General features: G+C 66.1%; 172 protein-coding genes, 3 tRNA genes and 1 riboswitch (2 of these 176 cut by a window edge). Of the genes, 108 read left to right on the top strand and 67 right to left on the bottom strand.

Annotation, left to right across the window (positions count from 1 at the left end):
- The 4 genes from G6P88_RS14075 to hisS form a co-directional block, all read right to left on the bottom strand.
- On the bottom strand, positions 1-502 hold the 5' portion of the coding sequence (locus G6P88_RS14075; protein WP_165323730.1) for a DUF4167 domain-containing protein. It extends 338 nt beyond the left edge of the window; only the first 502 of its 840 coding nucleotides appear in the window; it begins with the start codon at positions 500-502; its stop codon lies beyond the left edge, outside the window.
- Between the two features lie 294 nt (positions 503-796).
- Complete coding sequence (gene prmC, locus G6P88_RS14070; protein WP_165323729.1) at positions 797-1,621, bottom strand: peptide chain release factor N(5)-glutamine methyltransferase; 825 nt, start codon at positions 1,619-1,621, stop codon at positions 797-799.
- On the bottom strand, positions 1,614-2,699 hold the full coding sequence (gene prfA, locus G6P88_RS14065; protein ID WP_165323728.1) for a peptide chain release factor 1: 1,086 nt from the start codon (positions 2,697-2,699) through the stop codon (positions 1,614-1,616). Before prfA ends, prmC begins: the two co-directional genes overlap by 8 nt.
- 6 nt (positions 2,700-2,705) lie before the next feature.
- A complete protein-coding gene (gene hisS, locus G6P88_RS14060) occupies positions 2,706-3,953 on the bottom strand; it encodes a histidine--tRNA ligase (protein WP_165323727.1) in 1,248 nt (415 codons plus the stop codon).
- A gap of 167 nt (positions 3,954-4,120) precedes the next feature.
- On the opposite strand from hisS, the gene ppa reads away from it, so the two are divergent.
- The gene (ppa, locus tag G6P88_RS14055) at positions 4,121-4,660 is read left to right on the top strand and encodes an inorganic diphosphatase (protein ID WP_165323726.1); all 540 of its coding nucleotides are present in this window, start codon (positions 4,121-4,123) and stop codon (positions 4,658-4,660) included.
- A 281-nt stretch (positions 4,661-4,941) separates the two neighbouring features.
- Positions 4,942-5,018 (top strand) — tRNA-Pro (locus G6P88_RS14050).
- 89 nt (positions 5,019-5,107) lie between these two features.
- On the opposite strand, the gene G6P88_RS14045 is transcribed toward G6P88_RS14050, so the two are convergent.
- The 9 genes from G6P88_RS14045 to G6P88_RS14005 form a co-directional block, all read right to left on the bottom strand.
- Complete coding sequence (locus G6P88_RS14045; RefSeq protein ID WP_165323725.1) at positions 5,108-5,983, bottom strand: ATP-dependent DNA ligase; 876 nt, start codon at positions 5,981-5,983, stop codon at positions 5,108-5,110.
- On the bottom strand, positions 5,980-6,531 hold the full coding sequence (locus G6P88_RS14040) for a hypothetical protein (RefSeq protein WP_165323724.1): 552 nt from the start codon (positions 6,529-6,531) through the stop codon (positions 5,980-5,982). The genes G6P88_RS14045 and G6P88_RS14040 overlap by 4 nt, the downstream gene beginning before the upstream one ends.
- Positions 6,532-6,671: 140 nt before the next feature.
- Complete coding sequence (locus G6P88_RS14035) at positions 6,672-7,625, bottom strand: SDR family NAD(P)-dependent oxidoreductase (RefSeq protein ID WP_165323723.1); 954 nt, start codon at positions 7,623-7,625, stop codon at positions 6,672-6,674.
- Positions 7,626-7,716: 91 nt separating this feature from the next.
- Positions 7,717-8,358 (bottom strand): maleylacetoacetate isomerase, encoded by a 642-nt coding sequence (maiA, locus tag G6P88_RS14030; RefSeq protein WP_165323722.1) that lies wholly within the window; start codon positions 8,356-8,358, stop codon positions 7,717-7,719.
- Between the two features lie 253 nt (positions 8,359-8,611).
- Entirely contained in the window at positions 8,612-9,847 is a 1,236-nt protein-coding gene (locus G6P88_RS14025) for a murein hydrolase activator EnvC family protein (RefSeq protein WP_226946569.1), read from the bottom strand.
- Positions 9,837-10,271, bottom strand: coding sequence for a 23S rRNA (pseudouridine(1915)-N(3))-methyltransferase RlmH (locus G6P88_RS14020; protein ID WP_165323721.1), 435 nt, complete (start codon positions 10,269-10,271; stop codon positions 9,837-9,839). Before G6P88_RS14020 ends, G6P88_RS14025 begins: the two co-directional genes overlap by 11 nt.
- Positions 10,272-10,304: 33 nt before the next feature.
- Positions 10,305-10,694 (bottom strand): ribosome silencing factor, encoded by a 390-nt coding sequence (gene rsfS / locus G6P88_RS14015; protein ID WP_165325199.1) that lies wholly within the window; start codon positions 10,692-10,694, stop codon positions 10,305-10,307.
- A 14-nt stretch (positions 10,695-10,708) separates the two neighbouring features.
- Positions 10,709-11,353 carry a nicotinate-nucleotide adenylyltransferase gene (locus tag G6P88_RS14010; protein WP_165323720.1) on the bottom strand — a complete coding sequence of 215 codons (645 nt, stop codon included), beginning with the start codon at positions 11,351-11,353 and terminating at the stop codon, positions 10,709-10,711.
- A gap of 251 nt (positions 11,354-11,604) precedes the next feature.
- Positions 11,605-12,102 (bottom strand): vgr related protein, encoded by a 498-nt coding sequence (locus G6P88_RS14005; protein ID WP_165323719.1) that lies wholly within the window; start codon positions 12,100-12,102, stop codon positions 11,605-11,607.
- Positions 12,103-12,209: 107 nt separating this feature from the next.
- Here G6P88_RS14005 and G6P88_RS14000 point away from each other — a divergent pair, with 107 nt between their 5' ends.
- Positions 12,210-12,833, top strand: a complete 624-nt coding sequence (locus G6P88_RS14000; RefSeq protein WP_165323718.1) for a LolA family protein — start codon at positions 12,210-12,212, stop codon at positions 12,831-12,833.
- Positions 12,834-13,022: 189 nt separating this feature from the next.
- On the opposite strand, the gene G6P88_RS13995 is transcribed toward G6P88_RS14000, so the two are convergent.
- Positions 13,023-13,829, bottom strand: coding sequence for a sugar phosphate isomerase/epimerase family protein (locus tag G6P88_RS13995; RefSeq protein ID WP_165323717.1), 807 nt, complete (start codon positions 13,827-13,829; stop codon positions 13,023-13,025).
- 248 nt (positions 13,830-14,077) lie between these two features.
- Here G6P88_RS13995 and G6P88_RS13990 point away from each other — a divergent pair, with 248 nt between their 5' ends.
- The 7 genes from G6P88_RS13990 to G6P88_RS13960 all read left to right on the top strand — a co-directional run bounded on the left by G6P88_RS13990 (position 14,078) and on the right by G6P88_RS13960 (position 20,165).
- Positions 14,078-16,366 carry a TonB-dependent receptor gene (locus G6P88_RS13990; RefSeq protein WP_165323716.1) on the top strand — a complete coding sequence of 763 codons (2,289 nt, stop codon included), beginning with the start codon at positions 14,078-14,080 and terminating at the stop codon, positions 16,364-16,366.
- 2 nt (positions 16,367-16,368) lie between these two features.
- Positions 16,369-17,691, top strand: a complete 1,323-nt coding sequence (locus G6P88_RS13985) for an alkaline phosphatase family protein (RefSeq protein ID WP_165323715.1) — start codon at positions 16,369-16,371, stop codon at positions 17,689-17,691.
- A 79-nt stretch (positions 17,692-17,770) separates the two neighbouring features.
- Positions 17,771-18,139: an EthD domain-containing protein gene (locus G6P88_RS13980; protein WP_165323714.1), complete on the top strand. Its 369-nt coding sequence runs from the start codon at positions 17,771-17,773 to the stop codon at positions 18,137-18,139.
- 98 nt (positions 18,140-18,237) lie between these two features.
- The gene (locus tag G6P88_RS13975) at positions 18,238-18,432 is read left to right on the top strand and encodes a hypothetical protein (RefSeq protein ID WP_165323713.1); all 195 of its coding nucleotides are present in this window, start codon (positions 18,238-18,240) and stop codon (positions 18,430-18,432) included.
- Positions 18,433-18,635: 203 nt separating this feature from the next.
- Positions 18,636-18,794 carry an HP1242/YdcH family protein gene (locus G6P88_RS13970; RefSeq protein ID WP_165323712.1) on the top strand — a complete coding sequence of 53 codons (159 nt, stop codon included), beginning with the start codon at positions 18,636-18,638 and terminating at the stop codon, positions 18,792-18,794.
- A 101-nt stretch (positions 18,795-18,895) separates the two neighbouring features.
- Complete coding sequence (locus tag G6P88_RS13965; protein ID WP_165323711.1) at positions 18,896-19,327, top strand: hypothetical protein; 432 nt, start codon at positions 18,896-18,898, stop codon at positions 19,325-19,327.
- A 148-nt stretch (positions 19,328-19,475) separates the two neighbouring features.
- The gene (locus G6P88_RS13960; protein WP_165323710.1) at positions 19,476-20,165 is read left to right on the top strand and encodes a superoxide dismutase; all 690 of its coding nucleotides are present in this window, start codon (positions 19,476-19,478) and stop codon (positions 20,163-20,165) included.
- A 2-nt stretch (positions 20,166-20,167) separates the two neighbouring features.
- Here the strand turns inward: G6P88_RS13960 and G6P88_RS13955 are convergent.
- Positions 20,168-20,244, bottom strand: a tRNA-Pro gene (locus G6P88_RS13955).
- Positions 20,245-20,294: 50 nt separating this feature from the next.
- On the bottom strand, positions 20,295-21,671 hold the full coding sequence (locus G6P88_RS13950; RefSeq protein ID WP_165323709.1) for an FAD-dependent oxidoreductase: 1,377 nt from the start codon (positions 21,669-21,671) through the stop codon (positions 20,295-20,297).
- 83 nt (positions 21,672-21,754) lie between these two features.
- On the opposite strand from G6P88_RS13950, the gene G6P88_RS13945 reads away from it, so the two are divergent.
- Complete coding sequence (locus tag G6P88_RS13945; RefSeq protein ID WP_165323708.1) at positions 21,755-23,122, top strand: MmgE/PrpD family protein; 1,368 nt, start codon at positions 21,755-21,757, stop codon at positions 23,120-23,122.
- Here the strand turns inward: G6P88_RS13945 and G6P88_RS13940 are convergent.
- The 4 genes from G6P88_RS13940 to G6P88_RS13925 are packed head-to-tail and all read right to left on the bottom strand — an operon-like array spanning position 23,091 to position 25,744.
- Entirely contained in the window at positions 23,091-23,927 is an 837-nt protein-coding gene (locus G6P88_RS13940) for an SDR family NAD(P)-dependent oxidoreductase (protein ID WP_165323707.1), read from the bottom strand. The genes G6P88_RS13945 and G6P88_RS13940 overlap by 32 nt on opposite strands.
- Positions 23,924-24,226: an REDY-like protein HapK gene (locus G6P88_RS13935; protein ID WP_165323706.1), complete on the bottom strand. Its 303-nt coding sequence runs from the start codon at positions 24,224-24,226 to the stop codon at positions 23,924-23,926. Before G6P88_RS13935 ends, G6P88_RS13940 begins: the two co-directional genes overlap by 4 nt.
- Before the next feature lie 19 nt (positions 24,227-24,245).
- Positions 24,246-24,560: a hypothetical protein gene (locus G6P88_RS13930; RefSeq protein WP_165323705.1), complete on the bottom strand. Its 315-nt coding sequence runs from the start codon at positions 24,558-24,560 to the stop codon at positions 24,246-24,248.
- The gene (locus G6P88_RS13925; RefSeq protein ID WP_165323704.1) at positions 24,560-25,744 is read right to left on the bottom strand and encodes a class I SAM-dependent methyltransferase; all 1,185 of its coding nucleotides are present in this window, start codon (positions 25,742-25,744) and stop codon (positions 24,560-24,562) included. Before G6P88_RS13925 ends, G6P88_RS13930 begins: the two co-directional genes overlap by 1 nt.
- 125 nt (positions 25,745-25,869) lie before the next feature.
- Here G6P88_RS13925 and G6P88_RS13920 point away from each other — a divergent pair, with 125 nt between their 5' ends.
- The 3 genes from G6P88_RS13920 (at position 25,870) to G6P88_RS13910 (ending at position 30,068) form a co-directional block, all read left to right on the top strand.
- Positions 25,870-26,823, top strand: coding sequence for a LysR family transcriptional regulator (locus G6P88_RS13920; protein ID WP_165323703.1), 954 nt, complete (start codon positions 25,870-25,872; stop codon positions 26,821-26,823).
- A 39-nt stretch (positions 26,824-26,862) separates the two neighbouring features.
- Entirely contained in the window at positions 26,863-27,690 is an 828-nt protein-coding gene (locus tag G6P88_RS13915) for a hypothetical protein (protein ID WP_165323702.1), read from the top strand.
- A 134-nt stretch (positions 27,691-27,824) separates the two neighbouring features.
- Positions 27,825-30,068 (top strand): TonB-dependent receptor, encoded by a 2,244-nt coding sequence (locus tag G6P88_RS13910; RefSeq protein WP_165323701.1) that lies wholly within the window; start codon positions 27,825-27,827, stop codon positions 30,066-30,068.
- A gap of 54 nt (positions 30,069-30,122) precedes the next feature.
- Here G6P88_RS13910 and G6P88_RS13905 read toward each other — a convergent pair whose 3' ends face one another.
- Positions 30,123-31,055: a 5'-methylthioadenosine/S-adenosylhomocysteine nucleosidase gene (locus G6P88_RS13905; RefSeq protein WP_165323700.1), complete on the bottom strand. Its 933-nt coding sequence runs from the start codon at positions 31,053-31,055 to the stop codon at positions 30,123-30,125.
- A gap of 393 nt (positions 31,056-31,448) precedes the next feature.
- Here G6P88_RS13905 and G6P88_RS13900 point away from each other — a divergent pair, with 393 nt between their 5' ends.
- The 9 genes from G6P88_RS13900 to G6P88_RS13860 all read left to right on the top strand — a co-directional run bounded on the left by G6P88_RS13900 (position 31,449) and on the right by G6P88_RS13860 (position 38,591).
- Positions 31,449-32,756, top strand: a complete 1,308-nt coding sequence (locus G6P88_RS13900; RefSeq protein WP_226946841.1) for a S41 family peptidase — start codon at positions 31,449-31,451, stop codon at positions 32,754-32,756.
- Positions 32,757-32,840: 84 nt separating this feature from the next.
- Complete coding sequence (locus tag G6P88_RS13895; RefSeq protein WP_165323698.1) at positions 32,841-33,314, top strand: disulfide bond formation protein B; 474 nt, start codon at positions 32,841-32,843, stop codon at positions 33,312-33,314.
- Entirely contained in the window at positions 33,311-33,829 is a 519-nt protein-coding gene (locus G6P88_RS13890) for a demethoxyubiquinone hydroxylase family protein (RefSeq protein WP_165323697.1), read from the top strand. The genes G6P88_RS13895 and G6P88_RS13890 overlap by 4 nt, the downstream gene beginning before the upstream one ends.
- A 30-nt stretch (positions 33,830-33,859) precedes the next feature.
- Positions 33,860-34,258, top strand: a complete 399-nt coding sequence (locus G6P88_RS13885) for a hypothetical protein (protein WP_165323696.1) — start codon at positions 33,860-33,862, stop codon at positions 34,256-34,258.
- A gap of 99 nt (positions 34,259-34,357) precedes the next feature.
- Complete coding sequence (locus G6P88_RS13880; protein ID WP_165323695.1) at positions 34,358-34,678, top strand: hypothetical protein; 321 nt, start codon at positions 34,358-34,360, stop codon at positions 34,676-34,678.
- A gap of 187 nt (positions 34,679-34,865) precedes the next feature.
- Complete coding sequence (gene sucC / locus G6P88_RS13875) at positions 34,866-36,065, top strand: ADP-forming succinate--CoA ligase subunit beta (protein WP_165323694.1); 1,200 nt, start codon at positions 34,866-34,868, stop codon at positions 36,063-36,065.
- Between the two features lie 190 nt (positions 36,066-36,255).
- Positions 36,256-37,005 (top strand): electron transfer flavoprotein subunit beta/FixA family protein, encoded by a 750-nt coding sequence (locus G6P88_RS13870; protein ID WP_165323693.1) that lies wholly within the window; start codon positions 36,256-36,258, stop codon positions 37,003-37,005.
- Positions 37,002-37,931: an electron transfer flavoprotein subunit alpha/FixB family protein gene (locus G6P88_RS13865; protein WP_165323692.1), complete on the top strand. Its 930-nt coding sequence runs from the start codon at positions 37,002-37,004 to the stop codon at positions 37,929-37,931. Before G6P88_RS13870 ends, G6P88_RS13865 begins: the two co-directional genes overlap by 4 nt.
- Positions 37,932-38,114: 183 nt before the next feature.
- Entirely contained in the window at positions 38,115-38,591 is a 477-nt protein-coding gene (locus tag G6P88_RS13860; protein WP_165323691.1) for a GAF domain-containing protein, read from the top strand.
- Between the two features lie 4 nt (positions 38,592-38,595).
- Here G6P88_RS13860 and G6P88_RS13855 read toward each other — a convergent pair whose 3' ends face one another.
- Positions 38,596-39,771, bottom strand: coding sequence for an FAD-dependent oxidoreductase (locus tag G6P88_RS13855; protein ID WP_165323690.1), 1,176 nt, complete (start codon positions 39,769-39,771; stop codon positions 38,596-38,598).
- A gap of 104 nt (positions 39,772-39,875) precedes the next feature.
- On the opposite strand from G6P88_RS13855, the gene G6P88_RS13850 reads away from it, so the two are divergent.
- Positions 39,876-40,049: a Thivi_2564 family membrane protein gene (locus G6P88_RS13850; RefSeq protein ID WP_165323689.1), complete on the top strand. Its 174-nt coding sequence runs from the start codon at positions 39,876-39,878 to the stop codon at positions 40,047-40,049.
- Positions 40,050-40,102: 53 nt separating this feature from the next.
- Here the strand turns inward: G6P88_RS13850 and G6P88_RS13845 are convergent, their stop codons facing one another.
- From G6P88_RS13845 to G6P88_RS13825, 5 genes are all read right to left on the bottom strand, one after another.
- Positions 40,103-41,464, bottom strand: coding sequence for a UdgX family uracil-DNA binding protein (locus G6P88_RS13845; protein WP_165325198.1), 1,362 nt, complete (start codon positions 41,462-41,464; stop codon positions 40,103-40,105).
- Positions 41,465-41,475: 11 nt separating this feature from the next.
- Entirely contained in the window at positions 41,476-42,714 is a 1,239-nt protein-coding gene (locus tag G6P88_RS13840) for a putative DNA modification/repair radical SAM protein (protein WP_165323688.1), read from the bottom strand.
- A 126-nt stretch (positions 42,715-42,840) separates the two neighbouring features.
- Positions 42,841-50,991 (bottom strand): Ig domain-containing protein, encoded by an 8,151-nt coding sequence (locus tag G6P88_RS13835; RefSeq protein ID WP_165321243.1) that lies wholly within the window; start codon positions 50,989-50,991, stop codon positions 42,841-42,843.
- A 45-nt stretch (positions 50,992-51,036) separates the two neighbouring features.
- On the bottom strand, positions 51,037-54,147 hold the full coding sequence (locus tag G6P88_RS13830) for a CHAT domain-containing protein (protein ID WP_165323687.1): 3,111 nt from the start codon (positions 54,145-54,147) through the stop codon (positions 51,037-51,039).
- Between the two features lie 117 nt (positions 54,148-54,264).
- Entirely contained in the window at positions 54,265-55,959 is a 1,695-nt protein-coding gene (locus G6P88_RS13825) for a ShlB/FhaC/HecB family hemolysin secretion/activation protein (protein ID WP_165323686.1), read from the bottom strand.
- A 279-nt stretch (positions 55,960-56,238) separates the two neighbouring features.
- Positions 56,239-56,436: riboswitch (cobalamin riboswitch) on the top strand.
- A gap of 129 nt (positions 56,437-56,565) precedes the next feature.
- Here G6P88_RS13825 and G6P88_RS13820 point away from each other — a divergent pair.
- Entirely contained in the window at positions 56,566-58,449 is a 1,884-nt protein-coding gene (locus G6P88_RS13820) for a TonB-dependent receptor plug domain-containing protein (RefSeq protein WP_165323685.1), read from the top strand.
- Positions 58,450-58,507: 58 nt separating this feature from the next.
- Here the strand turns inward: G6P88_RS13820 and G6P88_RS13815 are convergent, their stop codons facing one another.
- The 4 genes from G6P88_RS13815 to G6P88_RS13800 all read right to left on the bottom strand — a co-directional run bounded on the left by G6P88_RS13815 (position 58,508) and on the right by G6P88_RS13800 (position 62,979).
- On the bottom strand, positions 58,508-59,176 hold the full coding sequence (locus G6P88_RS13815; protein WP_165323684.1) for a response regulator transcription factor: 669 nt from the start codon (positions 59,174-59,176) through the stop codon (positions 58,508-58,510).
- Positions 59,177-59,735: 559 nt separating this feature from the next.
- Positions 59,736-60,938: a glycosyltransferase family 4 protein gene (locus G6P88_RS13810; RefSeq protein WP_165323683.1), complete on the bottom strand. Its 1,203-nt coding sequence runs from the start codon at positions 60,936-60,938 to the stop codon at positions 59,736-59,738.
- A complete protein-coding gene (locus G6P88_RS13805) occupies positions 60,935-61,858 on the bottom strand; it encodes a Gfo/Idh/MocA family protein (RefSeq protein WP_226946568.1) in 924 nt (307 codons plus the stop codon). The genes G6P88_RS13810 and G6P88_RS13805 overlap by 4 nt, the downstream gene beginning before the upstream one ends.
- Positions 61,855-62,979 carry a Gfo/Idh/MocA family protein gene (locus G6P88_RS13800; RefSeq protein ID WP_165323682.1) on the bottom strand — a complete coding sequence of 375 codons (1,125 nt, stop codon included), beginning with the start codon at positions 62,977-62,979 and terminating at the stop codon, positions 61,855-61,857. The genes G6P88_RS13805 and G6P88_RS13800 overlap by 4 nt, the downstream gene beginning before the upstream one ends.
- A 97-nt stretch (positions 62,980-63,076) precedes the next feature.
- On the opposite strand from G6P88_RS13800, the gene G6P88_RS13795 reads away from it, so the two are divergent.
- From G6P88_RS13795 to G6P88_RS13765, 7 genes are all read left to right on the top strand, one after another.
- A complete protein-coding gene (locus tag G6P88_RS13795; protein WP_226946567.1) occupies positions 63,077-63,736 on the top strand; it encodes a helix-turn-helix domain-containing protein in 660 nt (219 codons plus the stop codon).
- Positions 63,737-63,809: 73 nt separating this feature from the next.
- Positions 63,810-64,163, top strand: a complete 354-nt coding sequence (locus G6P88_RS13790) for a hypothetical protein (RefSeq protein WP_165323681.1) — start codon at positions 63,810-63,812, stop codon at positions 64,161-64,163.
- A 71-nt stretch (positions 64,164-64,234) separates the two neighbouring features.
- Entirely contained in the window at positions 64,235-64,684 is a 450-nt protein-coding gene (locus G6P88_RS13785) for a hypothetical protein (RefSeq protein WP_165323680.1), read from the top strand.
- Positions 64,685-64,737: 53 nt separating this feature from the next.
- On the top strand, positions 64,738-65,265 hold the full coding sequence (locus G6P88_RS13780; RefSeq protein WP_165323679.1) for a JAB domain-containing protein: 528 nt from the start codon (positions 64,738-64,740) through the stop codon (positions 65,263-65,265).
- 52 nt (positions 65,266-65,317) lie between these two features.
- Positions 65,318-65,506, top strand: a complete 189-nt coding sequence (locus G6P88_RS13775) for a DUF6961 family protein (RefSeq protein WP_165323678.1) — start codon at positions 65,318-65,320, stop codon at positions 65,504-65,506.
- Between the two features lie 301 nt (positions 65,507-65,807).
- Positions 65,808-67,517: an Hsp70 family protein gene (locus G6P88_RS13770; protein WP_165323677.1), complete on the top strand. Its 1,710-nt coding sequence runs from the start codon at positions 65,808-65,810 to the stop codon at positions 67,515-67,517.
- Positions 67,514-69,115: a hypothetical protein gene (locus G6P88_RS13765; protein ID WP_165323676.1), complete on the top strand. Its 1,602-nt coding sequence runs from the start codon at positions 67,514-67,516 to the stop codon at positions 69,113-69,115. Before G6P88_RS13770 ends, G6P88_RS13765 begins: the two co-directional genes overlap by 4 nt.
- A gap of 17 nt (positions 69,116-69,132) precedes the next feature.
- Here the strand turns inward: G6P88_RS13765 and lepA are convergent, their stop codons facing one another.
- Positions 69,133-70,956 (bottom strand): translation elongation factor 4, encoded by a 1,824-nt coding sequence (gene lepA, locus G6P88_RS13760; RefSeq protein WP_165325195.1) that lies wholly within the window; start codon positions 70,954-70,956, stop codon positions 69,133-69,135.
- Positions 70,957-71,150: 194 nt separating this feature from the next.
- Between lepA and G6P88_RS13755 the strand changes: the two genes are divergently transcribed.
- Positions 71,151-72,077 carry an SH3 domain-containing protein gene (locus G6P88_RS13755; RefSeq protein ID WP_165323675.1) on the top strand — a complete coding sequence of 309 codons (927 nt, stop codon included), beginning with the start codon at positions 71,151-71,153 and terminating at the stop codon, positions 72,075-72,077.
- A 147-nt stretch (positions 72,078-72,224) separates the two neighbouring features.
- Here the strand turns inward: G6P88_RS13755 and G6P88_RS20555 are convergent, their stop codons facing one another.
- A complete protein-coding gene (locus G6P88_RS20555; protein ID WP_226946839.1) occupies positions 72,225-72,452 on the bottom strand; it encodes an Imm27 family immunity protein in 228 nt (75 codons plus the stop codon).
- Between the two features lie 251 nt (positions 72,453-72,703).
- Between G6P88_RS20555 and G6P88_RS13745 the strand changes: the two genes are divergently transcribed.
- Positions 72,704-73,093, top strand: a complete 390-nt coding sequence (locus G6P88_RS13745) for a DUF6334 family protein (RefSeq protein ID WP_165323673.1) — start codon at positions 72,704-72,706, stop codon at positions 73,091-73,093.
- Positions 73,094-73,583: 490 nt separating this feature from the next.
- On the opposite strand, the gene G6P88_RS13740 is transcribed toward G6P88_RS13745, so the two are convergent.
- From G6P88_RS13740 to G6P88_RS13720, 5 genes are all read right to left on the bottom strand, one after another.
- On the bottom strand, positions 73,584-75,170 hold the full coding sequence (locus tag G6P88_RS13740) for a phytoene desaturase family protein (RefSeq protein WP_165323672.1): 1,587 nt from the start codon (positions 75,168-75,170) through the stop codon (positions 73,584-73,586).
- Positions 75,167-75,964 carry an SDR family oxidoreductase gene (locus tag G6P88_RS13735; protein ID WP_226946565.1) on the bottom strand — a complete coding sequence of 266 codons (798 nt, stop codon included), beginning with the start codon at positions 75,962-75,964 and terminating at the stop codon, positions 75,167-75,169. The genes G6P88_RS13740 and G6P88_RS13735 overlap by 4 nt, the downstream gene beginning before the upstream one ends.
- On the bottom strand, positions 75,961-77,469 hold the full coding sequence (locus G6P88_RS13730) for a flavin-containing monooxygenase (RefSeq protein ID WP_165323671.1): 1,509 nt from the start codon (positions 77,467-77,469) through the stop codon (positions 75,961-75,963). The genes G6P88_RS13735 and G6P88_RS13730 overlap by 4 nt, the downstream gene beginning before the upstream one ends.
- Before the next feature lie 122 nt (positions 77,470-77,591).
- Complete coding sequence (locus G6P88_RS13725; protein ID WP_165323670.1) at positions 77,592-78,569, bottom strand: AraC family transcriptional regulator; 978 nt, start codon at positions 78,567-78,569, stop codon at positions 77,592-77,594.
- A gap of 87 nt (positions 78,570-78,656) precedes the next feature.
- Positions 78,657-81,056 carry a TonB-dependent receptor gene (locus tag G6P88_RS13720; protein ID WP_165323669.1) on the bottom strand — a complete coding sequence of 800 codons (2,400 nt, stop codon included), beginning with the start codon at positions 81,054-81,056 and terminating at the stop codon, positions 78,657-78,659.
- Positions 81,057-81,271: 215 nt separating this feature from the next.
- Between G6P88_RS13720 and G6P88_RS13715 the strand changes: the two genes are divergently transcribed.
- The 17 genes from G6P88_RS13715 to G6P88_RS13635 all read left to right on the top strand — a co-directional run bounded on the left by G6P88_RS13715 (position 81,272) and on the right by G6P88_RS13635 (position 102,110).
- On the top strand, positions 81,272-81,964 hold the full coding sequence (locus tag G6P88_RS13715) for a TetR/AcrR family transcriptional regulator (RefSeq protein WP_165323668.1): 693 nt from the start codon (positions 81,272-81,274) through the stop codon (positions 81,962-81,964).
- Between the two features lie 59 nt (positions 81,965-82,023).
- Positions 82,024-83,646: a class I adenylate-forming enzyme family protein gene (locus tag G6P88_RS13710; RefSeq protein ID WP_165323667.1), complete on the top strand. Its 1,623-nt coding sequence runs from the start codon at positions 82,024-82,026 to the stop codon at positions 83,644-83,646.
- A 20-nt stretch (positions 83,647-83,666) separates the two neighbouring features.
- Positions 83,667-84,536 (top strand): amidohydrolase family protein, encoded by an 870-nt coding sequence (locus G6P88_RS13705; RefSeq protein ID WP_165323666.1) that lies wholly within the window; start codon positions 83,667-83,669, stop codon positions 84,534-84,536.
- A 10-nt stretch (positions 84,537-84,546) separates the two neighbouring features.
- Positions 84,547-85,659 carry a Rieske 2Fe-2S domain-containing protein gene (locus G6P88_RS13700; RefSeq protein WP_165323665.1) on the top strand — a complete coding sequence of 371 codons (1,113 nt, stop codon included), beginning with the start codon at positions 84,547-84,549 and terminating at the stop codon, positions 85,657-85,659.
- Positions 85,659-86,951 carry a spinster family MFS transporter gene (locus G6P88_RS13695; RefSeq protein WP_165323664.1) on the top strand — a complete coding sequence of 431 codons (1,293 nt, stop codon included), beginning with the start codon at positions 85,659-85,661 and terminating at the stop codon, positions 86,949-86,951. The genes G6P88_RS13700 and G6P88_RS13695 overlap by 1 nt, the downstream gene beginning before the upstream one ends.
- Positions 86,951-88,000, top strand: a complete 1,050-nt coding sequence (locus G6P88_RS13690; RefSeq protein ID WP_165323663.1) for an acyl-CoA dehydrogenase family protein — start codon at positions 86,951-86,953, stop codon at positions 87,998-88,000. Before G6P88_RS13695 ends, G6P88_RS13690 begins: the two co-directional genes overlap by 1 nt.
- Entirely contained in the window at positions 88,000-89,181 is a 1,182-nt protein-coding gene (locus tag G6P88_RS13685) for an acyl-CoA dehydrogenase family protein (RefSeq protein WP_165323662.1), read from the top strand. Before G6P88_RS13690 ends, G6P88_RS13685 begins: the two co-directional genes overlap by 1 nt.
- A gap of 92 nt (positions 89,182-89,273) precedes the next feature.
- Positions 89,274-90,692 (top strand): aldehyde dehydrogenase family protein, encoded by a 1,419-nt coding sequence (locus G6P88_RS13680; RefSeq protein WP_165323661.1) that lies wholly within the window; start codon positions 89,274-89,276, stop codon positions 90,690-90,692.
- Between the two features lie 170 nt (positions 90,693-90,862).
- A complete protein-coding gene (locus tag G6P88_RS13675) occupies positions 90,863-93,178 on the top strand; it encodes a TonB-dependent receptor (protein WP_226946564.1) in 2,316 nt (771 codons plus the stop codon).
- Positions 93,179-93,195: 17 nt separating this feature from the next.
- A complete protein-coding gene (locus G6P88_RS13670; protein ID WP_165323660.1) occupies positions 93,196-94,413 on the top strand; it encodes an MFS transporter in 1,218 nt (405 codons plus the stop codon).
- A gap of 95 nt (positions 94,414-94,508) precedes the next feature.
- Positions 94,509-95,702 (top strand): amidohydrolase family protein, encoded by a 1,194-nt coding sequence (locus tag G6P88_RS13665; RefSeq protein WP_165323659.1) that lies wholly within the window; start codon positions 94,509-94,511, stop codon positions 95,700-95,702.
- Positions 95,703-95,792: 90 nt separating this feature from the next.
- Entirely contained in the window at positions 95,793-96,701 is a 909-nt protein-coding gene (locus G6P88_RS13660; RefSeq protein WP_165323658.1) for a LysR family transcriptional regulator, read from the top strand.
- A gap of 166 nt (positions 96,702-96,867) precedes the next feature.
- Complete coding sequence (locus tag G6P88_RS13655; RefSeq protein WP_165325192.1) at positions 96,868-97,848, top strand: Rieske 2Fe-2S domain-containing protein; 981 nt, start codon at positions 96,868-96,870, stop codon at positions 97,846-97,848.
- A gap of 73 nt (positions 97,849-97,921) precedes the next feature.
- The gene (locus tag G6P88_RS13650) at positions 97,922-98,728 is read left to right on the top strand and encodes an acetoacetate decarboxylase family protein (RefSeq protein ID WP_165323657.1); all 807 of its coding nucleotides are present in this window, start codon (positions 97,922-97,924) and stop codon (positions 98,726-98,728) included.
- Complete coding sequence (locus tag G6P88_RS13645; RefSeq protein ID WP_165323656.1) at positions 98,728-99,594, top strand: SDR family NAD(P)-dependent oxidoreductase; 867 nt, start codon at positions 98,728-98,730, stop codon at positions 99,592-99,594. Before G6P88_RS13650 ends, G6P88_RS13645 begins: the two co-directional genes overlap by 1 nt.
- Position 99,595: 1 nt before the next feature.
- A complete protein-coding gene (locus tag G6P88_RS13640; RefSeq protein WP_165323655.1) occupies positions 99,596-100,945 on the top strand; it encodes an MFS transporter in 1,350 nt (449 codons plus the stop codon).
- A gap of 13 nt (positions 100,946-100,958) precedes the next feature.
- A complete protein-coding gene (locus G6P88_RS13635) occupies positions 100,959-102,110 on the top strand; it encodes a helix-turn-helix transcriptional regulator (protein WP_165323654.1) in 1,152 nt (383 codons plus the stop codon).
- A gap of 12 nt (positions 102,111-102,122) precedes the next feature.
- Here the strand turns inward: G6P88_RS13635 and nusG are convergent, their stop codons facing one another.
- Complete coding sequence (gene nusG / locus G6P88_RS13630) at positions 102,123-102,656, bottom strand: transcription termination/antitermination protein NusG (protein WP_165323653.1); 534 nt, start codon at positions 102,654-102,656, stop codon at positions 102,123-102,125.
- Between the two features lie 279 nt (positions 102,657-102,935).
- On the opposite strand from nusG, the gene G6P88_RS13625 reads away from it, so the two are divergent.
- The 26 genes from G6P88_RS13625 to G6P88_RS13500 all read left to right on the top strand — a co-directional run bounded on the left by G6P88_RS13625 (position 102,936) and on the right by G6P88_RS13500 (position 130,892).
- The gene (locus G6P88_RS13625) at positions 102,936-103,367 is read left to right on the top strand and encodes a MarR family EPS-associated transcriptional regulator (protein WP_165323652.1); all 432 of its coding nucleotides are present in this window, start codon (positions 102,936-102,938) and stop codon (positions 103,365-103,367) included.
- Positions 103,346-104,419 (top strand): GDP-mannose 4,6-dehydratase, encoded by a 1,074-nt coding sequence (gene gmd / locus G6P88_RS13620; protein WP_165323651.1) that lies wholly within the window; start codon positions 103,346-103,348, stop codon positions 104,417-104,419. Before G6P88_RS13625 ends, gmd begins: the two co-directional genes overlap by 22 nt.
- A gap of 11 nt (positions 104,420-104,430) precedes the next feature.
- Positions 104,431-105,405: a GDP-L-fucose synthase family protein gene (locus G6P88_RS13615; protein WP_282097761.1), complete on the top strand. Its 975-nt coding sequence runs from the start codon at positions 104,431-104,433 to the stop codon at positions 105,403-105,405.
- Positions 105,406-105,425: 20 nt separating this feature from the next.
- Complete coding sequence (locus G6P88_RS13610; protein ID WP_165323650.1) at positions 105,426-106,340, top strand: alpha-1,2-fucosyltransferase; 915 nt, start codon at positions 105,426-105,428, stop codon at positions 106,338-106,340.
- 13 nt (positions 106,341-106,353) lie between these two features.
- Positions 106,354-107,715: a lipopolysaccharide biosynthesis protein gene (locus G6P88_RS13605; protein ID WP_165323649.1), complete on the top strand. Its 1,362-nt coding sequence runs from the start codon at positions 106,354-106,356 to the stop codon at positions 107,713-107,715.
- Positions 107,628-108,554, top strand: a complete 927-nt coding sequence (locus tag G6P88_RS13600) for an SDR family oxidoreductase (protein ID WP_165323648.1) — start codon at positions 107,628-107,630, stop codon at positions 108,552-108,554. Before G6P88_RS13605 ends, G6P88_RS13600 begins: the two co-directional genes overlap by 88 nt.
- Positions 108,551-108,940 carry a polysaccharide biosynthesis C-terminal domain-containing protein gene (locus G6P88_RS13595; RefSeq protein ID WP_165323647.1) on the top strand — a complete coding sequence of 130 codons (390 nt, stop codon included), beginning with the start codon at positions 108,551-108,553 and terminating at the stop codon, positions 108,938-108,940. Before G6P88_RS13600 ends, G6P88_RS13595 begins: the two co-directional genes overlap by 4 nt.
- Positions 108,941-108,989: 49 nt before the next feature.
- The gene (locus tag G6P88_RS13590) at positions 108,990-110,165 is read left to right on the top strand and encodes a glycosyltransferase (protein ID WP_206335777.1); all 1,176 of its coding nucleotides are present in this window, start codon (positions 108,990-108,992) and stop codon (positions 110,163-110,165) included.
- A complete protein-coding gene (locus G6P88_RS13585; protein ID WP_165323645.1) occupies positions 110,162-111,562 on the top strand; it encodes a hypothetical protein in 1,401 nt (466 codons plus the stop codon). Before G6P88_RS13590 ends, G6P88_RS13585 begins: the two co-directional genes overlap by 4 nt.
- A 22-nt stretch (positions 111,563-111,584) precedes the next feature.
- Positions 111,585-112,655, top strand: a complete 1,071-nt coding sequence (locus tag G6P88_RS13580; RefSeq protein ID WP_165323644.1) for a glycosyltransferase family protein — start codon at positions 111,585-111,587, stop codon at positions 112,653-112,655.
- Positions 112,652-113,920: a hypothetical protein gene (locus tag G6P88_RS13575; RefSeq protein ID WP_165323643.1), complete on the top strand. Its 1,269-nt coding sequence runs from the start codon at positions 112,652-112,654 to the stop codon at positions 113,918-113,920. The genes G6P88_RS13580 and G6P88_RS13575 overlap by 4 nt, the downstream gene beginning before the upstream one ends.
- 70 nt (positions 113,921-113,990) lie before the next feature.
- On the top strand, positions 113,991-115,019 hold the full coding sequence (locus G6P88_RS13570) for an N-acetylneuraminate synthase family protein (RefSeq protein ID WP_165323642.1): 1,029 nt from the start codon (positions 113,991-113,993) through the stop codon (positions 115,017-115,019).
- Entirely contained in the window at positions 115,012-116,166 is a 1,155-nt protein-coding gene (gene neuC / locus G6P88_RS13565) for a UDP-N-acetylglucosamine 2-epimerase (protein ID WP_206335776.1), read from the top strand. The genes G6P88_RS13570 and neuC overlap by 8 nt, the downstream gene beginning before the upstream one ends.
- A complete protein-coding gene (locus G6P88_RS13560; protein ID WP_165323640.1) occupies positions 116,166-116,861 on the top strand; it encodes an acylneuraminate cytidylyltransferase family protein in 696 nt (231 codons plus the stop codon). The genes neuC and G6P88_RS13560 overlap by 1 nt, the downstream gene beginning before the upstream one ends.
- Positions 116,861-117,619 carry an imidazole glycerol phosphate synthase subunit HisF gene (gene hisF, locus G6P88_RS13555; RefSeq protein WP_206335775.1) on the top strand — a complete coding sequence of 253 codons (759 nt, stop codon included), beginning with the start codon at positions 116,861-116,863 and terminating at the stop codon, positions 117,617-117,619. Before G6P88_RS13560 ends, hisF begins: the two co-directional genes overlap by 1 nt.
- Positions 117,616-118,251 (top strand): imidazole glycerol phosphate synthase subunit HisH, encoded by a 636-nt coding sequence (gene hisH, locus G6P88_RS13550; protein ID WP_165323639.1) that lies wholly within the window; start codon positions 117,616-117,618, stop codon positions 118,249-118,251. The genes hisF and hisH (G6P88_RS13550) overlap by 4 nt, the downstream gene beginning before the upstream one ends.
- Positions 118,252-118,262: 11 nt before the next feature.
- Entirely contained in the window at positions 118,263-119,492 is a 1,230-nt protein-coding gene (locus G6P88_RS13545) for an N-acetyl sugar amidotransferase (protein WP_165323638.1), read from the top strand.
- A gap of 20 nt (positions 119,493-119,512) precedes the next feature.
- On the top strand, positions 119,513-120,655 hold the full coding sequence (locus G6P88_RS13540; protein ID WP_165323637.1) for a glycosyltransferase: 1,143 nt from the start codon (positions 119,513-119,515) through the stop codon (positions 120,653-120,655).
- A gap of 13 nt (positions 120,656-120,668) precedes the next feature.
- Positions 120,669-121,826, top strand: a complete 1,158-nt coding sequence (locus tag G6P88_RS13535) for a glycosyltransferase family 4 protein (RefSeq protein ID WP_165323636.1) — start codon at positions 120,669-120,671, stop codon at positions 121,824-121,826.
- Positions 121,826-122,962: an N-acetyl sugar amidotransferase gene (locus G6P88_RS13530; RefSeq protein WP_206335774.1), complete on the top strand. Its 1,137-nt coding sequence runs from the start codon at positions 121,826-121,828 to the stop codon at positions 122,960-122,962. The genes G6P88_RS13535 and G6P88_RS13530 overlap by 1 nt, the downstream gene beginning before the upstream one ends.
- Positions 122,959-123,567, top strand: coding sequence for an imidazole glycerol phosphate synthase subunit HisH (gene hisH / locus G6P88_RS13525; protein WP_165323635.1), 609 nt, complete (start codon positions 122,959-122,961; stop codon positions 123,565-123,567). The genes G6P88_RS13530 and hisH (G6P88_RS13525) overlap by 4 nt, the downstream gene beginning before the upstream one ends.
- Positions 123,567-124,349, top strand: a complete 783-nt coding sequence (locus tag G6P88_RS13520; protein WP_165323634.1) for an AglZ/HisF2 family acetamidino modification protein — start codon at positions 123,567-123,569, stop codon at positions 124,347-124,349. The genes hisH (G6P88_RS13525) and G6P88_RS13520 overlap by 1 nt, the downstream gene beginning before the upstream one ends.
- Complete coding sequence (locus tag G6P88_RS13515; protein ID WP_165323633.1) at positions 124,346-126,481, top strand: bi-domain-containing oxidoreductase; 2,136 nt, start codon at positions 124,346-124,348, stop codon at positions 126,479-126,481. The genes G6P88_RS13520 and G6P88_RS13515 overlap by 4 nt, the downstream gene beginning before the upstream one ends.
- A gap of 43 nt (positions 126,482-126,524) precedes the next feature.
- On the top strand, positions 126,525-127,940 hold the full coding sequence (locus G6P88_RS13510) for an MBL fold metallo-hydrolase (RefSeq protein WP_165323632.1): 1,416 nt from the start codon (positions 126,525-126,527) through the stop codon (positions 127,938-127,940).
- 19 nt (positions 127,941-127,959) lie between these two features.
- Positions 127,960-129,639 carry a heparinase II/III family protein gene (locus G6P88_RS13505; protein WP_165323631.1) on the top strand — a complete coding sequence of 560 codons (1,680 nt, stop codon included), beginning with the start codon at positions 127,960-127,962 and terminating at the stop codon, positions 129,637-129,639.
- 17 nt (positions 129,640-129,656) lie between these two features.
- The gene (locus tag G6P88_RS13500) at positions 129,657-130,892 is read left to right on the top strand and encodes a glycosyltransferase family 4 protein (protein ID WP_206335771.1); all 1,236 of its coding nucleotides are present in this window, start codon (positions 129,657-129,659) and stop codon (positions 130,890-130,892) included.
- 3 nt (positions 130,893-130,895) lie between these two features.
- Here the strand turns inward: G6P88_RS13500 and G6P88_RS13495 are convergent, their stop codons facing one another.
- The 6 genes from G6P88_RS13495 to G6P88_RS13470 form a co-directional block, all read right to left on the bottom strand.
- Positions 130,896-132,119: a hypothetical protein gene (locus G6P88_RS13495; RefSeq protein ID WP_165323630.1), complete on the bottom strand. Its 1,224-nt coding sequence runs from the start codon at positions 132,117-132,119 to the stop codon at positions 130,896-130,898.
- The gene (locus tag G6P88_RS13490; RefSeq protein WP_165323629.1) at positions 132,116-134,326 is read right to left on the bottom strand and encodes a GumC family protein; all 2,211 of its coding nucleotides are present in this window, start codon (positions 134,324-134,326) and stop codon (positions 132,116-132,118) included. Before G6P88_RS13490 ends, G6P88_RS13495 begins: the two co-directional genes overlap by 4 nt.
- Before the next feature lie 34 nt (positions 134,327-134,360).
- Complete coding sequence (locus G6P88_RS13485; protein ID WP_226946563.1) at positions 134,361-135,071, bottom strand: polysaccharide biosynthesis/export family protein; 711 nt, start codon at positions 135,069-135,071, stop codon at positions 134,361-134,363.
- Between the two features lie 4 nt (positions 135,072-135,075).
- Positions 135,076-136,512 (bottom strand): O-antigen ligase family protein, encoded by a 1,437-nt coding sequence (locus tag G6P88_RS13480; protein WP_165323627.1) that lies wholly within the window; start codon positions 136,510-136,512, stop codon positions 135,076-135,078.
- A gap of 180 nt (positions 136,513-136,692) precedes the next feature.
- Positions 136,693-137,109, bottom strand: coding sequence for a hypothetical protein (locus tag G6P88_RS13475; RefSeq protein WP_165323626.1), 417 nt, complete (start codon positions 137,107-137,109; stop codon positions 136,693-136,695).
- A 319-nt stretch (positions 137,110-137,428) separates the two neighbouring features.
- On the bottom strand, positions 137,429-137,887 hold the full coding sequence (locus G6P88_RS13470) for a hypothetical protein (RefSeq protein WP_206335770.1): 459 nt from the start codon (positions 137,885-137,887) through the stop codon (positions 137,429-137,431).
- 312 nt (positions 137,888-138,199) lie between these two features.
- Here G6P88_RS13470 and G6P88_RS13465 point away from each other — a divergent pair, with 312 nt between their 5' ends.
- From G6P88_RS13465 to G6P88_RS13455, 3 genes are all read left to right on the top strand, one after another.
- Entirely contained in the window at positions 138,200-139,477 is a 1,278-nt protein-coding gene (locus tag G6P88_RS13465; protein ID WP_165323624.1) for a sugar transferase, read from the top strand.
- Positions 139,478-139,623: 146 nt separating this feature from the next.
- Entirely contained in the window at positions 139,624-140,394 is a 771-nt protein-coding gene (locus tag G6P88_RS13460; protein ID WP_165323623.1) for a metallophosphoesterase family protein, read from the top strand.
- Positions 140,395-140,491: 97 nt separating this feature from the next.
- Entirely contained in the window at positions 140,492-142,057 is a 1,566-nt protein-coding gene (locus G6P88_RS13455; protein ID WP_206335769.1) for a carboxylesterase/lipase family protein, read from the top strand.
- A gap of 135 nt (positions 142,058-142,192) precedes the next feature.
- Here G6P88_RS13455 and G6P88_RS13450 read toward each other — a convergent pair.
- The 3 genes from G6P88_RS13450 to G6P88_RS13440 form a co-directional block, all read right to left on the bottom strand.
- Positions 142,193-142,279 (bottom strand) — tRNA-Leu (locus tag G6P88_RS13450).
- Between the two features lie 98 nt (positions 142,280-142,377).
- Entirely contained in the window at positions 142,378-143,478 is a 1,101-nt protein-coding gene (locus G6P88_RS13445) for a 6-phosphofructokinase (RefSeq protein WP_165323621.1), read from the bottom strand.
- Positions 143,479-143,586: 108 nt separating this feature from the next.
- Positions 143,587-144,351, bottom strand: coding sequence for a zinc-ribbon domain-containing protein (locus tag G6P88_RS13440; protein WP_165323620.1), 765 nt, complete (start codon positions 144,349-144,351; stop codon positions 143,587-143,589).
- 99 nt (positions 144,352-144,450) lie between these two features.
- Here G6P88_RS13440 and ftsE point away from each other — a divergent pair, with 99 nt between their 5' ends.
- The 4 genes from ftsE to G6P88_RS13420 are packed head-to-tail and all read left to right on the top strand — an operon-like array spanning position 144,451 to position 147,273.
- A complete protein-coding gene (gene ftsE, locus G6P88_RS13435) occupies positions 144,451-145,146 on the top strand; it encodes a cell division ATP-binding protein FtsE (RefSeq protein ID WP_165323619.1) in 696 nt (231 codons plus the stop codon).
- Positions 145,146-146,057 carry a cell division protein FtsX gene (locus G6P88_RS13430; protein ID WP_165323618.1) on the top strand — a complete coding sequence of 304 codons (912 nt, stop codon included), beginning with the start codon at positions 145,146-145,148 and terminating at the stop codon, positions 146,055-146,057. Before ftsE ends, G6P88_RS13430 begins: the two co-directional genes overlap by 1 nt.
- Complete coding sequence (locus tag G6P88_RS13425) at positions 146,054-146,587, top strand: YdcF family protein (protein ID WP_165323617.1); 534 nt, start codon at positions 146,054-146,056, stop codon at positions 146,585-146,587. Before G6P88_RS13430 ends, G6P88_RS13425 begins: the two co-directional genes overlap by 4 nt.
- Complete coding sequence (locus G6P88_RS13420; RefSeq protein WP_165323616.1) at positions 146,587-147,273, top strand: lysophospholipid acyltransferase family protein; 687 nt, start codon at positions 146,587-146,589, stop codon at positions 147,271-147,273. The genes G6P88_RS13425 and G6P88_RS13420 overlap by 1 nt, the downstream gene beginning before the upstream one ends.
- Before the next feature lie 33 nt (positions 147,274-147,306).
- On the opposite strand, the gene G6P88_RS13415 is transcribed toward G6P88_RS13420, so the two are convergent.
- Both G6P88_RS13415 and hisC read right to left on the bottom strand, forming a co-directional pair.
- Positions 147,307-148,212: a prephenate/arogenate dehydrogenase family protein gene (locus tag G6P88_RS13415; RefSeq protein WP_165323615.1), complete on the bottom strand. Its 906-nt coding sequence runs from the start codon at positions 148,210-148,212 to the stop codon at positions 147,307-147,309.
- Complete coding sequence (gene hisC, locus G6P88_RS13410) at positions 148,212-149,318, bottom strand: histidinol-phosphate transaminase (protein WP_165323614.1); 1,107 nt, start codon at positions 149,316-149,318, stop codon at positions 148,212-148,214. The genes G6P88_RS13415 and hisC overlap by 1 nt, the downstream gene beginning before the upstream one ends.
- A gap of 91 nt (positions 149,319-149,409) precedes the next feature.
- Here hisC and metX point away from each other — a divergent pair, with 91 nt between their 5' ends.
- The 13 genes from metX to G6P88_RS13345 all read left to right on the top strand — a co-directional run bounded on the left by metX (position 149,410) and on the right by G6P88_RS13345 (position 164,481).
- Positions 149,410-150,537, top strand: a complete 1,128-nt coding sequence (gene metX / locus G6P88_RS13405; protein WP_165323613.1) for a homoserine O-acetyltransferase MetX — start codon at positions 149,410-149,412, stop codon at positions 150,535-150,537.
- Entirely contained in the window at positions 150,534-151,121 is a 588-nt protein-coding gene (gene metW, locus G6P88_RS13400; protein ID WP_165323612.1) for a methionine biosynthesis protein MetW, read from the top strand. Before metX ends, metW begins: the two co-directional genes overlap by 4 nt.
- Before the next feature lie 126 nt (positions 151,122-151,247).
- Positions 151,248-152,867, top strand: coding sequence for a M28 family metallopeptidase (locus tag G6P88_RS13395; RefSeq protein ID WP_165325187.1), 1,620 nt, complete (start codon positions 151,248-151,250; stop codon positions 152,865-152,867).
- Positions 152,868-152,950: 83 nt separating this feature from the next.
- Positions 152,951-153,283 (top strand): ArsR/SmtB family transcription factor, encoded by a 333-nt coding sequence (locus G6P88_RS13390; RefSeq protein ID WP_165323611.1) that lies wholly within the window; start codon positions 152,951-152,953, stop codon positions 153,281-153,283.
- A 14-nt stretch (positions 153,284-153,297) separates the two neighbouring features.
- A complete protein-coding gene (locus G6P88_RS13385) occupies positions 153,298-153,819 on the top strand; it encodes an arsenate reductase ArsC (protein WP_165323610.1) in 522 nt (173 codons plus the stop codon).
- Positions 153,819-154,892, top strand: coding sequence for an ACR3 family arsenite efflux transporter (gene arsB, locus G6P88_RS13380; RefSeq protein ID WP_226946562.1), 1,074 nt, complete (start codon positions 153,819-153,821; stop codon positions 154,890-154,892). Before G6P88_RS13385 ends, arsB begins: the two co-directional genes overlap by 1 nt.
- Complete coding sequence (arsH, locus tag G6P88_RS13375; RefSeq protein ID WP_226946561.1) at positions 154,889-155,644, top strand: arsenical resistance protein ArsH; 756 nt, start codon at positions 154,889-154,891, stop codon at positions 155,642-155,644. The genes arsB and arsH overlap by 4 nt, the downstream gene beginning before the upstream one ends.
- A 76-nt stretch (positions 155,645-155,720) precedes the next feature.
- Positions 155,721-156,359, top strand: coding sequence for a prolyl hydroxylase family protein (locus G6P88_RS13370; RefSeq protein ID WP_165323609.1), 639 nt, complete (start codon positions 155,721-155,723; stop codon positions 156,357-156,359).
- Between the two features lie 128 nt (positions 156,360-156,487).
- Complete coding sequence (locus tag G6P88_RS13365) at positions 156,488-158,011, top strand: hypothetical protein (RefSeq protein ID WP_165323608.1); 1,524 nt, start codon at positions 156,488-156,490, stop codon at positions 158,009-158,011.
- Between the two features lie 79 nt (positions 158,012-158,090).
- Positions 158,091-160,787 carry a TonB-dependent receptor domain-containing protein gene (locus G6P88_RS13360; RefSeq protein ID WP_165323607.1) on the top strand — a complete coding sequence of 899 codons (2,697 nt, stop codon included), beginning with the start codon at positions 158,091-158,093 and terminating at the stop codon, positions 160,785-160,787.
- Positions 160,788-160,929: 142 nt separating this feature from the next.
- Complete coding sequence (locus tag G6P88_RS13355) at positions 160,930-162,090, top strand: PepSY-associated TM helix domain-containing protein (protein WP_165323606.1); 1,161 nt, start codon at positions 160,930-160,932, stop codon at positions 162,088-162,090.
- On the top strand, positions 162,087-162,266 hold the full coding sequence (locus G6P88_RS13350) for a hypothetical protein (protein ID WP_165323605.1): 180 nt from the start codon (positions 162,087-162,089) through the stop codon (positions 162,264-162,266). Before G6P88_RS13355 ends, G6P88_RS13350 begins: the two co-directional genes overlap by 4 nt.
- A 46-nt stretch (positions 162,267-162,312) precedes the next feature.
- A complete protein-coding gene (locus G6P88_RS13345; protein WP_345719162.1) occupies positions 162,313-164,481 on the top strand; it encodes a TonB-dependent receptor in 2,169 nt (722 codons plus the stop codon).
- A 39-nt stretch (positions 164,482-164,520) separates the two neighbouring features.
- On the opposite strand, the gene G6P88_RS13340 is transcribed toward G6P88_RS13345, so the two are convergent.
- The 4 genes from G6P88_RS13340 to G6P88_RS13325 are packed head-to-tail and all read right to left on the bottom strand — an operon-like array spanning position 164,521 to position 167,328.
- Complete coding sequence (locus G6P88_RS13340; RefSeq protein WP_226946838.1) at positions 164,521-164,856, bottom strand: gamma-glutamylcyclotransferase family protein; 336 nt, start codon at positions 164,854-164,856, stop codon at positions 164,521-164,523.
- 23 nt (positions 164,857-164,879) lie between these two features.
- Positions 164,880-165,758, bottom strand: a complete 879-nt coding sequence (locus G6P88_RS13335) for a type II secretion system minor pseudopilin (RefSeq protein WP_226946560.1) — start codon at positions 165,756-165,758, stop codon at positions 164,880-164,882.
- A 5-nt stretch (positions 165,759-165,763) separates the two neighbouring features.
- Positions 165,764-166,333 carry a PulJ/GspJ family protein gene (locus tag G6P88_RS13330; RefSeq protein WP_165323602.1) on the bottom strand — a complete coding sequence of 190 codons (570 nt, stop codon included), beginning with the start codon at positions 166,331-166,333 and terminating at the stop codon, positions 165,764-165,766.
- Positions 166,330-167,328 (bottom strand): penicillin-binding protein activator, encoded by a 999-nt coding sequence (locus G6P88_RS13325; RefSeq protein WP_226946559.1) that lies wholly within the window; start codon positions 167,326-167,328, stop codon positions 166,330-166,332. Before G6P88_RS13325 ends, G6P88_RS13330 begins: the two co-directional genes overlap by 4 nt.
- Positions 167,329-167,336: 8 nt before the next feature.
- Here G6P88_RS13325 and gspN point away from each other — a divergent pair, with 8 nt between their 5' ends.
- Complete coding sequence (gene gspN / locus G6P88_RS13320; RefSeq protein ID WP_165323600.1) at positions 167,337-168,092, top strand: type II secretion system protein N; 756 nt, start codon at positions 167,337-167,339, stop codon at positions 168,090-168,092.
- A 29-nt stretch (positions 168,093-168,121) separates the two neighbouring features.
- On the opposite strand, the gene G6P88_RS13315 is transcribed toward gspN, so the two are convergent.
- Genes G6P88_RS13315 through gspL form a run of 4 tightly spaced genes read right to left on the bottom strand, consistent with a single transcriptional unit; the run spans position 168,122 to position 172,337 of the window.
- Positions 168,122-169,342 carry a type II secretion system F family protein gene (locus tag G6P88_RS13315; protein WP_165323599.1) on the bottom strand — a complete coding sequence of 407 codons (1,221 nt, stop codon included), beginning with the start codon at positions 169,340-169,342 and terminating at the stop codon, positions 168,122-168,124.
- Between the two features lie 6 nt (positions 169,343-169,348).
- Positions 169,349-170,803 (bottom strand): type II secretion system ATPase GspE, encoded by a 1,455-nt coding sequence (gene gspE / locus G6P88_RS13310; RefSeq protein WP_165323598.1) that lies wholly within the window; start codon positions 170,801-170,803, stop codon positions 169,349-169,351.
- Positions 170,800-171,306: a type II secretion system protein GspM gene (gene gspM / locus G6P88_RS13305; protein WP_165323597.1), complete on the bottom strand. Its 507-nt coding sequence runs from the start codon at positions 171,304-171,306 to the stop codon at positions 170,800-170,802. Before gspM ends, gspE begins: the two co-directional genes overlap by 4 nt.
- Positions 171,303-172,337, bottom strand: a complete 1,035-nt coding sequence (gene gspL, locus G6P88_RS13300) for a type II secretion system protein GspL (RefSeq protein WP_226946558.1) — start codon at positions 172,335-172,337, stop codon at positions 171,303-171,305. The genes gspM and gspL overlap by 4 nt, the downstream gene beginning before the upstream one ends.
- A gap of 79 nt (positions 172,338-172,416) precedes the next feature.
- On the opposite strand from gspL, the gene gspG reads away from it, so the two are divergent.
- The 5 genes from gspG to gspD are packed head-to-tail and all read left to right on the top strand — an operon-like array spanning position 172,417 to position 176,620.
- Positions 172,417-172,893: a type II secretion system major pseudopilin GspG gene (gene gspG / locus G6P88_RS13295; RefSeq protein WP_165323595.1), complete on the top strand. Its 477-nt coding sequence runs from the start codon at positions 172,417-172,419 to the stop codon at positions 172,891-172,893.
- Position 172,894: 1 nt separating this feature from the next.
- A complete protein-coding gene (locus G6P88_RS13290; protein WP_165323594.1) occupies positions 172,895-173,341 on the top strand; it encodes a GspH/FimT family pseudopilin in 447 nt (148 codons plus the stop codon).
- Entirely contained in the window at positions 173,338-173,727 is a 390-nt protein-coding gene (gene gspI, locus G6P88_RS13285; RefSeq protein WP_226946557.1) for a type II secretion system minor pseudopilin GspI, read from the top strand. Before G6P88_RS13290 ends, gspI begins: the two co-directional genes overlap by 4 nt.
- A complete protein-coding gene (locus G6P88_RS13280; protein WP_165323593.1) occupies positions 173,724-174,554 on the top strand; it encodes a type II secretion system protein N in 831 nt (276 codons plus the stop codon). Before gspI ends, G6P88_RS13280 begins: the two co-directional genes overlap by 4 nt.
- Positions 174,555-174,565: 11 nt before the next feature.
- A complete protein-coding gene (gspD, locus tag G6P88_RS13275) occupies positions 174,566-176,620 on the top strand; it encodes a type II secretion system secretin GspD (protein ID WP_165323592.1) in 2,055 nt (684 codons plus the stop codon).
- A gap of 14 nt (positions 176,621-176,634) precedes the next feature.
- Here the strand turns inward: gspD and G6P88_RS13270 are convergent, their stop codons facing one another.
- From G6P88_RS13270 to G6P88_RS13230, 9 genes are all read right to left on the bottom strand, one after another.
- Positions 176,635-177,075, bottom strand: a complete 441-nt coding sequence (locus tag G6P88_RS13270; protein WP_165323591.1) for a hypothetical protein — start codon at positions 177,073-177,075, stop codon at positions 176,635-176,637.
- Entirely contained in the window at positions 177,072-177,566 is a 495-nt protein-coding gene (locus G6P88_RS13265; protein WP_165323590.1) for a hypothetical protein, read from the bottom strand. The genes G6P88_RS13270 and G6P88_RS13265 overlap by 4 nt, the downstream gene beginning before the upstream one ends.
- Entirely contained in the window at positions 177,563-178,252 is a 690-nt protein-coding gene (locus G6P88_RS13260; protein WP_206335766.1) for a hypothetical protein, read from the bottom strand. Before G6P88_RS13260 ends, G6P88_RS13265 begins: the two co-directional genes overlap by 4 nt.
- Before the next feature lie 18 nt (positions 178,253-178,270).
- Positions 178,271-180,334 carry an NAD(+) synthase gene (locus G6P88_RS13255; RefSeq protein WP_165323588.1) on the bottom strand — a complete coding sequence of 688 codons (2,064 nt, stop codon included), beginning with the start codon at positions 180,332-180,334 and terminating at the stop codon, positions 178,271-178,273.
- 139 nt (positions 180,335-180,473) lie between these two features.
- Positions 180,474-181,505 carry a GGDEF domain-containing protein gene (locus G6P88_RS13250; protein ID WP_165323587.1) on the bottom strand — a complete coding sequence of 344 codons (1,032 nt, stop codon included), beginning with the start codon at positions 181,503-181,505 and terminating at the stop codon, positions 180,474-180,476.
- A gap of 81 nt (positions 181,506-181,586) precedes the next feature.
- The gene (locus tag G6P88_RS13245; protein ID WP_165323586.1) at positions 181,587-181,799 is read right to left on the bottom strand and encodes a DUF2842 domain-containing protein; all 213 of its coding nucleotides are present in this window, start codon (positions 181,797-181,799) and stop codon (positions 181,587-181,589) included.
- Positions 181,796-182,377: a 5-formyltetrahydrofolate cyclo-ligase gene (locus tag G6P88_RS13240; RefSeq protein WP_165323585.1), complete on the bottom strand. Its 582-nt coding sequence runs from the start codon at positions 182,375-182,377 to the stop codon at positions 181,796-181,798. Before G6P88_RS13240 ends, G6P88_RS13245 begins: the two co-directional genes overlap by 4 nt.
- A gap of 260 nt (positions 182,378-182,637) precedes the next feature.
- A complete protein-coding gene (gene zapA / locus G6P88_RS13235) occupies positions 182,638-182,970 on the bottom strand; it encodes a cell division protein ZapA (RefSeq protein WP_165323584.1) in 333 nt (110 codons plus the stop codon).
- Positions 182,970-183,182, bottom strand: a complete 213-nt coding sequence (locus G6P88_RS13230) for a hypothetical protein (RefSeq protein WP_165323583.1) — start codon at positions 183,180-183,182, stop codon at positions 182,970-182,972. The genes zapA and G6P88_RS13230 overlap by 1 nt, the downstream gene beginning before the upstream one ends.
- A gap of 142 nt (positions 183,183-183,324) precedes the next feature.
- Between G6P88_RS13230 and tkt the strand changes: the two genes are divergently transcribed.
- From tkt to G6P88_RS13205, 5 genes are all read left to right on the top strand, one after another.
- Positions 183,325-185,292 (top strand): transketolase, encoded by a 1,968-nt coding sequence (tkt, locus tag G6P88_RS13225; RefSeq protein ID WP_165323582.1) that lies wholly within the window; start codon positions 183,325-183,327, stop codon positions 185,290-185,292.
- Between the two features lie 24 nt (positions 185,293-185,316).
- Entirely contained in the window at positions 185,317-186,324 is a 1,008-nt protein-coding gene (gap, locus tag G6P88_RS13220; protein ID WP_165323581.1) for a type I glyceraldehyde-3-phosphate dehydrogenase, read from the top strand.
- 104 nt (positions 186,325-186,428) lie between these two features.
- Positions 186,429-186,884: an MOSC domain-containing protein gene (locus G6P88_RS13215; protein ID WP_165323580.1), complete on the top strand. Its 456-nt coding sequence runs from the start codon at positions 186,429-186,431 to the stop codon at positions 186,882-186,884.
- Between the two features lies 1 nt (position 186,885).
- Positions 186,886-188,079 carry a phosphoglycerate kinase gene (locus tag G6P88_RS13210; RefSeq protein WP_165323579.1) on the top strand — a complete coding sequence of 398 codons (1,194 nt, stop codon included), beginning with the start codon at positions 186,886-186,888 and terminating at the stop codon, positions 188,077-188,079.
- A gap of 83 nt (positions 188,080-188,162) precedes the next feature.
- Positions 188,163-188,745: the 5' portion of a fructose bisphosphate aldolase gene (locus G6P88_RS13205; protein ID WP_165323578.1), read on the top strand. The gene runs 314 nt beyond the window's last position; only the first 583 of its 897 coding nucleotides appear in the window; it begins with the start codon at positions 188,163-188,165; its stop codon lies off the right edge, out of view.

Below are 188,745 nucleotides of genomic sequence, written 5' to 3'. Positions count from 1 at the left end.
CGCCTTCGTCCGCCGAGCGCTGCTGACGTTCACCGTCCTGCTCGTAGCGGGGCTGCTCGTAACGATTCTGGTCGGCGCGATTCTGTTCGTAACGCTGGCCGCCATCGCGACGGCGAGGCTCGCCCTGATCCTCGCTCCGCGAGGCCTGGACGTCGTCGCCAATGCGCTCGCCCTCGTCGCCATATTCCTCGTCGGACTGCATCGAGAAATCGTCGCGCCGCGGGCGCGGCTGCTGATCCTCGAAGCGCGAGCGGCTTTCGCTCAGCACCCGGAAATAATGGTCGGCGAACTGGAGATAATATTCGGTGTTGACCCGGTCGCCTTGCATCTGCGCGTCGCGGGCGAGCGCCTTATACTTTTCGAGCAGCTGGGCGGCATTGCCCCGCGCACGATTGTCGATGCGGTTACCGCGATCCTGGCCCCCATTGCCACCGTTCGGCCGGGGTGCACCCGAACCACCGCCACGACCGCGACGGCGGCCGTTCTGCCGATTGTTTATCAACTTACCGATGTCCTCGTCACTGGTGGTATAGGTTCACCACTCCCACACCGGGACCATCCCGGATTACGTCAGGGGCCATCGTCCCCAAGCTGCATGATGCACGCCGCCCTACGGCGCGGGCCTTTTGGACACCGCATCCACCGCACGTCATGGTCGCCTGTTGGGCGTCCCTGCCATTGGGGGTCGTAGCATCGGGCGGGTGCACGCGAACGGACCCTGCCCTTACCGTGGCTTCCGATGTAGGGGCAGGCGCAGCGGATTCCAAGCGGATAATGTGCGCTCTACGACAAAAGGTCAGTGACGGGCGACGATAGCCCGATCGCGTCCGCCCAGATCCTGCCGAACCATGGTGATCAGGCCCGTCTCCGCCAGCAGCGCCGAAACCGCAGCCGCCTGAGTCCACCCGATCTCGACCACGGCGAGACCATGGGGCGCCAGCAACCGCGCGATGTCGGGTGCCAGCCGCCGATAGTCGTCCAGCCCCTCGATCCCGGCGAACAGCGCGCCGGCAGGCTCATAGGCACGCACCTCCGCAGCCAGATCCGCGCCCGTCTCTATATAAGGCGGGTTGCACAGGATCAGGTCGAACGGTCCGGCCACCGCCCGGCCCCAGTGGCCCTCCAGCAGCGTCGCCCTGTCCGCCATGCCGAGCCTTTCGACGTTGCGCGCCGCGATCGCCAGCGCGGCATCCGACCGGTCGATCCCGGTGCCGCGCGCGCGGGGCCATTGCGCCAGTGCCGCCAGCAACAGCGCCCCCGAGCCCGTACCGAGATCGAGTATCGTGGTGGGCCCCTCGGCACCGAAATGGTCCACCGCCACTTCAATCAGCGTCTCGCTGTCGGGCCGGGGGATGAGGACACCGGGACCGACTTCGAGCGTGATCGACCAGAAGTCCCGCTCGCCGAGTATATAGGCGACCGGCTCGTGGAGACGGCGACGATCGAGCAGGGTTTCGAACGCCGCCGGCGACGGATCGTCGAGCCGCCCGAGCAGCAGGGCATCGCGCTCCACGCCCAGGGCCGCCGCCATCAGCAGCTCGGCATCGAGCCGCGCGCTCGCGCTCCAGCCCGCCAGCTCTCCGGCGGCGCGCGCCAGCGCCGCGCGGACCGTCTCAGCCATCGAGCTGGGCGAGACGCTCGGCCTCGTCCTCGGCGATCAGCGCGCAGACGAGCTCGTCGAGCCCCGGCCCCTCCAATATCTCGTCGAGCCGGTGCAGCGTCAGGTTGATGCGGTGATCGGTGACGCGCCCCTGCGGGAAATTATAGGTGCGGATCCGCTCGGACCGGTCGCCCGACCCGACCATAGACTTGCGCGCACCGGCCCGTTCGCTGGCGAGGCGCTCGCGCTCCATCTCGTAGAGCCGGGTCCGCAGCACCTTCAGCGCCTTGGCCTTGTTCTTATGCTGCGACTTCTCGTCCTGCTGGATCACCACCAGGCCCGTCGGCAGGTGGGTGATGCGCACGGCACTGTCGGTCGTGTTGACCGACTGGCCTCCGGGACCCGACGACCGATAGACGTCGATCCGCAGATCCTTGTCGTCGATCTGCACGTCGACATCTTCGGCCTCGGGCAACACCGCAACGGTCGCCGCGGAGGTGTGGATGCGCCCGCCCGATTCCGTCACGGGGACGCGCTGGACGCGGTGGACGCCGCTTTCGAACTTCAGCCGGGCGAACACGCCCGCCCCGGTCACACTGGCGACGACTTCCTTATAGCCGCCCAGATCCGCCGAGCTGGCCGAGATCAGTTCGACCCGCCAGCCCCGGCTCTCGGCATAGCGCTGATACATGCGGAACAGGTCGCCCGCGAACAGCGCCGCCTCGTCGCCACCGGTCCCGGCACGGATTTCGAGCATCGCCGATCGTTCGTCGGCGGCATCGCGGGGCAGCAGCTTGAGGGCGAGATCGCGCTCTGCTGCGGGCAGGCGCGCACGAAGCTCCTCGACCTCCTCGACCGCCATGGCTTTGAGCTCGGCGTCGCCGCTCTCGTCCTCGGCCATGCCGCGCAGCACTTCGAGTTCGGCCCGAAGACGCCGCACCTCGCCCGCCGCCACCGCGACCGGCTCGATCTCGGCATAGTCCTTGGACAGCTGGACGAACTGGTCCGACGGCAGATCGCCGCGCGCCATCAAGGCCTGGAGCTCGTCGCGCCGGGCCTCGATCTGCGCGATCCGCGCCGAACTGATCGCTCCTGCCATGCGCGATCAGCCCTCCAGCGCCGCCACCAGCGCATCGACCGCGACCGGCCGCTGGCTCTGCTCGACCATGTCTTTCAGCGAGACCTCGCCGCGCGCGACCTCGTCCTCGCCGATGATCACGGCAAAGCGGGCGCCTGCGGCATCGGCCTTCTGCATGCGCCGCTTCATATTGCCCTTATAGGCCATGTCGGCGGAGAGCCCGGCCCGACGCAGATCGGCCAACACGCGGCCAGCCAGCGCCTGCGCCGCCTCGCCCATCGGCACCACCGCGACGTCGATACGCTCCGCCGCCGGCTCGTCGATCAGCATCGCCAGCCGCTCGATACCCGCCGCCCAGCCGACCGCCGGGGTCGGCGGACCGCCGAGCGCCTCGATCAGACCGTCATAGCGCCCGCCGCCGAGCACCGTCCCCTGCGCGCCCAGACGGTCGGTGACGAACTCGAAAGCGGTGTGACGATAATAGTCGAGGCCGCGCACCAGCCGCGCATTGCGCGTCCAGGCGACACCGGCCGCCTCGAGCCCGCGCGTGACCGCTTCGAAGAAGCTGCCCGCCTCGGCCGACAGATAGGCGTCGATCTCGGGCGCCGCATCGGCGATCGGCCGGTCGCGCGGGTCCTTGCTGTCGAGGATGCGCAGCGGGTTCTTCGCCAGTCGGTCGAGGCTGTCCTCGCTCAACTCGCCGCGATGCTTCTCGAAATGGGCGATGAGCGCGCTGCGCCAGGCCTCGCGCGTCTCGCCGTCGCCCAGCGTGTTGAGCGTAAGCGTGACCCCGTCCGCCACGCCGAGCTCGCGCAGCAGCTGATCGGCGAGGCAGAGCAATTCGACATCGGCCTGCGGCTCGCCCGCGCCGATGATCTCGGCATCGAGCTGGTGGAACTGGCGATAGCGCCCCTTCTGCGGCCGTTCATAGCGGAACAGCGGGCCGTGGGTCGCGACCTTTAGCGGCGCATATTGCTGCCAGCCTTCGGTCAGATAGGCGCGGCAGATGCCCGCCGTAAACTCGGGACGCAGCGTGACCGAATCGCCGCCGCGGTCCTCGAAGCTGTACATTTCCTTCGACACGACATCGGTCGTTTCGCCCAGCGACCGCGCGAAGACGGCGGTCGGCTCGAACACCGGCACCTCGACCCGCCCGAAACCGTAAAGGCGGCGGATGCGGTCGAAGGTCTCCACCACATGGCCGAAGCGGCGGGCCTGTTCGCCCAGCATGTCCTGCGTGCCCCGGATCGGGCGCGGTGTTTCGATCCTGCTCATGCCGCGCCCTTATCCTCACATCGCCCGGCGGGGAAGCGCTTTGCGCGGGCCCGCGGGCGCGACGCGAGCGCGACCAAGTGCGAGAAAGCCGGCCCGACGTGCCGAAAACAGGGGACGTAGCGGTGAATCGGCTTGGAATCCGATGCGGTGCAGCATAAAGGCGCGCCATGAACATCGACCTCATCCCCGTGGGCGACGATCCGCCCAACAGCCTCAACGTCATCATCGAAGTGCCGGTGGGCGGCGAACCCGTGAAATATGAGTTCGACAAGAAGTCGGGCGCGCTTTTCGTGGACCGCATCCTGCACACGCCGATGCGTTACCCCGCCAATTACGGCTTCGTGCCGCACACGCTGTCGCCCGACGGCGATCCGCTCGACGCACTCGTCGTCGCGCGCTCGCCCTTCGTACCGGGCTGCGTCGTCCGCGTCCGCCCGATCGCCGTGCTCAAGCTCGAAGACGAAGCCGGCGGCGACGAGAAGCTGCTGACCGTGCCGGTCGACGGCACCTTCCCTTATTATTCGAAGGTCGGCGAGCGGGACGATCTGCCCGAGATCGTGATGCAGCAGATCGAACATTTCTTCACCCACTACAAGGATCTCGAAGCCAAGAAGTGGGTGCGCATCGGCACCTGGGGCGACGCAGACGAAGCGCGCCGCATCGTGGTCGAGGCGATCGAGGCCGCAAAGAACGCCAAGGCCGCCTGACGGCTTCGGCTCTGCGCCGAGGAATAGAAGGGCCGGTCGGGCCGGTGTCGGGAAGACGGGCGGAGCGCCCCTCCCGACGCTGGTCCGGCCGGCCTTTTTCGTGGAACAGGCGCGCGACGGGCGCCAGAAAAGCCGGTTCGCCCTGCCCGGCGCGACCCAGGTCGTAACAATCTGAAAAAGTCGCGATTACCCGCTTGCATGGAATCGGAGCGCCCCCTATAGGCGCCCCACTTGGCTCAATCCGGTCGGCTCCCGAGGCCTGAAAACGTCCGGATCTCCGTCGGGGAGTAGCTCAGCCTGGTAGAGCACTGTCTTCGGGAGGCAGGGGCCGGAGGTTCGAATCCTCTCTCCCCGACCACTTCATTTCATCGACGATGGCATGACAGGACGAGCCCTTCGGGGCCCGCCCTGTCGCGCGCCGTCTCAGACGCGCTGCGGTTCAGAATCCTAATTTGAGGCTTCTCTAAGGCGCTCACCCCTTAGACGTATGAAGCTGGCTTGCTGTATTTGACCTGTCGGCGTGCGCTCAGTAGCCTCGACCTCGGCCACCAAGCCTATCATGGCATCGCACGATAGCATGAAATTGAAACGCTGGCGGTCGGTGAACCCTGCCGAGATGGGGACCAGCCGCCCCTCGATCTCGACGACCATCGTCGCCATGATGTCGCCGTTGTCCTGCCGGCTGATCAACTCGCGGATGCGGCCGTCATAGGTCTCCGCCCGCTTGATCCGCTGCCAGTTGGTCGAGCGGCCCGCCTTATAGGTCGAATTGGCGTGCTTGAGGATGACGCCCTCGCCTCCGGCAGCGATCACCTCCGCAGCGACGCGGCGCGCGTCCTCCACCGAGTCCACCCAACCCCACGGCATCGGACGGACCGGGCTACGCTCGCCCAGCGGCTGGCAGTGCTTCTCCAGCACCCGCTTCCGCGCCAGCAGCGCATGTCCGACCGACTGCCCTCGCCACTGTCGCATCGTCATCACGTCGAAGGCGTGAAAGATGCCGGCGTTGCCCTGCGAACCCTTCGCCGAGAAATGACGCTTGGTCGCTTCATAGGAGGCATCGACCTGCCATTCCCCGTCCACGAACAGCGGAACGCAGGCAGCGTGCTCCAAGCGCCGGATCTCGGCGGCGATGTGCTCGGCGCCCAGGATGGGAACGCCCTCGCGGGTGACGAGCTCGCCATCGATCCACAGCATTCGGATGCCGTCGATCTTCGGCTCCTCGATGCAGCCGCCGACCGGGATCTTTCCGTTGAAGTCGGTCACGAGCTGGCAGAGGCCCTGTAGGCGATCGCCACGGGCGAGAGCCGGGTGCGCGTTCACTGCTCCCCTCCCCGGCGGGCGCGGTTGCGCTGGAAGCCGTCGCGGTCGAACCAACGCAGGATCGACACAAGCGGCACCTTTACCGGGGTTCCGTTCTTGAACGCAGCGCGCGTCGTCGACTCGCCGATCCCAAAATCCTCCTGCAACAGGCGCGGCCAAGTCTTCGGATCCGCGTCGGGATAGAGCCAGGCCAGCGCGTCAGCGTCGAGCTTGGGCAGCGCGAACGACCGGGGCAGACCAGTCACCTCGTCCCGACCGTTCTCCCGTAGCCATTCGCGCGCCTGCTCGATCGCAACGCGCGCGGGCGAAGTGTCGGCGAACAGGCGGACAACCTTCTCGAAAGAGCCGCCGCTGATTCGCTGCACCTTGTCGACCTGCCCCGGAACCGTGCTCTTCCCGATCAGCTCGGACAGGAAGGGCCGCCGACGCCACCGCTCATCGGTCAGGAAATAGACCGCGATCTCGGTCCAGTGGGTTTTGCCCTCCTCATGCGTCGAGAAGAAGCCGATGCGCTGCGCGCGGCTGGTATCGATGTCGTTGGGGTTCATTGCTGCCTCTGCACCAGCCGCCTTCTCCAATACTGATCCAATCAAACGAGATCGCTCCAAGAGGCATTTTTGCACCTTGGAACAATGCTCCCCCAAGTGACGAAAGCAGGCTCTTCCGAGCCCGCCCTGTCGCGCATCGTTCAGAAGCTCTCCCCTACCAGCGCCTCGCTCTTGTCCCACAGCAGCTTCGCGCGATCCGCGTCGAGCGCGTAGGGGCGGACACCGGAGCCGACGCTTTGCGTCTCCACCGTCGCCGCCACGCCGCAATCCTCGAGATAGCGCCCGCCGATGTCCGCAGGATCGGCGACGGTCGCGGCCCAGACCGAGGTCGCGGCACCCTGGGGCACCGACTTGAACGCGAAGCCCTGCCCGCTCGCCTGCATCTGCGCGACCGCCGCGCTCAGCGTCGCCTGCGCCTCCTCGCTCATATAGCGGCCGAGCTCGGTGTTGATGCCGCCCGGATGGACCGAGGCCGCGCGGATGCCGCGCCCGCGATGGCGCCGGTCGAACTCGACCGCGAACAGCGCATTCGCCGTCTTCGCCGCACCATAGGCCTGCCATGGGTCATAAGGCGTATGTTCGAAATTGGGGTCATCGAGGTCGATGTCCGAGAAGTGATGCGCGCCCGAGGACAGGCTGACGAAACGGCCTCCGTCGACGATCAGCGGCGCGATCCGGTTCACGAACAGGAAATGCCCGAGGTGGTTGGTCCCGAACTGGAGCTCGAACCCGTCGGCGGTGCGGCCTTCGGGGGTCGCCATGATCCCCGCATTGGCGATGACGGCGTCGAACCGGCGCCCATCGGCGAGCAACCGGTCGGCTGCCGCGCGCACGCTGGCGAGCGAGGCAAGGTCGAGTTCGATCAGATCGAAGCTGCCCGGCCCCGCCGCGGCACGCACCTCGCCCGTCGCCGCTTCGGCCTTGGCCAGATCGCGCGCCGCGCCGACCACCGATGCGCCATGAGCGACCAGCGCCCGCGCCGTTTCCACCCCGAGCCCGGCAGACACTCCGGTAACCAGATAGCGCTTCCCCGTCAGGTCGACGCCGTCGAGAACCTCGTCCGTCGTCGTCGTCGCGCCGAATACGCCCGCCATTCTCCATCTCCTCATCTTATGAATCGGCGGAACTGTCGCCCGCCCATCGCCGCTATGCCTGCCCCGCAGCCCGGGGGAAAGCCTTGCCGCTTCAGACGGCGTCGGGCTGGAGCGAAGGATGTGCTCGTTGGAAGGCGTCGATCGCGCCGCAACGCGCGTCGATCGTGAGCAGCGTGTCGAGACCGTCGAGCGCGCAGTTGAAGCGCCGGGCGTTGAACAGCTGCGGCACGAGGCAGCAATCGGCCATACCGGGCGTGTCGCCACATAAGAAGCGCCCCGCCCGCCCGCTCGCGCGGACAAAGGCTTCGAGCCGTTCGAGCCCGTCGCGCACCCAATGGCGATACCAGCGGTCGATCTGCTCCTGATCCTGACCCAGCTCCGCCTTGAGATGGCGGAGGACGCGGAGGTTCGCGAGCGGATGGATGTCGCAGGCGATCATCTGCGCCGCCGCGCGGACATAGGCGCGTGCCGACGGGTCGAAGGGGAGAAGCGGCGGCTCCGGATGAACCTCCTCCAGATATTCGATGATCGCGAGCGACTGGACGAGAATGCCGTCCTCATCGGTCTCGAGCGCGGGCAGCAACCCCTGCGGGTTCACATGCGCGCGATAGGCCGGCAGCGCCTCGGCCGCGAGCAGATTTACGGGGGACTGATCGACGCCAATTTCCTTGAGGTTGAGCGCGATCCGCACACGATAGGCGGCGGAAGACCTGAAATAGCCGAACAGCTTCACCGCAAACCTCCGCCCCGGATCCCTGCCCCATAGCGAGACCGCAAGCCTGTAGCTGACGTTGGTACGAAGACGCGACGCATTTGCAATCCGGTAGTGTAACGGAATCGGACCGAAGTGGTACAATCGGGCATATTCGGGCCGGACCTTGCCGGTCGGCGCTGCCGAAGCAGGTCGACAGGACAAGGTCAGGCACCGAACACTACGCAAGATGGCGGAGGGAGCCGTCGGGCTCTCCGGTCCGATGGACCGGGCCCTATCCCCCGCCGACGATAGGCAGCAGGTCTACCGGCACTCCGCGGTGGCGCAGCTCGACAGTGACGCGCGGGCTGCCGCCGCCGGCGGTGCCGATCGGGCTGCCCTCGATCAGCTCGGCGCCCGTCCGCACATGGAGGCGGCCGAGCCCGGTCACGAGCGTCGCCCATCCATCCTCGTGGTCGATGATCACGATTCCGCCGTAGCTACGAAACGGCCCGGCATAGGAGACACGTCCGGCGGCCGGGGCGACCACCTGCGCGTTGCGGGCGGTGGCCAGGGTGATGCCGCGCGCGCGGACACCCGAGTCCGAGACTTCGCCCATGCCGCTGACGATCCGGCCGAGAACCGGCAGCCGGTAGCGCGGCGGCTTCGCCACGCCCTGCAGCATCGCAGCCGCAGCCGAAGGTGCGGGCAGGCTGGCGCGGCCGGGCAGCGCCGGGCGGAGCCGCGGCCCGTCGAGGCTGGCGAGCCGCATTCTGATGTCGGATTGCTCGTCCAGCTGCTCGATCAGGCTGGCGATATCCTTCGCCTTCTCGCCCATCGCGATCATCCGGTCCTGTTGCGTCATGGCATCGTCGACCAGGCCCTGCGACTGCCGGCGCTGGTCCGCTTCGAGCCGCGCGAGCGCGCGTTGTTCGATGTGCAGCTGATCCTGTTCGTGGCGGAGGGCTGCCACAGCGAGGTCGGCCTGGCGGCGCAGCGCATCAGCGCGGTCGACTTCTGCGCGAAGTCCCGCGGTGCGGCGCCTTATCTCGGGCAGGGCGGTGCCGAGCAGCGAGCGGACATGGATCATGTCGTCGATCGAACCCGGCTGGACGAGCGCCAGCGCAGCGGGGCGGCGGGCCATCGTCTGCAGCGCCGCTGTCAGTCGCACGATCGGGCCTTGCCGCTCGGCCAGGCGCGCGCGCTGTCGCGCGCGAAGCCGGTCGATGATGAAGATGCGGGCCTGGGCGGCAGCGATGCGGGCTTCGGCGGCCTGGATCGCCGAAGCAGCCGCCGCCTGTTCGGCGCGTGACCGGTCGGCGGCCCGGCGCATGGCACGTGCCTGCCGCTCCAGCTGAACGGCGCGCCGTTCGGCGGCGCGCGCCTGCTTGCGGGCGGCGGCCATGGCGCGCTGCTGTTCGACGATGGCCGGATCGACCGGTGCCGCGGGAGTCGCGCCAGGGGCTGCAATCCCGAGCAGCGCTGCGGCACAGAGGATCAGGCGAATGCCCCGCGCCCGCTCAGGCGCCACGGCTGCCCTCGCGATGATAAGGATGCCCTGCCAGGATGCTGGTCGCCCGCCACAACTGCTCGGCGAGCATCGCGCGCGCGAGGAGGTGGGGCCAGGTCGCTTTGCCGAAGGCGATCAGAAGATCGGCCTCGCGACGCTCGGCCTCCTCGAAGCCGTCCGCCGCGCCGATCATGAAACGCACCTCGCGCCGACCGTCGTCACGCCAGCGGCCGAGCGTTTCGGCGAAGGCGGTCGATCCCATCTGCTGGCCCATCTCGTCGAGCAGGACCAGCATCGTGCCGGGGTCGCGCGGAGGCACGCGACCGCCCGTGTCGGGAAGCTCGGTGATTCGCGTCGGCCAGGCGACGCGCTTCATATAGCGGTCGACGAGTTCGGCCTCGGGGCCGCGACCTATCCGGCCGCGTGCGACGATGTGCAGCAGCATGTCCCGTCCCCCGCCGGGCGCGCTACGTCGCGCTCAGCCTTCGACCGCGACGGGCGCGGGCGCATCTCCGAAATTCCACATCCGCTCGAGATTGTAGAAGCTGCGGACCTCGGGACGGAACAGGTGGACGATCACATCCCCCGCGTCGATCAAGACCCAGTCCGCCGTCGGCAGGCCTTCGATGCGAACGGCCTTGCCGGTCTCGCTCTTGACCTTGTCGGCAAGCTTCATGGCCATCGAGGCGACCTGGCGGGTCGACCGGCCGGAGGCGATCACCATGTGATCGGCGATCGACGACTTGCCGGCGAGCGGAATCGAGACGGTCTCGATCGCCTGATCGTCGTCGAGGGACTTCAGGATCAGCTGATGCAGCCGGTCCGAAGGGTCGGCATCCTTGGCGCCGGCCTGTCCGGCGGGCCCGATGCTGTCTGGGGCGGTCAATGTACCTCCTTGGGAAGCGGCCGGCGGGTCACGCGGTCTCGCAAGCCTTTTTTGTCATGGGAAAGATGCCAGCCTGGGTCCTTGGCCCGGAGCCGCGTAGCGGAACCGCGATCAGGATAATAGTGCAGCAGCACGAGGGCCGGCGTTCTCCATCTCGTCCAGTCTTTCGCCTTGGCCGCGGGCCGGACGAAGCGCCGTAGCCAGCCCATCGCCTTGGAGGTGCGGGCAACCCCATCATAACCCGGGCGCGCGATTACGGCAATGGCGACGCTTCGTGCGATGCCACGCCAGTCGCGCCAGCGGTCGAACTGCTCGAGATTGTCCGCCCCCATGACCCAGATGAAGCGCCGTTTCGGATAGCGACGGACCAGCGCGCGGAGGGTATCCGCGGTGTAGCGCGTGCCCAGCCGGGCCTCGATCGCGGTCGGCCGGATCCGCGCCCGCCGGGCCAGTCGTTCCGCCGACGACAGCCGGGCGGCGAGCGGCGCCATGTCGCGTGCGCCGGCCTTCAGCGGATTGCCCGGCGATACCAGCCACCACATCTCGCGCAGCCCCAGCGCGCGCAAGGCGAACAGGCTGATATGGCGGTGGCTGTAATGCGCAGGATTGAAGCTGCCGCCGAGCAGGCCGGTGGGAATCATCGGGCGCGTTTAGCGCCGAGTCCCGAATCACGCCAGCAGAGTCGGGAGCTTGAAAATTCTGTGCAGTGGAGGAGGCGCTTCCATAGCCCCACCGTTCCCCCGCGGATGTCGCGGCTTCCCCTCCACCGGCTCCGCCGGTCCCCCTCCCCGTCCCGGGGAGGAATTGTGCGTTGGAACCGGCTCCTAAGTTCCTCCCCGGAACGGGGAGGGGGACCGTCCGCAGGATGGTGGAGGGGGAGACCGGTCGGGCTCTAGCGCCGAAGGCCGGGTGTTGCGGATGCGCATAGGCGGAACGCCGACGGCAGCATCGCCCGATAGGCCTCCAGCGGCGGTTTGCCGGGGCGTGCCATGCCGCGCGAGAGAAGGAAGGCGTCGGCGACGATCTCGGCCTGCTGCTCGATGCCATAGCGGGCGAAGGGTTTGCCCGGCTTCAATGTATAGACATATCGGCAGAAGGGGTGTCGCATCAGCGGCAGAAACCAGCGGCCGCCGCGTTGGGCCTGCCAGACATGCGTCATCTCGTGGACGAACAGAGCCTGCATCCCGATCGGCGCCGAAGCATAGCAGTCGCGGTAGAGCGGCCCCTGGGGATGGCACCAGAGATGGCCGTCGGGCGCCATCAGCACATTGCGTGGCTGGAAAGGCCACCAACGCGCACGGTGGATGCGCACCGGGTCGGGATCCAGAGCGGAACCGAACACCTCCCCGACGAGGCGGCATTCTTCAGGGGTAAGGGCGCGGGCGGTCATGAACCCCATATAGGAAACCCGATCGCGTTTCGGGACGTTGCCCCGCTTCATTCCCAATTCAGCGCGGCTCCTTCATAAGCGACCGCGAAACGACAAGAAGGACATTCATGCGTTCGCTTTTCCTGTCCCCCGCCCTGTCCCTGATTCCGATCGCGCTGGCCGCCGCGACGCCCGCCGTCGCCGCCCCGTCCGATACGCTGGCGGAGGTTTCCGCGCATCTTCGCGGAATCACCACGATGACCGCCGACTTCGTCCAGACCGACCGCAACGGCAAGGCACTGTCCGGAAAGCTCAGCCTTCGGCAGCCGGGCCGTGTTCGCTTCGAATATCAGAAGGGCGTGCCGCTGCTGATCGTCGGCGACGGCAAGGCGCTGACGATGATCGACTATTCGGTGCGGCAGGTGTCGCGCTGGCCGGTCGGCAACTCGCCGCTGTCGGTGCTGATCGACCCCAGCAAGGATATCAGCCGCTTCGCCAAGCTTGCCGAGGGGGCGGCGCCGGGCACCACGCTGGTCGAGGCGCGCGATCCCAAACACCCCGAATTCGGCACCATCACCATCGCCTTCGCCCGCGGTAACGGGCCTGCGGGCCTCAAGCTGATGGGCTGGACGGTGGTTGATGCGCAAAATGGGCGCTCGACCGTAAGGCTTGCGAATCAGGCCTATGGGGTGCCCATTTCCGACAAGACGTTCAAATGGAACGACCCACGGCCGAAGGGCCCCCGCAATTAATTGGTTCGTTCATTTGGGCGACAGCTAAGTTGCCCTAGAACCCCTTTCAGCGGTCGCGACCTTCTCGAGATTCCCCCCTGTTGCTCGAGACAGACCATCGCGCCCCGCCTGCGTGACGAACGCCAGGTAGGCCCTCGCTCCCCGCCCCCGGAGCGAGGGCCATTCCTTATCCGGTCCCGAGCTTTGTCTTTAGCCGCGCGATAGCCCGTCGAAGAAGGCGCGCGTCGTCTCGAACACGCGCGCAGCGCGCTGGTTGAGATCGGGCCAACCGTCGCGCAGCGCCTTCGACCGTTCCTCGATCGCCACCGGCAGCCCGTCGGGCAGCAGTGCCACGATGTCGCGCAGCGGCAGACCTCCAGTGCCCATCGCCATCCGTCCGTCGATCGCCTCGATCAATATTCCCTCGGCATCGTCGCGGGCGGGCCCCACGGCCGGCGCGTCGCACAGCTGGACATAGCTGGTCCAGGCGGGCGGCAGCGCCGCAATCTCGTCCAGCGTGCCGCCCGAGCGGTGCCAATGGAGGCTGTCGATCAGCAAAGCGCAGGCGGGGTCGTCGATCTCGCGCAGAATCGCGCTCGCCTCGTGGATCGTCTTCACCTCGGTGAACAGGCCGAATTCCAGATTGATACGGATGCCGTGCCGCCCCCCCGCCTCGGCCAGCAGCGCCAGTTTGTCGCGCGTGGCGCCACGGTCGGGATCGCTGCTGACGCACAGGACGTTCCGCGCCCCGAGTTCGGCCCCCACCTCCACGATGCGGAGATGGTCGGGATCGGGCGGCCCCGGTTTGATCCAGACCACTTCGATATCGATCAGCCGCAACCCGCTATCGTCCAGCGCACGCTTCACCTCGGCGGTGGTGCGGTCGGTCCACTCGGCCGGCTCCATCCACATGCCGCCATAGTCGAAGCCGGCGCGCGCCGCCGCCTCGACCAGCTGGAGCGGGGTCGCCTCGGGCATGATGCCCGACGCCATGCAAAGCGGGAAAGTGGTGCCCATGCCGGTTCCTCTCGATCACCGGTCGCACGCCGGTTCGCGGGCGACTGTGACCGACCCGGCCGCTGCGGGAAATCGTCACAAAGGAGAGGTGGGCCGCGCATCGCGCATATCCGTTTCGCATTGCAACAAAAGCGTTTCGCCTCTGCAACGTCAGCGTCATCGCTCCAGCACGAAGCTGTCGCACGCGGATCCTAATTGGCCGGCGCACAGGACGCGTGCCGCGCGCCGATCGCCAAAAGGGGTTTCACATGACGATTCGTTCACAGCTGCTGCTTGCCAGCGCGACCTTCGCGCTTCTCTCCGGCACCGCTTATGCGGCCGAGTCCGCCCCCGTCGACGTCGTTCCCGCCGAAGCCGGCGCGGATGCCGATGCCGAGCCGGGCGAAATCGTCGTGTTCGGCCGTGGCCAGGCGCGTCAGGTGCAGGAGATCAGCCAGGAAGATCTGCGTGTCCAGGCACCGGGTTCCAGCCCGCTAAAGGCGATCTCGAAGCTGCCCAGCGTCAATTTCCAGTCGGCCGACCCGTTCGGCAATTATGAATGGTCGCAGCGCATCTCGATCCGCGGCTTCAACCAGAACCAGCTCGGCTACACGCTCGACGGCATCCCCCTCGGCGACTTCAGCTATGGCAATGTCAACGGCCTCCACATCAGCCGCGCAATCAGCCCCGAGAATATCGGATCGACCCGCGTGACGCAGGGCGCCGGCTCGCTCGGCACCAACGCGACCAACAATCTCGGCGGCACGATCGAGTTCGTCTCGCGCGCACCATCGGAGAATACCGCCGTCGACGTAGAGGCCACCTATGGCAGCGACGAGACCAAGCGTGGCTTCGTCCGCTTCGATACCGGCGGCGACAAGGTGCGCGGCTATCTGAGCTATGGCTATCTGGGCCTCAACAAGTGGAAGGGCGTCGGCGAGCAGAACCAGCATATGGTCAACGCCAAGATCGTCGCCGACATGGGCGGCCCGACGATCACCGGCACCTTCAGCTTCTCCGACCGCCGCGAGACCGACTATCAGGATCTGTCGCTCGACATGATCCGCCGTCTGGGCCTGCGCAACGACAATATCGGCAATAATTTCCCGCTGGCGCTGCAGATCGCGCAGGTCGGCGCCAATCGCGGCGACACCGGCGTAACGCCGACCAATGCGGCGGCCGGCACGGTCTATCCGGCGCCCTATTCGACCGTCGACGACGTCTATTATGATGCGGCCGGCCTCCGTCAGGATTATCTGGCCGGCCTGACCGTCGACGCGCCGTTCAGCGAGTCGGTCAACGGCAGCCTGTCGACCTATTTCCACAGCAACCACGGCATGGGCCTGTGGTGGACGCCTTATGTGGCGAGCCCCAGCGGCAGCCCGATCTCGCAGCGCACGACCGAATATGACATCCGTCGCGGCGGCCTGTTCGGCAAGCTCAGCTGGACGCGCGGCCCCAACACGCTGACCGTCGGCGGCTGGTGGGAGAACAACCATTTCCATCAGGCGCGCCGCTATTATGCGGTGAACCCGGCCAAGGCTGACCAGACCGACCATCTGAAGTTCCCGAGCAGCCCGTTCCGGACCGACTGGGACTTCCGCTTCGTCACCCACACCTATCAATATTTCGTCGAGGACCGGGTCGAGCTGGGCGATCTGACGCTGACCGCCGGCGCCAAGGGTTTCCGCGTCTCGATCGACGCCAACCCGGTCAAGGCGGGCGTGCTTGCGCAGGGACGCATCGTGTCGCGCGACTGGCTCCAGCCGTCGGCGGGCGCGGTCTACAAGATCGGCGAGGCCGAGCTCTATGCCGGCTTCAGCCAGGTGACCCGCGCCTTCACCGGCGCCTCGACCTCGGGCCCCTTCGCGACGACCCAGGCCGGCTTCGACTCGCTCGACGTCAAGCCCGAGAAGTCGGACACCTATGAGGCGGGCGTCCGCTTCCGCCATGGTGCGCTGTCGGGCACGGCGGGCGGCTATTATGCCAAGTTCCGCAACCGCCTGCTGTCCTTCTCGAACGGCGCGGGCATCATCGGCAATCCGCCGACGCTGCAGAATGTCGGCGGGGTCGAGTCCTACGGCTTCGAGACCGCGCTGCAATATCGCCTGATGGGCGCCGTCAGCCTGCTCGCGACCTACAGCTACAACCACTCGACCTATGAGGATAACGTCCTCAACGCCAATGGCACCGTGCGGTCGGCGATCAAGGGCAAGACGCTGGTCGATACGCCCGAACATCTGGCGAAGGGCGAGATCGTCTATGACGACGGCGCCATCTCCGCCCGGATCGGCGCCGATTACATGAGCCGCCGCTACTTCACCTACACCAACGACCAGTCGGTCGGCGGCCGGGTGCTGTTCGACGCCTCGGTCGGCTACACCTTCCGCGACGGCTTCCTCGACGGGCTCGAACTACGCGCCAGCGCGACCAACCTGCTCGACAAGAAGTATATCGCCACGATCGGCTCGAATGGCTTCACCGATGCCGGTGACAACCAGACGCTGCTGGCCGGCGCGCCGCAGAGCTTCTTCTTCACCGTCAAGAAGGTGTTCTGATCATGCGGCGGTTCCTGCCCTGGCTGGGCCTGATCGCGGCGGCCGTTCTGCCCGCCGGGGCAGGGGCCGCCCCGCTTCTCCTGATCTCGATCGACGGACTGCGGCCCGGTGACGTCGCCGAGGCCGATGCGCGGGGGCTGAAGATCCCGGCGCTCCGCAAGCTCGCCGCCGAAGGCGCGCGGGCGAGCGGGGTGGTCGGGGTCCTGCCGAGCCTGACCTATCCCAGCCATACGACCCTGATCACCGGGACGAGCCCGGCGCGCCATGGCATCTCCAACAATCTGACCTTCGATCCCAAGGGCATCAACCAGACCGGCTGGTACTGGTATGCCGAGGATATTCGCGTGCCGACCCTGTGGGATGCCGCGCACAAGGCAGGACTGAAGACGCTCAACGTCCACTGGCCCGTCAGCGTCGGCGCGCCGGTCGACGCCAATATCCCGCAGATCTGGCGGACCGGCCATGACGACGACCGCAAGCTCCTGCGTGCGCTTGCCACGCCGGGTCTGATCGACGGCTCGGCCGGCGCGATCGCTGCTTTTCCGCAAGGGATCGACGAAAGCGTCGATGCCGACGCGGCCCGCAGCGCGGCCGCCGCAACGCTGATCGCTCGGCTCAAGCCGGGATTCACGACCGTCTATCTGGCGGGCCTCGACCATGTCGAACATGAACATGGTCCCGACAGCGCCGAGGCGCGTGCCGCGCTCGAACGGATCGACGGCATGATCGCGCAGCTGGCGGCCGCGGCGGTCGCGGCCGATCCCGACGCTGTCGTCGCGCTCGTCTCCGACCACGGCTTCCTGCCCGTCTCGACCGACGTCAACCTGTTTGCGCCCTTTCTCCAGGCCGGACTGATCACGATCGAGGGCGGCAAGGTGAAGAGCTGGCAAGCCATGCCCTGGCTTGCCGGAGGTGGGGCCGGCGTCGTGCTAGCGCGCCGCGACGATCCGGCATTGCGCGACAAGGTGGCGAAGCTCCTCGCGGGGCTGAAGGCCGATCCGCGCACCGGCATCGCCGATATCCTCGACCGCGCGACCATCGCCCGCCGGGGCGGTGCGCAGGAGGCCGATTTCTGGATCAGCTTCCGTCCGGGATTCGAAACCGGCCGCGACCCGACCGCGCCGCTGACCGCGCCTTCGGTCACCAAGGGCATGCACGGCTATGATCCCGCCTATCCCGAAATGCGCTCGACGCTCATTCTGTGGGGCAAGGCGCTGCCGTGGAAGGGCGATCTCGGCGAGGTTGACATGCGCGCGATCGCACCGACGCTGGCAAAGCTGATGGGCGGCGCCCTGCCGACCGCCGAGCTGCCGCCGATCCGCTGACCTAGCGCAAAACCGGGTTGCGGCATCGCCGCTTCCCGCCATCATCGCCCCGTCAAGAAAAGAACGGGAGAGGCGGTCGATGGCGTATAAGATGGTGACCCTGCTGCGGAAGCGGGACGATCTCAGCCTGGAGCAGTTCCGGCGCGACTATGAGGGACGCCATGCGCTGCTCGGCCGGCGCGTGCTGCAGGGCCGCGCAATCCGCTATGAGCGGCGCTATATCGAGCCGTTCGCGCCCGACGCAAGCGGGACCGCCGACCATCATGTGCTGTTGGAGGTCTGGTATGCCGACAAGGCCGCCTGCGAGGCGGCGATGGCCTGGCTGACCAGCGACGCGGTCGCCCGCGAGATCGCCGAGGACGAGGAACTGATCTTCGACCGCTCGGCGACGCGCTTCTATGTGGTGGCGGAGGAGGTCGAAACGCCGGGCATCGCCAATCCGGTCTGAGCCGGCGGCCGGGGCGAAGATTGCTCCGAATCGGCTTGAATTATGTTCCCTTTTTGTTCCATATCCTGTCGCCATCCGATATTTCGATGGAGGCCGATATGCACCACGACTCCCGGCTGCGGGCCGCCGCCCGCGCCGTTTACGACGCCGTCTATCCGACCGACGAGCTTGCACCCGTCGGGTTCGAGGAGGCCGAGCGCTTCGGCACGATCCACTATCGCCGTGCGGTCGAGGCGGCGCTCGAGGTAAAGTGTCTGCTTGCGCAACCGGACGCACAGCTGCCCCTGTTCTGAAGAGAGCGCTCGCGGTGTCGATCCACCTTGGCCCCTTGACGCTCCTCGCCTGCGGCCTATGTTGGTCATGCGGGCCGGGCCCCTCTGGCGCTTCTCTGGAAGCGTGATGTCGGACCGCATCGGGTTGTCTCGATGCAGGCCTGGTTCTGAACCTCCTACCGTCGCTGCAGCCCGATCTTTCAATCTTCGATTGGAGAGAGGCAATGACGATGTCCGACCGTCTTCAGCAGCACCACCAGCTTCTGGACGACCATATCCTTCGCGAAACGAAGCGACGCTTCCCCGATGGTGACCGGCTTGCGCGGCTTAAGCGCGCGCGGTTGCGGGTGAAAGACCGGCTCTATTTTGGGCCGCCCCGCTAGAGGGCCCACCTTCCAAGCCGATAAATCAAAACCGATACCCGGTCACCGCACGACAAAGGCGGGGCGGGACCGGATCTTCACACGCATCGAGGAACAGACCCATGTTTTCCCTTTTCGCCCTTTCGCTCGCCGTCGCCACCGCCAACCCGGCCCAGGCCGCAACCCAGACTGTCGAACACGCCGCTGGCCCCGTCACCGCCGACTATCGCGGGCAGATCCAGGTTCGCCACAAGGAGGTCGGCATGGCCGGCCCGGGCGGGCGGCCATCGACGCTGCGCTGCGCCTGGACCGCCAGCCTGTCGGTCGACCGGCAGGCTCAGCACGGGTCCGGCCTGATGGCATCGCGCAGCTTCTCGACCGAGCCGGTGGCCTCGGGCAGCCGTGCGGGCTCGTGCCAGACCGGCAAGCGCGCCATCGCCAGGGAGGTCGCGGCGCTGGCCGAGCGGCATGAGCAGCACCTTGCTGCCGCGATGGAAGCCGATCGTCCGGTCCTGCTGGCAGAGATCGACCGGATGACTGCGCTGACCAACTGAGGCCGACAGCCTCTCCCACCCGCCGCCGGAGTGTTCCTCCGGCGGCGGCGAGGCGTCCGGCGTCGCCATGTTCGCCGACCGATCGTGCGGCTGGTGCGTCGCGCTTTTCCGGCTATCCTCCACCCGTTCCCCTTGGAGGAGACATGCCATGTCGATCGATCGCAGGACCCTGATGGCCGCCGGGCTGATGGCCGGTGCCGCCGCAACGATGCCGTTGGCCGCCGAGGCCCCGGCTCCCGCTTTCGTCCCGCAGCCCCTGCCTTTCGGCCCGGCGGGCATCGCGGGCCTGTCCGCCAAGCTGCTGACCAGCCATCACGACAATAATTATGTCGGCGCCGTGAAGCGGCTCGGCGCGATCCGCCAGGATCTTGCCGCGCTCGACATGGCGACCGCGCCGGGCTTCCTGCTGAACGGGTTGAAGCGCGAGGAACTGATCGCGTGGAACTCGATGATCCTGCACGAACTTTATTTCGCCGGGCTCGGTCGAGGCAACCGCCCCGGCGTCGCGCTGTCCGCCGCGATCGAGCGCGACTTCGGCAGCCACGCCCGCTGGTCGGCCGAGTTCGCCGCGATGGGAAAGGCGCTGAGCGGCGGATCGGGCTGGGTGCTACTGACCTGGAGCAGCCGCGACAGCCGCCTCGTCAACCAATGGGCGGCCGATCACAGCATGACGCTGGCGGGCGGCACCCCGCTGCTGGCGCTGGACATGTACGAACATGCCTATGCGATCGACTATGGTGCGAAAGCCGCCGCCTATGTCGACGCCTTCATGGCCGCGACCGACTGGACCAACGCCGACCGCCTGTTCGCACAGGCGGTAGGGGGGGTGAGAGACTGAAATGGTCGGGGAGACAGGATTCGAACCTGCGACCCTCTGCTCCCAAAGCAGATGCGCTACCAGGCTGCGCTACTCCCCGACGGGGCCCGCCTTAGTCGGAAGGCCCGCCGGTCGCAAGCGGCGATCGGATTAGGCGAGCGTCGCGGCGGTGCGGCCGCAGGCGAGGCCGAGGGCGATCGCGCTGCTCAGGCCGGCGCCGGGCAGATACCCCGAAGGCCCCCGGCCGCTGATGCCCCGCGCCGCGCCGCCGCCGGCGAGGAGGTTGGGGAAGGGGTTTCCTTCCTCGTCCAGCACCCGGCCGCCGGTGTCGATGGCGAGGCCGCCCTGGGTGTGGAACAGCGCGCCCGAGACGCGGACCGCGTGGAAGGGCGGCGCGAGCGGCGGCGTGTCGAAGCGGCGGCCCCAGGCATCGGCCTCGCCGTGCGGGATCGCGGCAAGCGTTTCGGCCAGCCCGGCCGGATCGATGCCAGCGCGGGACGCGAGCGCGTCGAGCGTGTCGGCGCTCTGCACCCCGCCCACCTCGCGCAGCGCGACATATTGGGGCAGGTCGAAGCAGGAGCGGTGGATGCGCTCGTCATAGATTACCCACGCCATACTGCCCGGCTGGGCGATCACGCGCGCGCCCTGGCCCGATACGTCGTCGAGCTCGTTCGAGAAACGCTGGCCGAGCCGGTTCACCTGTACCCCGCCTTCGATCAGGAAGCGGGGGTTGAGGTCGATTCCGGCGGGTTCGGCGAGCAGTCCCAGCCCCTGATAGGCATCCATGTCGGCCAGCGCCGCGCCCATCGCTTCGCCCAGCAGGATGCCGTCGCCCTGATTGCCTTCCCAGCCGAAATAGCGGGCCTCGCGCATCGCCGGGATGTGCTTTGCGATCATCGCATGGTTGCCGCCGAAACCGCAGGTGGCGAGGATCAGGGCGCCGCAGCCGATATCCTCGCGGCTGCCATCGGGCCGCGCATAGCGCACGCCGGTCACGCGCTTGCCCTCGACGAACAGCGATTCGAGCGTCGCGCTGGTGACGATCGGGATGCCGGCGCGGTCGCAGGCCGCGAGCAGCCGGTCCATCAGGTCGGTGCCGCTGCGACCCGGAGAGACGTGCATCCGCATCCGGCTGTGCCCGAAGGCGGGGGGCCAGTTGGGATCGAGCGACAGTTCGACGCCGTGCGCCTCACGCAGCCAGTCGACCGCCTCGCCCGAGAGCTGCCCCACAGTGCGGGCGAGCGCGAGATCGGCGGTGCCGCGCGTCTTTTCCATCACGTCGGCGGCGAAGCGCTCGGCATCATCGTCGACCCCCAGCCGCCGCTGGTCTGCGGTTCCCGACGCGCAGACGGCGCCGAGCGACATGCTGGTGCTGCCGCGCGGGACCGGGTCGCGCTCGATCACCACCACCTCGGCCCCCGCATCATGCGCGGCGAGTGCTGCGACCAGCCCGCAGGCGCCGCCGCCCGCGACGATCACGGGCATGTGGAGCGGGAAATCGGCCTGGGCGGCGGCGAGCAACGTCATGCGGGCAGGTCCTTTGCAATTTTTATCTGTTGGGCGCGGTGGGGGTGAAACGGGTAGTTCCGGTTCGACCCAGGAGGCTTTTCATGGATGCATCGTCGCTTATCGCCCGCCACGCCACGAACCTCCGCTGGTCGGGGATCGATAGCGCCGCGCGCGCCGCAGCGGCAACTTTTCTGCACGATACGCTGTGTGTCGGGCTGGCGGGTGTGCGGGCCCCCTTCGCCGACAACGTGCTGCTTGCGGTCAAGGCCGGCAATGGCGGCGCGCAGGGGCGGTGCGGCATATTGGGGCGCGACGACGCGCTTCCCCCCGCGGACGCGGCCTTCGTGAACGCCTTCCAGATCCATTGCCAGGAATATGACTGCGTCCACGAGCCTGCTGTGGTCCATCCGCTGGCGACCATGGTCGCGGCTCTGCTGGCCGAACTCGACCGCGGACCTGCGCGCAGCGGCGAGCAACTGCTGACCGCACTGGTCGCAGGGGTCGACGTGGCCGCCGGCCTCGGCCTTGCCGCCACGACCCCGCTGCGCTTCTTCCGGCCCGCGACCGCCGGCATCTTCGGTTCGGTCGCAGCACTCGCCAGCCTGCGTGGCGAAGATGAGGCGACCGCGCGCAACGCAATCGGCTATGCGCTCGCCTTCGCTGCCGGCACGATGCAGGCGCATGTCGAGGGCAAGCCGACGCTGCCGCTGCAGATCGCCCAGGCTGCCCGTTCCGCGATCATGGCGATCGACCTGGCCTCGGCTGGTTTGCCCGGACCGCTCGATTCGATCGAGGGACCGTTCGGCTATCTGACGCTGTTCGAGGCGGGCCATGACGTCTCGCGCCTGCACCGCGCGCTGAGCGAGGGGCATCGCATAACCGAGGTCAGCTGGAAGCCCTTCCCGACCGGTCGCGCCGCCCATGGCGCAATCGTCGCCACGCAGATGCTGATGCGCGAGCAGGGGCTGACCGCCGACCAGCTCGACCGCCTCGTCTATCGCGCACCGCCGCTGATCGGCCGGCTGGTCGGCCGGCCGCCGGTCGAGGATATGAGCCCGGCCTATGCGCGGCTCTGCTTCGCCTGGCTCGGGGCGGTCGTGATCGAGCGCGGTACGGTGGCGCTCGAGGATTTCGGCGCCGAACGTCTCGGCGATCCGGCGCTGCTGTCGCTGGCGGGGCGTATCTCGGTCGAGACCGACGACAATCCCGATCCCGCCGCCTTCGCCCCCGCCACGGCGACCGCATATCTCCGCGACGGCCGCGTTCTGACGGTTGGCGTCGATCGGCAGTTCGGCTCGCCCGGCTGGCCGCTGAGCCGGGAGCAGCATCTCGACAAGGCGCGCGGCTGCCTCGCCTTTGCCGGGATGGAGCAGATTCACGACGATCTCGCGGCGCTGTTCGACCGGCTGGCCGGGGAGGCCGATGCCGGGGCGGCGATCAATGCGGTTCTTCGCCGCCCGAGACATTGAGGCTTTCAGCCGTGATGTAATGCGCCTGGTCCGAGGCGAGGAAGGCGACCGCATTGGCCGTGTCCTCGGGCAGGCCGGGGCGCCCCATCGGAATGCGGGCCGCCATCTGCGCCAGATAGTCCTCGACCGACAGGCCTGACTTCTCGGCGAAATAGCTGTTCTGCCAGGCGCCGAGGCCGGTCGTCACATGGTTGGGGCAGACATTGTTGACCGTGATGCCGTGCTTGCCCAGTTCGATCGCGGCCGAGCGGACGAGCCCGACAAGCCCATGTTTGGACGAGCAATAGGCCTGCGCGAAGGGAAAGCCCGACTTGGCCGCCTGGCTGGCGATGTTGATGATTCGTCCGCCGCGGCCGGCCTCGATCATCTTCTGCGCCGCCGCCTTGATGCCGTAGAAGCTGCCGGTCAGGTTGACCCCGATCACCGCCTGCCAGTCGTCGGGCGAGACGTCGAGCAGCGGGTTCATGATATAGCCAATGCCGGCATTATTGACCCAGATGTCGAGCGACCCGTGGGTCGATACGGCATGGTCGGCCAGCGCGGAGACGTCGTCCCAGCTCCGGACGTCGCACACGCAGGTCGACACCGAGCCGCCGTCGGCGCGAATCGCTTCGGCCACCGCCTCCATTTCGTCGCTCGCGCCGATCATCGCGCCGGGTGTCGCAGCGTCGACGGGACGGCCAAGGTCGGAGATGACCACCGCGGCGCCGTCGGCGGCCAGCCGACGGGCGATCGCCGCGCCGAGACCGCCGAGGCGGCCCGCCCCGGTGACGACGGCGGTGCGCCCCTGCAGCGGCCTGCTCATGCGACCGGCTCGGTGGTGATGAAGACGGTATCCGCGAAGGCCGCGAACTGGGCGGCGATCGCCTGCATCTCCGGGCGGACGACGTCGCTGCCGAAGGCGTCCATATCGCCTATGTCGATGATCTCGACATAGTCATAGGGCGCCTTGCCGCCGCCCAGCACCCCTGTGGCGCGGAACAGATCGAAGCCGGCGATCGACGGCAGGGCGCGGACAGTCGGCAGGTCGGTGCTCTTCGCCCAGGCCTGATACTCCTCATGGCTGACGCCATCCTTCAGCGTGACGAGCACGATCAGGCGCATGGATCTTCCTTTCCGAAAATCAGGCCGCGACGCCGGGGGCTTCGCGCAAGGGGGTGAAGATGCGGTCGATGAAAGCGCGCAGCGCCGCCTCGCGATCGGGATCGGACGCGCTCGCCTCGGCGATCGCGTCGAGCCGCTCGGCGGACGCGATGCCCTTCTCCTCGAGCAACGCACGGAGATTGGCGATCGTCTCCGCCTGTACCCACAATTCGGAGGCAAGGTTCAGGACGACGGGGACGAACCGGTCCATCGCCGGATCGGCAAAGAACTGCGGGCGGCCGTCGGGTCCGTAGATCGACGGGGGGGCGTCTTCGGGGCGCAGGGCGTCGCTCATTATCGCTTCCATGCTCCAAATCCGAACCAGTTGACGCCCTCGGCCAGACGGCCGGTGGTCTCGCTGTTCACCGCCAGCGGATCGGTGGCCGCCGCCGTAGCGATCGCATCAGCGCCGTAGATGCCCAGGCTGGGGGTGACGAACTGGACATAATCCTCGTCGGCGAAGCCGCCGTCGCGGCACAGCGCGCGCGGGTCCTCGTCGCGGAAGCCTTTGTAGAAGGGCTCCTCATTATAATAGCAGTCCCAGTCGAGATAGAATCCCTCGAAGGCACCCATCTGGCTGTTCGGCGGCAATTCCATGTTGAGCAGCAGCCCGCCCGGACGCAGCAGGCGGCGTGCCTCGCGGAAGAAGGCGCGCCGCGTCTTGGCCGACAATTCGTGGAGGAACATCGACGAGAAGACGAGGTCGAAGCTCTCGTCAGGGAAGTCGAGCGCCTCGGCGTTCATCTGGTGGAAGGCGACGTCGAGGCCCTGCAGCTTCGCCCGCGTGGCGCCATAGAGGAGACCCGGCGCGGCGACGTCGACGGCGTGGACCTCGGCGTCGGGATAGGCCTGTTTCCAGGGCAGGCTGTTGTGGCCGATGGTGCAGCCGACGTCGAGAATGCGGGCCGGCTTGAAATCGGGAAAGGCGTTGCGGACATAGGTCGACATCGACAGGCCGATATCGTCGAGATTCTGGCCCATCAGTCCCATGGAGAAGATAGCCAGGCCCTGATCGTAGACGGCGCCGGCCGCCATCGGAAAGTCGGCGTCACCGGCATAGCCGCCCGGCATCAGATGGACGTCGAGGCCGGTCACGTTGCGGGGCAGTTCCATGTCGGGCGCCAGTTTGACCGCAGCGGCGGCGCCGCTGTCGTTCGCGGCAGCCTCCAGCTTGGCGCGCTCGCGCTGGACCACCGGCGCCACCGCATCCCACACCATCGACTGGGCCCGAACGCGGCAGGCGCTGTAGACCTTGAAGGCGGGGTCGGCGCGCATCGCCTTGTGGACCTCCGCACTGCTCTCGGGCGGACGCCCATGCGCCTTCTCAAAAGCGGGAGCGACACGCTGGTCATAGGCCTGGCGCATGTCCTGGGCGAGGTCGTTCAGGATGAAGGACCGCAGGCCCGACACGAAGCGGCCCCGTGCCACGTCCTCGGCGGCCTGCTGTGGGCGCAGCGCATGCTTGAGTTGCAATACCATCGATTTCTCCCCTCAAAGGTTCGAAGGCGGGCGGCGGCGTCGAAGGCTTGACGGACCGACCGGAAACATCAAAAACAGACTAACAATGGCTAGTTGCCCGAAATAACAAATATGTTGGATATCTGATGCATGACATCGAGCTCATCCAGTTGCGGCGTTTCGTCACGCTGGTCGAGGAAGGCACGTTCATCGATGCCGCGCAGAAGCTGAATGTCACGCAGCAGGCGCTGAGCAGTTCGATCGCGCGCATGGAGGAATCGGCGGGGGTTCGCTTCCTCGATCGCAAGCGCGGCGGACGGCCGAGCCTCACCGTCTTCGGGCGGCTATTGCTGGCCAGGGCCCGCACGCAGCTGGCGCTGGCCGAACGCATGGCGAGCGAGATCGAGCTTCTGCGCGACGCGCGCGGGGGATCGGTGACGATCGGCATCGGCGAGACGATGACCGGGCGCCACGTGGCGACAGCGATTCGGCGCTATCATCGCCAGCAGCCGGACGTACAAATCCGCCTTGTTGAAGGCTACACCGAGATGATGATCGAGAAGCTCATGCTGGGCGAGGTCGATTTCGTCTGTGGCGGCCCCAGCCATGACCCGGCCCATGCCGATCTGCTCGACTTTCGCCATCTCTTCGAGATCCGCGACGTGCTTGCGGTCCGAAAGAATCACCCGCTGGCCGGCGCCCGCGAACTGGCGCTGCGCGATCTTCAGGATTTCACCTGGATGATGCCGGCCTTTCGCGGCGACATCTACGAAGCCATCCAGGTCGCGCACATGCGCGCCAAATTGCCGCCGCCCAAGCGCATCATCCGCAGCGATGCCGTCACCATCGGCTCGTGGCTCTGCATCGACGACGACTATATCATCACCGTCTCGCCCGACATGGTGGGGACGCTGATCGAGTTCGGCGCGCTCGTGACGCTCGATTTGACCGAGACCACGATCTTGCGCCACGCCTGCCTGATCACGCGCCGCGACGTGAAGCTGAGCCCCGCGGCCGCGCGGCTGACAGAAGAAATCACGTTCGAGGCGGAGCGGGCCTATGGCAGCCCCGCCGAACTCGGCACCCCCGCCTTTCCCTGATCGTCCCGGCCGAGAGCGGCCGCTCCAAGAGGTTCTGCCATGATCAAGTCGCTTGCCGGTGCCACCATCGTCGTGCCCGATCTCGACGCCGCCATCGCCGCCTATCGCGACTGGCTGGGCTACCAGCCGTCGCCGGTCGGATCCTTCGATGCCGCCGAGGCGGATGCGTGGAAAGCCCCGACGGCCGCCGGCGCGCGGATGTCCACGCTCAACCCCGAAAGTGGCGAGGCGCGTTTCCTGCGCCTTGTCGAAGGACGTCCCGACCCGGCCTTTCGGCCGATGGCAGCCTTGGGCTGGAATGCGGTCGAGATCATCGTGCAGGACGTGGAAGCGCTTGCGACAAGGCTGTCTCGTCCGGGCTCGCCTTTCGCCATCATCGGCGCGCCAGCGGTCCTGGATTTCGACTTCACCGACAAGATCAAGGCGATGCAGGTCGCGGGGCCGGGCGGTGAGGTCCTCTATCTGACCGAGGTGGCGGAACCGGTGCCGGGGTTCGACCTTCCCGAAGCGAAGAGTTTCGTTGGCCAGCCCTTCATCATGGTGATGGGATCGCGCGACATCGAGGCTGCGGCGCGTCCCTATGTCGAGCGGGGACGGGCGCTCAGCCCGATTTTCGAGGCGCGGATCGACGTCCTGTCCGAAGCCCACGGGATCGATTCGCTGCACCGGCACCGGCTGGCAACGGTCGCGTTCGACGAGGCGAGCCTGATCGAGATCGATGCCTTTCCGTCCACCGCGATCGATCGCCCCGCTTCCTCGATCGGGCTGCCGAGCGGGATCGCGATCGCACATTTTCACGGCACCGCCGCCGCCGGAGCGGAGCGATTTGTCGGTGGTGCGGGCGAATGGATCGAGTTGCGGCCCTGAACGCCGCCCTTGATCAGAATCAAAACAACAAAAAAGTGTAGGACTGCCGTAAAAGACTTTGACAGCTTGTAATCACAAAAGCGGCACGAGCCGCCATCCAATGGGAAACGCTCATGCGTCGTTTGGGAATGTGGTTGCATGCATCCGTCGCGGTCGCCTCGCTGGCCCTGACGGCCTCGCCCTCGATAGCCCAGCAGGCAGGCGCCGCCGATGATACGGCCGACGGCAGCACGCTCGGTGAGATCGTCGTCACGGCCCAGCGTCGTCAGCAGAGCCTGCAGGACGTGCCGATCGCGGTTTCGGCCTTCTCGGGCCAGGAACTGGCGGCAAAGCAGATCCGCACCACGATCGACATCCCCCGCATGGTCCCCAACATGGTCGGCGCGACCAATGTGGGTATCGGCTCGGCCAACAGCTATTTCATTCGCGGCCTCGGCAATACCGAGTCCATCGCAACCTTCGATCCGCCGGTAGGCACCTATGTCGACGACATCTATGTCAGCCGACAGAACGCCAACAACTTCGCCTTTTTCGACGTCGATCGGATCGAAGTGCTGCGTGGGCCGCAGGGCACGCTGTTCGGCCGCAACACCACGGGTGGCGCGATCAACGTCGTCCTCAAGAAGCCGGCGGACAGCTTCGGCGGCTATGTCGAGGCGGGCTATGGCGCCTATGACAAGTGGATCATACGCGGTTCGGTCGACGCACCGATCAGCGAAAAGGTGCTAACCAAGCTGTCAGGCTTCGCGACCGAGGCCGACGGCTATGTCAAGAACCTGACCACGGGCGAGAAGAACAACGGCACCAAGAGCTTCGGCCTGCGCGGCGCGGTGCGCCTGCTGCCGACCGATGCGGTGACCTGGGATCTGTCGGCCGACTATGTGCGCGACAACACACTCAACCTGCCGTCGGTCAAGGTCGGCGGCGACCTGTTCAACAACACCGGCCTCAGCACCAAGACCGCCGGGCTGGCCGGCCTCGTCGCCGGCCGCAAGGCGAACTTCCACCTCAAGAATGTGACGAAGAGCCTGTCCTTCGCGTCGAACGTCCAGATCGACCTGGGCGACGCGACGCTGGCGCTGATCACCGGCTATCGCGACCTGAAGCAGGATTATCTGTCCGACGTCTTCGACGGCAAATATTCGACGGGCGGCTTCGCTCTCGCCAATGCCGGCCGCTTCAAGCAATTCTCGCAGGAAGTGAAGATCAACGGCAAGATCGCCGAAGGTCTGCAGTACACCGCCGGCCTCTTCTACATTCACGAGGACAACCGCACCGACTTCGCCGACGTCTTCACGCTCGATCTCGGCACCGTCGGCCTGCCGCTGGTGCTGGCCGACCGCGTGCTGAAGAACAAGACCTCGGCGCCGGCGGCCTATCTCCAGTTCGACTGGAAGCCGGTCGACAGCCTCACCCTGACCGTCGGCGGGCGCTACACGACCGAGAAGAAGACGGTGGGCGTGACCGCCAATGCCAATCCGGCGCTTGCGGGCGTGCCCTATGGTTCGGCCGATATCGCCGCTGCCGGGGTCCCGCTGCGCAACCGGACGAAGGAGTTCACGCCGCGCTTCGCCGTCGAATACCGGCCGATGCAGGACGTGATGCTGTTCGCCTCGGCGACGCGCGGCTTCCGGTCGGGCGGCTGGAACGCCCGCTCGCTCTCGGCCGAGAATTTCCTGGAGTTCGGGCCGGAGAAGGTCTGGTCCTATGAAGGCGGTTTCCGCACCGAGCTGTTCGACCGCACGCTGCGTTTCAACACCACCGTCTTCTACACCGACGTGAAGGGCTTCCAGGTTCCGCTCGGCTTCGTCGACAGCACCGGCGCGATCAACTTCGTCACGCAGAACGGGTCGGACTTCCGCAATTACGGGCTCGAGTCCGAACTGGTGTGGGCACCGGTCAGGGGCCTGTCGCTGTTCGCCAATATCGGCCTGCAGCGCGCCAAATATCTGAACCCCGACCCCACGATCACCGCCCAGCAGGCTTCGTGCCGCGCCGGCGTCGCCGCCAGCTGCGGACAGGGCATCGTCGACCCCAACGGCAATCTGGCGCAGCCGCAGCGCACGCCGAAGTTCACCACCGCCTTCGGTGGCGCCTATGACCTGCCGATCGGCGACTTCTTCCTGACGCCGGCGGCCAACGCCTCCTATCAGTCGCGCAACACGGTCGGCACCGCCGGGGTACCGCTCGACTATGTCGATGGCGAATGGCTGGTCGGCGCGAGCCTGACCTTCAAGCCGCAGGACGGCCCCTGGAAGGCCTCGATCGAATGCGCCAACTGCTTCAACAACCTGTTCGTAGCCAGCAACTTCCCGCCGGGCTTCGCCTTCTACAACATGCCGCGGACCTGGCAGCTGACGGTCGGCTATAAGTTCTAAAAGGTCTCACCAGGAAGCGGGCGGCGGATCGAGGGATACGTCGCCCGTTTCGATTCAGTCCTTGAGCTCGGACATGAAGGCGCGGACCACGGTCGCGGCATTGGCCGAGGCTAGCCGGAAGAAGGTCCCCGCCTGATTATGTTCCGGGTCCGCCCCCGCCAGATCCGACAGCGAGCGGAAGGCGATGAAGGCAATCCCGTGCACATGCGCGACATGTGCCACCGCCGCGCTCTCCATGTCGGTCGCCTGCGCGCCGAACACGCGGTGCAGATAGGCGCGAAACTCGGCATTATCCATGAACACGGACGCGGAGACCCCCTTGCCGCCGACGAGGATGCGGGGCTGGACCGTAAGACATAGAGCCTCGACGCAGCGCTCCAGACGGACCTTGCCGGCAGCCTTGCGGGCGGCGGCGAGAAGAGCCGGGTCGACCTCGAACCAGAGCTTCGGCTCTATGGCGCCTCCCTCCGCCGTCTGAACCAGAGCGGCGCGCGGGAAAATCATCTGCCAATTTTCGAGGGGGACCCGGCCCTCCATGTCCGTCGGCAGGGCATAGCCACCCCGTTCATCGGCGCGTGCGAACACCGATTCCAGATAATTGGCCCAGGCGTCGGGGACGACCACGTCGCCGACGTCGAGCGCGGGATCGAGCCCGCCCGCTATCCCCGAAAAGACGATCCGCCGGACCGGAAAATGATCGAGCGCGAGCTGCGTCGTCATCGCTGCGTTGACCATGCTCATACCCGACAGGAACAACAGCACGGGGCGTCCGTCCAGCCGGCCCTCGACGAAGCGAACGCCGCCGATCCGGCTTTCGCGGCGGTCGGACAGCTGACCCTCGAGCAGTTCCATTTCGGGCGCGAAGGCGGAGATGATCGCGGTCACCGGCGGACGGGCGCTTGCCGCTTTCGCCACGGGCGGCGGTGCAGCCAAAGCGGCGGTCGGGGCAAAAGCGAGGGCGGCGAGCAGCGGAAGAATAAGGCGCATGCCGGCACCAGACCATGTCCGGGGGTCAGGCCGCAAGCCCCGCCTCCCGTGCAACCGCCGCCATTCCTCGTCAGAGTAGAGATGTGACCGGCATAGCCAGCACAGGGGAATTCGCGGCCCCAGGCCATGGGCGCCGGCGCGGAGACCCGCCTACCCCTCCACCATTCGGCAGATCGTCGAGGGGTGGAGCAAAGCACGAAGGGGAAGCCCTCCGGTCATTGACCGATAAGCATTTGCCAACCATGTTCATGCCATGGCCATGTCGACGGCCCCACCTTCGCGGGCTGGCCATTTAACTACAGGCAAATTGCCTGTACGGTGCGACGTTTCCCGGGAGCGGGCTGAAAGATGACGAAGACCCTGTTGCGTTCGGTTGGATTGTTCGGCGCCGGCATGATCGTTGCCACCATTGCCCCTGCCATCGGGGCGGTGGACGTAAGCACCTACAAGGAGCTCGACCAGTTCATGAGCGTGTTCGAGCGGGTCCGCTCGGACTATGTCGAGAAGGTCGATGACCGCACCCTGATCAAGGGTGCGATCGACGGCATGCTCGCAAGCCTCGATCCCCACAGCTCCTATCTCGATGCGCGCGACCGGCAGAATATGCGGACGCAGACGCAGGGCGCCTACGGCGGCCTTGGCCTCTCGGTCACGATGGAGGACGGCGCGGTCAAGATCATGACGGCGCAGGAAGACACGCCGGCCGGCCGCGCGGGCCTGAAGACCGGCGACTACATCACCCATATCGACAGCAAGCTGCTTTACGGCGGAACGCTGGACGAAGCGGTCGATCAGATGCGCGGCAAGCCGGGCTCGAAGATCCTGCTGACGATCGTCCGTCCCGGCCGCGAAAAGCCTTTCGATATCAGCCTCACCCGCGAGCTCATCCAGATGAAGCCCGTGAAATGGGAGGTGAAGGACCAGGTCGGCGTCATCAACATCAACACCTTCGTCAATGCCAACACCGGCGATTCGGTGCGGGCGGCGATCGCCGGCATCCAGAAATCGCTGGGCCATGACCCGCTGGGCTATGTGATCGACCTGCGCTCCAATCCGGGCGGCCTGCTCGACCAGGCGATCGACGTCGCCGACATCTTCCTCGACCGGGGCGAGATCGTGTCGCAGCGCGGGCGGGAGAAGAACGACATCGAGCGTCGTTATGCCACCGCCTCTCCCCCCGACCTCGCCCATGGCCTGCCGATTATCGTGCTGGTCGACGCCGGCTCGGCCTCGGCGGCGGAGATCGTCGCCGGCGCGCTGCAGGACCAGAAGCGGGCGCTGGTGATGGGCGAGAAGACCTTCGGCAAGGGCTCGGTGCAGACCGTGATCGACCTGTCCGACGAGACCGCTCTCAAGCTCACCACCGCACGCTACTACACGCCTTCGGGCCGCTCGGTGCAGGAGGGCGGCATCAAGCCCGACCTCCGCGTGCCGCAGCTCAGCGATGCAGACTATAAGGATCGCCCGAGGCTTCGCGAGTCCGACCTGCGTCGCCACCTCATCAACGAGGCCAAGGTCGACGACAAGGTGCTGGAGGACGACGGCAAGCCCGACCCCCGCTTCCAGCTGACTGCGGCCGAGCTGAAGAAGCAGGGTGTCGAAGACTTCCAGCTCGATTATGCGGTCAAGACGATCGCCCGCATGTCGCAGCCGCCGCTGCGTACCGCGCTGGGCGCCGCAAAGAAGACCGGCGCTCGCTGAACCGGGCCATGACGGGGCCTTCCTCGTCGCCCGGCCTCTTCGGCCGGGCTGGTCCGGCCGGGTATATGTGCTAAGGCCGCCCTCATGACACGCTTCGCTCAGGCGCGGCTTGCCGCGCTCCTCCTGCCCTCCGCGCTGATGACCGGCGCACTGGGATCGCAATATATCGGCGGCCTTTTCCCGTGCGAGATGTGCCACTGGCAGCGCTGGCCGCACGAGATCGCCATTGCCGCCGCGCTTTTCGCCTTTCCGCTGGGCGACAAGCCGGCCGGTCGCGCCGCCTTGTGGCTGGCGATCCTGGGGATTCTGGCCAGCGGCCTGATCGGGGTCTTCCACGCCGGCGTCGAGTATAAATGGTGGGAAGGGATCACCCGCTGCTCCGCCCCCATCGCCGGCGGCTCGCCCGACGACCTGATGGCGCAGATCATGGCCACACCGATGATTCAGTGCGACGTGCCCCAATGGACGCTGTTCGGCATTTCGCTCGCCGGATACAATGCGCTGATATCGACTTTGGGCGCGATCGGAATCCTCCTGATGTGGAAGCGCAAGCCATGACCAGCGACAGCCGCCGTGCGGCAATGCTCCGCGTCGACCAGGCCGGTGAGTTCGGCGCCACCCGCATCTATGCCGGCCAGCTGGCTGTGATGGGCCAGCGCAGCCCAGAGGCGCGCGCCATCGCCCGCATGGCGCACCAGGAAGCCCGCCATCGCGTCATCTTCGACAGAATGATTTCCGAACGCGGGGTCCGTCCCACTGCGTTGCGGCCGCTATGGGACATCGCCGGTTTTGCGCTTGGCGCGGCAACCGCACTGATCGGCCCCAAGGCCGCGATGGCGTGTACCGCCGCGATCGAAACCGAGATCGATCGCCATTATGGCGAACAGCTCGATCAGTTGGGCGACGAGGATCCCGAACTCGCCGAGACCATTCGCGACTTTCGCGCAGAAGAGGTCGAGCATCGCGATACGGCCCTCGCGGCCGGCGCGGAACAGGCTCCGGCCTATCCGCTGCTGTCGGGCGCAATTCGGCTCGGCTGTCGCATTGCCATCGGACTTTCCCGGCACATATAAAGACTTGACCACAGAACAGGACCCGCGCCGATGATCAGGAACCGCATCTTCACCCCGGCGCTGGCAATCCTTGCCACGGCAATGGCGGCACTGCCCGCTGTCGCCCCGGTCCAGGCTCAGCGGGCGCAGCGCGTGCTGACGATCTTCGGAACCGATCCCTGCCCGACCAGCAATGGCGACGAGATCGTCGTGTGCCAGCGCATGCCCGAATCCGAGCGCTATCGCATCCCGGAGCAGCTACGCCGGACCGAACCGAAGAACGACAATTGGGGCGATCGTGCGTCGAGCCTCGAATATGTCGGGCGCAGCGGCACGCAGAGCTGCTCGACCAGCGGGGTCGGCGGAGCCTCGGGCTGTTTCCGCGAGCTGGCCCGCAAGGCCTGCGACGAGGACAAGGCCGACGGCAAGAAATGCGGGATCAAATTCTGATCCCACCCTGGCGAGGCTGACCGTTCCGCTCGTTCATTGCGGATCAATCGGGCTTTTGGCAGATGGCTCGGCATGATGCCGCCATCCGGAAAACGATCGATGAACCGTCTCGCCCTGCTCCCCGCCCTTGCCGCGATGATGCTCGCCGGCTGCGCCTCGGTCTCGCCCGAAGCAAAGGTCCGGACCAAGCTGATAGACGCGGGCATCCGCCCGCCGGTCGCCTCCTGCATGGCAGAACGCATGGTCGACCGGCTGTCGCTGGTGCAGCTGCGCCGTTTGCAATCATTGGGCGGCCTCGGCAATCGCGACGTCCGCGAGATGAGCGTGGATGAGCTGGTGCGGCGCCTGCGCGCATTGCAGGACCCGGAGATCGTGTCGGTCGTTCTCAAGGCCGGGATCGGCTGCTCGATCGCCAGCTGAGACACTGCGGCGACCGGCCGGACGCGACGACCCGATCGGACACTGTCCTTCCGCACAGCTTACCCGCAGAACAAAGTTTGCCTATCCCCGCCGCATCGTTTGATTTGGTGCGGATGGGGTTTTCAAGGCGCATCTTTCATGCTTTAGCGCCTGCAAATCCGTTGGACTCTGAAGGACAGGCTCGCCCATGAACATCCATGAATATCAGGCCAAGGAGCTGCTGGCGAAGTTCGGTGCGGCTGTGCCCGCCGGCCATGCGGCACTGACCGTCGACGAAGCCGTCGAGGCGGCCAAGAAGCTTCCCGGGCCGATCTGGGTGGTCAAGGCACAGATCCACGCCGGTGGCCGCGGCAAGGGCAAGTTCAAGGAATTGCCGGCCGATGCCAAGGGCGGCGTGCGCCTGTCCAAGTCGATCGAGGAAGTCCGCGCCAATGCGCAGGAGATGCTCGGCAACACCCTGGTCACCATCCAGACGGGCGAAGCCGGCAAGCAGGTCAACCGCCTCTATGTGACCGACGGCGCCGACATCAAATCCGAATATTATCTGTCGATGCTGGTCGACCGGAAGACCGGCCGCATCGCGATGATCGTGTCGACCGAAGGCGGCATGGACATCGAGCAGGTCGCTCATGACACGCCCGAGAAGATCCGTACCATCGTGATCGATCCGGCCGAGGGCTTCCAGCCGCACCACGGACGCGCCGTGGCCTTCGCGCTGAAGCTGAAGGGCGACCTGAACAAGCAGGCCGTCAAGCTGGCCGAGCAGCTCTACAACGCGTTCATCGCGACCGACATGTCGATGCTCGAGGTCAATCCGCTGGTCGAGACCACCGACGGCAAGCTGCTCGTCCTCGATGCCAAGGTCAGCTTCGACTCGAACGCGCTCTATCGCCATCCCGACGTTCTCGCGCTGCGCGACGAGACCGAAGAGGATCCGGCCGAGATCGAGGCGTCGAAGTACGACCTCGCCTATATCAAGCTCGATGGCGACATCGGCTGCATGGTCAACGGCGCAGGCCTGGCCATGGCAACGATGGACATCATCAAGCTGAACGGGATGTTCCCGGCCAACTTCCTCGACGTCGGCGGCGGCGCCACGAAGGAGAAGGTCACCGCAGCGTTCAAGATCATCCTGAGCGACCCGGCGGTGAAGGGCATCCTCGTCAACATCTTCGGCGGGATCATGCGCTGCGACATCATCGCAGAAGGCATCATCGCGGCGGCGAAGGAAGTGAACCTCTCGGTTCCGCTGGTCGTCCGCCTCGAGGGCACCAACGTTCAGCAGGGCAAGGACCTGCTGGCCGGTTCGGGTCTGCCGATCGTGGCGGCCGACGACCTGGGCGACGCCGCTCGCAAGATCGTCGCGGAAGTGAAGAAGGCGGCCTGATCCGCCGGGTCCGGGCGCAGTCGATCCGATTTGCAAAACGGTATTTCGCAGTTTTGCAAATTCACATTTGATTTGACTGCCCCGAACCGCAATGGCGATCGGCTATGGCGCCGGATCCGCTGGATCCGGCCCGCCGACAGCAAGGGATTCGGCCTCCCCAGGGCAAGTGCCAAGGCCAAGGAGTGAAGCTATGAAAGTCCTCGTGCCCGTTAAGCGGGTCATCGATTACAACGTGAAGCCTCGCGTCAAGATGGACGGCACCGGCGTCGACCTGGCCAACGTCAAGATGTCGATGAACCCCTTCGACGAAATCGCCGTCGAAGAAGCCATCCGTCTGAAGGAAAAAGGCATTGCGACGGAGATCGTCGCCGTGTCGATCGGCGAACCGAAGGCCCAGGAAACGCTGCGCACGGCGCTGGCGATGGGCGCCGATCGTGCGATCCTGATCGTCAGCGAGACCGAGGTCGAACCGCTCGGCGTCGCCAAGCTGCTCGCCAAGATCGTCGAGGAAGAGGCCCCCGGCCTCGTCATCCTCGGCAAGCAGGCGATCGACGACGATTCGAACCAGACGGGTCAGATGCTCGCCGCGCTCACCGGCCGGCCGCAGGGCACCTTCGCTTCGAAGGTCGAAGTCGAGGGCGACAGCGTCAAGGTTACCCGCGAAGTCGATGGCGGCCTCGAGACGGTCAGCCTGAAGACCCCCGCGATCGTGACCACCGACCTGCGCCTCAACGAGCCGCGCTATGCTTCGCTGCCGAACATCATGAAGGCGAAGTCCAAGCCGCTCGCACAGAAGACCCCGGCGGATTACGGCGTGGACGTTACCCCGCGCCTCAAGACGCTCAAGGTTTCCGAGCCGCCGAAGCGTTCGGCCGGCATCAAGGTGGCCGACGTCGATGAACTGGCGGCCAAGCTCAAGGCTCTGGGAGTTGCGGCATGAAGACGCTCGTTTGGGTCGAACATGATGGCGGCGCCGTCAAGGACGCCACCCTGTCGGCGGTGACCGCCGCCTCGAAGCTCGGTGAAGTCCACCTGCTCGTCGCCGGCGAAGGCGTCGGCACGGTGGCCGAAGCGGCCGCGAAGATCGCCGGTGTGGGCAAGGTCCATGTCGCCGACGGCGCGGCCTACGCCAATGCACTGGCCGAGAATGTCGCGCCGCTCGTCGTCGAGCTGATGGGGCATCATGATGCCTTCGTCGCGCCCGCGACCGCCAACGGCAAGAATATCGCGCCGCGCGTCGCAGCACTGCTCGACGTGATGCAGATCTCCGAGATCCTGTCGGTGGAAAGCGCCGACACCTTCACCCGCCCGACCTATGCCGGCAACGCGATCGCGACCGTGCAGTCGTCGGACGCGAAGAAGGTGATCACGGTCCGCGCGACCTCGTTCGAGAAGGCCGCCCGCGAGGGTGGTTCGGGTGCGGTCGAAGCCGTTTCCGGTGCAGGCGACGCGGGTCTCTCGAGCTTCGTCGGCGCCGAGATCAGCAAGTCCGAGCGTCCCGAGCTCACCTCGGCGAAGATCATCGTATCCGGCGGTCGCGCGCTGCAGAACAGTGAGAACTTCCACGCGATCATCGAGCCACTGGCCGACAAGCTCGGCGCTGCCGTCGGCGCGTCGCGCGCCGCGGTCGACGCCGGCTATGTGCCGAACGACTATCAGGTCGGCCAGACCGGCAAGATCGTCGCCCCGGAAGTCTATATCGCGGTCGGCATCTCGGGTGCGATTCAGCATCTCGCCGGCATGAAGGACTCGAAGACGATCATCGCGATCAACAAGGACGAGGAAGCGCCGATCTTCCAGGTGGCCGATGTCGGCCTGGTCGGCGATCTGTTCAAGGTCGTGCCGGAGCTTACCGGCAAGCTCTGAGCCCGATCGAACACAAAGAATTGGGGGACGGAGATCGCTGATTTCCGTCCCCTTTTTCGTGGAATATTCCGGCCAATCCCATTTTGGGAACCGTCTTCCTAAAACATGCGCCTGCTCGATTGCCGTAACGGAAGGCAGCGCCTACATTCCCGAACTTCGGTGCCAGCCGAGGGAGGGCCCGTCGTGACCAGTAGCTTGCAAAAGGATCTCGTCGCAATCCGCTCGATCGAGGCCGTTCCATCGATACTCGAACTGGCCCTAACCCGCAGCAGCATGCGCTTCGTCGCCATAGCACGGGTAACCCCCGACCGCTGGATGGCCTGCGCTCTGCTGAACAGGATCGGCATTGATCTGAATGCGGGCGACGAACTGGACCTGAAGACGACCATTTGCGACGAGGTACGCGGCCATGGCCAGGCGGTCATCATCGACGATGTCGCAGCGGATCCCCTGTACCGCGATCATCCCACACCCCGCCTCTATGGTTTCCGCAGCTATATCTCGGCGCCGATCCAACTGGCCGACGGTGAAATCTTCGGCACGCTCTTCGCCGTCGACGTGGCGCCGGCGCGGCTATCCAACAGCAATGCCCTGCTAAGCTTCGACCTGCTCGCGAAACTGGTCGCGCTCGAACTGGGCCGGATCGGTTGGAAGAATTGAGTCTTCAGCGCCGCGTGCCGTCGAAAAGCTCGGCGATACGCCGCACCGATGCCTCGGCTGCGGCACGATCCGGGCGCTCGTCAGCATCATCGAAGCCGAAACGGTCGTCCGGGCCAAGGTCCTGGATAACGATGCCGTCGGATCGACCAACTACGCTGACATTGCTGTAGAACAGGCCATAGTCGACCCCCGGCTGGGGCAACAGCCAGGCGATCTGACCACGCACAGGATGCACCGTCTCGTCGCGGAAGAGCGCGCGTGCGCCATAGCCGGTGCAGTTGATCACCACCTTCTCGCGCAGGCGACCAATGTCCGATGGCTGTTCGAAGGTCATCGTCTCGATACGGCCACCGGCAGCGAGAAAATCCTGCATCAGCAAATGGGCGAGGCTGGCGATGTTGAAGGTCATCTGGCTGTTGCGCAGCGCATAGCGCGTGGCGAAGGGATGCGTGCCCGGTCCGAAGACTTGCGATCGGGGGCTGATATCCCCGATCAGGTCGGAGAAATGCGCAAAGCCAGCAACGTCGTGCGCGCGCAGCTCGGCACGCATCTCATCGGGCGCCAGATCGGACAAGGTATAGCGATCGCTCCAGGCGACCGGATGCGCCGGAAGGCCGACATAGCTCTGCCACCGGGCGAAGCTGGAATGCGCCATGCCGCTCCAGAGGGTCGCGAACTCGGATCCCACGGCGTCGGCCATCGCCACGCGGGAGTCGGGGGTCCAGCTGCCAGTGGCACGTGCAGAAGGCACATCGGGGAAACGATCCCGGGTATAGATGGTAACCCGCGCTCCGGCGCGCTGCGCGGTGATGGCGCTGGTGAGCCCGATCGCGCCGGCCCCCATGATAGCGATGTCCCGCGGGCTCGTGGCCATCGCCCTGCGGACCGCGATTTCGGCCGAGCCCCAGCTGAGCGACCAGCCGCTGCCGCCATGCCCGTAATTGTGGACGACCAGCTTCCGACCCACCTTTTCGACATCCAGCCGCGGCCCTTGCGCCCGAAAGGGGCGCAGACAGACGGTTATCCGAAAAATCCGATCGACCAGGGCGCGGATCGGCGTGATCGGGCCGATCGGATCGAACATCGGAGACGGCATCTGGGCGGCCAGCCGCCCGAGGTCCGGCAGCGCGCCACCGGCCATAGCCGCCAAACTGCTGCCCAGAAAATGGCGTCTATGCATCGATCCCCCGTAGAAAGTTAACCTGCTTATCAAGCGCGTGGGGAACATTCACCGCCATTCCGGGTTCGTAGCGATAGAATCACACAAATCGAGGTTGGATCGCCATGCTAATCAACGTAATCGTCGTCTTGATCATTGTCGGCGTGCTGTTGTGGCTGATCAACAACTACGTCCCGATGGATGCCAAGATCAAAAGCATTCTGAACGTCGTGGTCGTGATCATTGTCATTCTCTGGCTGCTGCGTGCCTTTGGCCTTCTGTCCGGCCTCGGAATCTGACGCTAGGGGGCCCTCGCCTGTCCACAGCAGCGCGAGGGCCTTCGCCCTTATGTTCAGGGCGATGTCGCCGATCTGAGGTCGTCGACAAAGCGCGCATAGTCCTGCTCCGCCTGCGCCTTGTCGGGCAGCCGCAGCAAATAACTCGGATGGATTGTCGCCAGCGCTACGACGCCACCGCCAAGCTCGATAGGGCTCTCCCGCACCGAAGCGAGCGAACTGGCCTTGCCGGTCACCGCGTGTATCGCCGTCGTTCCCAACAGGATGATCCGGCGCGGTGAGACGATCGCGCGCTCCTGATCCAGCCACCAGCGACAGGCCTTGATCTCCCCGGCATTGGGTCGGGCATGGATCCTGCGCTTCCCGCGCGGCTCGAACTTGAAATGTTTCACCGCATTGGTGACGTATAATCTCGACCGATCGATTCCTGCCTCATCCAGAGCTCGATTGAACAGCTGGCCGGCAGGCCCCACAAAGGGGCGCCCCGCCACATCCTCCTGATCACCCGGCTGCTCGCCCACCACCATGATGTCGGCATCGACCGGCCCCTCACCGAACACCGTCTGCGTCGCGCATCGATGCAGGTCGCATCGCGTGCAATGGGAAGCCTCCTCGCGCAGCGCCTGCCATGCAACGTCTGCATTGCCTCGCGGCGTGACCTGCTCGACCATTCGGGTTTCGCGCGCACGGGCGCCCGCGATAAGCTCCGGGATCAACGCGGTCTCCGGCATATTCGCCCAGTATTTTCGCGGCATCTCCTTGAGCATCGCTCCGACCTTCAGCCGGGCGGGGTTGAAGATCGACGCATAATAGCCCTTCCACAGCGCTTCGACGGGGTCGCCGTCGGGCGCGTCGGCGCGGATGGCGCCGGGCCCTTCGGCAAGACTGCTGCCATCCCAATGGATAGAGAGATCCGGCGTGAGGATCGACCAGCGCATCGTCGAGAAGCGTCGAACGAAGAAGCCCGCATTGACGCGGACGATGTGATGGTCGGGCTCGAACCAGGCGACAAAGCGCTCGCCGAGTTCTCGGAACCGGACAAAGGCGCGCATCTTGTGGATATCGCGGCGCACCTCCTTGGCGAGCAGGTCGAGGCGCCGCCGGAGCGGGTCGGCCTCATCCGCCAGCGCCCCGGGCTGTTCGAGCAAGCGCAGCAACATTCTGTAGAGCAGCGAAAAGCGTTCGGGATCGCGGTGCGGCACGACATCGTCGACAAGCCTCAGGAAATGCCGCGATATAGCGAAGGCCCCCGGACTGGCGGGTGGCAGGGGCGACGATGACGCGCCGAACAGGTCCTGCCCTGCCCCCTCGACGTCCCACAGCAGGTCGCTCGCAGCAATATTCGCCAGCGCAGCCTGCCGGGCGGCATCACGCCAGGCAGCGACATCGTCGGGACGGGGAAGAAGAATGCGATACATGGGTTGCGGGATCACGCGCCGAACAATTCCAGCTGCTCGGTCACCCGCGCGCGCAGGTCTATCCGGTCGATCAGCGCAGTCGGCCGCCAGTCGGTGGTGACGATGAACGGCCGCAACTTGGTGATCGATCGCGACAGCCGCCCGATATCGGCAAGCGACAGCTTGCGCCATCGGCGCGAGGCGATCACCGCATCGACCGCCTTCACACCGAGGCCCGGCACGCGCAGCAGCAGTTCGCGCGGCGCACGATTGACGTCGACCGGGAACTGCTCGCGCGCCTTGAGCGCCCAGGCGAGCTTGGGATCGATGTCGAGCGGCAACATGCCCTGCTCGTCGGTCGCCTGCGCGACCTCGCCCGGGCGATAGCCATAGAATCGCATCAGCCAGTCCGACTGGTAGAGCCGATGCTCGCGCAGCAGCGGCGGACGCTTCAGCGGAAGCACAGCGGATGCATCGGGAATCGGGCTGAAAGCCGAATAATAGACGCGGCGCAGCGCAAAGCGATCGTAAAGGCCGCTGGCGGTGTGGACGATGTCGCGATCGTTCGCCGCGTCGGCGCCGACGATCATCTGGGTCGACTGCCCCGCAGGCGCGAATTTCGGAGCCGATGGGTAGCGGCGCGACGCATCCTTGCCGTCTTCGATCGCGGTCTTCATGCCAGCCATGGCGCCCTGGATCCGCGAGGCGGACTTTTCCGGGGCCAGTCGCTCGAGGCCCGCCGCCGTCGGCAGTTCGACGTTGATGGAGATGCGATCGGCATGGCGGCCGGCAGCCTCGATCAGGCCCGGGTCGGCGTCGGGAATCGTCTTGAGGTGGATATAGCCTCGGAAGTGATGATCCTCGCGCAGGCTGCGCGCAACCTCGACGAGCTGCTCCATCGTATAGTCCGAGGACCGGATGATGCCGGAGGAGAGGAACAGCCCTTCGATATAGTTGCGGCGGTAGAAGGCCAAAGTGAGGTCGACGACCTCCCGCGCCGTGAAACGGGCGCGCCGGACGTTCGAGCTCTTGCGGTTGATGCAATAATGGCAGTCGAAGATGCAGCTGTTGGTCAGCAATATCTTGAGCAGCGAGATACAGCGGCCGTCGGGCGCATAGGCGTGGCAGATGCCCATGCCTTCGGTCGAGCCTATGCCCTTGGTCGCCCCCCGTGAATCGCGCTTGCTCGTTCCCGACGAGGCGCACGACGCGTCATATTTCGCCGCGTCGGCGAGGATTTCGAGTTTTTGACGAACGTCCAGCTGGGCCATTCGTTCTTTATATGTTCTTCACCCTCCGGCGTCCAGCCTGCCCATGGGGGAAGACTGGACGCTTCAAGAGTCGAGCGGCCGGGGGATCGATACACGGCCAACAGCCAGTTCCCCCAAGGCAGCGGATCAGCTGCCCGGGGTGTCCGCCACACCATCCGCGCCGGGCCACAAGCTGCTGTTGCCGCCCGAGGTTATCGGCGTGTCGATCTCGACATTGGTCGTTCCGATCCGGCTCACATCGATCAGGACGTTGGGGCCGGAAACGCTGTTGCCGGAGTTCGTCGCGCTGGTCGATTCGCTGCTGTCCTCGTCGCCGCCCTCGTCGGCCACGGCACTGTCGCCCGAACCGGATTCGGACGAATTGCTGCTGCCGGCGGCGCTGCTCGCCGACTCCGAGGAAGACGATCCGCCGCCCGATGAGCCGGAAGAGGAAGAGTCCGATCCCGATGTCGATCCAGACCCGCTGCCCGACAAACCGCCGAGTCCGGTCCCGCTTCCGCTACTGGTCCCGACGCTGCCGCCGGCGACACGCGTCCCCGTGAGCGACGACTGGATGTTCGTCGTGATGATCGTGGTCTCGCGCGTGACCGTCTGCATCACCACCGGTTGTGCCAGAGGCGGCGGCGGCGGGGGCGGCGGCGGGGGTGGCGGCGGCACCTCGGGCGGAGGCGGCGGCGACACCGGCGGTGGCGGTGGCGGTGGCACCTCGGGCGGCGGTGGCGGCGACACCGGCGGAGGCGGTGGCGGCGGCACCTCGGGAGGCGGCGGCGGAGACACCGGCGGAGGTGGCGGCGGCGGCACCTCGGGCGGAGGTGGCGGCGACACCGGCGGCGGCGGTGGCGGTGGCGGCGGTGGTGGCGGCGGTGGCGGGTTCCGCGGAACGGGTGCCGCACAGGCCTGGCTGTTCACCGTGCAGGTCTGGATCGTCAGGCTACCATTGGGATCGAGCAAGAAGCCAACCGTCGTGTTGCCGTTCAGTTCGAAGGTATTGATGGCAAGCGTGCCATTGCCCGACGAAACCTCCGATGGCTCCTGAGACGTCGCGGTGCCGTTCGCAGTCACCTGAACATTGGAGAGGACTTCCAGGTCGCCGCCCGCGGTGTTGATCAGGAAACTGCCAGCGGCCGAGAGCGGTCCATAGCCCGACACGTCCGCCGTGATCGAACTGATCGTCAGATCGCCGGCCACCAGCGGCAGGAAGTTGCTGCCGCTGTCACCGTCGAAGCGATAGGAGGCAATGGCGGCGAAGCTGCCGCCCTGAGCGGTACCGGAGGCGCCCGGGCCTCCTGCTCCCGTGCCCCCGCTTCCGCCGTCCGCGCTGGCATTGATCAGCGTTGTACCGAATGTCACCGGCACGCCTCTCGCAAGAAGGGCAGCAGAGCCGCCGACCGCATTGCCGCTCGCCCCGCCGATACCATTGGTCCCGGCAGCGCTCGTTGGCGCGCCCGTGCCTCCGTCGCCCGCCTCAGCATAGACGTTTATCTGCGTATTGCCGAAGCTGGCCGTTCCCTGGGTCACGGCGGTCGTGGGGCCGCTGAAGATACCGATGTCGACGCGACCGCCGGTGGCGTCGCCGCCCCGTCCGCCCGCACCACCAGTGGCGCCGGTAACGCCGTTACCGCCAGCGCCGGCGACCGCAATCGCCTGGGCCGACGTGCTGCCGATGGTGACGTTGGAATACCCGGCATAGCCGCCGATCACGACCGTGCCGCCGGACGCCTCGCCACCGACGCCACCCGTCGCACCATCCGCGACAGCGGCCCCCGCAGAGGCGCCGAAGCCGCTGGCCGAAACGGTAGCCGTCGAGGCATTTATAGTGCTGGTCGAGGGATTGGCCGCGTCGCGGAACGACAACAGTTCGGCATAGCCACCGCGTCCGGCACCGGCCGTTCCGACGACGCCGCTAGCGCTCGCCCTTGCCTGCCCGCCCGTGCCGTTCGACAGGATCGTGATGCCCGAGCCGTTGAAGTTCAGAGTGCCTGAGGTCGTATCGACATAGGAGCCGAGCGAGAAATCTGCCGCGATACCGCCAAGACCGTCACCGCCATTATCGCCGCTGCCACCCTGGCCGCTCGTATCGGCCTGAGCGCTGCTCGACACCGTGATCGTGGCGCGATTGGCTCGGATGGCCACGGCACCGCCACGTCCCTGACCGCCGGCTGCCCCCTCGGGCGCGTTGGAGAAGGAATTGAAGCCACTGTTGCCGCCCACGCCAAGCGCCGACAAGGCCAGCGTGGTCGCATTGATCGTGGTACCCGCATTGGCCTCTACGACGACGACACCCCCTCGGCCTTCGCCGCCAGCGTCACGCCCCATGCCGCCGAAACCGGTCGCGCCGATCGTCGTCACGCCCAGCGTGACATTCTGGTTGGCGGCAGTCACGAACGCGTTGCCGCCCGTACCGATGCCGCCGGCACCGCCCAACGACATGCCACCGTCACCGTTGGCGGCGACGTTGAGGGTTCCGAAGCTGAGCGTCCCTGCACCGGCCGTAGCTGCGAAGCTGCCGCCATTGCCTGCTCCGCCAGCCCCGCCCGATGCGCCTCCACCCGCACCGCTTGCATTGACCTGCACCGGTCCGGCAAAGCTGATTGCCCCGCCGCTTGCGTTGATCGTGACGGCGCCACCCATACCGACGCCGCCGACCGTACCGCCCGAACCGCCGAAGCCGCTAGCGGTCAGATCGGCGCCGTTCAGACCGATCGTTCCGTTGATGGCCGAGATCAGAATCGCCCCACCGGTACCGGTGCCGCCCGCGCCGCTCGCCGAAACACCGCCGAAAGCCGATGTATCGACGGTAAGGTTGCCGAGAATCTCGACCGACGAACCCGCCCCATTGGCCTCGATCGTCACGGAGGAGGCGGTCGCCCCTGCGCCATCGCCGGACTCCGACCGCGATGTGCTGACCGACACGTCGCCGGCGAAGTTCAGCGAACCCGTCGCACCACTTGCAGCGAGAACGACGTTACCCGCCGAACTGATCGAAACATCGCCATCGAAGAAGTTCGAACCATCGGTGACCCCAAAGGTCACCCCACCGCCGACCGACTCGATGGACAAATCCCCGCCGAATCTGCTGCCACCGGTCAGCGAGAGGGGCGCCCCAGAGAAGATGCTCGTGCCGACCTGGCCCAAGCCACTAAACTCGCCCCCACGGATGACGACACTGCCACCCGCAAGGCCACCGCTCGACTGGGTGAGCCGAGCCGGCGCCAGATTGGCGCCAGCGCCGATCAGGATCGACTGTGCGAAGGCCGCCGCGCCGTTGGCGAGGGTGAAATCGATGTTGCCGCCCCCCATGTCGAGCACGGCTGTCTGGGTCTTGGGCGCGACGACCAGCGCAACCCGACGAGCGACTTCTCCGTCCGCCAGGACGGTCGTCGTGCCGCCATGGGTCAGCGCGTTGATGGCGGAGGTTCCGGCAACGACGGTAATGTCGGTGGGGCCGGAGAGATCGATATTCGCCTGTTCCGCCGCGACGTAGGAAACATTGCCGCCAGCGTTGACCGTTCCGCCCTGGTTGATCGATGGCGCCAACGCCACCACATAGTCGGTCGCGCTGACATCGTCGGAGGTGATCCCGATCGACGCAGCGGAGTCGCTGGGTCCGAAGGAAATCAGGTCGGGAGTGGAGCTGATCTGGCTCGAGAAGCCAATATCGACGGTCGACAGCACGAGGCCGCCCACGTCGATCAGCGCCGTCGACCCGACCAATATGCCGCCAGGGCTGTAGAACCAGACGTTGCCGCCCGGGCCGGTGAGATTGTTGCTCGAATCGTACAACCGACTCTGGATTGTGCCGTTCAGCGCGATCCGGCGGGACGGATCATTGGGAAGGATCCGGTTGAGGACGGTGAAGCCGCCGGTGTTCGTCACCGAGTTACGGAACAGAACCGACGAACTCGAGGGCAGGAAGACGATGTCACCGCCACCGACGCCCGTATCATCCGGGGTCCAGTTGATGATCGCCGTTGGCGCGTTGATCGTGATCGTGTCGCTGTCGGGGTTGCGGACGATGTCATAGTCTGCCGTCGACAGCTGCCCCGGCGTGCCGGCAAAGCCGAAGCCCCCCGGAGGCGGGGGCGGGGGCGGAGGAGGAGGAGGCGAGATCGCGCCCTGCTGGACGGTGATCGAGAACATCATCGACCCCGTCTGGTTGTTGGCGTCGGTTGCCGTCACTTCAAACGTATAGGGTCCGGTCTGGGTCGGGATGCCGGTGATGTTGCCGGCCGAATCGACCGTCAGTCCCGGAGGAACGGTCCCGCCGGTCACTGCGAACGTATAGGGCCCGGTGCCACCGACGGCAGCGATGAACTGCGAATAGCTCGTGTCCGTTTCGCCATCAGGGAGCGAGCTGGGCGTGTCGAAGCCGATCGGGCCAGGCGGCGGCGGCGGCGGATTGCACGTCGCGTTGATGTTGCACTCGCCGGTTACCGTGCCCGTGCTCAGGGAATATTCGGCCGCCGTGATGACGCCGGTCCCGGCGACCGCGAATGTGATGCCGCGGTCAGGCATGTCGACCGTGAGATCGCCTCCCGATGGATTGTCGAAAAGAATCGTGCCATCGGTGGCGCTGATGAGATTGTCCGGATCGCCTTGCGGGACATCGACACCGCTTCCGGTAATGAAGACGGTGTTCGTCGACGTTATATCGCCGCCATTGGCAATGATCGAGAAAGAGCCGACCGTCGACGTCCCCGGCTCACTGCCGGAGCCGGAGCTGCCACTCAGAATCGCGTTGACACCCGAAAGCTGGATTTCGCCTCGAACCGACGGCTGATTAAAGCGGATCGTCGATTCAATGCCCAGCGAACCGCCGGTACCGCTGCCGCCAGCACCCGGCGTCTCGCTGCTTCCGCCATTCCCGCCGGTGCCGATTGCGGAGAAGCTCACCAGTCCCGACACGCTCAGACCCGGATCGGATATGGTTGCGCCGCGCGACAGCAGAGCGAGCTGGCCACCCGTTGCCAGACCGCCTGCGCCGCCATCGCCCTGCACGGATTGGAGCGAAGGCCCGCCCTCGCCGCCATCGCCGCCGTCCGCATTGGCGTTGACGGTCACGCCGGCGAGTTGCACGCGGCCCTGCGTGTCGACCGTTTCGGGACCGCTGACGAGGCCGATCTGCGCGAAACCGCCGGACGCACTGCCGCCAGCACCGCCTGCGCCGCCCTGGGTCGGACCGGAAGGAACCTGTCCACCGCTTCCACCGCTTCCGCCGAACCCGTTCAAATTGGCCGTAACGGAACCGCCTAGATTCAGCTGGCCAAGGCCGGCTTGCGCACCGACGAAGACCGTACCACCGGTGCCGGCGCCACCAGCTCCGCCGACGGCACCACTGGCCGCGTTCCCGCCAAAGCCACCCTGCCCGTTTGCGTTGAGGAAGAACTGGGTGGTGCTCGCGGTCACGCTGCCGATCGTGCTGCCACCGGTCAGCCCGGCGATGTTCGCATCGCCGCCAAGGCCTTCACCGGCATCGCCGACAGTGCCCGCTGCGTCCTGGAAGCTCGAGCCACCCTGCCCGTTCGCGTTAAGCGTTACCGCCACGCCGTTGATGTCGATCGTGCCGTCCGCTGCCGTGATGGCAGCCCCGCCGCCGCCGTTGATCAGGTCGAAACCGGCCTGGCCCGTGCCGCCGCTATAGCCGGCGCCGCCCTGGCCATTGGCCTGAATCGTCGCGCCGCTCATGCTGACCGAGCCGCCTGTGCGCGCGCTCACGCCCGCGAAGCCACCCGTCCCCGAACCGCCGACCGAGTTCGTCAGGGCAATACCCCCGGTGACGGCGTCGCCACCGACACCATCGGCGATCAGAAGCACGCTGCCGACCGCTAGGGTGGTGCCTCCCATTGCCGAGATATGGGCCGTGCCGCCCTGCCCCTCTCCCCCGCTCGTTTCGCCCTGGCCTCCAGAGCCATTGGCAACCAGGCTGACGCCCGAAGAAGCGGTGATCGAGCCAGCGCCACCGCCGAAGATCAGCTCGCCTCCGGCACCGGACCCGCCATCGGTCGCGGGGGAGCCTCCGCCCATGCCCGTTGCCGACATGGTCACGGCGCCGCCGAAGTCTATCGTTCCGCTGGCTGCAACCACCACGCTGGCGTTGCCGCCCACACCTATGCCACCAGCCCCCGACAGGTTGTTGCCGCCGGTAGCGTTCATGGAGACGCTTAACCCGCCGACCGAGAGCGTGCCGCCGTCCGAGCGCAGACCGAACCGACCGCCGGTGGCGCTGCCGCCGGCGTTCGATTCCCCGTTCGCGATCGTCGCGTTGCCGGAAAAGCCGAGATTGTCTCCAACGGTGACCGTCGCCCCATTGGCCGCAACGATGTCGAGTCCTCCGCCCCGCGCATTGCCGGACGAACTGCCACCCAGCGAGTCGCCGCCATCGGCGGAGGTGTCGACCAACAGGCTAATCGGGTTCTGGGCGGTGCCGAAAGCGATACTGGCGTTAGCGCCCGACGCGGTTATCCCGATATATCCGCGCTCCGTACCCTCTCCGGGAAATACCGAGAGCGCATCGCCGCCGACACCGCCGCTGCTGCCACCGCCGCGGCCCGTCGCGACGAGCGAAGCGGAACCACCCGCGGTGACCGTGATCTGCCCGTCGGTCGCCGTAAGCAGGATCTCACCCGCCAGCGCGTTGCCGCCATTGCCCGACATGGCTCCGCCACCGAACCCGGACGCGCTGACATCGAGCGCACCCAATTCGATCGCGCCACCGGTCAGCGCATTGACGAGCACACGCCCGCCGACACCGTTGCCGCCATTGGTGCTGCCAGACACGGCACCGCTGCCGCCATTGGCCTCGATGGAAAGGATCGCTCCGATATTTACGGCTGCGCCGGTGCCCAGGGCCTGAATCGTAACGTTGCCGGCCGTACCCGTTCCGCCATCGCCGCCATTCGCGCTGGTCGCGATGCTGACCGATCCCGCCGAAATGGTGTTGCCAATGCCCGCGAGCAGCGAGACGTTGCCGCCCGTTACCGAGCTGCTGCTCTCCACTACGCCGGTCTCGATCGAGAGAAGCCCAGCCACGCTGACATTGCCGGCTGACGTATCGATAACGATATCCGCGCCGCTGCCATTAGCGGCATCGATCGTAACCTCGTCCGTGAACGTAGTGCCAGAGATGGTGAGATCACGCGATGCGCCGATATAAGCACGAGCACCAAAGGATCCGCCTTCGACCCGGACCGTACCGGTGCCCGCGGCTGCAGGGGGACCAGACGGACCGAAGCCCCCGGACACGACATCGTTGCCGGCGGACAGGACGACGCCCTGGTCGGTGACGGAGGCTCCGCCCGCCTCCGAGAACTCCAGCGACCCACCGCTCAGCAGCATGGTCAGCGCCTGGTTCTTCGGAACCGCCACGAGGTAGATCCCTCTCGACGTGCCCGATCCCTGTGGCGTCACCACAGTGGTCCCGCTGTGCGTGATGGCGTCGGCAGAGCCGGTGCCCACCGGCACGGAAATATCGAACAGGCCGTTGGAGAAGGTCAGGTCCGCCTGTTCCGCCGCGACATAGGCGACGCTGCCCTGCGAAGCCACGCTGCCTGACTGGACGATGCGCGGCGCCAGCACACCGACATAGTTGGACGCCTGGAAGTTGGTGGTCTGGATCTCGATCGTCCGCCCGGCATCGCTGGAGCCCAGCGAGACGACATTGGGGTTCGGCCCCGATCCGCCGAAGTCGATCGGAATGCTCGACAATATGATCCCGCCGACGTCGATCGCCGCGGTGCTGCCGACGAGAATGCCGCCCGGGCTGTAGAACCAGACATTGCCGCCGGTACCGAGCAGGTTGTTGCTGCCGTCGTAAAGCCGGCTGTTGATCGCACCGTTCAGCGCGACCGCGCGGGTGGGATCGTTTGGCAGGATGCGGTTGAGGACGGTGAAGCCGCCCTGGAGCGAGGGATCATTGCGGTAATTGACGGTGGTGCCCGACGGGAGGAAATCGATCGCACCGCCGCCGGACTGGGTGTCGGTAGGGGTCCAGGTGATGATCGACGTCGCATTGCTGACGGTGATCGTGTCGGTGCTCTCGCTCTGCGAGAAGACGACGCCCGGGGTCGCGCTCGCGCTGCCAGCGAAGGCTCCGTTCGCAGCCAGCGTCTCGCGTGCGGGAAAGGCGAGGATCGTCGCCATGGCGAGGGCTGAGGTCAGCGTCCGCGTATTGCCGCCGCCGCGCGCCGCGCGCCCGAACGGATCGACCGCGCCTCGTCGCAGCGCTGCCTGCCCGCTTCCGAGCTGTCCGTTACCGCGTCCCGTGCCCCGCTTAGTCATGCCGTCCCCCAACGAACCAATCCCCGTCCGTATGAATGCGCCCCGTTACTGCGCCGTCGATGTAGACCCTGCCGCCGCCGTGGCCGGCAGCAGCGCCCGCTGGCCGTCGCCCACGATCGCGAAGGCCGACCAGTAATAAGGGTGGGACGTATTCGGGTCGTCCATCAGTCCCACCTGTGCGTTCCGCATGGCCGTGGCCATCGGCGTCCCCGGAGGCGCCGTGAAGAGGCCGGTGATCAGCCGCTTCGTGGCGTTGAAATCGTCCGGCACCGGCCAGTGGCTGGCGACGACGGTCCGTGCACCTGCGCCCACGAAAGCACGTACGAGACCATCGAGCGCAAAGTTGCCGCCGGTCGTGACGCCCGCCTCACGCGTCGCGCCCACGGTCGCCATGCCGGCGGTGTCGCAGGCCGAGAGCACGACCACGTCGGCGTCGAGCTTGAGATCGAAAATCTCCTTGAACGACAACAGGCCATCGGATGTCCCGCCTCCGAACGAGGTCAGCAGCGCCGGACGCGCCGGGCATTCCGGGCGCGGCGCAGTGACCAGGCCGTGCGTCGCGAAATGGATGATCCGATACTGCGCCAGATCGGACATGCCGATGATGGTGGAGTCCGAGAAATCCTGGCCGACCACGAGCTTCGACTTGTCCTGACCGATGATCCCGCTGGCGAGATAGAGCTCGGACGAGGAAATCGGGTTGTTCCAGTTGCTCAGCGGCCAGGCGCATTCGTCAGCCTGCGACGGCGGCGGCACGAAGAAGGGGTTGAGCGCCGGACGGCTGTTCTCGCCCATGCCCAGATAGCCCATTGCAGCCTTCGAGCTGGCGACGTCTCGGCCGTCGACGAAGGAGCGCGGGCTGACCACGGTCGAGACGTCGCGCTCGCGGCCAAGCCAGGCCACGCCACGGAAGTCGAAATCATCTGCGTTCGGCTTCTTGAGCCGGGCGAGATAGGCGTCGACACCGGCCTGCTCGATCGGAAGCAGGTTCGCCGGAAGCTGCAGCAGCGGACCATCGGGCTCGAAAATGAAGTTGCGCACCTGGTGAAGCTCGGCGTCGACCGGCCCCATCAGCGTCACGTACAGTTTGCGCGCCAGTACCACGTCGAACGGATAGGTCGCGACCTGGCCGTTCTCGACCTTCACGACCGAGTCGCGGATCTTGGCGACGGTGTCTTCCAGATCCTTGGTGGTCGCGTCGAGCCGCCAGGCCTTCGCCACGCCCGGCGCAACGAACATCGCATAAGCGTCCTGGCCGACCAGCGTGACCTTGTAATAGCCGTCGCCGGGGCGAAGAGCCTTTTGCAGTTCCTCCACACCCATGGTCGAAGGCGACAACACGCGGTAGCGCGGGAATTTCGCGAGCTTGGCCTGCAGGGCTGTCTGGTCGCGCGAGTAGCGGGCGAGACGCGCACGTGCTTCTTCCAGCGCCGTGCGATCGGCCGGCGTCGGCGCGGCGAGCGAGGCCAGGCGCGCGACGTCGCCGGTCGCCCGCGCGATGTAGCGCGACAGCGTGACCGACTGACGGAACAGCCCGGCCGCTTCGTCGTCGCCGCCGGACAGTTCGCGGGCCAGCAGAGCCTGGGTCTGCGCGATACCGGGGCGCAGCATCAGCTGGCTCGCGGTGAACATCTGCGCGACCGCCTTGGGATCGCTGGCGGAGCGTTCGGCGAGCAGCCGGAAATAGGGGCGCAGAAGCGTCCGGATCGACGACATCGCGCCGGGGACATTCTCCGATGCGGTGATGAGCTCGCCGTACAGCGTCATGGCGCGGTCGCCCTGGCCATGGCGGCTGAGGAAGCCGGCGAAACGCGCCTTGGCGCCGAGCGCGACGGCGGTGTTCGGATATTGGATCTCGACCACCTGAAGCGAGTCGGCAAACAGCCGCTCGGCCTCCTCGATACGGCCCTCGGCCTCGGCGGTCAGCGCCAGTTCGCTCTGCACGCTGGAGCGAAGCCAGCCGGTGCTGTTGATCTTGCCCTCACGCACGCCCTGCATCGCCGTGACGGCCTCGTCGAAACTGGTGCGGGCTTCGACATATTTCTTCTGCGCACGGAACACGACGCCGCGCAGGAGCAGCGCCTGCGCATCGAGTATCTGCGCCCGCTCGAACGGCTGGATCGACCCATCGAGGCCGGCCACCTGGTTGAGTGCCCCACCCTCGCGGTTGAGGTCATCGGCCACGGTCTCGCTGATTTCACCCGATGCGAGCCGGGCGTCGGCGGACTTGACCGCCTCGATCTCGGCGACCGGCTTGGCGAGTTCCTCGAGCGCCCGGTCGAGCTTGCCCTGGTTCAGAAAATGGATCGCGTAGAAGTTGCGCAGCATGCGCCCGACGACCGGGTCGGCCAGCGCGGACGGGGTCGCCGCGCGCGCGAAGATCGCATCCGCCGAGGAGAAGTTTCGCTGGTTCGATTCCTGAAGCGCCTGGTTGGCGAGATACTCGGCCAGGCGCGATTCCGACTTGGACGAGCCGGCGTCGCGCTCGACCAGGGCCTCGAAGAATTCGGCTGCCTCGGCATAGGAGCCGTCATTGTTGCGCGCATAGGCTTCGGCGAGCGCGCTCTCGCTATCCAGCGCCCCCGCCTGCACGCGAGCGAAGGCGGCAGGATCGCCGGCCGAGGTCGTTGCGACCTGCACCTCGCCCTTGACGATGCGGTCCGCGACGAGCGTCCGCAATCCCAGCTGCATAGCGCTGTCATAGCCGCCGAGACCCGCCGCGACATAGTCGGTCCGCGCATCCGAGTGGATATAGATCTTGTAGGACAGCTGGTTGGCGTCGACGCATTCGCGCGTCTGCACCTTGCCGAGCCCCTCGATGTCGACCGCCTCCGGGCGCTGACAGGTCAGCGGCGCATCGGCACTGGCGATGACGCGCTGGACGGGGTCGCCGCCACCGCTCTTCCGCAGCGCGAAAAGGCGTCCCACCGGCGACGCCGCGTCGCGACAGACGACGCGATAGCCACGGTCGAACATCGTCGCGAGGACCGGTCCGATCGAGCGGTTCTGCGCGGTGCACAGCACGCCGGTCGTGCCGATCCGGAAGCTGTTGCGCAGCGAAAGCGGCGTGCTGGTGGCAGCCGGCACTGCCGAGGGAAGCGCCAGGGCCAAAGAGGCGATCAACACGGCGCCGAGCGCTGGGCGGCGGTTACGCATGAAGGACTTCCTCCCGGAGCGTCACAGGAGCGCTGGCCCCCGACGCGAAATTGACATGAAGGTCGATCGGCGCGAACCGCGCCGCCGACATCGACCAAGGCGCGGTTCCGGCGAGCATCAACGCTGCTCCCAGGGCCAGAGCTTGGTCGTGAGGGATATGAGGAAGCGCGGATCCTTGTTCTTCGTCTGGAACCCAGCCTTCCTGAGCGGCACGGCAATCGTACCGTCGATCCGGAAGCGGTTGTTGAGGATCGCGCGAAGGCCGCCGCCCACCGAATAGAGCGCGTCGAGATCGTCCGGCCCCAACTGCTTGTTCCAGGTCAGCGCGACGTCGGTGAACACATAGGGCAGGACGTTGAGGTTCACCTTGGGCAGCGGCTGCATCCGCGGAAAGCGCAGCTCGAAACCGCTGCCGAGACCGCTGTCGCCGATGATCGTACCGGGATCATAGCCGCGACCGATCGAGAAGTTGCCGCCCGAGAATTCCTCGAAGCTGAACAGCGGATCGAACGCATATTGCGCGCGCGGCGTCGCAGCGATCCAGAAACCTTTGCCAAGACTATATTCGAGCGATGCGGACGCGCGAACGAGGCGTGACGTCTTGTCGCCGTCGAGGCGCGCGGGCGGAACATAGCCGGTCGGGATCGTAGCCGGCACCCGCGGTGAAGCGCCGAAGATATCGAGCCCTTGCCTGAACTCGACCGAACCCGAGGCGCGCCATGTCGGAAAGCGACGCTCGGCGATGTCCGCCGCATCGAAATCGAGGCGTAGATAGCCAACGCGCAAGCGATCGCGCGTCAGGTCAAGTCCGTTGAAGATAACGACCTGATTCAGATAGTCGAGGCCGGCCGCACCGGAGAGACTGAAAGCCTGGGTGCGAATGAAGGGAAAACGCGTCTCGCCGGTCGCGAACAGCGTCCGCGCGCGCAGCCTAATCGCGCCGCCGACATCGGGCTTCGACCAGGCGTAGGTGAAATTGCCGCTGAGCGTGAGCCCCTCGGAGCCCAGGCGCGTGTCGTAGCCCAGCTGAACGAGCCGCTGCTCCTTGAAGTCGGCGGTGCTGGAAACCGACGCGGTCAGCCGGTCGCCGCCGAGCAGGCCATAGGCCTGCCCCTGGAGCGTGCCGTTCCACCGGCCCGAACTGCGCGCGGAGAAATTCTGAAGGCTGTAGTTCAGCTCGACCGGCGTTCGCGTCACGCTGACTTCGCCGATCAGTTCGCCCGGTGCGCCGCCGGCCGGCTTGAGCGCAAGGCGCACGTCGAAGCCGGGTACGTCGCGCGCGAGGATCAGGTAGCGCTCCGCATTATAGCGGTTGAAGACGGCGTCCTCGGTCAGGTGCGAGAGATAGCCCGCGAGGAGCTTTTCGGCGGGGCCGGCATCACCACGGACGCGAACCGCGACGATCTTGGCGAACAGCACCTGGAACTTGACGACGCCATTCTCGATCCGCTGCACCGGCACCTGCACGGCGGCGAGATAGCCCTTGCGGCGAAGCGCGGTGGCGGCAGCGTCACGGATCGTACAGATCGTGGCGATCGGGCGATCGGGCCCAAGCAGCGAGGCGTAGGAGGCCTTCAGCTCCTCCGCCGATAGCCCCTGAAGATTGGCGAACTGCGCCTCGGTGATCGTCACCTTGATATTGGCGTAGGCGGGCGCGTCGAGCGCGCAGGGCGCCCGCTCGATATCGCCGTCGATGGTGAGGCGCGAGGGCCCGGGGGCGGGCTGCTGCGTCGTGCGATTGAGCTCGTCACGGCCAGGCGCGATCTGCTGGCCCGTCGGTGTCTGGATCTGCGCCAGCACCGCCGAACTCATCGACGAAGCAACGAAAGAAGCTGCCAATATGGCAGCGGGCCTGAACGGACTGCGCAAGACGTCCCCCGATTTCCCCTGTTCGGCGATCCCCTTCGCCAGCGGTCTCAATATCCCCCCGCCGGGGGCTTGTCATCGGAATAGTTCAATCCCGATCAATAGTTTGTGCGTTTCAGCACAGCCTTCTGCCGTAGCGTCACGCTGTCGCGGGGCAGACTTTGTCGTCACGTTTCCGAAACAAGGCTCATCGCTTGGCGCTTGCGCCCTAAGGCCACTTTACCTACAGGCCCGCTCGCGACGGGTCCCGGAGACGGGACTAAAAGGGAATTCGGAAACGGGAAACCGTCAGCCGGAGCTGCCCCCGCAACTGTGATCGGCGAGCGATCGTCCGCGCATGCCACTGGATGTCCGACATCCGGGAAGGCTGGGCGACCGCGATGACCCGAGAGCCAGGAGACCTGCCCGTCGCGGTCGTTCCATCATGCGGGCGGGGTGCACCACATGATCGAGGCGAAATCCTCGCGTGACGACGATCGTAACGGGTCGCGCGCGGGAGATGCTCATCCTTCCGCTCGGGACCCTGATGACTTGTCATTGGAGGTTTCGACCATGTCCAGAATATCAATCCTGCACACACTGCTGTTCGCGACGGCGGTCGTACCCACGGCGGCCCATGCAGACGCCGCGGGCGAGGACGCCGACACCATCGTCGTCACCGCGACGCGGACCGACACCCCGCTTTCCCAGGTCGCCCAATCGATCTCCGTCGTGGATGCGAGGGCGCTGGAATTGCGGCAGACGCCATCGGTTGCGGAGCTGTTGCGCACGCTGCCGGGCGTCACCATCGTCCGCAATGGCGGCCTGGGCTCCACCACCAGCGTCTTCATCCGCGGCGCGGAAAGCGACCAGACCGTGGCGCTGATCGACGGGGTCAAGCTCAACGACCCGTCCGCACCCGGCGGCGGCTTCAACTTCGCCGACCTGCTGACCGACAATCTCGACCGCATCGAAGTTCTGCGTGGCGCACAGTCGGTGCTGTGGGGCAGCCAGGCGATCGGCGGGGTGGTCAATCTGATCACGTCCGCGCCCACGCAAGCGCTGCAGATCAAGGCGAGCGGCGAATATGGCCGCTACGACGCCGGTCGCGCGGTCGCCAACGTCTCCGGTACCGTTGGTCCGGTCGCGCTAAGCGCTGGCGCGGGCTACCTGACGACCAACGGCATATCGGTCGCCGATCGCAGCGGCGGCGGGAGCGAACCGGACGGCTATCATCTGTTCGGTGCGCATGCGAAGGCACAGGTCACGCTCGCGGACGATCTGTCGCTCGACCTGCGCGGCTTCTACACCAAGAGCAAGGTCGATCTCGACGGCTTCCCCCCGCCCGACTTCTCGCTCGGCGATACCGACGAATATGCGCGGCAGGAACAGATCGTCGGCTATGCCGGGCTGAACGCCGGCCTGTTCGACGGCCGGCTCAAGAACCGCCTGGCGGTGGCCTGGACCCGGATCGATCGGCAGAATTACGACCCGGCCGGCACGCCGGTCCTGACCTTCGACGCGGTGGGGCGCAATCTGCGGTTCGAATATCAGGGCGGGGCGCAACTCGCCGACTGGGTCGACGCCACCTTCGGCGCGGAGCATGAAGGCCAGCGTTACCGGACCGAGAGCATCTATTCGCCGCTCGACCACAGGAAGGCGAATATCGACAGCGTCTATGGGCTGCTGACCCTGCGCCCCGTTTCGGGGCTGACGGCGGCGGCCGGTTTGCGCCACGACGACCATAGCCAGTTCGGCGGCAAGAGCAGTGCGAATGCCAGCCTTGTCTGGACACCCAATCGCGGCGCCACGGTTCTGCGCGCGACCTATAGCGAGGGTTTCAAGGCGCCGTCGCTCTACCAGTTATATGGCGACTTCGGCTTCGACAAGCTTCGGCCGGAGGAAGCGAAAAGCTGGGATGCCGGCATCGAACAATCGCTCATCGGCGACCTGCTGCAGGTCCGCGCGACCTGGTTCGAGCGTCGTGTGACCAACCAGATCGATTTCGACCTCAACAGCTACACCTATGCCAATATCGCCCGTGCGCGGGCACGAGGCGCCGAGCTCGAACTGGTGATGCATCCCACGGCCGGTTTCGAGGTGCGCGCCAACTACACCTACACCAAGGCGCAGAACCGCGAGCGCAGCAGTGCCAATTTCGGCAACTCCCTCCCGCGTCGCCCGCGCAACGCGGTCAGCGTGACCGCCGACTATGCCTGGAGCAAGGGTTCGGTCGGGGCGACCGTCACGCATGTGTCGAACAGCTTCGACAATGCCGCGAACAGCACAAGGCTGCAGGGCTACGCCCTCGTCGACATCCGGGCGAGCTTCCCGCTGAACGAGAGCATCGAGCTTTACGGCCGGATCGAGAATCTGTTCGACGAACGCTACCAGACCGCGTCCGGCTATGGGCAGCCGGGCAGGGCGGCGACGGCCGGCGCGAGACTGCGTTATTGAGCCCACCCAGACGGGCGGCGGCGGGTGGCCTTTACCCGCCGCCCCGCCGCCGCGGAGATCAAAGTGCGCCGGCCAGGGCGAAGACGCGCATCGCATCGAAGATCGACGGCGCTCCGATCTTGGCGAGCACCATCGCCCGGGCGCGTTGCACATCGCGCGGATCGGCGTGAAGTTCGATCGCTATCTCGGCGTTCGAGGCCCCCTCGAAGACCAACGCCATCAACCGGCGTTCATCCTCCGACAACCCGGCGATGCGTTGCCGCACGTCTTCGGCGACCTCCCGCCGCTCGCCGCCATATTGCAGGCGATGAAGCGCACGATCGAGCGCATCGATCAGCGCGACGGGATCGAAAGGTTTGTGAAGAAAGTCGACAGCGCCACGGCGGAACATATGAACGGCCGTGGAAAAATCGCTGAAGCCGGTCACCACAATGAACGGAAAGCGCTGGGGCCCCGTCGCCAGCGCCTCCACCACCACGCTGCCGCTGGAACCGGGCAGTTGCAGGTCTACCAGCACGCAGCCCGGCGACAGGCCTGCCAGCGCCTCGAGAAAATCGTCGGCGGTGGCGAATTCGACATGGTCCCAAACACCGTCCACCTGCAACAGGCTGACAATCGATGCCCGCACGACCGCTTCATCGTCGATGAGATAAAGCCTTTTGCTTGTCATCTCCGCAGGACGACCACACCCAACGCCACGCTTGCCTCCAAACAGCACCACTGACACAGATCACTAGGTAATCGGCACATTTTCGGTCGCAACATAAAATTAAAAAATGCCGAAATTTCGCATGCGATTCACACAAAGAATATCCGACCGCTTCCGATTTTCCGACAGCCAAAAATCCTGGTTCGGAAATTTATGTCAAATGTTCATTTTTGTGTCCAGGAAGCTTCCCTGGAACCCAGATCGTTATTTCCCCATCCGTTAATTTTATTTCTCTTTTACAGAGAATTTTGACGGTAACCCTCGAGTATATGGGGGACACCCTGAAGTCTCTTTGGGCTGGGATCCGCTGAACGCGGTTGCTCTCACCCAGCCCCTTGCCGCTATGCGAAATGAGCGGGGAGTGGCCTCTCCGGTCTTCTACCTAGGCCGTCCGCCGTCTGCGCCGGCAACGGCACCGATCAAACCAGGTGTCAGGACGAGCCGGTTGCAGCCTTCCCGCAAAGTCGGGGCTGACCGGCTCCGTCCAGGGTAACAATCCCGATCGTGGACAATGCGTCGACGTTTCGGCGATTGCTGCGGGCGGTTGATCTGGTCGCCGACTGGGCGGCACCCTGTGTCAGGCGCGAGGGCGAGCGAACAGTGCCAGCAGCCCTGCGGCGAGCCGGTCGACATCGTGGCGCGCGACCACCCGGGCGCGCCCCTCGCGGCCGAGCGCGGCCAGACGCTCCGGTGAACAGTCGAGCGCGCTGGCCATCGCGTCGGCGAACGCGCCGACGTCGCCGGGTGGAATGAGCCAGCCACAGCCCTCGTCCACCAGTTCGGTAATGCCCGCCACGGGCGTGGTCACCACCGGCCGGCAGAGCGCCAGGGCCTCCATGAGCACGATCGGCAACCCTTCCGCGCGGCTGGGAAGCAACAGCGCCCGCGCCTCGACGATCAGCCTCCGCACTTCGTCGTTGCTGCGCCAGCCGAGAAGGCGGACATGCTCGGCCACCCCCGCCTCGACGATCGCCCGCTCGACCGCCGAGCGGTCCTCGCCGTCGCCGACGAGAAGCACCCTGATGTCGGGATAGCGCGAACGGACCATCGCCACCGCCGGCGCGATGTCGACCTGTCCTTTTTGGGGACAGAGCCGGCCTACACAGAGCAGCGTGCTCCCCGGCGCTGGCGCCTCCACCTCGTCGGGATAGTCGCGCAAGTCGAGACCGCAGGACAGAATCTCGACGCGGTCCGCCAGCGCCCCGGGGAGATGGCGGACCAGACGGTCGCGGCAATAGCGGCTGATCGCAACGACATGCTCGGCATGGCGGGCCTTTTCGACGAAACGGTTACGGCCCAGCACCTCGAGTTCGTCGGGCCCGTGAACCGTGAAGCTGTAGCGAGGCCCGCCCAGCAGTCGGGCAAGCAGCGCCACCGCCGCCGCGTTGGTGGAAAAATGCGCATGGAGATGCTCTATCCCGAGCGCCGCGCACCGACGGCGCAACCGCACCGCCTGCGCCAGATAGGCGACATGGCGGACAAGTCCCGCACCGGCCCGACGGTACAGGCCCCAGCAATGCCGCAAGGCGCGCATCAATCCCGTGGGGTTGCGCGCCGCCTCCACAAACAATCCGGCCAGCAGCGCGGGTATCCTGTCGCTCAGCAGATATTCGGTCCGCTCCTGCTCCGCGCGATCGGCGGGATCGACCAGCGGCCCGCTCCAGCGCCGCACCGCGAAGCGCTTGACCGGCACGCCGGCCCGCTCGATCGCCGCGATCTCGCGCCGGATGAAGGTGGTACTCGTCATCGGATAGCTGTTGAGGAGATAAGCGAGCTTCACCGCTGCCGGGCCTCCTCGATCAGCCGGGCGACATCCACCATGCGCGCATGCGTGACCACGGGGCTTTCAACGCATCCGTTTCGCACGAGGTCCGCGAAATGCTCCAGCTCGTGGCGGTAGATCGACCCACCATGCGAATGGAAGCTGCCGGTCAGGCGTCCGCCGACATCGCCCATCCGCCTAAGCAGCGGGTTCTGCCGGAGCGCGGAACGCAGCCGCGAAGGACCCCGGGCGTCCGCCGGCCGAAGGCGCAGGCGCTGCGCCGTAAGAAGTGGCGGCATCAGCTCGAGCGTCGCATCCTCGCCCTCGATTCGGAGATCGTTGCCGAGCGTCCCGACGAAGGACACCGACAGGTCGGACCGCGCACCGCCGTCATGGACCAGCGACAGCCGTGCCGCGACGTCGATGCCTGCACGGTCGCGGTCGACACGGCACTCCATCGCGGTCACCGGACCAAGGATGATCCGCGCAAGCATCAGCGGATAGACGGCGCGATCCGCGAGCACCCCGGCATCGGGCGCGAAAAGCCGGGGAAAGTGGCGGCGCGACACCGGATAGCCGAAGCTCGCCTCCAACCGTCGGGCCCGGCCGATCCCCCCGGTTGCCGCGATACCGATGGCCCGCGATACCGCAGGCAGAAAGGGGGTCGCGACCGCTTCCATGAAGGTCAGGCCCCGCTCGCGCGCCAGCACGGTCAGCGCTTGAGCCTCATCGCCGCGCAGCGACAAAGGCTTCTCGCACAGCACCGGCTTGCCGGCTTCCAGCGCAAGACGCGACTGGCGCACGTGGTCGGCATTGCCACAGGCGACATAGACGGCGTCGGCGAGGTCGAGCGGGACGTCGCCCACCAACCCGCGCATGGTGGCCGCCATGCGGCCCCGCCCGATCACGGCGAAACGCAACGGCGTCGCGACACTCACCAGGACATCGGCTCCATCGCCGCGAAACTGGTTACCAGCCGATGATCGCCTCCGGCCTGCATGGCGAGACTGGCTTCGGTCAGATGCAGCGCGAAATCGCCGGCGAGGCGCGGCGACCGGCCGTCCGCGATCGCCCGCATCATCTCCGCCACGCCGAGCGCGAAGTTCATCGACGCCGCGCCCCGTCGCCCGACCATCGGATGGCCATCCCCGGCCCAGGGGACCCGCCGCGCCAGCGGGCTGTTGACCAGGCGACGTCGTATGACATGGCGTCGGCGCACCCGCACGGCCGTGCCATTGGCCCAGGCGTCGTCGACCTCCAATATGCCGGTATCACCGAAGATGCGGATCCGATGGTCGTGGCGGGCGACGATCGAGCAGGTCAGACGGGCGACGATCCCGTCGAAATAGAGCGTGGCCGAGGCATAGTCGGGGGCATCATGGCCGGAGCCGGTCTGCTCGTCGTCCAGGCATCGCGCCGATCCGCCGACGATGCGGCGCACGGGACCGAAGATCGCCATCAGCCAGGTCAGATAATAGCCGGCATGCTCGAGCGTGCATCCGGTTCGAAACTCGTCCTCCGCCGGCCAGGGCGCACCGCTGGCCGATGCCCAACGCGGATAGGGTGCGCTGCTCACGAAATCGTCGTCGAGCTCGGCATAGACCAGCCGGGGGCGCCCGACGCGACCATCGCGCACCGCCCGCCAGAGGGTTTGCGCCGCCCGGCCGAGGACGCTGCACGGTGCCGAGGCGAGGTGCAGCCCGCGTTCCCGCGCGAGCGCGGTCAGGGCGACGGCCTCGTCCATGTCGAGCGCGAGGGGCTTCTCGCTCCACACGTGGAACCCGGCCTCGAGCGCCTCGCGGCTGACTGCCGCATGGGAGGCGGGATTGGTGAGGTTGAGCACGATGTCCGGTCTGGTTTCGACCACGGCCTCGAAACCGGCGAGCGCCGGCAGCGACCAGTGCGCAGCGAAGTGAGCGAGACGCGATGCATCCCTGTCCCACACACCGACGACCTCCAGTTCCGGAAAGGCGCATAGCGAGGCCATGTAGAGGTCGGCCACATAGCCGGCGCCTATGATGGCGATTCGCCCCGTCGACTGGCTGTCCCCCGATGCCATTTTGCGATGCTAGGAGGCGGCGCCCGTCCGCGCAATGGGCAGCTGCCGCATATCAATGGCATATCAACGCCCGCGGCGCGGGCCACTTCAACGGGCGTTGAAGGCCGTCGTCGAGGCGGCTCAGCCACCCCGTCATAGGGGCGTAACGCGACCGTTACACGACGATGTTGCGACGGGTTTTACAGCGACGGGGATTGGCGATATGATCAGCGCCATGGAATCGGGCCGCATCGAGAAACTGACCGAGGCGCAGCGCATCTGCCTGCGCATGGTTCTCATGCATCTGTCGTCCAAGGACATCGCCCGCGAACTGGGCATTTCCCCCCATACGGTCGATCAGCGCCTGCGCATGGCGATCCAGATACTGGGTGTCGCCAACCGCTTCGAAGCGGCCCGGCTGCTCGCCAAATATGAGACCCCGAACGCATATCAATCGGCCGTATATCAATCGCCGCACGTTGCTCAATCGGCCGTACATGCCACTGTCGACCTGTCCGATATCCACGGGATGCGGCAGGCCGAAACGGACTTTCACGGAAGTTCGGTTCGCGAGGAACAGCTGGCTTTTCGAACCCCTGCGTTCGTAACCGGCGGCGGCTTCGTAAACCTGCCCGTCCCCACCCCGGGGAGGGAACGTAATGATCTGAGTATCGTGCAACGGCTGGGATGGATCCTTTCGATCGCCATCGCCTCGGCCCTTGCATTCGGCGGACTTCTCGCCGGCCTCGATGCGCTGAAGCGCCTGTTCCAGGCCTAAGCGCTACCCGGACTTTCATCATTGCCAGACAGGGACGCGCGGCCTCGGACAGGCTGCGCGAAGGGAGCAGCACATGTTCAATCGCCAGACCATTCTGAAGCGCCGCGAAGTTGCCCAGGAAGTCGCCGACCGTCTGATGGCGGCCGAGCATGCCATCGACCAGGCGATCGCCCGCACCGCCGAACTCACCGGATTCATTCCCTCCGCTCGCGCCGAAGCCGACCTTGCCTGCGAAGTCGGCCAGGAAGCGCTCGAATATGCGGCGGAAAGCTTCTCCACGCTGGTCAAGGCCCGTGCCAAGATCATCGCCAGCCACCGCGAGCTCGCCGCGACCAAGGACCAGATCGGTCTCAAGACCTATGCACTGGGTGGTCTCGTCGGCAAGCCGTACAACTCGGAAGTCCGCCACCTCGCCGAAGTCGCCTGATCGGGAAGAGCCTGGCCGGGAGCGGCCATGCCGTGCTTGACCGACCGGAACCGATATGATCCGGTCGGGCCATGGCCCTCCTAAACCAGCTCTTCTACCTGTTCGTGCTGATCGCCGTCGCCTCCTATGCGGGATGGCAGGGCGGTTGGCCCGAGCGGATCGGCGCAACGATCATGGTTGTAGGTTCGATCCTCACCGTGATCGCAGCGATGTCCTTCTATCCGGGATGGCAGACGCCGCAGGCAGGTATCTTCATCGTGGACCTGCTCGTTCTCGCGGCGTTCGGCAATCTCGCCCTCAATAGCGATCGATATTGGCCTCTATGGGTAACATCCTTCCATTTGATCGCAGTGACCATCCATCTGGCCACACTCGCCGATCGCTCGGTCGCAGCGCTGCCCTACGCATGGGCGGCGGAGTTCTGGGCCTATCCGATGCTGGTCGGCATAGCGGCGGGCACCTGGAATCACCGGCGACGGGCGCGGGCTTCGGTCCGGCGGCCGAATGTCGTGCGATATTAGAATCGCTCATCGAGCCGCTCGGGCTCGATCATGGCGGCGCCATCGTCGACGAATTGCTCGACGAGTTCGGGACATTGCCGGCGATCCTCGCCGCAGAGCCCGCGCAACTGCACGCCTGCCTGCCCGAGGACGGCCATGTTGCCGACCTGCTGGTGGCGATGCGCGTCGCGATGCTGCACTCGCTGCGCACGCGGCTCAGCGAGAGCCCGATCCTTTCGACCTCCGAGGCGCTGACCAACTATCTGTTCGCCAGCCTGGCCTACAACACGATCGAGCATCTGCGGGTGCTCTACCTGAACTCCAGCAACCGTCTGTTGCGCGACGAACTCATGTCGCGTGGCACCGTCAATCAGGCGCCGCTCTATCCCCGGGAGATATTGAAGCGGGCACTCGAACTCGGCGCCACCGCGCTGATTCTGGTCCACAACCATCCGTCGGGTGATCCGACGCCTTGCCAGGCCGACGTCAAGGCGACGGCGCATCTCGTTGCCGCCGCCCGGACGCTCGACATCGCCGTCCACGACCATCTGATCATCGCCCGGACCGGCTGGCGCAGCCTACGCGCCGAAGGGTTGGTGTGAGGCCATGTCCGGCGTGGAGGGCAAGAAGAGTAGCAGCGTAATGGAGACGAGTATGATCCGCGACTTCGCCAGGAGGGTGATCGACGATTTCGGCGATCAGACCGACAGCTATGTGGCGAGCCGGATCGGCATATTGATCCGCGATGGCGACAGCTATGGCGTCGGCCTGTGGAAGGCCGTCGCCACCGAAATCGAACGCCTGCGCCTGCCGGAAAAGACGGTGCCGCACAGCCGGCACTGAGCAACCATCACGGGCCGCGCATCGCCGCGGCGCACGAGTACCCGGCCGGTCGTCCTCCCCCCGATCCGACCGGCCGGGCACACCAGGGAGGACTTCCAGCCCCCACGGGGCGGCGGATCGGAAAAGGGGCTTTTGCGATCCGCCGCCCATAGGGCGGACGGGAGGGATAGCCGAGAGCCGTGCGACAGTTCGGCCCGGTGCATCACCAGACCATCCCCATCCGATTTGGACCTTTCTTTTGACGGCGCCTGCTTTGTCCACGCCCTGACCATGGCTAGGATAGTCTTGGGGGAAAAGCCGGATGATCGTCGGAATAGATCTGGGAACGACCAACTGCGCGATAGCGGCGTGGAAAGACGGCACGCCAACGCTCATTCCCAACGCAATGGGCGATGTGCTCACGCCGTCCGCCGTCAGTCTCTGCGAGAATGGAGAACTGCTGACCGGCGTTGCCGCACGAGATCGCCAGGTCACCCATCCGCGACACACGGCGACCTCTTTCAAACGCTATATGGGAACCCGGCAGAAAACGAAGCTGGGGCCACAACAAGAATTCACCGCTGAGGACCTATCGGCGCTCGTGCTGCGCGGTCTCAAGGCCGATGCGGAGGCCTTTCTGGGCGTCGAGGTCGAGGGAGCGGTGATTACCGTTCCGGCCTATTTCAATGACCGTCAGCGAAAGGCGACGCGACGGGCCGGCGAACTGGCGGGCTTCAAAGTCTCACGGCTCCTCAACGAACCTACGGCAGCGGCACTTGCTTTCGGAATCCATGACCGTAGCGATCGCGAGGCATTCCTCGTTTTCGATCTCGGCGGAGGGACTTTCGATGTTTCCATCGTGGAAATGTTCGAGGGCATCGTCGAAGTCCGCGCCTCTGCGGGCGATAACCGGCTGGGAGGCGAGGACTTCAACGACTGCCTGATCGATCTCGTCTCGCGACAGGATGATCGCTGGAAGCAGTTGCGCTCCTCTTCGGGAAACGAGATGGGCGAAAAGCTCCGCGCAGCCGCCGAGCGCACGCGCCGCGCGCTCAGTGATACCGCAATCGCGTCGTTTACGGTGACGGAGGGGGAAGAAGCATTCACCTGCGAGATAAGCGAAAGAGCCTTCGAGGAACATGCCGGTCCGCTTCTCGCTCGGTTGCGGGAGCCGGTGCTGAGGTCACTGCGCGACAGCAATATCCAGGTCAGCAAGCTCAGTGAGATCGTGCTCGTCGGAGGTGCGACGCGCATGCCGGTCGTTCGTCGAGCCATCACCCGCATGTTCGGACGCTTTCCGAACCAATCGGTTCATCCGGATCATGCCGTCGCTTTAGGGGCTTCGGTTCAGGCCGGCCTCCTCATGGGCGACAAGGCCCTGGAGGAAATACGCCTTTCCGATGTCTGCCCTTTCACCCTCGGGGTGGACAATGCCCAGATCGATGAGAGGGGCCGTCTGTACGAGGGAATATTTTCTCCCATCATCGAGCGGAACACCCCGATACCCGCAAGTCGGGTGAACTATTACCAGACGATCGTCGACAATCAGCGAGAGCTAATGTTCGGCATTTATCAGGGCGAATCCCGCGACGTGACCAGCAATGTCCGTTTGGGCGAGATCCGAATACCGGTTCCCCCGAAGCCGGCTGGAGAGGTCGTGGTCGAGTGCCGCTTCAGCTATGATTCGAATGGGTTGCTCGAAATCGACGTGAGCAATCCGGAGACAGGAGTGACGCGCAATCTCGTGCTGACCGAACATGATGGTGATGGTGTTCCGCCCGATTTGGCGGAACGCCGCAAGGCCTTGGCCGCGCTGAAAATTCACCCTCGCGAGGAAGCCCTGAACATTGCGGTGAGCGCGCGCGCGGCGCGTTGCTACGAAAGCTTCGTCGGCGCGACGCGCGAAGCGATCGGCAGAAACATCACGCTGTGGGAATCGGCGCTGAACAGTCAGAACCCCCGAACGATCGCCGAACAACGCCTTGCCTTCACCGAATGGCTCGACAGCCTGGAAGGCGAGCGCTTCCTATGAACGAAAGCTGGGCGTGGACCCTCTTGGGCATCGCGCCCACCGATGATCTTTCGACGATCCGCCGGGCCTATGCCCGTTCGCTGAAGCAGCTTGATGTCGATGCCGATCCCGAAAGCTATGCCCGCCTGCGGGCAGCAAGAGAAATCGCCACGCACATCGCGACGACGATGTCCGATAATGCGGAGGCTACGGGTACCGCGTTCGACACCGCCGGTGGTCGAGGCGAGAGCCACGGCGACAGTCTCTCCGACGAACAACCTCAACCGGCTCCTGAAGATCCTGTCGATCCGACCCTGCTTCATCATCGTGCACTCATCGACATTCTGTTCCCGAATGGGGAACCCAGCGACGTGCCTCTGACGAACGAGGAATCGAACCAACTCCGAAGCCATTTTTCGGCGCTGATCGAAGATCCGCGCCTTCATGACATCAGTTGGTATGCGGAGGCGTCGGAATGGTTCGCCGAGACGCTTGCCCGCTCCCTGCCCCGATCGCAGATTCTGTTCGAGCCGGCTGCGGATTTTTTCAGCTGGGCGGCTCAGGATGAACTCCGGCGCTCTCCGGCAATTGGCTTTTTGCTCAGCAGGATCGAGGGGGACGCCTTCGCCGGGCAGCTCAAAACAAAGCAGCACGCACTACACAAGGCGTGGAGCGAACTGACCCGACCAGCGGGAGAAAAATCGAAACGCGGCAAGGTGCCGGCAGAGCAGATCCGCGACCTCCTTGCCCTGGTCCGGACGCGCTACCCCCATCTGGAAGAACAGTTCGACTGGTACCGGGTGAGCCTGTGGGACAATCCGGTCGATCATGGCTGGCAACGATGGCGCGGCCTCGTCGCGATGATCGTCGTGATCGCATTGATGCAGGGAATCAAGGCATTGGAGCGGAACATGCCGGCCGATCCCCTCCCTATGCCCAGCAGCATTTATACCGGGGCCGAAGATCCGCCATCATTGCCTGAAGCGGGACGCGACGATCTCAGCCGCATCGTCCGACACGTGTCGAACGGAAAATATGGGCTTGCCGAACTTGAGGCCAAGGACCCCAAATTGGTCGAACGCCTCGAGAAATCCTGGTTTGCCATTCGTCGAGATGGCGGCTCCGCCGACAACCTTCTCGCCGCCGCCAGCGGCACGATAGCCGCCCGGTATAGCCAGAACCTCGTCCACTCGGACATCGCTACCATCGACGAGCATCTCAGGTTGATGCTCCGGGAAGCCGAGGCCGTCGGGAAAAAAGATCCGGGTGCATGCGCCGATATCCTGCGAGGCCGCCATACCGACGACGCAGCGGCTGCCGACCTCCAACGTGAGAAACAGGCCCTGCTCAGCCGTGTACTGCTCCAGGCTCCAGCCGCTTCACATGAGGTAGCGGATCCTGATTTCGCCAGGTTCGAAATCCCTGGCGACGTCATGGCGGACGGCGCCCGCGATGCCGGAATGCAACCCTCGAAATTTGCAGAGACGCTGGAGCGGTGGGATGCTCCTGCTCCCGACCGCTGCACGGCAAGGAAGGCGCTGTTCCGCGCTATTCTTGCCGCACCCAACGGAGCCCCCTTACGGCGGCAGATGATGGGCCGGGATCCGGAGGACAAATAGCCCCCCGAAACCCCGCCCTACGCCTCGTCGCCCATGCGCAGCGCGGCGATGAAGGCCTCCTGCGGGATGTTGACGTTGCCATATTCGCGCATCCGCTTCTTGCCCTCCTTCTGCTTCTCGAGGAGCTTGCGCTTGCGGGTGGCGTCGCCGCCATAGCATTTGGCGGTGACGTCCTTGCGCATGGCGGCGATCGTCTCGCGCGCTATGACCTTGCCGCCGATGGCGGCCTGGATCGGGATCTTGAACATGTGGCGCGGGATCAGATCCTTGAGCCGCTCGCACATGTGCCGGCCGCGCGCTTCGGCGGCGGCGCGGTGGACGATCATGCTCAGCGCATCGACCGGCTCGCCATTGACCATGATGCTCATCTTGACGAGGTCGCCCTCGCGGTGGCCGATCTGGTGATAGTCGAAGCTGGCATAGCCACGGCTGATCGACTTCAGCCGGTCGTAGAAGTCGAACACCACTTCGTTGAGCGGCAGTTCATAGGTGATCTGCGCGCGCCCGCCGACATAGGTCAGGTTCTTCTGGATGCCACGACGATCCTGACAGAGCTTCAGCAACGAGCCGAGATATTCGTCGGGGACGTAGATGGTCGCCTCGATCCACGGCTCCTCGATCATTTCGATCCGGTTGGGATCGGGCATATCGGCCGGATTGTGGAGCTCGATGACCTTCGCATCCTCGTTCTTCGAATGGCTCAGCGACAGGCGATAGACCACCGACGGCGCTGTCGTGATCAGGTCGAGATCATATTCGCGGGTCAGCCGCTCCTGGATGATTTCAAGATGCAACAGGCCGAGGAAACCGCAGCGGAAGCCGAAGCCGAGCGCAGCCGAGGACTCGGCCTCGAAGCTGAACGAAGCATCGTTGAGGCGCAGCTTGTAGAGGCTCTCGCGCAGCTTCTCGAAGTCGGCGGCGTCGACCGGGAACAGGCCGCAGAACACCACCGGCTGCACTTCCTTGAAGCCCGGCAGCGGCTCGGCGGTCGGCTTCTTCGCATCGGTGATCGTGTCGCCGACGGCGGTCTGGCTGACCTCCTTGATCTGCGCGGTGATGAAGCCGATCTCGCCCGGCCCCATCTCGCCGAGTTGCTCGATCTTCGGCCGGAAGCAACCGACCCGGTCGACGAGGTGGACCGTGTCCGCCTGCATGAACCGGATCTGCTGGCCCTTCTTGATCGTGCCCTCGACGATGCGGATGAGGATGACGACGCCGAGATAGGGATCGTACCAGCTGTCGACCAGCATCGCCTTGAGCGGTGCCGCCGCGTCGCCCTTGGGCGGGGGGATGCGGGTGACGATCGCCTCGAGAATCTCGTCGATGCCGATACCCGACTTGGCACTGGCGAGGACGGCATCGTCGGCGGGCAGGCCGATGATGTCCTCGATCTCCATCTTCACCTTCTCGGGCTCGGCGGCGGGCAGGTCGATCTTGTTGATGACGGGCACGATCTCATGGTCATGCTCGATCGACTGGTAGACATTGGCGAGCGTCTGCGCCTCGACGCCCTGCGCGGCGTCGACCACCAGCAGCGCACCCTCGCAGGCGGCCAGGCTGCGCGACACCTCATAAGCGAAGTCGACATGGCCCGGCGTGTCCATCAGGTTGAGGACATAGTCCTTGCCGTCGCGGGCGGTGTAGTCGAGGCGCACGGTCTGCGCCTTGATGGTGATCCCGCGCTCCTTCTCGATGTCCATATTGTCGAGAACCTGCGCCGACATCTCGCGATCGGTCAGGCCCCCGGTGCGCTGGATGAGCCGGTCGGCCAGCGTCGACTTGCCATGGTCGATATGGGCGATGATCGAGAAATTGCGGATGCGGTCGATCGGAACTGTCACGGACATCTCTGAATAAGCGGGAGCGGTTGGCGGGGGCCATAGCAATGCTGGCGCCGCGAAGCAAAAGACTCCCGGCAAATAGAGCGCAGCGGCTTCGCGTGGGACGGATTTCAGGAAACGTCAGACCAGCAGGGCACGGGAATCGCTTACCTCGGAGCGGTCGGGCTGCGGCTCGCTTGCAACGGGGGAATGTCATGAAGCATCTGATTCCGGCGGCCCTGCTCGCCACGGTCGCACTCCAGCCGGCGCTCGCCGCCAAGGAAGAGCCCGTCGCGCTCGCCAAATGTGATGCGCCGATCGGCAGCATCGCCGTGGTCGATGGCGAATCCCAGGGCTGGACCAAATATGGCCTGTCGAGCCCGCGCGACCTGATCGCGGCGATGGCGGTGCAGAGCAATTGCTTCACGCTGCAGGCGACCGGCAGCAACAAGCCCGCCGACTTCCTGGTGAACGCGGTCGCGGGCGACAAGGAAGAGATCGACAAGACCGTCAACACCGCCAAGGGCCTGGCCACCGAAGCGCTGGTCCGCTCGGGTGCGGCCGGGTCGCTGCTCGGCAGCATGGGCGGATTCGGCGGGCAGGCTTTCGGCATGCTCGGCGGCCTCGGCGGCAAGAAGAAGACGATCGCCGCAGGCCTGCGCGTGATCAGTCCGGCGACCGGCCAGACGATCGCCTCGGGCAGCGGCACCCAGACGAAGTCGCAGATTTCGATCGGCGGCTTCGGCGGGATCGGGGGCAATCCCTGGGCCGATGCCGCCAAGGCGCAGATGACGTCGATGGGTTATGGCGACTATGCCAATGGCGGCTATGCCAATTCCAAGGATGGGCAGATGCTGGCCGCCGCCTTCGTCACCGCGTTCAACGCGGTCGTGGCGCAGAAGGCCGCGCTGGTTGCGGTGAAGCCGGCAGCGACGACGGCGGTCACCCCGATGACGACCGCCGCAGCCTATGTGACGGCCATCGACACCAAGCTCTACGCGAAGGCCGCCAAGGCCGAGGTGGTCCGCGCGGTCAGGGCCGGCACCTCGCTCACCCCTACAGGCGGCCGCGAAGGCCTCTTCGTCGAAGTCAGCGATGCTTATGGCACGAAGGGCTGGGTCTCGGTCGAAGACCTCAAATAGGGCGGGCTTCCAAGAACAGATCGTAACCCACAAACGGCCGCTTCCAGCCCAAGGCTGGAACGGCCGGGATCGGGTGGTCAGCTGCCTGTCAGTTGCCGGCGCTCACGCCATCAGACCGCTATGACAGGAATGGGGTGGAAAGCGGACCTACGAGGAGATCGGGCAATAGCGATCCGTGAATGCCGTCTCGTCGATGAATTGCAACATAGGTGGGCCTCCCCCGTGCATCTCGCTTTTTGGATAGCTATGCTCCCATAACCGTCCATCTCGCGGATCACGGTAGAGTGTTGTCCAGCCCGCTTCACGCGCTGCTACGGCCTCAAGTTGCGTATGCACCAGCCAATAAATACGATCGCAGATAGCATCGGCGACCATTCGACCTTGGAAAACGACCCAATTCCCTATGAGGCTGGTTTCATGCGGTGCTAGCGCGGTCATGTGGCAAAATAACAGCTGTCGCGAAAGTCTGCCATGGGGTCGGGAGTGGGAATTCTGCTTTCGGCCGAAAGGGCAGGATAGCAGCCTGTCAGATGTCGATGCTAGCGCCCGCAGACCGCGATGACCGAGATGGGGTGGAAAGCGGCTTTTCTCGCCGCTAGATTTTGCAGATGTGTAATCCGGCAACCATGCTCCAATTCGACTGGGAAGAAGTTCAGGGCGCTACCGTGGAGGCGGTGGTTGCCAAAGGCGTACGCGGGTTGAGTGACGGAAGGCTCGAATGCGAGGAGATCGCTTTGGTAGTGGGGTCGTCAGCAGTGATCCTGCGGGTGAATGACGATACAGATGAAGTGATTGTATCTCTTGAGCCTTTTGGCGATGCGCGTGCGGGATGGCAGACGCTGGAACAGCTTCAAGCGATTGTTGCCCGGCGGCTCGGCTGGTGCTGGGAAGGACGGAACTATCGGGGCTATCTCGATACCTTCACAATGGCAGTGGACGGGATTGACCCAGCTTATAGTTTTACCGGCATGGCGTCGGCACTCCAGTGCATGCGAGTTACCCCGATAACGGCGTGAAGGACCGCAATGGGGTCGGTGGATGAATGGCAGGTTCGGGCGACGAAATGTCTAAAGCCGCATGTCAGCTGTTAGGAAAACGGCGTTAGGCTCTTCTATGGCCGCAACGGGGTGGTTAGCGGCCTTGAGAACAGCGGCGGATCGCCCAGTTGATCAGAGCGCGACTACCGAAGCCGACCGAGGCTGCTATAGCTAGCGCGGCTAAAATTAGAAGCCAATCCAAGTCATGATTACACGGCGTGTCCGGGGCGCAATCTCCAAGGGCACTCACGAGAATGGCTAGGCCGAGCACGGGTAAGCCCACCAATGCAGCCAAAGCACAGCCCCATCGACCACCAGCCGAACCGCCGGACTGATACCCCCCATTCATCCGACCAGATTAGCAACACACCTAACGTCTGCAATGGTCGCTATCGGACAGGCCACTTATATTCGCCTACCACGAGGGACGAAAGGGGCCGTCCCACATCTGCGTGGCGCCCCCTTCTCGTCAGCCAGCAATTCGCCGCGCGGCCATATAGCCCGACATGCCGCCCAGCCCCGGCCCCGGATGGGTCGAGGCGCCGATCTGGTAGAGCGCCTTGACCGGCGTGTCGTGGCGGCTCGGCACCGCCTGCGGGCGCCACAGCATGAACTGGTCGATCGAGCAGAGCCCGCCATAGGGATCGCCGCCGACCAGATTGCAGTTCAGCGCCTCGAGATCGGCGGGCGAAATGACGTGGCGACCGATGATCCTTTCGCGCAGGCCGGGGCTCAGCGCGCACAGGCGGTCGACGATGCGATCGGCATAGGCCTCGCGCACCGCCTCGGTCCAGCGCCCGTCGGCGGGCACCGCGATCTCGCCCGCAGCGTCGCCTTTCAGTTCGCCGTTACGCGGCAGCTCCTGCAACTGGATCCAGAGGATCGCCTTGCCCTCGGGCGCGCGGCTCGGGTCGATCGCGGTGGGCTGCGCGACCACGATCGTCGCCTCGGCGGGGAGCAGGCCGCGCTCGGCCTCGTTCACCGCGCGCGACACCGCATCGAGCCCGTCGGTCACATGGAGCATCGCGACCTTTGCCAGCGACGGGTCGGGCCACTCGGGCGGTGACGACAGCGCGAGATGGATCTGCATCTCGCCCCGGCCATATTGGAAGGCGGCGGCCTCCTGGCGCACCGGCTGCGGCACGTCGACATCGGCGAGCAGGCGGTCGTAAAGTTGCGTCGGCGTGACCGAGGCGACGACCGCGCGCCGCGCCGCGATGCGCTCGCCGCCGGCCAGCCGCACGCCGGTCGCCTTGCCGCCCGCAACCTCGATCGCCTGCACGTCGGCGCCGGTGCGGATCGCGCCACCATGCTCCTCGATCAGCGCGCGGAAGGCGGCGACGATGCGGTCGCTGCCGCCCTCGACCATCGGCGCACCGACCGCTTCGAGCGAGAAGAGGACGAGCCGGTTCATCAGCGCCGACATGCTGCTTTCTGGCGAAAGGCCGACATGCAGCACCCAGGGCGCGAATAGGCCGCGCGCGGCCGGCGAGACGAAGTCCTGCGAGAGCCAGCCACGGGTCGAGCGCAGCGCCTTGCCGAAGAAGGCCGCAAGCCCCTTGAGCCCGCGCCGTCGCGCTTCGCCCAACAACAGCTTGATCGTCGGCCACGACCAGAGTTCGCCGCCGAGCAGGCCGAAGATCAGCCCCGCATCGGCCTCGACCGCCTGCATCGCGCGACGATAAGCCTCGCCGTCGCCGGGTGCCGCCGCATCGAGCGCGGCGACATTGGCCTCGCGGTCGGTGCGGAACAACAGCGCCGATCCGTCCGGGCGGAGCAGCGCGGTCGGCGCATCGGTGTTGACGAAGCGCAGCCCGTGGCGCGCAAGCGCCGGGCCGAGCTCTGCATAATGGGGTGACGTCACGAACAGCGGGTAGAGCGTCGACAGCGTGTCGTGGCGGAAGCCCGGAAGCGTCAGCTCCTCGGTCCGGATGCAGCCCCCGGCCACATCGTTGCGTTCCAGCAGAAGGACGCGCTGCCCCTTCATGGCCAACAGGGATCCGCAGACGAGCGCGTTGATGCCGCTCCCGATGATGACGACGTCGGCGTCGCTCATCCGTGCGCGCCCGACAGCAGCGGCATCAGCGGGATACGCCGTTCGGGTCCGAGGACGCCATAGCCTCCGTCGACGTTCGTCTCGCTGCCAGTCATGTAGCTGGCCGCGGCCGAGGCGACGAAGCTCACCACCTCGGCCACTTCGGCCGCATCGGCGACCCGGCCGAGCAGGTTGAGATCGGCCGACACCGCGTCGGCATGGGCGCGGTCGCCTGCGGTCAGCCCGTCGAACGGATCGGACCAGATATGGCCGAGGGTGACCATGTTCACGCGGATGCCGTCGGCGGCATAGTCGAGCGCCTGCGCCTTGGTCAGGTGGCGCAGCGCAGCCTTGGCGACCGGATAGGCCCAGCGGCCGACATGCGGGAACACGCCCGAGACCGAACCGATATTGACAATCGTGCCCCCGGCCGCAGCCAGATGCGGGCGCGCGAGCTCGCCGAGAATAGCCGCAGAGACCGCCGACACGTTGAGCGTCTCGAGCCAGGTCGCCCGCGATGTCGCGGGGCCTTCGTCGCCATAGCTGCACGCATTGTTGACGAGGATGTCGAGCCGGCCGAAGCCCGAGACGGCGGCGTCGACCAGCGCCGCGAGCGCGGCGTCGTCGGTGATGTCGGTCGCGACGAAGCGGGCCCGGGCGCCGAGTTCGGTTTCGATCGCCCTCCCCTTGTCGACGCTGCGCGCGGCGACGAGCACGGTCGCGCCCTCGGCGTGGAGCTTGCGGGTGATCGCGGCGCCGATCGATGCGGCGCCCCCGGTGACGATGGCCACGCGGCCTTCATGCTGTCCCATCATTTTCTCCCGGTGCTGGTCGTGGAAAGGGGGCGGCCGTGGCGCTTGAGCAGGCGCGGCAGCAGGCCGGCATATTCGGCGGCGTCGATCGACACGAACCACTGCCGAATGCGCGTCAGCAGCGGCAGCCGCAGGTCGATTTCGGCCAGTAGCTCATCCATATGGTGAACCGAGAAGGGGATGATGTTGGTCCCCTTCGAGTGCTTGCCGTTGGTGCGCTGTTCCATCCAGGCGAGCCGGCTATCGATATAGCGGCGCTGTTCTGCCTCGGGCGGCAAAACGAGGCCCCCCACCAGCATATTGGCGATCCACAGCGCGCTGACCTCGGCATTGAGCTGGCTGAAGAAGGAAGAGTTGTAGCCGTTGAAGGCCAGCCCCGGCACGCCGAGCGGGAGCATCGACCGGTAGAGGCGGAAATTGCCGCGGTCGTCGGTGACCTTCGACAGAACCTCCCGATCGAGGAAGTCGCAGCGCTGGTGCCAGCCGGTCCCGCAGATGATGACGTCGGCGGGAACGGTGCGGCCATCGGACAGGCGCGCCTGCCCCGGCGAAAGCTCGGCGATCTCGCCACGGTGGAAGCCGATGCGCCCGTCGCCGATCGCCTCGTAAAAGCCGTCGGTAACGAGGCTGACGGTGCTGCGGGCGATCGTCTCGAGCTTACCGTCCGGCTCCAGTCCGATCTCCTTCAACCGCAGCTGCCGGGCAATGACGCCCTGCACGCTGTTCATCATCGCATTGCGAATCGGCTTGCCGGGGCCGTGCAAGAAGCGCTCGAAGCCCCTGACCTCGATATAGCGGAACAGCCCCTCGCCCAGGCGATTGAGGAAGAGGTGCTTGAAGTTGAGCTTGTTGGCGAGCTTCTTGGGAATCTTCCAGATGATGCTGCGCGCGACGACACGGGTCGAAGCAGCGACCTCCAAGCAGGCACGCGCCACGTCGCAGGACGACTTGCCATAGCCCACCACCAGCAGATTGCGCCCCCGCGCGATCTCCGGATCGGTGAACTGGCTCGTATGGAGAATCTGCCCGCCCGCCTCACGAAAGGCGTCGCTGCCCGGATAGGGCGGAATGGCGGGGATAGAAAAGATGCCGTTGCAGACGATCAGATAGTCGAAGGTCCGGGTCTCGACGCTGCCGTCGGCGACCGAGCGGCTCTCGATCGTCCACTGGCCGCTGCCGTCGCCCACCGGCCGGGCGGCGGTGACCTCGCGCCCGAGACGGATCGAACTGCGCAGGCCGAAATGGTCGACATAGGTTTCCAGATAGGCCTGGACCTGCGCGCCGGTCGGCCATTCGGGATAGTCGGCCGGCATCGGCCAGTCGGAAAAGGCATAGGTCTCGCGCGGGTTCTGCGTCGTCAGTCCCGGATAGCGCCGCGATGCCGACCACACGCCGCCGATATCCGCCTCCTTTTCGAAGACGGTAACCTCGAAGCCGAACTGCCTGAGCGTCTTGGCGGTGCTCAGTCCCGCGAGCCCCGCCCCGATGATCGCGATGTCGTGAACCATGCGTCTCCCCATATTCCTGGGAGACAGGCTAGGGCGGCGCTGCCGGGAGCGTTATGCGCGCACTGCCGAGATTGTCCGCTGAGTGCGGCAACGTTTCGCGCCGCTCGCACCGGAAACGGGCTTCAGCTGGCGCGGCGGCGCAGCGTCTCGGACGGGGTCTCGCCGAACAGCGAGCGATACTGGCCGGCGAAGCGGCCGAGCTCGTAAAAGCCCCAGCGGCTGGCGACATCCGCGACGCCGAGCGGCAGCGGCGCGCTGGTCAGTTCCTCATGGACGCGGCGAAGCCGGGTCAGCCGCAGATAGGCCATGGGAGAGATGTCGCGGAAGCGCTGAAAGCCTTCGAACAATGTCCGGCTGCTGACGCCGCTGACGGCGACGAGGCGGGCCATGTCGATCGGCTCGTCGGCATGTTCCTCGATATAGCGTTCGACGAGGCGGACATGGCGCGGCGCGATCGCGCAGCCGCCGCGCTGCAGCGCCTCCGAATAATTGTGCGGCTGGGTTTCCAGCAGATTGGTGAGCAGCAGCGCCTCGAGCTGGCGCGTGGTAGCGCGCGCCGGCGTCGCGCGGTCGAGCTCTCCCATCAGCGCGGCGACATATTGCCACCAGATCGCGACGGTTCCTTCCATCGGCATCGTCGTGGCGAAGCGAACGGGCGCGCGGATCGGCTTGTCGAGCAATATCGCCAGCTGCTGTTCGAGCGCGTCGCGCTCGATCCGCACCATCGCCTTGGTGCAAGCCTGATCCCAGACCATGCGGACCGGGTCGGTGGGGTTGAGCAGCGTCGCCGTCGCCCGGTCTGCGCGGAAGCTGTTGCCCTCGGAGGTAATCGTGGCGCTGCCGGCGACCGGCAGCATCAACAGATAGAAATCCTCCAGGCAGCCGGGGTCGATCTCGACGTCCGCGCCATAGCTCATCATCCCCACGCTGATCCGGTCGAGCGCCACGCTGTTCTGCCAAGCATCCAGGCGGCCCGTGCCCCCGATGGGATCGAGACGATGCGAGCAATAGACCTTCGACACTTTTTCGCGCGTCTCGTCGACGTCGATCGAGCGGAAATAGCGATGCGCCGCGAGTGAAGGCGGATTGATGCCCAGCATGGTTCGATCCCCGTCAGATGGTCGGTTATGCTCCTGCAATCAGCGCCGGCAGGGTTTCACGATTCCCGCCGGCGCGCAACGCCTGCGTCACATCTTCCACTTCGCGGTCAGATACCATTCGCGCGGACGCGCGAAGAGCTGCTCGTAGACCCGGAAGGACGCGCCGTAGATTCCGGTCTGGGTATAGCGTTCGCTGGTGATGTTGGTGACGCCCGCAACGATGCTGATCGAGCGGCCGGGCAGGTCCCAGGCGACCGAACCGTTCAGCAGATGATAGCCGCCCTGATAGAGCTCTGCCGTGTTGAGCGCGTCCATGAAGAAGCCCGACCGATAGGACCAGTCGAGGCGTGGTGTGATCTCGCCGCCGCCCGGAAGCTCGAAGCTTTTCAGCAGCGAGGCACTGAGCGTCCATTTGGAGATGCGCTCGAACTTCGAGGCGCGGGTGATCTCGGTCGCGGCCGGATCGATCGAGGTATAGGCCGGATCGAGATAGCCGGCGCTCGCCTCGACGAAGAAGCCGCCGCCGGGCGAAAGGCGCGCCTCGAGTTCGGCGCCCTTGATCTCCGCCCGCGCGGCATTCTTCGTGACGGGAGCCACGCCGGTGAAGACCTGGACCTGCAGGTCATTATATTTGGTCAGGAATACGGCGCCGTTGAGCGTCAGGCGACGGTCGAGCAGCTCGGACTTGAAGCCCGCCTCGAACGCCGAGGCCGTCTCCGCACCATATTCGGGTGTCGCCGCCAGGGGCGGGAACACGCGCTGCACGAAGCCCCCGCTCTTGAAACCGCGCGAGAAGGAGCCGTAGAGCATCAGTCGGTCGGCCGGCTTCCAGGCGAGATTGACCATCGGGGTCAGGTCGTCCTCGCTCCGCTTCACCCGAACGAAAGGCAGCACACGCGTCTTCGGCGTATTGGGGCTGCCAGCGATCAGCTGCGCGCCGGGCGTCCGGTCGACGAAGATCGTCTGGTCGGGCAGGAAGCTCTTGTCGTCCTTGGTGTAGCGAAGCCCGGCGGTCAGATCGAGGCTGTCGGTCAGCTTGACCGTGGCCTGGCCGAAGGCGGCATAGCTGCGCGTCTTGAAGCGACCACCCGACTGGAAATTGACCGGCGTGAAATCGAGGATGTTCACATTGTTGCCGGTCTCGTCGAAATAATAGGCGCCGACCGCATATTTGACCCGATCGGCGAAGGCGTCGCCGGTCAGCTGAACCTCCTGGCTGAACTGCTCGTCGGTCAGGCTGTCGAAGAAATGGGTGATCGTCAGCGGCGAATGGTCGCCGTCGCGCGCGAAGCGGCCCTTCAGATGGCGATAGGCGGTGATCGACTTGAGCTTGGCCGCGCCGAGGTTCCATTCGATGGTACCGCTGGCCGCCCAGATCTTGTTGCGCGAATATTGCGGCGCGGTGCCCGCATCGGTCGTGCGGCTGACATATTGATCGCCATAGCAGGCCGCGCCGATGCCCTTCGGGCTGTAGGGGTTGAAGCCCAGGCAGTTCTGACCGCCAAGGAAGGTCGCGATATAGTTGTTCAGCAACGCAAAATTGTCGACCGGGGCGTCGAACGGCGGATTGATCACATAGGAGCCGGGCGTGGCCGGGCTGCCGGGCGGCAGCATCGGCAGCCCCTGCGGATTGAACACTGCCGAACGATAATCGATGCCGGACAGCGTCAGCGCCGGGCCGTTGCTGCGATCGTCGGTCCCCTCGACCGCGATGTTCACCTCGAAATCGGAGGAGGGCGTCCAGCGGAGCTGAAGCCGACCCGTCTGGGTGTTCACATTGCCCAGATCCTTCTTGTCCGAGGTGCGGGTGACATAGCCGTCGCGGATGAAGCTTCCGACCGACAGGCGCGCCGCAAGCGTCTCGCCGAGCGGAACATTGATCATCCCCTTCACGTCGAAGCGGCTATAGCGGCCAGTGGTGACCTGTGCCGATGCCTCCAGCCGGTCGCGCGGCTTGACGGTCGTCAGGTTCAGCGCGCCGCCAATGGTGTTGCGCCCGAACAGCGTTCCCTGCGGTCCACGCAGAACCTCGATCCGCTCGACATCGACCAGGTCGAGCAGCGCGCCCACCGAGCGCGCCACATAGACGCCGTCGACATAGACGCCGACCCCCGGCTCGGTGGTGGGAAGGAACTCCTTCTGGCCGATGCCGCGAATGTAGATCGCTGCGGACGAGCTCGCCCCACCGAAGCTGGGGTTGTTCTGGAAGGTCAGGTTGGGGGTGAAGGTGGCGATGCCGTCCACCTTGTCGAGACCGCGCGCCGCCAGCGACTCGCCGCTGAACGCCGACATCGCGATGGGAATGTCCTGCGCACGCTCCTCGCGCTTGCGCGCGGTGACGATGATGTCGCCCTCGCCGAGCAGATCGGCCCGCGATGACTGCACCTCGCCACCCGGTCCACCGGTCGTCTGCGCCTGTGCGGGCAGGGCCAGCGCGGCGACCACCGCACCCATGACGTGAAATGCCGGATTCCATCCCTTGGTCATTATCTGTCCCCTTCTCCGGCCCCCGCATCGCGGTGGACCCATTCCCTTGGGTGGAAGAGAACAGCATTCCACCGCCACAAGTTATGCAGGGAACGCGGCGGCTGTGCGCCGACTGCGGCTTAATGGAAGCGAGCCGTCGTTGGTGCAGCAATCGAAAGATGGACCATCGTCCAACATATGCTATCCACGCCATCGGTTTTGACGGAGCGGAACGAATGGCGCGGAAATCGGTGGCGGCTGTGGACGAGGATTCGCTGCCGCCCGACATGTCTCGCCGCGAGCGCAACAAGGCGCGGACCCGGACCGCCATTCTCGAGGCGAGCATCAGTTGCATGGCCGAATCCGGCGTGCAGGCAGCGACCATGGACCAGATCGCCGCTGCCGCCGACGTCGCGCGCGCGACATTGTTCAACTATTTCCCCAGCAAGAACGACATCATCGACGCGCTGGTGGCCGAGAATGATGCCGGCTTCTTCGTCGCGATCGAGGGCTGGCGCCGGGCGACGCATCTGACCACGGTCGAGAAGATCGCGGGCCTGTTCGCCGCGACCGACCATTATCTGCGACGCGCCCCGGCGCGCAGGCGGGTGGTGCTGAGCATGTCCTGGCGAAACTGGGGGCTGCCGGGCAACCAGCAGCGCATCCAGCGGGTGGTCGATGCCTTCACCGCCCTGCTCGACGACGGGCGCCATGGTGGCGATCTGTCGCCGCATCTCGACAGCGCCGTGGCCGGGGAGATCATCGCCCAGACCTATATGGGCGTCATTCACGCCTGGCGGATGGACGAGGCACATCCGGCGGCAAACCGGCTCGATGTGGTGGCGCGCCTGCTGGCGACGATGATCGCACCCGGCACCCCCTTTCCGGAGCGCGCTCCCCTGCCGCCGAGGCCAGAAAATTATACCTGACAATTTTTATGGACTATAGTCCAAATAACTAATATCGAGCCCTCAGGGCCAAGGAGAGGATGTTGGCTGAACCGAACGATAATCTCGTGCAGATGCTGACATCTGCCGGGGCGCCCTTCGAGCTGATCGACGTCACCGTCGGCAGCCATGCGATGCGCGGCTTCCGGCGCGCCGAGACCAATCTCGGCGTGCTGCTCGACAATCTCGCGCATTTTCGCGATCGCGAGTTCATCGTCGATGGCGACCGGCGGCTGACTTACGGCGACGTCGAAGCGGCGGCGGGCCGGCTTGCGCGCCTGCTTTCGGACCGTGGCATCGCAGCAGGCGACCGGGTCGCCATTGCCATGCGTAACAGCCCCGACTGGATGATCGCCTTCCTCGCCGCCATCGCTGTCGGAGCCATACCGGCGCTGGTCAACAGCCGGGGCAGCGCCTCCGAGATGCTCGCAACGATAGATCTGGTCGGCGCGCGCCTCACCCTGGTCGACGAACGCCGAGACGCGATGCTCGGCGACGCGACGCCCTGCCTCGTGCCCCAGATCGATGGCGGCGCGGGCGGCCCGGCGCTGCCGCGTCCGTCCGCCGGCCCCGACGAACCGGCGATGATCCTGTTCACATCGGGCACCACCGGTCGCTCGAAGGGCGCGACCCTGTCGCACCGCGCAGCGCTCACCGGGCTGCTGCTCGCGCAGATGGCCGGTGCCATCATCGCGCTCCGCCATTTCGGGCCGGATGCGCTAAGCGCCCCCCGCCCACAGCAGACGACCCTGCTCGCCTTCCCGCTGTTCCATGTCAGCGGGTGCCATGCGACCTTCCTGTCGGCCCTCGCATCCGGCGGACGCCTGGTCGTCGCCGCCCGCTGGGAACCCGAGGCCATCGTCGGGCTGATCGAGCGCGAGAAGATCAACAGCGTGTCGGGTTCGCCCGCGATGATCTGGGATCTGGTCCACACCAAGGCCCGGCTCGGCGCCGCGCTGGACTCGCTCGTGTCGGTGTCGACCGGCGGCCAGGCCCAGCCGATCAATCTGCTCAACGCGGTGGTCGAGGCCTTTCCGCGCGCGATCGTCGGCACCGGCTTCGGATCGACCGAGACCGCCGGAGCGGTGGCGATGCACACCGGCGCCGATTATCTCGCCCATCCCCGCGCGGCGGGACGCGTGCTGCCGCTCGCCGAGGTCCGCATCGTCGATGCCGATGGCAATGACCAGCCGGTGGGCGGTGCCGGCCAGATCCTCGTTCGCGGCCCGATGGTCATGTCCGGATACTGGAACGACACTGCCGCCACCGAACGCGCGATCGTCGACGGATGGTTCCACACCGGCGACGTCGGCGCGCTCGACGACCTCGGCAATCTCACCATCCTCGACCGGCTCACCGACATGGTCCTGTGCGGCGGCGAGAACATCTATTGCGCCGAAGTCGAGGCCGCGTTGCAGCATCATCCCGACATCGTCGAGGCGGCCGCCTACGGCCTGCCGCACGAGCGGCTGGGCGAGCGGCTCGTGGCGATCGTGCGCGGCCGCGACGGCGCGACGGTCGATCCCGACCAGGTGCGCCAGAGCCTGTCGGGCCGGATCGCCGACTACAAGATACCGACCGAGATCTTCACGACCGCCGAGGGCCTGCCGCGCAACGCGCTGGGCAAGGTCGACAAGCGCGCGCTCCGCGCCGCCCACGCCTAAACGAAAACAGGAGAGGCCCCATGCGACCCCGCGACATTCCGGTCATCGACACGATGCTGGGCGTGCCCCTGAAGGAGGACCGCTCCGACTGGTTCAACTTCTTCAAGCCGCTGCTGCGCGACAAGGAGAGCCTGTCGCAATTCTCGATGCCGGCGCAATATATGTTCCGCAACATTCCCAATGCCGACGGGATCGACGACCTGCCCGGCTGGACGGTTTCGGAGATGGACCGCTTCGGCATCGCCAAGGCGCTCATCGGCTATGTCGAGGGGTCGCCGCTCAACGACATCGTGCGCGATCGCTTCGCCGACCGCTTCTTCTTCGACATGCCGGTCGATCCCAATGGCGGCGTCGACGTGATCCGCGCGATCCGCCGCGCCCATGCCGAGGTCGGCATCAAGGCCATCAGCGTCTTTCCCTGTGGCTGCGTGCCGCAGGTGCCGATCAACGACAAAAGGATGTGGCCGGTCTACACCACCGCCTGCGAGCTCGACATTCCGGTGCTCGTCAATGTCGGCGTACCCGGGCCGCGCGTGCCGATGGCGCCGCAGCATGTCGAGCTGGTCGACGAGGTCTGCTACTTCTTCCCCGAGCTCAAGTTCGTCATGCGCCACGGGGCGGAGCCCTGGGAGGAGCTGGCGGTCAAGCTGATGCTCAAATATCCCAACCTCTATTATTCGACGAGCGCCTTCGCGCCGAAGCACTACCCGAAGGCGATCATCGATTTCGCCAACACGCGCGGCGCCGACAAGATCCTCTACGCCGGCTATTTTCCGATGGGCCTGAGCCTGGAGCGCATCTTCACCGACATGGATGCGGTCCCGTTCAAGGACCATGTCTGGCCCAAATTCCTGCACGAAAACGCCCGCCGCGTCTTCCAACTCGATTGAGGAGCGTCCGATGACCGACAGCCAGACCGCCTCCACCGCGACCGACGCCCGCACCGCCCCCGTCGCGGTGTGGCAGATGCTTTCCGAACTGAAGGGCGAGGCGCTGCAGCAGTGGCGCGTCGCCGAGGTCCGCAACCGGCCCAGCGCCGACGAGCGCGGCATCGACCTGCCCTTCCCGCTCGGCTGGTTCGCGGTCGCCTATTCGGACGAGTTGGCGCCGGGCCAGGTCAAGCCCGTCCGCTATTTCGGGCGCGAGCTGGCGCTGTGGCGCGGCGAAGACGGCAAGGCGCGGCTGCTCGACGCCTATTGCAAGCATCTCGGCGCCCATATGGGCTATGGCGGACGCGTGAACGGCAATCTGCTCGAATGCCCATTCCACGCCTGGCGCTATGACGGCGACGGCAGCGTCAAGGACATCCCCTATGCCCGCGCCATCCCGCCGCAGGTAAAGCGCCCCTGCGCGCATCAATGGGTCATCGAGGAAGCCAATGGCTTCATCTGGACCTGGTATCACCCCTTTGGCGAGGCCCCGAAATGGGAACTCGACCATTATCCGGAGACGAGCGATCCGGACTGGACCCCCTATCAACGCCACGAATGGCACGTCTATGCGCCGCTCCAGTCGATGGCCGAGAATGGCGTCGACAGTGCCCATTTCCAGTTCGTCCACGGCACCGCCAATTTCCCCGATGCGGAGATCCACTGGGACGGCCATCGCCGCTCGGGCATCGTGTCGGCCAAGATGGGCACGCCCGCAGGCGAGGTCGACGGGCGGATCGTCAACGGCCAGAACGGGCCGGGCCAAGCCTATACCCGCTTCGAGGGCATCTCCGAGACGCTGCTGGTGGCGGCGATCACACCGATCGATCGTGACTGCGTCCATGCGCGCTTCGCCTTCACCCAGCCGCGCAGTCAGGCCGAGGGTCCGGGGGCGGGTCTTGCCCGCGCGCTGATCCGCGACATCTGCAAGCAGTTCGACCAGGACAAGGTCATCTGGGACCGGCAGGCCTATCTGCACGACGCGATCATCTGCGACGGGGACGGGCCGATCATCCGCTATCGCCGCTATTACAAGCAATTCTACGCCGAACAGAACGAGCAGCCCGGCCAGAAGCGCGCCTGATGGAAAGGCCGGGCATGGAGGGGCAGGCGCGGGCGGGCGGCACGGCATGGTATGCGCTGCTGCTGCTCACCACGGTCTATACGCTCAGCTATGCCGATCGCTATCTGATCACCAGCTTGGGCGATCCGATCAAAGCCAGCTTCGGCCTGTCGGACGCCTTTCTCGGTCTTTTGATGGGCCCGGCCTTCGCGTTGCTGTTCACCGTCGCGGCGATCCCGATCGCCCGCCTTGCCGACCGCCGCCACCGTGTCACCATCCTCGCCGTCGGCTGCGCTTTGTGGTCGCTGTTCACCTTGCTATCGGGCCTGGCCCAGGACGGCTGGACCCTCGCCCTGATGCGCGTCGGCGTCGGCATCGGCGAAGCCTCCTTCGTCGCGCCGGCCTATTCGCTGCTCGCCGACCGCTTCCCGCCCGAGCGGCGCGGATCGGCGTTCGGGATATTGGCGCTCGGCATCTTCTTGGGCCAGCTCGGCGGCTATGCCGGCGGCCCGGCGATTGCGCACCTGCTGGGTGGCTGGCGCGCAGCCTTCGTGGCGCTCGGCCTCTTCGGCATCGTGATGGCGGTACTGCTGCGGCTGACCGTAAGCGAGCCCGCCCGAAGCTTTGCACCGGCCGCGGCCGTTCGCCTGCCGATCGTCCTGCGCGCGCTGTGGGCCCAGCCCGCCTATGTCCTCGCCAATCTCGGCATGGCCTTCGGCAGCTTCTCCGGATACGCCTTCGGCATGTGGGGGCCGGCGCTGTTCGCCCGCAGTTTCGACATCCCGGCCGCCGAGGCCAGCGCCCGCTTCGGCCTCGCCTTCGGGCCGGCCGGGCTGGTCGGAGCCTTGCTGTTCGGCGCGCTGTCGGACCGGCTGGTGAAGCGCAATCATCGCTGGCCGCTGCGTCTCGCCGGGCTCTCGCTGTTTGCCGCAACCGTCGCGATCCTGTGCGTGACCTGGTCGCCCAGCATCGAAGTCGCGACGCTCGTCGCCATCCCCTCGGGTCTGCTCGGCGGGGGCTGGTCGGTCGGCGTCCTGACCGCGCTGCAGAACATGCTGCCGCCGACGATCCGCGCAACCTCGACTGCCTTGTTCACCTTCGTGACGACCTTCATCGCGATGGTGTTCGGCCCCTATGTAGTCGGTGCGCTGAGCGACCTCATCGGTGCAGGCGATGCCGACGGGCTACGTCTGGCGATGACGCTGTGCATCCTGACCGGCCTGCCGGCGGCCATCGCCGTCTGGTGCGCCTCCCACGCGGTCGATCGCGCGCGAACCGACCTTGCCGAACGCTTTTCCAACGGACACGCCTGATGCAATTCGCCCTGACCCAAGAACAGGAGATGATCGCCGAGACCGCACGCGGCATCATGGCGGATTTCCGCCCGTCCCTCCGCGCGACCATCGACCATCCCGACGGTTTCGACCGCGCGCAATGGCGCACCATTACGGCAGAGCTTGGTCTCGGCTCGCTCGTCCTGCCAGCCGAACAAGGCGGCGCTGGGCTCGGTCTGGTCGAACTGTCGCTGGTGGCGACGGAGATGGGCCGCGCGCTTTTCCCTTCGCCCTTCCTCACCAGCATAGGCGCGGCTCTGGCCGCGCTTCGGCACTGCGGATCCGACGAACAACTCGCGCGCCATGCCGCCGCCATCTCGTCCGGCGACAGCATTGCCGCCGTGGCACATGGCGACACGCTGCGCCTTGAGGACGGTGCGCTGAGCGGCGAAGCGCTGGTCGCCTTCGGCCATGTCGCAGACCTGCTGGTTGTGATGGCCGGCGGGCAGGCACTGCTGGTCCCGACCGAGGGGCTCAACGTCAAGAAGCTGACGAGCATGGACCTGACCCGACCGCTTGCCCGCGTATATTTCGACCGCACCCCGGTGGAGGCGATGGCGAACCCTGGCGGAATCGAGACTGCGCTCGACGAAGCGCGCGTAGCGCTGGCAGCCGAATGTGTCGGCGGCGCCGACGCTGCGCTGGCCGCGACGGTCGACTATAGCCAGCAGCGCATTCAGTTCGGCCGTCCCATCGGGAGCTTCCAGGCGCTCAAGCACCGCATGGCCGACATGATGATCGCGGTCGAAGCCGCGCGGTCGGCGGTCTATTATGCTGCGGCCTCGCATGACGAAGCGAGCGCCGAGACGGCAAGCGCCGCCGCCATCGCCCATTTCACCGCGATCGAGACCTTCGAGGACTGTGCCGCCGGGACGATCCAGCTCCATGGCGGCATGGGCTTCACCTGGGAGCATGACGCACACCTTTTCTTCAAGCGCGCGCGCGGATCCGCGACTTTGTTCGGCACGCCGGCCGAAAGCCGCGCGCGGCTCGCCACGATGCTCGGTCTCGACGAGGAGGACCAATAATGCGCCTCGGCTTCACGCCCGAACAGGAAGCATTCCGCCGCGAGGCCGCCGACTGGCTGGCCACGCAGATGCACGGCCCCTTCGCCATGCTCCGCAACCTGAAGAGCCACAGCGCGATGGCCGACGAGCGCCGTGCCTGGGAAAAGGCGCTCGCCGCCGCCGGCTGGAGCGTGATCGGCTGGCCCAAGGCGCATGGCGGACGGGGCGCGAGCCTGGCCGAGCAGGTGATCTTCGCCGAGGAATATGCCCGCGCGGGCGCCCCCGGCCGGATGAGCCATATCGGCATCGAACTGGCCGGCCCGACCCTGATCCACTTCGGGTCGGACGCGCAGAAGGCCCGCTTCCTGCCGCCGATCGCGCGCGGCGAGGAATATTGGGCGCAGGGCTATTCGGAGCCGGGTGCCGGCTCCGACCTCGGCAATGTGCGGACGCGGGCACGGCTCGAAGGCGACGAATGGGTCGTGGACGGGCACAAGATCTGGACCAGCCTTGCCCAATATGCCGACTGGATCTTCGTCCTCGCCCGGACCGAAGAAGGGTCGCGCGGGCCCAAGGGCCTGTCCTTCCTGCTGCTCCCGATCCGCCAGCCCGGCATCACGCTGCGACCGATCCGGCAGATGAACGGCGAGGCCGAGTTCAACGAGACCTTCTTCGACGGGGCGCGGACACACCGCGACAATGTCGTCGGCGGGATCGGCAATGGCTGGCAGGTCGCGATGGGGCTGCTGGCCTTCGAGCGCGGTGTCGGCACGCTCGGCCAGCAGATGAGCTTCGTCGCCGAGTTCGAGGCGGTGGTGGAGGCGGCGAAGGCGACCGGCCGCAATCGCGATCCGATCATCCGCGACCGCATCGCGCGTGCCTATGCCGGGCTCAAGATCATGCGCTACACCGCGCTGCGCACCTTGTCCGCCGGCGAGGGGCACAGCCTGTCGCGCGAGGCGATGACGCAGAAGGTCTATTGGGCCAATTGGCATCAGGCGCTGGGCGAGCTCGCGATGGACATCCTCGGCGAGGAGGCTCTGGTGTCTGAAGAGCCGGGCTATGCCTTCCCGCTGCTGACCAACCTCTATCTGTCGAGCCGCGCCGACACCATCTATGGCGGGACCAACCAGATCCAGCGCAACATCATCGCCGAACGCGGACTCGGCCTGCCGAGGGAGCCGCGCGGCGACGCCCGTTGAAGCGGGCGCCCTGCCGGCCCTATCCAGATGGTGATTGACCGCCCGGCAGCAATCGCGTGCCATGGCGGCGACTGTCGGAAGGATTTTGAACCATGGTGATGTCGGGCCGCTTCTACATCGACGGGCAATGGGTCGAGGCATTGTCAGGCCAGACGATCGACGTGCTCGACCCGCGCACCGAGCGCAGCATCGGCCGGATCGGTGCGGCAGGCGCAGAGGATGTCGACCGCGCGGTTCGCGCCGCAAGACGCGCCTTCGATGCCTTTGCCGATCTGTCGCGCAAGGACCGGCGCGACCTGCTCGGCGCGATCGTCGCCATCTACGAACGCCGCCTCGACGAGATCGCCGCCGTGATCAGCGCAGAGATGGGCGCGCCCCGCATGCTGGCCAGGGCCGCCCACGCCCCGCTGGGCCTGATCCACTTCCGCACCGCCTATGAAGAGATCGAGCATTTCCGCTTCGAACGCGAGGACGGGCGGCTGACGCTCTGCCGCGAGCCGATCGGGGTGTGCGGACTGATCACGCCGTGGAACTGGCCCGCCAACCAGATCGCGGCCAAGGTGGCGCCGGCGCTGGCGGTCGGCTGCACGATGGTGCTGAAACCGTCCGAGATTTCCCCCTATTCCGCCGAAATCATCGCGCAGATCATCGAGGAGGCGGGCGTTCCTGCCGGCGTCTTCAATCTGATCCAGGGCGACGGCCCCACCGCCGGGGCGGCGCTGTCGTCGCACCCGCAGGTCGACATGGTGTCGTTTACCGGATCGACGCGCGGGGGCATCGCGGTCGCGCAGGCGGCGGCGCCGACGATCAAGCGCGTGCATCAGGAACTGGGCGGCAAGTCCGCCAATATCGTCCTGCCCGACGCGGATTTCCCGCTCGCCATCGCGCGCGGCGTGCGCGCGGTGATGAACAATAGCGGCCAGACCTGCAGCGCACCGACGCGCATGCTCGTCCCCGCAGACCGCATGGAGGAAGCCAAGGCGATCGCCGCCGAAACCGCCGCCGCCATCCCAATCGGCCAGGAGGAGCAGCCCGGCGCGATGGGTCCGGTCGTGTCCGAGGCGCAGTGGGCCAAGGTCCAGCATCTGATCGGCATCGGCATTTCAGAAGGTGCCGCGCTGGTCGCGGGCGGCGAGGGCCGGCCCGACGGCTTCGACGCCGGCTATTATGTGCGCCCGACCGTGTTCGCCGACGTGCGCCCGGACATGACGATCGCGCGCGAGGAGATTTTCGGCCCCGTCCTGTCGATCCTGCCCTATCGCGACGAAGACGAGGCGGTCGCGATCGCCAATGACAGCGACTATGGTCTGGCCGGCTTCGTCGACAGCCAGGACCTCGACCATGCCCGCCGCATCGCGCGCCGGCTGCGCGTCGGGCAGGTGCGCATCAACCATCCGCCGATGCACCCGCTCGCGCCCTTCGGCGGCTACAAACAGTCCGGCAACGGCCGCGAATGGGGATCGCAGGCCTTCGAGGAGTTCACCGAGGTGAAGGCGGTCGTCACGCCCTGACGGAGCGCACCGTTACGGTCGGAGCGATGCTAAAATCGGCGCTTTGCCGCGCCCTTCCCAAATGGTGATTGTCGCACCGCGCTCTTCCGGTCGACACAGGCACAAAGGCGCCCCGCCCCAACGGGGACGCATGCATCGTCATCGACAATGACATTGGGGGAGGGAGAGATATGAAAAAGCTGCAGGGATATTGCCTGGGCCTGCTGGCCTCGACGATGCTGGCCGGAACCGCCCAGGCGCAGGCCACCGGATCGAGCGCCGCCGCCCCGTCGTTCGACGAAGGCGAGATCATCGTGACCGCCCAGCGCCGTGAAGAACGCCTGATCGACGTGCCAATCGCGGTGTCGGCGGTGAACGGCGCAGGGCTCGACCGCGCCGGCGTCCAGAATCTCAACAACGCCCAGGCACTGATCCCCAATATTCAGATCAACCAGACGCCGGGCAACAGTTTCAGTCCTCTGATCTCGATCCGCGGCCTAGCCCCCGCCGCCGACACCAGTCTTGCGCGCGACCAGCCGGTCGGCCTCTATCTCGACGGCGTGCCTGTAGCGAAGTCCACCGGCGCCGCCTTCGACACGGTCGACCTCGAGCGGATCGAAGTGCTGCGCGGCCCGCAGGGAACGCTCTACGGCAAGAACACGATCGGCGGCGCGGTCAACATGATCACCCGCGCGCCCACCGGCGAATTCGGCGGTCAGGTCTATCTGAGCTATGGCAGCTGGGGCGAGTTCCGCCGCCGCATCTCGCTCGATCTGCCATCGATCGGTACCTTCAAGGTCAAGCTCGGCTATTCGGGCCGCGATACCGGCGGCTACTGGCACAATGCCGCGACGCAGAAGGATTTCGGCGAGCAGAGCCTGAACGCCGGTCGCATCGACATATTGTGGGAACCGAGCGACAATTTCTCCGCCCGCTATGCCTATGACATCAGCGACGCGGTCGGAACGCCCGCGCTGCTCGCGATCAGCGCGCCGGGCAGCCTGCCGGCGACCAGTCCCTTCATCACCGGTCGCATCTTCCAGAACCGCCCCGGTCGGAACGACGTATCCGCCGACGGCGCACGCCAGAGCGATTTCCGCACCACCGGCCATGCGCTGACGCTGGAATATGATCTGGGCGATACCGGACTTGGCGCTATCACGCTCAAGTCGATCACCGCGCGGCGCACGCTGCAGACGCGCAGCCGCTCCGACTTCGACGGGACGCCGACCGATCTCGTCCGCTTCATCCTGAACAACGACTATCACGCGTTCAGCCAGGAATTTCAGGTCATCGGAACCGGCGAGCAGGTCCGCTACACGCTCGGCGCCTTCTATCTGAAGGACCGCTATTATGCCTTCAACCCGCGCTGGAATTTCCAGTTCGGCGGCAATCGGTTCGATCTCTCGGATCGCCGCGGCGGCAGCCGGTCGATCGCCGGGTACGGCCAGCTGACCTGGAGCCCCGGCTTCGCCGAGGACAAGCTCGACCTGTCGGTCGGGCTGCGCTGGACACAGGACCGCAAGGAGGCCGAAGAGCTTTTCCTTTCGAACACGGCCTATGCCACCAATCCGGCGGCGGCCGGCTCGGGCGTGTTCCAGCGCGCGGCCAACGGGACCCCCATCACCCGCAGCGGCCAGCCGGCGGCAGGCGCGCGTCCGGGCGCGGGTGGCCTCGGCCCCTATGACCTGATCCCGCTGGAGCGCTCGGACAAATGGTCGCAGTTCAATCCCGAGTTCAACCTCGTCTACAAGCTGCGTTCGGACTGGACGGTCTATGGTCGCGTCGCGACCGGCTTCAAATCGGGCGGCATCAACGACACCGCCTCGACCAATGCGGCGTTCAATTCGCCTTATGATCCGGAAAAGCTGCTCTCGTTCGAAGCGGGCACCAAATTCTCGGGCTTTGACCGGCGCCTGAACTTCAATCTCGCCGTCTATCATTCGATCTACAAGAATTTCCAGGCAGGCGTGTTCGTGCCCGAGCTGGTGACCACCAACATCATCAACGCCGGCAAGGCCAAGTTCACCGGCGTCGAGATCGAGGGCAATGTCCGCCCCTTCGACGGGTTGGTGCTCAATTTCGGCGGCGGCTATCTCGATGCCCGCTATACCGACTTCGTGTTGCCGAGCGGTGTCGATGTCACCGACAGCTACAAGATCCCATTGGCGCCGAAGTGGAATTATCTGGTCGGCGGCACCTACACCATACCGCTCGGCAACGGCCCGAACCTCGAGTTCACCGGCAACTGGTCGTGGCGGAGCATGCAATGGGCGACGATCGCGCCCAACCAGCTGGCGACGCGCAAAGCCTATGGCACATTGGACGGGCGCATCGCGCTGACCGATATCGACCTCGGCAATGGCACCAGTCTCGAAGTCGCCGTCTGGGGTCGCAACATCACCGACACCAAATATTGGAACAGCGGCATCGACCTCGGCGTCTTCGCGGTTCGCCAGTGGGCGGATCCGCGCAGCCTGGGCGTCGAGGCGCGCGTCCGCTTCTGACCGGAAGGCGCGACATCGTGCAGGAACGCAGGCTGTCGCGCCTCGCCTTTTCGACGCTGTTCGCGGTGACGCTTGCCACCGCGCTCGGCAATCTCGGGCTCGTTACCGTGCTGCCTGCGATCGGCCGGGCGCTGAGAATCCCCGATGCGCTGGTCGCCTGCATCTTCTCCCTGTCGGCGCTCGCCTGGGCAGTCACGTCGCCGCTCTGGGCGCGGGTGTCCGACCGGCGAGGCCGCAAGCCGATGATGCTCGTCGGGCTATGTGGTTTCATCGCCTCTATGGCAGGATGCGGGCTGGTCGTTCTCGCCGGCCTCCATGGCCTCGCCAGTGCATTGCCGTTGTTCCTCGCCTTCACGGTGGTCCGCTGCAGCTACGGCCTGTTCGGATCGGCGGCGGGCACGGCGGCGCAGGCCTATGTCGCGGACCATAGCCAGGGCCATGCCCGCGTCCGCGCGCTGTCGGCGCTCGCAGGAGCGCTCAGCCTCGGCACGATCGTGGGGCCGACCATCGCCCCCTTCCTGGTCCTGCCGCCTTTCGGCCTTGCCGGACCGATGTTCGGCTTCGCGCTGATGGGTGTCGTACTGCTCATGCTGGTCGCCGTCGCGCTGCGCGCCGACCGTCCGATTCTCGCCGCCGGGGCACCCGCGATTCCCCAAAGCGGCCTGTGGCGCGATCCGATGCTGCGCGCGCTGTTGCTTCAGGGGCTCGTCATCGCCTCTGCGCAGGCGATCAACACCTATACGCTGGGCTTCGCGATCATCGACATCAGCCGGCTGCCCGCCGTCGAGGCGCAGAAGCTGATCGGCATCGCCCTATCGATCGGCGCGGCAAGCGGGCTCGTGGCCCAGCTGGGGGTGGTCAACATCCTGAAGCCTTCGCCGATCGCCATGCTGCAGTGGGGCGCGGCGATGGTAGCGATTGGCAACCTCATCGCTCTGGGCGGCACCGGCCATGGGGCGCTGTTCGCGGGCTATGCGCTGGCCAGCTTCGGCTATGGCCTCGCGCGCCCCGGCTTCGCCTCGCTGCTGTCGCTTGCTCTGGGTGCCGAACGGCAGGGAGCGGCGGCCGGCGCGGTCAGCATGATCGCGGGGGCCTCGATCACCCTGCCGCCGATCATTGCCGTCGCCTGCTACCAGCTCTGGTGGGGAGCGCCCTTCTTCCTTGCCGCATCGAGCTGCGCGATCGTCTTCCTGTCCGCCCTCAGAACCACCCCGCTGTTTCCTGTGAGCGACTGATCGTTCACCGCCGTCGCCTTTTTCCCGCGCCGGGGGACAGGCAAGTTGGACGCAATCCGCGGCGCCCGCTGCCGACTATGTATCTGGAGAGTGAAATGGACCGCTATCTCGTCATCTCGTCCGACGGCCATGTCGGCCTCCCGCCCGAGCAATACCGGACCTATCTCGAATCGCGCTACCATGCCGCGTTCGACGAGGCGCTGGCCAAGGAGATCAAGGCGCGCGAGGAACGCGAGAAGCTGTTCCTGATCGACGATTTCAACACGAAATGGCGCGCCAAGGTCGGCGACGGGCTGGAAGGCGCGTGGGACGGCACCATCCGCAACCGCGTGCTCGATGCCGACGGTGTCGCCGCCGAGGTGCTCTTCCCCGACGGTATCACCGAGCGCAACGCCCCGCCCTTCGGCGCCGATGTCGGCCTGAATCCCGCCGCCTCGACGCCCGAGCTGCAATGGGCGGGTGCGCGCGCGCACAACCGCTGGCTGGCCGAGTTCTGCGCCGAGGATCCGCATCGCCGCCTGGGCCTCGCCGTCATCCCGGCGGTGTTCGACCTCGACGAGACGATCAAGGAAATCCACTGGGCTAAGAAAAACGGCATGAAGGGGGTCTTCTTCCCGGCGGTCACCGACAAATACGACATGTACAACCACACCAAATATTATCCGGTGTGGGAGCTGCTGCAGGACTACAAGCTTCCCCTGCATTTCCATTCGGGCGCGACGCCGGGTTACGACATGACCCAGCCCGGCTGGATCGGCACCTATCTGTGCGAATTCGCCTTCTGGATGACGCGCCCGCTCTGGTCGATGACCTTCGGCGGCGTGTTCGAGGAATATCCCGAGCTGAAGGTGATGTTCACCGAGGCAGGGGGCGAATTCTGGTTTCCCTGGATGATCGAGCTCATGGATATAAGGGCCTCGGTCAAGCACACCTCGGGCAAGCTCGGCGACTACAACGCCAATATGAGCATGAAGCCGAGCGACTATTTCAAGCGCAACATCTATGTCGGCTGCTCGGCGCTGCCCGACGAGGAGACGACCGAATCCTATTACAAGATCGGCATCGACCGTATCCTGTGGGGCACCGACTATCCCCACCCCGAGGGCACCTGGCCGAGCACGCTCGAAAAGATGATCCTCAGCCTCGGCGGCCTGCCCGAAAGCGACATCCAGCAGATGCTGGGCGGCAATGCGCTCGACGCCTATGACGTCGACGCGGGCGCCCTGTGGGGCATCGCCTCGCGTATCGGGCCGCGCAAGGAAAGCTTCATCCGGCAAGCGGCGGAGTAGACCGTTCGCATTCCGCCGCGAGCGACCAACCATCTTCCCTCGGACACTGCCTTCGGCCACAAGGCTTCGGGCAGCCGGGGGAGGATGGCCATGTCGGCTTGGCGCGGTGTCGATGAGTTTCTGGCGGTCGTCGCGACCGGCAGTTTCACTGCGGCCGCCGATCAGCTGGGCGTCTCCAAATCCTTCATCAGCAAGATCGTCGGCGAGCTGGAGGCGCGCGTCGGCACGCAGCTGATCGTCCGCACCACACGGCGGCTGTCCCTCACGGCTGCCGGCGAGATCTTCTACGAACGCTGCCAGGCGATGCGCGACGACATCGCCGATCTCGAACGCAGCATGGCGCAGTTCCAGTCGCACCCGGTCGGGCGCCTCCGCGTCGGTCTCAGCGACATCTTCGGATCGGACTTCATGTCCGCTCTGCTGGCCGAGTTCAGCGCGCAGCATCCGGAGATCGCGATCGAGGTGATCGCCTATCTGCGCGAGAGCGAGCTGGTGGCGGAGAGCTTCGACGTGATGGTCCGCTATGGCCGGCTGGAGAACAGTTCGCTCAGGGCGCGGCTGTTCGGCTATCTGTCCTACTGCCTGTGCGCCTCGCCCGATTATGTCGCCGAACATGGATGGCCGACCTCGCCCGACGATCTCGGGCGGCACAACTGCCTGTCCGACCTCAGCGGCCAGTTCCATTTCAACGGCGGCATCCAGACGCGGGTCTCGGGCAAATGGACCAGCAACAGCGGGATCGCTCTCCGCTGGGCCGCGCGGCGCGGCCTTGGCCTCGCCCATTTGCCGATCAGCGTGATCCGCACCGATCTGGTCGACGGCAGCATCGTCGCCATGGCCGACGACTGGACCTTCCATGACAAGGAGGTGCGGGTCGTCTTCTCCCCCGGCATATTGCCTGCGGCCACCCGCGCCTTCATCGACTTCCTGACCAGCAGGATCAGCCGCACCCTCATTCGCCCGTGGATGACCGACATATTGCGGCCCGGCGGCGCCTAGCTTTTCCGTCGGCGAAACAGCCGATTATTAGTCCGGTGGAAACAGTCCGTCGCCGCCTATGCACTTTCCCTGTCCGCAAAGCCGGCTAGGATCACCTTCATAAAGATGCGGGTCACAAGGCCCCGGAGGAGGCGAGGAGCATATGCCCAAGGTCAATCGATTCCCGATGGACATCCCGTTCGGATGGTATTTCGTGGCCTATGCCGACGAACTCGCGATCGGTGACGTGCGGCCGCTCCATTATTTCGGCCGGGATCTGGTGCTCTTCCGCAACGAGGAGGGGGTCGCCGGGCTGCTCGACGCCTATTGCCCCCATCTCGGCGCGCATCTCGGCCATGGCGGTGTGGTCCAAGGCGACAGCCTGCGCTGCCCCTTCCACGCCTGGGCATTCCGGCCCAATGGCTTCTGTTCGAGCATACCCTATGCGCGGGCGATGCCGCCGATCGCCAAGCGCAGCCCGATTGCCCGCCCCTATCCGGTGACCGAAGCCAATGGCGTCGTCTGGGCCTGGTATCATCCGGCCGGGGTCGAACCGATGTTCGACGTCATGGTGATCCCCGAATTCACCGAGCCCGGCTGGGCGCCGCAGACGCGCCGCGAGTGGCGCTTCGCGAGCAACCCCCAAGAGATCGCCGAGAACGGCGTCGACGTCGCCCATTTCGAGTTCGTCCACGGCATGGCGCACGTGCCCGAGGGCAAGACGAGTTATGACGGCCATGTCCGCCGTTCCGAGGCCCATGGCGAACGTGAGGTGAGCTATCCCGACGGCAGCAAGAAGCTGGTCAAGTCCGGCGTCAGCACCGTGCAGAACGGCGCCGGGCAGAAGACCACCCATCTGATGGCGCTCAACACGCTCGCGCTGCAGGTGCTGGCGACCCCGGTCGAGGCCGACGAGGTCGAGCTTCGCTTCTGCTTCACCCATGATCCGGTCGAACCCGGCTCGTTCGAGGAACAGATGATCAAGGCGCAGATCGCGGGCACCTGCGGGCAGACCGGGGTCGAGGGCGACATTCCGATCTGGGCGCACAAGATCCACCGCGTCCAGCCGCTGCTGTGCGATGGCGATGGCCCGATCCTGCGCTTCCGCCGCTATTTCGAACAATTTTACGCCGATCCGACCGAGCCGCAGAGCATAGCGGCCGAATAGGCCGGCGCGGACATCATCACGACATTGCCAGGCCTGCCGGACCCCGTCCGGCGGGGGAGAGAGGAGCATGCCCATGTCTAAGCTGCGCTATCGCAAGGGAGCGGTCACCACGCGTGCCGCCGGCGGACTGAACAACACCGTGCGGTCGATCCGCGCCACCTATGAGACCGACCCCGCCGTCTATGCGGCGATGCTGCCCCGCCCGCTGGAGGCGATCGAACGGCCCGAGATCTTCGTCCAGCTCGCCCATGTTGCGATGCACGTGACCCCCGAGCGCACGATCGAGATCGGTGCGCTGACGATGGGCGTCAACTGCACCTATGAGGGCCAGGCCGGCGCCTATTGCTTCCACATGGCGATGGAAGGCGAGTCCGTCGTCACCAGCGGCCGCGAGCGCTTCGGCGAGCCCAAGAAGATCGCGACAACCAGCTTCGAAAAGAATGGCGACCATGTCCGCGCCACCTGCGCCCGCCACGGCATCACCTATTTCACCATCGAGGGCACGATCGGCGACGCCAATGACCGTCCGCGCAGCTTCGAGGAATATCTCTACTGCTACAAGGCGCTGCAGGGGATCGAGGATCCGTCGACCTTCGATGGCGATGTGTTCCTGACCCGGCTGAACTGGAAGCGCAACTATAACGACCGCCGCGATTTCGACGGACAGATCACGCTGGTCGAATCCGCCTATGACCCGCTGGTCGATATCCCGGTGCGGCGGATCACGAGCCTCGAATATGTCGAGGGGTCGACCCTCACCGGCGGGCAGATTTTGCGCACGGTCCCCGGCGAATGGATCGCCGATCATTGGGTCGGCCGCTTCGACGACCCGGCCAATGTCGGCATCGAACTGCCGCGCGCCGAGGAGCTTGCCGCCTGATGCGGCACTTCAAGGACAAGGTTGCCGTGATCACCGGCGGCGCCAGCGGCGTCGGCCGGGCGATCGGCGCGCAGCTGGCGGCCGAGGGCGCGATCGTCGTCCTGGCGGATATCGATCAGGCGAAGCTCGACGCCACCGCAGCGGAGATCGCGGTCGAGGGTGCGACGGTCGTCGGTCTCACGGTCGACGTCACCAAGGAAGCCTCGGTCGAGGCGCTGGCGCAACAGGTCTATGACCGCTTCGGCGCGGCGCACCTGCTGTTCAACAATGCCGGCGTCGGCCTGGGCGAAGCGCGCAAGGCGATCTGGACGCTGCCGGTAAACGACTGGCGCTGGGGCATCGACGTCAATGTCATGGGCGTCGTCCACGGCATCAAGGCCTTCGTCCCGCGCATGATCGCCGGTGGCGAGGACGGCGTCGTGATCAACACCTCGTCGACCAATGGCGGGCTGCGCTCGCTGCCGAACACGCCGATCTATGCTGCGACCAAGGCGGCGGTGACGAGCATCTCCGAGGTCCTCTACCAGCAGTTGTTGAAGGATGGCGGGCGGGTGAAGGCTGCAGTGCTCTTCCCAGGACCCCACACCGTCAACACGTCGATCATGGCATCGCGGCTCGTGCGCCCGGCCGAATATGCCGGCACCGAGCCAGAAGAACCCGTCGCCTATCGCACGATGCAGGATCTGGTGAAGACCACCGGCCTGAACCTGCAGCTCACCGAACCCGAGGAGGTCGCGAGCTTCGCGATCGAAGGCGTCCGCGCGGGCCGCTTCTGGCTGCTGCCCGAGAGCGAACAGGGCGATGCGATGATCCGGCAGCGGACCGAGGGGCTGCTCGCCCGTACCGACCCCGTTTCGGCCTGGTAAGATGCACGCGACCAGCGCCGCCACGCAGACCGAGGCTCTGCCTACGTCCGGACCCGGCCTCTACCGATGGTATGTCGTGGCGGTCCTGTTCATCGCCTATAGCTTCAGCGCGATCGACGCCCGCGTTCTGACGCTGCTCGTCGTGCCGCTCAAGCGCGACATGGGGCTGAGCGATTTCGAGATCAGCCTGCTTCAGGGCTTTGCCTTCGCACTGCTCTACAGCGTCGCCTCGCTGCCGATCGGCCGCTATGTCGACCGGACGCACCGACGCGGCGTGCTGATGACGATCGGCGTCCTCTTCTGGTCGATGATGACGATGCTGTGCGGCTTCGCGAGCAGCTTCGCCATGCTGTTCGCGACGCGGGTGGGGGTCGGTGTCGGCGAGGCGACGCTCAGCCCCTCGGCCTATTCGGTCATCAGCGACTATTTCGAGAAAGAGCGCCGTCCACTCGCGATCAGCCTCTACGCGATTGGTTATCCGATCGGCGGCGGGCTCGCGCTGATCATCGGCGGCGCCCTGCTCGCGCATTTCGCGACGAGCGCATCAACCGGGATCGGCTTGTTCGACGCGCTGGCGCCATGGCAGAAGGTCTTCGTCATGGTCGGCCTGCCCGGCGTCATCGTCGCCGCGCTGGTCGCCACGATCCGCGAACCCGCGCGGCGAGAGACGGCGGGCTTCGGTTCGGACAAGGGCGTTCCGCTCCGCGAGGCGATGGCCTATGTCGTCGAGCGCTGGCGGCTTTACGGCATGCTGATCGGCGTCACCGCGCTCAGCGGGCTGCTCGCGATCGGGGTCAGCCTCTGGTACCCGACCTTCCTTATCCGCACCTATGGCCTGACGACCGCGCAGGTCGGCCTCTATTACGGCACCTTGATGCTGGTTTGCGGGACCGTCGGCACGATCGCCGGCGGCTGGCTCGCGGGCCGCTGGATGCGGCGCGGGCGCAAGGACGCCAATCTGCGCATCGTCCTGATCGCAACGATCCTGAAGGCGGTGCCGCTCATCCTCGGGCCGCTGATGCCCACCGCCACGCTCGCACTCGCCTTCATGGCTGTGGGAACGCTGGTCGGGCAGGCCTCGCAGGGCGTGCTGCTGACCGCGATCCAGGACGTCACCCCCAACCGTCTGCGCGGACAGGTCACCGCACTCACCCTGCTCAACGTCAACCTCATCGGGCTCGGCCTAGGATCGAGCGTCATCGCCGCGATCACCGACTTCGGTTTCGGCGACGAAGGCGCGCTGCGCTACGCGATCGTCATCACCGGCCTGTTCGTCCTGCCGCTGATGACGCTGATGCTCGCTTTGGGCATGCGCGGCTATCGCCGCGCGCTCGACGCGATCGCGGCCTGAGGGGCGCCGAGCAATGCCGGTCAGCCGCCCCCTGTCGGACACGGACGAGCTGATCTCGCTGATCTACAGCGGCCCGCTCGAATCCCCGCCCTGGGGCAGCTTTCTCGACGAACTCGGCGCACGGATGGGCGCGCGCAGCGCGGCGATCGTGCTGCGGCTCAGCCGGCGGGGATCGCCGCCGCTGGTGATCTGGGGCCGCCGCCCCGACATCGGCGAGTCCGAGGCGCGGCGCATCCATGGCACCCATGCCGAACTCGGCCATCTCGATCCGCTGCGCAACGCGCTCGACCGCCCCGGCGCGATTCACACGCTCGACGAGGTGGTCGACCGCGAAACGCTGCACGCGAACCGCTTCTACCGCGAAGTGCTGCGTCCCTATGGCGTCGAGCATCAACTGGGCATGTATATTTCCGAGCCCGGCGGCTGGGAGGGCAATATCGGGCTGATCAACGGTCCCGAGGCGCCGAACTTCGGGCCGGCCGACAAGGCGATGCTGATCGCGCTGCGCCCCCATATCGAACGGTCGCTGGCGATCTTCGCGCGGATCAGCCGCGAAGAGACCGAGCTGCAGGCGCTGATCGACACGCTCGACCGGCTGACGATCTGCACGCTGATCCTGAGCGGCCAGGGCAAGATACTGCGCGCCAACAGCGCGGCCAAGCGGATGCTCACGTCACGCTCGGTCGCGCATGCCGTCGCCGACCGGCCCTATCTCGCCGACCAGGCTGCCAATGCCCAGCTTCAGGCGCTGATCGCCGATGCGCTCGAAGCGGCGCGGGCCAATGCCGAGGAACCTTTCGTCCAGGCACTGCGCGTCGACAGCCGCTGCGACCGGCACATCGGCGTGCTGGTCAAATCGATCCGCCCGACCGGCGCCTTCAGCAACGAGTCCTCGCCGGCCGTGGTCGTCTATTTCGCCGGGAGCGACGACGAGGCCCAGCCGATCGAGCGGCTCGTGACGCAGCTGTTCGACCTGACCCCGTCCGAGGCGCATCTCGCGACACTGCTCGCGACCGGCTCCTGTCTGACCGAGGCGGCGGAGAAGCTGAAGCTCACCGAGAACACGGTGCGGACCTATTGCAAGACGATCCTGAACAAGGTCGGCGTGCGGCGCCAAACCGAGCTGGTGCGCCTGATCCTGCGCAGCGTGGCGGTGCTTGGCTGAGGAGCGACGCCGTCAGCCAACCAGCGCCAGATTGTCGCTCGACGCGGACAGGCGGACCTTCGTCCCGAGCAGATCGAGCAGCACCCAGACGCGGCGTTCGGCGCTGATCTTCTCGATCGACCCCACCATGTCGACGAAGGGCGCGGTCGCCAGACGGACCTGATCGCCCTCGCACAGCGTCTGAGGGGGCAGCATCCGGCCGCCCTCGTCACAGCGCCGGATCAGCGCCTCGACAAAGCCAGGCGGGACCGGCGCGGGCTGCGCGCCAAAGGAGACGAGGCGCACGATCCCCTGCGTCCCGTTGACCGAACGCAGCGCAGCGGCGGGAGAAACGGACGCATCGACACTCGCGCGGACGAACAGATAGCCAGGAAATAGCGGCCGCCGGACCGTGCGGAATTGCCGGGCACCGCGCACCGAACAGTCCTCGAAGGGCGCGAACAGCTCGAACCCCTGCCGCCGCAAATTGCGCTCGGCAATGGCCCCCGCATTGGGCTTGAGCTGCGCCACATACCAGGGCCGCTGCATTTCAGACCCGTCCGACATGATCCCCCGATCCAGGCGTTCACCGTTGAACACTAGTGGGTTCCCGTGCCGCCGGAGTCAATCCAGCCGGAACCGAACCATGTCGACATCGCCGCACCATGCGCCTTCCACAGGGGAAGCATGGGAAGCGTGCGGCCCACTCACCGGCGCCCTTGCGGGCGCGCGAAAAGCGTCTAGACGTTCACGCGTGAACAGGCCCTTCCGGGACGTTCTGGCAATTGCCTCGGTGGGGGTATTTCCCGCGCCGTGCGGTAGCTTGTCTGGCGCAGGCGCACCCGCATGACCAGCGACAGCGACACGACCCGCCAGGAGGATATCCACTTCCGCATCCTGCGCCTGCTCGACCAGAATCCATCGGCCAGCCAGCGGGACATAGCGGTTGCGCTGGGTGTCAGCCTGGGCGGCGTCAATTACTGCCTGCGCGCACTGGTCGCCAAGGGCCATGTGAAGATCGAGAATTTCCAGGCCGCGAAGAACAAGCTGCGCTACGTCTATGTGCTGACGCCCGAGGGCATAGCGCATCGGGCCAAGCTCGCCGCGCGGTTCATCCGGCGCAAGATGGCCGAATATGAGGCGATCAAGGCGGAGATAGAGAGTCTGCGCCTCGACTATGGCGACAAGGTCGCGTCCGCCGGCGATGGCGGACAGGACCAGCCTACCCCCATTACCCCCAGCGAACCGAAGGACTCATGGCGAAGCGAGCGCTCATAACCGGCATCACCGGGCAGGACGGTGCCTATCTGGCCGAACTGCTGATCGAGAAGGGCTATGAGGTCCATGGCATCAAGCGCCGGTCCTCCAGCTTCAATTCCGCGCGGATCGATCATCTGATCGACGAGCCGCAATCCTCGGGACGCAAGCTCCACCTCCATTATGGCGACATGACGGATTCGACGAATCTGATCCGCATCGTCCAGCTCGTGCAACCCGACGAGATCTACAATCTCGCCGCGCAGTCGCATGTGAAGGTCAGCTTCGAGACCCCCGAATATACCGCCAATGCCGACGCCATCGGCACGCTCCGCCTGCTCGAAGCGATGCGCATCCTGGGGCTGTCGGAGAAAACCCGCTTCTACCAGGCGTCGACCTCTGAGCTTTACGGCCTCGTCCAGGCGGTGCCGCAGTCCGAGACGACCCCCTTCTATCCGCGTTCGCCCTACGCCGCAGCGAAGCTTTACGCCTACTGGATCACGGTCAACTACCGCGAAGCCTATGGCATGCATGCGTCGAACGGCATCCTGTTCAACCATGAGAGCCCGATCCGGGGCGAGACCTTCGTCACGCGCAAGATCACGCGGGCGGCGGCGGCGATCAAGCTGGGCGCGCAGGACCGGCTCTTTCTGGGCAATCTCGACGCGCAGCGCGACTGGGGCCATGCGCGGGACTATGTCGAGGGCATGTGGCGCATCGTCCAGCAGGACAGGTCCGACGATTATGTCCTGGCGACGGGCGAGACGCACACCGTACGCGCCTTTGCCGAACTGGCCTTCGCGGCCGTGGGCATCTCGCTGGAGTGGAGCGGAGAGGGCGTCGAGGAAAAGGGTCGCTGCACCGAGTCCGGTCGGACGCTGGTCGAGATCGACCCACGCTATTTCCGCCCGACCGAAGTCGACCTGTTGATCGGCGACGCGAGCAAGGCGGAAGCGGTGCTCGGCTGGCGTGCGACGACGCGTTTCGCCGATCTGGTGCGCGAAATGGTCGAGGACGATCTCAGGGTGATCGCGCGCGAGACCGACTATCGCCGGCTGCGCGACGACGCCTGAAGGAAGGACAGATGGACGATCCCCGGAACATGGCGCCCGCCCTCTTCTCGCTGCGCGGCAAGCGCGTCTTCGTGGCCGGCCACAAGGGCATGGTCGGGTCGGCGCTGGTCCGTCGCCTCGCCGCGGAGGATTGCGAGATCCTCACCGCCGACCGCACCGAGCTCGACCTGCGCGACCCGTCGGCGGTCGACCGCTGGATGAAGGATCGCCGCCCCGACGCCCTGTTCCTGGCGGCGGCGAAGGTCGGCGGGATCCACGCCAATTCGTCGCTGCCGGCGGACTTCATCGCCGACAATCTGGCGATCCAGCAGGCGGTGATCATGGCGGCGCTCGCCCATGACGTGGAAAAGCTGCTGTTCCTGGGTTCGTCCTGCATCTACCCGCGCCTGGCGCCACAGCCGATCCCCGAGGAGGCTCTGCTCACCAGTCCGCTGGAGCCCACCAACCAATGGTATGCGATCGCTAAGATCGCGGGGCTCAAGCTGTGCGAGGCGATCCGCATCCAGCATGGCCGCGACTTCATCTCGGCGATGCCCACCAATCTCCACGGGCCGGGGGACAGCTACGATCCCGAGCACAGCCATGTCGCGGCAGCCCTGATCCGGCGCATCCACGTCGCGAAGGAGCAGGGCGCGGAGAGCGTAACCATCTGGGGCACCGGCCAGCCGCGTCGTGAGTTCCTGCATGTCGACGATGCGGCCGATGCCCTGACCTTCCTGATGGCGCATTATTCGGGCGACATGCACGTCAATGTCGGCTGCGGAGAGGATGTCTCGATCCTCGAACTCGCCCGGATGATCGCGTCTATCAGCGGTTACGAAGGGCGCATCGAGACAGACCCCAGCCGCCCCGACGGCACGCCGCGCAAGCTGCTCGATATCAGCCGGATCAGGAACCTGGGCTGGGCCCCGCGCCTCACGACGCGCGAAGGCCTCGCGCAGACCTATGAGGCGTTCGTCCGCGAACGTCCGGACCTGCGGAACTGAGCGCGGACGGCACAGTAGCCATGGCCAAGGTCGTCACCATGCTGAGCGGTGGGCTGGGCAACCAGCTCTTCCAATATGCCGCCGCGCGCGGCCTGGCGGAGCGTCATGGCGCAGAGCTGGTCGTCGATTCCTGGTCAGGCTTCGTCCGCGACATGGAATATCGGCGCAGCTACGAGCTCGACCGCCTGCCGATCGATGCCCGGCTGGCATCGCCGATCGAGCGGCTGCCCTTTTGGACCCGCCGCCTGCGCGCCGCATTCCGCAAGCGGCTTCTGCCAGGAAGCGCCGCCACCGGCGCGCCAAGCTTCAAACCGGGCCACCGCTTCCGTGTCGAAGCCACCGACCGTGCCCATGATGCCGGCTTCCTTTCGCAGCCCCTGCGAGGCGATGTGTGGGTGAGCGGCTATTGGCAGAGTCCGCTCTATTTCGACCATTGCGCCGACCGCCTCGCCGCCGAACTGACGCCGCCGACACCCACGCGCCTACCGGCGATCGAACTGGGGCAGCGCCTACGGCATAATCCCGGCGTCGCGATCGGCATCCGGCTATATGAGGAGGCGCGCAATCCCGGGGCGCACAGCAGCACTGGCCGGCTCAAGGCCATGGCCGAGATAAATGGCGCGATAGAGATGATCCACGCCCGCGCGCCGGATGCCACCTATCTGATCTTCTGCAGCCACCGTGCGCCCGAACTTGCCCAGCTTAAAACTCCTTCCGCGCCGGTGTTCGTCACCGGTGAAGAAGGCTTTGCCGACGCGCTCGAAAGCCTCTGGCTGATGACCCGCTGCCGCCACCATGTGATCACGAACAGCAGCTTCTACTGGTGGGGTGCCTGGCTCGCGGAAGCCCTGTCACCTGCCGAAGACCATGTGATCGCCGCCGCCGCCAACTTTATCAACGCCGACACTGTGCCGACACGGTGGAGACGGTTCTGATGACTGCGCAGTGATGAGAAGCATCGAAAAGCGCTCGGTTCGCTGGCACAGGTTGGGGGCGGAAGGCCTCTGGATCGCCCTCGGGCAGGCCGCTGTTGTTGCCGGCTCGTTGGTGCTGGTCAGGACGCTCACCACTGCTATGGCACCCGCTGACTACGGCCGGCTCGCACTCGGGCTGACAATCGCAGGCCTAGCCAATCAAATGATCACGGGCAGCATCTCCAATGCCTTATCGCGTTTCTGGAGTATCGCCGACGAGCGTAACGATCGGGATAGCTACATCATTGCCGCCAAGCGGATGATCGGCATCGCCTTCCTAGTGGTGATCGCCCTCGGCTGTGGCTTCCTGCTCTTTCTCCATTTTGCCGGCCTTGCCGAATGGACCGCGATCGCGGTTGCCGCATTGGCCCTCGCTCTGTCGAGCGGGTTGAATGCAGCGCTCAACGGTATCCAGACGGCCGCGCGGCAGCGCAAGGTCGTCGCCCTTCATTCGGCGGCCGATGCATGGCTCAAAATCGGCCTCTCTCTGCTTTTCCTGCACATGTTCGGCATCGGCGGTGCGTCAGCAATTTGGGGCTATGCTATATCGGCAACGCTGGTCAGTCTGTCCCAAATCGTTTTCCTGCGACGGTTACTTTTGCTTCGGGCTGCGCAACCTGCCACGGCACAGAGTCTCCGTCAGATACCGATACAGTGGATGAAGGACTTCTGGGGCTATGCTTGGCCATTCATGGGGTGGGGGCTGTTCACCTGGCTGCAAACATCTTCGGACAGATGGGCCCTGCAAGCATTCGCCGGGCCGACCGAGGTGGGCAGATATGCGGTTCTCTATCAGCTTGGCTTCGCACCGCTGACCACGGCTTCAGGTCTTCTGGTGACGCTGCTAACTCCGATCCTTTTTCAGAAAGCTGGAGACGCCAGCGATGCTGGCCGTATTGCTCAGGTGTATGACGCCACCGCGCGTATCGCCCGCGCCATGCTCGGACTGACCGTCGCAGCCACGATAGCTTTCCTGCTGCTCCACGACTGGATATTCACCATGTTCACATCCGGGGCGTTCCGGACTTCGTCGCACCTCATGCCCCTGATGGCCGCTGCGGCGGGTCTGCAAGCCTGCCACCATGTCCTGGGAGTTAGGATCAGCAGCCTGCTCAAGACCCGTTCGCTTCTGGTACCGCAGATACTGTCTGCCATAAGCTTCGCCGTGCTCAACATGGCAGGCGCCTACATCGCCGGCCTCGCCGGATTGATGGTCGCGCTCTGTCTCGCCTCGGCGTTTTATGCGGGATGGATGTGGGCACTGAGTCAGGCGCTGAAGCCCGAAGAGTTGAAGAAGGCTCACTCATTGACCCGGAGCTCCGAATGCGCGTCTTGATCGTCGGCGCCTCCGGGATGATCGGCCGCCATCTGCTACGCGACATCCCGATGATCGATCCCGCGATCGAGGTCGTCGGCACATACAACAGCCATCCCCTACCGCGCGGCATCGCGATGGACATCACCGATATCGACAGCATCAAGCGTGGGGTCGCCGAGAGCAAAGCGGATATCATTCTTTGGCTGGCCGGCTCGAAGGATGTCGCTGCACTGGAGCGGACACCCGAATTGAGTCTCCGCCTCAACGAGCGCCCCATTGCAGATCTGATCTCGCTAATCGCTTCGTCCTCCATAGCACCGAGGCTCATTTACATTTCGAGCGACTATGTTTTCGCGGGGCGGAAGGGCCAATATAGCGACAGCGACGGCACTGCGCCCGACACCGTTTACGGTCTGTCGAAGCAACGCGCCGAACATCTGATTGCCAGCGCGCTGCCCGGCAGCACGTCGTTGCGGACCTCCGCAGTAATGAGCAGCCAGGGCGGTTTTTTCGCTTGGCTCACAAGCGAATTGCGAAACGGCAATCCAGTCACGCTATTCGACAACGCTGCCTTCTCGCCCACCCCGCCGCTCTGCCTCTCGCGTGCCATCGTGGCGCTGCTGCGTGACGAAAGCCTGACTGGCACGCTGAATTTCGCCGGGCCGCGCACCACCCGCTTCAATTTCGGCAAGCACGTCTGCGAGATGTTCGGATTTTCCGCTTCGCTGATACAGCCGGCGCAGGTGGACTTCGCGCAATCGCTGCTCAAACCCGATCTGTCCTTGCTGACCAGCGAGCGACTGTCGACCTATGCCCCCGACACCCTCGATGCGTTCGCGCCGGAGACCTGCTCATGATCCGTTTCGTCCAGCCCTATATGGACCGGTCCGACGCGCGGGGCAGCATGCGCGGCCTGCTCGATTTCGGCCGCTGGGAGGAGGCAAATATGTTTTTCTCCGAAGCAGATATGGTGCGCGGCAACCACTATCACCGAACGACAACCGAAGCCTTCATCATGCTGGAAGGACGCGTCGAGATCACGTTGCAGCGCGTTGAAGATGCAGAGCCGGTGGGCGAAGTCCGCAAGGTGACGGCCCAGGCGGGCGACGTATTCCTGATCGAGCCTCTGACGTGCCACCGTTTCGAGATTCTTGAGCCTACTAAATGGATCAATCTGCTCGATCGAAAGCTTGATCCAGACGCGCCGGACATCGCACAGCCTTCCTCTCCGATGGGGGAATGACCGTACCCGACAATTCAAATCTTAGCGGCTCTCAGCAATGCGCATTCTAATGATACCGGACATACCCGACGGAAATTCGTCGGGCGCGCTTTCAGCGTCCGCAACAGTGAAGCAACTTTTGTCACTCGGTCATGAAGTCTATATTATCGGAAGATCTATCGACACAGGTTCCTCTCTTCCGGAAGGGGCCACATATCAGCCGGCGCCTACCAATTTTCGCTGGTATGAGCATTTTTCGTCTCCCAAGCTGGTGGCTTGGTTCGATCAACTTTGCGACGCCTTCAACCCAGATTATCTGTTGATGATAGGCGGCATCCAGAAGCCCGCCACACTTGCCCGCCGCGCTCGCCGTCGAGGCATAAAGACGGCGTTCCTGTTCTACATAAACGATTTCTACTGCACGCGCATCTATGCGGGCCTTGTTAAGGGCCCCTGCACGGCTTGTGCGACGCTGCCGGAACTCCCGGCACTAAAGAATCGCTGCTACAGTCCAGGCCGCTTTGCACAATTTATCAAGTCGGCGATCGTTCGGGCCCTTGTACGACGGGAAATCCGCAAGGCGCACCGAGTCCTTGGATATAGTAAAAGCCAGACGGCGCTTCACGCACTGACCGGAGTAGCATCCAGTTCGTTGGCGCAGGTTTCCTTTCAATTCGACCCGTCGGACCTGGACGATTGGACACCATCTGACGACGGCTATTTCGCCATCACCGGTCAGGCGATCCTGCAAAAGGGATTTCATCTGCTCGCGGCAATATTGGCGCGCCTGCCGCCAACCGTTCGCGTGAGAATGTCGATCTATCACGCGCAGGAAGCCAACGGAATCATCGACCGCTTCGGTCTGCAACCGTTTTGCGACAGTGGACAGCTCGAACTCGTTCATAACCTGCGATCGCGATCGGATTATGTCGCGTTCCTGTCGCGTGCACGCGGACTGATCCTGACCAGCTATTATCCCACCACGGGCGAGTTCGTGCTTCAGGAAGCCTTGTATCTAGGCAAGCCTGTCATCGCCTTTGATGTCGGAGCACATGCGGATATCCTGCGGGATGGCGATAATGCGATGGTAGCGGCGACGGGAGATCTGAATGATTTCGCAGATAAGATCGCTCGCCTGGACAAAGATGCCGAACTTCGCCGCAATATCGGTGATCGGGCACGCCGGAGCGCACTTTCCTTTTACGATGCGGCCGCCGTCGCCGAGTGGGATACCGCACTGATATGAACATGCTCACGCAGCCGGCGCTCAAATACAAGCCTCCTTCGGAGCGCCGGGCGAGCCAGATGGGCGCCTGGCGGATACTCTGGCCAGCCCTATTGGGGTTGCTCAGCTTCTGGATCGTGCTGGCTGCAATCGCTCAGTCCGGTTCGATGCCTGGGGTCAGCATGAGCGCAACTATCGTGAGCGCTTTGATTGGATGGATCGTCGCACTCTTGATATCCGTGCAACAGGGCACAATCGACTCAAAACTTGCAATATTTGGCATTGCCGTTCTTCTTCTTCGTATTGCAATTGGGATAGGTCATTATTTCTTTTGGTTCGACCTATCTTATTTTGACGTTTTTAATCCATCATTTCAATTCAGTATCGATTACGAAGCGCTCAGCCAAGGAGCTGCAAAAGTATCAGATTTCTGGAACAGCTACGGATTTGCCCCCCTCCCGTCAGACTTTTTCGATGCCAAGAATTCTTTCTTATATCCTTATTTTGGATTACTTTTTTTTATTGGCGGCAACGAGCACTTTCTCAATTTTGGTCCATTTAACGCGCTGCATAACTGCCTAGTCGCCTTGATAGCGGCTCGCTTTACCTTTCGGACCAGCGGTCGAGCGATCGCACAGATCGTCTTCGTCATTGTCCTCATGCAGCCCTTCGGCATCATATCGACGATCCAATGGAGAGACTCCGTCGGTCAATTCTTTCTGGTAGCCGGGGGAGTCCTGTGCATTCTCGCCTCGCCGAACCTAAAAGGAGGGCCTTCACTGCTTCTGGGAGCGTTTTCGATGATGGCGCTTCGGAATGTCTACTTCGTGAACGCCATCATTACCTTTGCGACGAAGCTTGTCTCATCTCGTAAATTGAATGCAATTACCCTTGCATCGACACTAGTGATCGGAGGATCACTCCTTCTATTAAGCCTTTTTCTTACAAATAGTATTTTTGTATATGATCTAGGCAGTGGAAATTTTTCATTTAACCGTGGGATTTCGCGGCTTCTCTATGACATGGTGCGAGGCCTTTCCGGACCCTTTCCTTGGACACAGATGCTGGATCCTTCTATCGGAGGGCGCGAATTCTTCCCAGAGGATGTTCTACAGGCAACCTTTCACCTCAGTGCAACCTACCTGCTTTGGAAGAGTTGGCGTGCCGGTTCTCTCAAGCTAAACGACCCAACCACCCTTTCAACCCTGGTCTTCTTTGGATCGATCATGGGCGCCGGCCTGATCAGCTATGGCCACGTCACCTATGTTACGGTCTCGACCGTGCTCATCCTTCCATTCATTGCCCATCTTACCATCCAGCGCTTCTACCGCGTGTTCGTCAGCATATTACTCGGCCTGATCGCCGCCGGGGCCACCTGGAGCGCGCTTGGGCTGTCTTCGGCGGTTCTTGCTGGTTGAGCCGAGGTCCAAGGCGGTCGACATGCTCGCCGATCCACTGAACCGGACGCTCGTCTACGTCGGCTCGCTGTCCGACGGCCCCGATCGCGACAGCGGCTGGGTCTCGGCGTTCACGGCGCTGGGATGGAATGTGATCCCGTTCGGGTCCGACGTCGCGGTGCAGGGCCCGCGCGCGCTCCGCTGGCTCGCGCGACGCCTGCATGTCGGCGCGGCGCATCGGCACATGCGCGCAGCGCTCGTCGCGCTCTGCCGGCGCGAGCGGCCGGCCTGGGTGCATTTCCGCCTGCCCCTGGCCTTCACCCGGGCCGACATCGAGGCGATCCGGGCAACGGGGGCGATCGTCACCGACTATTTCAACGACGACCCCTTCTCGCCGCGCCGGGTGCCGGGCCTCCACCGCCGCTTTCGGCGCGCGCTGCCCGCCTATGACGCGCATTTCGTCTATCGCCGGCACAATGTGGACGCCTATCGCGCCGCCGGCGCCCGGCATGTCGAACATTGCCCGCCCGCGCTCGACCGCGTCCGGCTGGGCCCCGAGGCCGCAGCGGAGTGCGTCCAGCCGGCGACGGGCGGTTTCGTCGCCGATGCCGCCTTCCTCGGACATTATGAGGCGGACGGCCGCCTCGATGCGGTCCGCGCACTCGATGCGGCCGGCTTTCGCGTCGCGGTTCACGGCGCCGGATGGACCGACGCGCTGCGGGCAGCCGGGCTCACGCATCTGCTGCCCGCCGATCCGATCTTCGGCGCGGGCTACAGGCAGCGTTATCGCGACAGCATGGCCGGCCTCTGTTTCTTCTCGCGGCTGAACCGCGACAGCTGGACCGAACGCCCGCTGGAGATCGTCGCCGCCGGGGGAGCGCTCGTCTGCGAACGCAGCGACGAGGCGCTGGGCCATTTCTGCGAAGGCGAGGAGGCGCTGTTCTTCTCTTCCCCCGGCGAACTGGTCGACGCCTGTCGCCGCCTGCAGGGCGAGGCAGGACTACGCGAACGGCTGGTGGCCGGGGCCGCCGCGCGGCTTGTCGCCGGGCGCTTCGACATCGCCGATCGCGCGCGACAGGTGGAGGCGTTCGTCCGGACGCGGCTCGCGCGATGACCGCCGAACGGCTGATCCTCGCCTTCGACGGCTGGACAGAGGGGCTGCCCCATTATGCGCGGCTCGTGCCCGCGCTGCGCGCGCGCGGTTATCGGTTGATGCTGATCCATCTCGGCTCCTGGGGCCATGACATCGACCAGCCGGTAGAGGAGGAGCGCGACGGCGTCCTGGTACGCGACATCCGCCATTATGCGGGCCGCTCGTTCGGCGATATCCTGCGGCAGGAACGCCCCGCCTGCCTGCTGTTCCTGTCGACACGCGCCTTCGCCCACCAGGCGATGATCCGCCACGCGCGCAGCCTCGACATCCCGACGCTGCATCTGTTCCACGGCATCTACTGCGCCGCTCCGCCGATGATGGAGGAGGTCAATTTCGAGGTCAGCCCGTGGAACGACCTGCGCCTCTATGCCGGCAAGATCTGGCGCAATCTGCGGCATATCCTGCCCCGCTACCTAGCCGCACTGGCCGAGACGGGGCGCAGCCGCTTGGACTGGATCGAGTTCGGGCGCGAGCTCAGGAGCCGGCTGACCGGGGGCACTGGCGCCGCCCTGCCGTCGGACGTGCGGACCACGGCGGGCTGCGTCTATGTGAAGGGCGACATGGCCGAGATGCGGCAATATCATCTCGACGAAGATCGCATCTTTGCGGTGGGCAATCCCGATTTCATGCAGTTCGGGCTTCAACCCGCCGATCTCGGCAGCCGGCTGGGCCGAAGCGGCAATGGCGAGCTCATCTATATCGAGACGGGACTGCTCGCCTATGCGATCCGCTTCACGTCGCGTGAGGATTATATCGCGCACCTCGACGGCCTTGCCGCCGCGATCGGCCGGCACGGCTTTCGCCTGGCGGTGAAGCCGCATCCGGCATCAGTCCGGTCGGGCCTGGCCGACGCCATCGGCGCGGCGGGCTATCGCGTCTACAACAATGCGGATTTCGTCGACGGCCTGCGCGCCGCGTCGGGGGCGATGACCGAACCCTCCTCGGCGGGTGCGGTGCCGGCGATGCTCGGCCTCCCGCTATTCCTTATCAGCTGCGGAAAGCTTGCCGGCCGGGGCCATGGCCGGTTGTTCACGCGCTATCCGGGATCGATCCCGATCGAGACGGTCGATCAGCTCGATTCCGTTTCGGATGCCGTCGGCAAACCGATCGATCCGGCGGCGCACCGGGCCTGGCTCGACGAGTTCGCCGAACCGCTTCCAGCGTCGGACATGCCCGATCGTGTCGCCGATATCCTGCAAGGGCTGGACCGGCGCGCGATTTCGTGAACAAGCCCGGAGCAGAACAGGCGTGGCGCAGGTCACACCCGCAGTCGCGGGTTTCGCATAGAGGTATGAGATGCGCATAGGCGATCGACTTATCGGCCCCGAACATCCGCCGCTCGTGATCGCGGAGATCGGGATCAACCATGGCGGCGACCTCGACGTCGCACGCGAGATGGTCACGCTCGCGGCGAAGGCCGGGGCAGAGTGCGTCAAGCACCAGACCCATTTCGTAGACGACGAGATGACCGACGAGGCCAAGTCGATCTTCCCGCCCAATGCCGACGTGTCGATCTGGGAGGTGATGGCCCGCTGTGCGCTGTCGGCGCAGGATGAAGTCGCGCTGAAGACGCATGCCGAGAGCCTGGGCCTGATCTATCTGTCGACGCCCTTCTCGCGCAAAGCCGCCGACTTCCTCGAATCGATCGGCGTGCTCGCCTACAAGATCGGCTCGGGCGAGGCCGACCACCTTCCGCTAATCCGGCACATCGCCCGCTTCGGCAAGCCCCTCATCCTGTCGACCGGCATGCAGACGATCGCCTCGATCGGCGCGTCGGTCGATATATTGCGCGCCAGCGGGGTGCCCTTTGCCCTGCTCGAATGCACCAATCTCTATCCGTCGCCGCCGGAGATCGTCTCGCTGCGCGGGATCACCGACCTGCGCGCCGCCTTCCCCGACGCGATCGTGGGCTTTTCGGACCATTCGATCGGCCCGGAAATGGCGCTGGCCGGCGTGGCTCTCGGCGCTTGCATCGTCGAACGCCACTACACCGACAGCCGCTATCGCAAGGGCCCCGACATCGCCTGTTCGATGGACCCGGCCGAGCTGCGCCACCTGATCGACCGCTCGCGCGAGATTCACACCGCCCTCCACAATCCGAAGCAGCGCACCGCCCCGGAGGAGGACGTCTATCGCTTCGCCCGCGGTTCGATCGTGGCGGATCGCGACCTTCCTGCGGGAACCGTGCTGGGCGAGGCCGACATCTGGGCCCGGCGCCCCGGCAACGGCGAAATCCCGGCTTATGAATTTGACGGGCTGATCGGCCGGCGGCTGAACCGCGCGGTGACGCGCAACACCCAGCTTCGATGGTCCGATCTTGACTAACTCCGACAGGGACGACGGCATGGCGGCACGCAACATCCTGTTCGTCACGGGGACGCGCGCCGATTATGGCAAGATGGAGCCGCTGGCGCTCGCCGCCAAGGCGCAGGGGCACCGCGTGACCTTCTTCGTCACCGGCATGCACATGCTCGAACGCTATGGCCTCACCAAGTCGGAGGTCCACAGCAAGGGGCATTTCGAGGTCGTCGAGTTCATCAACCAGCGCCAGGGCGACCCGCAGGACATCATCCTCGCCAAGACGGTGATCGGCTTCTCTGACTATCTGAAGGAGCTCCAACCGGATCTGGTCGTAATCCATGGCGACCGGGTCGAGGCCCTCGCCTGTGCACTCGTCTGTGCAACCAACTATGTGCTGTGCGCGCATGTCGAGGGGGGCGAGGTGTCCGGCACGATCGACGAGCTGTTCCGTCACTGCAACACCAAGCTGTCGCGTATCCACCTCGTCAGCTCCGAAGAGGCCCGGCGTCGTGTCGTCCGGCTGGGCGAGGCGGAGAGCGCGGTCCATGTGATCGGCTCGCCGGAACTCGACATTCACGGCCAGCCCTCGGGGGTCGAGCTCGCCGAGGTCCTCCGCTATTATGAGATCGACTCCCCCGATTACGGCGTGTGCGTCTTTCATCCGGTGACATCGGAGGCTGACAGCATCGGCGCGCAGGCAGAGGCGCTGTTCGCCGCACTCGAAGCGTCAGGGCGCTATTTCGTGGTGATCCTGCCCAATAACGATCCGGGCTCCGAAGCCATCAATGCCGTGATCGCGCGCCTGCCGCGCAATCGGTTCCGCGTGCTGCCATCGATGCGCTTCGCCTATTTCTCGGAGCTGATGCGCAATGCGAAGCTGATCGTGGGCAACAGCAGTGCAGGCGTGCGCGAAGCGCCCTTCCTCGGCGTGCCCTCGCTCGACATCGGGTCGCGCCAGGCCAACCGCGCCTGCGCGGAATCGGTCCATGGCTGCACCGCTTTCGACGGACCGGCGATCGCGAGCTTTCTGGCCGACAACTGGGGCCGGCGCTTCGAGCGCCATACAGGCTTCGGGACCGGCACGGCCGCAGACCGCTTCGCCACGCTCCTCGCCCAGCCGACCACCTGGGCCGTGCCGATGCAAAAATATTTCGTCGACGAGGCGAACTGATGGCGAGCGCTGGCCAGGTGATCGGGCTGGTCCCGGTTCGCGGCGGCTCCAAGGGACTGCCGGGCAAGAATATGCGCCCGCTCGCGGGCGTGCCGCTCTATCTGCACGCAGTGCGACAGGCGCTGCGCATCGCCGGGCGCTGCATCATCACCACCGACATAGAGGACATCCTGTCGGCGCCCGCTCCCGAGGGCTGCACCGTCCTGCGCCGACCGGCGGAGCTGGCCGGTGACACGGTGCCGATGCTCGACGTGGTGCGCGACGTGATCGGCCGGCTCGACCTCCATGCCGAGACCCTGCTCCTCCTCCAGGCGACCTCGCCGCTGCGATCCGATGCCGATCTGCGGGCCGTGCTCGATCTCCATGCCTCGGGCCGTTTCGCGATGGTGATGGCCGTCACCCCCGTCGACCGCAGCCGGCTCAAGTTCGGCATTCTCGAGGGCGACGCCTTCCGTCCGGTCGCGGATCCGGCTTATTGTTTCTCGAACCGCCAGGCGCTGCCCGAAACCTGCCGGCCCAATGGCGCCGCCTATGCTTTCGCGGCCGACGCCTTTCGCGATGCGGGCGGCTGGCCCTATGGGTCGATCGGTGCGGTGCCAATGCCGGCAGATCGATCGCTCGACATCGACACGCTGGAGGATTTCGACCGGGTGGAAGCCATCATGCAGGCCATGAATTCGAAGGCGGCGAGCTGATGGTGTCGCCGCTCCGCATCATCGCCCGGCTCGACGTGAAGAATGAGCATGTCATCAAGGGCATCCACCTCGAGGGCCTGCGCAAGGTGGGCGATCCGAACGAGCTCGCGCTTCGCTATTATGAGCAGGGCGTCGACGAGATCGTGTTCATGGACGCGGTCGCCAGCCTCTATGACCGCAACAACCTGTTCCACATCATCGAACGTGCCTGTCGCAACGTGTTCGTGCCGATCGCGATCGGCGGCGGGCTGCGGACGCTGGACGATGTGTCGCGCGCGCTGGGTGCTGGGGCGGACAAGGTTGTGATCAACACGGGCGCCATCCGCAATATCGGCCTGGTCGAGCAGATCGCCGGCAAATTCGGGTCGCAATGCCTGATCGGGTCGATCGAGGCCAAGCGCGCGGGCGGCGTGTGGACCGCCTATATCGACAATGGCCGCGAGCCATCCGGCCATGACGTGCTCGACTGGGCACGCCAGCTCGAAGCGGCGGGCGTCGGCGAGATTTTGGTCACCTCGATCGACCAGGAAGGTACGGGCCGCGGCTTCGACGTCGCACTCGCCCGCGCACTCGAGGAGGCGACGAGCCGCCCGATCATCGTCAGCGGCGGCTATGCCGGCGCGCGCGATCTCGCTCGCCTGTTCGCCGAAACGCAGCCATCGGCCGTCGCGATCGCGGGGGCGCTTCATTATGGCCGTACCGACGTTGCCCGCATCCGGAGCGAAGTCGAGACGTGCCTGACGGGGAGCGCGGCATGACGGCAATGCGGGTGGGCGTGATCGACTATGGCGTGGGCAATCTGCGCAGCGTGGCCAATGCGCTGATCGAGATCGGCGCCGAACCGTGCATAAGCTCCGATGCGGCCGATCTAGCCGCATGCGCCCGGCTGATCCTTCCCGGCGTCGGCGCCTTTGGCGAGGGCATGCGGGCGCTTCGCGCCACTGGCCTCGACCGGCTGGTACGGGATGCGGCTGCGGGTGGCACGCCGTTACTCGGCATCTGTCTGGGCATGCAGATGCTGGTCGAGAGCAGCACCGAGTTCGGGCAGTGGGACGGACTGGCAATCCTGCCGGGGCGGGTCGAGAAGCTCGACGACCCGCAAGCGCAGGCGACCCAGCGCCTCCCCAACGTCGGATGGCTGCCCGTCCGCCGCCCTGCGGGACCGGCTCCGCTCGATCATCTGTTCGACGGCATCGCAGCCGATGCCCGCTTCTATTTCATCCACTCCTTCGCCGTCGCCGGAAACAGCGCCTCTGCGGTCGCCACCGCCCGCTATGGAAACAGCGAATTCGCGGCGGTAATCGCCGGCCAAGGTGTGATCGGTACCCAGTTCCACCCCGAAAAAAGCGGCCCTGCCGGGCTCCGCCTGCTTCGCAATTTCCTGTCTTGAAGGGTCAGTGAATGTCGAGCCTCGAACCCCTGGAAGCCTTTTACGGGCTTCCCCGCGACGTCGTCTTCTGTCGCAAATGCGTGATCTCCAACCAGCGCCCGAGCTCGACCGTCGAGTTCAAGCACAAGGCCGACGAGAAGAAGGCGACGATCGGCTTCGACGAAGACGGCGTGTGCGACGCATGCCGCTATCATGAGGTCAAGGACGAGCGGATCGACTGGAAGAAGCGCGAGGACCAGCTGGTCGCGCTGCTCGACAAATTCCGGCGAACCGACGGTGGCTATGACGTGGTCGTGCCTGGCAGCGGCGGCAAGGACAGCGCCTACACCTCGCACATGCTCAAATATCGCTATGGCATGAACCCGCTGACGGTCACCTGGGCGCCGCATCTCTACACCGACATCGGATGGAAGAATTTCGAGGCGTGGACCCATGTCGGCGGCCACGACAACCTGCTGTTCACCCCGAACGGCAAGCTGCACCGGCTGCTCACCAGCCTTGCCTTCAAGAATCTGCTGCACCCCTTCCAGCCGTTCATCGTCGGCCAGCGGATCATCGGCCCGGCCATCGCCGCCAAGTTCGACATCCCCCTCGTGATGTATGGGGAGAACCAAGCCGAATATGGCAACAATCCCGACGACAATTATGTGCCCACGATGGACCGGAAGTTCTTCAGCACGCAGGACCCGCTGGAAATGCGGCTGGGCGGCGTGCCGGTAGCCGACATCATCCGCGACCATGGCTTCACGATCAACGACTTCGCACCCTATATCCCGCCTTCGGCCGAACAGCTCGAGAAGAAGAATATCGAGGTCCACTATCTCGGCTATTATCTGAAGTGGGATCCGCAGGAATGCTATTATTACGCAGTCGAAAATACCGGTTTCCAGGCTAATTCTGAGCGCACACCCGGAACCTATTCGAAATATTCGAGCATCGACGACAAGATCGACATGTTTCATTATTTCACGACGCTGATCAAGTTCGGCATCGGTCGGGCGACCTATGACGCCGCCCAGGAGATCCGGAACGGCAAGATCACCCGCTCCGAGGGCGTGCACCTCGTCCGCAAATATGACCAGGAATTCCCGGCGAAATATTATGAGGATTTCCTCGACTATGTCGGCATGACCGATCCCGAATTCTGGGAGACGGTCGACCGCTTCCGCTCACCGCATCTGTGGGAGAAGAGCGGCAATGGCTGGCAGCTGCGGCACGTCGTCGAAGATCTGGCGGACTGAAAACGGTTCTGGCCCACAGTGTGACCAGCGCACCCCGGATCGGTATCGACGCGATCAACCTGCTCGGCGGGGGTGGCCGCACGCATCTGATCGAGCTGCTCGGCGCGTCGGACCCGACGCGCCATGGCTTCTCCACGATTACCGTCTGGGGTTGCCCCGACACGCTGGAGCAATTGCCCCAACGCACATGGATCGAACAGCGGCCGGTCCGCTCTCTCACCGATGCTACAGTTTTCCACCGCAGCTTCTGGCAGATCGCGAGCCTCTCCAAAGAAGCGCGGCGCGCCGGTTGCGATGTCCTGCTCGTCCCCGGCGGCAGCTTCTTCGGCAGCTTCCACCCCTTCGTCGCCATGTCGCAGAACATGCTGCCGTTCGAGACCGCCGAACGAGCGCGCTACGGCATCAGCCTGAAGCGACTTCGCCTGTCGCTGTTGTTCCTGACCCAGCGATCAACCTTCCGCCGCGCCGACGCGGTGATCGCGCTATCGGGCCATGCGCGCTCGGTCGTCGAAGCGGTCCCCGGCATCGCGCATGAGCGGCTGTCGGTCATCCCCCATGGCGTCAACGAGCGCTTCCGCCAGCCTCCCCGCCCGCAGAATGACAGCGTCGATAGCCCGGTCCGCATTCTCTACGTATCGCCGATCGAGCCTTACAAGCACCACGCCCATGTCATCGCAGGGGTGGATCGCGCGCGACAGGAGAGCGGCCGCGACCTGCAATTGCGGCTGGTCGGCCCGTCGACCTTGGTCCGCCGGCAGAGGCTCAAGCAACTGATGCACCAATTCGACCCTAGCGGCAGCTGGATCACCTATTCGGGTCCTGTGGCATTCGAGGCGATCGACAACGAAATGAAAGCGGCGGACGTCGCGTTGTTCGCGTCGAGCTGCGAGGCCTGCCCGAACATCATCCTCGAATATATGGCGGCCGGGCTTCCCATCCTCTCGTCTCGGCGCGGCCCCATGCCGGAGCTGCTGGGTGAGGCAGCGATCTATTTCGACCCCGAAGATGACCAGTCTATCACCGCTGCCGTTCGCCAGCTGATATCCTCGCCCGAACAACGCAGCCGCATCGCGCGCGCGGCCCACGCAGCGTCGGGGGAGATGAGTTGGACGGCATGCGCCGACGCGACCTTCGCCCTGCTGACCCGCATCGCACAGGCATGACGACTTCCACCCGATGATTCACCGGCCTGTTATCGGCATCAATGCGTGCCGCGCCCGATCGGGCGGCGCCGTTGCCCACCTGATCGGGCTCGTCGAGCGCAGCGACCCCGAGCGGCATGGCTTTGCCGCCCTGCATCTCTGGGCGTTCGACGGCCTGCTGGCGCGCGTCCCCGACCGGCCGTGGCTGCACAAGCATTCCACCGGGCGCTGGCAGGCTTCCGTCCCGCTCGAACTGTTCTGGGAGCGCTTCCTGCTCCCCGCGGCCGCGAAGCGGGCCGGGATCGACCTGCTCTTCAACGTCGATGCCGGATCGGTCTGCCCCTTCCGCCCCAGCGTCACGATGAGTCAGGACATGTTGCCCTTCGAGCCCGGCGAGATGGAGCGCTACGCCGCGGGCAAGGCACGACTGCGGCTGCAGGCCCTGCGCCACGTTCACATGGCAGCGCTACGCCATGCTGATGGCGCGATTTTTCTTACGCGCTATGCGGCCGAGCGCATCGGCCAGGCCACCGGGCCGCTGCCCCATGTCGCCATCGTGCCGCACGGTATCGACCAGCGCTTCCTGGACATGCCCCGGCGTGCCGCGCCGGCCGCCGCGAAGGCGCTGCGCGACTGCATCTACATCTCGAACGCAGCGCCCTATAAGCATCAGTGGCACGTCGTTGAAGCGATCGGCCAGCTTCGGGCGCAGGGTATTCCGTTACGGCTGAGGCTGGTCGGGGGCGGCTCTGGCCCCGCCATGGATCGGATGATGGCTGCCGTAGAGCGGCATGATTCGGCGCGAGACTTCGTCACCCTCGAACCTTTCGTGCCGCATGCGGAGATTCCCGACTTGCTGGCGCGGGCCGATATCTTTCTGTTCGCGTCGAGCTGTGAAAGCATGCCGGTGACGCTCCTCGAGGGGATGGCGGCGGGCCTGCCCATCGCCTGTTCGGAGAGAGGACCCATGCCAGACATCTTGCAGGATGCGGGCGCCTACTTTAACCCGGAACTGCCGGAGAGCATTGCTGACGCAGTTGGGGCGTTAGCGTGTAACCCGGTGGAATCAAACGCCTATGCCGATCGTGCCAAAGCTATCGCACAGTCCTTTTCGTGGCAGCGCTGCGCCGACCAGACCTTTGATTTCCTCTTGTCGACACTCAAGCGATCGCATGGGGAGCGAGCTGCTTAATGATGCGGGAATATCAGGTCTGCACGCGCTGCGTGATGGACACTACCGACGCTGCGATCAGCTTCGACGCAGAGGGCGTCTGCGACCATTGCCGGACCTTCGACAGCCAGATTCTGCCTGACTGGCAGCCAAGCGAGACGCATAGCGCCCAGCTCGAAGCATCGATCGAGGCGATCCGCAAAGCCGGCCGTGGCCGCGACTTCGACTGCATCATCGGCATGAGCGGGGGCATAGACAGCTCCTACCTCACCTATCTCGCCAAGGAGCGGTTCGGGCTGAGGCCGCTGGTGTTTCACGTCGATGCCGGGTGGAACAGCCAGATCGCGGTGAACAATATCGAGCGGCTCATCGACGGCCTCGGCCTCGACCTTTACACCGAGGTCATCGACTGGGAGGAAATGAAGGACCTCCAAAGGGCCTTCTTCAAGTCGGGCGTGCCGCATATCGACACGCCGCAGGACCACGCCTTCTTCGCCACCATGTATCGCTTTGCCGCGAAGCATGGGATCAGGCACATCCTGACCGGTGCGAACTATTCCACCGAATGCGTGCGCAACCCGATGGAATGGATGTACTACCAATCCGACAGCATCCAGCTGCGCGACATCCATCGCCGCTATGGCACGAGGCCGCTGCGTCGCTTCCCGGTGACGTCGATCCTGTGGCACAAATTGTGGCTGCCCTATGTTCGTGGCATCAAGGTCGTCCGCCCGCTCAACGAGATTCCGTACGTCCAGAAGGAAGCCAAGACGCTCCTCATGGAGCGCTTCGGCTGGCAACCCTATCCGCAGAAGCATTTCGAATCGCGCTTCACCCGCTTCTACGAAAGCTACTGGCTGCCCGAACGCTTCGGCTATGATGTCCGCAAGGTGCAATATTCCAGCCTGATCCTGACCGGCCAGATGACGCGCGAGGAGGCGGTCGAGCGGCTGAAGGCGCCGAGCTACGACAAGGCGACGATCGCTACCGAGATCGAGTTCGTCGCCAGCAAGCTCGACATCAGCGTCGACGAACTGAATGGCTACATGGCCCTGCCCAAACGCAGCTTCCGCGATTTTCGCTCGCAACAGCATATTTACAAGATGGGCGCACGGGCGATGCGGCTTCTCGGTATGGAGCGCGGCGGCAAGAGATGATCGGGCTCGTCGACTACGGGCTCGGCAATCTGGAAGCCTTTGCGAGCATTTTCCGCAGGCTGGGGGTCGAGGCGCGCCGACTGACCGAACCGGCGGAACTGGCTATGGCCGACCGTCTGATCCTGCCCGGCGTCGGGGCATTTGACTGGGCCATGGCCCGCCTCCAGCAATCCGGCCTCCGCGATGCGCTCGACGAGGCGGTCCTGGGGCGCAGCGTGCCCGTGCTGGGCGTTTGCGTGGGCATGCAGATGATGCTGGAGCGGAGCGAGGAGGGGGAGCTTTCCGGGCTGGGCTGGATTGCCGGCCATGTCGCACGGCTCGACCCGGGCGCAGGCCTGCCGCTCCCGCATATGGGCTGGAACGATATCCGCGCGGGCGACGACCCGCTCTTCGCAAAGCTCGATGCCCCGCGATTCTACTTCCTGCACTCCTACGGCACCGTCCCGGCCGCCGCCGAGGCGGCGATAGCAGAGGCCGACTATGGAGCCCGCTTCTGCTGCGCGGTCCGGCGCGACCATATTGCGGGCGTGCAGTTCCATCCCGAAAAGAGCCATCATTGGGGCGTCAGGCTGCTGGCCAATTTCGCCGGGGTCGAGCACCCCTGATGCTGCGTCCCAGGATCATCGCCTGCCTGCTGCTGAGCGAGGGCGGCCTCGTAAAGACGCGGCGCTTCGCCGATCCCAAATATGTCGGCGACCCGATCAACGCGGTGCGCATCTTCAACGAGAAGGAGGTGGACGAACTGATCCTTCTCGACATCGATGCGACGCGGCAGGGGCGGTCGCCCGACCATGCACTTATCGCCCGCATCGCCAATGAATGCCGGATGCCACTCTGCTATGGCGGCGGCATCGCCAGCGAGGACGAGGTCGACCGCATCGTCTCGCTGGGGGTCGAGAAGGTCTCGCTGAGCGCGGCCGCACTGGCCGATCCCTCGCTGGTTGACCGCAGCGCCCGCCGCGTCGGGACGCAGAGCATCGTCGTCACGCTCGACCTGCGCAAAGCCGGCCTTCTGGGCGGCCTGACGGTGGTCACGCACAACGGCACGCGCAAGACCGGACGACGACCGCTCGACCTCGCCGTCGAGATGCAGTCGCGCGGCGCCGGCGAGATCGTTATCAACATGGTCGATCGCGATGGCGAAATGGGCGGCTATGATCTGGACTTCGTCGCCCGCCTGCGCGAGGCGGTGACGATACCCGTCACAATGCTGGGTGGCGCCGGATCGCTCGACGACATATCGGCACTCATTCGACAGGAAAGGATCGTCGGGGCGGCCGCAGGCAGCCTCTTCGTATTCAAGGGGAAGTATCGCGCCGTGCTGATCAACTATCCAAATCGGCAAGAGAAGGACGCGCTGCTGTCCCGTGCGAGCCTGACCGCGTGAAGCAGATCCTCCAGAATCTGGGCAGCGGTGTGACGAGCCTGACCGACGTTCCCGCGCCGCGTGCGGGGCGGGGCCAGCTGTTGATCCGGACGAGCCGGTCGCTGATCTCGGCCGGCACCGAGCGGATGCTCGTCGACTTCGGCAAGGCCGGCTGGATCGACAAGGCACGCCAGCAGCCTGACAAGGTCAGGCAGGTGCTCGAAAAGATGCGGACCGACGGCGTCGTCGCGACGGTCGACGCGGTCCGCAGCAAGCTCGATCAGCCCATCGCGCTCGGCTATTGCAATGTCGGGCGGGTGATGGACGTAGGCGTCGGTGTCGACGGCTTCACCGCCGGCGACCGGGTGGCGAGCAACGGCAACCATGCCGAGGTCGTCGCAATCCCCCGCAATCTGTGCGCGCGCATCCCCGATGCGGTGAGCGACGAGGCGGCGGCTTTCACCGTGATCGGCGCGATCGGCCTGCAGGGCATCAGGTTGGCCGACCCGAAACTCGGCGAATGTGTCGCCGTGTTCGGTCTGGGCCTCATCGGCTTGCTCACGGTGCAGATGCTGCGCGCGCAGGGTTGCCGGGTCCTGGGCATCGACATTGATCCGGCGCGGCTGGACCTGGCTCGGACGTTCGGTGCGGAGGTGATCAACCCCGCGGCGGGCGAGGATGTGCTCGGCCGCGCAGCCGAATTCTCGCGCGGTGCGGGCGTGGACGCGGTGCTCATCACCGCCGCCAGCAAGAGCAACGACATCGTCGCCCAGGCCGCCCAGATGTCGCGAAAGCGCGGCCGGATCGTGCTGATCGGCGTCGTCGGCCTCAATCTGTCGCGTGCCGACTTTTACGAGAAGGAACTTAGCTTCCAGGTCAGCTGCTCTTATGGCCCCGGCCGCTACGACCCCCGTTATGAGGCGGGCGGCCAGGATTATCCGATCGGATTCGTCCGCTGGACCGAGCAGCGCAATTTCGAGGCGGTCCTCGACCTCATGGCCTCGGGCGCCATCGACGTCGCGCCGCTGATCTCCCATCGCTTCGATCTGGCTGACACCGAACAAGCCTTCGCCTTGCTCACCTCGGACGAGCCCTCGCTCGGCATCATGCTGCGCTATGCAGAGGATGCCGAAGCGGATGCGCGCGTCGCGCTGCGCAGCGTCCCCGTGACCAAGGCTCTGAGCTCAGACGTCACCGAAAATCCTGGCGTCGCCTTTCTGGGGGCCGGCAACTATGCCGGGCGCGTCCTCATGCCGGCGTTCAGGGCCGGCGGCGCGCGCATGCGGACCGCGGTCAGCGGCGGAGGCTTCAGCGCGGTCCATTTCGCGCGCAAGCATGGCTTCGATCAGGCGAGCACCGATCAGGATGCGGTATTGTCCGACCCCGGGGTCGATGCCGTGGTCATCGCGACGCGGCACGACGTCCACGCCCGGCAGGTCCTGGCCGCGCTGCGCGCCGGCAAGCATGTCTTCTGCGAAAAGCCGCTCTGCCTGTCGCTCGAAGAACTGGCGGAGATCGAAGACGAGGCCAGCACACGCCCCGGGCAGGCCCTGATGGTCGGTTTCAATCGCCGCTTTGCCCCGCTGATCGTCAAGGCGGAGGCGCTGCTCCGCCCGATCTCGGCCCCCAAGGCCATGATCATGACGGTCAATGCCGGCGCGATCCCCGCCGACCATTGGACGCAGGATCCCGCGATCGGGGGCGGCCGGATCATCGGCGAGGCCTGCCACTTCATCGATCTTCTTCGCTTCTTCGCACGGGCGCCGATCGAAACGGTGCGGGCGATGCCGCTCGGGCGGCCGGAGCAGCGGTCCGCCTGCCCGGACAGTGCGACCATCCAGCTCGGCTTCGCCGACGGGTCCACCGGGACGATCCACTATCTGGCCAATGGCGACCGGCGCTTCCCTAAGGAACGGCTCGAACTGTTCGCGGGCGGGAAAATCCTGCGGCTCGACAATTTCCGCCTGCTCGAAGGCTGGGGCTTCGGCGGCTTCGGCCGGAAGCGAAGCTGGAAACAGGACAAGGGCCAGCAGGCCTGCGCACGGGCCTTTCTCGACGCGATCAGGGGCGGAGGCGCGTCTCCCATACCCCTGGCCGACATCGTCGAGGTGAGCCGCGCGAGCATCGAAGCCGCCGCGCTGCTGAGGGAATGAGCGCCGGGAACGCCATGACCTGCACAGGCGGAAGGAACGCGCGGTGAGGTTCCGTATCCTCGGCCATGCCAGTCTCGAAGTGGAAACTGGCGGCGTCAACTTGGTGTGCGATCCGTGGCTTGCGGGCAGTGCCTATTGGCGATCCTGGTGGAATTTTCCGCCGCCGCCCGAAGGCCTGCTCGACGGTCTGGCACCCGACTTCATCTATCTGTCGCATCTCCACTGGGACCATTTCCACGGCCCCACGCTCCGTCGCCTCGGCCTCGATCGTACGATCCTCGTCCCCCGCACCCCCGATCGGCGGATCATCGACGATCTCCGCAAGATGGGATGCCGCAACGTGCGCGAGCTGGACCATGGCGTCGGCGTCGATCTCGGCGGTCTGCGGGTGACCAGCTACCAGATCGGCCCCTTCACCGATTCCGCACTGGTGATCGAGGCCGATGGCGTCGTTATCTTGAACGCCAATGATGCCAAATTCATGGGAGGACCGCTCCGGCAGATCCTGCGCCGCCATCCCCGCATCGACTTCGCCCTGCGCAGCCACAGCTCGGCCAATTCGCGGCTCTGCTATCGTTTCACCGACGCGCCTGACGCGAGTTTCGACGATCTCTCGGCCTATTCACGCGAGTTCGCGCGCTTCTGCGCCGCCGTCCGACCGCGATACGCCATCCCCTTCGCCAGCAACCACTGCTTCCTCCACGAAGAAACCTACGCGTTCAACGACACCGTCAACTTCAGCGCGAACGTGGCCGCCTATTTCGCGGCACGGGGGATCACCGATCCCCTGTGCGTGCCGATGAGCCCGGGCGACCGGTGGGACGACGAGCAGGGTTTCCAGCTGGCGCCGGTCGTGGACGACCTGCCGGCGGCCATCGAGCGCTATCGCGCGGCCAAGCTGGACACGCTCGAACGGCAGAAGACCAAGGAAGAGGCGACCGGCCTGGCCGTTCGGCACGTCATCCGCCATCTCCAGGCGATCGTCGACGGCACTCCGGGATTGCTGCGCCGGCGCTTCCGCGACAAGCCCATCCTGATCGTCGGTCGCAGCGCGAAGGGCGATCGGGCGGTTGCCGTCGACCTCGCTGCGGCGACCGTGACCGAAGTCCCGATCGACGAGATCGAACGCTGGCCGATCCGCATCCATAGCAGCGCGCTGATCATCAACGACTGCTGCGCGACGCGCAACTGGAACAGCCTGGGCATCTCCAAGCGCGTCCGCTTCGTGTGCCAGCGCCGCGACGCATCGATCCTGCGCCTGTTCAACTATGTGCTGAACGCGCATGAATATGAGCTGCTGCCGATCCGCCGCATCCTCGACCGGCGCTTTATCGGCGTCTGGATGCGCCGCTGGCGAGAGATTCCGCTCTACCTCCACATCCTCGCCAATTTCGCGCTGCGCCGGGGTTTCGACATGGGACGGCACCTGCCCCGTGCGGCCACGTCTGCCCTGAACTGACCGGACGGACGCTCGGCGCATGAAGGCATTTGCAGCGCGGTTAGCCCAGGAACTCGCCTTTGCGCGCCATGTCCCGCCGGGCCGCATAGTCCGTCGCCTGATCCTCACCGCCAAAAGACATTGGAGCGACATCCGGCCGCCGCGCTTCGCGGGGAGCGCACCACAGCGTGCGGACCGGCTGCCGCAGCCAGTGATGCCCCTGCGCACCGGCATGATCGACCGGTCAGGCCCGGACCTCGGGCTGTATTTTCTGGGGCATGTCGAGCCGGTAGGAACGCCGATCTTCTGGTCAGCCCGCGACACCGGGGTCGCGGCTCAGCTCTGGCGGATGCATCTCCATTATATGGAGTTTCTGGAGGAGGCGACCGCCGAAGAGGGGCTCGACTGGATCCTGCACTGGATCGAGGACAACCGCCCCGATCGCCCCGGCTTCTGGCGCGACGTCTGGTTTCCCTACACCATCTCGCTGCGCGTGGTGGTCTGGATGCAGTTCGTCGCGCGCCATGCCGATGCTGTTCCGCCGGACGCCGAGGCGCGCATCGCCGCCAGCCTGGCCGAGCAGCTGCGCTATCTCGCCCATTATGTCGAGACCGATATCGGCGGCAATCATCTGATCAAAAATGCCAAGGCGCTGCTTTGGGCATCGGCCTATTTCAGCGGACCGGAGGCCGAGCGGTGGCGGCGGCTGGGCACGGCGACGCTCCTGCGCGAAATACCGGTGCAGATATTGCCGGACGGCATGCATTTCGAACGCTCGGCCTCCTACCATGCCCAGGTCTTCGCCGACCTGATCGAGGTGCGCAGCCTCGCTCGCGGAGACGCGCTGGCCGCGCTGCTCGACCACCACCTGCCGCGCATGGCGCAGGCGCTGGTCGATCTCGCCCATCCCGACGGGCTGCCGGCGCATTTCAACGATTCGGGCCTGACCATGGCCTATGGCGTGGAGGCGTGCCTCGACGCCTATGCCGGCATCGGCGGTGCGCGACCCGCGCCGCTTGCGAGGTTCGCCTATCCCGATGCCGGCTATTTCGGCGCGCGCACCGACCTGGTCTATATGGTCGCCGATTGCGGCCCGATCGGACCGGACGAGTTGCCGGCGCATGGCCATGGCGACGTTCTCAGCTTCGAGCTGTCGCTCGGCGGCGAGCGATTGTTCGTCGATCAGGGGGTGTTCGAATATACGGCGGGGCCGCGCCGCCAGGCGAGCCGGTCCTGTGCCAACCACAATACGCTGTCGCTGACCGGCACCGATCAGGCCGAGTTCTTCGGCCGCTTCCGCGTGGGCCGTCGGCCGCGCGTGGAGTGCGCCGAGTGGCAGGTCGAGGGTGAAGGCTTTTCCCTTGCCGGCTCGCATGATGGGTTCGCCCATCTGCCGGGCCGGCCGAAGCATCAACGCCGCTTCCGGCTGGCATCCAACGGACTAGACATCCTCGACCGGATCGAGGGCGGAGCAGCCCATGACGGCAGCATCGCCTTCCTGCTGCACCCCGCCACGAGGATCGAGCCGCTGTCCGACACCCGTTGGCGCCTGAAGAGAGGCGCACAGGAGGCGGTGCTTTCCTGCGACCTGCCGCTGGTCGCCGAGCCGGCAGCATGGTGGCCGGACCTGGGGGTCGAGGAGACGACGCAGCGCCTGGTCGTCCGGGCCTCGGCCGTGCAGCTCGCGCACGGCGTCCACAGCCATATCGGCTGGTCCTGACCAGCGACGGAGCACCGATGATGCGCCTTCTCTTCCTCACCGACAATTTCCCGCCCGAGGTGAACGCCCCGGCGAGCCGCACCTTCGAACATTGCCGCGAATGGGTGCGCGAGGGGCATTCGGTGGTGGTGATCACCTGCGCGCCTAATTTTCCGAAGGGCAAGCTGTTCGCGGGCTATCGCAACCGGCTCTGGCAGCGAGAGACGATGGACGGGATCGAGGTGATCCGCGTCTGGACCTTCATCAGCGCCAATGAAGGCTTCGCCCTGCGCATCCTCGATTATCTGAGCTTCATGGTCAGCGCCTTCGTCGCGTCGCTGTTCGTGCGCAAGGTCGACCTGATCGTCGGCACCTCGCCGCAGTTCTTTACGGCCTGCGCGGCGCGAATGGCGGGTTTCGTCAAGCGGCGTCCCTGGGTGTTCGAACTGCGCGACATCTGGCCCGAGTCGATCCGCGCCGTCGCCGCCATCCGGCAAGACCGGCTGCTCGACCTGCTCGAGAAGCTCGAACTGCATCTCTATCGGAAGGCCGCTGCGGTCGTGTCGGTGACCCATGCCTTCAAGGACAATCTCATCCGGCGCGGCATCGATGGAGAGAAGATTCACGTCGTCACCAACGGTGTCGATACCGCGCGTTTCCGCCCCCTTCCCAAGGATGAAGAGCTCGTCGAGACGCTCGGTCTCCGCAGCTGCTTCGTCGCCGGCTATATCGGCACCCATGGCCTGGCCCATGGGCTGGATACGCTCGTCGATGCCGCCGGGCTGCTCGCCGGCCGCGACGACACCCGCCACATCCGCATTCTGATGCTCGGCGATGGCGCCGAACGCGCCCGGCTGAAGTCCGTCGCCGAGGCGCGCGGCCTGACCAACATCCTGTTCCTGGAGAGCGTGCCCAAGGACGAGGTGGTCCGCTACTGGTCGCTGCTCGACACCTCGATCGTGCATCTCAAGCGAGAGGATCTGTTCAAGACGGTGATCCCGTCCAAGATCTTCGAATGCATGGGCATGGGTATCCCCATTCTGCACGGCGTCGAGGGCGAATCCGCAGAAATTGTGAGCAAGGAGGGGGTCGGCATCGCGTTCGAGCCCGAAAATGCCCAGGCGCTTGCCGATGCGCTCCAGGCCCTTTCCGGCGATGCAGAGTTGCGGAACCGGCTGTCGCTGGCAGGTCCACCCGCCGCCGCGCGCTATAGCCGGCGGACGCTGGCGCTCGACATGCTCGCGCTGCTGACCCGGCTGGCGCCGAAGCGCTGACGCTCAGAGGCGGTCGATCCGCCAGTCCGACAAGGTCAACTCACCCTCGCCATCGATAGCTTTGCCCGTCGCGACGATCTCGACGCGCTGGGCTGGACAGTCGGCAGGAACGGCAAAGGGCAGATTCACCGGCCCGGACGTCGTTCCTATCACAGCCGGCCCGACGATCAGGTCCGTCGTCGAAGATCCGATGCACCGAAGCGCCACCTCGGCCGTCGCCGGCGCGCGCCCATCGGGAACCTCGCCACGCAGGTTGAGCGCATAGCGTCCGGGAGCCAGCAGCAGAATCCGGTCGGAAACCGGCACGCGGCGATCGGCTTCGGCCCGCACGATGATCGCATTGCCATCGCCAGCCAGGGCGCTCCCTTCCGCCCCATCCTTGAAGCGCCATCCGAACGGACCGGCGCGGCTGTCGAGGCTGGCGGGGCCGACCGCCCCGTTGGTCGTAAAGCCGGCAGGAAGCCTGACGGCCTTGCGCAGATAGCGCGCAGCCAGCGGGAAATCCCGACGCGCCGCCAGCCCGGTCAGCACATAGGCATCGGTATCTGCGTAGCGGGGCGTATCGGGCAGCCCACCCGCTGCCAGGATCATGAGCGCGGTATTGGAGACCGCATCGGGGCCCGCCGCGGCGCTGCGCAGAAAGGCCGGCATCCACGGACGGTCCGACCGAATATAGGGCACCAGCGCGCCGCGCACGCCTTCGTCGAACAGGCCGTCAACCAGCGCCGGGGACAAAAGCTCGGCGGCGCCCGCGCTGGTGGTCAAGGCTTCGTCGAAGCTTCGCGCCAGCCCGGCGGCATCGCCCTGGTCGAGGCTGCGGTTGATCAGCAGCCACGACGTGCCGAGTTCGCGTCGCGACAGACGGTGGGCGAGGTCGAGCAATCTGTCGGATGACGCCTGTCGGCCGGCCATGACCTCTGCCACCGCGAGCTGGCGCAAGGCGACGGGGGTCAGCGGTTCGGAGCGCAAAGCGGTTCGAGCGATCGTCGCCATCACGGGAATGTCGGTCGCTGTCGGATCCACGAGCGCGCGACGCCGATCCTCCGCCGTGGTGAGCGCCATCGCATCGTCGGGGCGCAAGCGCAGCGTCCGCTCCGGCTCCGAGAAGCGCGAGAAATTGGCGAGGGAATCGGCTCCTGCCGCCATGCCGAGGGCCAGGCTCAGCACCATGGCGGCGATCTTCCAGGGCCCCGGTCGACCGGAGCACTCGGCGATCAGCCTCGTCACGCCGCCTTGTTGGCGACGGCGTCGCCATAGCCATAGCCGTAACCATAGCCGTAGCCATAGCCATAGCCATAAGCGAGCTCGCTGGCCTTGAGCTTGGTGAGCACCGTGCCGAAGATGTGGGTGTTGACCATGCGCAGGCGGCTGATGGCGGCGCGGATGCCGCGCACGGCGGCGCCTTCCGCCTGAATTACCAGCACGGCGCCTTCGACGGCGCGGCCGAGCAGCGGTGCGTCGCTGAGGCCGAGGATCGGCGGGGCATCGATCACCACGTGGTCGTACATGCCCTGCAGCTCGATCACGAGCTGGCGGATGCGATCGCTGCTGAGCAGCTCAGCAGCGCTCGGCGGCTTCGGGCCCGAGGTGAGGACCGAGACGCCCTTATGCTTGGTCTCGCGCACGAGCGACGCGATATTGTCCTCGCCCGCCAGCAGGTTGGACAGGCCGGCGCTGTTGTCGATGCCGACGAGATGATGGACATCGGGCGACCGCATGTCGCCGTCGACGAGCAACACGCGCTTGCCCGTCCGCCCGATGATCCGCGCCAGCGCATAGGACGAAGTCGACTTGCCTTCTGCCGGCCGCGTGCTCGTGACGATGAAGGATCGCGGCACGCCATGGTCGGTCGTGAAGGCCAGATTAGACCTGATCGTGAAATAGGCTTCGGATACGTAGGACTTGGGATCGTCGATCCCTTCCGCAACATTGCCTTCGCTGAGCGGCACGTGGCCGAGCATCGGGAGATGGAACATCTGCTGGATCTGGCCGGGGTGGCTGACACCCTCATCGATCTGCTCGAGCCCGAGCGTCGCCAGCATGGCGAGACCGAGACCGATGGCCAGCGCGATCGCCATGTTCTTCGGTAGACTGGGCGCCGACGGTCCGCCGGGAACGAGCGCGTCGTCGACGATCACGATGTTGCTCACGCCGACCATGCCGGCGATGCCGATTTCCTTGTAGCGTTGGAGGAGCGCGTCATAGAGTTGGCGGTTCGTGTCGGCTTCGCGCTGGTAGATATTATACTGGATCGCGTCATGCTGCTGCTGGTCGAGGCGCGACTTGAGGCCCGCCACCTGCGCCTTCAGCTCGCTCTCGCGCTTGACCGCCTCGCGATAGGTCTGGACGCGGCTGTTCACCACCCGCGCGGTTTCGCGGGCAATGGCGTCGTCGAGCGACTGGATCTGCTTCATCAGCGCCTGGGCGGTCGGATAGCCCGGCTCGAACCGCGCGATGAGCTTCGCGTATTCGGAGGCCGTATCCGCGCGACGCTGCCGCAGCTGGGCGATCGTGGCATTGCCCAGCACGTCGGCGCTTTCGGCGGAACCACTGGCCTGGGCGCGGCTCTCGGCAGCGATCCGGTCGGCCGTCGCGGCATTGAGGGCGGTGTTCAGGGCCTCGAGGTCGGTCGCCACCATCGTGCGCTGCATCTGGGTCTTGCCATCCGAATCCCGCGAAGAGCTCAGCGTTACGATGTCGTTCTTCGTGGCATAGGTGACGACGTCGCGTTCGGACTGTTCGAGGCGGGCGCGAAGATTGGCCAGCCTGCCTTCGAGGAAGCTGCGTGCGTCGGCGGTAGACGCCAGCTGACGGTCCATGCTCGCGGCGATGAACTGACGCGTCCACGCATTGGCCACCTCGGCCGACACCTTGGGCGACCGCGAGGTGTAAGAGATGTTGACCAGCCGCGACCGCCGAACCGGTTGTACCGCGATGTTGCCGAGCAGCAGATTGGCCGCCAGGCCTTCGCGCGCCTCGCGCTGGGCGGGGGTAAGGTTGGCGCGTCCGTTCAGGCCGTGACGCTCGGGATCGAGCTTGACGCCATGCGCCGCGAAGAAATCGTCGCGACGCGCCAGCCCCATCGACTTCGCAACGCGCTCGCCCAGCGACCGGGCGCGCAGCAAGGCATATTGCGTCTCGTAGAATTCGAGGTCGCGATCCGCATTATCCGAATCGAGACCCTGAACCTTGGTCACCTTCTTCTGCTCGCGGCTGATCTCGATCTGCGCCTTGGCCGTGTAGCGGGACGGGGTCAGCAGCGTGACGATCAGCCCTGTAGCGAGGGCGGCGGCGATGATCGCGAGGATCAGCCATTTCCACCGCAGCGCGGTGTGCCAATATTGCTTCAGGATCGGCGGCAGCGCGTAGCTGTCGCTGAAGCCCTGGGAAGATCCCGCCGGGTCCAGACCCTGAACGTCCGCAGCATTACTCATCGGAAGCACTCACAATAAACGGCCGGGCGCGCGATCATCGGTTCAGGCGATCGACGGCGAAGATGAGGGGGGTCGACAGTGCCGGAAGCACCTGCAGGAAGTCCTTGAAGACGCGGCGCGCCTGCGACTCGCCGACGACGACGACGTCGTTGGCGAAGACTTCCGGATCGGCATAGGCACCGAGCCGGATCGACTTGAGGTTGTAGAGCGCGGCATATTGCTCGCCCTTGACGGTGCGGAAGATGACGACCTCGTTGAGCTTCGCGAACTCATCCGTTCCCCCGGACAATGCGATCGCGCGCAACAGCGTCATCCGGCCGACGACCGGAAACAGGCCCGGCTTCTTGACCTGGCCTTCGACCGTCACGACCTGGCTGACCGTCTCCTCGAGATTGACCGAGACCTGAGGGTTGCGGACATAGCTGGCCGCCAGCTTGGTCTCGATCAGGCGCTCGATCTCACCCGGCGTACTGCCGGCGATCGTGAGCGCTCCGATCAGCGGAAAGGAGATGCGCCCGCTGGCGTCTACCTGCACCTTGCGATCTGACAGTTCGGCAATACCGAATACGTCGATGCGCAGCTTGTCGAACGGGCCAACGATATAGGGACGATCGACCGCAAAGGTCTCCCCGCGATCGGGAATCGGCAGTTCCTGAGCATCGAGTACCTCGATATTGGGCGCGCCGCCGAGCTTCGGCGTACTGGCGCAGGCGGTAAGGCCCAGCGCGATAGCAAGTAAAGTCAAGCAATTACGCATTACTTCCGCGACCCTCTTTTGGAGTGCTCGTCTTAGGATCGGACGCTGTTCCGTCAAATGAATTATCATGCCCCCCGGCGCCGTCAGCCCCGTAAAGCCACAGCAGCATGACGCATAGAAGACAAGCGAGTGCAGGCGTTCGCAGCGGATAATCTCCCAGGCTTGCAAGCCCGAGAATAGCAATCACGCAGAGCGCAGCCCCCTTCGTCACCGAGCGCGTCCCCTCCCTTGCCCCGGAGCGCCACCATGTCACACATTGACGCACATAGGCCCCTACGGCAACCACAAGCAGCAGCATCGCTGGGGCTCCGCCGGTGAGAAGCAGTTCGAGCGGATCATTATGCGCCCGCAGGAAGGTCGTCCAGTCGAGCAAGGCATAGGGTTCGTGCAGACGATAAACCTCGGCGAAGGAACCGATCCCGGAGCCCGCCGGAAAATAGTCCTTCGCCATAGTGAAAATCGGACCCCATGCGCGATAGCGGATCTCGCCGCTACCGGCACTTCCGAGAAGGCGGTCAACCGATTCCGCACGTCCCGTGCCGATCACCAGCCCCACGAGGATGAGGATCGCCGCCGCAGGAACTGTCCAGGTCATGACTCCGCGACCGGTCGGTGTCTTTCTCGAAATCGTATCGAGCATGACCGCCCCAGCAAGCCCCACGACCATGGCGAGCAGCCCGGCCCGGGATCCGGTCACCAGAATCAGGGCGACGAGAAGAGCGCCGCAGGCAAGCGCGAGACCAAGGCTCACCCTGCGATCCCAACGCGGAAAGGTCGTCGGCGAAGCGAACAGCGCGAGCAGCGGGAACATGCAGGCGAGGAAGACCGCCTGATGATTCCGGTTCGCAAACAGGCCTACGGCCGCGCCATTGCTGGTCACGCGATAAAGATAGAGCGGGCTGTCCTCGCCACCACCCAGTTGCAACAGCGCGACAACGGCGCTGATGATCGCGAGCAGCAACAGTGGGACAACCAACGCGCGGCGCTCCGCAAGAGATAGGCGGGCGCCCACGAGCAGCACTGCGAGTGGTGGAAGCAGGCTGAAGAATGCGTTCCACGCGCCGACTGGAACGAGGGCCAGCGGTCGCCAGATCCTGCCGAGCCCCGCGGCCTCGTCGATGGCGACAATCGTTTCCCGACCCGGAAGCTGCGACCAGATGCTCCAGGGGAGGGGAACGAGATGGGACAGGATCAGCAGGGCCATTGCCCCCAGGAAGAGAAGAGGCGCCCGCAGGGCACGCAGCTGGCGGGTCGTCACGCCCCAGATCGCAAAGGCAATCAGGACGGCCGACGCGGGGCGAAGGATCGCGAGAGACTGAATATCGTAGCGGGATCCGCCACCCGTTGCGAAGGCAAGGAACAGAAAGGCGGTCAGCGCCCAGAAGCAGCCCGATAGGCGGTGTGGCACAGCACGACGGGCGATCCTCATGCTTTCCCCTTATCTGCGTCGCAGCATTGCGGCAATCCGGGGTTGCACAGGGACGCTACGAGCATTGGCACCGCCTATCCTCGCGAGGGTCGCAGCGAGGTGACGCAATACACAGCCCGACGGGAAGGCCAAAAAAAGGGTGGCCTGGGCCACCCTTCGTTCGTCGCAGCATCACGCGCCTTAAGGGCTGACGCTGATGATCGGTGGATTGCTGCCGCCAGAGCTCGAAGCAACGGCAACGCCACCTGCCACAGCTGCGGCAGCACCGGCTGCAGCTGCAGCGGCACCAACACCGATACCGCCAGCAACAGTGCCCGCACCCACTCCGACCGCTCCAGTGGCGCCGACTCCGCCACCGACTCCGCCAACGCCGCCAACACCCACACCCGGTGTCGGCCCGGGTGCCGGCGGAACGACGTTCCAGCCTCCGGTAGGGGCCGCATTTCCAAACTGCGCCAGTTCGACATTCTTCTTGGTCACGCGCTTGCCGAGTTTCATCACGACACCAGCACGCATCTTCGAACCGATCGCCTTCGCGGCCTCCTGGCTCAACGTCGCACCCGCAGGGGCTACGGCAGCAAGAACGGGAACCGACACGACGCTGAGAATCGAAAGCGAAACCGCTACTTTACAAAGACTTTTCACAACCGGTCTCCCGAGTCAGGCAGCACGCCTCATCGGCACTGCCCAGTGGACATAACGAGCGCCAAAGCTTGGCACGGCCACGTAATGATCTTGCCTCCCCTATGCGCGCCGCCGTGCGGCGACAATCCGGGGTTGTACAGGGGAGCCGCGGGGCACCCGCCCTGCCTAGCCGGCCCAGGGTCACCCCGATGTGACGAAAAGCATAGGCCGGCGCAAAGCCAAAAAAAAGGGTGGCCGGAGCCACCCTCGGTTTCTTGTCTTGTCGACAGGCTTACGGGCTGTTGCCGCCGCCCGAGCTCGCCGCCGCAGCGGCACCAGCTGCAGCTGCAACGCCTGCCGCTGCGCCAGCGACACCAATGCCGCCTGCAACACCAGCCGCAGCTCCGGCGGCGCCTGCCGCACCAGCAGCACCGGCCGCTCCAGCGGCGCCGGCAGCACCTGCTCCAGCGCCCGCACCGGCTGCACCTGCGCTAGCGCCTGCAGCGCCCGCGCTACCACCCGCACCGCCGAGAGCACCACCACCGGCACCTTCGAGCTGGGCAAGTTCAACCTTCTTCTTGGTGACCCGCTTGCCGAGCTTCATCACCACGCCAGAGCGCATCTTCGAACCGATCACCTTCGCGGCTTCCTGGCTCAACGTCGCGCCAGCAGGGGCTACGGCAGCCACGACGGGAGCCGACGCTATCGCGAGGATAGCAAGCGATGCCGCAACCTTACCAAAGCTCTTCACAACGAGTCTCCTAAAGACAGACATGGTTTCCTTACCGTCACCACAGGGCCTATGCAACGAAAATTCGTCCCTAACCCTCTCAATATCCTGCTCAACAGTTAAGGATTGCTATAGTTTCCAAATTGCGCGACGGGAAAGCCACATCGTTTCGTGGGGGCGGACGGTACAGGGCGAATCGCGTCAGGAGGCTATTGGCATAGTTTGGATCGGCAATACCGCTGTGCGCGATGTCACTGCACCGGCGGCTTGATCGGTCCACCAATATGCCAAGATGTCCATGCGTGAGAAAAAGGGAGTGAGCCGGAAGTGCTCATGAGTCGCGAGCTACAGGTTCCGCGGGCCCGCGCCAGCGTTTTCAACGCCTTGTCGGCGCAGTTCCTGATCGGTTTCACCATTGCAGTGATTCTGCCCACCTATCTGCGATTCGACAGCTTCGACGACGCGCTCGCCTCGTCGGGCTTTCCAAACAGCTTCTTTGGCGCAACGATCGCCATGACGCTCGGGCTGATCATATTGCGCCGGGTCACCGCTTATCCTGGCACGCGCGCCTTCGGATTCATCCTGCCCGCTTTCGTCGGCTCCTTTGGACTCGTTCTGGCGGCGCTGTTCGCAATGCGGCTTCAGTATAACCGCATCTATTTCTCCTCCGCCTTTCTGGCGACGATTACCGTATTCTTCATCCTCAGCATTTACCTGCTTCCGCGCACCCGCCGTCGTTTCTACGTCGTTCCGGGGTTCGATCTTCATGGGCTGACGCTGCCGCGCGAAGTCGAATGGATCAGATTGCGATCGCCGGTCGTTCCCGACGACCCTTCGGCGTTCATCGTCGCGGACTTCCGGCACGATCACGACCCGGCTTGGGATCGCATGCTGGCCGAGGCCGCCGTGATGGGACGGACGGTCCTGCACAGCAAGCAGGTGCTCGAGTCGATCACGGGACGCGTCTCCATCGAGCATCTCTCCGAGAATAATTTCGGTTCGCTTCTGCCCAACCTCGCCTGGCGCAAGGCGAAGCGGGCGGTGGACCTGGCCTCCGCGCTCGTGCTGCTGCCACTGCTGGGGCCGTTCTTGCTGCTCGTCGGCGCGTGGATTCGTTTCGACTCGCCGGGTCCTGCGCTGTTCCGCCAGACTCGCGTCGGGTCAGGCGGTCGCCCGTTCCGGATCATCAAATTCCGTACGATGCGCCAGTGCGGCGAGGGTGAAGCCGACATGGCCACCGCCATGACCCAGCATGCGGACGACCGCATCACCCGCGTGGGAAGGTGGCTCCGGCGGACCCGAATCGATGAATTGCCGCAGATTTTCAACATCATCCGCGGAGAAATGAGCTGGATCGGGCCTAGACCCGAGGTGCTGTCGCTATCGCAATGGTATGAGAGCGAGATACCCTTCTACCTGTACCGGCACATCGTCCGCCCCGGCATCACCGGCTGGGCTCAGGTGAACCAGGGGCATGTGACCGAGCTCGACGCCGTGCACCACAAGCTCCAATATGATTTCTACTACATCAAGAATTTCTCGCTCTGGATCGACATTCTCATCGCGATCCGCACGGTGAAGATCGCGGTCACGGGCTTCGGCGCGAAGTAGCGCAACAGGACGCCCCCTCCTCCGGTCGCTCCAGGACTGGATATCATCGGCACGAACCACTATCGGAGGCCGCTTCGCGGTGCCCGTCCGCCCGATCCGTCCGGCCGGCGCCAGGCGGCAGGGCGCGACTTCACGATAGGTAACGAATGGGATTGCGCGATTTCCTTCCATGGCGGCGGCGGAGCAGACCCCGGGTCGCGCTCGCACCCGAAGGGCAGCGTTGGTATGCGATCGGCGATATACACGGCCGCTACGACCTGCTCGACGACCTGCTCCGGCGGATCGATCGCGACGACGAAATGCGCGGCGAGACGGACACGCGGCTGCTTTTCCTCGGCGACTATGTCGACCGGGGCCCCGACTCGGCCGCCATCCTCGATCTGATGATCAAGCTCGATACCGGGGACGACCGGGTGGTATTTCTCGGCGGGAACCATGAGGAGGTGCTCCTCGCCGTAGCCGAGGGCAACCGCAAGGCTGCCGCGCTGTTTCACAAGATGGGCGGGCGCGAGACTCTGCTGAGCTATGGCGCGGCAGCGGCCGATTATGACAAGGCGGATCCAGCCGGCGTCATCGATCTCGTCCGTGCCCATGTGCCTGAGCCCCATTTGTCGTGGCTGCGGCGGCTGCGGCACAGCTTCCGCGCCGGAGACTATTATTTCGCCCATGCCGGCATCCGCCCGGGCATCCCGCTCGACCAGCAACAGGGCAGCGACCTGCGCTGGATCAGGGGCGAGTTTCTCGACGATAACGGAGACCATGGGCCGATCATCGTTCATGGCCATTCGGTGCGCAGCGAGGTCGAAGAGCGGACCAACCGCATTGGTATAGACACCGGTGCCTATGCGTCGGGCCGGCTGACCGCTTTGGGGCTGGAACGCGACGAGCGCTGGCTGCTGCAGACCGAGACGACATAGCCACGGTGCGGTCAACGCAACAGTGACGGGCTGGCTCCGCCAGCATGAAGCCGCTAGCCGTGCAGGCCCTCACCATGCCCCCGCCGGGGCATGCTGCATGCCAGGGACGCTTATGGACCGCAGGACCTTTCTCGCTTCCGCCGCCCTCGCCGCCTCGACCGGCGGGACTGCCATAGGGGCTTCGCATCGCCCGAAAGACGGGCTCGTCGAAACGCGTGAGGGTCCGGTAGTCGGGCGCGCAACCGAGCATGGCACCGCCTATTTCGGCATTCCTTTCGCCGCACCGCCGGTCGGGCCGCTCCGCTTTCGGGCACCGCGCCCGCCCGCACGCCGGTCCGCCCCTCTCGACGCCACCGCCTTCGCGCCCGCGCCGATACAGCAGCCACCCGCACCTGGCCTCTATGGGCCGGGGCCCCTGCCCCAGTCGGAAGACTGCCTCGCGCTGAACATCTGGTCGCCGCGCGGCCCCGGCCCACACCCGGTCTATGTGTGGATCCACGGCGGCGGCAATGTCGCGGGTTCGAGCCGCATGCCCGTCTTCGACGGCGATCGTTTCGCACGGCACGGGATCGTCTGCGTGACGATCAGCTACCGGGTCGGCGCGCTCGGCTTTCTCGATCTCTCCACCCTGCTCGGCGCCGACTATGCCGGAAGCGGCAATAATGGGCTGCTCGACATCGTCGAGGCCTTGCGATGGGTCCGCGCGAACATCGCCGCCTTTGGCGGCGATCCCCGCCGGGTCACGATCGGCGGCCAGAGCGCGGGCGCCAAGAATGTCTGCGCGCTCCTCGCCATGCCCGCCGCCCGGGGCCTGTTCCAGCGGGCGATCGTTGAGAGTGGGGGCGCGGAAACGGCGATAGACAAGGATGGTGCAGCCCGCATGGCGCGGGCGTTCTTGGAACTGGCCGGGTTCGACGACCCTCGTGTGCTGCTGTCGCTCGACCCCGCCTCGCTCCTCGCGGCGCAGGCGAAACTACAGAAGAGCTGGCCGCGCAAATATCCGTTCCGCGCGGTGATCGACGGGACCGTGTTGCCCGACCTGCCGCTGTCGATGATCCGCGACGGTCGCGCGGCCCCCGTTCCGCTGCTCATCGGCACCACCCGCGACGAGATCGCCTTTTTCGGCCCGAACGCAGCGCGCGACGGGACCGTGGTCCAAGGCGATCTGGCGAACATGGCGATCGACGCCTTCGCACCCGTCTATCACGCCTATGGGCAGAGCTTTCCCGCGCTCTCATCCGTCGACCGCCGCTACCGCGCGCTGACCGCGGAGGAATATTGGATGCCGACCCTCCGCACGGCTGAGGCGCATGCATCCCTGCGCCGCCCTACCTGGCTCTACCGCCTCGACATGCCGCGCAGCACCGGGCGCAATGCAGGCTATGCGGTCCACGGTTCCGAACTGCCGCTGGTCTGGGACAAGGTCCGCGACCCGCAGAGTGCCGTCCTGGGTCCGGAAGGCGCCGAGGCCGAAGCGCTGGCAACACGCATGCACGCCCATTGGGTGTCGTTCATCCGCACCGGCGCGCCGGGAGCAGACTGGCCTCTCTATCGACCCCAAGACCGATGGACGATGCTGTTCGACCGCGTCGACGCCCCAACGCGCGATCTGGACGATATGGAGCAGCGCCTGTGGACCGGAGCCCGGTACGATTTCGGCTGACCGCCAGCGACAATCGCCGCTGACAGAACGGAATGGTCAACGCCAAGCCTCAGGCAGATACTTGTCTCAATCTATCGATTCTGGAGCTGCCCGAGACAGCGCGACCCAAGTGCATCGGGCACTTGGGTCGGATGATGGTGCGGTCGAGAAGACTCGAACTTCCACGGCCTTTCGGCCACAACGACCTCAACGTTGCGCGTCTACCAGTTCCGCCACGACCGCACATCGAACAGGGACCCGGATACCCGGGACGCTGGCAGGCCCGCGCCACTAGCAAAGGGTTAGACGGGGCGCAACACCTGAATCCCGCTTTTCCCAAATCAGTAGAGAAACATCGGCATGCCCTGCACGTCGGTCAGCTTCGGCCGGTAGCGCACGGGGTCGTAGAGCGCCTCGACATCGACGCTCTTGGTGCCGCCGAGCAGCGTATCGATCGGGACATGCGTATAGTTGCCGTCACGCAGCGCGAGCATCCGGCCGGTCTCGCCGCTCTCGATCTTCTGGATGGCGAGACCGCCGAAGGCGAAGCCGACCATCCGGTCGAGCGCATCGGGATCGCCCGAGCGCATCAGATAGGCGAGCTGCTGGACGATCGTGCCCTCTTTCGAGCGCTCCTCGATCATCAGCGCCAGCCGGCGGCTGACGGCCTGTTCGCTGCGCTGGGTCGCCGACAGGCGCCGTTCCGCATCGCTGTCCCCGTCGCCCGTCAACCGTGCGCCTTCGGAAATGACGCACATCGCATAGGCGCCAGGCCTACTGCGGCGATCCTCGGCAAGCAGCGCCGTCAACCGGTCCGCATCGGCCGGGACCTCGGCGATGACGGTGCGATCGACCTGCGCCAGGAAGCCTGCGAGCAACGCGGTCTCCCCCGACCTTCGGCCGAACAGCTCGACGATCGCGATGCGCTCATGGCTCTCGGCGGTGGTGCGCAGCGCGTTGATCGCGTCGACCGACCGGGTGATCGCGGTGGAGAAGCCGATGCAATAGTCGGTGCCGAAGACATCATTGTCCATCGTCTTGGGGATGGAAATGACCGGGAAGCCCTGCTGGGACAGATGTGCGGAGAAGCGGAGCGTACCGTCCCCGCCAAGCGTGATCAGCGCATCGACCCCCAGCGCCTCGAGAACCTTGAGCACATGCGCTGTGCGGTCGCCCCCCGATACCGTACGCGGATCGGTGCGCGAGGTGTGCAGCATCGTGCCGCCGACGCGGTCGATCCCGCGCACCGCCTCCCGGTCGAGCCGGATGCTGTGCGCCGCGACGCTGTCGGCATCGGCCGGATCGATTTCCAGAAAGCCCTGCCAGCCCCGCCGGAAGCCGATCACCTCCCAGCCACGGTCGATCGCCGAGAGCGCGATCGAGCGGATGCACGGATTGAGCCCCGGCACGTCGCCGCCGCCCGTCAACACCCCGATGCGCATCGTCTTCCGTCCTCCCGACAGCATTAGCTCCGTCGAACCCGAGGCCAGCGGACATGTTCCCGATGGCTCCTGGTCGCCGACATCGAGGGCCGGGCGAAACGATCGCCCCTAATTGCCGGTCGGTCCGATGAAGCTGAGATGGAGATTCTTCGCGCCACGCGGAATATCGACCGCGGCGCTGTCGAATTCGGCCGAAGCACCTGGCGCCAGCATCGGCACCGGCCGGGTGATCGTCCAGCTATAGACGGTGCGACCTTGCGTGTCGCGCAGCTCCGCCCGGATATCGCGGACCGTCTGCGGCTGGTCGGTCGGATTGACGACCTTGCCGGTCACCGCGAGCAGTTCGTTGCCGCTGGCGGTCTCCCGCCGTTCGGGCTTGTTCGTCATCTCGATCACCAGCGGCACGGGCGCGGGCACGATGCCGAGCCGCTCGGCCAGCCTGTCCGGCCCCACCGCGACGACCGCCCCGATTCCGGACAGCAGCAGCAGGGCGATGATGATCGACGCGATGGTCAGCAGCTTCGCGGTATTTCGCCGCCGTCGCCCAGCCGGCACGATGTCGCGCGCAGGGGCGATCTCGCCTGGACCGTCATAGCGCGCCTGCACCTCGTCCTCGGGCACCTCGCTGCGCGGCCCGGCCTTGGGCGGGATGGGTTCGACCGTGGTGACCGTGGCGGGGGCTGCCGCGGGAGCGGGCTGGGAAAGCGACGCCCCGGCGTCGACCGGCCGGGCGCCCCCCTCGGGCAGGAACGACGGCGGTTCCTGGAACCAGCTATGCTTGCAGCTGGCACAGCGAACCTGCCGACCGGACGTGCCGATCGCAGAGTCCGGAACGAGGTAGCGTGTGTTACAGGCGGGGCAGATGAGTATCATGGATAGCCTTCACTAGCCCCGACACGACTCCGGCTGCAAGCATTTGCGGGCGCGCCTGTGCTGTGCCATGGCTCCCCCAATGTGCGAGGGATCGACAGGATGAGGCCGGGGGCCAGCAATATCGTCCAGTTCGAGAATGTCGGGCTGCGCTATGGTTCCGCGATCGAGACGCTGAGCGACCTGAGCTTCGATCTCGCCGCCGGTGCCTTCTACTTCCTCACCGGCCCGTCGGGTGCGGGGAAGAGTTCGTTGCTGCGGCTGATCTACCTCGCACAGCGGCCCAGCCGGGGCCTGATCCGGATGTTCGGCGAGGATGTCGTCACCCTGCCCCGCGCCCGCATTCCCGGCTTCCGGCGGCGGATCGGGACCGTGTTCCAGGATTTCCGTCTGATCGACCATCTGTCCGCTTATGAGAATATCGCGCTGCCGCTCAGGGTGAATGGCGTGGCCGAGGCCGACATCGACACGCCGGTGCGCGAGATGCTCGAATGGGTGGGCCTGTCGGGACGCGCCCATGCCAAGCCCGCCACGCTGTCAGGCGGAGAGCAGCAGCGGGTCGCGATCGCTCGAGCGGTGATCGGCCGACCCGAGATCCTCGTCGCCGACGAGCCGACTGGCAATGTCGATCCCGACATGGCCGGACGGCTCCTCTATCTGTTCGAAGCGCTCAACAAGCTGGGCACGACGATCGTCGTCGCGACCCACGACCTGCATCTGATCCCGCGCGTCCGCAACGCGCAGCTGATCCGGCTCGACAAAGGACGCCTGGCCCAGCCTGTCGGGGCGGCCGCCTGATGGCCTTGTTCGGACGAGGATCGGGAAACTGGCTGACCAGCGCGGCGGGCCGGCGCATCCTGCCCGAAGGCTGGCTGTCGGGGCCGATGCCCTGGGTCATCGCGATCATGATGTTCCTGATGGTGCTGGCCGCGGCCGCCGGGCTGGCCCTCGGCCATGCCGCGCGCGGGCTCGACAGCCATGTCTATGCGCAGGCCACGATCCAGATCGTCGATGCCAACCAGCCGCGACGCGACGCCGTGGCCGAACGCCTGGTCGCGATGATCGCGCAGCAGCCGGGAGTCGCGTCGGCACGCCGCATCGCCGACGCGGAGATCACCGAGCTTCTGCGCCCATGGCTGGGCGGGGGACTGGCCGACAGCGACCTGCCCGTGCCCGCGATGATCGACGTCGTCTTCGAGGAAGGCGCGCGAAATGCGCTTCCCGCCGTGGCGGCGCGCGTGAAGGCGATCGCCCCGCTCGCGCGCATCGACGACCATGCGCAGTGGCTGGCCCCGCTGTCGGGCCTGATCGGAGCGTTGCGGTGGCTGGCGATGGTGCTGGTCCTGCTGATGGCCGCCGCCGCCGCCTTCACCGTCGTGCTCGCCGCACGCGCCGCGCTCAACACGCATCAGTCGACGATCGATGTCATGCACCATCTCGGCTCGACCGATGCCCAGATCGCCCAGCTCTTCCAGCGGCGCATCGCGACCGACGCGCTGTTCGGCGGACTGGTCGGACTGCTGCTCGCCTCCTTCGTCATTCTCGCCGTCGGCGACAGGATCGCGCGGGTCGGCTCGGAGCTGATCGGTTCCGTTGCGCTGCCAGGATATGCCTGGCTGGTGCTGGCGCTGCTGCCGATCGCCGGCACGCTCCTCGCCATGCTCGCCGCGCGCCTCACCATCATCCTCGCCCTGAGGAAAAGGCTATGATCGTCCGCGGGCTCTCGGCCATCCTGCTGCTGTGGATCCTCGGCTTCATGGCGTTCGCGCTGTTCCTGCCGCAGCCGGCAAGCGATACGGTCGTGACCGACGGCATCGTCGTCACGACCGGTGGGCGCGGTCGGGTCGAGCGCGGCCTGGACATGCTCGCACGAAAGAGGGCCAAGCGCCTTCTGGTATCCGGAACCGATCGCCGCGTCCGGCCACACGAACTGGCAGTGCAGTTCAAGGCGCCCGAAAGCCTGGTCGATTGCTGTGTCGACCTCGGCCATGAATCGGTCGACACCCGCTCCAATGCCGAGGAGGCAACCCGCTGGATCGGCCGCAATCGCTATCGCAGCATCCGGCTGGTGACATCGGACTGGCACATGCGCCGGGCCCGCTTCGACCTCGAGGCCATGGCGCCGGAAGGGCTGACGATCGTGGCCGACGCCGTCCCGACCCAGCCGGCATTGTCCGATCTGGTGCGCGAATATAACAAATATGTCCTGCGGCGCCTTGCCGCGCTTGTGGGGGTGTGATGATCTGGGTGCGCTCGGCGCTGTTCGCGCTGGTCTTCTATACGGGAACCGCGGTGGCGGTGCTCACCGCCTTCCTTCTCATCCCGTTCGGTAATGAGGCGGTGCGCGGACAGGCGCAGCGGTGGGCGCGCTTCCATCGCTGGGCGACGCAGACGATCCTCGGCATCCGCGTCCGGTTCGAAGGGACGATGCCGACCGCTCCCTGCCTCTTCGCCTCCAAGCATCAGTCGATGTTCGAGACGATCGAACTGCTCCGCGCACTCGGTGGCCCGGCCACCGTGCTGAAGCGCGAACTGGCCGACATTCCGTTCTTCGGCGCCATCGCCAAGCGGGAGGGGGTGATCCCGGTCGACCGCGCCGGCTCGGCCAAGGCGCTGCGACGGATGATGCGCGCGGCGGCCGATGCGCGCGATGCCGGCCGGTCTGTCCTGATCTTTCCGGAGGGAACCCGCGTGCGGCCCGGCGAACGCCCGCCGCTCCAGCCCGGCTTCGCCGGCCTCTACAAGCAACTGCGCCTGCCGGTTGTCCCGATCGCGCTCGACACCGGCCACCTCTGGCCGCGCGACAGCTTCCGCAGATGGCCCGGCATCGTCACCATCCGCCTGGGCGATCCCATCCCGCCCGGCCTGCCCCGCGACGAAGTCGAGCGCCGCGTCCATGTCGCGATCAACGCGCTGGAGAAATGAGCCGGCGCGGCGACAGGCGCCGCGCTGAACGCCTCAGTGCGAGCGGCCGAAGTCCGGCTTTGCGTCGTCCTGTCCCTGCTCGATGATCGACCGCCGGACGGTGCGGGTCCGGCTGAACAGATCGTGGAGCGTATCGCCATCGCCCCAGCGGATGGCGCGCTGCAAGGCGGTCAGATCCTCGGTGAAGCGCTGGAGCATCTCGAGCACCGCCTCCTTGTTGTTGAGGAACACGTCGCGCCACATCGTCGGGTCTGAAGCCGCGATGCGCGTGAAGTCGCGAAAGCCACCGGCCGAGAATTTGATGACCTCGCTCTGGGTCACCTCTTCCATATCCGACGCCGTACCGACGATCGTGTAGGCGATCAAGTGAGGCAGATGGCTGGTCACCGCCAGCACGCGGTCGTGGTGGCGCGGATCCATCGTCTCGACATTGGCGCCCAGCCTGCGCCAGAATTCGGAGACGCGCTCTACGGCCGTGGCGTCGCTGCCCTCGGGCGGGGTAACGATGCACCAGCGCCCCTTGAACAAGGTCGCGAAACCCGCGTCGGGGCCGCTATTCTCGGTACCCGCAACCGGATGCGCGGGAATGATCGTCACGCCGGGAAGCGCGCCGCCCAGCGCCGACAACACGCTTTCCTTAGAGGACCCGACGTCGCTGACAATCGCATCGGGGGGCAGGTCGTCGGCAATCTCCGCCGCTGCCGCCGCCATCGCACCAACGGGAACGCAGAAGATCACCAGATCGGCGTCGAGCACCGATGCACCCGCCGTGTCGGTGACGTCGTCTACGAAGCCGATCCCTCGCGCCCGCTCACGCACCTCGGCGCTGGCGTCATAGCCGGTCAGACGAACCGTCGGCATCTGCGCCTGCACCGCGCGCGCGATCGACGATCCGATCAGGCCGAGACCGATGATCGTGACGCGGGAAAAGGGCAGCATCAGCCCGCCGCCTCGACCAGCGCGCGCAGCGCCGTCGCGAGGCCGGTAATCTCTTCCTCGGTGCCGATCGTGATGCGCAGGCCATGCGGCAGCCCCTGCCCCGGCAGCCAGCGGACGATATAGCCGGCGTCCATCAGGCCCTTATAGGCCGCCTCGGCGGTGAGCTTGCCTTCGAACAGCACGAGCGAGAAATTGGCCTTGCTCGGCACGGCGCGCAGGCCCTTGTTGCCGAGGCTGGCGATCTCGGTTTCGAACCAGTCGCGCCAGCGCAGATTATGCTCGCGGCTGCGGGCGACGAAATCGGTGTCGCCAAGTGCGGCGATGGCCGCCATCTGTCCGGCGGTGGTGACGTTGAAGGGTGCCCGGATACGGTGCAGGGCATCGATGACGGGCGCGCTCGCATAGCCCCAGCCGATCCGCTCGGCAGCGAGGCCGTAGATCTTGGAAAAGGTCCGCGTGACGAGGACATTGTCCGCGCTCTGCGCCAGTTCGAACGCGCCGTCGTCGTCGGCCGGCTCGAGATATTCGGCATAGGCCTGATCGATGACCAACAGGCAATCGGCCGGGGTCGCTGCGTGAAGCCGAGCGATGTCCGCACGGCTGGTATAGGTGCCGGTCGGATTGTTCGGATTGGCAAGAAAGATGACGCGGGTACGCGGCGTGATATGCGCGATCAGCGCGTCGATATCGGTCGCATAATCGCGGTCGGGCGCTTGCACGGGTTCCGCGCCGACCCGGCGGGCCGCGATCGGATAGACCGAGAAGCCGTAGCGGACGAACAGGACTTCGTCGCCCTGCCCCGCATAGGCGCCGGCGGCAAGGTGAAGGATCTCGTCCGAACCGGTGCCATAGATGACGCGCGCAGGATCAAGCCCGCCATGCGCGGCGGCGATCGCCTCGCGCAAAGCGACGGCGGACGCGTCGGGATAGCGGTCGAGCGAGACTGCCCCGGCCAGAAACCCCTGCCGGGCCGCTTCGCTGGTGCCGAGGGGGTTCTCGTTGGACGAGAGCTTGGCCACCGTGCGGCCGTCGTCGGTGGTCGATCGTCCCGGAACATAGGGCGCGATGGCGTCGATCCAGGGCTTGGGCGCGAGGGTCTGAGTCATGCGCTGCGCTTTAGGGGCGAAGCACGCGCGCCGCAATGGCCCGGACGGGCCGTTGACAGCCCCGGATGGCGGGCCTAGCGCCCAAGTCCCGATGAGCGAAGACAGCCGTTTCGGCCTTGCCCGTTCCGTGACCCTGCCCGGCCCGCTGGCGCTGGACGGCGGGGCGCGCCTCTCGCCCGTGTCGATTGCCTACGAGACCTATGGAACGCTCGATGCGGCCGGCTCCAACGCGGTCCTGATCTGCCATGCCCTGACGGGCGACCAGCATGTCGCCTCGACCCACCCTATCACCGGCAAGCCGGGCTGGTGGACGCGCATGGTCGGCACCGGCAAGCCGATCGATCCGGCGCGCCATTTCATCGTCTGCGCCAATGTCCTCGGCAGTTGCCTGGGCAGTTCGGGACCGGCCAGCGTCGATCCTGCGACGGGCACGCCCTATGCAATGCGCTTCCCGGTCATCACCATCCGCGACATGGTGCGCGCCCAGGCGATGCTGCTCGACCATCTCGGCGTACGGATGCTCGCGGCGGTCGTCGGCGGCTCGATGGGCGGCATGCAGGTGCTGCAATGGGCCGCGACCTATCCCGAACGCGTGCTGTCCGCCGTGGTCATCGCGTCGGCGGCGCGCCACTCGGCGCAGAATATCGCCTTTCACGAGGTGGGGCGTCAGGCGATCATGGCCGACCCGCGCTGGCGCAACGGCGACTATTATGCCGAGGGCGACCCGCCCGCTTCCGGCCTCGCCGTCGCGCGGATGGCGGCGCACATCACCTATCTGTCCGAAGCGGGGCTGACCGAGAAATTCGGCCGCCGGCTCCAGGCGCGCGACGCCAAGAGCTTCGGCTTCGACGCCGATTTCCAGATCGAATCCTATCTGCGCCACCAGGGGATCAGCTTCGTCGACCGGTTCGACGCCAACTCCTATCTCTATATCACCCGCGCCATGGACTATTTCGACCTGGCCGAAGAACATGGAGGCCTGCTCGCCAACGCCTTTGTCGGCTGCAAGCGCACGCGCTTCTGCCTCGTCAGCTTCGATACCGACTGGCTCTACCCGACGACGGAATCGCGCGCGATCGTCCATGCGCTGAACGCCGCCGGGGCGCCGGTCAGCTTCGTCGAGCTGAGTTCGCCCTTCGGCCACGACGCCTTTCTGCTGGACGTGCCCGAACTCAACCGCGTGGTCGACGGCTTCTTGCGTGCGGGAGAAAAGGGGTGAGCGAGTTGCGGCCCGATCTTGCGGTCATCGCAGACCATGTGAAGCCCGGCTCGCGCGTGCTCGACGTGGGCTGCGGCGATGGCGAGCTGATGGCGGTGCTGCGCGCGCGCGGCTGCGACGCGCGCGGGATCGAGATCGACCGCAGCAATGTGTCGGTCGCCGTGGGCCGCGGCCTGTCGGTCATCCAGGGCGACGCCGACACCGATCTGGTCAACTATCCGGACAAGGCGTTCGATTATGCGATCCTGAGCCAGACGCTCCAGACAGCCAGGGCGCCCGACAAGGTGCTCGAGGAACTGATGCGGATCGGGCAGCGCGCCTTCGTCTCCTTTCCCAATTTCGCCTATTGGCGAGTGCGGCTGAGCCTTGCCTGGGGCGGGCGCATGCCGGTCACCCCCGCTCTGCCCGTCAGCTGGTATGAGACGCAGAACATTCACCAGCTGACGATCGACGACTTCCGCGCCTTCGTGCGCGAGCGGGGCATCACCGTCGAACAGGCCTGGTTCCTGACCGGCAGCCGCAGGCGCGGTGCGGCAGCCGCCAATCTACGGGCCGAGCACGCCGTCTTCCTCGTCAAGCGCTGAGCCCCCGCCCAGACGGGCACTGGACAGGGCGAAGCCCCGCTCTAGGGTCGGTCGCCTGACCCCAAGACGAGGTTTCCCTTGAAGACGCATGCCCTCGGCACTTTCGCTGCCCTCACCCTTGCCCTTATGGCGCCCCCGATCGGCGCTGCCGCCCCCGCCCCGGCCGACCCGGCCTTCCGTCCCGAAAGCTTCCGGGCAACCGTCGGCTTCCTCGCGGACGATCTGCTCGAGGGCCGCGACACCGGCAGCCGCGGCCACGAAATCGCAGCACGCTATGTCGCCAGCCGCTTCGAGGCGCTCGGCCTGCAGCCCGGCGGCGACAATGGGAGCTGGTACCAGCGTGTCACCATGCAGAAGACCGTGCGCGGCGCCACCCCGGCGACGGTGACGGTCAGCGGGCCCGCAGGCGCTCCGCAGCTATGGACCCACGGGGGCGATGTCCTCGTCGGCGTCAGCCCCAACGAGCCCGACCTCGACATCGAAGCGCCGCTTGTTTTCGTCGGCTACGGCATCGACAACAAGCGTCTCGGCATCGATGACTATGCCGGTCTCGACGTGAAGGGAAAGATCGTCGTCACCCTGCGCGGCTATCCGAAGGGGCTGCCGAGCGAGGAGGCCGCCCATGCCAGCGCAACCAAGGCGAAGGCCGCACAGGACCATGGCGCGATCGGCATGCTGACCGTCGGCACCTTGCTGTCGATGAAGACCCGGCCCTGGGCGCAGGTTGCCCATTTCGCCAATGAGCCGGACTTCACCTGGGTCGGTGCGGACGGCAAGGCGTTCGACGAAGCATCGGGCATCCGCATCACCGCAACGCTCAACGATCCGGCTGCCGAAGCGGTCTTTGCGGGTGCGCGCCAGTCTCTTGCCGACATACGGACCGTCGCCGACAAGGAAGGCGGGCGACCGAAAGGCTTCGCGCTCAGGACCAAGGTCCGCATCCGCAGCCAGAGCGTCACGACCAGGGTGACCAGCCCCAATGTGGTCGGCATCCTGCCCGGCAGCGATCCGACGCTGAAGGCCCAATATGTGGCCCTGTCGGCCCATCTCGACCACGTCGGAATCGCCGCTGCGAAGGATGGGGACAAGCCTGACGCCGACCGCATCAACAATGGCGCGCTCGACAATGCCGCCGGCGTCGCGACGATGCTGGAAGTGGCGCGGGCGGCAGCCGAGGCGCCCGCGAAGCCGCGCCGCTCGCTGATCTTCCTCGCCTCGACCGGCGAAGAGAAGGGCCTGCTCGGCGCCGACTATTTCGCACGCCATCCTTCGGTCCCGATCGCGTCGATCGTCGGCAATGTCGATCTGGACATGCCGCTGCTGCTCTACCCCTTCACCGACGTGACTGCCTTCGGTGCGGATCATTCGACCCTGGGGCCGATCGTCGCGCAGGCGGTCGCCCCGATGGGCATCGCCCTCTCGCCCGATCCGATGCCGGCCGAGACGATCTTCGTCCGGTCGGACCATTATATGTTCGTGAAGCAGGGCGTCCCGGCGGTGTTCCTGGCGACCGGCTTCGCCAATGGCGGCGAAGCGAAGTGGAAGAGCTTCCTCGCCGGGGCCTATCACCATCCCGACGACGACATGCAGCAGAAGATCGACTGGGACGCGGCGGCGCGCTTCTCCGAGGCCAATTATCGGATCATGCGGGCAATGTCCGACGCCGACACGCCGCCGCTCTGGTATGTCGGCGACTTCTTTGGGGACGCCTTCGCTCCGAAGGCCATCAAGGCGAAGCGCCGCTGATCGCCGCGCCGGCCGGGCACGCCCCGGCCGGCAGGAGGCCGTCCGTCTGGACGAGCATCACATATTTCGATATTCGTCGAAATATGGAAACGAATCAGGCCGTGACAGCTTTGTCCGCGCTCGCGCTGGAAACGCGGCTAGACATCTTCCGGCTGCTGGTGCGCGCCGAGCCGGCGGGCCTTGCGGCGGGGGAGATCGCCCGGACGCTGGACGTCGCGCCGAACACGCTGTCGAGCCACCTCGCCATCCTTACGCGCGCGGGCCTGCTGCAGTCCGAGCGTGACGGCCGATCGATCATCTATCGCGTCCAGCTCGATCATCTGCGGACGCTGATCCTCTTCCTCCTCCAGGACTGCTGCGGCGGCAATGCCGAGCTGTGCGCGCCGATTCTGGCGGAGCTTGCCCCCTGCTGCTGAAGGACCCATCCGCCATGAGCGCTACGACCTACAACGTCCTGTTCCTGTGCACCGGCAATTCGGCGCGCTCGATCCTTGCCGAAAGCGCGTTGACCCGTATGGGCGGGGAGCGCTTCCGCGCTTATTCGGCCGGAAGCCGCCCGCGCGGCGATGTCAACCCCGACGCCTTCGCCCTGCTCCGCAAGCTCGGCTACCCGACCGACGCGCTGCGCTCGAAGAGCTGGGACGAGTTCGCTGGCGTCGACGCACCCAGGTTCGACTTCATCTTCACCGTGTGCGATTCCGCTGCCGGCGAAAGCTGCCCCGTCTGGCCCGGCCACCCGATGACGGCCCATTGGGGGATCGAGGATCCGTCCGACGTCACCGGCGACGACGCGACCCGCGAAGCCGCCTTCCGCCATGCCCTGCGGCTGATCGAGAACCGGCTTTCGCTGCTGATCGCGCTGCCGATCGAAGGCCTGGACCGCATCGCCCTGCGTGAGAAGCTGCGCGAGATCGGCCGGACCGAGGGCGCCTCCGCCGGAGCGTCTGCCTGATGGCCACCCCCGAACAAGGGCGTCTGGCCGAGACGACGGCAATGAACCGCTTCGAGCGCTACCTCTCGCTGTGGGTCGCGCTCTGTATCGTCGTCGGCATCGGCCTAGGCCATCTGTTTCCGACTGCCTTCCGCGCCATCGCCGCCGCCGAGGTGGCCCGGGTCAATATCCCGGTCGCGCTGCTGGTCTGGCTGATGATCATCCCCATGCTGGTGAAGATCGACTTCTCGGCGCTAGCCGCGGTCGGCCGCCATTGGCGCGGCATCGGCGTGACGCTGTTCGTCAACTGGGGCGTGAAGCCTTTTTCGATGGCGCTGCTCGGCACGGTCTTTCTCGGCTGGCTGTTCGCCCCGCTGCTGCCATCGGACCAGATATCCTCCTATATCGCCGGGCTGATCCTGCTCGCAGCCGCGCCCTGCACGGCGATGGTGTTCGTCTGGTCGAACCTCTGCGACGGCGACCCCGCCTTCACGCTGAGCCAGGTCGCGCTCAACGACGTGCTGATGGTGCTGCTGTTCGCGCCAATGGTGGCGCTGTTGCTCGGGGTCGCGTCGATCACCGTGCCCTGGGCGACTTTGCTGACATCGGTCGCGCTCTATATCCTCGTCCCGGTAGCGCTGGCGCAGATGCTACGGCCCGGATTGATCACGCGCGGCGGCACCACGGCGATCGAACGGACGCTGCGCATACTCGGCCCGTTGTCGATCACGGCGCTGCTCGCGACACTCGTACTGCTGTTCGGCTTCCAGGGTGACGCCATCCTTAAGCAGCCGCTGGTCATCGCACTTATCGCCGTCCCGATCCTGGTGCAGGTCTATGCCAATGCGGGCATCGCCTATCTGCTTTCGCGCAAGCTCGGCGTAGCGTGGTGCGTTGCCGCCCCCGCGGCGCTCATCGGGGCCTCCAACTTCTTCGAGCTTGCGGTCGCCGCGGCAATCTCGCTGTTCGGGCTGCAATCCGGCGCGGCCCTCGCCACTGTGGTCGGCGTGTTGGTCGAAGTGCCGGTGATGCTGTCGGTCGTCGCGATCGTGAAGCGCAGCCGCAGCTGGTATGAGAAAGGCGTCGAGGCATGACCGACACCGAATTCGCTCGGCTGCGTATGTTGCCCGATCCCGACAGCCTGCCGGCACTGCGCCGCGAGCATGTCGTGTCGCGGCCGGCCTCGGGTCTCGCCGACGACAGTGCGCCCGCCCGCATCCTGCTCCTCTATGGCTCGCTGCGCGAACGCTCCTTCTCGCGATTGGCGGTCGAGGAAGCGGCGCGCCTGCTGCGCCTGTTCGGTGCGGAGACGCGCATCTTCGATCCGTCCGACCTGCCGCTGCCGGATCAGGTGAAAGGCGACGACCATCCCGCCGTGCACGAACTGCGCGCGCTGTCGAACTGGTCCGAGGGCCAGGTCTGGTGCAGCCCCGAACGCCACGGCGCGATCACCGGACTGATGAAGGCGCAGATCGACCATCTGCCACTCGAGCTGCGCGGCATGCGGCCGACCCAGGGACGCACGCTCGCGCTGATGCAGGTCTCGGGCGGATCGCAATCGTTCAACGCCGTGAACAGCATGCGCCTGCTGGGACGCTGGATGCGCATGTTCACCATCCCCAACCAGTCGTCGATCGCCATGGCCTATAAGGAGTTCGACGAGGCGGGACGCATGCGCCCATCCGCTTATTATGACCGCATCGTCGATGTGATGGAGGAGCTCGTTCGCTTCACCGTGCTGCTCCGTCCTCATGCCGCGCAACTCGTCGACCGCTATTCCGAGCGCAAGGAGACTGCCGATCGTGCGACCCCCGATCTGGCGGCCGCCGCTACGGGCAGCGCTTGATCAGGTGTCGCCGGCGTGACGGTTCGATGACAGCCGATATGGCTTCGGACGGACCACTGAGGCTAGACGCGGTGGCATGACCGACATCGTCTCGCCCGTCGCAGATCGCCTGAGGGCCCTCGGTGCGCAGAAGCTACCGAGCCCGAAGATCGATCTGTTCATGATCCGCGACTTCCTGTCGCCCGCGCAATGCGCAGAAGTGATCGCGATCATCGACCGGGACAACCGCCCCTCCACGATCGCCGACGATCAGGGCATCGATTATTTCCGGACCAGCAAGACCTGCGACATGGATCCGGCAAGCGAGCTGGCCCAGGCGCTCGATCGACAGATCGCCGAAACGCTCGGCATCGATCCGGCTCTGGGCGAACCGATTCAGGGCCAGAAATATGACGTGGGCGAAGAGTTTCGCGATCATACCGATTATTTCGAGCCGACCGGCGCCGACTATCTGACCTATTGCGGCGAGACCGGACAGCGCAGCTGGACGGCGATGATCTATCTGAACAAGCCCGCGGCTGGTGGTGCGACGCGCTTCCGCCGTCTCGACAAGATCATCCAGCCGGAGGCCGGAAAACTGGTCGCCTGGGCCAATGTCGATCGAGCCGGCAAGGCGAACGACTGGACGCTGCATGCGGGCATGAAGGTGCGCAGCGGCACCAAATATGTGATCACCAAATGGTACCGCGAACGGCCCTGGCCGAACCGGGGATGAACGCCCGAGACTGTCTCGGAACTGTCATGGACACGTAATCGCGACGCCATTCAGCCCCACTAGAGGCGAGTCCCGTAAGGCGGTCCGGGAGTCGGCACCCGCCTCTGGTTCAACGCAAAGGGGCAACCATGAAGAAGTTCCGCACCATCCTCATGCTCAGCTGTGCGATGGCGGTCACCGCCTGCGGCGGCGCCGACGACGTCGCATCGCCGGGCGAGGGCGTCATCATCACGCCGACCCCGACGCCGACCCCCACCCCGACACCCACGCCCACCCCGACCCCGGGTCAGGCTGCCGCCAGCTGCCCGACCGGCACGATCGATCGCGGCACCATCACCACCGCCTTCCGCACCTGCGAACTGTCGGGCCGCATCACCGCCGACTACACGCTGCAGAAGCTGCCGGGCGTGATCTACTCGATCTCGGGCCCGGTCAATGTCGGCACCGACATCGGCGGCGACGGCAGCGCATCCGGTGGCCAGCGCGTCACCCTCACCATCCAGCCGGGCGTCACCGTCTTCGCCTCGTCGGGCAACGACTATCTGGTCGTGAACCGCGGCTCGCGCCTGAACGCGATCGGCACCGCCAGCGCTCCGATCATCTTCACCGCGCGTGACAACGTGCTCGGCACCACCACCGACAGCAGCCAGGGCCTGTGGGGCGGCATCATCCTGCTCGGCCGCGCGCCGATCTCCGACTGTAACACGGCGGTTGCCGGCGGCTCGGCCCAGTGCCAGCAGGTCATCGAAGGCACCACCGGCTCGCTCTATGGCGGCGCGGTTGCAGAGGACAACAGCGGCACGCTGCAATATGTCCAGATCCGCTATTCGGGCTTCCAGATCGCGCCGGGCAATGAGCTGCAGGGTCTGACCCTCGGCGGCGTCGGCAGCGGCACCACCATCGACCACATCCAGATCCACAACAGCTCGGACGACGGTATCGAAATCTTCGGTGGCCGCGCCAACCTGAAATATCTGGTGATGACGGGCTCGGACGACGACGCGCTCGACACCGACCTCGGCTACAAGGGCTTCATCCAGTTCGTCATCGGCGTCCAGCGCGACGGATCGAACGGTGACTCGATGGTCGAAGCCGACTCGAACGGCAACGAAGATGCGCTGCCGCGTCAGAATACGCGCCTCGCCAACTTCACCTTCGTTCAGCGCTCGACCGTCCAGGGCGGCAATGTGATGCTGCTGCGCGGCGGCACCGACTACACGATGGTCAATGGCGTCGTCACCGGCACCGGTTCGTGCCTCGACATCGACGAGACCGCTGGCACCACCACCCGCGCTGCCGACGCCGCGCTGGACGATGTCGGCCCGCCGGTCTTCCGCTCGGTCGTGCTCTCCTGCGCCACCAACGCCTTCCGCGCCGATGGCAACGAAGCCGCGGTGCAGACGATCTTCAATGCCGGCACCAACAACAATGCCGCCTTCGTCTCGTCGCTGACCGGCACCTTCATCGACGGCGCCAACGAGCGCGCGGTGACGCCGTTCGATGCCAAGACGCTCGGCAGCTTCTTCGCCACCACGACCTACATCGGCGCGGTGCGTGACTCGACCGACACCTGGTATGCGGGCTGGACCTGCAACTCCTCGACCGCGTCGTTCGGCAGCACCAGCGGTTCGTGCACGTCGATCCCGAACTGACCGCGCTTGCACTGACTAGACGGGCGGCGGTCGCGAAAGCGTTCGCCGCCCGTTCGCTCATTCCGAACGGGGAACCCACATGACCACGCCTCTCGCCTTCGGGCGCCTGCTTCTTGTCTCGACGGCGCTGATGTCGCCAGCCGCGCTGCTTGCGCAGGCCGCGCCGACCACCGCCGCCCCCACCACCTCCGCCCCTCCGGCGCAGGCCACCACCGCCGATGACGAGCAGGTCGAAATCTCGACCCTGGGCGCCAGCAACCGCGACATCGTCGTCACCGGCCGCCGCCAGGAGAACACGATCCGCGCGACGCCGCAGGTCATCTCGGTTCTCTCCTCGGCCGACATCGCCCGCACGGGCGACGGCGATATCGCCGGTGCGCTCCAGCGCGTGACCGGCCTCTCGGTCGTCGGCAATGGCTTCGTCTATGTCCGCGGCCTCGGCGATCGCTATTCGCTCGCGCTGCTCAACGGCTCGCCGCTGCCCAGCCCCGAACCGCTCAAGCGCGTCGTGCCGCTCGACATCTTCCCGACGAGCATCCTGGCGTCGTCGCTGGTGCAGAAGAGCTACTCGGCCAATTATCCGGGCGAATTCGGCGGTGGCGTGATCAACCTCACCACCAAGGCGATCCCGAAAGAGCCCTTCCTGTCGATCGGCGGCTCGATCGCCGGCAACACCGAGACGACCGGCCAGCTCGGCTATACCTATTATGGCTCGGACTATGACTGGTTCGGCTTCGACGACGGCACCCGCGATATTCCGGCAGGTCTGAAGTCGGCCATCAAGGGATCCGCGACCAAGCCGATCGTCCAAGGCAACGACTATAGCGCAGCCGACCTTCAGGGCTTCGCGGCCAGCCTGGCCAACGCCAGCACCTCGCTGCTCCAGCGCAACCGCAACATCCCGGCCAATTTCTCGGCCGACCTGACCGGCGGCACCGCGATGGACACCGACAGCGGCCGCATCGGCATCCTCGCCGGGCTCGGCTTCAGCAACAGCTGGCGAACCCGCGACGTGCTGCAGCAGTCGTCGATCGACCCCGAACTCGCCGGCATTCCGCAGACCCAGTTCCAGACCGTCATCACCGAGAACCACATCACGGTGAACGGCCTGCTCGGCCTCGGCGCGGAAGTGAACGATCACAAGTTCCGCTGGACCAATTTGTTCATCCGCGACACCGTCAAGCAGGGCCGCCTCTCGGCCGGCTTCAACCGCAACGTCGAAGATCAGGAGGCCGACCAGCCTGCCTCTTTGATCAAGCAGAACACCTACTGGTTCGAACGCCAGCTTATCGACACCCAGGCGGTGGCCGAGCTTCGGTTCGACAAGCTCAGCATCGACCTGCGCGGTACCTATGCCAATTCGCAGCGCGAGAGCCCGTATGAGCGCAGCTTCAGCTATAACTACAATGCGGGTGTGGGCGACTATATCAACAACCTCGCCTCAGGCGGCCAGTCGGCCGATATCGCCTTCAGCGACCTGAACGAAGACGTCTACGCGGCCAGCGGCGACCTTTCCTACAAGCTCGACGGCGCGCTGCGCGGTACGATCTCGGCGGGCTATTCGTTCAACGATACCAAGCGCCAGTCTGACCGCTACCAGTTCCAGTTCTTCCGCCCCGCCGGCGCGCTGGATCAGGCCGTGGCGCAGCTGCGTCCCGACTATCTGCTGTCGGACTATAATATCTACACCTACAACATCCAGCTACGCGACGTATCGGGCGCGGAGGGTTCGCGCGCTTATCGTGCCGGCCTGCGCATCCATGCGGGCTACGGCCAGGCCGAGATCGAGGCGACCGACAAGCTGCGCGTCCAGGCGGGTGTCCGCTATGAAGATGCCGAGCAGGTCGTCACCCCCGATGCCGGACCGGGCACCACCCTGTCGAAGAGCTATTTCCTGCCGGCTCTGACCCTGACCTATAATTTCAGGGACGACATGCAGTTCCGCGTCGCGGCGTCGAAGACGATCGCCCGCCCGCAGTTCCGCGAGCTCGCACGCCAGATCTATCAGGATTTCGACAGCGATCGCCAGTTCACCGGCAATCCCTTCCTGACCGACTCGCAGCTGTACAATGCCGAGGCGCGCTACGAGTGGTATTTCGACCGCAACCAGCGCTTCTCCGTCGCGGGCTTCTTCAAGAAGATCGACAACCCGATCGAGGCAGCAGCCTTCTTCGCGGGCGGCGGCGCGCTCCGCACCGGCTTCGCCAATGCGCCCGAAGCGCAGCTGTACGGCGCCGAGTTCGAACTCGAGAAGCACTTCCCGCTCGACTTCCTGAGCGGCGACTTCTTCGCGACCAAGCGCATCGTCACGATCGCCAACTATACCTTCACCAAGTCGAAGCTGAAGGTCGACGACTCCACCGTAATCGGTCCCGACCTGTCCCCGGTCGCCGCCAGCACGCTGTTCCGTGACGGCGCGCCGCTGACCGGTCAGTCCGACCATATCGTCAACCTGCAGCTGAGCTTCGAAGACACCGAGACGCTGTCGCAGGTGACCGCGCTGCTCAACTATTCGAGCGAGCGGGTGACCAACCGCGGCCCGATCCAGGGCACCTCGCGCCAACCGGACATCAAGGAGCGCCCCGGCTTCCGTTTCGACCTCGTCGGTCGTCAGGGCTTCAAGCTGCTGGGCACCGACATGGAGCTGAAGATCGAGGCCCGCAACCTGACGGGCACCGATTATCGCGAGTTCCAGAAGTCTGGCAGCAACATCATCTATCTCAACCGATACGAAATCGGCCGGACCTTCTCGCTGGGTCTGACCGCCAACTTCTGATCCTGAACAGACGGAAAGCGGGCGCGGAGGCTGTGGCTTCCGCGCCCTTTTTCATGCCCTGAAGGCGGGGCTGCGAACTTGCATCCCCGACCCACCCTATCTATGCTATTGCTAATCGCTCTCATTACCGGTTAGCAGATATTTGACTCGCTCCACGATCCGCGTCTGGTTCCTCGTCCATAAGTGGACGAGCATCCTCTGCACGGCCTTCCTGCTGATGCTCTGCGTCACGGGCCTGCCGCTGATCTTTCACGACGAGATCGACAGCCTGACCGAAGGCGCATCGGCGCAGGCAGGACCGCCGTCGTCGGGTACCGATCCGAAGCTGCTTCCGCTCGACGTCATGCTCGCCAAGGCGCTCGCCGCGCGGCCCGGCGAGGTTCCGGTCTTCATGGCGTTCGACAATGACCTCTCGTCGATGACCGTCACCACCGCCCCGGCGCCCGACTCTCCGACCGGGCAGATGACGGTGCAGCTATGGAATCGGCTTAGCGGCGCGCCCGAAGGCAAGCTCGACGACGACGGCGTGATGCATTTCCTCCTTCAGCTGCACACCGACATGTTTCTGGGACTGCCCGGCATGCTCTTCCTGGGATTGATGGGCCTGCTTTTCGTCGCGGCGCTGGTGTCGGGCGTGGTGCTCTATGCGCCCTTCATGCGAAAACTGCCCTTCGGCACGGTCCGCACCAGCCGGAGCACCCGGCTGAAATGGCTAGACTATCACAACCTGCTGGGGATCACCGCTCTGGCCTGGATGGCGGTCGTCGGTCTGACCGGGGTGATCAACACGCTGGCCACCCCCATCATCCAATATTGGCAGGCGACCGAGCTCGCCGCCATGACGCATAGCTATGGAGACCGCAGCGCGCTCCCGCCGTCGCGCTATGGCTCGCTGGACACGGCGATGGCCGAGGCGCGAAAGGCCCTGCCTGGCAACAACCCGCAGTTCATCGCCTTCCCCGGCGGCGTCTACAGCAGCAAGCATCATTATGCGGTCTTCTTTCAGGGCGCGACCCCGCTCACCGAGCGGGCGCTGACGCCGGCGCTGATCGATGCGGAGACCGGCCGGCTCACCGATGCGCGGCCGATGCCCTGGTATGCGCTGGCGCTCAGCTATTCGCAGCCGCTGCACTTCGGCGACTATGGCGCTCTGCCGCTCAAGATCTTGTGGGCGCTGTTCGACCTCTTCACGATGCTGGTCCTCGGCTCGGGCCTCTATCTCTGGCTCGGCAAGCGCCACATCCCGCTGGAATCTCGGCTGCGCGAAGTCGAGACGGGCGGCGCCGTGGTGGCCGGCGCATGAAGGCCGGTCAGCCTCTCACCACGATCTTCGCGGCACCGCTGCTGCTCGCGCTGCTGAGCGTCGTCGGCCTCGTTGCCGCGCTGACCGGCGACGGCTGGCGCGACGCGCTGTCCTGGGCCGCGCTCGCAGGGCCCGTCGCCACGTTGCTGTGGGCCACCGCACGACGGCGAAGCTGACGCTCCATCATCACCAGACAATAAAATCCGTTCGAAAGGGACCCCCGTGACCGCATCCAAGCTTCGTACCATCCTGCTGACGGCAGCCGCCGCCACCGCCCTGTCGATGGGTGGCACGGCCTTCGCCCAGCAGGATGCTGCCGACGACATGCGCGAGATCATCGTCACCGCGCAGAAGGCGAACCAGACCGAGGTTGCGCGCCGTGGCAGCCTGGGCGTGCTGGGCGACCAGGATGCGGCGGACGTCCCCTTCTCGATCAAGAGCTACAATGCGGCGCTGATCCTCAACCAGCAGCCCCAGACGCTGGGGCAGGTGCTGGAGAATGATCCCTCGGTGCGGATCACCTATGGCTTCGGCAATGCGGCCGAGCAGTTCGTGATCCGCGGCTTCACGGTCTTCGGCGACGATGTCGGGCTCGACAGCCTCTATGGCATCGCCCCGCGGCAGCTCATCTCGCCCGAGCTCTTTGAGTCGGTGCAGGTTCTCAACGGCGCGAGCGCCTTTCTCAACGGCGCCGCCCCGGGCGGCTCGGGTCTGGGCGGCAGCGTCAACCTGATCCCCAAGCGCGCGACCCAGGACCTGACCCGCCTGACCGCCAACTACACCGCCGACGAGCATGTCGGCGGCAGCTTCGACGTCTCGCGTCGGTTCGGCGATGTCGGCGTCCGCGTGAACGGCGTGGCCCGCACCGGCGAGGTCTCGATCGACGGCGAGTTCCGCTCGACCTATACGATCGGCGGCGCGTTCGATTATAATTCCGGCCCGCTTCGGCTGTCGCTCGACCTCGCCTATCAGCGCGTCAAGGTGCGCGGACTTCGCCCCAAAGTGACCGTCGGCACCGCCGTAATCCCGCGCGTGCCCAAGGCCAGCGCCAACTATGCCCAGCCCTGGACGTACTCGAAGCTGCGGGACGTGTTCGGTATCGCCAAGGTCGAATATGACCTGTCGGACGCGGCGATGCTCTACGCCTCGGTCGGTGCCCGCGACGGCATGGAAGACGGCATCTATGGCGGCATCACCATTCTCGACGCGGCCACGGGCGCTGCCAGTGGCAATGCGCTCTACGTCCCCCGCACCGACAATAACGAAGCCAGCCAGGCCGGCATCCGCATCAAGCTGGCGGGCGGCGGCGTCACCCACCAGATCAACCTCGGCGGATCGATGCTGTGGCAGGTCAACCGCAACGCCTATGACTTCCTCTACGGACCCGGCTTCGCAGGCTTCGCCACCAATCTCTACAATGCGGTCGAGGTCCCGATCCCTTCGTCGAGCCTCGTCGGCGGCGATCTGGACGATCCCTTCCCGGTCGCGCGGACGCGGCTGTGGAGCCTGTTCGCATCCGACACGATCGGCCTGTGGGACGATCGCATCCTGATCACCGGCGGCCTGCGGCTCCAGTCGATCCGGCAGAAATCCTATTCCTATTTCGGCGGGGCGCTGACCAGCACCTATGACGAGTCGGCAGTGACCCCCGTTGCCGGCATCGTGTTCAAGCCGGTGCAGAACGTCTCGCTCTTCTTCAACCGCATGCAGGGCTTCGAAGCAGGGCCCGTCGCCCCGACGGTCGTCAACGGCCTGCCGGTCCGCAATGCGGGCGAGACCTTCGCCCCGACCAAGACCACCCAATATGAAGTCGGCGGCAAGCTGAGCGTAGGCCGGGTCAACGGGTCGCTCGCGCTGTTCACGATCGACCGGCCACGCCCCAGCGCCATCGCCGACGGAACTGCCGGCTCGCTCGTCTATGGCGTCTTCGCCAAGCAACGCAATCGCGGCATCGAGTTCAGCATGGAAGGCGAGATCGTCGACGGGCTGCGCCTGATCGGCGGTGCCTCGGTCATCGACGCCAAGCTCCGCCGCACCCAGGACGGCATCAACCAGGGCAAGAAGGCCCCCGGCGTTCCCGATTATCTGATCAACGCCAATGTCGAATGGGACCTGCCTTTCGCCACCGGCCTGACTCTCACCGGTCGCGTCGTCCACACCGGCGAGCAGGCGGCCAACGACGCCAACACGCTCGAGCTGCCTTCCTGGACGCGGGTCGATCTCGGCGCGCGCTTCGTCACGGTGGTCGCCGACAAGCCGCTGACCCTGCGCTTCAACGTCGATAATGTCGCGAACAAGCGCTATTGGGCCTCGTCCTTCGACACCTTCCGCCCCGACCTGCTTCAGGGCGCGCCGCGCACCGTGAAGCTGTCGGCCTCGATCGACCTGTAAAGGTCAACGGGCGTCGCGCGAGCGGCGCCCGCCCCGTCTTCAGGGCTTTCCCGCTCCGAGATAGATCCACGTTTCGACCGGCCCCTCGGCCGTATCGATCGCGACCGCCGTCCGGACATAGCCGGGGCCCTCGAAAGTATCGAGCTGGGCCCAGTGGGCGGGTAGGTCGGGCGACTCGAACAGGTGGATTTCGATCCGCTGCTCGGGCGGATCGAGCAGCAGCGCCGGATAGCCCAACGACGCGCCCCAGCCTTCCGGGACGAGCCGTCCGGCGATGCTTCCGACCCGCCAATGGCCGCGCAGTCCTTTTAGCTGGTCATGGTTCGACCGTCCCGGCGCCAAAGTGCCGTAACAAGCCAGTCGCTGGTCTCGCATATCGTTCACGGCATCGTCCCCGGTCATGGCAGGCGTGGCGCCTGCAGCGGCGCCGACGCTCCCCACCAACGCCCGACGACCAATGCTCCCTTGCCGCCGTCGGGTAAGTCGCGCCGCGCGATCAGGCTGGTAAGCTGCTGGCTGGTGTCGCCGATACGAACCCGGCTGCGCACCCAGAACAGGTTGGAAGTGAGCCCCGTCCCCTGCGGCATCGCCATGTTGAGCGTGGCCATATCGGCCGCCGTCAGATAGCCCTGCCGCTCGCGCAGCGCGGCCAGTCGTCCGGCCGCCATCGGATCGTCGGACAGGATCGCCAGCAGCTCGGGGCTGGCGGCATTGAGGTTGATCTTGCTCTCATAGGGCAGCGCCGTGACGAGCCCCGTCAGCCGCGCCAGCTGCGCCGGGGGTAGGCCGATGCCCGCCAGCGGGCGCAGATCGGTCACGGGCCCGGCGAGCCGGATCGCCACCACCGCCTTGTCGGCCTGATCGGGGCTCATCCCCACCGCCGCTGCGATCTTGCCGAGCAGGCCGAGCGCGACCGGATCGGGCTGCATCAGCGCATTGACATTGAACCGGCCTTGCGCGTCCTCGATCGCGAGGTCGAAGCTGCCGCCCTCGATTGGTGCGGCCGTCTCCGCCAGCGCCGCCCAGGGCTCGCTCCGATTGTCGGTGTCGGGCGCGACCAGCGCATCGCGGCGCAGCGCGACCACGGCCGACACCTCGGCCCCGCGCGCGATCGCTTGCGCACGGGCGGCCTCGCGCATCCGCAAGCCCCGTTCGAGCCCGCTATCCTCCACCGAGATCATCAGCAGCAGGATCCCGCTGGCGATGGCGACGAACAGCAGCACGTTGACGAGGATCATCCCCGCCTCGCGCTCGCGTCCATTCGGTGGCTGTCGCATCCCGCTCATGGATGCACGGGCAGCGCCACGACGCGCCGTACCCGTCCCTGCACGCTTCCGCCCGGCGCCAATACCATGTCCGCTGCCACCGCGAGCGGCCAGCTTTTCGCCTGATCTGGCGAGGCGGGCCAGTGATCGATCCAGCTGCCACCGGGCGCCAGATAGCTCCATCGCAGCGAGGCGACACCCTGCATCACCCGCTGCGCGCCCTGCGGCAGCCCATTGCCGCGCGCACTGCGCAGCAGCGTCCCCGCGCCCAGCTGATAGTGCACCTGCACCGGCACGCCCCCCGCCGCCGCGAGCGGTCGGGTAAAGCTCAGCGAAGCGGCATCGCCCGTCAGCGGTCCGGCCGACAGCTGCGACAGGTCGTTGTCGATCACGAACATCGCGCGCTGGATCTCGGCCAGCCGGTCGAGCCGCCCTTCGGTACGGCTCTGGATCCCCATCAGCGCATCGACGAGCGCGAGGCCCGCCATCGCGATCAACCCGAACAGCGCGAGCGAGATGATCAGTTCGATCAGGGTGAAGCCGGCCTCGCCCGCCGAAGCGCGCGAAGAGGCGTCGCCATCGGTCATAGCGACCCGCTCTTGTCCACGGCGGTGAAGCCGTCGGGGCCGGCAACCAGCACCGCGAGTTCGCGCGCGGCATGACCGTCGGCGGCGAAGCGGATCGGTCCGGTGGCAATGGCGAAGGACGGCACGGCGGAGAGCGCGGAGCGATCGACCACGCCGCCCGCGCGCAAGGCCTCGACGATCGACATGCCGTCATAGGCAAGCGCCGCGAGCAGGCCCGGCCCGGCGGCACCGGCGGAACCATAACGCTGTGCGAAATCGGATATCGACGCGGGGTCCGGCCCCGTCATCCACGCACCGCGCAGCGCGCCGGGTGGAAGATCGAGCGCCTGCTGCGTGCCGAGCAATTGGGGATCGCCATCCTGCATCGACCGCGCCGCGCGGAGCAGGGCATCGCCGCTCTCGGTCACCAGGACCGCGTCGGGCAGCCCGGAGCCACTGCGCGCGAGAACCGACCGCAATTGCTCTGGTGCGGTCTCCGCCGGAAGAACGATTACGTCCAGCCCGGCGGCACCACGCAACCGCTCGGCGGCCGCAACGCCCTGCGCCGACCAGCGCGAGGGACCGGCCAGGACCGCCACGCGCTTGACCCCCCGGCCCCGCGCATAGCGGAGGATCGAGGTCACGCTCTGGCTCGCCGTGATACCGAGCAGAAAGGCGCCGCTGCCGACCAGATTCTCGTCATTGCTGAAGCTGATCACAGGTACTCCGCCGGCCGCCTGCGCCGCCGCGCGGCTTTCCTCCGCGAAGAGCGGGCCGATGATGATCCTTGCCCCGCGCTTCACGGCCTGCTGGACGGCCGCAGTCGCCCCCGCTGCCGTGCCGCCGGTGTCGAGAATCATCAGATCCTGCGGCTTCGACAGCGGCGATTGCGCGAGCATCGCCGCACGCTGCATGCTAACGCCCAGCGTGGCCGACGGGCCGCTCAACGGCAGCAACAGGGCCGCCGGCGGGCGCTTGGCGGCCTTGCCCCGCGCAGCCGCCAGCAACGGAGACACAGAGGACGATGCCGACCCCAGAAGCAGCGCTGACGGCAGGAGCCCCAGAAGATGACGTCTTTGGCGGTCCATCCGATATTCCTTCACGCAACCCTACCAGCCGCCATCGGCTCGCTTATGCGGGCCTGGGCATCGGTCTTTATCTCGCCACGCTGATCGCAACCGTCCCCGCCGCACTGGTGGTGCCGATCCCCGGCGCCGGCGGCACCATCTGGCATGGATCGGCTCCGCTGGGCAGCACCACGCTGAACTGGCGCTGGTCGCCGCTGCGCAGCCTGACCGGCCTCGGCTTCGCCGTCGATTTCGGCCTTGCGGGCGGCGTCAACACGCTGACGGGAAACGCCCTGCTGCGTCCTGGCCGCGTGATTTTCGGGGATGTCCGCGGCACGGCCGATGGCGAACTCATCGCGCCGCTGCTCCAGACCCCGTTTCGCTGCAGCCTGCCCATGGCGGTCGACCTGCGCCGGATGACGATCGGCGGCGGCACCCGCATGGCCGAGGGGCGAATCGATACCCAGCCCGGCAGCTGCCAAGGCCCGGCGGGCGCGGCGCCGGTCGCCGTTCCGCCGCTGCGCTTCGACGCGATCGGCGATGGCGAGCGGACCCGACTGACGCTGGCGCCGACCGGTCAGCCGCAGCCAGCCTATCTGCTCGGCACGCTCAACCCGGATGGCCGGATCAGCCTCTCCGTGACTGCCGAAGGCGCGGCCGCGCTGCCCTTTCTCTCGCCGCCGGGCGGCATGACGATCGAAAGCGACCTCTAGCTTCGGGGTCGCGGTGGGCCCAGACATCGTCACATGCCCACGATATTGTTGAGGTTGATGATCGGCAGCAGGATGGCGAGCACCATAAGCAGGACGAGCCCGCCCATCATCAGCAGCACCATCGGCTCGACCAGCGCCACCAGCATCGACGCCATCGCCTCGAGTTCACGCTCCAGTTCCGCCGCCGCGCGCGCGAGCGCCGGCCCGAGCTGCCCGCCATTCTCGCCGCTCGCGACGATCGCCACGAGCATCGCCGGGAAGATACCCGATTCACCCATCGCCGCCTGAAGGCTCGCGCCCTCGCGCACCCGCTCGGCGACGCGCAGCGCCGCTTGGCGGAAATGGAGATTGGGGGTCACCGCCGCCGCCGCATTGAGCGCGTCGACCAGCGGTACTGAACTCTGGACCAGCGTCGCGAGGCTCGCCGCGAAACGCGCCGCATTATATTGCCGGCTGAAGCGCGCGATCGGCCAGGTGCCAGCGAGCGTCCGGTCGAACCCCAGCCGGTTCGCGGGCGCACGCAGCCAGCGACCGAACAGGAAGATTCCGCCGGAGATCAGCAGGAGCAGCGCCAGGCCATAGCTTTGCAGGCCAGCCGAGATGGCGATCAGCGCGCGGGTGAGGAAGGGCAGGTCCGCCCCGCGCGAGATGAAGACGCGGACGATGTCGGGCACGACATAGACCATAAGCAGCGCCATCATACCGAAAGACACGACCGCGAGCAGCGCCGGGTAGAGCAGCGCCAGCTGGATCTTCTGCTGGTTGCGCTGGCGCGCCTCGACGAAGTCCGCGAGATGGGCGAGCACCTCGGACAGCTTGCCCGCCTGCTCGCCGGCCGCGACCGACGCGGTGAAGAATTCGGGGAAGGTCGCGGGGTGCAGCCGCAGCGCGGCCGCGAAGCTGTAGCCGTCGAGGATCGCCCCGCGCACATCGAGCAGGAGCGACCGCAGCGCAGCGCTTTCCGCCGATTCGGCGACCAGCTTGAGCGCCTGTTCGACATTGACGTCGCTGCTGACGAGGGTCGCGATCTGTCGCGTCACCGTGGAAAGCGCCTTGGCGCCGATGCGGCGACGGAAAAGGCGCAGGCCGCTCCCCCCGGCCGCCGCCTGTGCCGTGGCCGCCTCGACCGAAGTGGGCAGCAATTCACGGTCGCGCAGCAACTGTCGCGCGGCGGCCGCGCTCGACGCCTCGATCACGCCCTGCTTGGAGGCGCCGCGCGGGTCGACGGCGCGATAGGCGAAGGCGGGCATGGGCTTTTACCCCTCGTCCTGGACGACGCGGGCGACTTCCTCGACCGTGGTGAGACCGGCGCGCAGCTTGTCGATACCGTCCTCGAGCAGGCTCGGTCCCTCGCGCCGTGCCGCTGCGGTCAGTTCGGCCTCCGACGCGCCGTCGTGGATCATGCGGCGGATCTCGTCGTCGGCCGCCACGACTTCGTACAACGCCATGCGGCCCTTATAGCCCTCACCATGGCATTCGTCGCAGCCGCGTGCGCGCCAGATCTTCTTGCCCGGCTTCAGCGCCTTGCCGAGCAGGATCGAGTCCGCCTCGGTCGCGCGATCCTGCCAGCGGCAATGCTCGCACAGGCGGCGGACGAGCCGCTGCGCGATCAGGCCGACGACCATCGGTGCGAGCAGGTAACGCTCGACCCCCATGTCGATCAGCCGGGTAATCGACCCGATCGCACTGTTGGTGTGGAGCGTGGACAGCACGAAATGGCCCGTCATCGACGATCGCACCGCGACCTCGGCGGTTTCCTGGTCGCGGATTTCGCCGACCATGATCACGTCCGGATCCTGGCGCAGGATCGCGCGCAGGCCGCGGGCGAAGGTCATGCCCGTCTTGGCGTTGACCTGGGTCTGGGCGATGCCCGCCAGCTCATATTCGATCGGATCCTCGACCGTCATGATGTTGCGCTTGCGGTCGTTGAGATGGGTCAGCGCGGTGTAGAGCGTCGTCGTCTTGCCCGATCCGGTCGGGCCGGTGACGAGCAGCACGCCGTGCGGGCGATCGAGCAGGCGCAGGAAGACCTCGCGGTCGCGCTCGGACATGCCCAGCGCATCGATGTCGAGCCCTGTGCTGCCGCGATCGAGCAGACGCATCACCACGCGCTCGCCATGCTGGGTCGGGATGGTCGAGACGCGGACGTCGATGTCGTAACCGCCGACGCGCAGCGTGACGCGGCCGTCCTGCGGGATCCGCTTCTCGGCGATGTCGAGCCGCGCCATGACCTTGATGCGGCTGACCAGCAGCGGGGCGAGGGCGCGTTTCGGCTCGACGACGTCGCGCAGGACGCCATCCACGCGGAAGCGGACGATCAGGCGCTTTTCCTGCGTTTCGATATGGATATCGGACGCGCCATCGCGCACCGCCTGCAGCAGCAACGCGTTGATCAGGCGGATGACCGGACTGTCGTCGCGGCTGTCGAGCAGATCGTCGACCGCCGCAGCGCTGTCGGCGAGCGTGGCCAGATCGTCGGTCTCGGCCAGATCCATGCCGCCTGCCATGCCATCGCGATAGGTGGCGGCGACGGCGGATTCGAACGCCTCCTCGCCGACCGGCTCGAACGAGGTCGCCGGTCCGAAGCGACGCTGCACCTCGAGCAGCGCTTCCGGGCTGGCGCCGGCCCGGAAGAGGCAGCGATGGGCCTCCCCCGCCTGATCGACCAGGACGCCGTGGCGGCGTGCGAAGCCATAGGGAAGCGCGGTCATGCGCGCACCGTCAGTTCGGCCGAAACCGATCCGCTGGCAGGCCGACGATCGATCCGCAATCCCGTAACGCGCAGGGAGCTTCCCCCTTCGAAGGCTGCGATCCAGCGCACGAGCGCCTCATAGGGGACGTCGGCGACGGTAACGCGAACCTCGCCGCCCTCGCCGTTCACGACCGGAACCACCCCCTGCTGCGCGCCCGTCGTCGACAGGATCGTCGCCGGCGTGCCGCTCATCTGCGGTTGCACGGGGGCGCTGCCTATGGGGCCTGCGCTGCGGAGCCGCGTGGTGAGGCTCTCATAGGTGCGGATGTCGTTGATCGCCCGGCGTCGCGTCTCGAGCAGCGGCTGCACGGCCATGGTGACGACCAGCCAGGCCATCAGCAGGACGGCCAACAGCGCCAGCAATATCTGCTCGCGTCGGCTGCGCGCCGCCCACCAGGTGAGCAGCTTCTGCCGCGCCGGTTCGGCGGTCGGAAACAGCGTGGCGAAATCGAAACGGCTCATGCGCCCCCCTCGGCGATGATGAGGGTCGCCCCCTCGAAACGGCCTTGCAGCCCCGCGCCCTGCAGCGCCTTTACGATGCCCCCGCGCGCGGACGGATCGGCGAGATCGACCTCCAGCTGCAGGCGCTGGCGAACGGCATCGAATCCCAGGCTGCGGACCGTCACCGTCGCCCCGAAGGGCGCCAGAGCCGCCGAGCTGCGGGTCAGCAGAGGCAGGAAGCTGCCCGGCGGTGCCGTCGTTCCGGCCGGGATGAGCTCGGCCGCGACCATCGCCGCCTCGCGCGGATCGCTGCCCGCATAGCGGCCGGGTGCGGCCGTCGCGAGCTGGCTGGTCAGTTCGGCGCCGCGCTTCGCGGCGATCGACTTGAGCGCGAAGGTGTCGGCGGCAGCGATCGCACCGTGGGCGAGGAGGCCGGCGGCCGCGACGAGCGCAACGCGCCTGCCGGTCGCGGACAGCCCTTGGCGCGGACGGGCGAAGATGCCCTGTCGCAGGTCGAGCGCGATCGAACCGATCGGTCCCAGCCCGGCCTGTTCGTCGCATTCGGGGCGGCCAGCGGCCGTCCACATCGCCAGGAACAGCGGCTCATAAGTGGCAAAGCCGCCACCATCCGGAAGCCGCACGAGGATTCGACCCGTGGCATCGCGCAGAACATTCCACCGGCCTGCATCCGGAACGGGCAGCGCCAGCGCGTCGGGCAGCAGGGCTGCGTCGCCGACACCGGCGATTTCTGCCGTAGCGATCCACCGGGCCATCGCTTCGGGTGCGACCACGGCAGCAATCCACTCGCCACCCGGCGCCTGCCCGCCCAGCGCGAGATGGACGGCGTCGATTCGTTCGGCGATCCGGTCCTCGATCGCGAAAGGGAGAGCCGCAAGCCGCTTGGCAGGAGAGGGCAGCGGCAGCGGTACCGGCAGCAGCAGCACCTCTTCGCTGGGCACCAGGACCACATCGCGCGGTGCATCGACGCCCAGCGGCCGGCAGCCTCCGTTGTCACAGGCCCACGCCGCACCCACGGCCGGGCCGGCAAGCATATTTTTTAGCCGCGCCAGTCGGGGCGCTATGCTAGGCGACTGTAACATGGTTTTCATGGATGTATCTCATAGCGCGGCCATGATCATAGTTTCGCAACAATTTCATGACGAGGCCGAACACGCGCCCCGTCGCGCCATCTCCGATCCGGAAGCGGGCCTCACCCTGATCGAGATGATCGTCGTGCTGGCGATCATCGCGCTTGTAGCCGCATTGATCGTGCCCAACGTCATCGGCCGCCCCGACGAGGCCCGCGTTACCGTGGCCAAGACCGACCTGCGCACCATCTCCGCCGCGCTCAAGATGTACCGACTCGACAATGGCGACTATCCCAGCAGCGACCAGGGCCTCGCCGCCCTGTCGAAGAAGCCCACCACCGAGCCGCTCCCGCGCAACTGGTCGTCCGAAGGCTATCTGGCGCAGGTGCCGGTCGATCCCTGGGGCCGGCCATATGTCTATCGCAACACTGGCGGCACCTTCGAACTGCTGAGCCTCGGCAAGGACGGCAAGCCCGGCGGCGAGGGACTCGATGCCGATCTGAGTGATAAAGCACCCTGAGATGCAGCCACAGGGGGGCGAATCGGGGATGACGCTGGTCGAGATGCTGGCCGTGCTCGCGATCATCGCGGTCGCGGCGGGGGCGACCGTGCTCGGCATCGGCGCGGCTACCCGTGCGCCCAGCGTCGAGGCCGAGGCGCGCCGACTGTCGAGCCGGCTCCAGTCGGTCGCCGACGAAGCCATGGTGTCGGATCAACCGGTCGCCTTCACCTGGGACGATCGGGGCTACGCCTTCCTCGGTTCGAGCAGCGGCAATGATGAGGCGCATGCCCGCCATCGCCTGCCGGTCGGGATCCGACTCGACATGGGCAAGCGCACGCCGCCGCTGATGCTGGGCGTCGACGGCACCGGCGTTCCGGCAAGCATCGGCCTGCGATCGGGCGAGGATCGCTGGATGGTCGTCTATGACGGGCTGTCGGCTACGCCCATTCCGGCGCCGGCCGCATGATGCAGGCGCTTCATCCCGCCGGCCGGCTCCAAGAAGAAGGCTTCTCGCTGATCGAGGCGCTCGTGGCGCTGCTTGTCCTCGCCATCGCCGCCGCCGGACTCGTCCGCGCGGCCGAGGCACATGTCGATTCGATCCGCAGCCTGGAACGCCGCGCCGGCGCGCAACTGGTCGCCCAGAACCGGCTTGCCGAACTTTCGCTTCCCGGCGCCTCCACGTCGCCGGAGACGGTCGACATGCTGGGCAGCCGCTGGAGCGTGACCGTCGCCGAGACGGCCACCGACGATCCCGACCTCGCCAAGCTGGCCGTGTCGGTCTCGGCGCCGGGCGAGAGCGATCCCGTCGTCACGCTCGATGGATTCCGCGACCGGGGGACAACCACGCGATGACCCCACGCCAGGCCTCCCGCGCCGCCGACATCTTCACCGCGCTGGTGATCGCTTCGATCGCCATCTCGCTGGGCGTGACGACCTGGCATCTCATGGGCGCCAGCTCGACCCGGCCAGCCAGTGCCCCAGTGGCAGCCGCACCCGGCGGGTCCGTAGATATCGCGCCTGCGCTCGCACTTGCGCCCTTCGGCCGGCCCGACGCCTCGTCGGCCCCGCCGACCAGCCTCGCGCTCCAGCTGCGCGGCATCATCCTTGCCGACCCGGCTTCGGCCTCGTCCGCGCTGATCGCGCCCACCGGCGGCCAGCCCGTCGCCTATGTCACGGGCCAGTCGGTGCCGGGCGGCGCGACGATCGAGGCGATCGCCTTCGACAAGGTGCTGCTGCGGACGAACGGTCGCCTCGAACGGCTCGACCTGCCGCGCATCTCGGCCAATGGCCAGACGCCGCCAGCAGCTTCGTCCGCACCGGCCGCCACCGGCGCCGTACCCGCGACCGGCCCGTCGGACGGGTCGGGCAGCCAGCCGCTCCAGGCCTTCGCGCCCGGCTCGCCGCCGCCGGGCGCTCCGGCCGGCGGACCGCTGTCGCTGCTCGACCGCCTCGGCGCAGCTCCCGTCGGCGGCGCCTATCGCGTCGGCACCTCGCCTTCGCCCGAAGCACGCGAGGCCGGGCTACTTCCCGGCGATGTCATCGAACGCATCAACGGCATGCCGGCCACCGCCGTCGCGGCCGACCGCCAGCTTCTTGCCCAGATCATGGCCGCCGGACCTGCCCAGGTCGAAGTCGTGCGCGGCGGCAAGCGCGTCACCTTCTCCTTTGCCCTCCGTTGAGGAACCGATCCGTGTCCCTGTACGCCCGCACCGCCCTATCCGCCCTGGTCGCCGCCTCGCTGGTCGGCGCGCCGGTCCTGGCGCAGTCCGCCCCGGGTGCCGCCGACGTGGTCGTCAACATGCGCGCGGTCGAGATTTCCGACGTTGCGGAACAGATTTCGCGCATCACCGGCCGCACGCTGATCCTCGATCCGGCGGTCAAGGGCACGGTCAACGTCACATCGGCCGAGCCGCTGTCGGTCGACGGGGTGTGGGACCTGTTCCAGTCGGTCCTGCGCGTCCATGGCTTCGCGGCAGTGAAATCCGGGCGCTCCTGGAGAATCATTCCGCAGGCCTCGGCGATCCGCGATGCCGGCTCGGGCGGGCGGCTCAACGCGCAGGATGTCACCACGCGGATGGTCCGCCTCCACAATATCTCGGGCGAACAGGCCGCGCGCGTGTTTCGGCCTCTCGTCGCACAGTTCGGCAGCATCGAGGCGATGACCTCGCCCAACGCGATCATCGTCACCGATTATGCGGAAAATGTCCGCCGCATCGAGCAACTGGCACGCGCGCTCGACAATGGCGGCGGCGGGCGTTTCGACAGCATCTCGCTGCGCTACGCCAATGCCAAGGACGTCGCGGCTGCCATCCAGGGGTTGTTCGGGGACGGCAGCCAGACCGGCGGCCCGCGCGTCGTGGCCGACGAACGGAGCAACATGGTGCTGCTGCGGGGAGAGCCCAATCTGATCTCCGAGGCGCGCCGGCTGGCCGCAACGATCGACAAACCCGGTGCCGGCGTTCCGATCACCCGGATGATCCGTCTCAACAATGGCGACGCCGAATCGGTCACCGCCGTGTTGCAGGGCGTGCTCGGCGAACAGGGCAGCGTCACCAATCCGGTCGCCAAGGCGGTAGCCGGCGGTCGCGCGAGCATCGGCCGAACCAACGCCTCTTCCCGCTCCGGTTCGACCTCGTCGCTCGGCTCGACCGCCTCTTCGCTCGGCAGTCTCGCGGACGCCGCAGCTGCTGCCGCCCCGTCGACCAGCGGCGGGAGCAGCGGCGACGCCAGTCCCAAGGGTTTCTCGACGCCCGACCTGACCGTCCAGCCCGCGCCCGAGCTCAACGCGATCGTGCTGCGCGGCACCCCGGCCGCCATTGCCGAGGTCGAGCCGCTGATCTCCCAACTCGACGTGCGTCGCCCGCAGGTCCTGATCGAGGCGGTGATCGTCGAAATCAGCGGCGACGAGGCCGAATCCCTCGCCGTCCAGCTTGGCATCGGCGCAGCCGCGCTCAATCGTGGCGACGGTGCCGCGACCTCCTTCACCAGCCCCGGCGTCTCGCTGTCGACCATATTGGGCGCGATCGGTGCGCCCGCGGCGGTCGCCGTCCTGCCCAATGGCGGTTCGGCCAGCATCAGCTTCGGTGACAATTTCTCGGTGCTGCTGCAGGCGATCGGCCAGTCGACCCGCGCAAACCTGCTGTCGACGCCGAGCATCACCACGCTCGACAACGAACCGGCCGAGATCGTGGTCGGCCAGAACGTGCCATTCCGCACCGGCAGCTTCACCACCGACGGCAACTCGCTCAACCCCTTTACCACGATCGAGCGGCAGGACGTGGGCCTGACGCTGCGAGTCGTACCGCGCATCCATCAGGGCAATGTCGTCCGCCTCGAAGTGGCGCAGGAAGTCTCGTCGCTCGTCGCCGCAGTGACCGGCGCCGCCGACCTCATCACCAACCGGCGCAGCATCCAGACGACCGTGCTCGCCGACGATGGCCAGACCATCGTCCTCGGCGGCCTGATGAGCGACGACCGCAGCCAGGTGAAGAGCCAGGTCCCGATCCTGGGCGACATTCCGATCGCGGGCGAGCTGTTCAAGTCGCGGCGCGAGAGCCAGGTGAAGCGGACCTTGTTCGTCTTCCTGAAGCCGACCGTGCTGCGCGACCAGGCTGCAGCCAAGGCGGTGACCGACGCCAAATATGCCCGCACCCGCTATGACGAGGCGATGCTCGGCAAGCACCCACCACTGCTGCTCGAACCGCCCCGCGCGCGCCTGCCGCTGGAAATCTCGGGCGTTTACTGATCAGCGCCTCCTGATCACTCGGCGAGGGGCGCTTCCTCGTCAACCTCCGGCTCGGGATCGTCGGCAGCCAGAAAGGACCGGACCCGGCGCGTGCCCTTGGCGAACAGCGCGGCATCGGGCGACAGGCTGACGAGCGTCCAGCCCTCATGGCTCTGCCCGGGCGACAGCGTCGCCGTCCTGCCGTCTCCCGAGCGCACCATCGCAATGGCGTTGTCGGGAAGCCGCCCGACGATTCCGACAAGTTGCGGCGCGTCCTCTGCCTGCGTCGTCAGCGCAGGCGACAGCGGATCGAGGAACAGGCGCCGGGACGGCACCGCATCCGGCGCGGCGACGGGCAGAACCGTCTCGCCCGGCGCGGGCAGCGTCGGCAGCGCGGGCTGTGCGCGGTGGAGCAGCCAGCCGGGAAGTGCGAGGGCCAGCGCGATCGCAAGTCCGTTGATCAGGCGACCGTTCATCCTTCGTGCCACCCCACGGCGCGCGCCTCGAGCCGCACCGCGGTTTCGGCCGGTCCCGTGCGGGACAGACGCCAGAAGGCGAAGCGGATGAGGGGCGTGCCGGACTCGAGGCTTTGGACCAGGGCGAGCACGTCCTGCTGAGGGCCCGAGACGACCAGATCGGCCGAGAGTTCGGTCGGCATCCGGCCATTGGCGGGCATCGGCGCGAGCCGTTCGAGCAGCAGCCGTCGCTCGGCCGTGGCCCGGCGCATGGTCCAGACGAAGGTGGCCTGGGCCTGCGCCCGATCGCGTCCGGCAAAACCCAGACCCTGAGGCAGGAGCGGCGCGGCCCTGAGGCGGCCAGCCGCCGCCCGCATGTCCAGTCGCAGCAGGGCGCTCCGCTTCCGTTCGAGGACAGCCAACCCCAGGCCTGCGACAAGGCACAGTAGCAGGACAATGGCGACCAGTGCCGCGAGGCGGCGCGGGCTGTAACGAGGGAAGCGGACGATCATCGCAGCCGTCCCTTCAGGCTGACCCGGATCGTGCCCGCATCGGTTCGGCTCTGATCGACCTCGCCGAGCGACGCCAGCAGCGGATCGGCAGCCAGTGTCGCGCGCAGCTGATCGGGATCGGCCGTATCGATCTCGATCAACAGTTCAGCTTCGGGAGTCAGCGACATGGCTTCGACGCTCGCGCCCTCAGGCAAGACATCCGCCAGCTGCGCGGCAATGGCGCTCAGCGGCGGCACGCCGGCCACCCGTTCGACGCCATGCCGGGCGCGTTCGACCGCGGCGATGCGCGCCTGCCCGGCCAGGGCTTCGGCGTCGCGACGTTCGATCGTCCGCATGCGCAGCATGTCGACACCCGTCCAGCCCCAGGCGATAATCGCGGTCGTGAGCGGAATGGTGGCGAGGATGAGTGCGGCCCGCCAGGCGACGTCGCCGGTCGCGATCGCCGTCGGGCCGCGTGCCCCCTCGACATGGCGTCCCGGCCATCGCCAGTCGCCCGAGCGCGCTTTCGCCGCCAGAACGTCGAACAGGCTGGGCCCGATCGCCTCGACGCTCACCGGCTGCAGGCCCCGCGCCTCGAGCGCCGCGCGCGCAGCCGCCGCGTCCGGCGCCCTGACGACGCGGATCTCGGACGTACCGCTGCGCCGGAGCATGACGCAGCGAAAGCGGGTCATCCCGTCCCCCGACATGATGCGCCTCCCCCCGGCTCAGCCCTCGACGCCGTCGAGCGCGGCTGCGAGTTCGTCGAGCCAGACCTTGGCCGTTCCGTCGGATGGCGCGCGCCAGTCGCCACGCGGGGACAGCGCCCCGCCGCCCGACACCTTCGGTCCGTTCGGCAGCGCCGAGCGCTTGAACTGGCTGATCGTGAAGAAGCGGAAGAGGAATTTCTCCAGCCAGCCGCGAATGATAGCCAGATCATAGCGATTGCGCCCCTCTACCGGCAGGCCCGCCGGCCACAGCCCGGCGTCTGCATCGCGCCAGGCGTGCCAGGCGAGAAAGGCGATCTTCGACGGCCTCAGTCCCAGTCGCACGACATGGTGGAGGAAGAAGTCGTTGAGCTCATAGGGGCCGATCCGGGCCTCGGTGCTCTGGATCGCGCCGCTGGCATCGGCAGGGACGAGCTCCGGCGATATCTCGGTCCCCAGGATAGAGAGCAATATCTCGTCGGTCGTGGCGTCGAACTGGTCGGTCCGGACGCACCAGCGGATCAGATACTGGATCAGCGTCTTGGGCACCCCGGCGTTGACGCCATAATGGCTCATCTGGTCGCCCACACCATAGGTGCACCAACCCAGCGCCAGTTCGCTCAGGTCGCCGGTGCCGACGACCAGGCCGCCATGGTGATTGGCGAGGCGGAACAGATAGTCGGTACGCAGACCGGCCTGCACATTTTCGAAGGTGACGTCATAGACCGGTTCGCCCCCGGCAAAGGGGTGGCCCATATCCACGAGCATCTGCCGCGCCGCCGGGCGGATGTCGATCTCCTCGGCAGTGATTCCCAGCGCCCGCATCAGCGCCCAGGCGTTGGACCTGGTTGCCTCGCCCGTCGCGAAGCCAGGCATGGTATAGCCCCGGATCGCCGTGCGCGGCAGGCCCAGCCGGTCGCAGACCTTGGCTGCGACGATCAGCGCATGGGTCGAATCGAGACCGCCCGAAATGCCGATGGCCATCGCCTTGCCGCCGGTGGAGCGAAAGCGCTTCGCCAGGCCCTCGACCTGGATATTGAAAGCCTCATAGCAGTCGGCGTCGAGTTCTGCGGCATCGGCCGGTACGAAGGGGAAGCGGGCGACCGGTCGGGCGAGCCCGACGTCGCGGCCATGGGGCCGATGCGTGAAGGCGATCCGCCGAAAGCGGGATTCCGGATGCCCGGCCGCCGTGGCGCAGTCATTGAAGGTGCCGTTGCGCATCCGCTCCAGACGGAGCCTCTCGACATCGACGTCGGCGAAGATCAACTCCGCATCCATGCCGAACCGCGTCGATTCGGCAAGCATCGTCCCCATCTCGTGGATCATCGCCTGTCCGTCCCAGGCCAGGTCGGTGGTGCTCTCGCCCGGCCCGCTGGCCGAGTAGCAATAGGCCGCGATCGCGCGCACCGACTGCGAATGGGCGAGCATGGCGCGTTCGCGCGCCTTGCCGATGATGATGTTCGAGGCCGACAGGTTGCACAGGATCAGCGCGCCCGCCATCGCGCCGGCGGTCGAGGGCGGCAGCGGTGCCCAGTAATCCTCGCAGATTTCGACGTGGAAGACGAAGTCCGGCAGGTCTTCGGCGGCGAAGATCTGGTCCGCCCCGAACGGAACGCGCTGCCCGCACAGCATCATGTCGAGGCCGGTCAGCCCATGGCCGGGCGCGAACCAGCGCTTCTCATAATATTCGCGGTAATTGGGGAGGAAGCTTTTGGGCACCACGCCAAGAATGCGGCCCCGCGCGATCACCACGGCACAATTGTACAACCGCCCCGCACGCCGCAACGGCGCCCCAACCAGCAGCACGGGTGCGAGCGCCGCGCTGGCCTCGACAATCCGGGCGAGTTCGTCCTCGACCCGATCGAGCAGAGCATCCTGCAGATGCAGATCGTCGATCGCATAGGAGGACAGACTGAGCTCGGGGAGGACCAGCAGGTCGACTCCGGCGGCGTCGGCACGGTGGCCCAGATCGAGGATGGCGTCGGCATTGGCGCCGACGTCGCCGACGCTGGCCAGCGGCGTGCCCGCTCCAACACGGACGAAACCGTGACGGTGGATCGAGAAGAAGGACGCGACTTCGGACATCAGGGCTCCCGGTCGGCTGTCGTCACCGGAGGTGCCCGGCCGTGCCGACGCGCCCCTCGAGACGAACAGGTTCCTGCCCCATAGAGGAAGCGCACGCGAAGCGCCAACCTGCGCGCGCCCGCCCGCGATTCTTCTTCGGTCAGTCGGCGGCGTGGATCCGATTCCGGCCCAGCTGCTTCGCCTGGTACAACGCGGCATCGGCGCGCTTGAGGATCGATCCCGGGGAATCCTGGATGTTGAGCATCGCAAGGCCGCCCGAGAAGCTCAGCTTGCCGAGCGACTGGCCCGTGTGCGTCACCTTCAGTTCGCGTGCGGCGATCGCGGCCCGGATCTTGTCGAGCACAGTCATCGCGCCGGCGGCAGCGGCGCGTTCGAACACGATGACGAACTCCTCCCCGCCATAGCGCGACACGAAGACATCGCCATTGGCCGCGCGGCCGAGCGAGGAGCCGACGAACTTGATCACCTCGTCACCGATCTGGTGACCATGGGTGTCGTTGAACTGCTTGAAATGATCGATGTCGCAAATCGCGAGCCCCAGCGGCGTGTCTCCGCGCCTGGCCTTCTCGAAGGCGTTGCGCAGATGATGGTCGAGCGCACGACGATTGGGCAGGCCGGTCAGCGGGTCGCTGTTCGCGCGATGATGGGCGGCGGCGAGGTCCTTGCGCATCACGCTCATCTGCGCCTCGGTCCGGCGCAGATCCTCTTCGGCAAGCTGCGCCTTGTCGATCATCGAACGGGTCAGGCCGACGAGCTTCTGGACCGCGAGCGCGGGCGACCCATCGGCCTCCAGCCCGGCCGCCTCGTGTGCAAGCGCTTGTCCATAATCGCGCGCCTCGTCGCCGGATCGCGTCAGGATCGACGACATTTCCTCCAGGAAGCCTTGCGCCTCGGTCGCGATCCGCGACAGTTCATCGGTCGAAAGGCCGCTGTCCAGCCGGGCTGCGATCGCCGCCGCGACGGTCTCGTTCAAACCGCCTTCCTTGGCGATGGCACGATCGATCATCGCGTTGAATTCGCCGTCCCGCCCCGAAAGATAGCGGTGGCACATCTCGAAATTGCCCGGCGACGGCTCGAGCCCGTGGTCGAACAACAATTTGCCGATCATGTCATAGAGCCTGCGCCATTCGGCGCGCTCGGCAGACTTTTCGGCGATACGTTCCTCGCGCACAACTACACCCCTGATCCTGGCACCGGGGGATAGAGCGAGATTCGATACATCCGGTTAATGCCGCACCGTAATATTACGACGTCAGTGCCTCCAGCGACCCGTTTCCATCCAGGCCAGAAGGGGCTTCAGCGGGGCTATCCAGACGATGCCGGCAACCACGTAGATCAGCAGCTGCACCAGCATATGCTGATCGCCGATCCACGAGGATGCCGTAGCGACAATCACAGCCCAGACGAGAATCAACAGCAAGATCAGGAAGATGCCTGTGGGCTTGCGCCAGCTCGGTTCGTTCACCCTCTTTCCTCCGGCTCGATCTGGCCCCGTTCGGTGACCATCGCGTCGAGTGGCACGTCCCAAGGATCGACGGCTATGGCGCAGCTTTGCTGCACGGACCAGCCAAACCCGATTTTTTTCACCATAGGCCGTAGCGCGAAGGCTCGGTCGTAAAATCCGCCGCCCTGACCCAGCCGCATGAGTCGCGAGTCGAATCCCACGAGCGGCGCGACGATCACGTCGGGCTCGCCACGCGGCGCATCGGCGCGCGGCTGAAGCAGCCCACGCCAGCCGCTCTCGAGTGCCTCCCCCGGCAACCAGCGGTGGAAGTGCATCGGTGCGGCGCGACCGGTCACATAGGGGAGGAGAATGTCGATCCCCGCGCGTGCGGCGATGTCCATCGCGGCCGCGCAACCCAGCTCGCTGCCCAGCGCGACGTAGAAGGCCACCGATCGGGACGCCGCGATCAAGGGCATGAGCGCAGCCGCCGCTTCGGCCTCGAGCCGGGCGCGGTCGTCCGGCGACAGCGCCTGGACGAAGCCATCCCGTCGGCCCCGCAGGATCGACCGCTGTTCGGCCTTGTCGGTCGCCGGGCTCATGATGCCCCCGGCCCCGGTGAAAAGCGGGCAGCGGGGAAAAAGGCGGGTGGCGGGACCGCCATGGTCGTTGCTGGAATATCCTCTGACGCCAGTAGCATCAGGTGGGGACCATATGTTCCGGACCAGGATCCGGGCAGGGACAGCCCCCTAGGAATGTGAATCGCCTCAGGGATGTTCTCTGCAGCTCGTGCCGGGCAGAACCCGCCGCCCTCCATTTAGGATGCCGCGACGCGACTCTCAAGAGCGGAGCGGCAACAGGCTCATACCGACGACCGTTCGATCTGCTCGGCCAGCCGTTCGACCCGTTCGGCAATGCGCTCGATCGCGACCGCATAGGCCGGATCGGGCTCGGCGCTGGCAGGCACCTCGTTGCGCGCCACCGCCGCCGCACCGCGCAGGTCGTTGACCTCGTCGGCGAGCAGCAGCGCCGACAGCAGCAGCGTGCGCGACTCCGTCATCTCCCCCAGCGCCCCGGTGATGTCCTGCGCCTTGCCGTTGACCATATTGACCAGCGCGCGGAGGTGGTCCTCCTCCCCGTCGCGGCAGCTCAGGCGATAGCGCCGTCCGGCGACTTCGACGTCGACGTCGGCCATCAATATCTCTCCAGCAGGCGATCGATCCGCTCGATCGCCGACTCGGTCGTTTCGCGCAGCGTGCGGTGGCGCTCGGCCAGGCGGTACAAGGCCTCGCTTTCGTCATGGCCGAAACCCGACTGTGTGGGCGGGGCTGCTTCGATGCCGGCCTCGACACGGGCTATAGCGCGTTCGAGGCGGCCCAGGGCAAGGATCAGGCGGCGGTCTGTCATCGATTCGATGGAATAGCAGCCTCGCGCCGCCTCGCAAGCGTTCCCCAAGGTTGACGATACCGCTTTGGCACGACAAAGGGGCGCGCGAACAGCCAATCCCTGTTCGATCGACGATCCCGCCCGTCCGCACAGAAGGTAGACCATGACGATTGCACCGCGGCAGCTCGCCAATGCCATCCGCGCCCTTTCGATGGATGCGGTGCAGGCCGCCAATTCGGGGCATCCCGGCATGCCGATGGGCATGGCCGACGTCGCGACCGAGCTGTTCACCCGCCATCTGAAGCATGATCCGGCGAAGCCCGACTGGGCCGACCGCGACCGCTTCGTCCTCTCGGCGGGCCATGGGTCGATGCTGATCTATTCGCTGCTGCACCTGACCGGCTATGCGCGGCCGACGATCGACGACATTCGCAATTTCCGCAAGCTGCACAGCCCCTGCGCGGGCCACCCCGAGAATTTCGAGCTTCCGGGCGTCGAAGCGACCACCGGTCCGCTCGGCTCGGGCCTCGCCACCGCCGTCGGCATGGCCATGGCCGAGCGCCACCTGAACGCCGTGTTCGGGGACGAGCTCGTCGACCACCGCACCTGGGTGCTGGCCGGCGACGGCTGCCTGATGGAAGGCATCAACCATGAGGCAATCGGCCTCGCCGGCCATCTGCAGCTCGGCAAGCTGATCGTGCTGTGGGACGACAACAAGATCACCATCGACGGCGCGGTCTCGATGAGTTCGTCCGAGGACGTGCTGGCGCGCTATGCCGCAACCGGCTGGCACACCATGTCGTGCGATGGCCATGATGCCGCCAGCATCGCCCAGGCGCTGGAAGCAGCGAAGGCCGACCCGCGCCCCTCGATCGTCCAGTGCAGCACGATCATCGGCTTCGGCGCTCCGAACAAGCAGGGCACCTCGGCGACCCACGGTTCCGCGCTCGGCACCGACGAGGTCGCGGCGACCCGCGCCCATCTCGGCTGGACCGCCGAGCCGTTCGTCGTGCCCGAGGACATCAAGGCCGCCTGGCTCGAAGCCGGGCAGCGCAGCGTCGGCGAGCATCAGGCCTGGCAGGCGCGCCTCGCCGCCTCGGCGCAGAAGGACGAGTTCGAACGCCGCATGGCCGGCAAGCTGCCGACCGGCTTCTCGCTGGACGCCTATCTCCAGGATCTCGCCGCCAATCCGCAGAAGGTCGCGACCCGCAAGGCATCGGAAATGGTGCTCGGCCCGATCAACGAGCAGATCCCCGAGACGATCGGCGGCTCGGCCGACCTGACCGGATCGAACAACACCAAGACCAAGGCGCAGGCGCCCTTCACCGCGGATAATTATGCCGGTCGCTATGTCTATTACGGCATCCGCGAGTTCGGCATGGCCTGCGCGATGAACGGCATGGCGCTGCATGGGGGCGTGATCCCCTATGGCGGCACCTTCCTCGTCTTCTCCGACTATTGCCGTGCGGCCATTCGCCTGTCGGCGCTGCAGCAGCTGCGCGTCGTCTATGTGATGACGCATGACTCGATCGGCCTCGGCGAGGACGGCCCGACCCACCAGCCGGTCGAGCATATGATGAGCCTGCGCGTGATGCCGAACCTCGACACCTATCGCCCGTGCGACGTGGTCGAGACGGCGGAATGCTGGGCGCTGGCGCTGGAGAAGGCCGACGGACCGTCGCTCCTCGCCCTGTCGCGCGAAGGCCTGCCGCAGCTGCGCACCGACGTGTCGGAGAATCTCTCCGCCAAGGGTGCTTACCGGTTGAAGGCCGCCGATGCCGCGCGCAAGGTTGTTCTCATCGCCAGCGGTTCCGAGGTCGAGATCGCGCTCGCCACTGCGAAGCAGCTCGAAGAGGCCGGTTTCGGCGCCGACGTCGTCTCGATGCCCAGCTGGGAGCGCTTCGACGCGCAGCCCGAGGCCTATCGCGACGAGGTCCTGCCCGAGGGCGTGCTCCTCGCCTCGATCGAGGCCGGCACGACCATCGGCTGGGAACGCTATGTCGGCCGCAAGGGCCTGCGCTTCGGCCTGGACGGCTTCGGCGCCTCGGCTCCGGTCAAGGCGCTCTACGACCATTTCGGCCTGACGGCCGACAAGATCGCACCCCAGATCATCGGGGCGCTCGGCAACTAAACAAACCGCAGGAGATATCGGCACATGGCAGTCAAGGTTGCAATCAACGGCTTCGGTCGCATCGGTCGGAATGTGGCGCGCGCCATCCTCGAGCGCACCGATCACGACCTTGAGCTGGTCTCCATCAACGATCTGGCCGACGCCAAGGCCAACGCCCTGCTGTTCAAGCGCGACTCGGTCCATGGCGCCTTCAGCGGCACCGTCGAAGTCGACGGCAATGACCTGATCATCAACGGCAAGCGCATCCACGTCACCGCCGAGCGCGATCCGGCCAAGCTGCCGCACGCCGCCCAGGGCGTCGACATCGCACTGGAGTGCACTGGTTTCTTCACCAACCGCAAGGGCGGCCAGGCGCATATCGACGCCGGCGCCAAGCGCGTGCTGATCTCGGCCCCGGGCAAGGAAGTCGACCTGACCGTCGTGTTCGGCGTCAACCACGAGCAGCTGACCGCCGATCACATCATCGTGTCGAACGCGTCGTGCACCACCAACTGCCTCGCGCCCTTCGCCAAGGTGCTGCACGAGTCGATCGGTATCGAGCGCGGCCTGATGACCACGATCCACGCCTATACCAACGACCAGAAGATCCTCGACCAGATCCATGAGGATCCGCGCCGCGCCCGCGCCGCCGCGATGTCGATGATCCCGACCACCACCGGTGCCGCCCGCGCGGTCGCCGAGGTGCTGCCGGCGCTGAAGGGCAAGCTCGACGGTTCGGCGATCCGCGTGCCGACCCCGAACGTCTCGGTCGTCGACCTGACCTTCACCCCGTCGCGCGAAACGACGAAGGACGAGGTCAACGCGCTCCTCAAGGCGGCCGCCGAAGGCCCGCTGAAGGGCGTGCTCGGCTACACGGAGGAGCCGCTGGTCTCGATCGACTTCAACCATGACGCCCATTCGTCGACCATCGACAGCCTCGAGACCTCGGTTATCGAAGGCAAGCTCGTCCGCGTGCTCAGCTGGTACGACAATGAGTGGGGCTTCTCGAACCGCATGGTCGACACGGCCGGCGCGATCGGCAAGCTGCTCTGAGTTGAGACGAGGCCCGACCTTCCGCGTGGCAGCCGCCGCCACGGACCGCCGCCCGGCGGTCGTGGCGGACCGGCCCGTCGCGCGGGCGGGCGGAGCCGCCTGACATGGCCGGCCGGCTGATCGGTATCGCGCGCAAGGGCCGCGCCCATGGGCCTGTCGAGACGATCGATCATGTCGAGGTCGGCCTGGATACGGGAATCCACGGCGATCATCGTGGCGCCACCCGCCCGGGCAAGTCGAACCGGCGCCAGGTCACCATCCTCCGCCTGGAGGACTGGTCTGCGGCGATTGCGGAACTCGGCCGTGGGGTTTCCTGGGAACAGCGCCGGGCCAATTTGCTCGTCGAGGGCGTTGACCTGCCGCAGGCGCCAGGCGCCATGGTCCGGGTCGGCGCCGCCCTGTTCGAGATTACGGGCGAATGCGACCCGTGCCGGCGGATGGATGCCGTGGCCGACGGCCTGCAAAGCGCGCTGCGGCCCGATTGGAGGGGCGGCAGGATCGCGCGGGTGATCGAGGGCGGACGCATCGCGCTCGGCGATACTGTGGAAATCGAGGGATAAGATGGCTTTCAGGACACTCGACGATATCGGCGACGTGCGCGGCAAGCGCGTACTGGTCCGCGAAGACCTCAACGTGCCGATGGACGGCGCCACCGTCACCGACGACACGAGGCTGCGCGCCGCCGCGCCGACGGTAGCCGAGCTGTCGGACAAGGGCGCGATCGTGCTCGTCCTTGCCCATTTCGGCCGCCCAAAGGGTGAGCGCAATCCCGACATGAGCCTTGCCCTGGTCACCAGTGCGTTCCGCTCGGTGCTCGGCCGCGAGGTCCGCTTCATCGGCGATTGCTGTGGCGAGGAGGCGGAAGCCGCCGTCGCCCAGCTCCAGCCCGGCGACATCGCCCTGCTGGAGAACACCCGCTTCCACAAGGGCGAGGAAAAGAACGACCCCGAACTCGCCAAGGCGATGGCGCGTCTCGGCGACCTCTACGTCAACGACGCCTTCTCGGCCGCGCACCGTGCGCATGTCTCGACCGAAGCCCTCGCGCGTCTGCTCCCCGCCTATGCCGGCCGCTCAATGCAGGCCGAGCTGGAAGCACTGGAAAAGGCGCTCGGCAACCCCGAGCATCCGGTGGCCGCCGTCGTGGGCGGTGCCAAGGTCTCGACCAAGCTCGACGTGCTCAAGCATCTGGTCAGCCGGGTCGACCATCTCATCATCGGTGGCGGCATGGCCAACACCTTCCTCGCCGCGCGCGGCGTCGATGTCGGCAAGTCGCTGTGCGAGCATGACCTCAAGGACACCGTACTCGAAATCCTCGACGCCGCCGACAAGGCCGAGTGCATCGTCCACCTCCCCTATGACGTCGTCGTCGCCAAAGAATTCCGCGCCAACCCGCCGGTGCGCACCGTCAACGTCCATGAGGTCGCCGCCGACGAGATGATCCTCGATGTCGGCCCGGCGGCGGTGGAAGCGCTCGGCGATGCCCTCAAGACATGCCGCACGCTCGTCTGGAACGGGCCGATGGGCGCGTTCGAGATCAGCCCCTTCGACACCGCAACGGTCGCACTTGCCCGCACGGCGGCGGCGCTGACCAAGGGCGGCTCGCTGGTGTCGGTGGCCGGGGGCGGCGACACCGTCGCGGCGCTGAACCATGCCGGAGTCGCGGACGACTTCAGCTTCGTCTCGACCGCAGGCGGCGCCTTCCTCGAATGGATGGAAGGGCGGGAGCTTCCGGGAGTGAAGGCGCTCGACGCCTGACACTGCGCATCCGCGAAATTTTGCCAGGGAATCCATGGACGCCGCAAAGGCGCCATGCAGACATAGACAGGAGATAAGCACCCATGTTCGATCAGGAGACGGCGAAGAAGATCGCCGACGGCAAAGGCTTCATCGCGGCGCTCGACCAGAGCGGCGGTTCGACGCCCAAGGCTCTCAAGGGCTATGGCGTCGAGGAAGGCGCCTGGTCGACCGAGGAGGAGATGTTCGGCCTCATCCATGCGATGCGCACCCGCATCATCACCTCGCCGGTCTTCACCGGCGAAAAGGTGATCGGCGCGATCCTGTTCGAGCGGACGATGGACGGCCAGGCCGACGGCAAACCGGTCCCGCAAGTGCTCAACGAGCGCGGCGTCGTTCCCTTCATCAAGATCGATAAGGGGCTCGAGGATGAGGCGAACGGCGTCCAGCTGATGAAGCCGATGCCCGAACTGGACGCCCTTCTGGCGCGGGCCAAGAGCTTGGGCGTGTTCGGCACCAAGGAGCGTTCGGTGATCAACCTCGCCAATCGCGAGGGCATTGCCGCGATCGTCAAGCAGCAGTTCGAGGTCGGCCAGCAGGTCCTGGCCGGCGGGCTGATGCCGATCATCGAGCCCGAGGTGAACATCAAGAGCCCGGAGCGCGCCGAGGCCGACCAGATCCTGCTCG

Origin of the sequence: Rhizorhabdus phycosphaerae, assembly GCF_011044255.1 — a bacterium.
GTDB lineage: Bacteria > Pseudomonadota > Alphaproteobacteria > Sphingomonadales > Sphingomonadaceae > Rhizorhabdus > Rhizorhabdus phycosphaerae.
Note: the sequence above shows the minus strand (reverse complement) of the source record. Positions and strands in the feature narration are given on the sequence as shown.

What these genes read in the sequence shown, in the direction of transcription:
- prmC (WP_165323729.1), bottom strand. Translation starts at nt 1,621, where the DNA reads ATGGCTGAGACGGTCCGCGCGGCGCTGGCGCGCGCCGCCGGAGAGCTG.
- prfA (WP_165323728.1), bottom strand. Translation starts at nt 2,699, where the DNA reads ATGGCAGGAGCGATCAGTTCGGCGCGGATCGCGCAGATCGAGGCCCGG.
- hisS (WP_165323727.1), bottom strand. Translation starts at nt 3,953, where the DNA reads ATGAGCAGGATCGAAACACCGCGCCCGATCCGGGGCACGCAGGACATG.
- ppa (WP_165323726.1), top strand. Translation starts at nt 4,121, where the DNA reads ATGAACATCGACCTCATCCCCGTGGGCGACGATCCGCCCAACAGCCTC.
- G6P88_RS14040 (WP_165323724.1), bottom strand. Translation starts at nt 6,531, where the DNA reads ATGAACCCCAACGACATCGATACCAGCCGCGCGCAGCGCATCGGCTTC.
- G6P88_RS14035 (WP_165323723.1), bottom strand. Translation starts at nt 7,625, where the DNA reads ATGGCGGGCGTATTCGGCGCGACGACGACGACGGACGAGGTTCTCGAC.
- G6P88_RS14020 (WP_165323721.1), bottom strand. Translation starts at nt 10,271, where the DNA reads ATGCTGCTGCACATCGTCGCACGCGGCCGGATAGGTCGCGGCCCCGAG.
- G6P88_RS14010 (WP_165323720.1), bottom strand. Translation starts at nt 11,353, where the DNA reads ATGATTCCCACCGGCCTGCTCGGCGGCAGCTTCAATCCTGCGCATTAC.
- G6P88_RS14005 (WP_165323719.1), bottom strand. Translation starts at nt 12,102, where the DNA reads ATGACCGCCCGCGCCCTTACCCCTGAAGAATGCCGCCTCGTCGGGGAG.
- G6P88_RS14000 (WP_165323718.1), top strand. Translation starts at nt 12,210, where the DNA reads ATGCGTTCGCTTTTCCTGTCCCCCGCCCTGTCCCTGATTCCGATCGCG.
- G6P88_RS13995 (WP_165323717.1), bottom strand. Translation starts at nt 13,829, where the DNA reads ATGGGCACCACTTTCCCGCTTTGCATGGCGTCGGGCATCATGCCCGAG.
- G6P88_RS13990 (WP_165323716.1), top strand. Translation starts at nt 14,078, where the DNA reads ATGACGATTCGTTCACAGCTGCTGCTTGCCAGCGCGACCTTCGCGCTT.
- G6P88_RS13985 (WP_165323715.1), top strand. Translation starts at nt 16,369, where the DNA reads ATGCGGCGGTTCCTGCCCTGGCTGGGCCTGATCGCGGCGGCCGTTCTG.
- G6P88_RS13980 (WP_165323714.1), top strand. Translation starts at nt 17,771, where the DNA reads ATGGCGTATAAGATGGTGACCCTGCTGCGGAAGCGGGACGATCTCAGC.
- G6P88_RS13975 (WP_165323713.1), top strand. Translation starts at nt 18,238, where the DNA reads ATGCACCACGACTCCCGGCTGCGGGCCGCCGCCCGCGCCGTTTACGAC.
- G6P88_RS13970 (WP_165323712.1), top strand. Translation starts at nt 18,636, where the DNA reads ATGACGATGTCCGACCGTCTTCAGCAGCACCACCAGCTTCTGGACGAC.
- G6P88_RS13965 (WP_165323711.1), top strand. Translation starts at nt 18,896, where the DNA reads ATGTTTTCCCTTTTCGCCCTTTCGCTCGCCGTCGCCACCGCCAACCCG.
- G6P88_RS13960 (WP_165323710.1), top strand. Translation starts at nt 19,476, where the DNA reads ATGTCGATCGATCGCAGGACCCTGATGGCCGCCGGGCTGATGGCCGGT.
- G6P88_RS13950 (WP_165323709.1), bottom strand. Translation starts at nt 21,671, where the DNA reads ATGACGTTGCTCGCCGCCGCCCAGGCCGATTTCCCGCTCCACATGCCC.
- G6P88_RS13945 (WP_165323708.1), top strand. Translation starts at nt 21,755, where the DNA reads ATGGATGCATCGTCGCTTATCGCCCGCCACGCCACGAACCTCCGCTGG.
- G6P88_RS13940 (WP_165323707.1), bottom strand. Translation starts at nt 23,927, where the DNA reads ATGAGCAGGCCGCTGCAGGGGCGCACCGCCGTCGTCACCGGGGCGGGC.
- G6P88_RS13935 (WP_165323706.1), bottom strand. Translation starts at nt 24,226, where the DNA reads ATGCGCCTGATCGTGCTCGTCACGCTGAAGGATGGCGTCAGCCATGAG.
- G6P88_RS13930 (WP_165323705.1), bottom strand. Translation starts at nt 24,560, where the DNA reads ATGAGCGACGCCCTGCGCCCCGAAGACGCCCCCCCGTCGATCTACGGA.
- G6P88_RS13925 (WP_165323704.1), bottom strand. Translation starts at nt 25,744, where the DNA reads ATGGTATTGCAACTCAAGCATGCGCTGCGCCCACAGCAGGCCGCCGAG.
- G6P88_RS13920 (WP_165323703.1), top strand. Translation starts at nt 25,870, where the DNA reads ATGCATGACATCGAGCTCATCCAGTTGCGGCGTTTCGTCACGCTGGTC.
- G6P88_RS13915 (WP_165323702.1), top strand. Translation starts at nt 26,863, where the DNA reads ATGATCAAGTCGCTTGCCGGTGCCACCATCGTCGTGCCCGATCTCGAC.
- G6P88_RS13905 (WP_165323700.1), bottom strand. Translation starts at nt 31,055, where the DNA reads ATGCGCCTTATTCTTCCGCTGCTCGCCGCCCTCGCTTTTGCCCCGACC.
- G6P88_RS13900 (WP_226946841.1), top strand. Translation starts at nt 31,449, where the DNA reads ATGATCGTTGCCACCATTGCCCCTGCCATCGGGGCGGTGGACGTAAGC.
- G6P88_RS13895 (WP_165323698.1), top strand. Translation starts at nt 32,841, where the DNA reads ATGACACGCTTCGCTCAGGCGCGGCTTGCCGCGCTCCTCCTGCCCTCC.
- G6P88_RS13890 (WP_165323697.1), top strand. Translation starts at nt 33,311, where the DNA reads ATGACCAGCGACAGCCGCCGTGCGGCAATGCTCCGCGTCGACCAGGCC.
- G6P88_RS13885 (WP_165323696.1), top strand. Translation starts at nt 33,860, where the DNA reads ATGATCAGGAACCGCATCTTCACCCCGGCGCTGGCAATCCTTGCCACG.
- G6P88_RS13880 (WP_165323695.1), top strand. Translation starts at nt 34,358, where the DNA reads ATGAACCGTCTCGCCCTGCTCCCCGCCCTTGCCGCGATGATGCTCGCC.
- sucC (WP_165323694.1), top strand. Translation starts at nt 34,866, where the DNA reads ATGAACATCCATGAATATCAGGCCAAGGAGCTGCTGGCGAAGTTCGGT.
- G6P88_RS13870 (WP_165323693.1), top strand. Translation starts at nt 36,256, where the DNA reads ATGAAAGTCCTCGTGCCCGTTAAGCGGGTCATCGATTACAACGTGAAG.
- G6P88_RS13865 (WP_165323692.1), top strand. Translation starts at nt 37,002, where the DNA reads ATGAAGACGCTCGTTTGGGTCGAACATGATGGCGGCGCCGTCAAGGAC.
- G6P88_RS13855 (WP_165323690.1), bottom strand. Translation starts at nt 39,771, where the DNA reads ATGCATAGACGCCATTTTCTGGGCAGCAGTTTGGCGGCTATGGCCGGT.
- G6P88_RS13850 (WP_165323689.1), top strand. Translation starts at nt 39,876, where the DNA reads ATGCTAATCAACGTAATCGTCGTCTTGATCATTGTCGGCGTGCTGTTG.
- G6P88_RS13845 (WP_165325198.1), bottom strand. Translation starts at nt 41,464, where the DNA reads ATGTATCGCATTCTTCTTCCCCGTCCCGACGATGTCGCTGCCTGGCGT.
- G6P88_RS13840 (WP_165323688.1), bottom strand. Translation starts at nt 42,714, where the DNA reads ATGGCCCAGCTGGACGTTCGTCAAAAACTCGAAATCCTCGCCGACGCG.
- G6P88_RS13835 (WP_165321243.1), bottom strand. Translation starts at nt 50,991, where the DNA reads ATGACTAAGCGGGGCACGGGACGCGGTAACGGACAGCTCGGAAGCGGG.
- G6P88_RS13830 (WP_165323687.1), bottom strand. Translation starts at nt 54,147, where the DNA reads ATGCGTAACCGCCGCCCAGCGCTCGGCGCCGTGTTGATCGCCTCTTTG.
- G6P88_RS13825 (WP_165323686.1), bottom strand. Translation starts at nt 55,959, where the DNA reads ATGAGTTCGGCGGTGCTGGCGCAGATCCAGACACCGACGGGCCAGCAG.
- G6P88_RS13820 (WP_165323685.1), top strand. Translation starts at nt 56,566, where the DNA reads ATGTCCAGAATATCAATCCTGCACACACTGCTGTTCGCGACGGCGGTC.
- G6P88_RS13800 (WP_165323682.1), bottom strand. Translation starts at nt 62,979, where the DNA reads ATGGCATCGGGGGACAGCCAGTCGACGGGGCGAATCGCCATCATAGGC.
- G6P88_RS13790 (WP_165323681.1), top strand. Translation starts at nt 63,810, where the DNA reads ATGTTCAATCGCCAGACCATTCTGAAGCGCCGCGAAGTTGCCCAGGAA.
- G6P88_RS13785 (WP_165323680.1), top strand. Translation starts at nt 64,235, where the DNA reads ATGGCCCTCCTAAACCAGCTCTTCTACCTGTTCGTGCTGATCGCCGTC.
- G6P88_RS13775 (WP_165323678.1), top strand. Translation starts at nt 65,318, where the DNA reads ATGATCCGCGACTTCGCCAGGAGGGTGATCGACGATTTCGGCGATCAG.
- G6P88_RS13770 (WP_165323677.1), top strand. Translation starts at nt 65,808, where the DNA reads ATGATCGTCGGAATAGATCTGGGAACGACCAACTGCGCGATAGCGGCG.
- G6P88_RS13765 (WP_165323676.1), top strand. Translation starts at nt 67,514, where the DNA reads ATGAACGAAAGCTGGGCGTGGACCCTCTTGGGCATCGCGCCCACCGAT.
- G6P88_RS13755 (WP_165323675.1), top strand. Translation starts at nt 71,151, where the DNA reads ATGAAGCATCTGATTCCGGCGGCCCTGCTCGCCACGGTCGCACTCCAG.
- G6P88_RS20555 (WP_226946839.1), bottom strand. Translation starts at nt 72,452, where the DNA reads ATGGTCGCCGATGCTATCTGCGATCGTATTTATTGGCTGGTGCATACG.
- G6P88_RS13745 (WP_165323673.1), top strand. Translation starts at nt 72,704, where the DNA reads ATGCTCCAATTCGACTGGGAAGAAGTTCAGGGCGCTACCGTGGAGGCG.
- G6P88_RS13740 (WP_165323672.1), bottom strand. Translation starts at nt 75,170, where the DNA reads ATGAGCGACGCCGACGTCGTCATCATCGGGAGCGGCATCAACGCGCTC.
- G6P88_RS13735 (WP_226946565.1), bottom strand. Translation starts at nt 75,964, where the DNA reads ATGATGGGACAGCATGAAGGCCGCGTGGCCATCGTCACCGGGGGCGCC.
- G6P88_RS13730 (WP_165323671.1), bottom strand. Translation starts at nt 77,469, where the DNA reads ATGGTTCACGACATCGCGATCATCGGGGCGGGGCTCGCGGGACTGAGC.
- G6P88_RS13725 (WP_165323670.1), bottom strand. Translation starts at nt 78,569, where the DNA reads ATGCTGGGCATCAATCCGCCTTCACTCGCGGCGCATCGCTATTTCCGC.
- G6P88_RS13720 (WP_165323669.1), bottom strand. Translation starts at nt 81,056, where the DNA reads ATGACCAAGGGATGGAATCCGGCATTTCACGTCATGGGTGCGGTGGTC.
- G6P88_RS13715 (WP_165323668.1), top strand. Translation starts at nt 81,272, where the DNA reads ATGGCGCGGAAATCGGTGGCGGCTGTGGACGAGGATTCGCTGCCGCCC.
- G6P88_RS13710 (WP_165323667.1), top strand. Translation starts at nt 82,024, where the DNA reads ATGTTGGCTGAACCGAACGATAATCTCGTGCAGATGCTGACATCTGCC.
- G6P88_RS13705 (WP_165323666.1), top strand. Translation starts at nt 83,667, where the DNA reads ATGCGACCCCGCGACATTCCGGTCATCGACACGATGCTGGGCGTGCCC.
- G6P88_RS13700 (WP_165323665.1), top strand. Translation starts at nt 84,547, where the DNA reads ATGACCGACAGCCAGACCGCCTCCACCGCGACCGACGCCCGCACCGCC.
- G6P88_RS13695 (WP_165323664.1), top strand. Translation starts at nt 85,659, where the DNA reads ATGGAAAGGCCGGGCATGGAGGGGCAGGCGCGGGCGGGCGGCACGGCA.
- G6P88_RS13690 (WP_165323663.1), top strand. Translation starts at nt 86,951, where the DNA reads ATGCAATTCGCCCTGACCCAAGAACAGGAGATGATCGCCGAGACCGCA.
- G6P88_RS13685 (WP_165323662.1), top strand. Translation starts at nt 88,000, where the DNA reads ATGCGCCTCGGCTTCACGCCCGAACAGGAAGCATTCCGCCGCGAGGCC.
- G6P88_RS13680 (WP_165323661.1), top strand. Translation starts at nt 89,274, where the DNA reads ATGGTGATGTCGGGCCGCTTCTACATCGACGGGCAATGGGTCGAGGCA.
- G6P88_RS13675 (WP_226946564.1), top strand. Translation starts at nt 90,863, where the DNA reads ATGAAAAAGCTGCAGGGATATTGCCTGGGCCTGCTGGCCTCGACGATG.
- G6P88_RS13665 (WP_165323659.1), top strand. Translation starts at nt 94,509, where the DNA reads ATGGACCGCTATCTCGTCATCTCGTCCGACGGCCATGTCGGCCTCCCG.
- G6P88_RS13660 (WP_165323658.1), top strand. Translation starts at nt 95,793, where the DNA reads ATGTCGGCTTGGCGCGGTGTCGATGAGTTTCTGGCGGTCGTCGCGACC.
- G6P88_RS13655 (WP_165325192.1), top strand. Translation starts at nt 96,868, where the DNA reads ATGGACATCCCGTTCGGATGGTATTTCGTGGCCTATGCCGACGAACTC.
- G6P88_RS13650 (WP_165323657.1), top strand. Translation starts at nt 97,922, where the DNA reads ATGTCTAAGCTGCGCTATCGCAAGGGAGCGGTCACCACGCGTGCCGCC.
- G6P88_RS13645 (WP_165323656.1), top strand. Translation starts at nt 98,728, where the DNA reads ATGCGGCACTTCAAGGACAAGGTTGCCGTGATCACCGGCGGCGCCAGC.
- G6P88_RS13640 (WP_165323655.1), top strand. Translation starts at nt 99,596, where the DNA reads ATGCACGCGACCAGCGCCGCCACGCAGACCGAGGCTCTGCCTACGTCC.
- G6P88_RS13635 (WP_165323654.1), top strand. Translation starts at nt 100,959, where the DNA reads ATGCCGGTCAGCCGCCCCCTGTCGGACACGGACGAGCTGATCTCGCTG.
- nusG (WP_165323653.1), bottom strand. Translation starts at nt 102,656, where the DNA reads ATGTCGGACGGGTCTGAAATGCAGCGGCCCTGGTATGTGGCGCAGCTC.
- G6P88_RS13625 (WP_165323652.1), top strand. Translation starts at nt 102,936, where the DNA reads ATGACCAGCGACAGCGACACGACCCGCCAGGAGGATATCCACTTCCGC.
- gmd (WP_165323651.1), top strand. Translation starts at nt 103,346, where the DNA reads ATGGCGAAGCGAGCGCTCATAACCGGCATCACCGGGCAGGACGGTGCC.
- G6P88_RS13615 (WP_282097761.1), top strand. Translation starts at nt 104,431, where the DNA reads ATGGACGATCCCCGGAACATGGCGCCCGCCCTCTTCTCGCTGCGCGGC.
- G6P88_RS13610 (WP_165323650.1), top strand. Translation starts at nt 105,426, where the DNA reads ATGGCCAAGGTCGTCACCATGCTGAGCGGTGGGCTGGGCAACCAGCTC.
- G6P88_RS13605 (WP_165323649.1), top strand. Translation starts at nt 106,354, where the DNA reads ATGAGAAGCATCGAAAAGCGCTCGGTTCGCTGGCACAGGTTGGGGGCG.
- G6P88_RS13600 (WP_165323648.1), top strand. Translation starts at nt 107,628, where the DNA reads ATGGATGTGGGCACTGAGTCAGGCGCTGAAGCCCGAAGAGTTGAAGAA.
- G6P88_RS13595 (WP_165323647.1), top strand. Translation starts at nt 108,551, where the DNA reads ATGATCCGTTTCGTCCAGCCCTATATGGACCGGTCCGACGCGCGGGGC.
- G6P88_RS13590 (WP_206335777.1), top strand. Translation starts at nt 108,990, where the DNA reads ATGATACCGGACATACCCGACGGAAATTCGTCGGGCGCGCTTTCAGCG.
- G6P88_RS13585 (WP_165323645.1), top strand. Translation starts at nt 110,162, where the DNA reads ATGAACATGCTCACGCAGCCGGCGCTCAAATACAAGCCTCCTTCGGAG.
- G6P88_RS13580 (WP_165323644.1), top strand. Translation starts at nt 111,585, where the DNA reads ATGCTCGCCGATCCACTGAACCGGACGCTCGTCTACGTCGGCTCGCTG.
- G6P88_RS13575 (WP_165323643.1), top strand. Translation starts at nt 112,652, where the DNA reads ATGACCGCCGAACGGCTGATCCTCGCCTTCGACGGCTGGACAGAGGGG.
- G6P88_RS13570 (WP_165323642.1), top strand. Translation starts at nt 113,991, where the DNA reads ATGCGCATAGGCGATCGACTTATCGGCCCCGAACATCCGCCGCTCGTG.
- G6P88_RS13560 (WP_165323640.1), top strand. Translation starts at nt 116,166, where the DNA reads ATGGCGAGCGCTGGCCAGGTGATCGGGCTGGTCCCGGTTCGCGGCGGC.
- hisF (WP_206335775.1), top strand. Translation starts at nt 116,861, where the DNA reads ATGGTGTCGCCGCTCCGCATCATCGCCCGGCTCGACGTGAAGAATGAG.
- hisH (WP_165323639.1), top strand. Translation starts at nt 117,616, where the DNA reads ATGACGGCAATGCGGGTGGGCGTGATCGACTATGGCGTGGGCAATCTG.
- G6P88_RS13545 (WP_165323638.1), top strand. Translation starts at nt 118,263, where the DNA reads ATGTCGAGCCTCGAACCCCTGGAAGCCTTTTACGGGCTTCCCCGCGAC.
- G6P88_RS13535 (WP_165323636.1), top strand. Translation starts at nt 120,669, where the DNA reads ATGATTCACCGGCCTGTTATCGGCATCAATGCGTGCCGCGCCCGATCG.
- G6P88_RS13530 (WP_206335774.1), top strand. Translation starts at nt 121,826, where the DNA reads ATGATGCGGGAATATCAGGTCTGCACGCGCTGCGTGATGGACACTACC.
- hisH (WP_165323635.1), top strand. Translation starts at nt 122,959, where the DNA reads ATGATCGGGCTCGTCGACTACGGGCTCGGCAATCTGGAAGCCTTTGCG.
- G6P88_RS13520 (WP_165323634.1), top strand. Translation starts at nt 123,567, where the DNA reads ATGCTGCGTCCCAGGATCATCGCCTGCCTGCTGCTGAGCGAGGGCGGC.
- G6P88_RS13505 (WP_165323631.1), top strand. Translation starts at nt 127,960, where the DNA reads ATGAAGGCATTTGCAGCGCGGTTAGCCCAGGAACTCGCCTTTGCGCGC.
- G6P88_RS13500 (WP_206335771.1), top strand. Translation starts at nt 129,657, where the DNA reads ATGATGCGCCTTCTCTTCCTCACCGACAATTTCCCGCCCGAGGTGAAC.
- G6P88_RS13490 (WP_165323629.1), bottom strand. Translation starts at nt 134,326, where the DNA reads ATGAGTAATGCTGCGGACGTTCAGGGTCTGGACCCGGCGGGATCTTCC.
- G6P88_RS13480 (WP_165323627.1), bottom strand. Translation starts at nt 136,512, where the DNA reads ATGAGGATCGCCCGTCGTGCTGTGCCACACCGCCTATCGGGCTGCTTC.
- G6P88_RS13465 (WP_165323624.1), top strand. Translation starts at nt 138,200, where the DNA reads ATGAGTCGCGAGCTACAGGTTCCGCGGGCCCGCGCCAGCGTTTTCAAC.
- G6P88_RS13460 (WP_165323623.1), top strand. Translation starts at nt 139,624, where the DNA reads ATGGGATTGCGCGATTTCCTTCCATGGCGGCGGCGGAGCAGACCCCGG.
- G6P88_RS13455 (WP_206335769.1), top strand. Translation starts at nt 140,492, where the DNA reads ATGCCAGGGACGCTTATGGACCGCAGGACCTTTCTCGCTTCCGCCGCC.
- G6P88_RS13445 (WP_165323621.1), bottom strand. Translation starts at nt 143,478, where the DNA reads ATGCGCATCGGGGTGTTGACGGGCGGCGGCGACGTGCCGGGGCTCAAT.
- G6P88_RS13440 (WP_165323620.1), bottom strand. Translation starts at nt 144,351, where the DNA reads ATGATACTCATCTGCCCCGCCTGTAACACACGCTACCTCGTTCCGGAC.
- ftsE (WP_165323619.1), top strand. Translation starts at nt 144,451, where the DNA reads ATGAGGCCGGGGGCCAGCAATATCGTCCAGTTCGAGAATGTCGGGCTG.
- G6P88_RS13430 (WP_165323618.1), top strand. Translation starts at nt 145,146, where the DNA reads ATGGCCTTGTTCGGACGAGGATCGGGAAACTGGCTGACCAGCGCGGCG.
- G6P88_RS13425 (WP_165323617.1), top strand. Translation starts at nt 146,054, where the DNA reads ATGATCGTCCGCGGGCTCTCGGCCATCCTGCTGCTGTGGATCCTCGGC.
- G6P88_RS13420 (WP_165323616.1), top strand. Translation starts at nt 146,587, where the DNA reads ATGATCTGGGTGCGCTCGGCGCTGTTCGCGCTGGTCTTCTATACGGGA.
- G6P88_RS13415 (WP_165323615.1), bottom strand. Translation starts at nt 148,212, where the DNA reads ATGCTGCCCTTTTCCCGCGTCACGATCATCGGTCTCGGCCTGATCGGA.
- hisC (WP_165323614.1), bottom strand. Translation starts at nt 149,318, where the DNA reads ATGACTCAGACCCTCGCGCCCAAGCCCTGGATCGACGCCATCGCGCCC.
- metX (WP_165323613.1), top strand. Translation starts at nt 149,410, where the DNA reads ATGAGCGAAGACAGCCGTTTCGGCCTTGCCCGTTCCGTGACCCTGCCC.
- G6P88_RS13395 (WP_165325187.1), top strand. Translation starts at nt 151,248, where the DNA reads ATGGCGCCCCCGATCGGCGCTGCCGCCCCCGCCCCGGCCGACCCGGCC.
- G6P88_RS13390 (WP_165323611.1), top strand. Translation starts at nt 152,951, where the DNA reads ATGGAAACGAATCAGGCCGTGACAGCTTTGTCCGCGCTCGCGCTGGAA.
- G6P88_RS13385 (WP_165323610.1), top strand. Translation starts at nt 153,298, where the DNA reads ATGAGCGCTACGACCTACAACGTCCTGTTCCTGTGCACCGGCAATTCG.
- arsB (WP_226946562.1), top strand. Translation starts at nt 153,819, where the DNA reads ATGGCCACCCCCGAACAAGGGCGTCTGGCCGAGACGACGGCAATGAAC.
- arsH (WP_226946561.1), top strand. Translation starts at nt 154,889, where the DNA reads ATGACCGACACCGAATTCGCTCGGCTGCGTATGTTGCCCGATCCCGAC.
- G6P88_RS13370 (WP_165323609.1), top strand. Translation starts at nt 155,721, where the DNA reads ATGACCGACATCGTCTCGCCCGTCGCAGATCGCCTGAGGGCCCTCGGT.
- G6P88_RS13365 (WP_165323608.1), top strand. Translation starts at nt 156,488, where the DNA reads ATGAAGAAGTTCCGCACCATCCTCATGCTCAGCTGTGCGATGGCGGTC.
- G6P88_RS13360 (WP_165323607.1), top strand. Translation starts at nt 158,091, where the DNA reads ATGACCACGCCTCTCGCCTTCGGGCGCCTGCTTCTTGTCTCGACGGCG.
- G6P88_RS13350 (WP_165323605.1), top strand. Translation starts at nt 162,087, where the DNA reads ATGAAGGCCGGTCAGCCTCTCACCACGATCTTCGCGGCACCGCTGCTG.
- G6P88_RS13340 (WP_226946838.1), bottom strand. Translation starts at nt 164,856, where the DNA reads ATGCGAGACCAGCGACTGGCTTGTTACGGCACTTTGGCGCCGGGACGG.
- G6P88_RS13335 (WP_226946560.1), bottom strand. Translation starts at nt 165,758, where the DNA reads ATGCGACAGCCACCGAATGGACGCGAGCGCGAGGCGGGGATGATCCTC.
- G6P88_RS13330 (WP_165323602.1), bottom strand. Translation starts at nt 166,333, where the DNA reads ATGACCGATGGCGACGCCTCTTCGCGCGCTTCGGCGGGCGAGGCCGGC.
- gspN (WP_165323600.1), top strand. Translation starts at nt 167,337, where the DNA reads ATGCCGACCCCAGAAGCAGCGCTGACGGCAGGAGCCCCAGAAGATGAC.
- G6P88_RS13315 (WP_165323599.1), bottom strand. Translation starts at nt 169,342, where the DNA reads ATGCCCGCCTTCGCCTATCGCGCCGTCGACCCGCGCGGCGCCTCCAAG.
- gspE (WP_165323598.1), bottom strand. Translation starts at nt 170,803, where the DNA reads ATGACCGCGCTTCCCTATGGCTTCGCACGCCGCCACGGCGTCCTGGTC.
- gspM (WP_165323597.1), bottom strand. Translation starts at nt 171,306, where the DNA reads ATGAGCCGTTTCGATTTCGCCACGCTGTTTCCGACCGCCGAACCGGCG.
- gspL (WP_226946558.1), bottom strand. Translation starts at nt 172,337, where the DNA reads ATGCTTGCCGGCCCGGCCGTGGGTGCGGCGTGGGCCTGTGACAACGGA.
- gspG (WP_165323595.1), top strand. Translation starts at nt 172,417, where the DNA reads ATGATCATAGTTTCGCAACAATTTCATGACGAGGCCGAACACGCGCCC.
- G6P88_RS13290 (WP_165323594.1), top strand. Translation starts at nt 172,895, where the DNA reads ATGCAGCCACAGGGGGGCGAATCGGGGATGACGCTGGTCGAGATGCTG.
- gspI (WP_226946557.1), top strand. Translation starts at nt 173,338, where the DNA reads ATGATGCAGGCGCTTCATCCCGCCGGCCGGCTCCAAGAAGAAGGCTTC.
- G6P88_RS13280 (WP_165323593.1), top strand. Translation starts at nt 173,724, where the DNA reads ATGACCCCACGCCAGGCCTCCCGCGCCGCCGACATCTTCACCGCGCTG.
- G6P88_RS13270 (WP_165323591.1), bottom strand. Translation starts at nt 177,075, where the DNA reads ATGAACGGTCGCCTGATCAACGGACTTGCGATCGCGCTGGCCCTCGCA.
- G6P88_RS13265 (WP_165323590.1), bottom strand. Translation starts at nt 177,566, where the DNA reads ATGATCGTCCGCTTCCCTCGTTACAGCCCGCGCCGCCTCGCGGCACTG.
- G6P88_RS13260 (WP_206335766.1), bottom strand. Translation starts at nt 178,252, where the DNA reads ATGTCGGGGGACGGGATGACCCGCTTTCGCTGCGTCATGCTCCGGCGC.
- G6P88_RS13255 (WP_165323588.1), bottom strand. Translation starts at nt 180,334, where the DNA reads ATGTCCGAAGTCGCGTCCTTCTTCTCGATCCACCGTCACGGTTTCGTC.
- G6P88_RS13240 (WP_165323585.1), bottom strand. Translation starts at nt 182,377, where the DNA reads ATGAGCCCGGCGACCGACAAGGCCGAACAGCGGTCGATCCTGCGGGGC.
- zapA (WP_165323584.1), bottom strand. Translation starts at nt 182,970, where the DNA reads ATGGCCGACGTCGACGTCGAAGTCGCCGGACGGCGCTATCGCCTGAGC.
- G6P88_RS13230 (WP_165323583.1), bottom strand. Translation starts at nt 183,182, where the DNA reads ATGACAGACCGCCGCCTGATCCTTGCCCTGGGCCGCCTCGAACGCGCT.
- tkt (WP_165323582.1), top strand. Translation starts at nt 183,325, where the DNA reads ATGACGATTGCACCGCGGCAGCTCGCCAATGCCATCCGCGCCCTTTCG.
- gap (WP_165323581.1), top strand. Translation starts at nt 185,317, where the DNA reads ATGGCAGTCAAGGTTGCAATCAACGGCTTCGGTCGCATCGGTCGGAAT.
- G6P88_RS13215 (WP_165323580.1), top strand. Translation starts at nt 186,429, where the DNA reads ATGGCCGGCCGGCTGATCGGTATCGCGCGCAAGGGCCGCGCCCATGGG.
- G6P88_RS13210 (WP_165323579.1), top strand. Translation starts at nt 186,886, where the DNA reads ATGGCTTTCAGGACACTCGACGATATCGGCGACGTGCGCGGCAAGCGC.